At 49.8% G+C, this 230686-nt stretch carries 184 protein-coding genes, 2 tRNA genes and 1 pseudogene (2 of these 187 only partly in view); 96 read left to right on the top strand and 91 right to left on the bottom strand.

Annotation, left to right across the window (positions count from 1 at the left end; translation table 11 throughout):
• Positions 1–252 carry the 3' portion of an MFS transporter gene (locus IPL32_01470; GenBank protein MBK8464476.1) on the top strand. The gene continues 1395 nt to the left of window position 1, outside the view, so only the last 252 of its 1647 coding nucleotides appear in the window; its start codon lies beyond the left edge, outside the window; its stop codon occupies positions 250–252.
• Here the strand turns inward: IPL32_01470 and IPL32_01465 are convergent, their stop codons facing one another.
• A complete protein-coding gene (locus IPL32_01465; GenBank protein MBK8464475.1) occupies positions 253–1905 on the bottom strand; it encodes a trypsin-like peptidase domain-containing protein in 1653 nt (550 codons plus the stop codon). It abuts the gene before it with no gap.
• 150 nt (positions 1906–2055) lie between these two features.
• Between IPL32_01465 and IPL32_01460 the strand changes: the two genes are divergently transcribed.
• Both IPL32_01460 and IPL32_01455 read left to right on the top strand, forming a co-directional pair.
• On the top strand, positions 2056–2454 hold the full coding sequence (locus IPL32_01460) for a (2Fe-2S) ferredoxin domain-containing protein (protein ID MBK8464474.1): 399 nt from the start codon (positions 2056–2058) through the stop codon (positions 2452–2454).
• 11 nt (positions 2455–2465) lie between these two features.
• The gene (locus IPL32_01455; protein ID MBK8464473.1) at positions 2466–2978 is read left to right on the top strand and encodes a hypothetical protein; all 513 of its coding nucleotides are present in this window, start codon (positions 2466–2468) and stop codon (positions 2976–2978) included.
• Positions 2979–3085: 107 nt separating this feature from the next.
• Here the strand turns inward: IPL32_01455 and IPL32_01450 are convergent, their stop codons facing one another.
• From IPL32_01450 to hpt, 13 genes are all read right to left on the bottom strand, one after another.
• On the bottom strand, positions 3086–3301 hold the full coding sequence (locus IPL32_01450; protein ID MBK8464472.1) for a hypothetical protein: 216 nt from the start codon (positions 3299–3301) through the stop codon (positions 3086–3088).
• Positions 3302–3381: 80 nt separating this feature from the next.
• The gene (locus IPL32_01445; protein MBK8464471.1) at positions 3382–3582 is read right to left on the bottom strand and encodes an NAD(P)(+) transhydrogenase (Re/Si-specific) subunit beta; all 201 of its coding nucleotides are present in this window, start codon (positions 3580–3582) and stop codon (positions 3382–3384) included.
• Positions 3579–3818: a hypothetical protein gene (locus IPL32_01440; GenBank protein ID MBK8464470.1), complete on the bottom strand. Its 240-nt coding sequence runs from the start codon at positions 3816–3818 to the stop codon at positions 3579–3581. Before IPL32_01440 ends, IPL32_01445 begins: the two co-directional genes overlap by 4 nt.
• Positions 3819–4157: 339 nt before the next feature.
• A complete protein-coding gene (locus tag IPL32_01435) occupies positions 4158–4628 on the bottom strand; it encodes a hypothetical protein (protein ID MBK8464469.1) in 471 nt (156 codons plus the stop codon).
• Positions 4629–4830: 202 nt separating this feature from the next.
• Positions 4831–5070: a type II toxin-antitoxin system HicA family toxin gene (locus IPL32_01430; GenBank protein MBK8464468.1), complete on the bottom strand. Its 240-nt coding sequence runs from the start codon at positions 5068–5070 to the stop codon at positions 4831–4833.
• Positions 5067–5291 (bottom strand): type II toxin-antitoxin system HicB family antitoxin, encoded by a 225-nt coding sequence (locus tag IPL32_01425; protein MBK8464467.1) that lies wholly within the window; start codon positions 5289–5291, stop codon positions 5067–5069. The genes IPL32_01430 and IPL32_01425 overlap by 4 nt, the downstream gene beginning before the upstream one ends.
• A gap of 151 nt (positions 5292–5442) precedes the next feature.
• A complete protein-coding gene (locus IPL32_01420; protein MBK8464466.1) occupies positions 5443–5718 on the bottom strand; it encodes a hypothetical protein in 276 nt (91 codons plus the stop codon).
• Between the two features lie 180 nt (positions 5719–5898).
• Positions 5899–6114, bottom strand: a complete 216-nt coding sequence (locus IPL32_01415) for a DUF4926 domain-containing protein (protein ID MBK8464465.1) — start codon at positions 6112–6114, stop codon at positions 5899–5901.
• A 16-nt stretch (positions 6115–6130) separates the two neighbouring features.
• Positions 6131–6475 carry a hypothetical protein gene (locus tag IPL32_01410; GenBank protein ID MBK8464464.1) on the bottom strand — a complete coding sequence of 115 codons (345 nt, stop codon included), beginning with the start codon at positions 6473–6475 and terminating at the stop codon, positions 6131–6133.
• A gap of 3 nt (positions 6476–6478) precedes the next feature.
• Positions 6479–7882, bottom strand: coding sequence for an NAD(P)(+) transhydrogenase (Re/Si-specific) subunit beta (locus IPL32_01405; GenBank protein MBK8464463.1), 1404 nt, complete (start codon positions 7880–7882; stop codon positions 6479–6481).
• Between the two features lie 6 nt (positions 7883–7888).
• Positions 7889–8362, bottom strand: coding sequence for a hypothetical protein (locus IPL32_01400; protein ID MBK8464462.1), 474 nt, complete (start codon positions 8360–8362; stop codon positions 7889–7891).
• A 2-nt stretch (positions 8363–8364) separates the two neighbouring features.
• Positions 8365–9984, bottom strand: coding sequence for a Re/Si-specific NAD(P)(+) transhydrogenase subunit alpha (locus IPL32_01395; protein ID MBK8464461.1), 1620 nt, complete (start codon positions 9982–9984; stop codon positions 8365–8367).
• Positions 9985–10090: 106 nt separating this feature from the next.
• Entirely contained in the window at positions 10091–10645 is a 555-nt protein-coding gene (gene hpt, locus IPL32_01390; GenBank protein MBK8464460.1) for a hypoxanthine phosphoribosyltransferase, read from the bottom strand.
• Between the two features lie 171 nt (positions 10646–10816).
• On the opposite strand from hpt, the gene IPL32_01385 reads away from it, so the two are divergent.
• Positions 10817–11605, top strand: a complete 789-nt coding sequence (locus IPL32_01385) for an RpiB/LacA/LacB family sugar-phosphate isomerase (GenBank protein MBK8464459.1) — start codon at positions 10817–10819, stop codon at positions 11603–11605.
• A 74-nt stretch (positions 11606–11679) separates the two neighbouring features.
• Positions 11680–12489: a deoxyribose-phosphate aldolase gene (deoC, locus tag IPL32_01380; protein ID MBK8464458.1), complete on the top strand. Its 810-nt coding sequence runs from the start codon at positions 11680–11682 to the stop codon at positions 12487–12489.
• Positions 12490–12570: 81 nt separating this feature from the next.
• Here deoC and IPL32_01375 read toward each other — a convergent pair whose 3' ends face one another.
• Positions 12571–13359, bottom strand: a complete 789-nt coding sequence (locus IPL32_01375; protein ID MBK8464457.1) for an ATP-binding protein — start codon at positions 13357–13359, stop codon at positions 12571–12573.
• Positions 13360–13462: 103 nt separating this feature from the next.
• Here IPL32_01375 and IPL32_01370 point away from each other — a divergent pair, with 103 nt between their 5' ends.
• Positions 13463–13921, top strand: coding sequence for a hypothetical protein (locus IPL32_01370; GenBank protein MBK8464456.1), 459 nt, complete (start codon positions 13463–13465; stop codon positions 13919–13921).
• A 111-nt stretch (positions 13922–14032) separates the two neighbouring features.
• Here the strand turns inward: IPL32_01370 and IPL32_01365 are convergent, their stop codons facing one another.
• Together IPL32_01365 and IPL32_01360 are read right to left on the bottom strand one after the other, a co-directional pair.
• A complete protein-coding gene (locus IPL32_01365) occupies positions 14033–14632 on the bottom strand; it encodes a TetR/AcrR family transcriptional regulator (protein ID MBK8464455.1) in 600 nt (199 codons plus the stop codon).
• A 105-nt stretch (positions 14633–14737) separates the two neighbouring features.
• Positions 14738–15865, bottom strand: a complete 1128-nt coding sequence (locus tag IPL32_01360; protein ID MBK8464454.1) for a replication-associated recombination protein A — start codon at positions 15863–15865, stop codon at positions 14738–14740.
• 44 nt (positions 15866–15909) lie between these two features.
• Here IPL32_01360 and IPL32_01355 point away from each other — a divergent pair, with 44 nt between their 5' ends.
• The gene (locus IPL32_01355) at positions 15910–18573 is read left to right on the top strand and encodes a glucosidase (protein MBK8464453.1); all 2664 of its coding nucleotides are present in this window, start codon (positions 15910–15912) and stop codon (positions 18571–18573) included.
• Positions 18574–18653: 80 nt separating this feature from the next.
• Here the strand turns inward: IPL32_01355 and IPL32_01350 are convergent, their stop codons facing one another.
• Entirely contained in the window at positions 18654–23969 is a 5316-nt protein-coding gene (locus IPL32_01350; protein MBK8464452.1) for an SBBP repeat-containing protein, read from the bottom strand.
• 402 nt (positions 23970–24371) lie between these two features.
• Between IPL32_01350 and IPL32_01345 the strand changes: the two genes are divergently transcribed.
• On the top strand, positions 24372–30740 hold the full coding sequence (locus IPL32_01345; GenBank protein ID MBK8464451.1) for a carboxypeptidase regulatory-like domain-containing protein: 6369 nt from the start codon (positions 24372–24374) through the stop codon (positions 30738–30740).
• 70 nt (positions 30741–30810) lie between these two features.
• Here the strand turns inward: IPL32_01345 and IPL32_01340 are convergent.
• Positions 30811–30886: transfer RNA gene (locus IPL32_01340), tRNA-Phe, on the bottom strand.
• A gap of 325 nt (positions 30887–31211) precedes the next feature.
• Between IPL32_01340 and IPL32_01335 the strand changes: the two genes are divergently transcribed.
• Positions 31212–31643, top strand: coding sequence for a hypothetical protein (locus tag IPL32_01335; protein MBK8464450.1), 432 nt, complete (start codon positions 31212–31214; stop codon positions 31641–31643).
• An 84-nt stretch (positions 31644–31727) separates the two neighbouring features.
• On the opposite strand, the gene recA is transcribed toward IPL32_01335, so the two are convergent.
• Positions 31728–32741, bottom strand: a complete 1014-nt coding sequence (gene recA / locus IPL32_01330) for a recombinase RecA (GenBank protein ID MBK8464449.1) — start codon at positions 32739–32741, stop codon at positions 31728–31730.
• 562 nt (positions 32742–33303) lie between these two features.
• On the opposite strand from recA, the gene IPL32_01325 reads away from it, so the two are divergent.
• The 7 genes from IPL32_01325 to xseB all read left to right on the top strand — a co-directional run bounded on the left by IPL32_01325 (position 33304) and on the right by xseB (position 43434).
• The gene (locus IPL32_01325; protein ID MBK8464448.1) at positions 33304–34668 is read left to right on the top strand and encodes an AAA family ATPase; all 1365 of its coding nucleotides are present in this window, start codon (positions 33304–33306) and stop codon (positions 34666–34668) included.
• 388 nt (positions 34669–35056) lie between these two features.
• Positions 35057–36958, top strand: a complete 1902-nt coding sequence (locus IPL32_01320) for a hypothetical protein (protein MBK8464447.1) — start codon at positions 35057–35059, stop codon at positions 36956–36958.
• 211 nt (positions 36959–37169) lie between these two features.
• Positions 37170–39431: a serine/threonine protein kinase gene (locus IPL32_01315; protein ID MBK8464446.1), complete on the top strand. Its 2262-nt coding sequence runs from the start codon at positions 37170–37172 to the stop codon at positions 39429–39431.
• A 3-nt stretch (positions 39432–39434) separates the two neighbouring features.
• Positions 39435–41195, top strand: coding sequence for a VWA domain-containing protein (locus IPL32_01310; protein ID MBK8464445.1), 1761 nt, complete (start codon positions 39435–39437; stop codon positions 41193–41195).
• Between the two features lie 8 nt (positions 41196–41203).
• Complete coding sequence (gene xseA, locus IPL32_01305; protein ID MBK8464444.1) at positions 41204–42520, top strand: exodeoxyribonuclease VII large subunit; 1317 nt, start codon at positions 41204–41206, stop codon at positions 42518–42520.
• A 3-nt stretch (positions 42521–42523) separates the two neighbouring features.
• A complete protein-coding gene (locus IPL32_01300) occupies positions 42524–43198 on the top strand; it encodes a hypothetical protein (protein MBK8464443.1) in 675 nt (224 codons plus the stop codon).
• Positions 43195–43434 carry an exodeoxyribonuclease VII small subunit gene (gene xseB / locus IPL32_01295; GenBank protein ID MBK8464442.1) on the top strand — a complete coding sequence of 80 codons (240 nt, stop codon included), beginning with the start codon at positions 43195–43197 and terminating at the stop codon, positions 43432–43434. Before IPL32_01300 ends, xseB begins: the two co-directional genes overlap by 4 nt.
• On the opposite strand, the gene IPL32_01290 is transcribed toward xseB, so the two are convergent.
• From IPL32_01290 to gcvT, 8 genes are all read right to left on the bottom strand, one after another.
• Complete coding sequence (locus IPL32_01290; protein MBK8464441.1) at positions 43431–43679, bottom strand: hypothetical protein; 249 nt, start codon at positions 43677–43679, stop codon at positions 43431–43433. The genes xseB and IPL32_01290 overlap by 4 nt on opposite strands.
• Before the next feature lie 18 nt (positions 43680–43697).
• The gene (locus IPL32_01285) at positions 43698–44408 is read right to left on the bottom strand and encodes a US12 family protein (GenBank protein ID MBK8464440.1); all 711 of its coding nucleotides are present in this window, start codon (positions 44406–44408) and stop codon (positions 43698–43700) included.
• 48 nt (positions 44409–44456) lie between these two features.
• Positions 44457–44873, bottom strand: coding sequence for a DoxX family protein (locus tag IPL32_01280; GenBank protein ID MBK8464439.1), 417 nt, complete (start codon positions 44871–44873; stop codon positions 44457–44459).
• A 125-nt stretch (positions 44874–44998) separates the two neighbouring features.
• Positions 44999–46516, bottom strand: a complete 1518-nt coding sequence (gene gcvPB, locus IPL32_01275) for an aminomethyl-transferring glycine dehydrogenase subunit GcvPB (GenBank protein ID MBK8464438.1) — start codon at positions 46514–46516, stop codon at positions 44999–45001.
• A gap of 268 nt (positions 46517–46784) precedes the next feature.
• Positions 46785–48125 carry an aminomethyl-transferring glycine dehydrogenase subunit GcvPA gene (gcvPA, locus tag IPL32_01270; GenBank protein MBK8464437.1) on the bottom strand — a complete coding sequence of 447 codons (1341 nt, stop codon included), beginning with the start codon at positions 48123–48125 and terminating at the stop codon, positions 46785–46787.
• Positions 48126–48274: 149 nt separating this feature from the next.
• A complete protein-coding gene (locus tag IPL32_01265) occupies positions 48275–49606 on the bottom strand; it encodes a hypothetical protein (GenBank protein ID MBK8464436.1) in 1332 nt (443 codons plus the stop codon).
• 116 nt (positions 49607–49722) lie between these two features.
• Positions 49723–50112: a glycine cleavage system protein GcvH gene (gene gcvH / locus IPL32_01260; GenBank protein MBK8464435.1), complete on the bottom strand. Its 390-nt coding sequence runs from the start codon at positions 50110–50112 to the stop codon at positions 49723–49725.
• 41 nt (positions 50113–50153) lie between these two features.
• On the bottom strand, positions 50154–51272 hold the full coding sequence (gcvT, locus tag IPL32_01255) for a glycine cleavage system aminomethyltransferase GcvT (protein MBK8464434.1): 1119 nt from the start codon (positions 51270–51272) through the stop codon (positions 50154–50156).
• Positions 51273–51350: 78 nt separating this feature from the next.
• Here gcvT and IPL32_01250 point away from each other — a divergent pair, with 78 nt between their 5' ends.
• On the top strand, positions 51351–51881 hold the full coding sequence (locus tag IPL32_01250; GenBank protein ID MBK8464433.1) for a hypothetical protein: 531 nt from the start codon (positions 51351–51353) through the stop codon (positions 51879–51881).
• Between the two features lie 268 nt (positions 51882–52149).
• Here the strand turns inward: IPL32_01250 and IPL32_01245 are convergent, their stop codons facing one another.
• The 4 genes from IPL32_01245 to IPL32_01230 are packed head-to-tail and all read right to left on the bottom strand — an operon-like array spanning position 52150 to position 54871.
• On the bottom strand, positions 52150–52344 hold the full coding sequence (locus IPL32_01245; GenBank protein ID MBK8464432.1) for a hypothetical protein: 195 nt from the start codon (positions 52342–52344) through the stop codon (positions 52150–52152).
• 36 nt (positions 52345–52380) lie between these two features.
• Positions 52381–52980 (bottom strand): hypothetical protein, encoded by a 600-nt coding sequence (locus IPL32_01240; protein ID MBK8464431.1) that lies wholly within the window; start codon positions 52978–52980, stop codon positions 52381–52383.
• Positions 52977–53549, bottom strand: coding sequence for a hypothetical protein (locus IPL32_01235; protein MBK8464430.1), 573 nt, complete (start codon positions 53547–53549; stop codon positions 52977–52979). The genes IPL32_01240 and IPL32_01235 overlap by 4 nt, the downstream gene beginning before the upstream one ends.
• A complete protein-coding gene (locus tag IPL32_01230) occupies positions 53546–54871 on the bottom strand; it encodes a tetratricopeptide repeat protein (protein ID MBK8464429.1) in 1326 nt (441 codons plus the stop codon). Before IPL32_01230 ends, IPL32_01235 begins: the two co-directional genes overlap by 4 nt.
• A gap of 347 nt (positions 54872–55218) precedes the next feature.
• Between IPL32_01230 and IPL32_01225 the strand changes: the two genes are divergently transcribed.
• The 7 genes from IPL32_01225 (at position 55219) to IPL32_01195 (ending at position 69745) form a co-directional block, all read left to right on the top strand.
• Positions 55219–56508, top strand: a complete 1290-nt coding sequence (locus IPL32_01225; protein ID MBK8464428.1) for a Glu/Leu/Phe/Val dehydrogenase — start codon at positions 55219–55221, stop codon at positions 56506–56508.
• 256 nt (positions 56509–56764) lie between these two features.
• Positions 56765–58999: a hypothetical protein gene (locus IPL32_01220; GenBank protein MBK8464427.1), complete on the top strand. Its 2235-nt coding sequence runs from the start codon at positions 56765–56767 to the stop codon at positions 58997–58999.
• A gap of 383 nt (positions 59000–59382) precedes the next feature.
• Positions 59383–61536: a hypothetical protein gene (locus IPL32_01215; protein ID MBK8464426.1), complete on the top strand. Its 2154-nt coding sequence runs from the start codon at positions 59383–59385 to the stop codon at positions 61534–61536.
• A 167-nt stretch (positions 61537–61703) separates the two neighbouring features.
• Positions 61704–63341, top strand: coding sequence for a bacillithiol biosynthesis cysteine-adding enzyme BshC (gene bshC / locus IPL32_01210; GenBank protein MBK8464425.1), 1638 nt, complete (start codon positions 61704–61706; stop codon positions 63339–63341).
• 1 nt (position 63342) lies between these two features.
• Positions 63343–65316 (top strand): DNA mismatch repair endonuclease MutL, encoded by a 1974-nt coding sequence (gene mutL, locus IPL32_01205; GenBank protein ID MBK8464424.1) that lies wholly within the window; start codon positions 63343–63345, stop codon positions 65314–65316.
• Positions 65317–65450: 134 nt separating this feature from the next.
• Complete coding sequence (locus tag IPL32_01200; protein ID MBK8464423.1) at positions 65451–67133, top strand: sodium:solute symporter; 1683 nt, start codon at positions 65451–65453, stop codon at positions 67131–67133.
• Positions 67134–67150: 17 nt separating this feature from the next.
• A complete protein-coding gene (locus tag IPL32_01195) occupies positions 67151–69745 on the top strand; it encodes a PIG-L family deacetylase (GenBank protein ID MBK8464422.1) in 2595 nt (864 codons plus the stop codon).
• A gap of 64 nt (positions 69746–69809) precedes the next feature.
• On the opposite strand, the gene IPL32_01190 is transcribed toward IPL32_01195, so the two are convergent.
• From IPL32_01190 to IPL32_01160, 7 genes are all read right to left on the bottom strand, one after another.
• On the bottom strand, positions 69810–70316 hold the full coding sequence (locus tag IPL32_01190) for a biotin/lipoyl-binding protein (protein MBK8464421.1): 507 nt from the start codon (positions 70314–70316) through the stop codon (positions 69810–69812).
• A 12-nt stretch (positions 70317–70328) separates the two neighbouring features.
• The gene (locus IPL32_01185) at positions 70329–70601 is read right to left on the bottom strand and encodes a hypothetical protein (GenBank protein ID MBK8464420.1); all 273 of its coding nucleotides are present in this window, start codon (positions 70599–70601) and stop codon (positions 70329–70331) included.
• Between the two features lie 24 nt (positions 70602–70625).
• Entirely contained in the window at positions 70626–71267 is a 642-nt protein-coding gene (locus tag IPL32_01180) for a peroxiredoxin (GenBank protein MBK8464419.1), read from the bottom strand.
• A gap of 61 nt (positions 71268–71328) precedes the next feature.
• Positions 71329–72639: an HlyC/CorC family transporter gene (locus IPL32_01175; GenBank protein ID MBK8464418.1), complete on the bottom strand. Its 1311-nt coding sequence runs from the start codon at positions 72637–72639 to the stop codon at positions 71329–71331.
• A gap of 75 nt (positions 72640–72714) precedes the next feature.
• Positions 72715–74226: a glucose-6-phosphate dehydrogenase gene (zwf, locus tag IPL32_01170; GenBank protein ID MBK8464417.1), complete on the bottom strand. Its 1512-nt coding sequence runs from the start codon at positions 74224–74226 to the stop codon at positions 72715–72717.
• A gap of 92 nt (positions 74227–74318) precedes the next feature.
• Positions 74319–74744: an rRNA maturation RNase YbeY gene (gene ybeY, locus IPL32_01165; protein MBK8464416.1), complete on the bottom strand. Its 426-nt coding sequence runs from the start codon at positions 74742–74744 to the stop codon at positions 74319–74321.
• A 3-nt stretch (positions 74745–74747) separates the two neighbouring features.
• Entirely contained in the window at positions 74748–75719 is a 972-nt protein-coding gene (locus tag IPL32_01160; GenBank protein MBK8464415.1) for a PhoH family protein, read from the bottom strand.
• Positions 75720–75937: 218 nt separating this feature from the next.
• Here IPL32_01160 and IPL32_01155 point away from each other — a divergent pair, with 218 nt between their 5' ends.
• From IPL32_01155 to IPL32_01105, 11 genes are all read left to right on the top strand, one after another.
• Positions 75938–76153, top strand: a complete 216-nt coding sequence (locus IPL32_01155; protein ID MBK8464414.1) for a hypothetical protein — start codon at positions 75938–75940, stop codon at positions 76151–76153.
• A gap of 482 nt (positions 76154–76635) precedes the next feature.
• Positions 76636–76929: a hypothetical protein gene (locus IPL32_01150; GenBank protein MBK8464413.1), complete on the top strand. Its 294-nt coding sequence runs from the start codon at positions 76636–76638 to the stop codon at positions 76927–76929.
• Between the two features lie 388 nt (positions 76930–77317).
• The gene (locus IPL32_01145) at positions 77318–78016 is read left to right on the top strand and encodes a hypothetical protein (protein ID MBK8464412.1); all 699 of its coding nucleotides are present in this window, start codon (positions 77318–77320) and stop codon (positions 78014–78016) included.
• Positions 78017–78199: 183 nt separating this feature from the next.
• On the top strand, positions 78200–79708 hold the full coding sequence (gene atpD, locus IPL32_01140) for a F0F1 ATP synthase subunit beta (protein MBK8464411.1): 1509 nt from the start codon (positions 78200–78202) through the stop codon (positions 79706–79708).
• A gap of 80 nt (positions 79709–79788) precedes the next feature.
• Positions 79789–80190, top strand: a complete 402-nt coding sequence (gene atpC, locus IPL32_01135; GenBank protein MBK8464410.1) for an ATP synthase F1 subunit epsilon — start codon at positions 79789–79791, stop codon at positions 80188–80190.
• A 251-nt stretch (positions 80191–80441) separates the two neighbouring features.
• Positions 80442–83918 (top strand): CSLREA domain-containing protein, encoded by a 3477-nt coding sequence (locus tag IPL32_01130; protein MBK8464409.1) that lies wholly within the window; start codon positions 80442–80444, stop codon positions 83916–83918.
• A 266-nt stretch (positions 83919–84184) separates the two neighbouring features.
• On the top strand, positions 84185–88159 hold the full coding sequence (locus tag IPL32_01125; GenBank protein MBK8464408.1) for a carboxypeptidase regulatory-like domain-containing protein: 3975 nt from the start codon (positions 84185–84187) through the stop codon (positions 88157–88159).
• Positions 88160–88451: 292 nt separating this feature from the next.
• Positions 88452–94139, top strand: coding sequence for a proprotein convertase P-domain-containing protein (locus tag IPL32_01120; protein MBK8464407.1), 5688 nt, complete (start codon positions 88452–88454; stop codon positions 94137–94139).
• A gap of 151 nt (positions 94140–94290) precedes the next feature.
• Positions 94291–96012 (top strand): bifunctional sulfate adenylyltransferase/adenylylsulfate kinase, encoded by a 1722-nt coding sequence (locus IPL32_01115; protein MBK8464406.1) that lies wholly within the window; start codon positions 94291–94293, stop codon positions 96010–96012.
• 18 nt (positions 96013–96030) lie between these two features.
• Positions 96031–97269, top strand: coding sequence for a sulfotransferase domain-containing protein (locus IPL32_01110; protein ID MBK8464405.1), 1239 nt, complete (start codon positions 96031–96033; stop codon positions 97267–97269).
• Positions 97270–97534: 265 nt separating this feature from the next.
• Positions 97535–104875, top strand: a complete 7341-nt coding sequence (locus tag IPL32_01105; GenBank protein MBK8464404.1) for a M36 family metallopeptidase — start codon at positions 97535–97537, stop codon at positions 104873–104875.
• A 351-nt stretch (positions 104876–105226) separates the two neighbouring features.
• On the opposite strand, the gene IPL32_01100 is transcribed toward IPL32_01105, so the two are convergent.
• On the bottom strand, positions 105227–105625 hold the full coding sequence (locus tag IPL32_01100; protein ID MBK8464403.1) for a hypothetical protein: 399 nt from the start codon (positions 105623–105625) through the stop codon (positions 105227–105229).
• A gap of 426 nt (positions 105626–106051) precedes the next feature.
• On the opposite strand from IPL32_01100, the gene IPL32_01095 reads away from it, so the two are divergent.
• The 4 genes from IPL32_01095 to IPL32_01080 all read left to right on the top strand — a co-directional run bounded on the left by IPL32_01095 (position 106052) and on the right by IPL32_01080 (position 111202).
• Positions 106052–106735, top strand: a complete 684-nt coding sequence (locus IPL32_01095; protein MBK8464402.1) for a hypothetical protein — start codon at positions 106052–106054, stop codon at positions 106733–106735.
• A gap of 132 nt (positions 106736–106867) precedes the next feature.
• On the top strand, positions 106868–107824 hold the full coding sequence (locus IPL32_01090) for a hypothetical protein (protein MBK8464401.1): 957 nt from the start codon (positions 106868–106870) through the stop codon (positions 107822–107824).
• A 97-nt stretch (positions 107825–107921) separates the two neighbouring features.
• Positions 107922–108488, top strand: a complete 567-nt coding sequence (locus IPL32_01085; protein ID MBK8464400.1) for a biliverdin-producing heme oxygenase — start codon at positions 107922–107924, stop codon at positions 108486–108488.
• A 221-nt stretch (positions 108489–108709) separates the two neighbouring features.
• Positions 108710–111202 carry a TonB-dependent receptor gene (locus IPL32_01080; protein ID MBK8464399.1) on the top strand — a complete coding sequence of 831 codons (2493 nt, stop codon included), beginning with the start codon at positions 108710–108712 and terminating at the stop codon, positions 111200–111202.
• Positions 111203–111258: 56 nt separating this feature from the next.
• Here IPL32_01080 and IPL32_01075 read toward each other — a convergent pair whose 3' ends face one another.
• The 3 genes from IPL32_01075 to IPL32_01065 all read right to left on the bottom strand — a co-directional run bounded on the left by IPL32_01075 (position 111259) and on the right by IPL32_01065 (position 115848).
• Positions 111259–113595 (bottom strand): S9 family peptidase, encoded by a 2337-nt coding sequence (locus IPL32_01075; GenBank protein ID MBK8464398.1) that lies wholly within the window; start codon positions 113593–113595, stop codon positions 111259–111261.
• Positions 113596–113677: 82 nt separating this feature from the next.
• A complete protein-coding gene (locus IPL32_01070; GenBank protein MBK8464397.1) occupies positions 113678–114154 on the bottom strand; it encodes a YraN family protein in 477 nt (158 codons plus the stop codon).
• Positions 114155–114168: 14 nt separating this feature from the next.
• Entirely contained in the window at positions 114169–115848 is a 1680-nt protein-coding gene (locus IPL32_01065) for a methylmalonyl-CoA mutase family protein (protein ID MBK8464396.1), read from the bottom strand.
• Positions 115849–115917: 69 nt separating this feature from the next.
• On the opposite strand from IPL32_01065, the gene IPL32_01060 reads away from it, so the two are divergent.
• Positions 115918–116418: a hypothetical protein gene (locus IPL32_01060; GenBank protein MBK8464395.1), complete on the top strand. Its 501-nt coding sequence runs from the start codon at positions 115918–115920 to the stop codon at positions 116416–116418.
• Positions 116419–116476: 58 nt separating this feature from the next.
• The gene (locus IPL32_01055; protein MBK8464394.1) at positions 116477–119014 is read left to right on the top strand and encodes an LPS-assembly protein LptD; all 2538 of its coding nucleotides are present in this window, start codon (positions 116477–116479) and stop codon (positions 119012–119014) included.
• A 190-nt stretch (positions 119015–119204) separates the two neighbouring features.
• On the opposite strand, the gene IPL32_01050 is transcribed toward IPL32_01055, so the two are convergent.
• The 5 genes from IPL32_01050 to IPL32_01030 form a co-directional block, all read right to left on the bottom strand.
• On the bottom strand, positions 119205–120803 hold the full coding sequence (locus IPL32_01050) for a hypothetical protein (protein ID MBK8464393.1): 1599 nt from the start codon (positions 120801–120803) through the stop codon (positions 119205–119207).
• 56 nt (positions 120804–120859) lie between these two features.
• Positions 120860–121771, bottom strand: coding sequence for a hypothetical protein (locus IPL32_01045; GenBank protein MBK8464392.1), 912 nt, complete (start codon positions 121769–121771; stop codon positions 120860–120862).
• 513 nt (positions 121772–122284) lie between these two features.
• Positions 122285–122677 (bottom strand): hypothetical protein, encoded by a 393-nt coding sequence (locus IPL32_01040; GenBank protein ID MBK8464391.1) that lies wholly within the window; start codon positions 122675–122677, stop codon positions 122285–122287.
• 643 nt (positions 122678–123320) lie between these two features.
• Positions 123321–124295: a branched-chain amino acid transaminase gene (locus IPL32_01035; GenBank protein ID MBK8464390.1), complete on the bottom strand. Its 975-nt coding sequence runs from the start codon at positions 124293–124295 to the stop codon at positions 123321–123323.
• Positions 124296–124493: 198 nt separating this feature from the next.
• A complete protein-coding gene (locus tag IPL32_01030; protein ID MBK8464389.1) occupies positions 124494–127193 on the bottom strand; it encodes a PD40 domain-containing protein in 2700 nt (899 codons plus the stop codon).
• 294 nt (positions 127194–127487) lie between these two features.
• On the opposite strand from IPL32_01030, the gene lpxB reads away from it, so the two are divergent.
• On the top strand, positions 127488–128663 hold the full coding sequence (gene lpxB, locus IPL32_01025; protein ID MBK8464388.1) for a lipid-A-disaccharide synthase: 1176 nt from the start codon (positions 127488–127490) through the stop codon (positions 128661–128663).
• Here the strand turns inward: lpxB and lpxD are convergent.
• The 8 genes and pseudogenes from lpxD to pdhA all read right to left on the bottom strand — a co-directional run bounded on the left by lpxD (position 128635) and on the right by pdhA (position 134690).
• On the bottom strand, positions 128635–129642 hold the full coding sequence (gene lpxD / locus IPL32_01020; GenBank protein MBK8464387.1) for a UDP-3-O-(3-hydroxymyristoyl)glucosamine N-acyltransferase: 1008 nt from the start codon (positions 129640–129642) through the stop codon (positions 128635–128637). The two genes, lpxB and lpxD, sit on opposite strands and share 29 nt — an antisense overlap.
• A 46-nt stretch (positions 129643–129688) precedes the next feature.
• Positions 129689–129970, bottom strand: coding sequence for an anti-sigma factor antagonist (locus IPL32_01015; protein MBK8464386.1), 282 nt, complete (start codon positions 129968–129970; stop codon positions 129689–129691).
• A gap of 40 nt (positions 129971–130010) precedes the next feature.
• Positions 130011–130910, bottom strand: a complete 900-nt coding sequence (locus IPL32_01010; protein MBK8464385.1) for a DMT family transporter — start codon at positions 130908–130910, stop codon at positions 130011–130013.
• A gap of 1 nt (position 130911) precedes the next feature.
• Positions 130912–132213 (bottom strand): pyruvate dehydrogenase complex dihydrolipoamide acetyltransferase, encoded by a 1302-nt coding sequence (locus IPL32_01005; protein ID MBK8464384.1) that lies wholly within the window; start codon positions 132211–132213, stop codon positions 130912–130914.
• A 9-nt stretch (positions 132214–132222) separates the two neighbouring features.
• The gene (locus IPL32_01000) at positions 132223–133206 is read right to left on the bottom strand and encodes a pyruvate dehydrogenase complex E1 component subunit beta (GenBank protein MBK8464383.1); all 984 of its coding nucleotides are present in this window, start codon (positions 133204–133206) and stop codon (positions 132223–132225) included.
• A gap of 7 nt (positions 133207–133213) precedes the next feature.
• On the bottom strand, positions 133214–133495 hold the full coding sequence (locus IPL32_00995; GenBank protein ID MBK8464382.1) for a DUF2442 domain-containing protein: 282 nt from the start codon (positions 133493–133495) through the stop codon (positions 133214–133216).
• Position 133496: 1 nt separating this feature from the next.
• Positions 133497–133757: a DUF4160 domain-containing protein gene (locus IPL32_00990; protein ID MBK8464381.1), complete on the bottom strand. Its 261-nt coding sequence runs from the start codon at positions 133755–133757 to the stop codon at positions 133497–133499.
• Between the two features lie 5 nt (positions 133758–133762).
• A pseudogene (gene pdhA, locus IPL32_00985) lies at positions 133763–134690 on the bottom strand (pyruvate dehydrogenase (acetyl-transferring) E1 component subunit alpha).
• 352 nt (positions 134691–135042) lie between these two features.
• Between pdhA and IPL32_00980 the strand changes: the two are divergent.
• From IPL32_00980 to IPL32_00970, 3 genes are read left to right on the top strand one after another with little or no spacing between them, the layout of a single operon-like run.
• A complete protein-coding gene (locus IPL32_00980; GenBank protein ID MBK8464380.1) occupies positions 135043–136965 on the top strand; it encodes a thioredoxin family protein in 1923 nt (640 codons plus the stop codon).
• Positions 136966–136976: 11 nt separating this feature from the next.
• Positions 136977–138059, top strand: coding sequence for a hypothetical protein (locus IPL32_00975; protein ID MBK8464379.1), 1083 nt, complete (start codon positions 136977–136979; stop codon positions 138057–138059).
• 9 nt (positions 138060–138068) lie between these two features.
• Positions 138069–138623, top strand: coding sequence for a cysteine dioxygenase family protein (locus IPL32_00970; GenBank protein MBK8464378.1), 555 nt, complete (start codon positions 138069–138071; stop codon positions 138621–138623).
• Positions 138624–138760: 137 nt separating this feature from the next.
• Here the strand turns inward: IPL32_00970 and IPL32_00965 are convergent, their stop codons facing one another.
• The 6 genes from IPL32_00965 to thiL form a co-directional block, all read right to left on the bottom strand.
• Positions 138761–139339 (bottom strand): Holliday junction resolvase, encoded by a 579-nt coding sequence (locus IPL32_00965; GenBank protein ID MBK8464377.1) that lies wholly within the window; start codon positions 139337–139339, stop codon positions 138761–138763.
• Between the two features lie 49 nt (positions 139340–139388).
• Positions 139389–140813 (bottom strand): cysteine--tRNA ligase, encoded by a 1425-nt coding sequence (locus IPL32_00960; GenBank protein MBK8464376.1) that lies wholly within the window; start codon positions 140811–140813, stop codon positions 139389–139391.
• Positions 140814–140856: 43 nt separating this feature from the next.
• Complete coding sequence (locus IPL32_00955) at positions 140857–141291, bottom strand: hypothetical protein (GenBank protein ID MBK8464375.1); 435 nt, start codon at positions 141289–141291, stop codon at positions 140857–140859.
• Positions 141292–141313: 22 nt separating this feature from the next.
• A complete protein-coding gene (locus IPL32_00950; protein ID MBK8464374.1) occupies positions 141314–141547 on the bottom strand; it encodes a type II toxin-antitoxin system ParD family antitoxin in 234 nt (77 codons plus the stop codon).
• Positions 141548–141966: 419 nt separating this feature from the next.
• The gene (locus IPL32_00945; protein ID MBK8464373.1) at positions 141967–142530 is read right to left on the bottom strand and encodes an HNH endonuclease; all 564 of its coding nucleotides are present in this window, start codon (positions 142528–142530) and stop codon (positions 141967–141969) included.
• Between the two features lie 129 nt (positions 142531–142659).
• Positions 142660–143634, bottom strand: a complete 975-nt coding sequence (thiL, locus tag IPL32_00940; GenBank protein MBK8464372.1) for a thiamine-phosphate kinase — start codon at positions 143632–143634, stop codon at positions 142660–142662.
• A gap of 64 nt (positions 143635–143698) precedes the next feature.
• Here thiL and IPL32_00935 point away from each other — a divergent pair, with 64 nt between their 5' ends.
• From IPL32_00935 to IPL32_00920, 4 genes are all read left to right on the top strand, one after another.
• Complete coding sequence (locus IPL32_00935; protein ID MBK8464371.1) at positions 143699–144184, top strand: MerR family transcriptional regulator; 486 nt, start codon at positions 143699–143701, stop codon at positions 144182–144184.
• Positions 144185–144245: 61 nt separating this feature from the next.
• Positions 144246–144322 (top strand) — tRNA-Pro (locus IPL32_00930).
• 268 nt (positions 144323–144590) lie between these two features.
• Positions 144591–144845, top strand: a complete 255-nt coding sequence (locus IPL32_00925; protein MBK8464370.1) for a helix-turn-helix domain-containing protein — start codon at positions 144591–144593, stop codon at positions 144843–144845.
• A 4-nt stretch (positions 144846–144849) separates the two neighbouring features.
• Positions 144850–145911: a site-specific integrase gene (locus IPL32_00920; protein MBK8464369.1), complete on the top strand. Its 1062-nt coding sequence runs from the start codon at positions 144850–144852 to the stop codon at positions 145909–145911.
• Positions 145912–145980: 69 nt separating this feature from the next.
• Here the strand turns inward: IPL32_00920 and IPL32_00915 are convergent, their stop codons facing one another.
• The 15 genes from IPL32_00915 to IPL32_00845 form a co-directional block, all read right to left on the bottom strand.
• Positions 145981–146937 (bottom strand): ATP-dependent helicase, encoded by a 957-nt coding sequence (locus IPL32_00915; GenBank protein ID MBK8464368.1) that lies wholly within the window; start codon positions 146935–146937, stop codon positions 145981–145983.
• Complete coding sequence (locus tag IPL32_00910) at positions 146915–147757, bottom strand: ATP-dependent helicase (GenBank protein MBK8464367.1); 843 nt, start codon at positions 147755–147757, stop codon at positions 146915–146917. The genes IPL32_00915 and IPL32_00910 overlap by 23 nt, the downstream gene beginning before the upstream one ends.
• Positions 147754–149811 (bottom strand): AAA family ATPase, encoded by a 2058-nt coding sequence (locus tag IPL32_00905; GenBank protein MBK8464366.1) that lies wholly within the window; start codon positions 149809–149811, stop codon positions 147754–147756. Before IPL32_00905 ends, IPL32_00910 begins: the two co-directional genes overlap by 4 nt.
• 62 nt (positions 149812–149873) lie before the next feature.
• Entirely contained in the window at positions 149874–151271 is a 1398-nt protein-coding gene (gene sbcB / locus IPL32_00900; GenBank protein ID MBK8464365.1) for an exodeoxyribonuclease I, read from the bottom strand.
• Between the two features lie 30 nt (positions 151272–151301).
• Positions 151302–154337, bottom strand: coding sequence for a DEAD/DEAH box helicase family protein (locus IPL32_00895; protein ID MBK8464364.1), 3036 nt, complete (start codon positions 154335–154337; stop codon positions 151302–151304).
• Positions 154338–156209: a site-specific DNA-methyltransferase gene (locus tag IPL32_00890; GenBank protein ID MBK8464363.1), complete on the bottom strand. Its 1872-nt coding sequence runs from the start codon at positions 156207–156209 to the stop codon at positions 154338–154340. It lies immediately after the preceding gene.
• 3 nt (positions 156210–156212) lie between these two features.
• Positions 156213–157625: a DUF2779 domain-containing protein gene (locus tag IPL32_00885; protein ID MBK8464362.1), complete on the bottom strand. Its 1413-nt coding sequence runs from the start codon at positions 157623–157625 to the stop codon at positions 156213–156215.
• Positions 157615–158280 (bottom strand): DUF4391 domain-containing protein, encoded by a 666-nt coding sequence (locus tag IPL32_00880; protein MBK8464361.1) that lies wholly within the window; start codon positions 158278–158280, stop codon positions 157615–157617. The genes IPL32_00885 and IPL32_00880 overlap by 11 nt, the downstream gene beginning before the upstream one ends.
• A gap of 4 nt (positions 158281–158284) precedes the next feature.
• On the bottom strand, positions 158285–161560 hold the full coding sequence (locus IPL32_00875; GenBank protein MBK8464360.1) for a DEAD/DEAH box helicase family protein: 3276 nt from the start codon (positions 161558–161560) through the stop codon (positions 158285–158287).
• Positions 161561–161881: 321 nt separating this feature from the next.
• Positions 161882–164296, bottom strand: a complete 2415-nt coding sequence (locus IPL32_00870) for a CHAT domain-containing protein (GenBank protein MBK8464359.1) — start codon at positions 164294–164296, stop codon at positions 161882–161884.
• A 168-nt stretch (positions 164297–164464) separates the two neighbouring features.
• A complete protein-coding gene (locus IPL32_00865) occupies positions 164465–164713 on the bottom strand; it encodes a hypothetical protein (GenBank protein ID MBK8464358.1) in 249 nt (82 codons plus the stop codon).
• Positions 164710–166668 (bottom strand): S9 family peptidase, encoded by a 1959-nt coding sequence (locus tag IPL32_00860; protein ID MBK8464357.1) that lies wholly within the window; start codon positions 166666–166668, stop codon positions 164710–164712. The genes IPL32_00865 and IPL32_00860 overlap by 4 nt, the downstream gene beginning before the upstream one ends.
• Positions 166669–166685: 17 nt before the next feature.
• Entirely contained in the window at positions 166686–167597 is a 912-nt protein-coding gene (locus IPL32_00855; GenBank protein ID MBK8464356.1) for a hypothetical protein, read from the bottom strand.
• The gene (locus IPL32_00850; protein ID MBK8464355.1) at positions 167598–168350 is read right to left on the bottom strand and encodes a sigma-70 family RNA polymerase sigma factor; all 753 of its coding nucleotides are present in this window, start codon (positions 168348–168350) and stop codon (positions 167598–167600) included.
• A gap of 542 nt (positions 168351–168892) precedes the next feature.
• Positions 168893–169288: a hypothetical protein gene (locus IPL32_00845; GenBank protein ID MBK8464354.1), complete on the bottom strand. Its 396-nt coding sequence runs from the start codon at positions 169286–169288 to the stop codon at positions 168893–168895.
• Between the two features lie 188 nt (positions 169289–169476).
• Here IPL32_00845 and IPL32_00840 point away from each other — a divergent pair, with 188 nt between their 5' ends.
• The 7 genes from IPL32_00840 to IPL32_00810 all read left to right on the top strand — a co-directional run bounded on the left by IPL32_00840 (position 169477) and on the right by IPL32_00810 (position 174640).
• Entirely contained in the window at positions 169477–169788 is a 312-nt protein-coding gene (locus IPL32_00840; protein MBK8464353.1) for a hypothetical protein, read from the top strand.
• A gap of 317 nt (positions 169789–170105) precedes the next feature.
• The gene (locus tag IPL32_00835) at positions 170106–170426 is read left to right on the top strand and encodes a hypothetical protein (protein ID MBK8464352.1); all 321 of its coding nucleotides are present in this window, start codon (positions 170106–170108) and stop codon (positions 170424–170426) included.
• 259 nt (positions 170427–170685) lie between these two features.
• Positions 170686–171087: a single-stranded DNA-binding protein gene (locus IPL32_00830; GenBank protein ID MBK8464351.1), complete on the top strand. Its 402-nt coding sequence runs from the start codon at positions 170686–170688 to the stop codon at positions 171085–171087.
• Between the two features lie 104 nt (positions 171088–171191).
• The gene (locus IPL32_00825; protein ID MBK8464350.1) at positions 171192–171563 is read left to right on the top strand and encodes a hypothetical protein; all 372 of its coding nucleotides are present in this window, start codon (positions 171192–171194) and stop codon (positions 171561–171563) included.
• A 151-nt stretch (positions 171564–171714) separates the two neighbouring features.
• Entirely contained in the window at positions 171715–173331 is a 1617-nt protein-coding gene (locus IPL32_00820) for a hypothetical protein (protein MBK8464349.1), read from the top strand.
• 135 nt (positions 173332–173466) lie between these two features.
• The gene (locus IPL32_00815; GenBank protein ID MBK8464348.1) at positions 173467–173910 is read left to right on the top strand and encodes a single-stranded DNA-binding protein; all 444 of its coding nucleotides are present in this window, start codon (positions 173467–173469) and stop codon (positions 173908–173910) included.
• 79 nt (positions 173911–173989) lie between these two features.
• Positions 173990–174640, top strand: a complete 651-nt coding sequence (locus IPL32_00810) for a reverse transcriptase-like protein (protein ID MBK8464347.1) — start codon at positions 173990–173992, stop codon at positions 174638–174640.
• 11 nt (positions 174641–174651) lie between these two features.
• Here the strand turns inward: IPL32_00810 and IPL32_00805 are convergent, their stop codons facing one another.
• Positions 174652–174909, bottom strand: a complete 258-nt coding sequence (locus tag IPL32_00805) for a hypothetical protein (protein ID MBK8464346.1) — start codon at positions 174907–174909, stop codon at positions 174652–174654.
• A gap of 314 nt (positions 174910–175223) precedes the next feature.
• Here IPL32_00805 and IPL32_00800 point away from each other — a divergent pair, with 314 nt between their 5' ends.
• The 3 genes from IPL32_00800 (at position 175224) to IPL32_00790 (ending at position 180746) form a co-directional block, all read left to right on the top strand.
• On the top strand, positions 175224–175970 hold the full coding sequence (locus IPL32_00800; GenBank protein MBK8464345.1) for a ribbon-helix-helix protein, CopG family: 747 nt from the start codon (positions 175224–175226) through the stop codon (positions 175968–175970).
• Positions 175967–178348 (top strand): hypothetical protein, encoded by a 2382-nt coding sequence (locus IPL32_00795; protein MBK8464344.1) that lies wholly within the window; start codon positions 175967–175969, stop codon positions 178346–178348. Before IPL32_00800 ends, IPL32_00795 begins: the two co-directional genes overlap by 4 nt.
• Positions 178349–178460: 112 nt before the next feature.
• Positions 178461–180746, top strand: a complete 2286-nt coding sequence (locus IPL32_00790) for a hypothetical protein (protein ID MBK8464343.1) — start codon at positions 178461–178463, stop codon at positions 180744–180746.
• Between the two features lie 41 nt (positions 180747–180787).
• Here IPL32_00790 and IPL32_00785 read toward each other — a convergent pair whose 3' ends face one another.
• From IPL32_00785 to IPL32_00740, 10 genes are all read right to left on the bottom strand, one after another.
• A complete protein-coding gene (locus tag IPL32_00785) occupies positions 180788–181576 on the bottom strand; it encodes a nucleotidyl transferase AbiEii/AbiGii toxin family protein (protein MBK8464342.1) in 789 nt (262 codons plus the stop codon).
• Entirely contained in the window at positions 181576–182394 is an 819-nt protein-coding gene (locus IPL32_00780) for a type IV toxin-antitoxin system AbiEi family antitoxin (protein ID MBK8464341.1), read from the bottom strand. The genes IPL32_00785 and IPL32_00780 overlap by 1 nt, the downstream gene beginning before the upstream one ends.
• A 56-nt stretch (positions 182395–182450) precedes the next feature.
• On the bottom strand, positions 182451–182975 hold the full coding sequence (locus IPL32_00775) for a hypothetical protein (protein ID MBK8464340.1): 525 nt from the start codon (positions 182973–182975) through the stop codon (positions 182451–182453).
• A gap of 5 nt (positions 182976–182980) precedes the next feature.
• Positions 182981–184504: a type IV secretory system conjugative DNA transfer family protein gene (locus tag IPL32_00770; GenBank protein MBK8464339.1), complete on the bottom strand. Its 1524-nt coding sequence runs from the start codon at positions 184502–184504 to the stop codon at positions 182981–182983.
• A 505-nt stretch (positions 184505–185009) separates the two neighbouring features.
• Positions 185010–185738 (bottom strand): hypothetical protein, encoded by a 729-nt coding sequence (locus IPL32_00765; GenBank protein ID MBK8464338.1) that lies wholly within the window; start codon positions 185736–185738, stop codon positions 185010–185012.
• Positions 185735–186823 carry an AAA family ATPase gene (locus IPL32_00760; GenBank protein MBK8464337.1) on the bottom strand — a complete coding sequence of 363 codons (1089 nt, stop codon included), beginning with the start codon at positions 186821–186823 and terminating at the stop codon, positions 185735–185737. The genes IPL32_00765 and IPL32_00760 overlap by 4 nt, the downstream gene beginning before the upstream one ends.
• On the bottom strand, positions 186820–188154 hold the full coding sequence (locus tag IPL32_00755; protein MBK8464336.1) for a hypothetical protein: 1335 nt from the start codon (positions 188152–188154) through the stop codon (positions 186820–186822). The genes IPL32_00760 and IPL32_00755 overlap by 4 nt, the downstream gene beginning before the upstream one ends.
• A gap of 12 nt (positions 188155–188166) precedes the next feature.
• A complete protein-coding gene (locus IPL32_00750; GenBank protein ID MBK8464335.1) occupies positions 188167–189444 on the bottom strand; it encodes a hypothetical protein in 1278 nt (425 codons plus the stop codon).
• A gap of 20 nt (positions 189445–189464) precedes the next feature.
• Positions 189465–190259 carry a hypothetical protein gene (locus tag IPL32_00745; protein ID MBK8464334.1) on the bottom strand — a complete coding sequence of 265 codons (795 nt, stop codon included), beginning with the start codon at positions 190257–190259 and terminating at the stop codon, positions 189465–189467.
• Positions 190260–190411: 152 nt separating this feature from the next.
• On the bottom strand, positions 190412–191269 hold the full coding sequence (locus IPL32_00740) for a transglycosylase SLT domain-containing protein (GenBank protein ID MBK8464333.1): 858 nt from the start codon (positions 191267–191269) through the stop codon (positions 190412–190414).
• Positions 191270–191430: 161 nt separating this feature from the next.
• Between IPL32_00740 and IPL32_00735 the strand changes: the two genes are divergently transcribed.
• From IPL32_00735 to IPL32_00700, 8 genes are all read left to right on the top strand, one after another.
• On the top strand, positions 191431–191772 hold the full coding sequence (locus tag IPL32_00735; protein ID MBK8464332.1) for a hypothetical protein: 342 nt from the start codon (positions 191431–191433) through the stop codon (positions 191770–191772).
• Between the two features lie 11 nt (positions 191773–191783).
• Positions 191784–192119, top strand: coding sequence for a hypothetical protein (locus IPL32_00730; protein MBK8464331.1), 336 nt, complete (start codon positions 191784–191786; stop codon positions 192117–192119).
• A 2-nt stretch (positions 192120–192121) separates the two neighbouring features.
• On the top strand, positions 192122–194983 hold the full coding sequence (locus IPL32_00725) for a hypothetical protein (protein MBK8464330.1): 2862 nt from the start codon (positions 192122–192124) through the stop codon (positions 194981–194983).
• Entirely contained in the window at positions 194980–195912 is a 933-nt protein-coding gene (locus tag IPL32_00720) for a hypothetical protein (protein MBK8464329.1), read from the top strand. Before IPL32_00725 ends, IPL32_00720 begins: the two co-directional genes overlap by 4 nt.
• Before the next feature lie 40 nt (positions 195913–195952).
• Positions 195953–198187 carry a hypothetical protein gene (locus IPL32_00715; GenBank protein MBK8464328.1) on the top strand — a complete coding sequence of 745 codons (2235 nt, stop codon included), beginning with the start codon at positions 195953–195955 and terminating at the stop codon, positions 198185–198187.
• 93 nt (positions 198188–198280) lie between these two features.
• Positions 198281–198706: a heavy metal-responsive transcriptional regulator gene (locus IPL32_00710; protein MBK8464327.1), complete on the top strand. Its 426-nt coding sequence runs from the start codon at positions 198281–198283 to the stop codon at positions 198704–198706.
• A gap of 15 nt (positions 198707–198721) precedes the next feature.
• Complete coding sequence (locus tag IPL32_00705) at positions 198722–199333, top strand: cation transporter (protein ID MBK8464326.1); 612 nt, start codon at positions 198722–198724, stop codon at positions 199331–199333.
• A gap of 2 nt (positions 199334–199335) precedes the next feature.
• On the top strand, positions 199336–199830 hold the full coding sequence (locus IPL32_00700) for a hypothetical protein (protein MBK8464325.1): 495 nt from the start codon (positions 199336–199338) through the stop codon (positions 199828–199830).
• Here the strand turns inward: IPL32_00700 and IPL32_00695 are convergent.
• Together IPL32_00695 and IPL32_00690 are read right to left on the bottom strand one after the other, a co-directional pair.
• Positions 199800–200177 carry a VOC family protein gene (locus IPL32_00695; GenBank protein ID MBK8464324.1) on the bottom strand — a complete coding sequence of 126 codons (378 nt, stop codon included), beginning with the start codon at positions 200175–200177 and terminating at the stop codon, positions 199800–199802. The genes IPL32_00700 and IPL32_00695 overlap by 31 nt on opposite strands.
• A gap of 7 nt (positions 200178–200184) precedes the next feature.
• Positions 200185–201483, bottom strand: a complete 1299-nt coding sequence (locus IPL32_00690; protein MBK8464323.1) for an ankyrin repeat domain-containing protein — start codon at positions 201481–201483, stop codon at positions 200185–200187.
• Between the two features lie 210 nt (positions 201484–201693).
• Between IPL32_00690 and IPL32_00685 the strand changes: the two genes are divergently transcribed.
• The 22 genes from IPL32_00685 to IPL32_00580 all read left to right on the top strand — a co-directional run bounded on the left by IPL32_00685 (position 201694) and on the right by IPL32_00580 (position 221465).
• On the top strand, positions 201694–202002 hold the full coding sequence (locus IPL32_00685) for a hypothetical protein (protein MBK8464322.1): 309 nt from the start codon (positions 201694–201696) through the stop codon (positions 202000–202002).
• Positions 202003–202181: 179 nt separating this feature from the next.
• Positions 202182–202898 (top strand): hypothetical protein, encoded by a 717-nt coding sequence (locus IPL32_00680; protein MBK8464321.1) that lies wholly within the window; start codon positions 202182–202184, stop codon positions 202896–202898.
• 26 nt (positions 202899–202924) lie between these two features.
• Positions 202925–203896, top strand: a complete 972-nt coding sequence (locus IPL32_00675; protein ID MBK8464320.1) for an SAM-dependent DNA methyltransferase — start codon at positions 202925–202927, stop codon at positions 203894–203896.
• Positions 203897–203912: 16 nt separating this feature from the next.
• Positions 203913–207275 (top strand): strawberry notch family protein, encoded by a 3363-nt coding sequence (locus IPL32_00670; protein ID MBK8464319.1) that lies wholly within the window; start codon positions 203913–203915, stop codon positions 207273–207275.
• 175 nt (positions 207276–207450) lie between these two features.
• The gene (locus IPL32_00665; GenBank protein ID MBK8464318.1) at positions 207451–208497 is read left to right on the top strand and encodes a sigma 54-interacting transcriptional regulator; all 1047 of its coding nucleotides are present in this window, start codon (positions 207451–207453) and stop codon (positions 208495–208497) included.
• A gap of 114 nt (positions 208498–208611) precedes the next feature.
• Positions 208612–209739 (top strand): hypothetical protein, encoded by a 1128-nt coding sequence (locus IPL32_00660; protein ID MBK8464317.1) that lies wholly within the window; start codon positions 208612–208614, stop codon positions 209737–209739.
• 6 nt (positions 209740–209745) lie between these two features.
• Positions 209746–210051: a hypothetical protein gene (locus IPL32_00655; GenBank protein ID MBK8464316.1), complete on the top strand. Its 306-nt coding sequence runs from the start codon at positions 209746–209748 to the stop codon at positions 210049–210051.
• Positions 210041–210286 (top strand): hypothetical protein, encoded by a 246-nt coding sequence (locus tag IPL32_00650; GenBank protein ID MBK8464315.1) that lies wholly within the window; start codon positions 210041–210043, stop codon positions 210284–210286. Before IPL32_00655 ends, IPL32_00650 begins: the two co-directional genes overlap by 11 nt.
• Before the next feature lie 15 nt (positions 210287–210301).
• Entirely contained in the window at positions 210302–211123 is an 822-nt protein-coding gene (locus tag IPL32_00645) for a hypothetical protein (GenBank protein MBK8464314.1), read from the top strand.
• A 3-nt stretch (positions 211124–211126) separates the two neighbouring features.
• Positions 211127–211810: a hypothetical protein gene (locus IPL32_00640; GenBank protein ID MBK8464313.1), complete on the top strand. Its 684-nt coding sequence runs from the start codon at positions 211127–211129 to the stop codon at positions 211808–211810.
• 8 nt (positions 211811–211818) lie between these two features.
• Positions 211819–212463, top strand: coding sequence for a Mov34/MPN/PAD-1 family protein (locus tag IPL32_00635; GenBank protein ID MBK8464312.1), 645 nt, complete (start codon positions 211819–211821; stop codon positions 212461–212463).
• Positions 212463–213308: a ThiF family adenylyltransferase gene (locus tag IPL32_00630; protein ID MBK8464311.1), complete on the top strand. Its 846-nt coding sequence runs from the start codon at positions 212463–212465 to the stop codon at positions 213306–213308. The genes IPL32_00635 and IPL32_00630 overlap by 1 nt, the downstream gene beginning before the upstream one ends.
• A 13-nt stretch (positions 213309–213321) precedes the next feature.
• On the top strand, positions 213322–213642 hold the full coding sequence (locus tag IPL32_00625) for a hypothetical protein (protein ID MBK8464310.1): 321 nt from the start codon (positions 213322–213324) through the stop codon (positions 213640–213642).
• Between the two features lie 18 nt (positions 213643–213660).
• Positions 213661–215037 (top strand): hypothetical protein, encoded by a 1377-nt coding sequence (locus tag IPL32_00620; protein ID MBK8464309.1) that lies wholly within the window; start codon positions 213661–213663, stop codon positions 215035–215037.
• A gap of 25 nt (positions 215038–215062) precedes the next feature.
• Positions 215063–215479 carry a hypothetical protein gene (locus IPL32_00615; GenBank protein MBK8464308.1) on the top strand — a complete coding sequence of 139 codons (417 nt, stop codon included), beginning with the start codon at positions 215063–215065 and terminating at the stop codon, positions 215477–215479.
• Between the two features lie 20 nt (positions 215480–215499).
• Positions 215500–217119 carry an AAA family ATPase gene (locus tag IPL32_00610; GenBank protein ID MBK8464307.1) on the top strand — a complete coding sequence of 540 codons (1620 nt, stop codon included), beginning with the start codon at positions 215500–215502 and terminating at the stop codon, positions 217117–217119.
• 15 nt (positions 217120–217134) lie between these two features.
• Complete coding sequence (locus tag IPL32_00605; GenBank protein MBK8464306.1) at positions 217135–217533, top strand: DUF1257 domain-containing protein; 399 nt, start codon at positions 217135–217137, stop codon at positions 217531–217533.
• Between the two features lie 14 nt (positions 217534–217547).
• Positions 217548–217739 carry a DUF2997 domain-containing protein gene (locus IPL32_00600; protein MBK8464305.1) on the top strand — a complete coding sequence of 64 codons (192 nt, stop codon included), beginning with the start codon at positions 217548–217550 and terminating at the stop codon, positions 217737–217739.
• Positions 217736–218380 (top strand): 4Fe-4S cluster-binding domain-containing protein, encoded by a 645-nt coding sequence (locus IPL32_00595; GenBank protein ID MBK8464304.1) that lies wholly within the window; start codon positions 217736–217738, stop codon positions 218378–218380. Before IPL32_00600 ends, IPL32_00595 begins: the two co-directional genes overlap by 4 nt.
• 295 nt (positions 218381–218675) lie before the next feature.
• Positions 218676–219296 carry a hypothetical protein gene (locus IPL32_00590; protein ID MBK8464303.1) on the top strand — a complete coding sequence of 207 codons (621 nt, stop codon included), beginning with the start codon at positions 218676–218678 and terminating at the stop codon, positions 219294–219296.
• Positions 219297–219327: 31 nt separating this feature from the next.
• Complete coding sequence (locus IPL32_00585) at positions 219328–220854, top strand: TolC family protein (protein MBK8464302.1); 1527 nt, start codon at positions 219328–219330, stop codon at positions 220852–220854.
• Positions 220851–221465: a hypothetical protein gene (locus IPL32_00580; protein MBK8464301.1), complete on the top strand. Its 615-nt coding sequence runs from the start codon at positions 220851–220853 to the stop codon at positions 221463–221465. The genes IPL32_00585 and IPL32_00580 overlap by 4 nt, the downstream gene beginning before the upstream one ends.
• Positions 221466–221529: 64 nt before the next feature.
• Here the strand turns inward: IPL32_00580 and IPL32_00575 are convergent, their stop codons facing one another.
• Positions 221530–221688 carry a hypothetical protein gene (locus tag IPL32_00575; protein MBK8464300.1) on the bottom strand — a complete coding sequence of 53 codons (159 nt, stop codon included), beginning with the start codon at positions 221686–221688 and terminating at the stop codon, positions 221530–221532.
• 1 nt (position 221689) lies between these two features.
• On the opposite strand from IPL32_00575, the gene IPL32_00570 reads away from it, so the two are divergent.
• From IPL32_00570 to IPL32_00540, 7 genes are all read left to right on the top strand, one after another.
• Positions 221690–223459 (top strand): efflux RND transporter periplasmic adaptor subunit, encoded by a 1770-nt coding sequence (locus IPL32_00570; GenBank protein ID MBK8464299.1) that lies wholly within the window; start codon positions 221690–221692, stop codon positions 223457–223459.
• 78 nt (positions 223460–223537) lie between these two features.
• Positions 223538–224311: a class I SAM-dependent methyltransferase gene (locus tag IPL32_00565; GenBank protein MBK8464298.1), complete on the top strand. Its 774-nt coding sequence runs from the start codon at positions 223538–223540 to the stop codon at positions 224309–224311.
• A 15-nt stretch (positions 224312–224326) separates the two neighbouring features.
• Positions 224327–225586, top strand: coding sequence for a cupredoxin domain-containing protein (locus IPL32_00560; protein MBK8464297.1), 1260 nt, complete (start codon positions 224327–224329; stop codon positions 225584–225586).
• 34 nt (positions 225587–225620) lie between these two features.
• Complete coding sequence (locus tag IPL32_00555; protein ID MBK8464296.1) at positions 225621–225983, top strand: cupredoxin domain-containing protein; 363 nt, start codon at positions 225621–225623, stop codon at positions 225981–225983.
• Between the two features lie 28 nt (positions 225984–226011).
• Positions 226012–226689, top strand: coding sequence for a DUF305 domain-containing protein (locus tag IPL32_00550; protein MBK8464295.1), 678 nt, complete (start codon positions 226012–226014; stop codon positions 226687–226689).
• A gap of 21 nt (positions 226690–226710) precedes the next feature.
• Entirely contained in the window at positions 226711–229995 is a 3285-nt protein-coding gene (locus tag IPL32_00545; protein MBK8464294.1) for an efflux RND transporter permease subunit, read from the top strand.
• A gap of 250 nt (positions 229996–230245) precedes the next feature.
• On the top strand, positions 230246–230686 hold the 5' portion of the coding sequence (locus tag IPL32_00540; protein ID MBK8464293.1) for a nuclear transport factor 2 family protein. 84 nt of this gene lie beyond the right edge of the window; 441 of the gene's 525 nt are visible here — the first part of the coding sequence; it begins with the start codon at positions 230246–230248; its stop codon lies off the right edge, out of view.

The raw sequence follows: 230686 nt of genomic DNA, 5'->3' as shown, positions 1-230686 counted from the left end.
GCAAAGGCCGGCCTTAGCACCGAAACTTTAACGGTCCTGCAAAAAGCGATGGCGGCCGCGATACATCCTGTCTTTTGGATGGGAGCTTTTGTATGTGTGATGGCCCTTTTTGTGACGTTTATGTTGCCGGGAAATGGCCAAACGCCCGATGAACGTGAGACCACAGACGACTGCGGCGAGACAATGCTGATGGCCGAACAAACGACTATAAACGCCAGAAATCAGCCTTCGTCACAGGATGGATCAGGTTGATCATTTATCGGTTTTCGGTTCGGTTGCTGAGTTTGAATTAGAATTACCAGCCGCGACCTGATTCTGCTCGGTCTCTTGTTTTAGATCTTCTGCGGATTTCCATCCGGCCTTTTTGAGTAATTCGATAGCAAACCGCACCGGCACGGCCATATTTGCGGCGGTATTTTCGGTAAATACGCCGAAATTAACGCCGATCACCTTGCCCGCTTGCCCAAACAGCGGAGCGCCGCTGCCGCCCTCCGCGGTTTTTGCATCGTGAACGATGCGTTTGGCGTCGAGATCGGTGATCGCACCCTGCGTGGTAAGCGGAACGATCTTTTGCGACTGCGCGAGGAAGTTGATCAGGTTCTGCCGCGAATTGCCGAAACGCTGGTTGATCGATTTGGCTTCATCGTCATCGACCATCGCGAGCAAACGGTCAGGCCCGCTTGGGTAACCCATCGTAACAACCGTTTTGCCTACTGCAGCCGATTCCGAATCGACCTCAAGCGGAAGCGACGGTATTTCTGCAGGGATCATCGCTGGATCGATCGTCGCGATCGCTACGTCTTCACGGCCTCCGACCTGCCGGACTTTTAACGGAAAAGGCTGTGCAAAGTTTGGAAAGTAGATGACAAGGCGTTTGACACGAGCTCGACCATTTGCGGCCTTCATCATTTGCTTGACCTGCTCGTCTTCTTCCCAGGGCTGAACGACGTGGCGGTTCGTGACGATGTAGCCGCCGCCGACATGAAAGCCCGTCCCAATAAAATCGTATTCGACCGTCGAACCGTTGCCTTCGGTCGTCAAACCGATCTGCGGCGGCATATTCGCGCGGTTGGGGTCTTCGGACTGCGAAGGCTCGAAAGGATTTGGCCTGAAGGACTGCGGATCGGCATAGCGCAAAACCTTGCCGCTCTTTTTATCGACCAGATCGTAAACGCCGACGATCAGGCAAACGCCGCCGCCATACTCTACCCGCAGATTTGGTGCGAGCGAGACGGTTCTGATCAGATCTTTGTTCGATTTATCCAGATCGCCGAGTTGGCCGGTTGTTTCCTCAAGCTTTAGTTCGAGGCGTTTGATGACCTGGCTTTGCTCCTCTGATATTTGGCGGCTTTTTTGCAGTTCGTCACTGACAGCATAGCCGATGTACAAAATGCCGCTGATAAATCCGACAGTGAGTACGAGGGCGATAAGTTTGGACGTCCATGAGATCTCACGTGAGAGTTCGCGTACAAATTCGCGTAAGAAAGCTTTGGCGTCGTCGCGTTTCGCTCCGCGTGCTGACTCGATCGCCGCATCCTCGATGAACCGTGAGATCTGCGGCTGTTCGCGATTGGTCGTGATTAGAGATGATTTGGTCTCAAGCGAAAAGAACGCAAACGAGATGTCCGAATCATCCACCGTGATAACGTCGCCGTCAGCGATCGCGATGAACCTTCGCATCGGCTTGTCGTTAATTTTGAGATCGAGCGTGGCATCAAAGTCGGTGATACGGTAGCTGCCGTCGGCGTTCTCAAGGTCGAACCACATCCCGCGACCGCTCGATTTCGGCGTGTGGATCTGCAGGTCGCTGTACTCGTCCGAGCCGACCCGAATTCGCTCGTCTGAGAAGAATTCGGTCCGCTTTTCCGTGCCGACCGTGATGTGGATAATAATGCCGACTGCCATCGTGTTCGTCGGAACGCAGGCTGCTAGCCTGCGTTTGGACTGACGAAAGAAATTCTAACATAAAACCGTAATGCCGCGTCGCACGGACAGCGCTTATAACGAATGACTCGCAGGCTGGCAGCCTGCGTTCCGACGCGCTACGCTATTCACATGGCAAAGCCGAAATTCATCACCGACCGCGAAGAGCTGGAAAAGCTCGCACCGATGCTCAAGGCGCCGATTCAGAGGCAGATCTTCGTCTGCACCGGCAAATCCTGCAAAGCTGTCGGCGGCGAGGAGGTAAAGGCCGAGTTCGCCCGCATTCTCGAAGCGAAGGGCCTGCGTCAGGGCAAAGAGTCAAAGGGCCGCAACCCGCTCGGCTCGGTGCTGCTGACCGAATGCGGCTCGATCGGCTTCTGCTCGATCGGCACCGCCGTAATGGTCTATCCCGACGGCACGCTCTACGCCCAGGTCCAACCCTCAGACGCCGCCGAGATCATCGAAGAACACATCGAAAAAGGAAATGTCGTCAAAAGACTGGCGTTGATGAAGTTAGGGAATGACGATTAGAATAAGAGACCATGCAACTCCTCAAAATAGCCTTTATTGTATTTGTGATTCATGTCCACTGCGAATCATTTCAGGCTCAAACAAAATGTAATGAGCCGATTAGAAAAGCGGTTTGGCAAACCTTGCCTGGAAATCTTCAGTCGGATGCCTCCGATTGCCGAGAGAGTCTTACTGTAAAGCCTATTACTCTCGGAAGATTTAAAGGCAATTTAGTTCGCGGGCGCTCAGATTTCTTTTGTGGCGTTACCGGTAATTGCTCGACTTGGATCGTCTCGAAGGCAGGAAAGCGCTCCAAAATCATTCTAAATGCGGGTTCAGCAATGGACTGGATCGAGAAAATCCCACGTGGGCATCAGCAATATCCCGATCTCGTAATGCGATGGCGAATGGGGGCGGCGGACCGGTATCGAGGCGTATTTAGGTTTAGTGGTTCGGTTTATCGATTGCGCACCTGCGATTACGAGTCCAATGAACGAGATGGAAAGGTGTATCTACAAACCGCAAACAAAAAGTTCTGCGAGTAAGAAAACGTCGTTGATAATACACCAAATTCGGTATTATCAACGACGTTTGTTTAGAGTTACGCGTTTACGCGTGATAAAGAATCACGGCTGAAGCCGTAACTCTGAACCTAAGGCGTTGGCTTCTTTGTGGGTTTGTCGTATTCGGACTTTTTCTTGAGGCCGAGGCCCTGGAGTTCGTTGGAGCTTGAGCCGAACTGGGCTTTGACCTGATCTTTGGCGCCGAGCATATAGTCGTGAAACTGCCATTCCGCAGTGACGGCGTTATCGCGGGCTGCGTCTGCGGCGGCTTTGGCTTGTGCTTCCAGAGCCTGCGTGCCCGACATTTGCGTCGCCGAAGAGCATTAGCAAGAAAGCTCCCCTCCTTCGTAAGGAGGGGAGCTTTTTGTTGCCACCTTTTAACTTCTCACGCACGCATCGCGGTCAGTATCTCATCCACGACCTTCTTTGCGTCGCCGAAGAGCATTAGCGTGTTGTCTTTGTAGAAGAGCGGGTTGTCGACGCCGGCGTAGCCGCTGGCCATGCCGCGTTTCATGACGATGGTGTCGCGGGCTTCCCAGACGTGGAGGACGGGCATGCCGGCGACAAAAACATCACCGCGTCTCATCGAGGAGCCTCATCAATCGCCAACAGGCTTTCGACACCCGCTGCTTCCAACTCTTCATCCAGATCAAATTCAGTGCCGCCAAATTCAGCCGCAAACGAAGCAATCGACGCAGTTCGTTCCGCGCGCCACGCCGTTGCTTCTCGCGAAGCCAAAAAATCAACAAAATCAATTACCTCGTCGATCTTTCCCGGCGGCAAAGCGTTTACTTTTCTTATTAAAATGTCTTCACCGATCATTACTGCAAAATATCAAATTACGGCCTGAATAGCAATATTTTCCCGAATGCAGCTCGATCGGCACCGCCGTCATGATCCGCCCCCACGCTCTACGCCCAAGTCCAACCCTCAGACGCCGCCGAGATCGTCGAAGAACATATCGAAAATGGAAAAGTCGTTGAGCGATTGGCTTTGATGGAACTACGGGCAGAAACGCGACTGTATAGGAGCGTGCGTTCAATCGAGAAGCTTCGTCGCCAAATGCACGCTCGTTCACACTCGCGTTTCCGCCCGTTTCGAAAAAGGAAATGTCGTCAAAAGACTGGCGTTGATGGAGCTGACAGAACTGCCCGCGAATGGTTAGTTACCGCCTTTAGAAAAACCACCGATAGTGATTGTTTTGGTTTCGCCCTGTTTCCACTCGCCTAAAGATGTTTCGTCCTCAGCTGAGATGATCTGCCAACCATCTGACGTTTTACCTGCGAAGGTATACCAGCCGCCGAAACTATAAACTTGTTTCTGTGTCACCACGATTTTCGAACCTACACTCAGGCCGCTCTTAGTTCGGAAAGTTCTGTCGATCGTATGAATATATCGAATCTTCCTACTCTCCTCGTCATACGCGACTGTGTAGGTAACGCCAGCAATCGTCTTCTTGATAAACGGTCTAAACTGGCTGGGATGCGTCGCGATGTATGGTGCAGTTTCATCTTCGGTAGGCAGATATTGGTACGGAATCTTTGCCCCAATCTTAAGTTTGAGATCAGATTGTGCAACGACTGCCGCTGTAAAAGCGACCAAGCAAATTAACGAAAGGAATAAAACTTTCATAACGTAACGTCGTTGATAATACACCAATTTCGGCGATTATCAACGACGTTTTTTTGCAGAAGTCTGCGCGTGAGCAAGGGCTTAACATTCAGCATTGAGTGTTAAGCCCTTACTAACGTGCGGACTTCTGCATTTATCAAAAATGGAAACGTCGTCAAAAGACTCGAGTTGATGGAACTACAGAAACCCGCGAGTTAGCAACCTATTTCTGATATGCGTCGAGAAATTCGTCGCGGCTTATACCGGCTTGGGTGCAAATAGTTCTTAAGGTGGAAGCTTTGATCGTAGGATGATTTGGCATCGTCAGCGGTGTTCGTGTTCCGTCGTCATTTTCTCTTGCCATCGCAATGTGCTCGCGTTCACGTACGATCTGAAATCCGAGCCGTTCTAGCGCCCGAACGACTTTGGATTTCGGAGCATCGACAGGAAATTTGCCGGTCATGCGGCGAGACGGCTTTCCGCGATAAAGGCTTCAAGAACGGGTGAGTCATCATCAAATGCATCCGCGCCGAACGTTTCAATATGAAAACTTATAGCAGATTCAACATCAGCCAATGCTTCCTCATAAGTATCACCCTGCCCCACGACGACGCCTTTCAGCCCCAGAGGATATGAAACAAATCCATCCGAGTGTTTTTCAATAACCAGTTTTAATTTGTCCATAACACTAATGACGCTATTTTCACATACATCGAAATAAACGACAAGAGTTTTTAGTACAGAAGCCTGCGCGTGAGCGAGGGCTTAACATTCCGCGTCGAGTGTTAAACCCTTACTAAAGTGCAGAGCTTTCGCAGTAATTTCTTGCCATCTATTACGCGGAGTCGCGCAGTTCAACGGCGGCTTCGGCGTGCTTGGCCGGAGCGGAGGCATGCTTTGCATGATGATTGCGATGAAGAAGGGTATCAACACCATGATGATGCTTCGAGATGATCGGGCGCCCGTGAAAAGGTGATGGACGGGATGACTCGCCGTCGTTCGATAGTTTTTCCGATGGCTTTTTGGGGGTCTGCGATGGCTTTTCAGGGTACTTCAGATGGCTTTTCAGGATCTCAAAACGGCTTTTTTGCACCGATTTTCTATAAGCCATTGCAAATCATATATTTAGACCCGTAACACCGCGCCATCGATGCAAGAAGCCGTCTCTCGTCTTCTATTCAAATTGTCGTCGATGACATCAGGCACCTTGAGCTTATTTTTGGTAGTTCAACCCGTTCATGCACGCATCGCAGTCAATATCTCATCAACGACCTCTCTGCGTGAAAGAAGATCATGCCGCTAGTTTTAGCCCTTCTCCTTGATTATGGAGTGCGATTATTTGATTGCTTTGCAGAGCAAATTGGGCGTATGCTTGGCCTTCGTCATCGCTAAACTCAACTTCAAAGACCTCAGGAGCGAGAAGTTCGACAACGGTTCCTACTTCGCCGCGATCCAAGCCGCGTTCGGGCAGGTCTTCGAGTAAAGCTACCGTGTCGAGCAATTCAATTTGTTTCTTCTGCATCTTACCTCCTTTTTAGCACATAACAACTCGTCAACCGCGGAGTATCTTCATTAGCAAGTATGATCCATGTGCTTCTTATCGGCGCGGTTCCTGCGACCGTCGTCCATTCAAAATCTACCACAAAACGCTCGCCATAAACATCATTTTCTGCCGAGACCGCCGCTTCCGTGATTCTTGCGATGTCAAGGAGCTTTTCGCGCAACTCGTCGGCGTTTGAAACGGTTATTCCTAAAGCCGATGCGAAAACACGAGCTTTATGTCTGCCGCGCGGATTGTCTGGATTCAAACAGTATTCCGTTAGTTTGCGAATATCGACAATTGCGTTTTCACCCTTCGGCAATCGCATATGTTAGCCTCGCATCGCGGTCAGTATCTCGTCGACGACCTTCTTTGCGTCGCCGAAGAGCATTAGCGTGTTGTCTTTGTAGAATAGCGGGTTATCGACGCCGGCGTAGCCGCTGGCCATGCCGCGTTTCATGACGATGGTGTCGCGGGCTTCCCAGACGTGGAGGACGGGCATGCCGGCGATCGGCGAGCCGGGGTCGTCAAGAGCAGAAGGGTTGACGATGTCGTTGGCACCGATCACCCACGAAACGTCGACGCCCGGGAAATCATCATTCACTTCGTCCATCTCGAAAACGATGTCGTAAGGGATGTTCGCCTCGGCGAGCAGGACGTTCATGTGGCCGGGCAGGCGTCCGGCGACCGGGTGGATCGCGAATTTGACGTCGATGTTCTTTTCTTTGAGGATCTTGCAGACCTCTGCAAGCGAGTGCTGCGCCTGCGCCACCGCCAGACCGTAGCCGGGAACGATGATGATCTTTTTGGCGTTGGTGAGGAGTTCGGCTGCTCCGGCGGCGTCGACCGAATGCACTTCGCCTTGCGGCTCGCCGCTTGCTGATGACGCGACTGTTCCGCCTTCGGTGCCGAATCCCCCGAGCATCACGCTGACGAATGAGCGGTTCATGCCCTTGCACATTATGTAGCTGAGGATCGCACCGCTCGATCCGACGAGAGCTCCGGTGATGATCAGCAGGTCGTTGCCGAGCATAAAGCCCGCCGCCGCTGCCGCCCAGCCGGAATAGCTGTTGAGCATTGAAACGACCACCGGCATATCCGCTCCGCCGATCGCCATTATGAAATGCACGCCGAGAATGCCTGTAATTATGGTCGCGATCAGCAGCGGCCATTGTCCCGCCTGCTCGTTTGGCGACATAAAGAACGCGACGCCAAGCCCGATCGTGATCAGCAGCATCGCGAGATTTATCATATGTCGCCCGGGCAGCATGAACGGCTTGCCGCCGATGCTTCCGCGAAGTTTTAGAAAAGCGATCACCGATCCGGTGAACGTGATCGAACCGATGCAGACGCCGATGAAAATTTCGCCCATATGCAGGCTGTGCTCGCCCGCCGTCATCGTCTCCTGCGGCCCAAGATACGTCGCAAATCCGACCAAAACCGCCGCCAGCCCCACAAAACTGTGCAGCATAGCCACAAGCTCCGGCATCGATGTCATCTGCACGCGCGAAGCCAATATCGCCCCGATAACAAGCCCCGGAACCAACGCAGCAGCCAAAATAGGCAGCCCGCCAACCTGCATCCCGGCCGCCGTCGCCACAAGCGCGATCAGCATCCCAAGAATGCCGTAAAGATTCCCGCGACGAGCAGTTTCCTGCTGGCTAAGCCCGCCAAGGCTCAAAATAAACAACGCACTCGCGGCGATGTAGGCGATTGTGATTAAAGATTGCTGCATCAGGTTTTAGTCGATTCCGTGAATTTCGCCGTACCAAACTCGTAGTTTCTCCCGAAGTTCCGTTCTGGCGCCAAGGCGATCGATGTATTCGTGATAGGCGTAAACACCATTCGTCTTGTATTTCTCTTGGATATCCGTTGGCAAAAACTTTGTGAAATCGAAGCCCTCAATTCGGACAAGTAAGAAATAAGAAACGTCACCGACGGTTGTCGCCTTTGAAACCGTAGGGCAACGCGGATCCTTCATGATCCGAGTATTTGTAATGTTCTCGATCAAACAGGGTGTCAGCGACTCACCTGCGGCGAAAATCTGATCATAGACTGAATCGACTCCTTTCTCGCCTCGATCATGCGGTAGTTGCTTGATGTCTTTGACTCGTTTACAGAGTTTCGTTATCTCTTTAGAAGCGGAACTCGTTTGGGCGGTCCCGCCAACGAATAGCAGAAGTATCAGGAAACTCGAATAAACAAAGGGTTTCATTTTTATTTCCTAAACATCGCCAACATGCGATTTGTGACCAAAAATCCACCGGCAATATTGATCGCTGCGATGAAGACGGCGATGGCTCCGAGAATGACGGTCAGGTTAAGTTCCGACGAGATTAGTTGGAGCATTCCGCCGACGAGGATGATGCCGCTGATGGCGTTGGTGACGCTCATGAGCGGTGTGTGCAGAGCCGGTTTGACGTTCCAGACGACCTGAAAGCCGACGAAGATCGCCAGCATAAACACCGTAAAATGTGAAAGCGTCTTGTCCGGCGCGACAAATCCGAGGCCGAGCAGCACTATACCGATGACAACCAAAATAAGTGGGTTAATACCTTTGCCTTCGTCGTGGCCGTGGCCGGTTGAAGCGGCCTTTGCTACAGCGACACTTGCTGAGCTTTTTGTAGGAACGCCAGGCTCGGGAGGCGGAGCTTGTTCCTTGATCGGAGCAGGCCACATCATTTTGCCTTCGTGCAGGACAATGGCTCCGCGGACGACCTCGTCTTCCAAATTGATGCTAATGTGAGCCTCAGAAGACCCAGTCGCTACCGCTCCCGGTTCTGACACGATCGGTTTCACCAGATCACTAAGTAATGCGACGATACAGGCTCCGTAAAGCTGGCTCGACATGCTGGCCATTCTGCTTGGAAGATCCGTGTAGCCGATGATCGTGACGCCCTTGTGATGAGTTACTTTGCCGGGATGGGTCAGGGCACAATTGCCGCCTTGTTCGGCGGCGAGATCAACAATGACGCTACCGGGCTTCATCGATTCGACCATTCCGGTCGTGATCAGTTTTGGAGCAGGCTTGCCTGGTATTAACGCCGTCGTAACGATGATATCGACCTGCATCGCCTGGGCTGCAAACAAAGCCATCTCGGCTTTGAGAAAGTCGTCCGACATCTGCTTGGCGTAACCGCCTTTGCCTTCGCCTTCTTCTTTTATATCTAATTCGAGAAACTCAGCTCCCATCGACGCGACCTGATCCATACATGCCGAACGCGGGTCAAACGCCCGAACGATCGCACCCAAGCTCCTCGCGGCACCGATTGCTGATAAACCTGCAACGCCGGCACCGATGACAAGCACTTTTGCTGGATCGATGCGTCCCGCAGCGGTGATCTGGCCTGTAAAGAATCGCGGGAAATGATTTGCCGCTTCGATGATCGCTCGGTAACCGGCGATATTCGCCATCACCGAAAGAGTGTCCATTTTTTGCGCTCGGGTGATGCGAGGTACGCAGTCCATACCGAAAACAGTTGCTTTACGAGCAGCCAATCGGTCGAGAAGTTCGCGGTTTTGTGCAGGCCAGATAAAGCCGATGAGCGTCGCTCCTTCTTTCAAAAGGTCAGCCTCATGGACGCCTAGTTCTTTATTTTCCTCCGGCGGGCGAACCTTCATGACAACATCCGAAGCAGCCCAAAGCTCTTTTGTGTCCTCAATTACAACCGCACCAGCCTCGCGATATTCGCTGTCGATGCAGTTGATCCCGTGACCGCCGTGTGACTCGACAACCACGTCAAAGCCAAGCTTTTTCAGCTTGAGAATAGTCTGCGGCGTTGCGGCAACACGCTTTTCGCCGGGGTGAATTTCTTTTGGAATGCCGATCGTGGTCATAGGCCTTTTGGTTAGCAGAAATAAGCGAGACGCTTTTTCGAAATTCTAGTAAATTACAAAGTTTATCAGACTCACAGATCTTAGTGACGTGATGGAGGTCACCGCCTCAAGCAACAGACGGATCTTTGACAACAGCGATGAAAGGCAAGTTGCGATAGCGTCCCGCTGCGTCGAGACCGTAGCCGACCACAAATTTATTCGGCACGACGAAACCTGTGTAATCGATTTTAAGCTCGGTTTTGATACGCGGTTCGGGTTTGTCGAGAAAACTTGAGAGCTTTATTGAATTAGCTCCACGCGAGCCTAGAATGTCTAAAAGTCTTGAAAGCGTTAGTCCTGTGTCGATTATGTCTTCCACCACGAGTACGTCTTTGCCGCGGATCGAATTACTAAGATCTTTGAGAATTTCAACGTCACCTGTCGATTTCGTGCCGTCTTTATAACTCGACACCGACATAAAATCGATGGTTAACGGCAACTCTATAACCCGCATCAGATCGGCGAGGAAAACACACGAACCCTTTAGAACACCGACTAAAACAAGATCTTTGCCGGCATAATCGGCTGTGATCTGCACGCCTAGTTCCTTGATGCGAGTTTGTATCTGCTCGTTGGAATAGAGGACTTCGAGATTCGGGTTGGTGAATTCTGAGTTTGCCATTTTTGTCGATTCGGCTGCCATATTTTCCTCGTGAGTTGATTGAAATTGTATTTACAAATACTATTCAAACATAGGATGAGTTTCAAGGTGAATAGGTAGAATTCGTTTTGAGATGGATTTTACGCCCTTACTAACGTGCGGGCTTCTGCAAAATCCGGGCTTGTGCAAAAAATGAGTGACGCAAATCAAGAAACACGCGATCGTGTGCGGGCTTTGGTAAGGCAAGTCCTTGCGACTGTCCCCACCGAAGGCGAATCGGCAAAGGCTTTGACGGCAAATGTCGTTGAGCATGTTGTCGTAAATTCGCTTCAGGGCAAGCTTGGCAAAGAATGGGATCGCGACGAATCGGCTAAATCTCTGATTACCGAGGACGATCTGAGGGGATTAGAGCTTGGCTCGCGGTTGCGTGTTGCTCAGAATGTAAAATTTACCTCGCTTGCGCAGGATATCGTTAACGAGCGAAAGATTGAGATTATCCACAAACAGGCTCGGCAAAATACGACAAAGGTTCGTTCGGTTGCGATCGGTTCCGATCACGGCGGCTTTAAGATGAAGGAGCAATTGAAGAATTACCTCACAGATTTTGGCTTGCAGGTTCGTGATTTCGGCACCGAGAGCGAAGATGCCGTCGATTACCCGGATTTTGCACATGCCGTAGCCAAATCGGTAAGCGGCCATCAGGTTGATATTGGGATAATCATAGACGGTGCGGGAATCGGGAGCGCAATGACTGCAAATAAGGTTCCAAATGTGCGAGCTGCCGCTTGTTATTCTGTTGCTTTGGCAAAAAACTCTCGCGAGCATAATGGTGCGAATGTCTTGGCACTTGGAGCAGGTCAAAATTCGTTCGATGAAGTAAGACAAATCGTCGAAGCGTTTATCTCGACCGATATTTCCGAGGAACGGCACAAGAAACGTGTTGGCAAGATCGAGGCAATTGAACGACAATATATTAGATAACTCGCAGGCTGGCAGCCTGCGTTCCGACAATGCAAAACGGTAATTACGAACAACTGATCGATCAGATCACCGACATGGTGCTGGCAAAGCTTGGCGTCGAGGAATATTGCCCGACGTTTTGCCGTGCCGATGTCGAGCGGATCGTTGACGCCGGTGCCGAACGCATTGGTATCGTTCTCGGTGAAACGGCGACGGCTCACGATTGGGCGAGTTTGATAGATCACACGCTGCTAAAACCTGAGGCTTCAGAATCGGACATCAAGAAGCTTTGTGATGAAGCGGCCCACTATGGTTTTGCTTCGGTTTGCGTAAATCCCGGCTGGGTTAAAAGAGCGTCAGAGTTTTTGAAAGGTTCTGGTGTGCCTGTATGCACGGTGATCGGATTTCCGCTTGGGGCCACACTGCCGGATGTTAAGGCTTACGAAGCTCGGCGTTCGATATTTAACGGTGCCCGCGAGGTCGATATGGTGATCAATATCGGTGCATTGAAGTCAGGTGACGACTGCGCGGTTGAGGACGACATTAAAGCGGTTGTCGAAGCGGCTCACGAAAATCACATTCTGTGCAAGGTAATTATCGAGACAGCGTTGCTCACTGACGAAGAAAAAGTCAGAGCGTGTATAGCAGCAAAGAATGCAGGTGCCGATTTTGTAAAAACATCAACCGGCTTTGCCAAGGGCGGAGCGACTGCAAATGATGTGGCGCTGATGCGTCATACTGTTGGCAGTGCTTTGGGCGTTAAGGCTTCGGGCGGTGTGAAGGGAATTGAGGACGCACGCGCGATGTTTGAGGCAGGTGCGACGCGTATTGGGGCTTCGGTTGGTGTTAAGATCGCTCAGGAAGCTAGCGGCATTAAATCAACGATCGTCGCTGGAAATTATTAGATATTTGCACAAGCCCGCACGTTAGTAAGGGCGATCACTCAAGTTAGGTGTATCGCCCTTACTAACGTGCGGGCTTGTGCATTATTTTTTTGCTGCTAAAGTTCGGTCGAATGTTCTTCGGTAATCCTTGCCATTCATCTGAATTGTTCGACACATTTCATAAAGCCTCGACCTTACACGAACTCCGATACGATCTTCTAATGTCTCTTCGCGGTCGTTTGGGCGTTCATCGAGATAGTTTGTTGTAAAGACCGTGAATTTTTTCTCGTTGTATCGTGTGTTGATGACGTGAGCCATTGTGTCGCGGACCCAATCTGTCGGCTTAGATGCACCGAGTTCGTCGAGAACAAGGACATCGGCATTTAAGACAGGAGCCAGAACTGCGAGTTCGGAAGACTGGGTGTGTGGGTTGTAAGAGTCTTGAATTTCCTTCAAAAGCGAACCAAATTCATAGAATAAACAGGAAAATCCACGTTCCGTTAGGCCCTTCAATATCGAAACCGCCAAATGCGTTTTGCCGACGCCAACGCTGCCCATTAAAAGCAGGCCGCGATCAACAGCCGGATACTCCATTGCAAATGACATCGCGCTTTTAAGTGCTATGGTTTGCGATTCGTTTTGAGGTTTGTAATTTCCAAAGTGAAATCCGTCGTAACGTTTGGGCAGGCGAACGCTGTCAAACTGGCCGTCCTGTGATCTCATTTTTCGGCAAGAGCATACGCGGGCGCCTTTTCCGGGAACGATCTCCATTCCGGTGCCGTAGCATATCTGACATTCTTCAAGGGTATCGCCGGCAAGATCGGCATTTTCTTGTGAAGCAGCTTTTGGCACAGCTTTTAGGTTGTGATTTTTTGAGTTTTCTTGGGGCATAAGTCGGTTTGGTGTATTGAAGTATACCATCGGTAATTTTGAATTCAAGACGTTAAGGGCAACCATCTATTCCGTATGTTATATTGTCTTATTACATAAAGGTATGAGCATTTTTCGCAGTATATTGATAAAGCTGGGTTTAGCCGATCTGGGTTCGGAACGGGGAGCGATCAGCGTGTTGGTTCTCGACGACGACGAGCGGCGGCATCGCTGGTTTATGAAACGATTCAAGGGTGATGATCTCGATATCGCGGAGACTGTTGCGGAAGCCAAAGAACTTCTAGTAGCAGCCAAATATGATGCGATATTTTTGGATCATGATCTGTTACCCCATCATTACGAATCGAACGATCATGATGACTATGAAAACACAGGCTATGCTATTGCCGAATTTCTCAATGAACGCCCGGAACTTCAGCGGGCCGCAACTATCGTCGTTCACACGCGAAATGCCGATGCCGCGATACCGATGGTGCAAAAACTGCGTGAGTCCGGCCGCAATGTCGATTACTGCGCCTTTCCGATGCTTGATCTGAAAATAAAAAATTATTGGAAGCGTTAGCGATGACCGCTATCAACCTATAAACCTCAGAAACAACACTGCGAGGATTACGAATACGATCAGCTTGGCTATCAGGACGATGGTGTTCATTACTTTTGCACTCCGTTACGATTAACGCGACAAACCTTTGATCAATAACTTAGCGGTCTTTTCGATTCGCGAGGCAAGTTCATCGCGATCGCCTAGCTCTATGGCACTCAGGCTGTAGGGCAGAAGGGAATTTGTCGCCGATACTAAGGTCAGGGCCAGATCAAAAGAATCTCCTTTCGCAAAGATAGATAAATCCTGGCCTTCTTTGATGACGGACGCTAAAATTTGTGCTTCTTCTTCAAAATAGCGTTTTCTTCGTTCCAGAAGCGGTCGGCGAACAAATGCAAGCAACTCATTAAGGCTCTGTTTGTAATGCTGGACACTGTCGAAACGATACAGAACGCGTTCCATGAGCATTCGTCGCAGGCGTTCGTCCGCTTTTATTGGTTTTGCCGCAATCACTCTCAGATTTTCTTTCAGCCTTTCAATTATCCGGTCAATGTGAGTGAGAGCGATCTCTTCTTTACTCGAAAAATGTAAGTAAATACTGCCTTTGCCAATGCCGACCTCGCTCGCCAGATCGTCGATGGTCATCTTTTTATAACCGTAACGAGCCAGCAGTCTGTCAGTCGCATCTAGAATCGCATCTCTTGTGGTTTTCGCTTGAACGGCGTCTTTCATAAATGACCGTTGACCAAAAACGTCTTTTGGTCATTTTTTATCGTAAACACTAAAACCTAAATCGTCAATCGCAAAGTGAAAACTTGCCCTGTTTACGATTTGCTATTAAAAGTACTTTTTACCTCTCAGTTTCGTCGGCATCAGATCGCCTTCGGGGTCGTTGCCTTCGTCCTTGCCATAGCCGAGATCTTTCATCAGTTTTGTCGGAGCATTTCTTATCTTCATCGGAACTGGTAGGTTGCCGAGCTTTTTGGCATCGTCCATCGCCGCGCCGATAGCGTTAGTGGCGGACCTGTCTTTCGCAGCGTTTGAGAGATATGCGACACCGTGTGCGAGATTTAGGACGCATTCGGGCAGGCCAATTGTCTCTACTGCGCGAAATACCGAATTAGCCACCACCAGTGCAGTCGGTTGAGCAAGGCCGATGTCTTCGGACGCAAAGATCACCATGCGGCGGGCGATAAATTTTGGATCTTCGCCGGATTCGATCATGCGTGCGAGGTAATACATTGCGGCGTCCGGTTTGCTGGCTCGCATCGATTTGATGAACGCTGAAATGACGTTGTAGTGCTCCTCGCCTTTTTTGTCGTAACGCAGGAACTTTGATTGAAGCGTTTCTTTGAGCGTGTCGATCGTAATCTTTTCGTAGAGATGCGATGTGTTCTCGATCATCGTTATGGCTTGGCGAGCGTCGCCGTTTGCCATCTCGATCAGCCATTGCTTGGCATCTTTGTCGAGTTTGAAACCGGTTCGATCGATGATCTCTGCCATGTCTTCGTTCGATAATTCTTCGAGGACGAAAACGCGCATCCTTGAAAGCAAAGCTGAGATTATCTCGAAGCTGGGATTTTCAGTTGTCGCGCCAATTAATACCAACTCGCCATTCTCGACATACGGTAGTAAAAAATCCTGCTGTGCTTTATTGAAGCGATGAATTTCATCAAGAAATAGCACACGCGGCCTGCTGTCGATCGACGGTGTTTTTACGATCTTACGAATGTCATCTTTTCCAGCGGACACAGCAGAAAGTTCATAGAATTCAGCGTTGATCGCATTTGCATAGATTCGGGCCAAAGTTGTTTTGCCTGTTCCGGGCGGCCCCCAAAGTGCGAATGAAAAAACGTGGCCTTGTTCGATCGCGAGACGCAGCGGTTTACCATCGCCGACGAGATGTTTTTGGCCTACGTATTCATGCAGGTTTTGCGGCCTTATTTGATGGGCAAGTGGTTCCATAAACTTCGTTTGATAGTATTATAACGCACGTTGGAGATAATTTTATGAACGATGAAGCGAGGCGCCTTGCCGAATCGAATGAGCGGACAAAATACTGGAAACGCTGGGGTCCGTATTTGAGCGAGCGGGCTTGGGGAACCGTGCGCGAAGATTACTCGGCAGACGGAGCGGCGTGGGAGTATTTTCCACACGATCATTCTCGTTCGCGGGCCTTTCGCTGGAACGAGGATGGCCTTGGCGGTATTTGTGACAACCATCAGAGGATCTGTTTTTCCGTCGCGTTGTGGAATGGTGTCGATCCCATACTTAAGGAGCGTCTTTTCGGTCTCACGGGCAACGAAGGCAATCATGGCGAAGACGTAAAGGAGATCTACTATTATCTCGACTCCACGCCGACGCACTCCTACATGAAGTTCCTCTACAAATACCCGCAGGCGAAGTTTCCATACCTCTGGTTGATAATGGCGAACCGCGACCGGACGAAGTTCGAACGCGAGTTTGAACTGATCGACACAGAGATATTTGACGAAGACAAATATTTTGATGTTTTCGTTGAGTATGCAAAGGCCGACGCCGAAGACATTTTGATAAGGATAACCGTTGCCAATCGAGGCGATGCGGACGCGGAAATAAATGTGCTGCCAACGATATGGTTTAGAAATGAGTGGACGTGGAACGGACAGGAGCCGACCTGCAATCTCTCGGCAACAGGCGAAAATATTATTAGCATTGATGAAGAAACGCTCGGTAAGCGATCTTTGTATTTCGAAGGAGAGCCTGAGCTTCTCTTTACTGAGAACGAGACGAATAGCGAACGGCTTTTTGCGATCCAGAACCGTACACCCTATGTTAAGGACGCCATCAACGAATATATCGTTAACGGCAAAACCGAAGCCGTCAATCCTGCAAAAACAGGAACGAAGGCAGCGGCCAATTATAAGCTTATAGTTCCTTCTCACTCCGAGGCCGTTATTCGCGCCCGCTTTTGCGCATCGGAACTTTCGGAAAAGAAGCCAAAGGGAAAGTCGAAAGACCCGGTGACAGCGTTCAAGGATTTTGATGCGATCTTTGCAAAGCGCATTGCAGAGGCGGATGAATTTTACAATGAAATCAGCACCACAGAACTCTCGGATGACGCGCGCAATGTCCAGCGGCAGGCTTTTGCCGGAATGCTGTGGTCTAAGCAGTTCTATCATTACGAGGTTGAGCGTTGGCTCGAAGGCGATCCGGCAATGCCGAAGCCGCCAGATTCGCGGCTGACAGGCCGTAACAGCCACTGGAAACATCTTTTCAATTCCGACGTGATCTCGATGCCCGACAAGTGGGAATATCCGTGGTATGCGGCGTGGGACCTCGCGTTTCATTGTATTCCGCTGGCGATCGTCGATCCGGTATTTGCGAAGGACCAGTTGATACTCATGCTCCGCGAATGGTACATGCATCCCAACGGCCAGATACCGGCTTACGAATGGGCTTTTGGTGATGTCAATCCGCCGGTCCATGCTTGGGCGGCGTTGCGGGTTTACCAGATCGAGAAGAAACAAAGCGGCAAAGGCGACCGCTCTTTTCTCGCCAGGATATTTCAAAAGCTGTTGCTTAATTTCACATGGTGGATCAATCGCAAGGATGCGTTTGGTAAGAATGTTTTCGAAGGAGGCTTTCTGGGCCTCGACAACATTGGTGTCTTTGACCGGTCGCAGCCGCTGCCGACTGGCGGGCGAATGCTGCAGTCCGACGGCACGAGTTGGATGGCGATGTATTGCCTCAACATGCTCGCTATCGCGCTCGAGCTTTCGATCGAGGACGATACTTATGAAGATGTTGCCAGTAAATTCTGGGAGCATTTTGTGTTTATCGCCGACGCGATGAATCATCTCGGTGACGACAATATCGGACTTTGGGATGAGCATGACGGTTTTTACTACGACGTGCTGTATATGGAAAGCGTGAATTACAACGCACCGATCAAGGTGCGTTCGATGGTCGGGTTGATACCGTTGTTTGCAGTCGCAATCATCGAGCCTCAGATATTGGAAGCGATGCCGGCTTTTCGCCGTCGCATGCAGTGGTTTATTGACAACCGCCCTGACCTGACCACGAACATTAACTGTGCCAGGAGGCCTGGACTTGGAGATCGCTATTTGCTGGCTGTTGCATACCGCGAAAGATTGACACGTGTTTTGCAGATCATGCTTGACGAGAATGAATTTCTCTCGCCGTACGGCATACGAGCGCTGTCGCGTTATCACAAGGACGCTCCTTATGTGCTGCATGTCGATGGCATCGATCACCGTGTCGATTACGAACCCGGAGAATCGACGAGCGGTTTGTTCGGCGGAAACTCGAACTGGCGCGGGCCGGTTTGGTTTCCTGTCAACTATCTGCTGATCGAATCGCTGCAGAAATTTCATTACTATTACGGTGACGATCTGAAGGTCGAGTGCCCAACCGGTTCTGGCAACATGATGAACCTTTGGGAAGTCTCAGAGGAACTGTCGCGGCGAATGTCCCACATTTTTCTGCGAGACGGTGAAGGGAATCGTGCAGTATTTGGAGAATCTGTCAAGTACCAAAACGATCCTTATTTTCGTGACCACATTTTGTTCTACGAGTACTTTCACGGCGATAACGGTTCGGGCCTCGGAGCAAGTCATCAGACCGGCTGGACAGGCTTAGTCGCAAAATTGCTGCAGCAAAGCGGCGAATGAGAAAGTGCCGCACGGCCTTTAAGACCGTGCGGCATCATCAGCGAACTTCTATGTTCCGACTACAGAAAGTTCGCAGATGATTAGCGGAGAAAAGCTCCCGGGATCGGTATGTCTTCGCTGATACCAAATTGGAGCATCATCATCCTTCCGCTTGACGCTCGGTTGACATACCACGTACCGTTCGATGGACGGAAAATTGCAAAGTCTGTCTTACCGTCATGATCATAATCGCCAGCAACCGGCTTATCTCCTTCCATCCCCCAATGGGTTGTTGTCGGAATTCCATTTGAACTTTGCAGCACATACCAGTTGCCGTCGGACGGGCGGAAAACTGCAAAGTCAATTTTCTTGTCGCCGTCAAAGTCACCGGTAAGAGGCATATCGTTTGCGAGGCCAAACGGATAGGCGTTTACGACCCCATTCGTGCTTTGATGGACATACCAAGTGCCGTTGCTTGGCCGCCAAACAGCAACATCGCTAATGCCGTCGCCGTCGTAGTCGCCTGCGACCGGAATGTCACCATTCAAACCAAAATTGCGATAATCGAACGCACCATTTGAACTGAACATTATGTACCAGAAGCCGTTACTCGGCCGCCAAACAGCAATATCCGTTTTGCCGTCGCCGTCATAATCGCCGGGAACAGGCCTGTCACCTGCGAGTCCAAAATGGACAGTTCGATATTGATTGTTCGAACTGTTTTGGACATACCAGATACCGTTACGGAAGACTGCGTAGTCGATCTTCTTATCGCCATCATAATTTCCGGGAACAACTACGTCGCCAAAAGCGGCGCCTCCAAATTGAGAGGCACTGTAGGTTTGATCAGCTGAGCGGCTTACGTACCACATGCCGGTCGACGGACGCCAAACTGCTATATCTGTTCTGCCATCGCCGTCAAAGTCAGACGGCTGCACCTGCGAGGTGCCGGTAAAGTCAGCGGTTGTTTGGCTGGATGCAAGATTGAAATAAACACGCTTTTGCGGTGAGAATGTGTAGTCCTGCTTTGCGACACGCAGAACATAATTGGAAAACGTCGGAATATTCGCAATTGAAAAGACCCCGTTCGCATCAGTGATCGCTGTTCCTATTACGGTGTTTTCTGTTGCCCAGTCGCGAAGTTCTGCCGTCACGCCTTCTATTCCAACGCTGCTTCGATCGACAATTCGTCCTGTGAGAGAGACTGCACTCGGCTGGTTGACGGTGATCGCGATCGAAACCAAGGTGCGAAGGCCGCCGTTGTCACGAGCTTCGGCCCAGAGAGTGTAGGCTCCCGGAAGATTTGGCTGCCAGAGGAACGAAAGCGTTCCGTTATTCGCTTGGCCAATCGTTGTTGACATCGTTGAACTCTGTGCCGTCATCGACAGATGAATAACCTGTCCGTCAGAGTCCGAAGCCGTTACATTGACAGGTATCGCAACCGGCATCGTAAATACTGCACCATCAGCCGGGCTATTGATCTGAATAGCTGGTGCCTGATTTGGAGCGGATGCAACGAAGTAGATATCGTAAATATCCTGAGTAACATTTGTGAAAGTTGCCGACGGCGGAGTGAACGACAGATTTGTGCCTTCTGGTGTGATAGTGTAATCACCGCCGAACGGCACATTGAAAAGGTACGAACCGTTTACGTTTGTCGTCCATGTTTGACTGACCGGATTGCCATTTGCCGTTCCGGTGAGCCTGACCAATATACCTACCATAGGGCCGCCGCCGGGATTATGAACTTCACCGTGAAGCTGCACAGAAGTAGGCGCCGGATTTACAGTAATATTCACAACTGTCGAATCGGCAACTCCATTTGTGCTGTCGGTTGCACGCGCGAAATACCAGTAATTTCCTTCCGGCAGATTGTTCATCGGAAGTTCGAACGGCGCCGTAATGTCAGTGCCCAAAAGTTCTGCCGAAGCTCCCTGACGGAAAAATTCAACTTTTGTGATCGTTCCGCCATTACTCGATGCGTCTGCCGCGAGATTGAAGTTTGCCGGTGCGGGGAATACCTGTCCGTTGGTCGGACTCGTCATGGTTACGGTGATGCTCGTCGAACGTATCGCGGTGTAATTTTGATTAGGCCAATCGATGTAACCCAAAAAGCCAGTGCTTCGGCTCGGCGGATCGAATGTATATCCTGCGAGGCTAGGCGTGATAGTTATGCCGTCATTTGGCGTTGTGCCGAGGTCTGTGAACAGGTAGCTTCCGTTAGAATCGGTCGTTGCCTGAGCGGTGATGTTCGGATTGCTCGGACAGACGAGGGCGAGATTTACACCGCTCAATGGAGCGTTTGTGATCGAATCGACTATGGTTCCTGAGATGCGATGGTTGATCGGTCCGACTGTGACATGTGTAACTGCTGTTGCGGTCTGCCCCTGAGCGGTCGAAGCAGTCGCAGTCAATGTGTAGTCGCCAATATTCATCACGCGCCAGGTTGTTGAGAATGAACCGCCCGGAAGCCATGCGACAAGATTGTTATTTTGGTCCCTGACCTGCACGAGCGTTATCGAAGAGGACACGCTCATCCTGATCTGAACATAATCGCCTTCAACATAAGTTTGTCCATCAACCGGACTTATGAAATTCACGGCCGGGCTTCCACCGTCAATGACAAACACATGAACGGTCTGCATCGACTGTCCACGCAATCCGAGACTGTCGGTCGGGATCGCGTAAAGGGCGTAAGTCCCGATGGGTATGTTTGACCATGTGAATTCGTAGGGAGCAGTTGTGTCTGTACCCAAAGGAATACTTCCTGTCGTGCTGTTGTATGCGATGAAATCGACTTTCTGTATTCCGTTTCCATCGGGATCGCTTGCGGTCGCTTGAATATTGATCGTCGCCGGTGCGTTGTAATTTGTACCGTGTGTCGGCGAAGTTATTATGCCTTCGGGGGCCTGATTTGTCAGGATATGAAAATCGGCAAATTGATTTGCTCCGAGATCGTCGAACACGACACTTTCCGGATCGGCCACATACCCGATCCTTCGTGCGGTGACGGTATAGTTGCCTCCGGCGGGCAGATTCCCAAAGTAATATGTGACAGTGCCGCCGCCGCTGTTTCCAGGAGTATAAGATCGATTTACGGTTCCGGTAATAGTCACGACGATAGGTGAATAATTGTTATTGACTCCAAAATTGTCATCCGTCACAGTTCCGCTGATCGCGTAGGATGTAGCATCCTCGTCGCCGGTCGCGACTTTTAGAACAAACGCATCCTTGGCGGAACTCGACGAGCTGGTTGAATTGGCGGCACCGTGATCCGGCTGAAATGAATCCGGGGTTATGATCACGTTTACTGTATGCCCGGTTATGTATGCGTTGCTTGCTCCATCGACCGCAAGTCCGTAAGCTCCGCCTTGTCCAAGCAGTGTCGAATAGACCAACGCGTTCGCATCAGTATTAAAACGGGTCAAAAAGATCGATCCGGCAGTTCCTAAAAGTGAATTGCGAAGCGGGAAACTCGCACCGCTCAGAGTTTCACCGGCAATGATAGCGCTGTTGTCTGCACCCAATGCTATTGCGAAAGGCTGATCCTTTCCTTGGCCGCCGAAGAACGTCGAGTAGATCAGTGTCGAACCTGTCGGATCGAGCTTAGTCAAAAATCCGTCCTCGCCGCCGTTGAAGGTTTGATCGAACGAACCTGCTGTGACCGGAAATCCTGTATTCTCAGTTTGGCCGGTCGCATATAAATTTCCCGCAGCGTCGATCGTGACGCCGTTGACGCGATCTGATTGAAATCCACCGCCAAGATATGTTGCATACACAAGAGCATTTCCGGTCGGATTCAGCTTGGCGATAAAGCCCTCAATGCCGCCGGATGAAGCTGTTTGAAATGCTCCCGGCGTGGTCACGAAAGCTGTTGTGCTGACCGAGCCGCCAATGACTGCATTGTTGTTCGCATCGAGTGTGGCATCGCTGATGCCCGCATCGAACAGAGTTGAATACACTCCGTTTCCTGCTGCGGTCAGCTTCACCACGTAACTACCCGAATAAAAAATGCCGCTGCAGCCTTGTGGTGTACTGCATAGTTTTTCCTTGTACGCTCCTGCCGTTGTTGGGAAGTTTGGCGACGACGCGAAGCCTGCAAATACCGCATCGCCGCTGGTGCGATCGAGAGCGATCCGTCCGCCGGTATCAGTGTTGTTGCCTCCGAGATAGGTCGAATAGACGATCGCTGAACCGGTTGAATTCAACTTAGCCGCGAAAGCATCGTCGGTTCCGCCGAACGTCGATTGGTAAGCGTTAACCGTCGGAAAATCACTTGCCATCGTCGTGCCGCTTATCAGAATTTCGCCCGTCGATGTGACCGCAACCCCGGTTCCGATCTCGCTGCCGTTGCGTCCGCCGTAATAGGTTGACCAAACCATCGCGGTGCCGGTTGGATTGATCTTCGTAACGAAGGCATCGTTCCACTGAACGTTATTGGACGACGGCAGGTTTGTTGTTTTGATAACGCCCGCAGTCGTAGGGAAATTGAGTGAAGTAGCCGTGCCGACTACATACGCGTTGCCATCTGCGTCAACCGCTATTCCGCGTCCTTCGTCAAATCCTGACCCGCCTAAATAGCTTCCGTATGAAAGTATCGGATCTATGACGAGTTCTCGAGAGTTGTCGTATGCACCCAGAAGAATACCGGCCGAGTTGCCGTCCAATTTATAAGAGCTGGCGATCTCATGCCTTTCACCGTCGATGTCTTGATAGACGAACGGTTTGTGCTGCCGGAGTTCGCCTGATGCCGTGGCTAAGAGCAGATCACCTGTAGCGGCGTCGATGCGAGCAGGTTTTTCTGTGCCGCTGAATGTCAGTTTGATCTGTCTTGGATCGGCGGCGGGCTTTACGACGAAGTCATATTCGAGCTGGCGGTCGTCGCCATAATACACCAGATCAATTCCGGGATAGATCTCGTCATACTGCACCTTTCCATAGTTAGCAACATCTGTCTGCCACTTCTCCGGATCATTACCAAGTAAGTAATTCGACCGGCCTTCAAGTGCATCTAGGCCTGCGACTTTGGAAGTTTTGTTCGCTCCGTTCAAAGACATCTTGACGACTGATATATTGCCGGTGTTTTTGCCGTTGCGGTCCAGGAGTGAAAGTGTCGCTTCGCCGGGCGTCAGAAAGAGCGAATAACCATTGCCGCGTGCGACATAATCGACTTCGCGCGCTGTCTGGCCAGCGTTCGGTTCAAAATGGATAGGCAATCGTCCGTATGTTTGTGAGGCTCTTTGTTTATTTGTAAGGGCATCAACATTCGATTTATCTGCGCTTTTTATATTTTGAACAGCCGACTGCTCATTCACCGTGTTGTCATTGACATCAGGTGAGGTTGAAAGCTTTAAATGACTTCCAACATAGAACGTGGATAGGGCAAAAAGTGCAATGATTATAAGGTATTTCGACATTTTTATAACTTCCTTCCAAGAAAAAGTGTTAACTAACAGTGTCAGTTGAGATCTGGAAAAGACAGTTGAATTCCAAAATCGCAAATACTTCAAAATAAAAGCAGACCGGCACATGAATTAGATGCAAATGCCATACCGGTGGGTAAACAGAGGTTTATGGAGATCCGAGGAAAGGGGCTGTGAAAAATCTCATGTATGAGCGGGATATTTAGCGCGATTAATAGGGTCTATCCATAGCCCCAAGTTTCTTTGACATTCGGGGCAGACCTGATATAAGATTCCGTCACCTATAACGAAGTCAATCTACAATCTATCGAAAGTCAAAGGACGTCGGCAAGCGAATTAGATTTTCGCCGTTTTTTTTCATTGGGGATAAATAAAGAGATTAGGAGAGCTAAGATCATGTTGAGATGTAAAACGTCGTCACGAAGGGTTTCTGGCCGCATTGGTTTGTTTTTTGTTATCAGTGCAATGTTTCTAACGATCACCGCCGCAGGCGCTAACGCTGCGGGCTTTTCGTTTTTGGACTCAGTAAAAGAGTTCTTTGGCCTCGCGCCGATCACTCAGACAGCATCATCAACTACAACGCACGCGCTGTCAGTTTTGCGTGCCGGCAGCGGCGGCGGCCAAGTTACGAGCAACCCGGCCGGAATCGACTGTCCGGGAACGTGCGATGCGTCATTTAGCAGCGGCCAGGTGGTGACGCTTTCTGCGGCGCCTGATTCAAGCTCAACATTTGCCGGCTGGAGCGGAGACTGCTCCGGCACCTCGTCCACTTGCGATGTCACGATGGATGCCGCGAAGTCGGTCACAGCGCAATTCAATCCGAGGGAATACACCCTTTCAGTGGCACTTAGCGGAACCGGAGGCGGGACGGTTTCGAGCGGCGACGGGCAGATCAGCTGCGGTTCGGCTTGCTCCGCATCGTATAGCCACGGAACTGTGGTTTCGCTGACGGCTGTGCCGAGTGCGGATTCGACGTTTGTGAGTTGGACCGGCGAACCCTGTGCGGGCCTGCCTGAAAACTGCGATGTCACGATGAGCCAGGCGAGATCGGTGACGGCCACCTTCGCACACAGAGACTTTGTCGTCACGGACCCGGGCACAGCGCTGTCTGGCACGTATCATGACGTCAGCTTTGCCCCCGGCGCTTGCGTGACCGCATTTTTAGCCACTGATGTCACGATCACCGGAGCGATGACCGTTCCGTCGTGTGCATCGCTTGAAACAAACGGCCATCGTGTCCTGGGCTCGGGTTCATTTGCTCTCTCGAATGGCGGAGCGCTCTATATAAGCGACGCGTACGGGATCACGACGCCTTTTTCGACGGTGTCCTGTCCGGTCGGTGCCGATTGCGGCAGCATCCAGACCAGCAGCCGTTCGTTCAGCAGCGAAGCTGACTACATCTACAACGGTGCGACGGACCAGATCGTTGGAAACGCTTTGCCGGAGGTCGTTCGCAACCTTCACGTGGTCAGCCCTCCGGGAGCGTTGACGGACACGAGAGTTGACGGCTACAGCCCTCAGACCGTGACCGGAACGTTGCAAATTACGGGCGCCAGCTCAACGGCCAAGAAAGAGTTCAAGGGCCATGTCACGCTATTAAAGCGGCCGGCAACTCCGTGCACCGAGATCGACAGTTACCACCATGTAGTTGTGGGTGAGTTCGGGAAACTGACGCTCGGCTGTGATGTTACGGTTTCGGGCGATTGGGCCATGTCGAGTAGCGGACAGCTCGCGGGCGATTTTGCCGTGACATTCAACGGCAGCAGCCCGGGCGAACAAAACATCACCGGCGACACGGCGTTCTACAAACTGCAGGCCGGATTCATCTATGCCACTTCGCCGCCGCCCGCGGACCTGCGCGTACACGGGACGATCACTATTTCGAATAAGGTCGTTCTTTTCGGCGGCCAAAGCGACATGCTTTCGATCAGCGGCCAGGACAACGGCACAGGAACCGGTACAAATGATCCGTGGTCGATGTGCGCGATAGGTGAACGCGACATCCAGTTTGTTTCGGTCTCTGACAGCAATGCTACGTGCAGCGGTTCGCCGGTCGTCGCGACAGATTCGATAGAGGGCGGCGGCAATACCAATTGGCTCTTTGGCAATACGGTGACCGTCGTAAAAGACGGCACAGGCGGCGGCACGGTGACGAGCCAGCCGGCCGGTATCGACTGCGGAACGACATGCTCTGCAGTTTTTTCCGAAGGCACGATGGTCACATTGACCGCGGTGCCCAATTCCAACAGTCAGCTCGGCCCATGGGGCGGAGACTGTGCCGGTCAGCCGCCCGCAGTTTGCCAGTTATCGGGGGTCTTGCCGATCGTGCCGCGGAACGTGCTGAAAACATTTTTCCTCGATACGACCGCACCAACGGTGACGATCGAGTCGGTGAGTCCGAATCCGATCACACCGGGAATGACTCCGGCGGTCGCGTTCACATCAACCGAAGTTGGCGAATATGAGGTCATGATCGGTGGCGAAGACTGTGATGACGGCGACGTGTTTGCGAGCGGGACGACCCCTGTTTTGTGGCCCGCAACAATTGAAGTTCATCCGGATCCGGCATTATTCCTTCGCGGCTCGAACACGATCCGCGTCTGCGTCCGCGACGCAGCCGGAAACGAGAGCTCAGCCGCAACAACCGTCCATATGCAAAGCTGCACCGCGCCTGACAACGGACCGGCTACTCTCGCTCTTCCGGCGGAGTGCCGATTGTTGGGCGGCCCGATAGTCGCTCTAAACGGACTGCCTCCGGGCAATCCGATCAGGATGTCAGCTTCGCTCGATTCGTTAACCGATGTCTCAACCACTCCGGGCGGGCCGCTTGGCGGCGAGCAGGTTTCTGCATCCGCGCAACTAAAGATTCGGTATAAGGGATGGGACGGAACGATCAAAGGAAGGGTGCTTCCTGCTCCGGTCGAATTTGCGCACGGGCCAAGACAGACGACATCACTCGAACAGTCGTTCGATTCCCAGATCACACGTCTCGATGCACAGCTGCCTGCTGGTGATCCGGACTTTGACCTGCTGCGCATTACCGCAGGCAGTTCATTTGGTTTGCCTAGCCCCGGACATACGACGCTTATTCGTGAATCGCCGACACTGCCCAGGTGGTCGGTTGACAGCTTCTTTGACGTTTTTTACACGGTCGAATTTGTCGGAAGAGCGGGCGGGCCATTAAGCGGGATGTCAGGCTCGACGACCGGAACGATCAGAATGTCAGCGGTCTCAGGCCCGCGCCAGTCGACTTCATGTTCAGTAGCCGATAACGGCACGGGCAGCGTCGATCTGCCGGCTCAGTGTCCATCTTCCGGCTGGCCTTTGTCGATGTCCACGAGCGTGGCTCCGGACTCAACGATCGTAAGCGACTGGACGATAAGCGACTGGGTGGTTAGCAGTCGTGTTCCCGGCGGATCTTTGGGCGGAGACCGAACTTACTCTGCCTGCAAATTCTTGCTCGATCTCGATGGAATCTCATCACTTTCCTCCTATATGCGGAGCCTGACTATTCCTAACGGCGAGTGTGTTATGGATACTGCTCCGCGCTCGTCCGGCCAGCCTGTTCAGTCGTTCGATACGGATATGTTTCGAGTGTACGGACAAATAACGGGTGATCCGGACTTTGATCTGCTGCGCGTTTCGTGCGGCAGCAGCTTCGGATTGCCAAGCCCCGGCCACACGACACTGAGAGCTAACCCTTCTACTTCCAGTTGGGATGTAAGTAGTGTAAGTACCATGTCCTGCATGGTAGAGTTTGATGGCCGACCGGGCGGGCGGCTTCACGGGATGTCCGGCTCGACGACCGGAACGATCCGGATGCAGCAAGGATTACCGGACAATGCTCTGACCGTCACAAAAGGTGGCGGAGGCGGCGGCACAGTAACCAGCTCACCTGCAGGCATCGACTGCGGATCACAGTGTTCCGCAGAATTCCAGAGCGGCACAGTCGTAACGCTTTCCGCAGCACCGAGTTCAGGGTCGTCGTTCGCAGGTTGGTCCGGTGCCTGCACCGGTACGGGAGCCTGCGATGTCACGATGGATCAGGCAAGATCGGTAACGGCGACGTTCACCTCTCCGGACTTTGTTGTCTCTTCGAGCGGAGCCATACCGCCGGGTACGTATCGCGACGTGACATACACGGGCTGCTTTACGGCGACATTGAGCGGCGATATCGTAGTAACGGGATCGATGACAGTCGCGTCGTGTCAGACGCTCGACACCAATGGATTCATAGTTTTTGGCGGTGGATCGTTTGCTCTTGAATCTGGCGGAGCACTGTATGTCACCGATCCAAATGGCATCACGAAGCGTTCTTCATCAGTAACGTGTCCTAATGGCCAATGCGGCAGCATTCAGACGGAAACACGTTCGTACAGCAGCTCGGCTGATTACACTTACAGCGGAGCTACGAATCAGCTTGTCGGCGACGGCCTGCCGGAAACCGTTCGCAACCTCTTCGTCGTAAGCCCGCCGTCGGCGACGACTTCAACGAGGCTTGACGGATATAGCCCGCAGGTTGTAACCGGAAAGATCTCAGTTTCGGGCAACAGCGGCTCAGGCAAAAAGGAGTTCAAAGGACACGTTACCCTGCTTAAGCGGCCAACCGCAAACTCGCCGTGTGCGTCCGACGATTTTCACGATGTCGAGATTTTGGCGGGCGGCAAGATGACGCTCGGCTGCGACATCACCGTCAGCGGCGATTGGACTATGGCGACGGGCGGAGAACTAACGGGCGACTATTCCGTGACGCTTGACGGCGATGACCAGACGGTCTCAGGTGATACGAGCTTCTACAACTTTAGAAAGCTCTCGCCGGGACAGACACTGATCTTCCCGCCGCTCAGCAGGATCACTGTTACGAACGATCTGACGCTGCACGGTGCTTCCGGAAGTTTGTTAACGATCGGCGGCGGCGGGACGTCCGGTTCGCATTGGGAAATGTGTGCGCTCGGAACCCGCTCGGTCGATTTCGTCAGCGTCTCGAATAGCGACGCATCATGCAGCGGGCTACCGATTACCGCCACTAATTCTATCGACGGCGGGAATAACATTAACTGGAATTTCTTTGTTCCGACGCCGACGGCAACGAATACGAACACTCCAACATCCACACCAACGAGTACGGCGACCAACACTAACACGCCGACTCCAACTCCGACGTGCGGTGCTTATATTCCGGTGTCGATGCCTAACCTTCACTCTTCGACGAATGGTGTTGTCGTGGTACCTGTCACGACAGGCGACGTATCATCGTCCGGCGTACTTTCGGCCGACTTGACCGTAACATTTGATCCAACGGTTCTTTCGCTTCCGGGCGACGCTAGTTTTGGCGTTTCGTTGGGGTCTGTTGCCACATCCAACGGCGGCCGTTTCATGGACGCGTTCAGTCCGTCTTCCGGAACACTCCGTGTGTCGATCTATGGAACCCAACCGATGATTGGCGGAGGCGACCTTGTTTATCTCACATTCAACGTGATCGGATCTCCGGGAACATCTAGTCCTCTAAGTTTCTCGCTATTCCGCTATAACGAGGCATCGCCTTGTACATCGGCGACGAACGGCAGCGTAACTGTTACCGGCTCGATTAGCGGAACCGTAATTTATGGCAATCCGGTGACAGGGCCGAACCCGCGGCCCGTTCCGAATGTGCTCGTTACCGCTTTTGGCTCGTCTTTGATAAGCAGCCTGACCAGTTCACTCGGCACCTATGTTCTCTCCGGATTTGACGGAGGATCGTACAACGTCATCCCGTCGAAATCTGGCGGCGTCAACAACGCAATCAGTTCCTTCGACGCGGCAAGAGTCTCTCAGTATGTCACCGGGCGCATCACCTTTACCCCCGCGCAGCTTTTCGTGGCGGATGTCAGCAGCACTAGCGGCGTTACTTCTTTCGACGCGGCAATGATCGCGCGCTTTGTTTCGGCACTCGGACCGCCACAGGGCAGCACAGGGCTGTGGAGATTCGGCCCGTCAATCCGAAGTCATGCGACGGTATCTTCCCACATTGCCGGTGAAGATTACTTTGCTCATTTGATGGGTGAGGTTTCCGGCAACTGGGGCGATCCTTCGCCTTTCCGTCCGGCCATTGGACCCGAAAGGCTGACTGCCGTTGTTGCTCCGAATATCGTAGCTCCGGCGAGCAAGGAGGTCATCGTGCCCATTAGCGTAGACGGCGCGACGGGTAAAGATGTTATTGCTTACGAGTTCGACCTCAGGTACGATCCCTCCGTGATACAGCCGCAAGCAGAACCGTTCGATGTCGCGGGAACTCTCAGCAGCAGTTTGTTCGTGGTTGTAAACGCGGAAACTCCGGGACTGTTACGCGTCGTCGTTTACGGCACTGAGCCGCTTGATGGCAGCGGCGTTCTACTGAATCTAAAATTCACTGCTGTCGGTGCTCCGGGAACGGTATCGCCGTTGACATGGGAGAGAGTGATGTTCAACGAAGGCGATCCCAGAACGCTTGCAACGGACGGAACGGTTGAATTGTCAGCCTCGGCACCAAACCAGGCCGAGCTGACAGGCCGTGTGGTGAACACAATGGGACAGGGCATTTCAAATGCCCGCGTCACATTGACGGACACCACGACGGGAGCTGTCCGTTCTGCAATGTCGAATGGATCCGGAGCATATCGTTTCGGAGGGCTGACAGTCGGCCAGACGTACACGGTCAGCGTCGATTCCAAGCACTCGGCATTCGCCCCGCTGACGGTCAGCATCACCGGCCAGTCAGTCAACACAGACATGGCCGCCGCTCAATAAACGTAGTACCAATGCTTGTACAAGCACAGAAAGGGCTGCCAAGATGGCAGCCCCAACTTATTGATTCTAATGGTGGCCAGAGAGGGATTTGAACCCCCGACACGCGGATTTTCAATCCGCTGCTCTACCAACTGAGCTATCTGGCCTAACCTTTCCGCCCAAGCGGGCGAATTTGTAAGTGTAAATAAGCGGTGTTAGGTTGTCAAATATCAAATGCCCAAGCACGCAGTTTAGGTAAGGGCAGAATAAACGCGTTGCAGTTGCGCCTATACATTCGTGAGGGGCTTTAGCAACATTTTTGTTGACATCAAAATGCGAGCGACTATAATCGGGATTTGACGACTGTTTTCTCCTTTTCAGCCGTCAAATTGATTGAGCACCTGCCTCGTGCCGGTTTGAACGCCGTAGCTGCCCCCTTGGAGACGCAACCTTCGAACCGGCACAGCTATTTTAAATTCGTGAGTTATCAATATGTTTAAGAACGCACTTATCTTACTTTGCTCGGTTATTATTACAGCCAATTTCGGCTGCGGTTCGAGCAGTACTTCAAGTACAGCTTCAAATTCCAGCGCTAACGTTAACGCAAACGTCGTGATGGGCAAGGAGATCAAACTAGATCCGGCTAACTTGCCCGCCGGACTTTCCGCAAAGCCTGTCCAGATGTCTTCAAATATGCCGCCGGGCATTTCGGTAAACGCTATGCCGCCTTCGGGGAAGACGACACCGGGAATCCCAAGTGACGCAGAGCTGAAAAAAGGCTACAAGCCGGGCAAGTTTCCAACTCCGGGAATTCCCGATCAGGACACCATTCGCAAGCAACTCGGAGCCCCCACAAACGCTCCGCCCGCGAACAACGTGCCGATGATGAAAGGCAACAGAAAACTCGGCGGAAAGCCGCAATAAATTATTCACCACAGAGACACAGAGGACACGGAGTAAAAGTTGTATCCGTTCTGTGATCTCTGTGTCTCTGTGGTGAAATCACTCTTATCCCGCTGCTGCTTCTGTCTTATCCCCAAACCCAAGCTCGTTCTTGACGTCGGCCTCGATGCGTTCGAGGAGTTCGAGGTTTTGTTTGAGCATGTTTTTGACGTTGTCGCGGCCTTGGCCGAGGCGTTCACCTTTATAAGAGAACCACGCGCCGGATTTTTCTACGATGTTCATGTTTGAGGCGAGGTCGAGCAGGTCGCCTTCGCGCGAGATGCCTTCGCCGTACATGATGTCGAACTCGGATTCACGGAAAGGCGGTGCGCATTTATTTTTGACCACCTTGACGCGAGTGCGGTTGCCGACGACCTTGTCGCCATCCTTGATCGCGCCAATGCGGCGGATGTCGAGGCGGAGGCTGGCGTAGAATTTCAAAGCTTTGCCGCCGGTCGTTGTTTCGGGTGAGCCGAAAAAGACGCCGATCTTTTCGCGAAGCTGATTGATAAAGATAAAGCAGGTGTTCGAACTTGAGACGATCGCCGTGATCTTGCGCAGAGCCTGCGACATCAGCCGCGCCTGCAAACCGGGAAGGGAATCGCCCATTTCGCCGTCAAGCTCAGCCCGCGGTACGAGCGCCGCTACCGAATCGATCACGATCACATCGACGCTATTCGAACGAATAAGCGTTTCAGCGATCTCAAGCGCCTGCTCGCCGGAATCCGGCTGTGAGATAAGCATGTCGTCGATGTTGACGCCGAGCTTGGTCGCGTATTCGGGGTCCATCGCGTGTTCGGCGTCGATGTAGGCACAGATGCCGCCGATCTTTTGCGCAGAGGCAACGACCGTCAAAGCAAGAGTTGTCTTGCCGGAACTTTCCGGTCCGTAAACTTCGATAATGCGTCCACGCGGAAAGCCGCCGACTCCGATCGCTGCGTCAAGGCTCAGACATGTAGTCGAGATCGCTCCGATGTCCTCGTGCGGCCGTTCGCCGAGACGCATTATTGAACCCTTGCCAAATTTCTTTTCGATCTGCATTAGTGCAGACTCGATCGCTTTTCCTTTGTCCATGCTCATATTCTTTACTCCGCCGTCCATAGTGTTTGCTCCTTCCAAGTCTTTACATTTATGTTGCGTTTATGCAACGTCAATGTAGTTGTAACACATTACGTTTCACGAATGCAACAAGGAAAGAGCAATAATTTTCTGATCGTCTGAAAGTTTAGCCCAACTATTGTCGAATTTCAAATGTACGGACGGAAACACGTGGTCGTATGGGCGGGCCGATCGGCAGTGGGCACGCTTGTTCACACTCGCGTTTCCGCCCGGAACATCACGTTCCGCGTTCCACTTGCGTTCCACATACAGGTGGAACGGTGTAAATGTTGTCATTGTTAGAGTTGCGAGCATATTTCTGTGATTATTCCACGTTTTTGAAAAAAAGTATTGACATTGAAAGTGTTGCACAGATAAAATATCTTATCATCTATTAAGGGAACGTGTCAATGGTTTTTTAGGATCAGGCGAACCATTTTGACGCGACAACGGCGGCATAGCCGCGAAAATCGAGGCGACTTAACGGAAAAGCACAGCTTTTCCACACATCGACGGGCACAGGCCGATGAAGAGGAGAATGAATATGGCAGACGGAATTTTTACAGCGGATGGAACAACTAAGGCGAGGAAGGCGAATGAATGTATAGCGAGCGTGAAGCATCTCAAGCCGCCGGAGAATTTGTTTGATGAGTTTTGGCGCGAGGGTGAACTTGCGTTGTTGTTTGGGCCTTCGGGAACGGGCAAAAGTGTGCTCGCGGTGCAGGTCGCCGAAGCGATCGCACGCGGGCGTAAGATCGAAGGTTTTACGATGACGTCGAAACGGCACAAGGTCTTGTATGTAGATCTGAAGTTTTCGGAAAAGCAGTTTGGCTGGCGTTATACGAATGAGGGAAGGCAGTACAAGCTCTCAGAGAACCTGTATCGCGAACGGCCGGCGGCGGATGAAAACCTGATCGACTGGCTGCGCTCGAAGGTCAAGGAAAACGGTTTTCGCGTGATCGTGATCGACGATCTTTCGGCTGTGCGGCAGACATGCGACGGCACACGCGAGACTTTGAAACTGATGCGCGAATTGAAGCAGTTGAAGGACGAACTGGACCTGTCGGTGCTGGTGCTTTCGGGTTCGCACGAGCAGCGTCGGGGCGAATTTATAAGCGAAGCCTGCCTGAAACGCTCCGCAATTTTGTGTGACGTTGCGGACAGTGTTTTTGCTATCGGTACGCATCCGCGCGATACGCGATATCACTGCATAGTCCAAACGCGTGTGCGAAGTGCCGCCGTAAAATGGTATTCGGGCAACGCTCCGGTTTGCAGCGTTTATCGGTCGGAGGACGCATTTCTCGGGATGAGCTTTGACGAGAGGTTTGTTGCCGATGTTGATGAAGAAACGCGGCAGTTGATCTGCAATATAAAATGGCGGCGCGATGCAAAGGCGAGCTACAGCAGCATCGCCGAGGAGTTCGACATTTCGAAAACAACAGCGTTTCGGCTGTACAAAAAATGGACGCCGGCGTTGGAAAAGGGAATTGTTGCGGAGTGTATGGAAGAAGAAATTTTGCCGCAGATGAACGCCGATGACGCAGATAAAGAAGGGGAATTTGACCCCGTTGATCCGGCTTCACCCGCGTTTGATGATCCTGATGAGAATCGAGGCTTTTATCCGAAGGACATATCTAATATTCCTTTCATGGCAGCACTTAAACGCATTCATGTAACCGAATTGAAACGCGGCGTTGACGGCTACGGACGCGAGATCTTTATCCTGGAAGAACAAAACGACGGTAGGCCCAACGTTTGGTTTGAATACGATTCAAATGGAAAACTGCTGCGCAAGGAACGTGACACATATGGCCCCAAGATCAAACATATCGACTCGCCATGGCTGACATCCGCCGACCTCAGACACAGGAACATGTATAATCCGGCGGTGGACCTTTCAAAACTTTAGAGTCACGGCGGGCGGAAATACGCCAAGGGCAAGCCGTCTGGTATCAATACGATTCAAAAGGCAAGATCATCCGCAAAGGCCGCGATTCCTGGAGCATCGACATCACCCATCCAGAAAGTCCGTGGATATCGTCAGTGGATTTTTTAACGAACCGATGCAAAAGCTCGCGCGTCAGTAAGGGCGATACACACGACTCGGCTTAAACGTATAGCCCTTTGTTTACACGCGTGCTTTGGCAAACTGCGGACCACTATTAAATTTCTTGCAAAAGGAAGACGTTCGGGAGTAGTATCCTATTAGAGATTTTGCATTTGCAGACCAGTCTCATCCACCAAAGTTCTTCTCAAGAAGGTATTTGCCTGTCCCGACAACATAAGGAATAGATTCTATGTTACGCATACCGTCACGCATCATCGCTATATGCTTTATCTTTTTCGCATCCGCAGCGTTTACCACGAACGCCGGCTGGACTACTGGATACCCAAATTATGTGATGTTACGTGGCTACAAGGTGGCGTCGGGCACCGAACTTCTGATGCCCGTAACGGTGCGAAACCCGATCGGTCATGGGATAACGTCCTATAAATTTCACGTTGCGTATGATCCGGCATTCGTGCAATTTGCATCGCCTCCCTTCGAGGCGGCGAGAACCTTTAGCGAAGGAATGGACGGGATATTCGCCAATACAAACTATCCTGGGCATCTGATCATCACCGCCTATAATGATGTTCCGATCACCGGAAACGGAACTGACGGGTCCGGAACTCTGTTGAATCTCAAATTCCGGACCGTGGGACCGCCAGGGCAATCAACGCTATTGAAGTTTGAGAATTGGACCAGTCCGGCCGGTGAATTTCATGTTGGATTTATGTACAACGATGGTAATCCGCCGATTGAAAATTTGGGTTACGGCAGAATAACCATTTCCAGCAACTCTCTGCCCGTTACCTTGCCTGCCGTTAATGCGGCTCCGGGCAGCGATATTACCATCCCGATCACGGTCGGAGATCTGACTGGATATTCGATCATAGCCTATGATCTTCAGGTGACGTTCGATTCGGCGGTTCTACAGCCTGCTTCACAGCCGATTGATAGCGTTGGAACAATGAGCAGTAATATGGGTTTTACTCCTAATACAGCAAATGCCGGACATCTCATTGTGTCAGCCTTTACGGGAGGGCAGGCATTAGCGGGATCCGGAATTCTCGTAAATCTTAGGTTTACAATTGTGGGAACGCCCGGGCAGTCGTCTCCCTTGATCTTCGAGCATTATCAAACGCCGGACAACGGGGACCCTCATCCGGGATTCTTGTTGAACGACGGTGAACCGGGAAGCATGACGACTAATGGAAGCGTCACAGTCGGAGGCGCATCGATCTCGGGAACTGTGACATATGGCAATGCCATTGGGGCACCATCGACGCGATATGTTCCGAACGTTTTGATAAACGGTGTAGGGGCAACATCTGTTTCGGCAACAACAGGAATGCTCGATGGCCGATACTTGCTTGCGGGTTTTGACGCGGGGAGTTATGCAGTCATGTTGTCAAAAAACGGCGGCTCTGCTATCTCATCCTATGACGCGGGCTTGATATCACAACATGTGGTCGGCCAACCGAGTCCTCAATTGAGCGGTAATAAGTTGATCGTGGCGGACGTCAGCGGAAACGGATTGGTGTCGTCGTTTGATGCAGGCCAGATAGCGGATTATGTGGCTGGCGGTTCAAATTTTGGATCGACGGGGAATTGGATATTCAATCCCGTAAACAGGGTATATCCGTCCGTCACCGCAAACATCGCCAATGAGGATTATGCCGGTCTGCTTATGGGTGAGGTTTCCGGCGATTGGGCGAATGACACTTCACGGTCAGGATCTTCACGCGGGCGATCGCGACGAGCGACTGTCGAATTGCCGCAAACTGCTGCTCCTGTTGGCAAAGAGATCGTCGTGCCCGTGAATGTTCAGAGCATTGCAAATGATGGCGTTATCTCTTACGAGTTCGACCTTACATATGACCCGCACGTGATACAGCCACAGGCTGTTGCAGCCGATCTGACCGGAACTATCAGCCGAGGGCTAACTGTCGTGACTAACGTTATAGAACCCGGACTGTTGAGAGTAGTGGTTTACGGAGCGATGCCCATAAGCGATGACGGTGTTCTGCTGAATCTCAGATTCACGGCGGTCGGAAAGTCGGGTTCGACTTCGCCGCTTTTGTTTGAACGGATAATGTTCAACGAAGGCGAGCCGCAAGTGAATGCGACCGACGGACAGGTTGAATTGTTCTAAACAGATAATGCAGATAAGAAAGGGTGGTACATTCAGTGATGAGTGTTTCGCCCTTACTTACGTGCGGGCTTTTGTATTTAGTTGCCCTTGCTTATGTGCGGGCTTTTGCAATGTGCTGACCAATTGTTCTAAAACACAAAACTTAATGGCAAACGCGGTCGTAAGTACTTGATTGCATTCGCAATTACGGGTAGATTTGCATTTACGAGAGATGAATTGTCCGGACTTTATAGGCCAGGTGCTTGACGGCAAATATCAGATGACGCGCGAGCTGGGAAAGGGCGGCATGGGGACGGTGTATCTTGCGACGCATCTCGGCACCGAGCGGCCGGTGGCGGTGAAGATCATCGCTCCGCAGTTTATGCAGCGGAGCGAGTTTGTCGAGCGTTTCCGGCGCGAGGCTCGTGCGGCGGGGCGTTTGCGGCATCCGAATGTTGTAGATGTGACCGATTTTGGATTTGCGGACACAAAGGACGGACAGGTTGCGTATCTCGTGATGGAATATCTCGACGGCTGCACGCTGGGCGAGATACTTGAGGAAGAGAAAAATCTTCCGATCGCGTGGTCGCTCGATATTCTCGAACAGGTCTGTTCGGCTGTTCACGAAGCTCACGTTCAGGGCATCATTCACCGCGACCTCAAACCCGACAACATATGGCTCGAACCAAATCAACGCGGCGGCTACACGGTAAAGGTGCTTGATTTTGGTATCGCAAAGCTCGAAGAGAACGATGTTATCGAGAGCGACGATCTGGATGCGAAGTTTCGAAGCTCGCTGCCAACGATCGCTTCGGGCGGGAATTTGACTTTTGGCGGAGCCGAGACGGACGGAACTCATGCTGACGGCGTTTCAGATACTAAGGCTCCAGGAACCGCGACCATCGCTCATTCGGTCGATCAAGGCACTCTTGTTTCCGAAACGGGCATTGTCTCTTCTGAAGGCAAGACCGCGATCTTTGATGACGGCGATGTTTCAGATGATTTTCAGGACTCGGTTGGAACCAAGATCATTTCGACGACAGGCGACACGGACCGATCGCTGACACGGCTTGCGACGCCGGTGCGGTCGCTTTATGATTCGAGTAATTCGGCAGATTTGACGCGTGTCGGTTCGGTTTTGGGCACGCCGCTTTATATGTCGCCGGAGCAATGCCGCGGCGAACACCTCGATCCGCGTTCGGACATCTACAGCCTCGGCGTTATCGCGTATCAGATGCTTTCGGGAGCGCCGCCGTTCGAGGGCGATTTCAAGGATGTTATGGAATCGCACAAGAGCGTCGAGCCCGCACCGCTGGATGCAAAAAATGTCCGTCGAAAGATGAAACGGGCGATACATTCGGCTCTGGCCAAAGATCCGAATGAACGTCCGCAGACAGCCGAGGCTTTCGCGAGTGTGATGCGTGCAAGGTACGAAGGTATATTCGGATTGCTGCGCAGGGCTTTGGTCATTTACAGCGAGCATCTGCCTAAGTTCATCATGCTGACCGGCTTTTTCTCGCTGCCGATAATTGTTTTGACTATCTTGATGATCGTGCTTTCGTTCCTAAAGGTCAGCGATGTGATCTCTGAAACGACTTCGAACGTGCTGGTCGGTACCGCCGGATTTGCGCTGTCGATCGCGAGCGCATTTTGTACATACCTTGTCATCGGCACGATCACATGGATCGTTACGCAATACCTCGCTGTTCCGCTGAGGCCCATCAGATTGAGGCCCGCGCTCGTTGAGGCACGCAAGAAATGGAAGACATTTGCCGGAACCGGCATTCTCAATACTGTACTCGTTTTTGTTATTGGGATCGTGACTTGCGGCGTAGGTTTTATTGTCCTTAGCGTGTTTTGGACGCTGTCTTCGCCGGTCGTGATGATGGAAAATCTTAAAGGCTGGGCAGCTCTCAAACGTTCAAAGGAACTTGTTAAACGCTCGGTTATGACCGCAGCAGCAGCTGTCTTTATAATGTTTCTCATTCCGGCACTCACCGCGGGAACGATCTCGGCGGTTGTTAATCTCGCGGCCTACGGCCTTGAGAAAAAGGTCGAGCAGATACCGTCGGTCGATGAAAAGGCAGCAGCAATTGCACCGCAAAAAGATGAATCTGCGGTCTCGGAACCGCAACCTGCGACAGGTGACAAGACCGATGCGATCGTAGAAGAGAAGGACGGCGGATTTGTATTTAACTGGGGCCGCAGCCGCTCGTTTCGCATCACGGGTGAGGCAAACGATATGCAGGCTAGAGTGAAAATGGCATTGCTCGAATCGATCATCCAACTCATCTGGCTGCCGGTGCAGATCTTGGTGCTCTCCTTTTCTGGTATCATAGTAGCGTTGCTCTATTTGAAAACCCGGCTCGCGGGCGGCGAATCGATGAACGATCTCATCGAACGATTTGAGGACGACGAACGCCCTCGAAAAAGATGGCAGGAACGAGTTCGTCAGCGCCTCATCCAGTCGGGTAGAATTCCGAGCAAACCTTAGGAAATGCTGTTTTCTGGCAAGAGATTCCCGTTAATTTTATTTGTTATTTTCGCATTCACGCTGGGCAATTTTGCTCAGGACCTGACGCGCGATCTAAATGTGCGTGAAGGCGGCACGGTTGAGATCGTCAATCGTTTTGGACGCGTTGCTGCAAAAGCTGAAGCTGCCACCGACGAAAAAGCAGCCGTCGGGCGTTTGAATGCGTCGTTGCCAAAAGGTGTTGCGGAGTCTGCAATAAAGATAAAAGGCGGAGCGGGCCACATCATTATTTCGGTAGAACCCGCCGATAAACAAAAACGCATAGACCTAACTCTCGTTCTCCCTGAACGCACAAAGATCAAAGTCGAAACTCTCGACGGAGCTGTCGAGGTTGCGGGAAACTTTGCTTCTGTTGATGTTAAGACGTATGTAGGTACTATTGCTGTGGATGTGCCGGACGACGATCTGAAATATCAATTTTTGTGGACAGAATCTAAGCCGCGATATTTGGCTGATTTTGAGATCGCTGAGGTAAAGGAAAAGGCTGCCGGAAGATTTGAGGTCAAAGGCCGGCGAAGCGGTGAAGTCCAAAGTCCAAAGAACGAATCTGAAATCTCAAATCTCAAATCTGAGAAATCGCTCAAAAAGGATCAGAAACTTAAGGCAAAAGATCAAAGATCTGTCTCACTAAATTTCACTACCGCACGCGGCATTATTTTATTGAACGTGCCGCCGAGCGAGGTTATGAGCGATCTTCGCGAACGGCCTTTGACAAATGCGGCTAAGGCGATTATTCGCAGCGGCGATTCGCTGTTGATGGAGGCCATTCGACGTGCTTCGCCGAAATATTTTGGTGACTATGCTCGTACGCTGCCACCGATTGAGCGGCAGCCTTCGCTTAGCAATAAGTCGGGCCGAGCGGAGGCTGTGATAGCACCGGTAAAGACTGCTTTGGTTCGCGTGACGGATATAAATAATCGAGCGATCGCGGGGCTTAGTGCGAAGGATTTTGAAGTTCTGGAAAACGGTAAAGAGCGAGAGATAATTTCGGTTGAGCGTTCGACTGCGCCGTTTAACCTTGTGCTGCTGCTGGACGTTTCGGGCAGTGTTGAAAATTACGTCAATTTCATACGCAAAGCGGCACGCAGTTTTGTCGATACGGTGGATAAAAATGACCGCATCTCGATAGTTACTTTTAACGATGATGTAAAAGTGATCTCGAAATTTACAACCGACAAAGGCAAACTGTCCGAAAGCCTCGACACCTTCGACGCGGGCGGTGGAACGGCGTACTACGATGCTCTCGCTTACACGATCGCCGATACTTTGCGACAGCTAAAAGGTGAACGAACCGCGATTGTCATCCTCACAGACGGCGACGACAATCGTTCATTTTTGCCGTTCGACGCACTGCTTGGCTCGATACAGGAAAGCGGCTCGTTGATCTATCCTCTATATGTTCCATCTGGCTTGATCGCAGCCGCTGTTGCGAATCCGACCGCCAACATTGACCCAATGCGTTCGAAATATATGTCGCTCACAGCAAAAAGCACCGGCGAAGGCGAACGCCTCGCAAAAGTTTCCGGCGGTGTCTATTATCCGATAACCCAGATCAGCCAGATCCAACTTGCTTATGAAGACATCGTCGTACAGCTACGAACGGCATACAATATAGCCTTTCGGTCGGGCACCGCAGTAGCGAATGGTGTTTCACCGCGGCTGAAGATAAGGGCGAAAAGAGATAATACTTTTTCGACGATCAACTCGGTCATTGCAGTAAAATAAAGATCCTGATGGAAGCTCCGCTTTTACAATTTCTATTAGACGAAACAGAACGACGGCCGATGACTGTGTCGGAGTTGAATGCTGAGGTGCGCGAGAGTATTGAGCGGCAATTTGCTTCGGTTTGGGTTGAGGGTGAGGTCGTTAATTTTGTTGCGGCGGGTTCGGGGCATTGGTATTTTAATTTGAACGACGGCGATGCGCAGATAAAGTGTGTTTGCTGGAAGGGCACGAATTACCGCATTCGATTTAAGCCGCAGAACGGTGTCACGGTGCGTCTTCGCGGGCGGCTGAGTTTTTATGAGGCTCGCGGTGAGACGCAGATCGTTGTTGAATCACTTGAGCCTTCGGGCGAAGGTGCGCTTGCGGCGGCTTATCAGCAGATCAAGGCAAAGCTTGATGCGGAAGGGCTATTTGCGGAAGAAATAAAACGCCCGATACCTTTTCTGCCGCGAAAGGTTGGCGTTATTACGAGCAAAAGCGGTGCGGCTTATCACGATATTCTTACGGTTTTGACGCGTCGTGCGCAGTCGGTGAGTGTGTTGCTTATACCGGCGCTGGTGCAGGGCGAAGGCTCGGCGGACAGTATTCGCGCGGCGGTGAATGGCGTGAATGCGTATAACCGAACGCTCGATGAACATGAGCGCATTGACGTACTCATCGTCGGACGCGGCGGTGGCTCGGCGGAAGATCTTTGGGCGTTTAATGACGAGATGCTTGCCCGTGCGATCAGGGCGAGCGAAATACCTGTGATCTCGGCGGTCGGGCATGAGATCGATGTGACGATAGCGGATTTTGTCGCCGATATGCGAGCCGCGACGCCTTCGGCGGCGGCTGAGATCGTTGCGGGCCGCGAAGAAGATATTATTCACGATCTTCACGCTTGCGAAGAGAGATTGATGGGCATGTTGGATTACAAGATGCTCGATGCGAAGACACAGGTTCGCGAAGCTGTCAGCAATTTGCAGTATTCATTTTCGGCTTCTGTTCAACGGGCGAATTCCCGGTTTGCTGATGTTACAGCTCGGCTGACGCCAGCGACATTATCGGCAAAGGCTATTGCGATCAGAAACTTGCTTGAAAGTCTTGAACAGCGACGGAAATTTGCGATCGAACAGGCTTTAAATTTGAAATCTGAAAATTTGAAATTACAAATGGCGAAACTTGATGCTCTTTCGCCTTTGGCAGTGCTGACGCGTGGTTATTCGATAACTCAAACTGATGATGGGAGCGTCTTACGCGACGCTTCGACCGTTAAACCTGGCGACAAATTGAAAATACGTTTAGAGCGTGGGAAACTAAACGCCGAGGTTTTGTCATCTGAATAACTTATGCCGAAACAGACATATGTGATCGCCGGAACGGTGGCTTTAACTTTGGCGGTGGTCGCGATTATAGGCGGGCTTGTCTATTACCAACAGCTTAGGTCTTCGCCACAGTATTCGCTGGCTTTGCTGGTCGATGCGGCAAAGCGTGATGACACCGATGAGGTCGATTTGATCGTTGACATCGATGCCATCGTCGAAGATTTTATGCCGCAGGTTACGGCGAAAGCTATCGAACTGTACGGACGTGGAATGTCACCGCAAGCCATTCAAAAGGCGACGATACTTGCAAGGCCGCTGATGCCAGCAGTGAAAGATCGAGCTCGTGCGGAATTGCCGCGTGTCATTCGTGACCGGACTGCGAAATACGGCGATGTTCCATTTTTTGCAATGGTTTTGGGAGCGAGTAAGTATCTCGATATTGCTGTGACAGATGATGTTGCCTTTGTGAACAGCAAGCTCGAAAATCATCAGCTGGAGATGAGGATGCGTTGGACAGGCGACCGCTGGCAGATCATCGGCGTCAAAGATGACAAACTTGCCGCCAGCATCGCGCAGAAGATCGGGCAAGAGATCATCGCGATCGCAACTCTTGGAGGCGGCAAGGATACAGCTGATAAATTTGGCGGCATCGGGAATTTGAGCAATACGCTGAGACAGGCTGAAGAGCTGGTGAAATAGTTATGGAAAAGTCATTTGAAACATCGCTCGCCGAGCTGGAGAAAATTGTTGGCAAACTCGAGAGCGGCGATCTGCCGCTTGAGCAGAGCCTTGAGTTGTTTGAGAAGGGAATCAAGCTTTCGCGCGAGTGCCGTGAGCGGCTCGCAAAGGCAGAGCGTCGAATAGAAATATTGATGAAAGACTCTAATGGAAATCTCACCGCCGAAGAATTTTTGCCGGAATCGTCACGTGGTTAGCGGCTGAACAAAAAGAAGAAGACCACAAACATCAACACGAACGATAAAACGCCTGTCACGACCATATAAATGGTGACGCCGACGGTGTTGTCACCGCCGGTTTTTCCGTTGTATTTGTTACCACAGCTTTGACATTTTACATGCGTCAGCATTTTGGGGCCGAGTGCTCCGCCCCACCAAGTGAACTTTAGTAATTTTGGTTCAGCCGCTCCGCATTTTGGACACAGAGCATAATTGTCTGCCATGAGATGGTTTTCCTGCCGCTATCGACGCGAGCTGAAAATGCTCAGGATATACCAGAACAAAAGTGCCACGCTTGCGAATAATGTCAGTGCAGCGGCGACGTGTTGTTTGGTGTTAAATTGATGAAGTACCTGCGAAGTTTGATAGAGTATCGCTGTTCCCGCGAATGCGACCATAGCGAACGCAAATACATTTCCGAGTGAAAAACCGAACAACGCACTCGCAATAATAAATCCCAACGCCGCAAATCCGCCGATCGCAAGGATCGGTGCGAGCCATGAAAAATCTGTTCTAGTCACTAACACCGTAAATGTTAATCCGGCAAAAAGGCCGAGAGAAACGATGCCGGCCTTTAGTATCACGTTAGAGTCGCCGGAAACGTTAGCCGCGACGTAGAGCAGCGGGATGAAAATTATCGCTTCGGCAATGATAAAAATCCCGAGGCCCATATATTGGACGGCTTGCGACGTTTCAGATACGGCCCAGCGGTTCGCGAGATACGAAATGCCCATAAACAGGCCCAGAACCACCAACCAACCGATGCTCCCGCCTGAGAAAAGAAGCGATGCGATCACTTGAGCAATGCCAGTCGTAAAGAAAAAGGCTTCGACGGCGATAAATGCTAAAACCGCAGCGGCCAACAGCATATAAGTCTTGCGGATAAACGCAGCGCGTTCAATAGGCTCGGCTTGTGCCACTGAATTGCCAAATGTACTTGTAAAATCTTCCATAATTTTCCTCCGTGATTTGATGTAAATTATGCTCTAAAAGTTTGTCAATTAACTGCCGTTTGATCCGCTGCCTTTAAAGATAGAGTCAACGCTCCAAACACCTGAGCCTCTCGACGCTATGTAGAGAAACAGGAAGCAATAGACTACCGCCAGTTCGCCTTTGTTGACCACCGGCAAAAACGCCTGAAGGCTGAAATGAGCCATGAAATAGGCGACTGCCATCAGACCGCTTGATAGAAAAGCGGCGACCGCGGTGAACAAGCCGATCATGATCATAATGCCGCCGAAGAGTTCGATCGTTCCGGCGACAGCAATTAGCGGCGAAAGGCCCTCACCCGACGATGGCGTACCTGATGGCGGGTAGCCGAGGAGCTTTTGTGTGCCGTGCCACATAAATAAAAAGCCCGAAACGATCCTTAGGACCGCGTAAATATATGTCGAGTACCTTCCCAGAAATCTTTCCATAGTAAGTTCTCCTTATCTTGAACGTTGACGAATTATAGCATTTTGCACAAGGCGCGCACGTAAGAGCGGTGCATTCAATGTTGAGTGTACCGCCCTTACTTACGTGCGGGCTTTTGCAATAATAGTTAGGCTGATTTTGCTGTTGCTTCCATATCCAACCGCCAACGTAGCACGGGTTTGCGGGCTGCGGTCGCTTCGTCGAGGCGTCCGATCCGCGTTGTGTGCGGTGCGTCGATGACGAGTTGCGGGTTTTCTTGAGCTTCCTGATCGATGTCTTTCATTGCTTCAATAAAAGCATCGAGATCTGCTCGGCCAACTGATTCGGTCGGCTCGATGAGCATCGCGCCTTCGACAACGAGAGGGAAGTAAACGGTCGGCGGATGAAAGCCGTAATCGATCAGCCGTTTGGCGATGTCGAGCGTGACAACGCCCTTTTTCGACTGGTTTTTGTGCGAAAAGATAGCCTCGTGCATACAGTCGGATTCGAAGGGCTTGTCGTATGTGTCTTTAAGCTCGTGCGAGACATATCTTGCGTTCAACACAGCAGCTTCGGTAGCTTCCTTCAAGCCTTCGGCACCGTGTGTATAGATGTAAGAAAGTGCACGAACCATCATTCCAAAATTGCCAAAGAAAGCTTTGACGCGGCCGATCGAGTGGGGATAGTCGTAGTTAAGCTTATAGGAATCGCCGTTTTTTTCGATTCGCGGTGTTGGCAGAAACGGTGCAAGTTCAGCCGAACATAGGCAAGGACCGCAGCCGGGACCGCCGCCGCCGTGAGGCGTAGAGAAGGTTTTGTGCAGATTGAGATGGATCACATCGACGCCCATATCGCCGGGACGCGCAACGCCGACAAGAGCGTTCATGTTCGCTCCGTCCATGTAAACGAGGCCGCCGGCGGCGTGGATCGTGTTGCAGATCTCTTGGATGTTTCGCTCGAAAATGCCACAAGTATTTGGATTTGTAAACATTACGCCTGCGACGCCGCCTTCGTTACAAAGTTCGCGAAGATGCTCCATATCTGTTAATCCGTCCGCCGTCGCCCGGATGGTCTTGACCGTAAATCCTGACATCGCGGCAGACGCCGGATTTGTGCCGTGAGCTGATTCGGGAATGAGCATAACGCGGCGGTCTTTTGAAGCCTCGCCGTCACGCTGATCAAGAAACGCGCGTATGAGCATAACGCCCGTCATCTCGCCTTGAGCACCGGCCGCAGGCTGCAGCGAAATTCCGGGCAAACCGGTGATCTCGCAAAGGTCGTTTTGCAGATGATATATCAGTTCCAACGCTCCTTGCGTTTCTTCTTCAGGTGCAAGCGGATGCAAACCTGCAAAACCGCCGATACGAGCGACCTTTTCGTTGAGCCGCGAATTGTATTTCATCGTGCAAGAGCCGAGCGGATACATTCCAAGATCGATCGAGTAATTCCATGTCGAGATACGAGTAAAATGTCGCACGACATCAACTTCAGACACCTCCGGAACTCCCGTTAGATCATCATCGCGACGTAAATCCGCGGGCAAAATATTGTTAGTTTCCGGAACGTCCAGCTTTGGCAAACGATAACCAACGCGGCCCGTCTGCGAACGCTCGAAGATCAATGCCTCGTTTTGCGTGGGATGTTGTGTGACTTTCTTAATGCTCATAAAAACTATTTCTTTCCGTTCCTGACCGGGAGAACGCCGCCGATAACTGCGATTATTATAAAAACCGGCACTACAGAAATCGTTATTTCATCGGGGTCCAAAGATTATTCATTACCTATATCTAATATGCTCGGTATTTCCTCAGATCTTTCATTTTTCTTAAAGACCTTATAAACAGTCCACACAAGCAAAACTGGAAAAAGGAGAACGAAAAGCACTAAACTAAGTAGCAATAGCGTGTCGATCGTCTCATGATCCATATGAAGTCCTAAGTGGATTCATTAAGCGCCGACACGAAATTATCAATCTGGTCACGGGTGTTAGTTTCCGTAACGCAGACCAGAAAATCGTTATCGTGACTGGCGTAATATTTCGACAATGCCAAACCGCCAATTACACCGTTTTCAGTTCGCATTTTTTCCAATATTTCAGTCGCGGGTCGCGGGCCACGCATGACAAACTCATTAAATTTTGGCGCCGAGAACGGAAGCGAATAACCGTCTATTGCGGCGATCTGTGTTGCGGCATAGGCTGCTTTTTGAGCGTTTTGCATCGCGACTTCCTGCAGGCCTTTTTTGCCCATTGTTTCCATGTAGATGGTTGCGGCGAGGGCGATCAAACCCTGATTTGTGCAGATGTTTGAGGTCGCTTTTTCGCGGCGGATGTGCTGTTCGCGGGTCGAAAGAGTTAGTACGAAACCGCGATTTCCGTTCTTGTCGTAAGCCACTCCGCAAAGGCGTCCAGGCATCTGGCGGACAAATTTCTCCTGGGTTGCAAACAGCCCGACGTGCGGACCGCCGAAGCCCATTGGAATTCCCCAAGATTGACCTTCGCCTACGACGATGTCTGCTCCGCATGAGCCGGGAGATTTTAACAAACCAAATGAGATCGCTTCGGTCACGACGACGACAAGCAACGCGCCGACGGCGTGCGCAGCGTCGGCCAATGCTTTTAGGTCTTCGACACAGCCAAAGAAATTTGGTGACTGAACGACGAGCGCTGCGGTTTGGTCATCGAGAACCGACAGGTCGGCGATGCGGCCAGATGTTTCGTCAAACGCGACCTCGACGATCTCTGCGTCGCCGTGTTGGGTGTATGTCGCAGCCACTTCGCGATATTCGGGATGGACGCTGGTGGCAACGACGATCTTGTTTCTCCGTGTCACTCGCTGCGCCATCAGATAGGCCTCAGCCATTGCGGTCGAGCCGTCGTACATCGATGCGTTCGCGACTTCCATTCCCGTCAGTTGGCAGACGAGCGTTTGGAATTCGAATATGTATTGCAACGTGCCCTGCGCGATCTCGGGTTGATAAGGCGTGTACGACGTAAAAAATTCCGAACGCTGTATCAGATGATCGACGATGGTGGGCGAGAAATGCGAATACACGCCCGCTCCGAGAAACGAAGGTTTTGTCGCGGCAGTGTTTTTCGCGGCCATCGTTTCCATTGCGGCGATGACTTCGCTCTCCGCAAGTGGATCGGTTACGTTGAGCTTGCGTCCGAGCTGGACCTCTTTTGGTATCGAGCGAAATAACTCGTCGGCTGAATCAAGGCCAACAACGGCAAGCATTTCTGCTCTTTCTTCGGGGGAATTTGGTATATATCTCATCTAATAAAAACGAACTAGCTGCGAAACTAAGATGATAGCAAAATAGCAAATCGATTTCGAAAACGGGTGTGAGATTTAGCTATTTGGGAAGAAAAAAGACGGCATCGGACGTAATGCCGATGCCGCCCCGTATGGTTCCAACCGCACAGCTATTTTGCTACTGCCAGAATCGCTGTTGCTTCTTGCGCCAGGACTCCTTGAGCTGCCATATCGGCGTCGCCGACAATTTTTGCGGCGGCTTTGCTCTGCAAAACAGATTGGCTGCTTGTGAGAAGTATTAATTTGAAATCAACCTGTGACTCATAGTTTCGACTTGCAGACGAATCTGTATTCGTTACCTTGCCAAACAGGCCGCCGATCTTGCTGGCTGTCGATTGTTTTAACTTCGAGATATCGCTCGTCAAAATATAATCGCAGTTCAAGGCTTTTGCGTCGGCCTCGGAATTTACCGCGACCGCCTCGACGTTGCCTACAGTTAATTGTCGTATCAAATACGCTTGTAAATTTGTTGTCGAGACGATCTCATTGGTGCGATTTGAAGGTGCCAATACTCCGATGCGTTTTACGCCTGCTTTCTTTGGTCCGGGAGCAGCGCTTTTGTAGGCCGAAGACGGATCGTTGTTCGATGAAGAAGTTTTCGGCAGATCGTCGTCGTCATTTCCTCCGCCTTTCATCACCGCTGAATAGTCTGGTGTGCCGTACAAAGCTTGCGAAGAACTTGCCAGCGTGTAGTTCGTCGGAACGTTGAAAAGAGCATCGTCGAGCGTTGCCTTCGAAAATTCGATCGTTTCCGTGGAGGTCGTAAACGCTTCACCGCGGCCGCCGGTGCTGATAGTTTGCGTCATCTGCAATGCAAAACCGAGTTTGCCGGTTCCGGTTGACTTGGTGATAATGCGATCCTCGCAGCCGCGCGGTTGCGGACTTTCGGGTGCCATCGGGCTTCTCGGTCCAGGCGTGAACGGACACGAAAAAAGCGGCAGATCGACATACCAGCCGTCGGTCTCGATCTTCATGTCCTGCTTTGAACAGGCGTCGGGTGAAGATACCACGGTCATCGAGGTTTTGATGTGCCGAGCGATCAGACCAAACATCTGTTTGCGTTCGCCGGTGTCGGTTATGGACGATGTGTGAGTTACAGTGCCGCCTTTTGTCGCTTTTCCTGCTGTAACCGGTGTTTTTCCGACGGGAGCGGCGCTTGGTTCGCTCACGGCTGTGGAGTCTACATAATAAAGCTTCTTCTTGTCGTTGACTTGAACGGTGCGTTTTAGATCGCATTGCTCGATCGTCGCAACGTCATTTGTCATGCCCATCATTCCGCCGTTCTCTGTCCGCTTTCGCGAGCCTTTTACATAGACGGTCGATTCCATATTATGGCCGCTCATTGAGGTGGTTTGTTTGATCTTATAATTTTGAGCGAACGCCGCTGTCGATCCTAGCCCTACAATAATTGCAAAAAATATCGGTCTTATAAATATTTTCATGATCCCTTTACTCCTTAGTAGAAATACAAAACGAAAAAAGGCCCGGAGATGTTCTCCGAACCTTTTGAATAATAAAAGCGAAACATAGTTGCGAAAGGTTACACCTTTTCCATTTATCAAGCACTAGCGGCGAGGTACTCTTCGTATTCAATTGACGACAACATTGCGTCGGCTTCGAGCGGGTTGTCCATTTTAACCTTGACCATCCAGCCGGAAGTATAAGGTTCGTTGTTCACGTTTTCGGGAGCGTCATTGAGGCCGTCGTTTACTGCGACAACCTCGCCGGCGACCGGCATAAAGATCTCGGACACGGCTTTGACCGATTCGACCGAGCCGAATGCCTCGTGCGTCGTGAACTTATCTCCGACTCGCGGCATATCGATGTAAACAACATCGCCCAGCGCATGCTGTGCATAATCGGTGATGCCGACCGAAACGGTGTCACCGTCAACTTCGACCCATTCGTGGTCTTTGCTGTAACGTAAATTTTCCGGAATATTGGACATAATTTTATAGAATACTACCCTTGCGATCTCCTAAATTATCGCTATTTCTGCCGTTTGTAAAAGGGAGTAGGCACGACCCGTGCTCTTAAATGCTTACCTCTAACATCAATTTTAATTTCTTGTCCAATATTTGCAAATTGAGGAGGCAAAAATGTAAGGCCGATGTTCTTTTTGAGGAACGGAGCAGGCGAACCGCTTGTGACCTGACCGACTTTTTCTTCGCCGATGTAAACATCATAGCCGTCGCGGGCAATGCCCGGCTCGATCATTTCAAAACCCGCTATTTTGCGAGTCAGGCCGGTTTCCTTTTGTCTTGTCAAAGCGGCTGAGCCGATGAACTCGCCCTTTTGCAGTTTCGTGATCCAGCCGAGGTTGGCTTCGAGCGGCGTGATGTCGTCGCCGAGTTCGTGGCCGTAAAGCGACATTGCGGATTCGAGCCGCAAAGTGTTTCGCGCGGCGAGGCCGCAGGGAAGTATTCCTCCATCCGAACCGTAATTGCCTGTTTCTAACAATTTGTTCCAAAGCTGCTCGGCGAATTGCGGTGCGGCGTAAACTTCAAAACCGTCCTCGCCTGTGTAGCCTGTGCGTGAAATGATTGACTCGACGCCGTGAACGCTGCCTTCGGTAAAGTGATAATAGCCGATCGCGGAAAGGTCGGTTTCGGTAAGTTTTTGGAGAATACCGACAGCGTTCGGACCTTGGACAGCGATCTGGCAATATTCCGCCGAAGCGTTTCGCATTCCCAGATCGTCATGCTCGGAATGGTGCGACTTTATCCAATCCCAGTCCTTGTCAGTCGTTCCGGCGTTTACTACCAGTAAAAGTTTTTCCGGACCGAAGCGATACACAAGGAGATCGTCAACCACGCCGCCGCCGACATTTGTCAACGCGGAATAATGCGCCTGCCCGTCAACGAGCTTTGTAACGTCGTTGGTCGTAAGGCGATTTACAAAGGGGATCGCGTCTGGGCCTTCGACCCAGATCTCGCCCATGTGCGATACGTCGAAAAGCCCCGCGCGAGTGCGGCAACGCATATGCTCTTCGATAACGCCCGCCGGATACTGGACAGGCATATCCCACCCGCCAAAATCAACCATCCGCCCGCCAAGTTCCCGATGCTCCGCATTGAGCGGAGTTTTCTTTAATGAAGTTTCTGACATAAAAGAGAAGTGTAGTTTAGAGGTATTGAGCGGGCAAGTTAGAAAGTGTATATTGCAGTTAATGGGGCCTAATTCAAAATGAATATCTTATGTAAACAGGTGTTTCTTGTGGTTGTGCTAACCCTTGCAATGGCAACAGCAGTTTTTGGACAAAAACCCAAAAGAGATATTACACAGTATGACAACGGAGTTCATATAGAGTTCGGTTTTGGATACAGGCCCGCCGAACTCACAGAGTTCCGTGCCAAGCTTCGCGACTTCATATGGACGCATTTCAGCGAAAAACGTCTGGGATACATTAAGACAAGCTCCTATAGCCGCGAAGGCGATTCAACCATCGAAGAAATTTTTATTGAACCGGATAAGAAAGGAGTTTGGCGCGTTGTATCGAACAGTACGTCCTCGTGTTGCACTCTTCACCCTCCGGCAAAAATTAAGCGACAAACCAAGACTTATTCAATTGTTGAGCGTTGGGAAGCTGAGTTCGATATTTTTGGTGGTAAGCCGACCCACCAAGGTAAACAATTGCACGATAACGATCAGACGAAAGCTGGGCAATATTGTCTCAAATTAGGAAATAAATCGAACAAAAACCCTCGGATATTATAAGTTGCGGTTGTTACTAGCTTAACAACCCTGTCAAAAAAGTAATTTACCGTGATCCAAGTAAAATAATCCCTCCTTTCGCATTTTGGAGACGCTGAACTGTCGCACGAACCGCAAATTCGGCGTCCTTATTGGCAAAAACGAGGCGCTTGTAGCCAAAATCACGGTACATGTCGGCAAAAGCAAGCTACTTCTCGACAAAAGCAAGTTGCTTATTGGCAAAAGCAAGCTATTTCTCGACAAAAGCAGGTTGCTTAATTGCAAAAGCAAGCTACTTCTCGAGAAAAGCAAGTTGCTTATTGGCAAAAGCAAATTGCTTATCAGCAAATTCACGGCGCACATCGGCAAATGAGCGGCGCATATTGGCAAATTCACGGCGCACATCGGCAAATTCACGGCGCACATCGGCAAATTCACGGCGCATATCGGCAAATGCGCGGCGCATATTGGCAAATGCGCGGCGCACATTGGTAGATTCAGGGCGTTTGGACGTATTTGATCCTTACTTCAGCTTAGAAACTGAGGCGATGATGTCGGTGCACATTTCTATTGAATCCATTAGGATGCCTTTTTCGCGTTCGTCTTTGGTGGTTTCGAGTGCGGCGTTGAGCGGGGCTTTGTAGCGTTCGGCGGCAGCGGCTAGTTTGCGGACGGCTTTGGGGAAAAGGTCGGAGAAGCCTTTGGGCTTTTTATCTTTTGCGTCCGGGTCGATGACCATTGAATCGGGCCGCGATGAGAGATTGTCGATGTCGTCTATCGCTTTTTGCAGGATATTCTTGATGTCGGCGAGTAATTCGATACGTGTGCCTTCAGGAGCTTTGCCCCATTTGTCCGATTCCTTGGACGATATCTTCGCTCCGCCAACGTCTATCTTTAGCACAGCAAAGCGGCGGTCGATTGCCTTTGTGAGGATATCGATGCGCAGGTCGATCTGCTGGCCGTCGCGGATCAGTTCGATCTCTTCGTCGGTCAAGTAGTCGCGGCTTTGAGCATGGGCCGAAAGTGAACAACTAACAGCGAACAGCGAACAGTAAAGAAGAATGCGGATGCCGCGCTTCGCAATAGTTAAATAACTGTTCACTTTTCGATGTTCACTGTTCACTTTCTTCTTTCCTCCGGCAAAACTGTGTCGTCAAACAGCGGTTCGATCGCCTTGTTTCGGGCTTCGCGGATGTAGGTCATGAGGTCGCGGACATATCCTTCGTATCGTAAGGGAAGTTCGCGGCGGATCGTCTCAATCCGAGGCAGAACCGCTCGAAGGCTCAACTCCAGCCGCTTGTAATTGTCGAGCGACCTGTTTTCGCCCAAGTCCTGTTTCTCCAAAAACGCAAGCGAGTATTCTAAAAGCCCTCGAAAATAACCCAACTCGCGAAAAATGCCGTCAAAATCATTTGCCGTATTCCGCTTTTCGGCAGCATCGATCCGCGAACGCATCATATCGACGGCCATTTTAGTGCGGTCCTTGAGATCGATCATACTGTCGAGGCGCTTTCGATCTTCTTTTGTAATTACCTTCAGCGGCGGCGGCGCGGGTTCGTCATCCTGTGCCGAAACCGAAGGCGTTAAAAGTAAAGAGTAAAAAGTAAAAAGGCAAAGTAAGAGGATCGGCGAGAGACTACCAATCCTAGTCTCAGCTTTGCCTTTTAACTTTTTACTTTTGTCTTCACTCATTTCTTTATTTTCTTCAGAACGGTCGGAAGACGTAAATTCACCTTTTCGATATCTAATTTGTTAGCGACCGGATCGGCAATGCGCACATAATGCTGATAATTAGCGGCCGCGTCTGCATACTCTTCTAAACGGTCATGCGTGATCGCGAGGAAGAAATATGCAGCAGCCAAATTTGGCTGTTTTGTCGTTAGCCAGGTGTATTCCGCCTTAGCTTCGCGAAAACGCTTTGATTCAAACAATGCTGTTGCAAGATTAGCATGCGCAGTCGCATTTTCAGGAGCAATTTCTATGATCTTGCGTAGAACATTGACTGCCGCGTCAAATTGTTTTGCCTGCACTAGTGCCGCTCCGAAACCGACTGCGTAATTTGCATTTGTCGGCTCTGCCTCGGACGCGCGGCGGCAAAACTCGAGGGCCTTTGTCGGATGTGAGATGCGATAGGCTGAACAAAGCCGGCCAAGAATAACCGGATTCGTTGCATCGGTTTCAAGTTGTTTTTCGAGATCGGCTCTGAATGTGCCGTCGGAATTTCCTCCAGCGAGCAATATCTTTGTGTTTAGCATTTTCAGCGACTCGGAATGTGGAGAAACGGTCTCAATCAGTCTGGCGGCCTCTTTTGCCTTGACCACGTCGCCGTCTTCAAGCGCCAAATCCGCCATCTGAAAGAGTGCGTTGCGGTTCTTTGGATCGGATCTTAACGCACTGGCAATGCTCGATCTGGCGTCTTTATTCTTGCCAAGAGCGATCTCCAATGCGGCACGTGCAGACCATATAGAGGCGGTCGGATTTGCCTTCGATGTTAGATATGTCACCTTTCCCAGCAGATCGGTCAAGACAGCGGACGAGGCTTTTGTTTTCAGCCGCAGATCGGTCAGTGCCGAAAGTGCCAGTGAATTTTGCGGCTCAAGTTCGAGAGCCTTTGTGAGAATGCGATCGGCTTCAGCGAATTGACCGCTTTGAACCAAAAGCGAGCCGAGAGCGGTGATCGCCAGTGTCCACTCGGCTCGTAGTTCGACTGCCTTGCGAAATGATCTTTCTGCAAGAGCATTTTGACCAAGAGCAAGATACGCAACGCCGCATTGATATTCGGCCTCAGGAAAATTCGGCTCGATCTCAAGAGCTTTTTTGTAAAGCTCGATCGCTGCGGCGAGATCGCCCTTTTCGTGGAGATCTTGAGCACGATTAAAAACAGCTACCGAATCCGCAGGCTCATCTTCCGTTTGTGCGAATATACTGGAGGGAAAATTGAATAAAAGCCAACCAAGCACAATTGCTGTAATGATCTGGCGGGAGGGGAATCGTGTTGATGAAGGTCTGTGCATTTATGCAAAAAGTGTATCTAAAATATTAACACCAACCTCATCAAATTGACCGATTTTTTTGTTTTTGCGGCTGGACAAGTTTTTATTCTCAAAGATTTGCGTTCTCTCTTTTCAGTGGGTTAAGATTCTCAATTGAACGCGAACCACAATTGGGTTTTCCTGCCGAAAATGATCGCAACTATTTACGAGATTTCCCTGAGACCGGTTGCTAAAGAAAGTAAATCAGGCTGAACCGGTTACTGTATTCAGATGCGGGACTGAGGCGAATTGTTGGATGCACTCGATTTAGATACTATATATAAGAAATACAAACCTAATAAAGGTTTAGAGTTGGAGAATTATTATAAATGGCAAATCCGATGGCTGATGAAATGCGGCGGTTTAAGGGCAGCGACGAAAAGAATCCTTTCGAAGCAATGAGCGAGCGGTTCGACCGTGCGGCAAAGTTGCTCAATTTGGAAGAGGACCTGTACGCCGTGATGCGTGTTCCGAGCCGTGAATTGAAGGTCTATATCCCGGTCAGAATGGACACCGGGCATATACAAGTGTTCGAGGGCTTTCGCGTTCAGCACAATTTTGCACGCGGACCTGCAAAAGGCGGCATTCGCTATGCGCCGGATGTGTCGCTTGATGAGGTCAAGGCACTGTCGGCGTGGATGACCTGGAAATGCGCTGTTGTCAACGTGCCTTTCGGAGGCGGAAAAGGCGGTATTATTTGTGACCCGCACCAAATGTCGCAGGGCGAGATCGAGCGAATGACACGGCGCTACACTTCGGAGCTTATTGATTTTATTGGGCCGGATAAGGACGTTCCCGCTCCTGATATGAATACCGGCGAGCAGACCATGGCTTGGATCATGGACACCTACTCGATGCACATGCGGCACACTGTTAATGCTGTTGTTACGGGTAAGCCGGTCGCATTGGGCGGTTCGCTAGGTCGGCGAGAGGCCACAGGGCGCGGAGTTTTGTTTACCGTAAACGAGGCGATCAAGCGATTCAACCTTACTCCGGAGCAAACGACCGTAGTTGTTCAGGGATCAGGAAATGTCGGCGGCATTGGTGCCGAGTTAATGCATGAGAAAGGTTATAAGGTCATTGCCATCTCGGATGTTGCCGGCGGCATCTATAACCAGAACGGGCTTGATATTCCAAAGGTCATGGAATATCTCGCAACTAACAAATCGCTTGAAGGCTATCCTGACGCGGATAAAGTAGATAATAAGGCACTTCTCGAGATCGAATGTGACGTTTTAGCCCCATGTGCAACGGAAAATCAGATAACGTCTGAAAATGCTGACCGCATCAAGTGCAAGATACTTGCCGAGGGTGCGAACGGCCCGACAACGCCCAAAGCTGATAAAATACTGCATGATAAAGGGGTTTTTGTGATTCCAGACATCCTTGCAAACGCCGGCGGCGTTACTGTTTCCTATTTTGAGTGGGTTCAGGACCGTATTGGATACTTCTGGTCGGAAGCCGAGGTCAACGCACGCCTCGAAGATAAGATGGTGGCTAGTTTTAACGAACTTTGCCATTATGCAACGAAACATGATGTAGATACACGTACGGCGGCATACATGCTCGCGATTGACCGTGTTGCGTATGACACGAGAATGCGTGGAATTTACGCTTAGGCGAAGCAGGTAGTTATTGATAAGGCTTGATTTTCGCGAAGATGTAAGATAAGGTCTTAACTGGGAGAATTAAAGTTATTCATTGACTTTAAGGTGCTACTCCGTTATAAACTTAACGTGAGATAAGGACTTATCTTATTTTTAGCCACGTCTTTTGTGCGTGGATAATTGGGCGGCTTTATAGAATTAACTTGAGAAGACGGTTCTCGAAGCTGCGTATTGATATTAAATTTTTTCTTTTTGGCGGAGGAATGTGATGAAACTGGCTATAAGAGCGTACATCGTTACTTTGATTTTATTAACGCTTGTATTCGCGGTATCGGCCCAGAAACGGTCCGACAAGGACGATCGAAATACGGCCCCGACTGTTGGGGTCGGTGGATCCGTAGGCGGCCCAACGGGCTTGTTTACGGTTTATGATGGGCAAACTCTAAGAAAGGGTGAGTACACGTTTAGTGTTGCATACAACAACTATGACCGTGATCCGGGTGATGTAGATATTACCTCGGTACCTTTAAGCTTTCAGGTTGGCGTTACTGATAATCTGGAATTATTTTTTACAACTGAGGGCTGGCGTGGGGTTAAGGTTAACGCACCGAGAAATATTTCGGGATTTTATCTTCCGAACTCACAAGTTCGAATAGACGGATCACTTACCAGTCCGCCCGCGATACTTTTGGGCAACGGTAATTCAACGATCTTCCGACAGGCAGGTTCTCCGTTCGTTCAATTTCCATATACCAGCTTGGGAACGCCCCGTCCAGGTGGGGCAGCAGACAATTTCCCGAATGTTGGTTCTATTTACGGAAGCATTCTTCCTGGAATCGTACTGAGCACCCAAACGCTCGGCGGCGGTGAAGGCGACGGTGAAGTAGTTGTTCCTGTCACATTCACTACGTCTCCTTCCTATTTCAGCGATGCTCCGTTTATCAACAGAACATACGGCACTTCCTCATTCAACACGATGGACTTCGGTGCTAAGTGGAGAATGAACAGCAATGAAAGTGCTGTCGGCTACGGCTTGATCGCATCCTATCGCTGGTATCTCGATACCGCTGATAGTTTTTCAGGCTTTAACATGATGCAGCGTGGTTCGGGACCCGGTGCAAATTGGGGCGATGTCAATTTGACGTTTTTTGCTGATGCAAGGCTTCACGAGCACATCAATCTTTCGGGTAATGTAGGCTACACCTACACGACGAATCCGAAAGGTTCTTTTGGTGGTTCAGACTACACTCTGCTTGACCGTGCCGATGAACTTCACACATCGATCGGTGCTGACTTCCCTGTAAACAAGCACTTGCAGTACATTCTTGAATTGCGGTCGCTTTACTATGTAGGCGGACATACTCCGAATGCATTTGAAAGGAATCCGCTTGATGCTCTTGCAGGTATTCGCGTTTTCCCGCGTAGATGGTGGGGATTTGGAGCGGCTTATAGAGCAAATCTCAATCAGCAGGGCCCAAGGAGTTTTGGTGACACACCGATCCCGAGCGGTTTTACTGCTTCTACAGATCCGAGTGGTTATGTTGGTCAGTTCTGGATCGGACGACGTGAGCCGAGAGCGACTGCTGAAGTTAACAAACCGGCAAGTGTCGATTCGGTTAGCCTGAGCGATACGGTGATTACACTGCCTTGTCCGGCTGGAACGAAATCAAGATCAGGCTCTTGCAACGACAACAAAACAGTTAGCGTCTCGACAAAGGCAAGCGACCCTGAGAACGACGTCCTTACCTATAACTACACCGTTTCAGGTGGACGTGTTATTGGTTCGGGTTCAAATGTTCAGTGGGACCTCAGCACTGCACAACCGGGAACATACACGATCACGACAGGTGTTGATGACGGCTGTGGAGTTTGCGGCAAGACCAATACTCAGACGATCAAGGTTGAAGAATGTCCGGATTGTATACCGGACTGTTCTTGCCCGACCCTTACGGTTAGCGGTCCTTCGGGCATAACCGCTCCGGGCCAGTCGATGACGTTCGTTGCGAACGTAAGCGGCGGCAGCGGTGGCGATCCTACTTATAACTGGACTGTTTCGAGTGGAACTATCTCGTCAGGCCAAGGTACATCGAGCATCATGGTTGACACAACCGGAGTAGCTGCTGGCGGCAATATTACTGCTACAGTTGATATCGGTTCTGGAGACTGCGGATGCAACGGAACGGCGTCGGATACGGGCAGTATTGCACCGAAACCGGAGCAAATTCCTGTAGATGAATTTGGTCCTCAGAAAGATGATGAGGTCAAGGCTCGTGTTGACAACTTCTATATCCAGTTGAACAACAATCCGAATGCTCAGGGCTACATCATCAATTACGGAACACCTGCACAGATCAAGGCTCGCAGAGCTCAGATCATGAAGGCGATCAACTTCCGTAAATATGACGCAAGTCGTGTAACCTTCGTTGACGGACCGGATAACGGAAGCGGTATAAATACCAAATTCTCCGTTGTCCCTCCGGGAGCTGAGAAACCGACACCATAACAGCTTTGCATCTTAATTGATGCGAACATCTTTAAGCGGTTGAGGCAATTCATCACTGAGCCTCAACCGCTTTTTTCTTTCCTGAGGCCCGCACGTTTAGTAACGACGATATACTCAAGCTTGAATGTATCGTCTTACTAACGTTCGGGCTTCTGCACTTGATAGGCCACTACGATTAGTCTTGAGTTAAAACACATTTTCTGCTAAGTTGTATATGTAACTCACAATGCGGCAAAGTTGCCGCCCAGCAGGAAATACAAACTTCGCATTTTGCGCAACGCGCAGCAGCTTTTTGTCATCTGACCTTCTTAGGGAACCGCTTACGGCTTACCCGATCCTCAATAATTTCATTTCCTGAGAGTCTGAACTAGGAATTTCAAAATATGTTAAAGATTACGAGTGGAAGATCCTTCTTTTTGATCATTTTGACCTTGGCTCTTTTCAAGGTTTCGCTTGTTGCGTTTGCAACCTCACCGGTCGATTCGGTCGAACCGGAGAAGTACGGCAATTGGGAAGTTGTCGGCCCGAGCGGAGGCGACGTTCGTTCGATCGCCATTGACCCGAGAGATAAGGACCGTCTGTATATCAGCACACTGGACGGACAAATACATACATCATCTGATGGAGGCCGTTCGTGGCGTTTGCTTGTCAATCTCAATCAGCCAGAGTTGATCCTCGACAATCTTCTTGTCGATGCGGTCGATTCCAGGATCATTTATACGTCTGGCCACAGGCATAAGGCGCCCGGCGGCTTTTTCCGTTCGACTGACGGCGGTGCCACCTGGAAAGAGGCGAAGGAATTAAAAAAAGAGCCAGTCTATGCGATGACGCAATCTAAGTTCGATCCAAAAGTGCTAATGGTGGGCGGTGCGGATGGCATTTGGGTTTCCAAAAATTCAGGTGCCGACTGGGATAAGATCACGTCATCGACGATGCCGATAAATGTCGATTGTCTTGCTATCGATCCGCGGAATGGAACCACTATTTATGCCGGCACTTGGTGGCGAGCGTATAAATCGACTGACTCAGGTAAAACTTGGCGCTTGATCAAGGACGGAATGATCGACGATTCTGATGTATTTGCAATTGATCTCGATCCGCGAAACCCCGACCATATTATTGCTTCAGCTTGCAGCGGCATTTATGAATCTTTTAACGCCGGTGAAAAATGGGCAAAAATACAGGGCATTCCTTCGCAGTCAAGACGTACCCGTGATATTATGCAGCATCCCTCGACACCGGGAATGGTGTATGCGGCAACTACTGAAGGTTTTTGGATGAGTTCTAACGGCGGCAAAGCGTGGTCGCTAACGACACAGCGCAATCTTGAAATAAATTCGATCGCCGTTCATCCGAGTGAGCCGAACCACGTATTTATTGGTACGAATAATTATGGCGTGATGGTATCAAATGATGGCGGCCGCAGCTTCTCGCAGACAAATACCAGCTTTTCGAGCCGCTTTACCTATTCCATAACACCTGATATTAGTCAGCCGAATCGTCTTTATGCTCTGACCCATAATGTTGCCACGGGAGGTGGTTTCTTTTTCACAAGCAGCAACGGCGGCCAAACCTGGTCACAGGCCAGAAATTTTGACGTAGGCCGCGTGCGGCCCTTTGTTGTAAGACAGGATAAGGCGAATCCGAACAAAATGTATCTGGGTACAAACATCGGACTGTTTACTTCGATTGACCGAGGCGATTCGTGGACACAAATGACTGCGGCAAAAAGTCCGGCCAAACCGAAGTCAAAACCTGTTGTTAAAAAGCTTGTAAAACGAACGGCCATTACAGCTAAGGTAACAACACCTACAATACCGACTGCCTCAGCATTACGGCCCACGATCACTGAAAAGATCAAAATGCTTGAGGTCTTACCTGGCGGGCGAGGCGGCATACTTGCCGGAACAGACAATGGACTTTATCGAAGTTATGATCCTGCTAAAGGATGGGAAAAACTCTCGTTCCCATCTGAGATGAGCAGCAACGTATTTGCTATTCATGTGAATGCTGCCCGGCCCGATACTATTTGGGTCGGTACTGCAACATCGGGCGTGATAGTTTCACAGGATGCGGGCAAGACGTGGAACAGGGTCGGCGGTGCGGTTAACGATGTGCCTGTCAGTTCGATAATGTCCGATCCCGTTCGCCCTGATAATATCTACGTCGGAACGATCCAGACGTTCTATGTCAGCCGTGACAATGGGCAAACGTGGAATCGCCGCGGCGGTAATCTTCCGCTTGGCAATTTCACGAGCATTCTCATAAATCCAAATAACAGTGAAGAGATACTTCTCTCAAGCTCGCTCGAAACTGACGGCGGCATTTTTATTTCGACCGACGCGGGAAATAAATGGAAACGCGTCGATACAAAAGATATAAAGTTGGCCAGTAGACGGTTTTGGGGAATGTCGTTCGACCCACAGGATCCAAACCGTATATATGCGGCTACTCATTCGTCGGGCGTGTATCGTATAGAACGCAAGGCCCCTACTGCTGTTGTTAGTTCGGGGAGCAATCCGCCGGCCGGAAATTAGCTAAATCTAAATCACTGTTCAAATAATGTAAAGAGACGGTTTTTGCGAACCGTCTCTTTTTGTTTGCAATTGGAACTTAATGCTCTGAAAATTTATAATTTGACCTATTAGGAGTCAAAACATTGGATCAGCGGCCGGTGAGTTTAACAGAGCAGGAAAATTTAAGATTGCGAGCATCGAACTTATCGTTTTCTGCTGTTCCTCATCAGTCGAAACTGTTTCTGGATTACATTCGCGACCCTCTTTCGCTCAAGAGCTATTATCCCAATGCCGTTTTGTCGCACTCAAATATTTCTGCATTTATCCCTGAGGTTCTAGCAAAATACAAAACCGAGCGCATCGCCCTTTGCGATGCTCTGGTCGAGATAAACTCTCAGATCGGATCAAGCGAAAAGACATTTGAGAATATCAAGTTGCTTCGCGAAGCGGACACTGTTGCGGTTGTGACGGGACAACAAGCCGGACTATTTACGGGGCCGCTTTACACGATATATAAAGCTCTATCGGTGATAAAGATGGCTGAAGAGTTGAATGCAAGAGGCTCAAAAGCGGTCCCGGTTTTTTGGGTGGCGACAGAAGATCATGATTTTGACGAAGTTTCTCACACCTACTTTACCGGAAATACAGGTGAACTGGTTAAGGCCGATTATCACCCAACAAGATATGTAAAAAGCACGCCAGTAGGAAATATCAAGATCGACAATTTGATAACCGAAACGATAGGCGAGGCTTTGAATGATCTTCCGCGATCAGAATTTTCCGGAGCCTTACGCACTTCAATTGAAAAGGAATGGTCAGAAGGGGAGCTTTTCGGCAAGGCGTTTTCTAAGAACATTGCAGATGTGTTGGGCAGGTTTGGACTGATCACAATTGACCCGATGCATCCCGGCGTTAAGGCGTTATCCTCACCTATTTATATAGATGCGATCGCGAAAGCGGACGAGATCGTTGCTAGTATTCGTAAAAAAAGCGCCGCGCTTGTTAGCGAAGGTTTTCATGCGCAGGTTTTGGTCGATGAAGACTATTTTCCGTTGTTCAGGATCGATGACGAAGGACGTAGGGTCGCTCTGCGAAAAACTTCTGATGGCGTTTACACCTCTAAAGAAGAAAAAAGGGAATTTAGTCTTTCAGAACTGGCCGCCATTGCTAAAGACGATCCGCAGCGTTTCAGTGCAGGCGTAATGCTTCGACCAGTGGTTCAGGATTATTTGCTGCCGACAGTTTGTTACTTTGGCGGTGCGGCCGAGATCGCGTATTTTGCTCAAAACAGCGACGCATACAATATACTCGACAGGCCCGTAACGCCGATCTTGCATCGGCGGAGTTTCACTGTCGTTGAAGCAAAACATAGACGAACTCTGGAGAAGTTTGGTTTAGCACTTTCTGATATGTTCGACGGGTTCGTGAAAACATTGGAAAACGTCGGCAAGAAGCAACTTTCATCAGATACCATTAAGATTTTTGAAGAGATCGAGCAAACATTGGATCTTGAACTGAATCGGTTAGATCAAAATCTATCGCAGATTGATCCGACGCTAAACGATAATCTTGAAAAGCGGCGGCGAAAGATCGCTTATCATATTGCGGCATTAAAAAAGAAAACGTATCTTGCAAGTATGCGTAAAGACGAGATCGTCGAACGGCAGATCAGGGCCGCGTTTGATTCGTTATTACCTAACGGTGAATTGCAGGAACGTGTCCTGAATGTACATTCGTATCTCAATAAATACGGACCATATTTTATAGATATGATCTACAAAGAGATCGACTTGAATTACAAAGAACACCGCGTTATCGACTTATAGAATGAACAAGATCAGGATCTTACCAGATAATTTGGCAAACCAGATCGCGGCGGGCGAGGTGGTCGAACGGCCTGCGTCCGTTGTCAAAGAGCTTGTCGAAAACGCTATTGACGCGGGCGGCACGCGTATCCAGATCGATATCGAACTTGGCGGCCGTAGGCTGATGCGAATAAGTGACGATGGTGAAGGGATGGTTCGCGACGACGCAATCCTTGCTTTCGAAAGACACGCGACATCTAAGATAAGAAACCTCGAAGATCTCGGAAGGATCGCGACCTTAGGTTTTCGCGGCGAGGCTTTGGCATCGATCGCTTCGGTTGCAAAGGTTGAATTGATCTCAAAGACCGACGCTGAACAGGAAGCAACACGTGTCGTTATCGAAGGCGGAAAATTGATCGATGTAAAAGACGCCGCGCGAGACCGTGGAACGACGATCTCTGTCCGCGACCTCTTTTTCAACACGCCTGCGCGACGCAAATTTATGCGTTCTGAGGCGACGGAGAATTATCATCTTACCGGGATCGTGACACATTATGCCCTTGCTCATCCTGAGATCGCGTTCACAATGACAAACAACGGGCGAGAAGTGCTACGTGTCTCGCCTGCAAAAGATCTGCGCGAACGTGCGTTTCAGATTTTCGGATCCGGTTTGATCGAAAGCCTTGTGCCGGTGGATGGCGGACGCGAATTTGTTGCAAAGGTCACCGGCTACGTGTCGGCGCCACGCGAACGCCGGACGACACGCGACGCTCAATATTTCTTTGTAAATAATCGCTTTGTTCGTGATAAAACGATCTCAACAGGCTTGTCCGATGGGTTTCGTTCGATACTGCCCCATGGCGTCTATCCTGTCGCATTCCTTTTTTTAGACATTCCGCTCGAGGAGATCGACGTTAATGTTCATCCGGCGAAGACGGAGGTTCGCTTTCGTCGCGGTGAGGCGGTAAAGGATGTCGTCGCGGAGGCGATCAGAAATGCTCTTGCAAGAGCCGGAGTAGTAGCCGAGACACAGTCCATAGACGAATCACGGGAGAGAATTGAATTTCCGATAGATCGAACAATTGCAAAAGAGCAGATTGAGATCGAACAAGCGGCTATGCAGTTTGACATGCGTGGAACTGAAGACAGTTTTGTGGCCGAGGTGTTTGACCCAATAGCGTCATCAGCATTAAATGAAACTGGAGATGGAGTCATTCCCATTTTAGAAATGGGATCAACCGCTGAGCACTTGGAAACTGTTGAGGTTTCTTCGGCCAATTGTGAGCAAATTGCCAAAGCACGTTCGGAGAATGCTCTAAGCGAAGGATCATTCGCCGCTGCTGCTGGTTACGCCGACTTACCGCCGGTCAATTCAGCGGCGAAATTGGCTAAGTCGATCGAAGTCGAGCAGATCTCGTCGTCTAAGATTCAACCGCTCGGCCAACTGCATGAGAGTTTTATTATCGCGGTCGATGACGAAGGATTGCTTTTGATCGACCAGCACGTTGCACACGAGCGAATTTTGTTCGATAAGTTTCGCAAAAGTGAAGCCGAGCGAACGATCGAATCGCAAAATCTTCTTCTGCCCGAAACGATCGATCTCTCGCCAGCACAGTCTGTGGCTTTTCAACTTATTGAGGCAGATCTTGAGTCATTAGGATTTGGATTGATGCGGCTTTCTGGACGAACTGTAGCGATCAAGAGCATTCCTACGGACCTACCAGCATCGGAAGCGCGAAACCTGTTCGCGGAAATACTAGACACGATCGAGGCCGAAAAACGCGGCGGAGCAAAAACCACTTTGCGTGACGACATCGCCGCGAGTCTCGCCTGCAAGGCTGCTGTAAAGATCAATATGAAACTCACGCCCGAAAAAATGCGCTGGATGATCGACAGGCTTTTGATAACGACTTCGCCAACGACATGCCCACATGGGCGTCCCGTAATTTTGCGACTATCGATGAAGGACATCGAGCGTGGCTTTCACAGAACATAAAATATGGAAAACCAGACTGAAGAAAGGCCGAGCGTATTTTGGAATCGAGTCTATATGGCGGTTGTAATTAACACCTTTGTTGTGGTCACGGCTCTCTGGGCATTTTCGCGGTATTTCAAATAAGGATCTGATAAATGAGATCACTCGACTGGGCAATTGTAGCCGTTTATCTCGCTTACGTTATTTGGGATGGCATCCGGATGACGAAGCACAGCGGCAGCAAAGAAGGTTACTTTCTGGCTGATCGAGGCTTGCCGTGGTGGGCCGTTGGGCTTTCTGTGATGGCTACGCAGCTTTCTGCGATCACGCTTGTCGGCACAACCGGCCAGGCATACAGCGATGGAATGCGGTTTATCCAGTTCTACTACGGACTGCCGTTCGCGATGATCATACTTTGCGTTACGGTGGTTCCATTCTTTCATCGCGCTAATGTTTTTACTGCTTACGAATATCTCGAAAAGCGTTTTGATGTAAAAGTTCGCACTCTAACGAGCTTCTTTTTTCTCATATCACGCGGTCTCGGCGTCGGGACGATCATCTCGGCGCCGTCGATCGTTCTTTCGATCGTGTTCGGCTGGAATCTGATCGCAACGATCTTTGCCATTGGGCTTTCAACGACGATTTACACTGTTTTCGGCGGAGTTCAAGCTGTCACCTGGACCGATGTGAAACAGATGGTCGTTATCTTTGTTGGACTCGGAGTTTGTTTCGTCGTGATTTTGTGGAGTTTTCCGGATGGGGTTACGCTTGGTTCTGGCCTTCATCTCGCAGGCAGTCTCGGCAAACTCAATATGGTCGATACGACTTTTGATCTCAAGGAAAAATACACGATCTGGTCGGGATTGATCGGTGGGCTATTTTTGATGCTCGGTTATTTTGGGTGCGACCAGAGCCAGGTTCAGCGTTTTCTGACAGCTAAATCTGTTGACGAAGGCAGAACTTCGCTGCTGATGAGCGCGTTTCTTAAGATTCCGATGCAATTTGGCATTTTGCTGATCGGCATTATGGTGTTTATCTTTTATCAGTTTTCTGCACCGCCGATCGTGTTTAATCCTGTTGAAGTCAATAAAGCGGAGCAGACAGAAGAATTCAGACAGATCCAAAGTAAATATGCCGCTGCTCATGCAGAACGCCGAGAGGCCGCATTGCATTTTGAGACTGAGAACATTCAGCTTCGACAAGAGTACATTGATGCCGACAAGAAGTTTAACGAAAGTCGCAGAGAAGCCGTTGCATTTGTAAGATCAACCAGCAATCCTTCATTCAACGACATTAATTACGTATTCCCGACATTCATTCTCGAAAATATGCCTATGGGCGTTATCGGGTTGCTGATCGCCGCGATCTTTGCGGCGGCGATGTCTTCTATAGCGGCCGAGTTGAATGCACTTGCGACGGCAACGACGATAGATTTTTACAGGCGGCTTTACCAACCCGAAGCGACGGATGCTCATTATGTTGCAGTTGGCCGTATCACGACTTTTATCTGGGGAATATTTGCGTGTGTTGTGGCTATCTTTGCGACCAATCTCGGTTCGCTGATCGAGGTTGTGAACAAATTCGGATCCTTTTTTTACGGTTCACTGTTAGGAGTTTTTGTGCTTGCGTTTGTCGTAAAAAGAGCGAAGGCTCGCGGCGCATTTTTTGGGCTTTTGTTTGGCATCGCGTCGGTTTGGACGGCAAGTATCTTTACGGACATCGAGTTCCTTTGGTTTAATGTGATCGGATGTCTCGTTACAGTATTTTTTGGATATTTGATCAGTTTGACGGTGAAAAACGATGTGAACCGCGGAAATGCAGAGACGCAGAACTTATGAGTAGAGAGTTTGTTTTTATGATCAAGAAAATCTCAGTTCCTATTTTTATTTTTCTCTGCGTTTCCGTGTCTCTGCGGTTAATGACACCTGCGCAGGTGCGGCCGATCTATGACCGAGGGGCGACAGGGCTTGGTCAGATGCTTAAGCGGCTCAACACGACAGCAAGCGCTCTAATGATCGGCGCGCATCCGGATGACGAAGATACCGCGTTGCTCACATATCTTGCACGCGGCGAAAGTGCGCGAACTGCATATTTATCTCTAACACGCGGCGACGGCGGGCAGAATATCATCGGCCCGGAACTTGGCGAAGCTCTCGGTGTGATACGCACGGAAGAACTGCTGCAAGCAAGGCGGCTCGACGGAGCGGAGCAGTATTTTACGCGAGCATATGATTACGGCTTTTCGAAGACGCTCGAAGAGGCGAAGAGTAAGTGGGACGAAAAGGTCGTTCTTTGCGATGTAGTTCGCGTCATTCGAAGCTTCCGGCCCCTTGTCGTTATCTCACAATTCTCAGGAACATCCGCCGACGGCCACGGGCAACATCAGTACGCGGGTTATATATCACCGCTTGCCGTCAAAGCCGCCGCCGACCCATCGCAATGCACCGATGCTGGTTCACCCTGGACTGTGAAGAAGTTTTACGTCCGTCACGGTTTTCGAGCAACCGGCGAACCTCAGCTTAAGATCAATACCGGTAAATACGATCCTCTTCTCGGCCGCTCATATTTCGAGATCGCGATGGAAGCCCGCAGCCAGCACAAATCTCAGGAACAAGGTGTGTTAGAACTTAAGGGCGATCAGTTTTCGGGATTGAATTTGATCGAGAGTAAGGTGCCGAAGGTTGAAAAGGAAGCGAGCGTTTTCGACGGCCTAAGCACTTCTATTGCGAACATTGACGATATTTTGGGGACTGCGAACAGAGCAACAGAATCCGATTTAATACGGGCTGCCGAGTTAGCGGAAAAGGCTAAAACGGAATTCCGCCCTGAGTCAACTCATGATACGATCACGAATTTGGTGAACGGTCTGCAAGCGGTCAGAATCGCTGCAGAGGATAAAAATCGCAAGCCTGATAGTGTTTTTCTTTTAACGAAGAAGATTGTGGAATATTCAAATGCACTACGGATTGCATTGGGAATAGAAATCGATGCCCTTGTCGACAAGGAAACGGTCGTGCCCGGGAACAGCGTCGTACTGGGAATCAAAGTATATTTTCCTCAATCGCCCAAGCTAAGAATTACATCGATGGAGGTAAATGCGCCAACGGGATGGAAGGGCGCGAAGATAGATGCACCTAAAGAAAATAGTACTGCGTTTATGCGACGCGAGATTGCAAACGACAATATCTATTTCAATGTGACTGTGCCACTAGAGGAAAAGGCGACTCAACCATATTGGTTTTCATCGCCGAGAGAGGGTGATCTTTATAGATTGCCGAATCCAGAACATATCGCACTGCCGTTCGAGCCACAGGCTTTAACCGCAGTAATATACGCAGAGGTTGACCGCATACACTTTGTAATAGAACAGCCGGTTCAATTTCGATACGCCGATGACATCCGCGGTGAGATTCGGCGGAATGTTGAAGTTGTGCCGAAAGTGACGCTTGAGATGGATCAGTCGATGATGATCGTTCCATATTCGGAGAAGGAGCAGACGCGGCAGGTTGTGATGACGGTGACCAATCATTCGCAGAAGCCTGTTACGGGTACGGCGTCGTTGAATTTCGATGGGGCGCGTGAATGGAAATACACTGCGGAGTCAAAGATATTTGAACTCAAACGTACGGGCGAAAAGTCGGCGATCACGGTTGATGTGACGATTCCGGCGCGGACGAAGGCGGGAAGTTATAGGATCTCAGGTCAGGCGATGATTGGCGAGGATGTGGCGAATATAACGATGAAAACTATCGCGTATCCGCACATTCAGACGCATCGTTACTATCGGCCCGCGGCGGTTGATGTAAAGGTTATGGATCTCAAGACCACGCGGTCGAAGGTCGGGTATATTGTCGGCAGTGGTGACCGCGTGCCGGAAGCGATCAGGCAGATGGGAATTGACTTAGAGATGGTTTCGGAGCGCGAGCTTGCGAGCGGGAATCTATCACGGTTTGACGTGATCGTTGTAGGTATTCGTGCGTATCAGGTGCGTCCCGATATTGTAGCAAACAACCAGCGGCTTTTAGATTATGCGCGCGACGGCGGCACTTTGATCGTTCAGTATCAATTGCCTAGTTATGCGCAGCAAAATATGATGCCTTTTCCTGCGCAAATGGGACCGCGCGTGGCAGACGAGAATGCAACGGTCACTATCCTGCAGCCCGAGCATCCGATATTTAATTTTCCTAATAAGATCACGGACGCCGATTTTGCAGGTTGGGTTCAGGAGCGAAATCTTTATAATTTCAGCACGATGGATGCTGCTTACACTCCGCTGCTCGAATCGCATGACGCGGGCGAAGCTGAAAATAAAGGCGGACTTGTGATCGCAAAGTTTGGAAAAGGGAATTATATCTATTGCAACTACTCGATGTTCAGGCAATTGCCGGCGGGTGTTCCGGGGGCGTATCGGTTGTTTGCTAATCTGTTAATGCAGGAGCCTGCACGATAGTAAAGGCGGTACATTCAAGTTGCGTGTTTTCGCCCCTACTTACGTGCGGGCTTTTGCAGCGATCTTATTCCACAACCATTAGAATGTCACCTGCTCCGACGGTGTCGCCTTCGTTGACGCGGATATCGGTTACGGTTCCGTCTTTGGGCGATTTCATTTCGTTTTGCATTTTCATTGCTTCGACTACCATAACGCCGTCGCCTTTTTTTACTTCGGCGCCTTTAGTGACGAGGATTCGAACGACCTTGCCGGGCATTGCGGTCTTGATCTCGGCCTTCCCCGAGGCGTCGGCATCGTCGCCCTTGGCGCCGCGAAGCCGTTTCGGATCTATGATCCTCACCTCGTGGACACTGTCCCTGACTCGCACCAGAACCGGATCGGCCGGATTCGCCTGCGGTGAAACAAACGCCTCAAAGATTGCGCCTTCGTTTTTTAACAGGAAAACGCCGTCTTCCGGTTCCGAAGCCTCGAGATCGTACTGTCGCCCGTCAACACTGGCAATGACACGGCCATCTTCCCGCACGATCTCGACGTCGTGTTTATTGCCATCTGTTTCTGCAATAAATTTCATTCTTTCGTTTCCTCAGCGGCGGACCGCAGCTCCGGTTTCCTTGTCCAAAAGGAATCCCGCAAATCGCTCCTCGTTTATCCACCAAATGATGGTTCCAGTGAGCAGCCCCAATGCCGGATAGGCGAGTACAAATACTTTTGAAAGCGGCAGCCCGCTCCATGCCCAGCTTGCCAGATTTAGTAAGACGAAAAAGAAAATGCCGGAGACCACGGCGGTTGTCAAGACGACATAGCTCTTTCCCTTTAACCGCCGCTTTTCCCAACGCAGAAACTGCTTTCTTGACATCGTTCCCATTGCAAAGGTGACTAACTAGCCAACCTTATTCGGCTGCGGAGTGATTCGCAAATATGGCTTTACCTCCGTCCAGCCGGCAGGGAATTTTGCTTTGGCGTCTTCGTCTGAGACTGAAGGGACGATAATACAGTCATCGCCGTCCTTCCAGTTTACCGGAGTCGCAACACTGTATTTTGCCGTCAATTGCAGCGAATCTATCACACGCAAAACTTCGTCAAAATTTCTGCCCGTCGAAGCCGGATAAGTGATCATCAGCTTGACCTTTTTGTCCGGGCCGACGACATAGACCGAGCGGACTGTGAAAGTGTCGCTGGCGTTCGGGTGGATCATATCGTAGAGGTCCGATACCTTTTTGTCGGCGTCGGCGATCATCGGGAAATTCACGGCAGTGCCCTGCGTTTCCTCGATGTCTTTTTCCCAAGTAATATGCGAATCGAGCGGGTCAACGCTTAGGCCCATGATCTTTACGTTGCGTTTGTCGAATTCGGGTTTGAGCCGAGCGGCCATGCCGAGTTCTGTGGTGCAGACGGGCGTAAAATCTTTTGGATGCGAGAACAAAACGCCCCAGCCGTCGCCGAGCCATTCATGAAAATTGATCGTGCCCTGCGTCGTCTCCGCCGTGAAATCCGGCGCTTCGTCGCCTAACCGTATTGCCATATACTTACCTCCAAAAAGCTATTTCAAAGATTATATCAAACAAAGTAATTTGAAATAAACATTACTCGTCCTCAGCCCTTTCCGTTGTGTTTTCTTCCAGCATTTTCCGCAGCCTGAGCTGATGGATTTTTTTCTCGTCGGCATTTAGTATTTCGATGTCGAGTCCGCGCAAGAATAGTTTTTCGCCAGGTTTCGGTACATAACCTGCGTCGGTTACCACCATGCCTGCGATGGTTGTGTAATCTTCGTCTTCGAGATCGATGTCAAAAAGACGTTCGATATTGTCGATCTCAGTTGAGCCAAGCACGTCGAAATATCCGTCTTCGCCTTCGATGATCTCGATGATCTCTTCCGGGCCTGTGTCTTCGTCCTCGATCTCGCCGACGATCTCTTCGATAATATCCTCGACTGTGACAAGCCCGGCGACGCCGCCGTATTCGTCGATCACGATCGCGATCTGAATATGATTTTGCTGGAAACGTTTGAGCAGTTCTGACGCAGTTATTGTTTCGGGAACAAAAAATGCGTCCCGCAGCATTTCGCTGAGCGGCTGATCTTCTTTTCCATCTGCCCAAGACTGAAGAAGATCGCGAACGTAAATAATGCCTTCGATCTGATCGATACTGTCGCGGTAAACCGGAAGCCGCGAATACTTTTCCTCGATTATCAGAGCGCGTGCATCCTTTACCGTCGAATTGATATCGATCGCGCAGATCTCGGTCCGCGGAGTCATGATCTCAGCCGCGCGCGTGTCGCTGAATTCGACCATCGTTTCGATCAGCTCGCGTTCCTTTTCCTCGATAATGCCTTCCGCCTCACCGACCTCCATCAACGCCTGGAAATCGTCGGAATTATCATCGTCTTCGTCCGAAACATCAGGAGTAATTGTCGAATCGAATTTCTGCAGGCGTTCGCGGCGGCGTTCGGCGAGAGGTTCGGCGAAAAAAGAAGTTATCGCGTAGATCGGACGGATCGCGGGCAGCAGAAACAAGAGTTTTTGTTCGGTGTTTTCTTTGACAATAAGTCGCGGTACGATCTGACGAAGAATAACCGTCGCCCCAAGCCCGATAAGCAGAGCAAAGAACAGTAATCGAAATTTTTCCTGGGTATATCCGCCAACGATAACCGTCAGGAGAACCGTGAAACAGATCAGCAATACCTGGATCGTTGACGAGATAGCAAAACGAAACCGCAGACGATTTTCGACGATCTCGCGCAAAAACTGTGCAGAGTTCATTTTTTCCGCGATCTCTTCATCACTGGAAATGCGGCGTAGCGCGACGTCCGAAAGCTGCGAGAACGCCATATCGACCGTCGCAAGAAAAACCAATGCAATTAAGATAATAACCGCAATGATTATTTCAATTTCCATATGTAGTTAATTTTAGAATGCTCAATCAGAATGCACAAACTTAAGATGAACGCATCAGAGAGAGCTCAGTTTTTTCTAATCGGCTAAATTCTTCCAAGAGCGGCCGTCCTTTTCCAGAAGTTCGTCCGACTCTCGCGGACCCCAAGTTCCAGCGTCGTAATTTGGAAAATCGCGTGCGGGCAAAGCCGCCCAAACATCCTGAACCGGAGCGACGATCTTCCAACTAGCCTCGACCATGTCAGCACGTTGGAACAGCGTCGCGTCCCCGATCATGCAATCATAGAGCAGGCGTTCGTAGCCCGTGCTGACACTTTCCTTAAAATGCTCGCTGTAATTAAAGTCCATATCCACAGGGCCAACGTTTACGATCGGGCCGGGAATTTTAGCCCCGAAATGCAGCGTGATGCCTTCGTCGGGCTGGATGTGGATGACGATGCGGTTTGTGCGAAGACGTTCGACGTCGGTCTCGCGAAACAACATGAACGGCGCTTTTTTAAATTGGATGACGATGCTCGAATGCCGCGTCGCCATTCGCTTTCCTGTGCGTATGTAAAAAGGAACATCTGCCCAGCGCCAGTTGTCGATCTTCAGTTTTAGAGCGGCAAAAGTTTCGGTCTTTGAAGCCGGCGCGACATTTTGTTCGCTGCGATAGGCGGGAACCTTTTTGTTGTCGATCTTGCCCTCGCCATATTGTCCGCGAATCGCACAATGCAAAACGTCCTCCGGCGAGAAAGGTTGGATCGCCTGTAATATCTTCGCCTGCTCATCACGAACCGAATCGGCTTCGAACGAAACCGGCGGTTCCATCGCGGTCAACGTGACGAGCTGCAAAATATGATTTGGGATCATATCACGCAAAGCGCCGGCCGAATCGTAATATCCGCCACGCAGCTCAACGCCAAGTTTTTCCGCAACGGTTATCTGAACGTGATCGATAAAGTTTCGATTCCAGATCGGCTCGAAAATGCTGTTGCCAAAGCGAAAAACCAAAATATTCTGCACCGTCTCTTTGCCGAGATAATGATCGATGCGATATATCTGCCGCTCTTTAATAGTTTTGAGAAGGTCGGCGTTAAGTTTTTTTGCTGATTCAAGGTCGCGGCCGAACGGCTTTTCGTAGATAAATCTTCGCCAATTGCCGTTCTCTTCTTTGCCGAGACCATTCTTCGCGATCTTTTGTGTTACGTTGGCGAAAAGATTTGGAGGCGTGGCGAGGTAATAAAAAAAGTTGTCAGGTATCTGATGTTTTGCCGTAACTTCGCCGGTCAGTTCTTTTAGGTCGCCAAAGAGTTTCTTGTCATCATCAAAATCGCCGCCGGTGTAATATGTGCGATCCTCGAACCACTTCAACACCTTTGCATCAGGGCCGTTTGGAATAAATTCGCGCAGATGTTCGATCATCTGTTTGCGATAGGCCTCCGAAGTCATTTCCTGACGCCCGACGCCTATGATCGCGAACGAATGCGGCAGGAAATCGTCCTTAGCAAGATTATAAAGCGCCGGAAAGAGCTTGCGTTTGGTCAAATCGCCGGTCGCACCGAAAATAACCATCACACAAGGGTCGGCAACTTTTTTGTGTTCCGTCATATCGTTAAGATTTCACCACAAAGGCACCAAGGTCACAAAGGATAGAGAAAGTTTTAGAGATCGTTGTGTCCTTCGTGTCTTTGTGGTGAAACTCAGATTCCGAGAGTTTCCCGCAGTTCGAGTTCACGGGCATTCATTTCGCCCTTGTCAGTCTCATGATCGTAGCCGCAAAGATGCAGCAGGCCGTGGAGCATAAGCTGCTTGATTTCGCCTTCCAGAGTCAGTCCATTTTCGGCGGCTTGTTTTTGTGCTTGTTCGGCTGAGATAACAATATTGCCCAAATTAGTTTTGTCAGGATCAAATTCGTCCGGTTCGTGGGGGAACGAAAGAACATCGGTTGTTAAATTTTTGCCTCGAAACAGATGGTTGAGCTGTTTCATTCTATTGTCGGAAACAAAAGCGATCGAGAATCGCCGGTCAGCCGCTTCTGGGACATTTGCGGCAATCAATTGAGAGAACTTGCGAAATACACCCGTCTCGAATCTAACCTTTCGTTGTAGATTGATGATATCGATCATCGGTTAGTGGTCGCCGGGTTCGTTATTTTCCGAGTGTTGTTCGTAAGCCTTGACGATCATTTGAACGAGTTTGTGTCTCACAACGTCTTTTTCGGTGAAATAGACAAAATCAATGCCTTCCAGATTGGCGAGGATGTGTTCGGCTTCTTTGATGCCGCTTTTTTGGCCTCGCGGGAGGTCGATCTGGGTTCTGTCGCCGGTGACGACAGCTTTTGAGCCAAAGCCTATTCGCGTTAGGAACATCTTCATCTGCTCGGCGGTGGTGTTTTGGGCTTCGTCGAGGATGATGAATGCGTCTGACAAGGTTCGGCCGCGCATGAACGCGAGCGGGGCGATCTCGATGATGCGTTTTTCGAGCATCTTTGTGATCTTTTCCGCATCGACGAGATCGAACAGAGCATCGTATAGCGGCCTCAGATAAGGATCAACTTTATCCTGCAGATCGCCCGGAAGAAACCCAAGCCTCTCACCAGCCTCGACCGCCGGACGCGTCAAGATGATGCGGCTGACTTGTTTCTTGAACAACGCATCGACCGCCATCGCGACGGCGAGAAAACTCTTTCCGGTTCCCGCGACGCCAATACCAAATACAAGATCATTCGCGGCGATCGCGTCGAGGTATTTGCGTTGATTCGCGGTCTTTGGAGCGACCTGCTTTTTGCCTGACGGATTAAATCTTGCCTTTAAAAAATGATCTTTCAGGCTGTAAGCGCGGTCCTCGGCGATCTGTTTGAAGGCGTCGCGGAGTTCTTTGTCGGTAAACGTATTGCCCTCGGCAAACAGCTCGCCAAAATCGCGGAGTATCTGCTCGACGGTCTTTATATCGCGTTCGTCGCCGTCGATGAGCAGCTCATTGCCGCGTGCGCCGATGCTTACATCGAGCAGCGATTCGAGATATTTAATGTTCTGGTCCTGAACGCCGAAAAGCGTGTTGAGGCCCTGAGGCGGAAGTTCTAGTTTTCGAAGATTGCTCAAATTAAAAGTTGGCTTGTGCCGATATGAAAAGGCTACTAAAAGGGAATTTGCGTGTCAATTTGCACAAACCCGCGCGTTAGCGAGGGCGTAACACGCAAGTTTGATGTTATGCCCATACTAACGCGCAGGCTTGTGCAATGAGTGTACGTTTGCGTACATAAATCTTCCCGGCGCCGGCGTAGATTATAGATATAAGAAATACGGGAGGAAATATGCTAATGATCGAGCTTAATATTAACGATGGAAGTTACGACAGGGTTTTAGACGCTCCGATCCAAGATTTTGGAACGGATGCAAATGTTCCGGCTTCAAACGACACAGCGAAAGCCGGTGAATTTAAACAACCTCAAGATGGCGTTTACCCTATGGCGCCAGCCATTGCGGAGCGAGGTGACTATCACCGGCCGATGCGGCGGTCGACGAGCATTTTTTGAATTGAAGATGCCCCGGACGAAAGATGTCTCCGGTAAAAAAAATAAAGGCCGAGGCGTGGAAGCTTCGGCCTTTTTGGCGTTGAGGTCGGATGAAAGACAATCGTAAATGTCCTAGCTCCACGCCAAATCATGTTAAGCAGTATGACAATTATCAAAATAACAACGCAAAAAGTGACTGTATATAGGGGAAAACCCTTAGAACGAGATTTTTTCAAATATTTTTTCTACAATGATTGTTGCCCTCGATAAGGAATGCGACCGCTTTGCCGAGCTGGAAAAACAGATCGAGACGCTGAATAATAATCTGGAGGCTTTGGTGTGATACTGGAGTCGATTGGATTATATCGTTTGCCTTTTTGATATAATCATTTAAATCCTGTATTGATTATGTTCTTTCACTCCGACACACAACAAAGAGATTGGTCACAGGGCGCAGTTTGCGCGGATGTTAATAAATAATAAGGATTATTATGGTTTGGCCTATGGAAGACAGACCAGTTCAAGATTTGATTGGTAATGACTTAAAAGAAAAAACTAACGCTGTAGGTGAAGCGTTTTACATCGCGGTCGCGGAGCACAGGGCAAAGCCTGACAGCGCGGCGTTCAAAAATGTTGCCATTACGTATGGCCGCGAATACAGCCTCTGCCTTCACCGCGAGATGGAGCATTTGCAGCTTGTTAATCAAGAGCGAGACCGCATGACAGGCGAAAGGCGCAAAAGCCGCCTTGAGGAATTGAAAGTTTTGAACGCCGAACGCGAACTGATCGGCTTTTAGCATTCACTGAATTCAGGACGTTGGCTGTGCCACTTTGCTTTCGCCCTGAACAGGGGACGACTGTTTGGGAAAGCGTCGTCCCCGCTTCCTTTTTAAATAGCGTATCGCGGCAAAGCCGCCGAACCATGTGATATGTTCCGGGGGCATTGGGTATTTGTCCGTGGGACATAGGCGTGTGTTCCGAGGGACATGGCTGTGTGTACGCGGGACATGGTCGCATGTTCCGAGGGACATGAAGAGTTGTACGCGGGACATTGGCACATGTTCCGAGGGTTTTGGGCGTTTGTCCCCGGGGCATCGGCGTTGGTTCCGAGGGCATTGAACCTTTGTACTTGCGAAAATCGCACAATTCCGTGCTACAATTGCGAAAATTTAGGAGGAAACCATCATGCCATCACAGATAAGGACCGTCGCCGACCTCATAGCGATGCTTACGCTGCAGAAGACGAATCTGCCGTCGTATTTCGTGCAGTGCAACGCAACTGCGGCGGATGTGACCGAGGTCACGAACGACCTTAACAACCTCAACGCCCTTTTGAGTTTTATCGAATTGGCCGACGGATATAAGAAGGGATTTGTCGATATAAAGAACATCGTCTTCGACGGCATCATCGGCACGCCGATACCGGCCTTTCCGCCGGCGCTCGTCGCGCCCGCGCTGGCTCTGCCGCTGGCAGGCGCTCTGACGCGGGCCCGCAACCGCAACCGCCGCTTCAAGGCCGGCCCCGGCTATACGGTCGCTATCGGCGAATTCCTCGGCATCGAAACCGACCCGACACCGCCGCCTGATCCGGGCGATGTTACGCCGACGATCCTCGTCGCTGCCGCCAAAGCCGATTACGGATTCGCTGTTATCGTCAACGGCCGTGAGCAGGCCGATTCGTGGCGGGTAGATGCCATCCCCGTCGGTTCCAACACAAGAATCGCAGTCGGCACCGCCACCGGAAAATCCGCCGACTTTATCTATCACCCCTCGCCCGCAGAGGCCGGACAGCCCGTCCAAATCCGCGTCGAAGTTCAACTGCGAAAAAACAACGCCGACTACGGCCACCCTTCGGCAGAAGAACGCATTACCGTTAATCCGTAAAACTGCGGGCGGAAACGCGAGTGTAAACGAGCGTGCCGATGCGCCGTGTGCACGCTCGTTCACACTCGCGTTTCCGCCCTTACTTACGTGCGGGCTTTTGCACGAATGTAATTTGCTGTGGTATCCTCACTTCTTTGTTAAACTCAAGATACTTTACCTATTTAGAGGAGTAATTTATTAATAATGGCTAATGAAGGAAGCGGACAGGTCGGCAAGGTTGTGCAGATCATCGGGCCGGTTATTGACGTAGAATTTTCGGATTATTTACCGCCTATCTATCAGGCTCTTCGCGTTACGAGCGAAGGTTTTGACGGCGAAAAGATCGATGTCGTCGCCGAAGTGCAGCAGCATTTAGGCGAAGGCCGCGTTCGTGCGGTTTCGATGCTGCCGACGGACGGAATGGTCCGCGGGATGAAGGTTATCGACCTTGGCGGCCCCATCATGGTGCCGGTTGGCACGGCGACTTTGGGACGCGTGATGAACGTTATCGGCGATCCGGTTGACGAGCTCGGCCCGATCAATACCGATAACACGTCTTCGATCCATCGCCACGCTCCGTCGTTCGACCAGCAATCGACGAAGCTCGAGATGTTCGAGACGGGCATTAAGGTCATCGACCTTGTGCAGCCGTTCCTTCGCGGCGGAAAGATCGGCCTCTTCGGCGGTGCCGGCGTGGGCAAAACAGTTTTGATCATGGAGTTGATCAACAACGTGGCGATCGGTTCGGACGGATTTTCGGTGTTTGCCGGCGTCGGCGAACGCACCCGTGAAGGCAACGACCTTCTCCGCGAAATGGTCGAGTCGAAAGTTATCAAATACGGCGATGCCTTTAACGAAAACATGGAAAAGACAGGCGAATTTGACCTAACAAAGGTTGATAAGGCCCAAATTCCGGGCTCAAAAGTGTCGCTTGTTTACGGACAGATGACCGAACCTCCAGGAGCACGTCTTCGTGTTGCTTTGTCAGGTTTGACGGTTGCTGAGTATTTCCGCGATCAGGGGAACGACGTGCTGTTCTTCGTCGATAACATTTTCAGATTTACTCAGGCAGGTTCCGAGGTGTCCGCACTTCTTGGACGTATGCCTTCCGCGGTGGGCTATCAGCCGACGCTCGCTTCGGAAATGGGCGAGATGCAGGAGCGTATTACTTCGACCAAGACAGGTGCTATTACTTCTATTCAGGCAGTTTATGTGCCTGCCGACGATTATACCGATCCGGCTCCGGCAACGACATTTGCTCACCTCGATGCTGTTACGGCTTTGTCACGACAGATCGTGGAGCTTGGAATTTATCCCGCCGTCGATCCGCTCGCGTCAAACTCGCGAATTCTCGACCCGATGATCGTTGGTGAAGATCATTACAATACAGCACAGTCGGTTAAGAAGATCCTCCAGCGTTACAAAGACTTGCAGGACATTATTGCGATTCTTGGCCTCGACGAACTTTCAGAAGACGACAAACTAACCGTCGCCCGTGCCCGTAAGATCCAGCGTTTCTTCTCGCAGCCGTTCTTTGTAGGCGAGCAGTTTACGGGGCTAAAAGGCGAATACGTTAAGACCGAAGACACGATCAAGGGCTTTAAAGAGATCCTCGAAGGCAAGTGCGACGACATGCCCGAACAGTCGTTCTACATGGTCGGCACGATCGAACAGGCAAGAGAGAAGGCAAAGAAAATGGCTGCCGCTGCGTAGCCGATTAGTCTAATGTCCAAAGTCCAGATCCAAAATCAGGAACTGCGAACATTGGACTTTAGACATTGGACATTGGATTTATGCTTAGACTAGAAATCGTAACTCCCGAGAAAAAAGTGCTTGACGCTGAAGTGGATTCGGTGACGATACCCACGGCTTCGGGTGAGGCGGCGATATTGCAGAACCATGCGCCTTTGGTCTCGGCACTCAAGCCTGGGATCGTTGCTTATGCGGTTAAAGGAACCACTGATAAGCTCGTTATTTCCGGTGGTTTTGTTGAGGTTAATTCTAATTTCGTGTCAGTTCTAGCCGATTCAGCAGAAAAGCCGGAAGATATTGATTCTGCCTCCGCTAAGTCCGATCTTGACGCAGCCGAAAAGGCACTTGCGGCGGCAGGAATGCTTGCTGCCGAGGATGCGTCCGTTTATCGCGACAGGCTCGATCTGGCATCCGCAAGGCTGCGGCTTGTCGCCGGAAAGTAGAATTTGACGCGTTCCCGCTCAACATAAATTTCACTTTTGACCGTTCTTTTTTGGCGTTTTTGTCGGTATGCGATGCTGTATATCCGCTGATAGCCTTGACATTACGCCAGAAAATCATATAATTCAATCGAAATCATTTGTAACGCAAATTGAGAATTTACTACGCCCCGCGTGATACAAGCTTATATTTAAGGTTTGGTGTCTGTAAGCGGAAAGCCTGAAAAACCAAGGGAGAGGAGATCTATTTGATTATGTTGAATAATAAATTGTCGCACAGGAATAATCTGAAAATGCGATTTATGTTTGCCTTCGTGTTCGCCATTATGGCAACTTTGGCTGCATTTTCTGTAAATGTGAACGCCGCAACATTTGTGGTTAATACTACTGCTGACACGCAGGATGCGGCACCGGGCAATGGTACATGCGCGGATGCCAATGGAGCATGCTCAATGAGAGCGGCAATTACGGAGGCCAATGCTCTTGCCGGTGCGGATGTTATAACGCTCGGCGCCGTAACATACACGATATCGCTGACCGCAGCTAACGAGGATCTGAATGCCGGAGGCGACTTCGATATAACATCGCCGCTGACGATCAACGGAGCTGGAGCTGCGACGATCGTTCAGGCTGACGCTGCTCCGAACACAGCGACGGAGCGTGTGTTTCACATTTCAGGTACGGGAGCGACCGCAGTCACGCTGAACGCGATGACGATACAGAACGGCAAGGCTCTGGACGCGACGGACGGCGGACGCGGCGGAGGTGTCAAGGTTGACGGCGGAACAGCTTTCAACTCGAACACGTTCACGATCACCAACTCTACCCTAAAGGATAACTTCGCAGACACGCGCGGCGCCGGAATTACGATCAACAAATACAATTCGATCATCACGAACTGTACATTTACTGGCAACGTAGCAGGAAGTGCGTTCGGCACCGGCGGTGCCGGCGGAGCATTGCTGATCGATTCGCAGGACAACGTAGCAGTTCCGACGATGACCTCGGTCATTACGAATACAGTGATGACCGGCAACAAGGCAGAATCATCAGTAGCCAATACGTTTGGCGGAGCGGTCATCGTTCGTGCGGTGGATGCAACAGTAACGTTTGAAGGCTGCACGATCAACAACAATATTTCGAACGCTATCACTGCTGCGTCATTTACCGGATTCGCCGGTGGACTTTACAATCAGCAGGCAAAGATGATCGTCAGGAACAGTTCGGTCAGCGGCAACACATCGAGTCACTTTCATGCCGGTATCCGAAATCTTGCTTCGACAGCAGCAGCGGCTACACTCGATATCATCGACAGTACGATCAGCAACAACACGTCAGCAGCGGCGACAGGCCAGGGCGGCGGTATCACGAACATTCTTGGTGGAACCTTTGACGCGACTGTGAACGTTGACCACTCGACGATCAGCGGCAATATACTGTCAGGTGCGACGAGCATCGGCGGCGGCCTTATCAACACCGGCAGTGCCGGCGGAGCTGCATTGTTGACAGTTACAAATTCAACTGTTTCGGGAAATAGTGCTGCAGACATCGGCGGAGTTTACTCTGACGGATCGGCAGCGACCTGCATCATCGATTTCTCGACCGTAGCAAACAACAGTGCTACTAACACCGTACCACCTGCACAAGGCGGCGGTATTTTCCAGGACACGACAGCAGGCGGATCGACGTTTGTATCGAACACGATCTCTGCTGACAACACAGCTAACGCAGACGTTGATATTAACGAACTTCCTGTTTCGCTTGATTACAACCACTTCGAAAGTCCCAATCCTGCTTTCGTAGGAGCGGCCCATGATGTCCTCACCGGCGATCCCGGCTTGGGTGCTTTGGCAAATAACGGCGGCGGAACTCAGACACATATACCGGGTGCTCTAGTCCAAAACACGATCCCGAACGGAACAAACGGCTGCGGCTCTCCGATCAATGATGATCAGCGTCGTCAACCCCGTCCATTCCCTGCAGGCGGTGCCTGTGATAAGGGTTCGGTTGAAGTAGGAACTGGCACGACGCCAACAAATACAAATACCGCAACGCCTACGGCCACTTCAACTGTTGGCCCAACTGCTACAAATACAAACACAGCAACGCCTACAGCCACTTCGACTGTTGGCCCAACTGCTACAAATACAAACACAGCAACGCCTACAGCCACTTCGACTGTTGGCCCAACTGCTACAAATACGAACACAGCGACGCCTACGGCGACATCGACTGTCGGCCCGACGGCGACAAATACTTCTACGGCTACCGCTACATCGACAGGAACGGCATTCCCGAGCCCGTCATGTACGCCTACCAACGTTATTGTTGACGGCGGATTTGAGAGCGGTGGTGTTCCGAGCACTATTTGGAACAATCCGCAGACCTCGACCAACTTTGGTACGGCTCTTTGTACCGTAGCGGCATGCGGCACCGGCGGCGGTACTGCAGCTCCGCGTAATGGTACAACATGGGCATGGTTTGGCGGAGCTACAGCGCCTGAAACAGCAACGCTCGGACAAAGCGTTGTGATCCCGGCAGGTACGGCAGAACTTCGATTCTGGATGCGTATCGGATCGGTCGTTACACCGTTCACCGATGTCCTGAATATCAAGGTTGACGGCACAACGGTTCAGAGCTACACGGAACCGGATACCGCTGAAGGTGCTTACGTCGAACGCGTGATCAACCTCAGTGCTTTTGCTAATGGTGCTTCGCATAACATTACCTTCGAGTACATTGGCCCAACAACCGGTGCCTCTAACTTCTCGGTAGATGATGTGGCGCTCAATGTAGTAGGTGGTGGATGTTCGACAAGTACCCCAACTGCAACGAACACGGCCACTGCAACTGCAACTGCAACATTCACTCCGTCGTTCACACCGACACCGCCAACGGCGCAGACATTCTCCAATACGGCTGCTGTCTGTACAACACTTGGCACGACGGCTGATATTTATCCGTCGAACATCACTGTTACGGGCGGACCGACGCAGGTCGGCAACATTCGTGTCATTTTCAACAGCTTCTGGCACCTATCACCGGATAACTTCGACGCACTACTCGTCGGGCCCGGCGGACAGAAGTATGTTCTCATGGCAGATGCCGGCGGTGTTATCGCTGTCAATCAGGGATCACCGGTCAATCTGACCTTTGCTGACTTCCAGCCGCTTGTCCTGCCTGATTCCGGTCCATTAGTTACCGGAACAACAGAACCGACGACATGGGAATCACCCGTTACTTCATTCCAGGCACCTGCTCCTCCGGCTCCTTATATTGAGGCTGGTAGCGTACCGTTTGGATCGATCGGCACGACGATGTTCGGTGCGTTTGGCTTGCAGCCGAGCAACGGTACGTGGAGCTTGTATCTCCGCGACGACGCTGGTGCATTTGTCAGTCCGACGGCCGTCTCAGGCTGTTTGGATGGCGGATGGACACTTCAGTTCCTGCCGCTTACTGCAGCACCTGCCTCGATCTCGGGACGTGTGTTGACGGCAAACGGTCAGGGCATTCGCAATGCGAAGGTCGTTGTTACGGGCACCACGCTTAGTGAGCCGGTCGTTATTTCGACCGGATCGATGGGCTACTACTCGCTCGAAGGATTGCAGGCTGGTCAGACATACATCGTGTCTGTCATCTCGCAGCGTTACACCTTCACAAACGGAACCCGCGTTATCAGCTTAGTCGACAACGTCGCCGATGCTGACTTCATGGCTGATCCGGGCGAATAACGTAAGTTAACTTCAGCCCCGCTAAACTGCGGGCATAGACTAAGCACGAACAGGTTCCAATCCTGTTCGTGCTTTTTTATGTTCAGCATGGAACGAAATATTATTTAAGCAGAAGTTAACTTTGAAATCGGTGCGAATTAGAATATAATTTCCTAAATTCATAAGGGTTTTATTTGAAGCGGACAGCGGCCCACCGCTCTTGATGAAAGCATCTTTGTCCATGCGTCGTTAGAGTTTCTTGTAACTATTTTGAGGAGTGCATATTTATGTCTAAGAGTCATAGGTCGTTTCGTATTGCTAGTAGATTTGCGGTTGTCGCTTTCATTAGCATCGTTTCTTTAACACTTGCAGTAGCCGGCACAAACGCCGCCGGCCTTTCTTTTCTCGATTCAGTAAAAGAGTTCTTTGGCCTGCAGACAGAGCCATCAACTGAGGCCACACTTGTAACGTCACCAAATTCGGCGTTTACACCGGGGAACTTAGTGGTTTATCGTGTGGGTGACGGTGCCGCAGCTCTAACCTCAGCGGCAACGGCTGTTTTTCTTGATGAATATACAACATCAGGTACTCTTGTTCAGTCTATTGCGATGCCTACAACAGTAAGCGGAGCAAATCGCATCCTTACTGCTTCTGGAACCTCGACTTCAGAAGGATTTCTTTCGCGTTCTGCCGACGGCCAATATCTTGTGCTCGGTGGTTACGACAAGGCTGTCGCAGGAGCCGCCCCAAACAGCGATACTCCGGCAACAACAAATAGAGTCATCGGCCGTGTTAGCGCTGCTGGAACTGTTGACACTTCGACAGCACTAAATGATCCGACAGGAAATATTCGTGGAGCAGCAAGTACTAATGGAACCGATCTTTGGATGACGAGTTCGAGCAATGGCATTCGATATGCAGCATTTGGCACCGTTGGGGCTTCAACACAATTGAGCACCACAGTTACCAATCTTAGAGTTCCAGCGATTTTTGGTGGACAATTGTACACATCTACTAGTTCAGGGGCGACAGTCAGAATTGGTACTGTGGGAACGGGAACCCCGACAACGACAGGCCAGACAATCACTAATTTGGCGGGCTTTCCGTTAACTGGTGGGCCTTATAGTTACTTTTTTGCAGATCTCGATGCAGGTGTATCAGGGGTTGACACACTTTATGTTTCGGACGATGGCGCGGGACAAGTTCAAAAATATTCCTTGGTAGGAGCGAGTTGGTCGGCGAATGGAACGGTTACTTTGACAGCTGCAAGAGGATTGACTGGTACGGTTTCTGGCTCAACTGTGACGCTCTATATAACGGCCAATGGAACATCCTTGCAGACACTAACCGACTCTTCTGGTTATAACGCTACAATTACAGGAACTTTGGCAAGCCTCGCAACGCCGGGAACCAACACCGCCTTTCGCGGAGTCGCTCTTGTTCCAGACGGCGGTGGACCGACGCCAACGGCGACCAATAGTGCAACTGCATCGCCTACACCAACCTTCACATTTACGCCGACAAATACGCCGGCGGCTTCACCTACATTTACTAATACAGCAACACCGACAAATACGGCCACAAATACCGCAACGGCGACTCCGACGCAGACGCCGCCGACGGGACCGACATTTGTCATCAGCCAGGTTTATGGCGGCGGCGGTGCGACCAGCGGTACGCCTACTTATGAGTATGACTACGTTGAGCTTAAGAATATAACGAGTTCTGTTCAGTCGTTGAATCTGCTTAAACTGTATTACGGTGCTGCGGCCGGAAATTTTGCCAGCACTTCCGCTAACGAGTTTATCCTCCCAAATGTAAGCGTTAATCCGGGTCAATATTATCTTGTTCAGGTCGGCCCGGTCGGAACGGTTGGAAGTCCTTTGCCGGTAACTCCCGATGCGGTAACTCCGAATCTCACTATGTCGGCAACGAACGGTAAACTTGCTTTGGTGACGGGTCTGCTTCCGATCAACACTTGCGGTGCTACCGCAACTCCGTGCGATGCAACCCAGCTTTCGTACATCGTTGATTGGGTTGCTTGGGGAGCTGCCGGAAACGGCGGCGCAAGCGGCGGTGGTGAAGGCGGAACGACAGTTAACAATGGTGTTGCGATAGACAATACAATTGGCGGTGTGCGTAAAGTATTTGGATGCTTGGACACAAATAACAACAACGACAATTTTGACGTTGTGACAAATCCCGTTCCGCGCAATTTGGCATCTCCCGTATTTGACTGTGCGGGAGCTTCGCCAACACCTACGCATACACCAACGGGCACACCCACGAACACGTCAACGCCGACACCAACGGGCACGGCGACCAATACTGCTACACCGACTCCGACACAAACGCCACCAACCGGGCCGACGTTTGTTTTGAGCCAGGTTTACGGCGGCGGCGGTGGAACGGGCACATATCAGTATGATTATGTTGAGATCAAAAATATTACGGCCAGTGTGCAGTCGCTTCATCTCCTCAAGCTGTATTACGGTTCGGCTCTTGGTAATTTTGCGAGCGGCGCATCAAATGAGTTCTTGCTTCCTAATGTCAGTCTGAATCCTGGACAATTTTACCTTGTCCAGCTTGGTTCGGCTGGAACCGGAGCGGCTTTGCCTGTAACTCCTGACCTGATAACTACTAACTTGAACATGTCTGCTACAAGCGGCAAAATTGCTTTGGTAACTGGCCTGCTTGCTCCCGACACTTGTGGAGCGACCGCTACGCCCTGCGACGCGACTCAGCTTAGTTACATTGTCGATTGGGTCGCATACGGCGCAGCTGGAAACGGTACCGCGGGTAATGGTGAGGGCGGAACATCAGTGAACAATGGCGTTGCCATAACAAATGCGGACGGAGGCGTGCGTAAAGTTAATGGGTGTCAGGACACTAACAACAACAATGTTGATTTTGATGTTGTGACTCCGCCGGTTCCGCGTAACACATCGACCACGATCGCATGCGGCGGGGCAACGCCAACGTCAACGAACACTCCAACCGCAACAGCCACTGGTACACCTAGCGGTAGTTCAGTAGCCGGAACGGTAACATACGGAAACCCAGCATCGCCGACGACGAAGTTCATCTCGAACGCGACGGTGGCAAGCACGGTTGGATCGCCGCTCGTTACGACGACAACAGCGGCACCTGGCGGAACGGCCGGACAATATACGCTGACCGGATTCGGTGCGGGTAATTACACTGTCGGAGTGACGAAGACGACGGGACAGAACGGAGTCTCATCAGCTGATGCTGCTAGGATCGCCCAACATGTGGCCGGTTCGAACATTATCCCGACATCCCGTCAAAGGATCGCTGCCGACGTAACGAACAACGGAGCACTGTCATCGACCGACGCAGCGCAGATCGCAAGGTTTGTGTCAGGACTTGGAGCACCGGTAGGACTGACGAACCAGTGGAGGTTCTTTGTCCCGAGCGTAACAGAACCGACGTTCCCGATCGGAGCATCACCGACAACGAGGTCATACACAGACCCGATCGGTGTTCAGACCGGACAGGACTACATCGGTATCCTTGTGGGCGAGGTGACGGGTAACTGGGCAGCAGGTCCGCTTCGACCGGCAGCAGGTCCTGAAAGGAGCACGGCAATAGCAGCTCCGAGACTTGTGACACCGGCAGACAGCGAAGTGATCATACCTGTGGCTATCAACGGAGCGGTGAATAAGGGAATTATCTCTTATGAATTCGATCTCCGTTATGATCCGACAGTGATCCAGCCTCAGGCAGAGCCTGTTGACCTGGCAGGAACGGTTAGCCGCGGCTTAACAGCAGTGGCAAACCCGAACGAGCCGGGACTGCTTCGAGTGGTCATGTACGGAGCGTATCCGATCGACAGCAACGGATTGCTGCTCAACCTCAAGTTCACGGCAGTCGGAGCCCCTGGTTCCACCTCGCCGCTTACTTGGGAGAACGTGATGTTCAACGAAGGCGATCCGGGAACGCTTACAACGGACGGAACGGTTGAATTGTCAGCCTCGGCACCAAACCAGGCCGAGTTGACAGGCCGTGTGGTGAACACGATGGGACAGGGCATTGCAAATGCCCGCGTCACATTGACGGACACCACAACGGGAGCGATCCGTTCTGCAATGTCGAATGGATTCGGAGCATATCGTTTCGGAGGGCTGACAGTCGGCCAGACGTACACGGTCAGCGTCGATTCCAAGCACTCGGCATTCGCCCCGCTGACAGTCAGCATCACAGGGCAGTCGGTCAACACAGACATGATCGCCGCTCAGTAACGAACGACGATCAATAAGACTAAAGGGCGGGTTTCGACCCGCCCTTTTTATTTTGCGTTCTTGACCATGATTTTAATTGGTATATAATAAGTCACAATTACCTCGGATTTTTCACATTTTGCGAATGTTTCTGTTTCGTCCCTAAAAGGGACGTTCGGTTTTGGTCTCGCTCTGGAACGAGACACCATAGAATTTATAGGAGAATACTCAAATCATGCTAAGCAACCAAACATCTTCCCGTTTTCACAGTGTCGTTGGACTGAAGTTTGCGATTATCGCACTAACTTTGCTAATGAACATTTCAGCATTTGGAGCAGCCGGCTCGCGGCTTGATTTCCTTCACTCGACAACAGTGTTTCTTGGCTTAGATAGCGGTATTACCCCTGTTTTTTCGAATTCGCAGGAGACAGTGAATGAAAAGCGTGTTCTTGGAACTTCACTGTCCTCGTCGGCCGTAGCTGTAACGGTAACGTTGCCGGTCGTGAATGCGACGCCGGGAGTTGTAGTGATTCCGATAACAGTAGGAGATGTTACAGGTTTGGGAGTAATTTCTTTTGATTTCCAAATCGATTTCAATTCGGCCATCATTCAGCCAGCGTCACCCCCGACCGATGGCGTTGGTACGTTGAGCAGTTCGATGTCGATTACACCGAACTCTAATAATCCCGGCCATCTGATAATCTCAGCATTTCAGGGGGCATCACTAATTGGTTCCGGGACGTTGATTAATTTGAGATTCAATGTTGTAGGTACTGCAGGGCAGTCGACGGGTTTGGCGTTTGCAGATTATACGAATCCGCAGGGTGGCTTCCACCCGGCGTTTATGTTTAATGAGGGTGATCCGAAAGCGACGATAACCAACGGAAGCGTAACCATACCGGGCGGCTCAACACCTACAAATACTGCAACCAATACGCCGACAGCTGCCGCTACCTCGACATTTACGTCTACTCCTACGAATACTGCGACAAATACGCCGTCCAACACGGCCACTAATACGCCTACGAGAACGTCGACGAACACGCCGACAAGTACCGCAACAAACACGGCGACCCCAACAAATACGTCGACTGCGGGGGCAACTGCGACAAATACATCGACGAATACACCAACTGCAGCTGCGACAGCGACCTCGACGGGAACACCGAGTTGCGGAACGACGGCGAGCTACACGGGGCCTGCGGTTGCGATAACGGATAACGTACCTGCCGGAATAAACTTCACAATACCAGTGAGCGGAGTAGGAACGGTGTCAGACCTGAACTTCCGGTTTGATGGAACACAGAGTGCAGACCCTGCATCGACGACACCGGGACTGAACCATTCATGGGTTGGAGACATCGTGGTGAGGATAACTTCACCCGGCGGAACGACAGTAGCGGCGTATGACCGGCCTGGAGTACCAGCAACGACATTCGGATGTGCGAGCAACAACCTTGCACAGCTGACGCTGGATGACGATGGAGGCTTCCCATCGATCGAGACACAGTGCGGAGCGGACACGAATGCAGCATTCCCGACGGGAACGTTTGCACCGGACAATCCGCTGAGTGCGTTTGACGGCCAGAATGCTGACGGCAACTGGGTGATCAACATCAGCGACAACGCAGGCGGCGACACAGGTTCGGCGAGAGCATTCTCACTGGTCTTCGGCGGAGCATGCGGAACACCGACGGCAACGTCAACGGGAACGCCTGCGGCGACGGCAACATCAACATCGACAGTAGCTGCGACAGCAACAGCGACAGCAACGGCAACGCCGACGGGATCACCTAGCGGTGAGTTGTTGGTGATCGATGCGACGACAACTAATCGGATCACGATCACAGCGACGAGCGGCGTGTCTGCGGCGACGATCAGCGGCAGCACAACGACGGGCTTCTACTTCCAGAATATGTTCGCTAACGCAGGCACCTTCGTGTTCGGCACTACGACCCTGGTGAGCGGCAATCTGACGGCAGCCTCGGTGCCGACGGACAACACGCCGGCGCTGTTCCGTCTCAACAATACAGACCCGGGACTAAACGTATTTAGCTACTCGGCAACAGCAACAACAACCTTCACTGCCGGCCAGTTGGCATTCACGGGTGCGGGGACCTGGACGATCACCCCGGCAGCGTATGCGGCCCTGTTGACCGCCCCGGCTAGTGGCAACATATACTTCCCGGCGGATGATGCGGCTGACTTGCCCACCGCGGTGGTGCTCGGAACTTATCGAGTGATCCTACCCGGCGGAGCGACACCGACGGCAACGTCGACGGGAACGCCTGCAGCGACGGCAACTTCAACTGTTGCAGCAACAGCAACTTCTACATCAACGGCAGGGGCAACAGCGACGTCAACGGCAACGTGCGTACCAGCTGGAACGCCAGTGGTGCTTTACGACCAAAGCGGCAATGCGACAACACAGGGAACAGGTTCGCAGGACTTCGAGACAGCAAGTGACAGCTTCGATAACCGTACAGCGGATGACTTTGTTGTGCCTGTCGGACAGACATGGACGGTGCAGCGAGTGGTGGCTACTGGAATTTACTTCAATGGATTCGGTCCTGTGGACTCATTCAACGTAACATTCTACAACGATGCTGCAACGTTTCCAGGATCAGCAGTGGCAGGAGGAACCTTTACCGGGGCAACATATACAAACGCAGCAGACGTCTTTACTATCACACTGCCGTCGAACGTAGTGCTGACACCAGGAACGTATTGGGTTTCTGTACAGGCAAGAATGGACTTCACACCAGGCGGACAGTGGGGTTGGATAGACCGTGCGACGACAACTAACGCGGCAGCTGTATGGCAGAATCCGGGAGGCGGATTTAACATACCCGCATGTACGAGCTATGCGAGAAGAGGAGCGACGTGCGGCATTGATGCAGCAGCACCTGACCAGGTGTTCCAAATCGTAGGAACGACTGGCGGAGGCGGCGGATGTGCAACACCGACGGCAACCTCTACAGGCACGCCGGCCGCAACTGCAACCGCGACATCAACATCGACGGTAGCAGCAACGGCAACAGCAACCGGAACAGGAACACCGAGTTGCGGAACAACGGCCAGCTACACTGGCCCTGCGGTTGCGATAACAGACAACGTACCTGCTGGAACAAACTTCACGATACCAGTGAGCGGAGTAGGAACGGTGTCAGACCTGAACTTCCGGTTTGACGGAACACAGAGTGCAGACCCTGCATCGACGACACCGGGACTGAACCATTCATGGGTTGGAGATATCGTGGTGAGGATAACGTCACCGGGCGGAACGACAGTAGCGGCGTATGACCGGCCTGGAGTACCAGCAACAACATTCGGATGTGCGAGCAACAATCTTGCACAGTTGTCACTGGATGACGATGGCGGGCTGCCGTCGATCGAGACACAGTGCGGAACGGACACGAATGCAGCATTCCCGACGGGAACGTTTGCACCGAACAATCCGCTGAGTGCGTTTGACGGGCAGAATGCAAACGGCAACTGGGTGATCAACATCAGCGACAACGCAGGCGGCGACACAGGTTCGGCGAGAGCATTCTCACTGGTCTTCGGCGGAGCCTGCGGAACACCGACAGCAACGTCAACGGGAACGCCGCCGCCGACTTCGACAAATACGGCAACGGCGACAAATACGGCGACACCGACGGCGAGCCCATCGTGTACTCCTTCGGAGAGGGTCGCAGACGGCACATTCGAAGCTGGAACACCGTGGCCATTATGGACGGTGCAGACGTCGACGAATTTCGACACACCGATGTGCAACACAGCATTATGCGGAACAGGCGGCGGAGCAGCTCCACCGTTTGCGGGCGACAACTGGGCATGGTTCGGAGGAGTTCCGGCAGCAGAGACAGCGACGATGGGTCAGACTGTAACGATCCCTGCGGGTACAGCAACGCTGAGCTTCCAGATGAGGATCGGAACAGTGGTAGCACCGTTCACAGATACACTTGTCGTGACGATAGACGGAACCCAGATCGCAAGCTTTACGGAGCCTGCTACAGCGGAGGCGGCGTACACACTTAGGACATTCGACGTAAGTGCATTCGCCAATGGAGGCTCACACGCCCTGTTGTTCACATATACAGGCCCGACGACGGGAACGGCGAGCTTTACAGTGGATAACGTATCGATCACATCAGGCTGCGGACCGGTGGGAACACCGACGGCAACCGCGACGGGAAGTCCACAAGCTACAGCCACAGCAACGGCGACAGCGACCTCGACAGGAACACCGAGTTGCGGAACAACGGCCAGCTACACTGGCCCTGCGGTTGCGATAACAGACAACGTACCTGCTGGAACAAACTTCACGATACCAGTGAGCGGAGTAGGAACGGTGTCAGACCTGAACTTCCGGTTTGACGGAACACAGAGTGCAGACCCTGCATCGACGACACCGGGACTGAACCATTCATGGGTTGGAGATATCGTGGTGAGGATAACGTCACCAGGAGGAACGACAGTAGCAGCGTACGACCGTCCGGGAGTGCCTGCAACGACATTCGGATGTGCGAGCAACAACCTTGCACAACTGACGCTGGATGACGATGGAGGCTTCCCGTCGATCGAGACACAGTGCGGAACGGACACGAATGCAGCATTCCCGACGGGAACGTTTGCACCGAACAATCCGCTGAGTGCGTTTGACGGCCAGAATGCAAACGGCAACTGGGTGATCAACATCAGCGACAACGCAGGCGGCGACACAGGTTCGGCAAGAGCATTCTCACTGGTCTTCGGCGGAGCCTGCGGATCGCCTACTGCAACCTCGACGTCGACGTCGACACCTGCATCAACAGCGACGGCCACGGCTACCGGTACTCCTTCGGGAGGAGTGATTCAGTTTAGTTCTGCGACGTACACAGAAGATGAATCGCAGACCGCAACGATCACTATTACTAGAAGCGGCAGTACCACGGGAACTGATTCCACCTCGTTCTCAACCTCGAATGGAACAGCAACAGGCGGAGCGGCCTGTGTGGCAAACAGCGGCGTTGATTATGTCAGTGTGACCAATCAGACTGTTACGTTCAACCCGGGCGAAACGTCCAAGACGGTGAATGTTACAATCTGCCCAGATGGCATTACTGAACCTAATCAAACCGCTAATCTTTCATTGACGGGTGGAAATCTCGGGTCACCTTCGGCGGCTGTTTTGACGATCAATGATACGGCGACAACTTACAGAAATTCGCAGAGTATTGCGATCAATACAGGTGGTGCGGGTGCTCCATATCCTTCGAGTATTACGGTTGCGGGAGGTCCGCCCCTGGTAGGATCGATGCGAGTAACGATTTACGATTACTCAAACTCGATACCAGATAACACGGATGTCCTTTTGGTCAGCCCTAACGGCACTAAGTTCATTCTTATGGCTAACGCAGGCGGTTTGACACCGCAAGGTCCGGTCACGATCAACTTTACGGATACCGCTGGTCAGGTTCTTGCGGACAATGGTCCACTCAACACCGGAACGTTTGAACCGACTACCTATGGAGGTGCTTTAGCTAACTTCCCGGCACCGGCACCGGCTAATCCTTACAATCTACCGGGCGGCAGTATTAGCGGCACAGGAACGCAGACGCTGTTTGGCAACTTTGGAGGGACGGACTCTAACGGTACTTGGAGTCTCTATCTGAGAGACCGTTCGGTAGCCGGTGGTGGCGGTGCTATCGCTGGTGGCTGGGGACTTGAGTTCCTCGCGTCGACTGCGGCAAACGCCTCGATTTCAGGTCGTGTCATGACCGCAGATGGAGCGGGCATTCGGAATGCGAAGGTGGTTGTCACCGGAAACTCACTTGCTGAACCGCTCATCACATCGACCGGGTCGTTCGGCTGGTTCAACTTCGATGGTCTACGGACTGGAGAAACGTATGTTGTTACTATCAATTCGACGCGTTATACGTTTAGCACGCCGAGCCAAGTGGTAACCCTGGCGGACAATGTTAACAATGCGGACTTCATAGCAGATCCGCAAGAGTAACTGTGCCCCGCTCTACATAGGCGGGCTTATCAAAGGCACGAATAGGCATCACCTATTCGTGCCTTTTACTGTTGAGAAGGAAAGTGAGAGTCCCCTGTGACCGCATCTTCGGCATAAAGATAGTTGTAAAAAACAAAGTAAATAATCGGAAATGAGCCATTCGTCAAAATTAGTTCTTCCATACTGCGGTAGGCTGGTAGATCTGAGTGTTTGTAACGAAGAAGTTATCGAGTTGCAGACCCGGGCGAACAGGCTGCCGTCGATACATTTATCCAAACGAGAAATCTGTGATCTAGAACTACTAACGACAGGAGCATTTTCACCTCTTGACCGATTTATGGGAAAAGAGGATTTCGAGAAGTCAGTTCGTGATATGCGGTTAGACAATGGAATTATTTTCCCGCTTCCTGTTTCATTATCCGTTCCTGAAATCAGGAGTGTAAAACTTGATGCCGACATTGCCCTTCGCGATTCACGAAATGATCTTTTGGCAGTAATGACGGTTGAGGAGATATACGAATGGGATCATGCTGAATTTGCACGACTGGTTTTAGGAACTAATGATCTTAGACACCCTTTGATTTCTGAATTTCAACGTCGCGGAAATGTGAATATTTCCGGTAAACTGCGTGTTCCTGCACTCACTAAGCACTTTGATTTTCGAGATCTGCGTCTTACTCCACGGGAGGTGCGGTCAAGGCTTGACTGTCTCGGTAATGAGAATGTCGTTGCCTTTCAAACACGAAATCCGATGCACCGAGGACACGAAGAGATTTGCCGTCGAGCTATGTCCATTGCTGAGGCCACTTTATTGCTTCATCCTACTGTCGGACCGACTCGATCAGGTGATGTAGACCATTTCACGCGGGTTCGTACATATAAAGAAATGATCAGAAAATATTTTAGTGATGAGAAAGTTCTGCTTTCCTTGATCCCTCTTGCGATGAGAATGGCCGGACCTCGGGAGGCTGTTTTGCATATGATCGTTAGGCGCAATTATGGTGCTAATCACTTTATCGTCGGACGCGACCATGCTAGTCCGGGGCTTGATTCCAAAGGCAATCCGTTCTACGTTTCTACCGCAGCTCAGGAGCTCGCCACACAATTCAGTGAAGAAATTGGAATAAAAGTGCTAGCTTTTGACGAAATGGTCTACCTTCCTGAGGAAGATCGATACGAAGAAGTACCAAAGTTAAGAGGGAATCAAAGTTATCATTCTATGTCAGGCACACAGATCCGTGAAAAATATATTGGAGAAGGCCAAGAACCTCCTGACTGGTATATGCGGTCGGAAGTGGCCGAAATTTTATCGGAACCTTACCAGCAGGAAAATGGAATCTGTGTCTGGTTTACCGGACTGAGCGGAGCAGGGAAATCTACGATTGCCGAAATATTGACGAAATTACTAAATGACAATGGAAGAAAGGTAACACTTCTTGATGGAGATATGGTCAGAACTAATCTTTCAAAGGGACTAGGATTCAGCAAGGAAGATCGCGACCTGAATATTCTACGAATAGGTTTTGTCGCGGCTGAGGTCGTTAAGCATGGCGGCGTCGCGATCTGCGCGGCAATAAGTCCATATAAAGTAACTCGAAATGAAGTTCGGCAAATGTTTGCACCTGACAAATTTGTTGAAGTTTTTGTTGATACGCCTATTTCGGTATGTGAGCTGAGAGATGCCAAAGGGAACTATGCCAAGGCACGTCTAGGTGAGATAAGTAATTTTACCGGAATTAACGATCCATATGAAGTTCCGGAAGGTGCAGAGATCGTTCTTGATACCGTAAAATTCGAAGCAGTCGAAAATGCTCAAAGAGTATTGGATTACTTGAGTACAAAAGGCCTTACTTCTGGAAAGGTGCGACAATAGTTTTCGTCGAAATGCCCTATGACCACGGAGCGAAAGATCAATGTAAAGGTGCCTCCAGACGAGCAATCAACTCTTGAGCATATAAAGACAGAGATAGATCGCGGCATCGAGTTTATGAATAGCGGGCAGTTTGACCGCTCGATCCTTATTTTTAAGCAGCTTGTGCCAAAAGCAAACGTCAATCCCGCAACTTTTGACATTCTCCAGCACAACTTATTGACAGCCTATAAAAGACGAGTCGAACAATTGTTGGCGATCGAGGACGTGACCCCGGTCAACCGCTATTTGCCCGAGATCTTTGAATTGACACTCAAAGGAGATCTTTCCCGGGATCCTGAGTTCAGAGGAGGGTTTGCAGATGTCTTCAGGCAGCTAGGAGTGGTTTTCTATGAGAAGCGACAACATATTGCGGCATTGGCGTGTTTTCGAAAGGCAATTGCCATCCAACCTTGCCCTTCATATTATGTTGACGTTACTAACGCCCTTGCTTTCACCAAAGAACGGGCGCAGCTAAAAGATTACACACAAAATTATTCACAATCCGATCTCGGCCGGCATATTTTCATTACATGTGCTCCCAAAAGCGGCTCGACATTTTTGAAGAATGTGTTGATCGGTATTACAGGCTTTCGCGATCTTTTTACGGTTTATGCTGCGCTTCAAAACGAACACGAAATAGATATGCCGCAATTGGCGAAATTTGGCAATATTAACACCGTTACCCAGCAGCACGCGCGAGCTTCGGAAGCAAATATTCAACTCATGCAGGCCTTTCGGATAACGCCTGTGGTGCTCGTTAGGAACATCTTTGATACGGTAGTAAGTCTTTTGGATTTTTATCGCAGAGGTTTTACATTCAGCACTTTTTTCGACCGTGACGAATTTTTAGCGTTTGGAGAGGAGCAGCAGATAGACCTTCTTATTGAATACGTGATCCCTTGGTATTTTCAGTTTGTAGCGTCATGGCTACGCGCCGAACGAGACAACCGCCTTGAGGTTCATTGGTTAACCTACGAAGGTATGATCATGGACAAGATTGGCACAGTTGCTAATATTCTAACGAATCACGGTATTTCTGCACCGAAAAGTGAGATCGAAAAACAAATTGCTGTTGTAGAGGGAAATAGAGACAGAAATCGAATTAACAAGGGTGTTTCGGGGCGAGGCGACTCGGTCTTATCACTATCTCAGAAAAAAAGGATAGTGCGGCTGGGCAGACATTTTCCGAAGGCGGATTTTGGTTGTTTAGGATTATGATCTGGTATCGATACTCTTAATAATTGCCTCGGACTCGCAGTTCGATTGACGGGAGTCAGTAAAACTGTTATAAATCATTCAGAACAATTTAGTTTACAATTTGTGGCGCTTGAATTTACGTTGAATCTTTGGAACCAACGTGTAACGGAAATGGTATTTGCACGAACAGTTCTGGTTTGGCGATAGTTTTCGATGTTTGCTGTTTTGTCGGCAACTCGAAGAGTTGGGATTTCACTTAGGAAAACATCTGGGAGGGTTAGAAAGAATGTTAGGACGATCTAAAGCGGACGCTCGTAGGAGCCTTGTGTTGAGTTTGTTTGTTTTGGGGTTAGTAACCGCGATCATTGCGGTGCCCTATTACTATAGTACGATGGCGGCCGGCGAAAAAAGCGGTGGATTGATGACTCGCACTGTAAGCCAGGACGAGGGAATCGCCAAAATGTGGGACATCCGCGAAGAAACGGGAAACGAATACCGTGATGCATTAGCTGGGTTTCGCCAATCGGTGGGACGAACCGCTTCTGCCGTCGCTGACATTCGTGACGGTTTTGTTCGTGGCGAAGCGACATTCAAGCAAAACCATCCGACGGCACGGGTTGAGTACAACCTTGATATTCGAATACCCGAGGTCGTTACCCCAGACGTTCATCGATCTAACATTGAATGGCTGACAAGTCCCTCTTCTGCGAGGCGTCCCGAGATCCTTCGAAATTTTCTCAAGAGTAATCAAGACCTTTTTGGTGTCAATCAGGAGCAGATCAGTTCGCTAAAGACCGGTGCGGACTATACAAATCCTGACGGCAACATTTCATATGTTCGTCTCGAGCAGGAGATCAATGGAATTCCCGTTTTCCGAGGCGAAGTAAACGCCGGATTTACCAAGTCCGGTCAACTCATTCGTGTTATCAACAATCTGGCTCCGGCCGTTGATTATTCTCGCGTTTCCGCAAATTTCGGCGATCCTCTCGTAGCGGTAAAAAGCGGAGCGGAACATATCAATCATGAACTCCGCCCTTGGGACGTAACACGCAACAATGCTGAATCAACCGATCTCAAAGTCGTGTTTGGCAACGGCGACTGGGCAACCACCGCAGAGAAAATGTATTTCCCGACGGAGCCTGGCGTTGCGGTGCCTTCATGGAGAGTTCTGTTCTGGCGTCCGGTGAATGCTTATTATGTTATTGTTGAAGCTCAGAGCGGCGTTGTCTTATGGCACAAAAACATAGGGGACGATCAGACCCAAGCCGCAACCTATAATGTTTATACAAACCCGAACGCTTACATTAATGCTACAGATAGTGTTGCTCCTTTGTCGCCGTACATTTCGGTTCCGCCCAACGATCCGACAGTAGGCGCTCAGGGAGCGATACTCGCGCGTAACAACGTAACGCGGGTTGGCAATGAAGCCCCGTTTACTTTCAATAACAACGGCTGGGTTACGGATGGAACAAATATTACCGATGGTAATTCTAACCAAGCGGGCATAGACCGTGATGGAACGAATGGCGTTGATGCTCCACAAACCGGTACGCCAGATCGGGTGTTTTCGTCAACCTGGAATCCGCCGCCGGGATCCCCCGCACCTGGTGACGATCCCCTTACCGCTCAAGCTCAGCGAGGAGCTGTCATTCAGATGTTCTACTTAATGAACCTCTACCACGATGAATTGTATCTGCGGGGTTTTACTGAACAGGCACGCAATTTCCAACAGGACAACTTTGGTCGTGGAGGCGTAGCAAATGACCGCGTAAGTTCTGAAGGCCAGGACTCGAGTGGCACCAATAACGCAAATTTCAATACCCCCGCCGACGGCGGCCGTGGTCGTATGCAGATGTATTTGTGGACAGGGCCGACACCTGACCGAGATGGAACTGCTGATGGCGATATCGTTATTCATGAGGTCACACACGGAACTTCAAATCGTCTACATGGTAACGGAAGCGGTCTGGGCGTTCAGGGCGGAATGATGGGCGAAGGATGGGGCGATTTCTATGGAGCAACCATGCTCGCAGAACCCACGGACGACCCAAACGGCGTTTACGGTCTCGGCGGCCACCCGCTTCTTAGTTTAGCTTCCGGATTCACGTCCAACTATTTTTATGGCATCAGACGCTTTCCTACGGCAGTGATCGCATCTACCGGCGGTCCAAATCGTCCTGCCTGTAACAATGGCCCGTGTCCGTATAATCCGCTGACCTTCAAACATATCAACACAGGTTGTGATACAACACTCGGCACGACGACGACTGCGGTCACAAGTGCGTTCCCGAGAAATCCGGCTATCGCGACCTCGGGCAGTTGCAATCAGGTTCATAACGCGGGCGAGATATGGAAGAGTGCTCTATGGGAAGTCCGTGCACTCTTGATTTCACGAGTCGGATTCCAGGCGGGCACTACTAAAGTTCTCCAAATGGTAACCGACGGTATGAAATTATCGCCGATCAGCCCAAATATGCTTCAGGGCCGTGATGCGATCATCGCTGCCGCTGCTGCTCTTCCAAGAGCACCTGAGGCCGATGCCGATGCCGATGACGTTCGCGAAGGATTCAGACGCCGCGGTATGGGAAGAACAGCGAGCGTTCAGTCAGCCTCAGCTGTTACCGAATCATTTGAGGGTTACGCTCCCGACTTCAACGTTGCCGTCACACCCGCAAGCCAAGGCATCTGTGCGGGAACGAATGCAGTTTACACCGTTACCACGGAATCTTTAATGAATTTCACTGACCCCATCACGCTCAGTGCGACTGGTCAGCCGGCTGGAACAACAGTTACATTTTCTCCGAATCCTGTTACTCCCGGATCAAGCTCAACGATGACTTTGAGCAACACGGCTTCTGTGCCGACTGGCAGCAGTACCATTAATGTAGTGGGAACCTCTGGTGCTTTGGTTCATAATCAAAATGTTACCTTAGACGTTTCGAACGGTGCGGCCGCTGCTCCCGTATTGGTTTCACCGGCTAATGGCGGAGTTACAACCGGGTTGTCTCCGACTTTCACATGGAACGCGTCTCCGGGGGCAACTACATATGACATCCAGGTCGCTACTGATGCAGCATTTACTAATGTAATTGCATCTGCGACAGGTCTCACCGCAACGACGTGGACAACAAATGTTGCGTTAACTTCGGTCACTCAATACTTCTGGCGCGTGAGAGCCGTCAACCCATGCGGTGATGGTTCGTACTCGTCGGCTTCTGGCTTTACGACGCCGTGTGCACCCGCACCTTTTACGAATTCTGCGGCTATCCTAATTCCTGCGACCGGAACTGGGGCAACTACCGGAGCACCCTCAAATCCGTTTCCCTCAAACATTACGGTTTCAGGTCTATCCGGCACAGTTACAAAGTTAACGGTCACGCTTAATCAGATGACCCATACTTTCCCGGGAGACGTTGACGTATTGCTTGTCGGCCCGACCGGTGTGAAGTTCATCGTCTATTCAGACGCCCTCGGCACTCCTGATTGGACCGGTCAGACTTACACGTTTGATGATGATGCGGCGGCGATTGTTCCATCAACTGCTACCACTGCACCACCAACGGGATCATTCAGACCGACCAATTACACTACCGGAGATGCCTTCCCGGCTCCTGCACCTGCGTCACCGTTCCTTAATCCGGCGACTGCTGGAACGGATACTTTCGGTACAGCCTTTGGGGGTACCGATCCAAATGGAACTTGGAGCTTATATGTAGTAGATGATGCCGGCACTGACGTGGGCACGTTTGCCGGCGGCTGGACGTTAGGTATTGCTACGACTGCGGGATGCGTTGTCGGTTCGCCTACCGCGACTGCGACCGCTTCGCCAAGCTCGACGCCAACCTCGGCAGCAACGGCGACGTCAACGTCGACGGTAGCAGCAACGGCGACAGCGACCTCGACGGGAACACCGAGCTGCGGAACGACGGCGAGCTATACGGGACCTGCGGTTGCGATAACGGACAACGTACCTGCCGGAATAAACTTCACGATACCAGTGAGCGGAGTAGGAACGGTGTCAGACCTGAACTTCCGGTTTGACGGAACACAGAGTGCAGACCCTGCATCTACGACACCGGGACTGAACCATTCATGGGTTGGAGACATCGTGGTGAGGATAACGTCACCCGGAGGAACGACAGTAGCGGCGTATGACCGGCCTGGAGTACCAGCAACGACATTCGGATGTGCGAGCAACAACCTTGCACAGCTGACGCTGGATGACGATGGAGGCTTCCCGTCGATCGAGACACAGTGCGGAGCGGACACGAATGCAGCATTCCCGACGGGAACGTTTGCACCGAACAATCCGCTGAGTGCATTTGACGGCCAGAATGCTGACGGCAACTGGGTGATCAACATCAGCGACAACGCAGGCGGCGACACAGGATCGGCGAGAGCATTCTCACTGGTCTTCGGCGGAGCATGCGGAACACCGACGGCAACGTCAACGGGAACGCCTGCGGCGACGGCAACATCAACGTCGACAGTAGCCGCGACAGCAACAGCGACAGCAACGGCAACGCCGACGGGATCACCTAGCGGTGAGTTGTTAGTGATCGATGCGACGACAACTAATCGGATCACGATCACAGCGACGAGCGGCGTGTCTGCGGCGACGATCAGCGGCAGCACAACGACGGGCTTCTACTTCCAGAATATGTTCGCTAACGCAGGCACCTTCGTGTTCGGCACTACGACCCTGGTGAGCGGCAATCTGACGGCAGCCTCGGTGCCGACGGACAACACGCCGGCGCTGTTCCGTCTCAACAATACAGACCCGGGACTAAACGTATTTAGCTACTCGGCAACAGCAACAACAACCTTCACTGCCGGCCAGTTGGCATTCACGGGTGCGGGGACCTGGACGATCACCCCGGCAGCGTATGCGGCCCTGTTGACCGCCCCGGCTAGCGGCAACATATACTTCCCGGCGGATGATGCGGCTGACTTGCCCACCGCGGTGGTGCTCGGAACTTATCGAGTGATCCTACCCGGCGGAGCGACACCGACGGCAACGTCGACGGGAACGCCTGCAGCGACGGCAACATCAACGTCAACAAACACACCTGCAAATACTCCGACGGGAAACCCGACGTGTACACCCGGAGGCGTACTGTATGACAACGGCCCGCTAGTGACAAATCCGACGGGCGGAGTAGGAGGAGCACCGCTAAGTGCACTACAGACAGGGCTCGGGTTGAACATTCTTGGATTCGGGTCAACGACAACGGCTCCTGGAAATACGCTGGCAGATGATTTTGTGGTACCTGCGGGCGGATGGACGATCAATACGGTAACGCTGTACGGCTATCAGACGGGATCGGCTACGTCGCCTAGCACATTCAACACTGCACGAGTACAGATCTGGAACGGAGTTCCTGGTGCGGTTGGCAGCACGGTGGTGTTTGGCGATCTGACGACGAATCGCTTTGCATCATCGGCATGGAGCGGAGCATATCGAGCTACGGATGCAGCCCCGACAGGAGCAACAAGGCCGATAATGGCAACGATAGCAAATGTCGGCACAACACTTCCGGCCGGAACCTATTGGCTGGAATTCCAACTTGGCGGAACAGGAGCATCAGGCCCGTTCGTACCGCCGGTGAGCATTCTCGGACAGGTGAACAAGCCCGGATCGAACGCAGTTCAAGGCACGATAGGTGCTCCGACGACCTATGCCGCTGTGATCGACACGGGAACAGCCCTAGCGGCACAGGATATTCCGTTCATTCTCAACGGCGGCGGAGCCTGTGGAACACCGACGGCAACGTCGACGGGAACGCCTGCAGCAACAGCGACGTCAACGTCGACGGTAGCGGCAACGGCGACAGCGACCTCGACAGGAACACCGAGCTGCGGAACAACGGCCAGCTATACGGGACCTGCGGTTGCGATAACGGATAACGTACCTGCCGGAATAAACTTCACAATACCAGTGAGCGGAGTAGGAACGGTGTCAGACCTGAACTTCCGGTTTGACGGAACACAGAGTGCAGACCCTGCATCTACGACACCGGGACTGAACCATTCATGGGTTGGAGATATCGTGGTGAGGATAACTTCACCCGGCGGAACGACAGTGGCGGCGTATGACCGACCTGGAGTACCTGCAACGACATTCGGATGTGCGAGCAACAACCTTGCACAGCTGACGCTGGATGACGACGGCGGATTCCCGTCGATCGAGACACAGTGCGGAGCAGACACGAATGCAGCATTCCCGACGGGAACGTTTGCACCGAACAATCCGCTGAGTGCGTTTGACGGCCAGAATGCTGACGGCAACTGGGTGATCAACATCAGCGACAACGCAGGCGGCGACACAGGTTCGGCGAGAGCATTCTCACTGGTCTTCGGCGGAGCCTGCGGAACACCGACGGCAACCTCGACGTCGACGTCAACTCCGACGTCAACATCGACGACTGCTCCGACGGCAACCGCAACGAGTACGCCTTCCGGCGTTGCATCTGTTCAGTTCAGCTCGGCGACATACACCGAGGATGAATCACAGATCGCAACCATTACGCTGAACCGCACGGGTGATATTACCGGAACGACGACGGTGAACTTTGCGACGTCGAACGGAACAGCAACTGGCGGAGCATCGTGCACATCGGGAGTCGATTACATCAGCGTTGCTCAGGCAGTGACATTTAACCCGACCGATAGTTCGAAGACGGTAAATGTAACGATTTGCAGCGACACGCTTGTTGAACCTGTTCAGACGGTCAATATGACAATTACCGGTGCTGCAGTTGGTTCGCCAAGCTCGGCTGTCCTTAACATCAACGACGTAGCAAGTGCATTCCGCTCTGCGGGTGCAATGTGTACGACACTTGGACAACCGGCTTCGCTTTATCCGTCAACGATCACAGTTGCGGGTGGACCGTCCCAGATCGGATCGATCCGCGTAACGCTCTTTGACGTGGCACATCAGGTTCCTGACAGCATGGACTTCCTGCTGGTCGGACCGGGCGGACAGAAATTTGTCCTCGCGGCTGACTCAGGCGGCGTTCTTGATCTGGTGACACCTGTGACCTTGACGTTCGCAGATGCTGCCGGCCAGGTGCTTCCGAATTCGGCTGCACTGACAACCGGAGTATTTGAACCAACGACATGGGAGCCCGGACAGACGAACTTCCCGGCACCGGCACCTGCTGGACCTTACAGTGAACCGGGCAGCACGGTTGGTGGTACCGGAACTCAGACGTTGCTTGGCAACTATGGTTTGACCAACTCGAACGGCACATGGAGCCTCTATATGCGTGACGATGCAGGAAGCCTGTTCTCACCTGAGGCGATCACGGGCTGCGTGAACGGCGGATGGGGACTCGAGTTCCTCTCATCGACGGCGGCAAATGCGTCGATCTCAGGACGCGTATTGACGGCTGACGGCCTCGGCATTCGCAATGCTAAGGTTATTATCACCGGCGATTCGCTCATCGAGCCGATCGTTACTACGACGGGTTCGTTCGGCTACTTCACGTTCGACGGCCTTGGAACGGGTGCGACATATGTTGTGACGGTCAATTCACAGCGTTACACATTCAATACACCGAGCCAGGTGGTCAGCTTGATCGATAACGTTGTCAATATGGACTTCGTTGCCGATCCGGCAGAGTAGGCCATTGTTTACATTTGCCCCGCTCTTGAGGCGGGCATAGATAAAAGGCTGCGTGTAAAAACGCAGCCTTTTTGCGTCCCTGAGATTTTTCACCACAAAAACACGAAGATCACAAAGATAAACTATGATCGTGGGCAATTGCGCGTCCCAGAAATTGCAGTAGGGAATCCAGCCGCTATCGCTCCCGGTCTGACATGTGCGTCCCAAATATACTTTCAAAGATCATGCCGCGTCATGGCGGTTAATTCGTCGCGGTTGGCGACAGGATGAATTCTTGCGTCCCTGAGAAAATTTCAACGCTGAGTGCGCCGAGATCGCAGAGGCAGACAAAATAAAGAGCCTCCCTGAAGATCACGGAGAGCCGCGTCCCTGATTCGAAGATGATGCGGCTGTGAGATCGGTACTGTTTGCTGATGTTGCCGCAAAAGCGATCGACTTTGCTTTTTGGTGTGCGGCTTCTACCGTTTGATAACCTTTGCGTCCCTGAGGTGACAGATCGTAACCCAGCGACACCTCACCATCATCCGACAGATCATAGACCAGCGCCGGTTCGAGTTCGAGGCGGTCGGTCGGGTTCTCCATCTTCTTATAGACGAAGTCCGGGCCGAAGCGGCCTTCGATGAGTACGACACAAAATCCTTCGATGTGATCCACCCTAGCAAACTCGATCACGGAGCTTTGGATGAAGAGATGCGGGTGGCTGTTTGGTGTGATGTTTGGCGTTGTGCGGTTAAGACGATTCTTGTACATAGCCACAACTTAGCGCGAAAATCGGGTTTTTGGAATACCAATTTACACGATATGGCTTAACTTTCTCGATATGGCTGAACTTTCTCGATATGGCTTGATTTACACGAAAAGGCTTGATTTACACGATATACACGTAAAGACTTATCTTACAAGGATTTACAAGGTGTTGCATGAACCCGGATTCTATCGCTACCGGTTCTGAAACTGCGGAAAATTAAGGTTTTGGCAATGTAGATTTTGCGTTGGCAATTAGCTAATACTGCTTTGTTTTTACTATAATATTGGCTTCTAAAGGAAGAAAAACCGACCGTGTGACGTGCGTCACATTGAGGTTTTGGTGCGGGTTCGTACACTGTTACTCCGTCTAAATCAGGCGGCGTTAATGGTTCGATCACGGCATTTGATGCGGCCAAGATAGCTCAGTTTGTGACAGGTGCCACTACATTAACGGCTGCACAGCTTGCCGTTGCGGATGTCACCGCGTTTGGCGGCGTTACATCGTTTGACGCAGCTTTGATCGCTCGTTATGCGGCTGCACTCCCGCCGCCTAACGGCAACAGCGGAACCTGGTTCTTTACGCCGGCAAGCAACATGTACGCGTCCATAACGTCTGATATCACGGGCGAGGATTTTGCGGCTCTGCTGATGGGTGACGTTTCGGGTAACTGGGGCGATCCTTCGCCGTTCCGCGTTGGGTTTGGGCCGGAAAGGAGCACGGCTGTTTCGGCCGCCCGCATGGCAGCGAAGCCGGAAGGCGACATCCTTATTCCGGTTAGCATTCAAGGTGCGGCGGATAAGGGAATTATCGCTTATCAATTCGAACTCAGATACGATCCGGCTGTCATCCAGCCGCTGGAAAATACCGTCGATCTGGCAGGAACTGTCAGCCGCGGATTTGCAGCTGTGGTAAATGCCGATCAGCCCGGACTGTTGAGGGTCGTGGTCTATGGCCCGATCGAGATCGGCAGTAACGGAGTTCTGCTGAATCTGCGATTCACGGCGGTCGGTTATCCGGGATCGGTCTCGCCGCTCACGTGGGAAAGCATCTTGTTCAACGAGGGCGATCCGCGTGCGACGATGACGGACGGCCAGATCGAGATATCGAACTAGCCTCGATTGATAGCTGAGCTTTCGCTCATGCACATTATTAAGGGCGGTGCACTCATTATTGGTTGTACCGCCCTTTTTGATGATGTTGAATGTTTCGCACTTACTTACGTGCGAGCTTTTGCATAGGAATATATGTCAATTTACGAGAATTTACAGCCGATCGACCTGAATGAGATCGAGACTTACGAGCTGGCTTCGCGGCCGAGCAAGGTTACGTTCAAGGATTTTGCTTCGCCGGTGGCTGAGGGTGATTCGCTTGCGGATTTTCTCGGCAAACTGCCGAACATTCTTGCTGTACAGAGTTTGCGCGAGGTCTCGGCGCGAATTCGTCGGGCACGTGAACTTGGGAAACCGGTCATCTGGGGCATCGGGGGACACGTTGTTAAGACAGGCGTTTCGCCGTTGATCATCGATCTGATGCGGCGCGGATTTGTGACTGCCATCGCGTCGAACGGTTCTGTTTTGGTGCACGACTCCGAAATCGCGTTGGTTGGTTTTACGAGCGAGGATGTCGATGCGACTTTGGGTAAAGGCGATTTCGGCGCAGCGAAGGAAACCGGCGAACTGCTCAATTCTGCCGCGAAGGCCGGCCATCGCGACTCATTGGGGTTAGGGGAAGCGATGGGCAGGGAAGTGACGGCTTTACAACCTCCGCACGCCGATCTGTCGCTAATTTGTCAGGCCTATGAAGCGAAGGTGCCGTTCACCGCGCATCTCACAATAGGAGCCGATATTGGACACTTTCATGCGTCGTGCGACGGTGCGGCTCTGGGAGCGACGAGCCATACGGATTTCAAATTGTTTTGCTCGATAGTTAAAGAGATGAACGGCGGCGGCGTTTATTTGAATTACGGCTCGGCGGTAGTGATGCCTGAGATCTTTTTGAAGGCAGTCACCGTCGTCAGAAATCTTGGCCACGAGGTGCAGGACATCACGACAGCTAATTTTGACTTTGTGCAGCGATACCGTCCGATGACAAACGTCGTCCATCGTCCGACCGCAAACGGTGCCGGACGCGGTTTTTCGATCACAGGCCACCACGAACTTACTTTGCCTCTCCTTGCCGCTCAGATCATCTGCGGCAGTTAGATCGATACTTAGATGATTAGCGGCATTTGACTCATTGGACACGGAAGACTATTCTTATTGAAAGTGAATTTCAATTGCAAATAATAAAAATATGATAATGAAAAAACTGAAAGAAGCGACTCGTGAGCTGCATGAGCAGACGGAGACGACGGTCGATATTATGAACCGCATGTTCTCGCTTGATGACTATACACGGCTGCTCGAGAAATTTTACAGATTTTACTCTGCGATCGAACCAAAGATCGCGGCTGCGGACCTTGGAGGGTTCGGATTGGATTTCGACAAGCGTCGGAAGACCTCCTTGCTGGAAAATGATCTGAAAAACGTCAACGGTAAAACCGATATGGCGGAATGGACAGATCTTCCGGCTGTTGATTCGGCTGCGCAGGCATTTGGATGTTTGTATGTGCTTGAGGGCGCGACATTGGGCGGGCAGGTTATCACGCGGCACTTGAAAGAGCATCTTAAATTGACGTCTGAAAACGGCGGCAGTTTTTTTAATAGTTATGGCGCCGAGGTCGGCCCGATGTGGAAGGCTTTTGGTGAAGCGACAACTAAATTTGCGGAAGAGAACAATGATGACGAAACGATCATTGATGCCGCGAAGGGAACTTTTGACAGCTTTCGACGATGTATGGCCGAAACGCAGCAAGCGGTCGTTTAATCCATACCAATACAATGGCCGAGTATTGTAAAAATTCGCAACCAACGACCATATGTGTGACATTTCTCGCAACAACCACACATAAAGGTCAATTAATTAGCCACTTTTGCTTCGGTATGGTCATTGCTTTAGAAAATGTCGTTGAGGTGTGCCGTCATACGTAATTTTGGTTAAAAACCTGCAAGGTCAACTTATCGTCTTTTGTTTAGGAGTTTTTGATTATGTTTAGTTCACGTTTCTTTGCACTTATACTTACTGTGGTTTTGTTTTCGGCTGGGCTCAGTGCCCAACAGTCCGCGAGTGGGACAAGTCTGAGTATCGAAGTTAAGGACACGAATGGTGCAGTTGTTTCCGGTGCCAGCCTGACGCTAACGGGTCCGAAAGGCGCCGCACGTAATTCTGTAACCGACTTGACCGGAAAATTCAGCTTTGAGGATCTTACCGAAGGAGAATATCGCATCAAGGTCGAGGTTCCCGGTTTTCCTACGGTTTTACGCAACGTCACGGTCACAGCAGGTAACGCTAATCAGTCGGAGATCCCGCTTCAACTAGGTGCGATCTTAGAAAGCGTCACTGTCACCGCGACGCGAACTCAAGTCACCTCAGAAGAAACTGCAGTGCCTGTGAGCGTAATTGGCCGCGAAGAGATCGAACGCAAGGCCATCAACACGACCGGCGATATCTTTCGAACTCTGCCTGGCTCATCGACGGTTAACGAAGGCGCATTTCAGGTTAGGCCGCGTATTCGCGGGCTCGACAGTAATCGGGTTTTGATACTCGTGGACGGCGAAAGGCTGAATAACAGCCGCACTTCCACGGGGCAGTCGGGTGTCGAAGGAGGTTTGGTCGAGGTTTCGCAGATCGAAAGTATCGAGGTTGCTCGCGGCAGTGGTTCGGTGCTTTACGGGACAGATGCTCTTGGCGGGACGATAAATATTATTACTCGCGACACTCCTTCGAGACGCGATAGCGGTTTTCGATTCGGCGGAGTTTTGAATACCTTTTACACTTCGAATGAGAACGGACGACGAGGCAATATTGCTCTGACCGGTGCGGGAAAGCACGTTGCATTTCGCGTGGCGCAGTCGCTTGAGCGATTTGAAAACTATTGGACAGGCACGCCGGACAGTGAATTTCTTCAAGACCTTCGAGATCAGGGAGTCGGCATTACAGACGATGGCGAAGTGCTAAATTCGCAATCGCACGCGGGCAATACGCAGGCGACGTTGAGATTTTTCCTGGACGATAAAAAGGCGCTTCGTTTCAACTACGAACGCCGTCGCGGTGCGGACATCGGGTCTGCCGGGCTCGTAGGAACATTCAACGCATTTTTCCCGTTCTCAAATCGCGACAAGATCAATGCCCGCTACGACGCCGTGGCACTAACGCGAAATCTACAGCGTTTGTCGATCAGCGGTTATTATCAAACCCAGTTTCGCAATTTTACAAACGTTCTGACCGTGCCGCCTGCACCGCCGTTCTTTCCGGGACTTTATCAGTTCAGCGAAACGGTGACGAATACGCAAACGTCAGGGCTTGATCTGCAGACTGACTGGACGTTTGGAGGGCGTAACAGTTTAACTGCTGGAGCGAGTTTCTTCCGCGATGAGAACGATGACAGTCGGCTCGTGATCTCGGCATCGACGCCGACATCAACGACTAGAAGGGTCAGCACAACGAAGAGTGTGCCGGATGCCAGCCTGGAAAATGTTGCGGCGTTCGCTCAAGATGAATTTCGAGTTACGGATCGATTCAAACTTGTCGGTGGAGTGCGAGTTGATAATTTTAAGACTGCCGCACAGCCGACGATCGGTTTTGCTCTGCCGCCATTGACGGCGGGACAGATCGAAGACCTGAATATCGGGTCACTTGCGTCGGGTATCAACACGACGCGGACTTCGGTGACGGGTGATTTTGGCGGGATTTTCAGATTGACGAACGACATCAGCATTTCGAGCCGCATCGGGCGGTCGTTCCGCACACCGAATATCTTTGAACTTTTCTTTACGGATAGAGGTTCGATCAGCAACATCTACGTTGTCGGAAATGCCGATCTGAAACCGGAAACCGGTACCAACTTTGATGCGAGCGTCAAGATCCGCAGAACACACTTTTCCGGATCGGCAACATACTTTAGAAACTCCTACAAGGATTTTTTGAATACAGTTGCGGCGACAGACAGAAACGGCGACTTCATATTCCTTAGCCAGCCCGGACCGGCTGTTCAGGTATATCAGACGCGGAACGTTGATCGTGCGCGGATCCAAGGCTTTGAAGTTGAATTTGAAGCTCCGTTCAAGATCAGCCTCGGCTATCTCACGCCGAACGGAAACTTCAGCTATCTGCGTGGAGACGATCTTGATAATAATGTTCCGCTCGATGTAATCAGCCCGTTCCGAACCAATATCGGCGTTCGTTGGAACAATTACGGCAAGTCATATTTCTTTGACTACTATGCGCGTATCGTTGCGGAACAAACACGGCTTTCACCGACATTTTTGCTGCCGGTCAATCAAGGCGGAAACGGCGGGCCGGAAAAGGGTTTCACGACGCACAATGTCAGCGGCGGCTATTATTTCCGTCGTGAGAGACACAACTTTAATATCAACTTTGGCGTTTCAAATATTGCTAATCGAGCTTACAGCGAGCAATTCGTGTTTGCTCCGGCCCGCGGAAGGGCGTTCACAATAGGAACAACTTGGGAGATTCGATGATAAAAAAAGGCTCCGAAAAAATTCGGAGCCTTTCAATTTGGTTATATTATTAGCGGTTAGTTTTTAGTTGCGACAAATGGCATTGACCCCATGCCCGGCATGTCAAGCATTCCCGAAAGTTTTCCACCTTCCACTTTACCGGTGATCTTTATCTCCATCGTTTGGCCTTGGAACTCAGTTTTCATAACGCCGGTAAAGTTACTTCCACTAACTTTGCCAGCTTCAATTGTGCCCGGGCCAAGGTGCGAACTCGTCGAGCCGCTAAAATTAGCCCCTTTTTGAGCAATATCCAGACCTACTGGTATCGCCTGTTCACCAGCGGTTACAACCATCGCCCATTTTCCCGTGAGATCAGTGGCGGGAGCAGCGGACATATCTTTTGGCTGTTCTACAATAACATTCTTAGGATCGATTGTGATCTCGCCGAGGCGTTTGGTGACTTCAGGGGTCATGCTTTCCTGAAATCGTCCGCCGAGGAATTTGGCAAGGAACTTTTCACTGGCGGCAAACATCGCCATATTGTTGACAGGGCGTGCAAAGCCGTGGCCTTCGTCATCAGCGAGCAGATATTGAACCGGATAGTTTCGGTCGCGAAGAGCAACTACCATCTGATCGGCCTCACGTTTTTTGACACGGGGGTCGTTTGCTCCCTGGACGATCATTAACGGCGTTTTGATCTTATCAACTGAGAAGAGCGGTGATTGACGCTTGATCTGAGCGGCACCCTCGGGAGTATTGGGATCGCCCATGCGTTTGTAAAACGTCACACGCCCTGCCTCCCAATATGGAGGGATCGATTCGAGTAATGTTTTCAGGCTAGACGGGGCAACAATAGCTACTGCCGCCGCATAAAGGTCCGGCGTAAATGTCACGCCTGCCAGAGTTGCATAGCCGCCGTAACTGCCGCCCATGATGCCGACTTTTTTCGGATCGGCAATGCCTTGATCTACGAGATGTTTGACGCCCCAAGTAATGTCGTCCTGCATTTTGTCGCCCCACTGCAGATTACCTGCGTCGAGAAACTTCTTGCCGTAACCTGTCGAGCCGCGGAAATTTGGTGACAGCACAGCATAGCCACGATTAGCAAGGAACTGTGCAAAGCTGCTGTAGCCCCACGCATCGCGTGCCCAGGGACCGCCGTGGGGAACAACGACAAGCGGCAAATTCTTTTCCGGTAAGCCTTTTGGAAGCGTTAGATACGCGGGAATTTCTAATCCGTCCGAACTTTTGTAACGGATAGGCTTCATCGGTGAAAGGGAAGAACGCGGCAATTTCTCACGAGCGGTGTAAAGCGTTGTAAGATTTTTTGTTTTGCGGTCAAATATCCAAACTGTTCCGGGATCGACGTCGCTATTGGTCGATACTATGAACTTGGTCTCATCTTTGGTACTCGAAACAAAATTGATCTCGCGATCGCCGACCTGTTTCTTGATATAGTTGTAATCTTTCTCGTAATTCTTGTCTTTCCAATAGATACGAGTCTTATCGTCCTGATATGCGGTGGCGACAATTTGTTTGGAAACCCTTGAGAACGACGCATTTCCAAAATCTACTCGGCCAAGAGGATCCTGTTCAACCAATTCTTCCTTTCCGGTTTCCGGATCGAAAAGAACGAGCTGGATCAGATCGCGGTCACCTTTGTTTGTGATCGCATAGACGCGTTTATCGTCTTTGGTAAACCGCACCGCACCACACGTTTCAAAAACTCCACATGTGTAAACTACCGTAAATTTATCACCATCAACTTTTAGTATCTCTGTGGTGCCGTCCGGCAGAGCACGGCTGGCCATTCGCGCCTTGCCGGCATTGTCGAATACCCAACCTGTTAATCGGTCTTTATTTTCCCGCAGTAGAGTTTTTGTGCCCGTCGAGATCTGCACCTTGTAAAGATCGTGCCATGACTTATCACGGTCGTTTATGCCGATGTAGATCGTATCAGGATCGGACTCGGGCACATCATAAATAAATGTGCGAACGCCTTTTGCGTTGGTCAGATTTTTCGGAGCCGGAACCTCGGAACCTGCTGCCGGAGCAGCAGCGGGATCGACAGCGAAAACGTTGTAATTTTCATCACCGTCATTGTCCTTTGTAAAAAGGATGTATTTGCCGTCCTGACTCCAAAAATAGCCTGAGATAGGGCGTTTGGTTTCCGCCGTTAGCGGACGCGCCTTTTCAAAAGGCTCGTCAAAGCCTTTGACCCAAACATTTCGCACATCCTTTAACGGGCGGATGAACGATATATATTTGCCGTCAGGTGATATCTGGGCACCCGAATATTCCGGATTGCCAAAGAATAGCTCACGGTCAATCAGAGGAGGCTGTTGAGCGAAGCCTGATGCCGTGAAAATCGATATAGATAGAAGCAGTGTCGAGAAGATCAGTGATATTTTCATAATATTAGTCACAAATTCCTGATTAAGTTTACGGTTTTTCTAACAGATTCTTTGAATATTACGCGAAACAGCCTATTTTTGTTCATAAAAACTCGTTCCAGGACCGGTCGTTCCACGTTCGTTTTCGAAACTTGCTTTCATTCCAAAAGTCTCTTGTTAACTCTATTTGAGGTTTGGCGTTCTTTGGCATTAGCACGGTGACAACATCGTAGCGAAACTCCATATCCCAAACACCAAAAATGCGGCGATATATTTTTGCTGTACGGGTGATCTGCCGCTGCTTCCGGACATCGACGTTTGTGATAATGGGTGTAAATTCGTCAGACCGCCTCGTTTTTACCTCAACAAAACAAAGCGTCTCACCATCAAGAGCAATAATGTCGATCTCGCCCGTTACAGAAACACCTTTGCTGTTGCGGCCAACCGGAACTTTGAAATTTGCTACTACAATGCGGTAACCGTTTTTGATCAAATATCCTGCGGCAATCGCCTCGCCGTGTTCTCCAAGGTTTGGAATCGCTTTGGAGGGAACATTGTTGATAGAAAGTACGTCATCCATCTTTCTTGTCTGTCTTAAAACGCTGGTTCCTCATAGATGCCGTACACATCGCGCAACGCAACACAGATCTCTTCGACGGTCGCGTAAGCAGCTACTGATTCGATGATCGCGGGCATTGTGTTTTCATTTGAATGTGCGGCTTGTTTTAATTTTTCGAGTGCGTTGGAGACGGCGCCATTGTCACGAGATGATTTGACTTGGGCCATTCGTTCGAGTTGATGATCGCGGACGGTCTCGTCGATCTGGAGAATATTGTATTTTGAGGCTCCTTCATCCATCGCATATTTATTTACACCGACGATCACTTGTTCTTTACGTTCGACTGCTTTTTGATATTGGTATGCCGATTCCTGTATCTCGCGCTGAGGGAAGCCGGCCTCGACCGCTTCGACCATGCCGCCGAAACCATCGATTTTTTCAAAATAATCCATGCATCCGTCGATCATTTTTTGTGTGAGCGATTCGACATAATAGCTGCCGCCAAGCGGATCTACCGTGTTTGCAACGCCGGTTTCTTCTGCGATGATCTGCTGCGTTCGCAGGGCGATCAATGCAGCTTCATCTGTCGGCAGAGCGAGTGCTTCATCATAGGAATCAGTATGCAGCGACTGTGTGCCGCCAAGAACGCCAGCAAGCGCTTGTATGGCTACGCGAGCGATGTTATTTAGCGGCTGCTGAACCGTCAGCGATACGCCTGCGGTTTGAGTATGAAAACGCATCTGCATTGTTCGCGGATTCTTCGCTCCAAAGCGTTCTTTCATCGTTCGTGCCCAGATAACACGGGCGGCGCGGTATTTAGCGATCTCTTCGAAGAAGTCGTTGTGGGCGTTGAAAAAGAATGATATTCGCGGGACAAATTCATCCAAGTCCATGCCGCGATCGACGCCATATTGGACGTACTCGACACCATCGCGCAGCGTGAACGCAAGCTCCTGTAATGCCGTCGCTCCGGCCTCACGAATGTGATAGCCACTGACCGAGATCGGGTTGTATTTTGGAACGTGCTTGGTCGTATATTCGAAGGTGTCGATTACGAGTTTCATCGCGGGTTTGATCGGGTAGATCCATTCTTTCTGCGCGATGTATTCTTTGAGAATGTCGTTTTGAAGCGTGCCTGAAATTTTCTTGAAGTCGACCTTTTGCTTTTCCGCAACAACTAGATACATCGCAAGAAAGATCGGCGCAGGAGCATTGATCGTCTGCGAAACCGTCACCTGATCTAGGGGAATGCCGTCAAATAAAACTTCGAAATCCGCTAACGAAGAAACTGCAACACCGCATTTACCAACCTCGCCTTCCGAAAGAGGCGAATCGCAATCGAGGCCCATCAAGGCAGGTAGATCGTAAGCGACCGACAAGCCGGTCTGCCCGTGTTCCATCAAATACTTAAATCGGGCGTTTGTGTTTTCCGGCGACGAAAATCCCGCAAACTGCCGCATCGTCCACAGCTTGCCGCGATAGCCTGTCGGATGAATTCCGCGTTTGTAAGGAAATTCACCGGGAAAGCCGATCTCACTGATGTCTTCGATGTCAGCATCGGTGTAAAGCCGTTCAACCGGCTCTAGTGAAACGCCCTCGAACGACGTTTTGATTTCCGGCGTCTTTTCCAGCACTTTGGAAAGGGTTTCTGCTTCCCATCTGTCAACTTCGGCCCTAGCCGCGGTTGCGGCCTTCTTAATTTCGGTTGTGTCCATAAAACTATAGTTTATCCGGCATTAGCTCGAAAATTGCAAATCACCGGGTTATCTGCATACAATGAGCTAATGAAAATCCTCAGAACAGGTGTTATTTTAGCACTGTTTTTGTCTTTAGGAGCGTTTTTGGGCTGCCAAGGCGGCAACAATAATCCGAATGCGAATTCGGCCATTGTTAATCCGACGCTTGAGAATGCAAATTCGGCAAAAACCAATGTCGAAGAGCTTAAATTGCTGGTGAACGTGCCTTACGAGCTGGAAGACGAGGATATTGTATGGAAAGAAAATGCGGATCGAAAGAAGCTACTCGCTGTCATTAGATTTTCGACCGAGAATGCAAATAAAATCGTTGCTGAGGCTGCCATCCATCAAGCCCCCGAGTACGTTACGTTGTCGTCAGAACCGTGGTTTCCGTCGGAATTGATCGCACAGAGTGAAATGAGCGGTGACGACAGCCTCAAAGGCCTTGCTTATGCCGCCAACAGCTTTTTTCAAGAACCGTACACTTCTGGACGTTTAGTGCGGATCGAGGATACTGATTATTTCGTTTTGGAGATGTCGGCTAAGTAAACACGGAATTTTATTGTTGGTCTGCTTCGTGTTAGCATCGAAATGTTCAACTTATTCGATGCGGTTCCCTGATCCCAAAACGGTCTTTTTGCTGATATTTGTGCTGGCGACATTCACGTTAGCGCAGCAGACAAATCCTGTCGATCGTCAGGTGTCCAATCCGATAACCGACACGCCGAACATCAACCCGATCTCAAACGAACAAAACATCTCAGCACCAAAACTCAAGAAAAAGACGACCGTTGAAGAGGAAGGCGGCGACGGGGAAGTCGTTGTTTATTCCGACTCGCAATCTGTCGAGGGCGAAAAAGGACGTCGCATTGTGAGTCATACCGGAAACGTTGACGTCCGCTACGGAATATATCGCATGCAGGCGAACAAGATCGTCATTTACGAAGCCGACAACAAGATCGTGGCGAGCGGAAGCGTGATATTTGATCAGGGCGACGATCAGCGAATAACAGGCGCAAGTGGCGTCTGGAATTACAAAACAAAGCTCGGCGTTTTTGAAGATTCGACTGGGTTTACAAATCAAACCAACGACGGAACGGTCCTTTATTTTACTGCCGAGCGAGTGGAACGAGTGTCGCTCACGGAGATCGTCGTCACAAAAGGCGTGTTCACCGCGTGCGAAGAAGCTGTGCCCAAATGGAGTTTTACGGCGGATAACGCCCGTATTAAAACTAACGACAAACTTCGGCTCAAGAACGCAAAATTCCGTATCAAAAATATACCTTTGATCGTCGTTCCATTTGCGTCGATTCCAATCAAGGAAAAAGACCGAAGCTCCGGCTTTCTGACACCGACTTTCGGCTACTCGGGCCGAAAGGGTGCTCGAGTTTCGGCTGCATATTACAAAACCCTTGGTGATTCGGCTGACGTTACACTTCGCGGCGATGTTTTTTCGGCACGCGGAATTGGCTACGGATTGGACGCCCGCACTCGGGCAAATTCGCGTTCATTCCTCAATTTTGGCTTTTATGCCGTAAAGGACCGCATCTTTGGCCAAGAAGCCGATGAGAATAATCCGGATCAGGGCGGTTCGTCGATCTATGCTGACGGCGTACATTATTTTCCAAATGGTTTCACTGCCGCAGTCGATTTCAGGCTCACTTCAAGTCTCGCGTTTCGCCAGGAATTTTCCGACGGCATACAGTCGATCATTTCGCCGATCGAGATATCGCAGGTTTTCGTCAACAAAAGCTGGAACAATTACACACTGAATTTTTTAACTCGTTCGCAAGTAATTTCAATTCCGAATGTTCGCGAAAAATCACGAAATTTGCCGAGCATCGATTTTGAAAAACGCCCGTCGCAACTGCCATTTTTTAACAGCGCATATTTTTCTTTCAGGGCGAGCCTTCAGGGAGTTTCTCGAAAAGAAGAGGTCGACGATTTAAGTCTTTATTTTGCAATGACTGGAACCGAGCCTGTGATCACGCCGTCCTTGGTGCAGCGGTTTGATGTTTATCCGCAGGTGTCGATCCCGTTCAATACGAAGTATTTTAATTTTACTGCTAATGCAGCGACACGAGTCACGTATTATTCTAATTCGTTCGACGACATGCGGCGTGTGTCGAGCAGAGATGTGACACGTCGATACGGCGAGTTCAGTTTTGATGTGCGGCCGGCCGCTCTCGCGAAGAACTTTTACGGAAAGAAAAACGAATTTCGATTCCGCCACGTGATCGAACCGTTCGCAACTTATCGTCTTGTGAAAGGCGTCGATAATTTTAACAAGATCATTCGCTTTGACTACATCGACACCGCCACCAATACCAACGAGATCGAATTCGGCATCACAAACAGATTCTACACAAGAAAATACGGCCAAGCCGTCACGCCCGAAGCACAAAGAGTCTTGAGTCTTAGGTCGGGAGTAGGAAATTCTGCTCCAGACTCCAGACTCCAAACTCCAGACTCGCTGTCTGTCCAGCCCTATGAGATCTTCAGCATTACGGTTCGCGGCAAGTATTTTTTTGATAAGACCTTTGGCGGGGCGTTGATACAGGGAAGGCGAAACCAGATCGAACCGATCACGGCACTTAGCTTTTACACGTTCGGCGGAGCACCTCGACGCTTTTCGCCATTGAACATAGACGCAACATATCGCCCGCAAAAAAATATATTTGTTAATGCTCGGCTCGATTATGGAATTTCAGGAGATGGCCTTCGCGACATTTCCGCCGGAATGGGCTACAACACGTCGTTCGTAAAGATCTTCCAAACTTTTTATTACACACGTGCCGTCACACTCATTCCATCGCTCGCCCAATACGCAAACGACGCCGGCAAAGAACCGGGAACGCTGCGAGGCTCACAATGGAGCCCCGCGATCTTCCTAGGCAACCGCAACCGCGGCCTCTACGGCGGCACATCCTTCTTCTTCGACCTCGAAAACCGCCGCAAATCCCAAACCTCACCAATGATCAGCTCCCTCGTAACCGTCGGCTACGCCTACGACTGCTGCTCCCTAGCCCTCCAATACTACACCTTCAACGTCGGCGTCAGAAAAGAAAACCGCTTCGTCTTCAGCTTCCGCCTAAACGGCATCGGCTCCTTCGGCACCGAACAATACGGTCAAGGGTTGCGTTGATTTTGTGGATTTAAGTAGTATTTGTGCAAATGTGCAAAAATGGTATTACTATCTGATCGTTAATATGTAATATCTAAAAACTGATATTTGCTGGCGGATTCGGGAACGGGCTTTCCTGCTTTCTCACCAACAATCAAAAAAAATTTTATATTCTATCAGAAAATTCAGGTCGTATTAAAAAAACTTGTCTCTATTCTACTGGGACAAAAGTCCACTTTTGTCTGTCAAGGTTATTGAATGGGTTAAGAACGAACGGCTCTGGGGCTGTATCATCTGAGTATTTGTCAAGTCGAAGTTGGTCTCCTTCAAGCACAAAAAGGCCACCTTGGCCAGCCCAAAAAATAGCGAGTCCCTTCTTGTTTTCGGAGTCATCTGGATCGGTTCGCATATTCCACAATTGGTTTTCATCGAAGTCTACCGACTTTGTGGAAAGGGTCAAACGACCTTCATTCACAGCGAGTACTTTGCCTAGCGAATCTTTGCCCAAGGACTCAATAAAGTAGTACTTTGTGTCATCCCGTTGTTCTCTTAAGGATAGGCGCCAAAGTTGATTTGACTGACGGCCGCATCTGTACATTATTACTTCGAATCCTTTTTTTTCTATCCAATCGGGCGTGTTTGCATCGAGACAAACATTCGTCCCTCCCTTAGCTTTGGCAATCAGTTGTAGCTTGACCTTGGAAACTTCCTTTGCTGCTGCTGTCGATCCTAAGGTCTGAAGAATTCCCGGCAAGGCATTTCCGTCTTTGGTATTTGGGGTTCGAATACCAGGGAAATCTTGTTTGTCAATTTGCAAGGTAATCATCAGTCTAGAAATCCTTTGAAAAGCAGAATAAGTTATCCATAGATATCCATCTTGTCCCCAGCGACTATTGTCTGAACTAACCCATGAGTTAGCGAGTTTGAATGCCCCACCGTCTTTAGTATCGTCATAACCGACGATAGTCATTGCATGCCAGCCATCGGACAGATAGTCAAACGAACTGTCATCCAGCAAATGGCTATAAGAGGCTCCTCCACGCTCGTATGCTAAAGCAAAGCCTTTTGGGTCGTTGGGTGCTGAAAAAATTGACACCAAAATAGGTACGCCAGACGAAAGATTTTCTTTAACGGATCTTAATGTGGCGGCCCAAGATAAACGTGACAAAGAGTCAAATTTCGACCTTAAAACGCGTGGGTACTTGTCTGGATTTGACCATATATAGTTAAAAGTGAAGCTAGTGTGTCCCGCGAGCGATGTTACGATAGCATTTTTACCACAGCTTCGATCAAAACTTTCATCACTAAATAATATTCCCGGTCCAGCGGCCTCTGCTGCGTCATAAATGCTAAAGCCACCACATTTTGTACAGTCGAGAGGGCAGCCTTCATCATTTTCGGCGTACACTTTATGTCGTAGAATTTCCCAAATATAATCTTTATGGTAAACCCTCTTTTTTGCTGAGGCGCCATAATACCGCTTCCTTTCTAGAATGTCCGCAGCATATGAAACAGCGACTGACTGACAACTTTGTAAAGCCCCTTGATTCTTAATTTCTAGTTCCCAATCTATTTTTGATTCGCGGTTTTTGTGAATTGATAAATCTACCGCAGAGCTTAATAATGCGGCCCCATCCGCTCCGGAAAGCGTACTTTGTGGGTGAGCAAAATCTTTTGTGTTTAGTGTATCGACTTGATCTGCGGTTAGAGGAGCGTCTCCTGTTACGATTTGTCCATAATAGATTTGAGTTAGTCCTAGGAAAAAGAATATTGAAAAATAGACACAAAAACTATTTGTTACCCGGTTCATATTTTTGTTTTGCGCGGGAACACGTATTGGTTCCCACAACAGCGTCAGTTTTTTGATTAGTTATTAACAATACACAAAAATTCTTTTTTTGGCACTGTGCAGTTCTTTCCGAGTGTCCACATAGCCCATTGCTCACTTAAGCCCTTGAGTGACGGTTTTATAGAATCAATAATGGATACTTGCTCTTTTGTGTTGGGTACATTCTTGACTCCTCCATCAGCAATGCTGAAAATCGGATATTGTCCTACAAGTCGAGCAACTATTACGGGTTGACTAATCTCAAACTGGTATTTTCCAACTACACCCCTTGCCGCCTTAACAGTTAAAGAAGGTTTTTTGTCTGCTGTTGCCCCGAAAACTTTAGGCAAAACGCCTGACCCCGGCGCCGGATTGTTCAGTGCTGCGTTCAAATTAGCATCCGTTCCGGTCTTAAGTTCCAAAGTTACAGACATGGATTCAACCATTACATCCGCTACCACGAGACCCAAAGTCCGTGCATTTAGGGAATTGAGAAGCTGGTGATTGTCACTGTCCATAGGAATTTTTTTTAGGTAACTTAGAGCTTTACCTTTATTAAGAACTCGTACATGAACAGTGCCAAGTTTTAAACGAGTATCTAGGACGGAATTTTTGTTAAAACCTCCACCCACACTCAAAATATTGTAGATAGCAGGCAGAAGAACATTGAGAGCGATGTCTTTTTCTTCTTTCTCGGTAAGAGTGACGGCGGCGCTAGCTCCGACATCGGCGAAGCCGTTCATCCCAATAATATTTGGAAGGTCGGATGGTGGGTCAACCCCCAGACATGAAAAACTCGCACACCATTCATTCTGAAAACTTGGTTTTTTGTTTGTGGTATACACGAATGCGGTCATTAGACCGAAATTTGTTGTTGGTAAAGGTATCCACTCAAATCCTTTCAGTAGGCCGCTATCCCCGCCGAGTGCTTTCTTTACTTGTTTATTCATAATTTTCGCATAATTTTGAGGGTAAGCACTGACAATGAATAGTGCCAATATTGTGATCAATACCTTAAAATACTTTGTGATTAACCTGTTTCTCATAGTCCTCCAAGATGGTGTTGACTCAGTTACATTAATTAAAGTTTATTTAGCAGCGGAAGTTTTGACGGAAATTCACATTTTCTCCCGGTTTCAAGCTAAAAAGTTAAGTGCCAAGGTTTAGGAGTAATGCTGGGATCTCCTGGAACCACTTTGTTGAGAATCGCTGACGTTCTATCGAGAACGACTCTCTTCCCCCTTGTGAAAGTACTGCTTGATTGGTAGGAACTTTATATCAGTTTAAAATGGATGTCAAGCGCTAATTTTGTGAATTAGCGCTGTTAATGTAGATTTAACATTCTGGAGCCTTTGGGACCTCCGTGGTTTGGGCTCAGTGGCCTCTGTGTTTAGTGAAAATTTTTTAACACAGAGACCACAGAGTTAGGACACGGAGGTCACGGAAATCAGTAGAGGTGCGTATTACTTGCCGTTATTTGATACTCGGCCGATGACGTTGGTGGTTTTGAGATCGAGTACGAGAATTCCGTTGTCGTTTATATGAGCGTAGGGAAATTCTATGGTGCGATCGACCTTGATGCCGTAGTGGCGGCATAATCTGCTTGCACGCAAGATGCGATGGCGGTGTTTGCCTTTTGACTGCAGCGGATGTGCATTTTCGACGCGGTCGTGAGAGGGCATCAGCCCGATCTTGCTGTTCATCTTGTCAAAAAACAGCACGACAGCGTCCGGCTTGCCCATCCGATCAAATGTGCGGGCGCCGAGCAATATCACTCCGTGTTTGTTCAAAGTCACGTGCAGGTCCGATTCCACATCCTTCGGCCCAGCATGAAATTCTTCCCATTGTTCTACCATAATTGTTTTGTCCTCCATTTGATTTTTAATCAATGTAGCATCGGTGCAACGACGTGTCAAGTGACCATGACTGCTAATTTGTGAGTTTTGGGAAAACTACCTTTGTGAACTCTGTGGCTTTGTCTCCGTGTACTCTGTGTTATAGCTTTCTTAAACACAGAGGACACCAAGGGAAGACACGGAGGCATCAGTAGATTTCTCGTGCGTTTGGGGGAAAAAAGTTGGCGTGGGCGGTTATTTTAACTGGTTGGAGCTGTTACTGGCGGTCGGGAATTGTTGTTGGTCGGTGACTGGTCGGTACTGGTCAAAGGCGTGGATGCGGTTGATCGTAAGGTTAATGTTGAAGATGTGGTTGCAGCTGTTGTTCTGGTCGGAAATCTCGTGTTTTTAGGCCGATCTTGAGCACCGGATGCACACTTTAAAGGTGGCTTTTTGGGGGTCAGCGATGGCTTTTTGGGGGTCTAAAGATGGCTTTTAGGCACTCCAAAGTGGCGCTTTGGGAGTGTTTTCTGACTAAACCGTTGATAATCAGCAGTTTAAAGCTGCCGTCAGCAAACTTTACCGAAAAAATCGCCCGAGCCGCCTAAATCGCCTGAGTCCACACTCTCTGGGGCTCAATCCTCAAAAACCAATACGAAAATCGTCAATCAGCGGTTACAGCTGCTGTTTTTTTTTCGCCCTCAGCGTTAACGAATGTGAGCCATTCTGCTCCGAAAGGTGCGGGGCGTGTGGCGTCGATTATTTTGAAGAATTCTTCTTGGAGTTTCTTTGTTACCTCGCCGCGTTTTCCCGCTCCGATTGTGATGCGGTCAACCGTTCGGATCGGTGTTATTTCGGCTGCTGTGCCGGTGAAGAACATTTCGTCTGCGAGATAGAGAGCACCGCGTTGGATCTGGGTTTCGATGACCTCGATGCCGAGTTCGCGGGCGATCTGGACGACGGAATCGCGAGTGATTCCGGGCAGGATCGATGCTCCGAGCGGCGGCGTAATCAGCTTACCGTCGTTTACCAAAAAGATGTTCTCGCCTGAGCCTTCGGAAACGTAGCCGCGGTCATCGAGAGCGATGCCTTCGGAAAATCCGCCGAGCAGAGCTTCCATCTTGATAAGCTGCGAATTCATATAATTCGCACCGGCTTTTGCCATCGTCGGCATCGAATTTGACGTGATGCGTGTCCACGAAGACACACAAACATCAATACCGGTTTCGAGGGCCTCTTCGCCAAGATATTTGCCCCACTGCCAGATGGCGATGTAGGAATCGATAGGATTAGGGAAAGGATTTACGCCAAATGCAGGCTTGTCTTCGTCCAAACCACGCAGTATCAATGGTCTGATATAGCAGGAGTCGAGGCCGCTTTGTTTAATGAGTTCAACCGCAGCATCGCAAAATTGATCGCGTTCGAATTGCGAGTCCATTCGGTAGATCTTCGCCGAATTGACGAGCCGCTGCATGTGTTCGGTAAGGCGGAAGACCGCTGAACCCTTGCTGGTGTTGTAACAGCGTATGCCTTCGAACACGCTCGAACCATAATTGACGACGTGCGACATCACATGGATACGAGCATCGTCCCAATTAATAAACTCGCCGTTTTTCCAAACCTTTGGCGAGATCTTCATTGTGGCTACATCTTTTCCTGACATATTTTTTTCACGGCCTGACAAGCGCCGTCTATCTCCAGGGTACAATTATCAAAAACCAATCAAAATATACTGTGAAAACAGGTTAAATTCTTAAGAAATTAAATAAAATACCGTATTTCTATGAGCGATTGTATCTTAAGGCTTGAACCCGCGCAATACACTCAGATCCCTGCATTAGAGAATAAATATGCGAGATGTTGTGTCATCAAGCCTTGAAGTAAATATCGTTGCCCCTCCACTCACAGAGACCACAACAGGCTGATCGCCCGCATGCGCCAATGATGCAGGCAACGCAAAATCAAAAGTGTAAACACCCGGAGCGACTATGACCGGTCCCGTCGTTGAAGGTATCTGGCCGCTGTTTCCGATCCTAACCGTGGCCGAACCCGCACCGAGATTTGCGACGCCGGTAACATATACGCGCAATACTGTCGGCACGAGCTTATTGCCCTTGCGTTTGATCGTCTTAACGACAAAAGGTTCGTTAAGGTACACGCTGTTTGTAACATTGAACATCTTGGCTCGCCCGCCCGGGCCAATAAAACCTTCTATGTTAAAGATGTCCGGTCGTGCCGGAACGATCGTTATATAACTTTTCATTAACACGCCGTTGTTATTGATCACGAGCGGATAATTTGTGCCCTCTAGTGCAGCAGGCAGTCCGGGCGGCACGACAAATTCAATGTTACGTCGGCTGACTGACTTTAGGCCACAGGCTGCTCCGTTTATAGTCATTGTCACGCCGCTAAGCTCGATCGGAAGCATGAAACTGCGATCTATCGAGCCAACTGCGGTTCGCGCTACGACCGGCTGATCAATCCCTGCTTGAAAGTTCAAAATTGCTGACATTCCAGGCGAAACGCCAAGTACCGATGACGGTGTTTGCGGAGTTGATGTCGCAGTTGCAGACGGCGTAGCGCTTGGCGTGCTCGAAGGGCTTGCCGTCGATGTTGCGGTGGCAGTCGCCGTTCGTGTAGGCGTAGATGTTGGAGTAAATGTTGCTGTGCTTGTTGGAGATGCAGTAGGCGTCTGAGTTGCTGTTGTAGAGGCGAACGATACCGGAAGTCTTGTAGCCCCTGTTGCAAGGGCGATCGTAACGGGCGCTTCGGTACTCACCTCCGGCAGTAAAAAACAAAAAGCCTCATTACGCAGATCAAAATTACCCGTACCCAACTCACTCAATGAAAAGTTGAACGCCATTCGATTCACCGAATCGCTCGGCAGCAATTGTGTCGAGGCCAGGATACTCAGTGATGTGTCCGGAAACTTTGCGAGTCGTGTAAATGTCGCCGTGGCCGCCGGAACATCCAGCGGGTAAGAATATATCTGGCCTTGACGCTGCTCGCTTGGATTTAATCCTTCCGATGCGTTGGTTGGTATTGTTCCGTCAGGTTTTATGTTCAAACGTGTTTCCAAAACCAGAGCGGTTGCCGCTCCGCCTGCGTCATAGTCAGTAAATCCAGGATAATGCTGCAGGTCTCCGCCCGAAGCGGCCGTATCGGCATCGCTTCTAGGACCGATCTGGCGAAATGGAGAGTTTCCCGGTGTCGGTGCCGGAGCCAGCGTGTCATACACATAAAGCGCAAATGATTTCTTGTTCGGTCCGTTAGGTATTGTTGCGAGATCGGCGTAAGAATCGAATGCAATGTAACGCCCGTCACGGCTCATTCGGCGTCCTATATCGAAAATATTCACCGGATCACCGGCGTTTGTCGGCGTTGTTATTGTGATCTGTTTTTTTGTAGTTCCTGCCGTTGGGCTGCCATCGATCAAGTCGGCGTAAAAGATCTCTTCGTTTCTACTCGTAGAGGGATTTGTTCCGTCGGTCATTCCGACGATCGGATTGTCGCCTGTACTGGCAAAAACCACACGCTGCCCATTGCCTGAAATGGTCGGAAACTTGCTGTAGATCGGGTCGGAGATCGGGCCGCGCGGAGTTTTGGTCACTTGGCGTATACCAACACCGCTTCCGTCGTCACACGCTGCACCTGCACCCTGAAAGTATGTGAATATCTCATCGTTGTCATCAGTAGGAAATGAATTTCCAACACACGTTACCAGATCGCGTGTCGATCCAAATGCAATAACGCTTCCGTCGTCACTAATGCTCGCATCGTGGTTATCGTCTGCAATATACGGCCCCGTTGTCGAGGTTCCTGGACGCGGCAGCTGGCTTGGATCAGTATTTGTTACACGAGTGAATGGTCCACCTGCAAGGTTCGTGGGCGGAATTTCTTCACCTGCCGACAGATCGGCAACCTCGGAGTAATCAGGAATTCGATAGAGCCACATTTCCAGATTGCCGTCGCTCGTAAGTACGTTTGCTCCGGGTACCGGAGTAGCTGTAGGCGAACCAGTCGGTGAGGCAGTAGGAGTAGCTGTCGCCGTCGATGTTGGCGAAGCAGTAGGTGTCGGTGTTGGCGACGTGAAAGCATTGCCGTCAAAGGAACCAGGGTTTGTTCCGTCAGGAGTATCTGGTGTTGAGGTAGTTGCGTTGGAACTAAAGGCGATCCAACGTCCGTCGTTGCTGATCACCGGGCGTGTATTGGTGATCTCCACCCGGATGTTATTGAAGATAGCCGCTTGCGTTGTATCGAATAGAACGCTTTTGGTATCGGTTATTTGGTATATCCGTCGCTGAGCGTAATCGAAAAGAAAAATCTCAGAGTTACCGTCTGCATTACGCGGATTTTCCGTTGCAAGATTGCCTCTTGATTCGAAAACGACAAACCTACCGTTTCCGCTGATGCCGCCTGCGTAGGTATCGGATGCTGAATTTGTTATCTGTCCAATTACGGATTCAACTTGTGCTGAAGCCGAAATCGCAGAGATCAAACATACTAGTAAAACAAGAAAACCGAGGCGAAATGTCACAAACTCCTCCAAAGAAAACAAAAAATAACCAATCCAAACAAAAAACTTCTATATAAAGCTCGAAACACTAAATTTTATGCGTTCACGGGGCGCACTGCAAGCATAAGCAATGGAAATCCACTATATATCGACCGACAATTGGATGCGGCTTCAGGTTGTTGTGGTTGTAAGCCGACAAACGCCCAAGGTTTATAGCGTATATCCTAGGCTCTTTGAGATCATATAAATCTTCACTTTTAAGCGAGGTCTGCAAATTATCTGTGTTTCATTTAAGATTAGATACTTACGCTACATATGACGCAATCACGCAAAATAATGATCATTGCCGGCGAGTCGTCAGGCGATACTCATGCCGCGAAACTCGTGCGCGCGATGCGCGAAATGGACACTGATGCAGCTATTCAGTTTTTCGGCGCTGCCGGTCCAAAAATGCGTCAGGAAGGCGTTGAAGCAATTGTCGAGTCCGACGGCCTTTCCATTGTCGGACTGGCCGAGATCGCCGCTGCCTTGCCGATCTTCCTGAGTGCATTTAGAGATCTAAAGGCGGCGGCAATAAGCCAACGGCCGGAAGTGGTGATCCTCGTCGATTTTCCGGATTTTAATCTTAAATTAGCTCGCGCGTTAAAACGTAAAGGGTTTCATGTTGTTTATTATATTTCACCACAGCTTTGGGCATGGCGAAAATATCGTATTTCCTCGGTAAAGAAAAACATAGACCTCATGCTGACGATCTTGCCCTTTGAAAAAGATTGGTACGCGAAGCATGGGATCGAAAATGTGGAATATGTCGGCAGTCCGTTGGCACGAGAAGTCCATTCAGATGTTGGTAAAGAAGAGTTTTGCCGCAAGCACGGCCTTGCACCTGACAGGCCAATCATTTCATTATTGCCCGGAAGCCGGCAGAAAGAGATCGTACGTATCTTGCCGGTAATGCTTGAAGCCGCGGCTAAGATCTCAAAGCAAAATAGTAATGTGCAATTTCTAGTTGCACTTGCTTCAGAGAGAAATCGTTCGGATGTAGAAAAGGCCGTTGACGGGGCAGTGTCAGACGGTTTAGAACTTTCGGGAGTAAAGAAGATCGAGGGGGAGACATATGATGCTCTGAATGCTTCGGACGCAGCCGCCGTTACAAGCGGAACTGCCACCCTCGAAGCCGGAATTATCGGCACTCCGATGGCGATCGTTTATAAAACCTCCGCACTAAATTACAAACTATTTGAGCCGTTGATCGACGTGCCGCATTATGGACTGATAAATCTGATCGCCGAGAAGCGTGTTGCTAAAGAGCTTATTCAGGATGAATTTACACCAAAGTCATTATCTGATGAACTACTTAGGCTGTTGGAGCCAAATGCCAATTCTGAGATGCGTAGCGAGTTAAAGATCGCTGCTGATAAACTTGGACACGGTGGAGCTTCAAAACGGGCGGCTGAGGCAATTTTCAATCTGCTTGATCGAGGGTCTTCTTAATTTCTTTAATGTCAGCTTTTAATCGTTCGAGGCTCTTAACGTGAGCATTTTGCCGCTTGTATTCGTCAAGAGGCTGAACCGGCGTACCCCACCAAACGCCGGGACGAACGATCTTTCCCGGCAGGACTCCAGCCTGAGAGCCGATCACAGCACCGCTCATAACTCGAGCATGATCGCCCATACCAACCTGGCCGCCGATGATGCAATCGTCCTCGATGACTGTGCTTCCTGAAATACCTGTCTGGGCAGCGATCACAACTCGCTTGCCGATCTGGACGTTGTGGGCGATCTGGACGAGATTGTCAATCTTTGTGCCTTTGCCGATGCGTGTCTCGCCAAGAGCTCCGCGATCGATGCAGGAATTCGCACCGATCTCAACATCGTCTTCGATCACGACCGTTCCGATCTGCGGAAATTTAACATAATAGTCAGCGTCTCGAACATAACCAAATCCGTCTGCTCCTATAACGACGCCAGAATGTAGAATAACATTGTCGCCAATGGTGCATCCGTCTTCGACGAACACGTTCGGATGCAGCACACAATTCTTACCGACCTTAACATCGTCACCGACCTTTGATCCTGCTCGAAGGTGTGTGCCGTCGCCGATCTCAGAGCGCTCGCCCACACAAGTGAATGCTCCGATAAAAACATCTGTTCCTATTCGTGCATTCATAGATATCAATGCAGTATCGTGGATCTCTCCGCTCCGGGTTTTTGCGGGATGCAGAAGAGCCGCCATCTTTGCGAAGGCGAGTTTCGGATTTTCCGTCTTTATGAACGGAATGCTGAGATTACTATTAATATCTGTTGGAACGATCAAACAAGATGCGGTGGACACAATTGAACGTTCGGTTTTCTCAACAAATGCAATAGAGCCGTTCGAAGCCGATTCGAGCGCAGCGACACGATCAATATCGACATCACCATCGCCTACTAATTCACCGCGCAGGAATTCCGCAATTTCACGAGTCTTCATCTTTTACAATGTAAATCGTTTTTGGAAAAAAGTCAGGTGTCGCCGATCAAGCGCGTTCAGCCATGTCGATCGCGGATTGGAGAAATATCTCAACTCCCTCGATCTCACAGCCGTCGTCATCTTCTAAACGTTTTAAGACCGAGGCCGCATCGCTGTCGAGAAAATCAAGATCGGCAAGGTCGATAACGATCTTGTTTTCGTTCTCATTGTGCAAACATTTCGCGACCTTTTCGAGCAGAATGGCGTCATCGAACAACATATCGCCCTCGACGCGGAGAATTGTCCGGTGCCGGTCAGGAAGGTCGATCTGTGTGATCTGCGTAGCCACAATTTTCAGTTAAGATGCACTTATTACGGGAAAGGACGCCTTAAGTTTCAGTCCTGGTAAATTTCTTTGAAACAAGAAAAACTCCAAGAAATATCAATAAAGCGGCCATTATAAACAGTGTCCCTATTTGCTCACCTAAAAATACAACTGCGAGCAGAAATCCTATCACAGGCTGTAGATAGACAAAAACGGCCACCGTTGAAGCCTGCACTCGAGCCAGAGCATAAGCATTCAAAAGGTAGGGAGCCGCTGTCGCTCCGATAGCAATATAGAGTATTACCAGCCATACGAAAGGACTGATCTGGGTAACATCAATTGTGCGTAACGACCACACACCCATTGGTATGCAGAGAATTGAGGCAAAAATGAAGACCCACATTATCGACCGAAAAACTCCGTTACGCGTGATCACAGGCTTTGAGATCGCGACATAAATTCCGTATGAAAGTGAATTTAAAACTACAAGCAGATCTCCAAGCGTGGTTGAGGACGTGAATGATGCATTGCGCGGATCGATGATCAGCAGCACTCCAAAGGCTGCCAATACGATGCCGGCAATCTTGATAATTGTTAGGCGTTCGGCACCGATCATCGCACCGACCGTCAATGCAAACACGGGGATCGTAACGGCAAGCAGGGAAGTGTTCGATGCTTTTGTGAGCGAAAGGCCTGTGATAAACAGAATCTGATTAAACGTAACGCCAAACAGGCTAAGTACTGCAAATCGCCAGTAATCGCTCTTGTTGACGAGCCAAAAACGTCCTCGATATGCTTGGAAGGCCGCGAGAACTCCGGCGGTTATAACCACTCGAAAACCCACAAGCGCCACCGGCGGAACCGATTTCAGCGCGACCTTTGCAATAACAGGCAGCGAGCCGAAAAACACTTGAGCGGCTAAAAGTGCAATGTAAGATGATGATCGATGATTGTTGTCGCTCACTTTAGATGAGCATCATTCCTGGCTGTTCGAGCATTTGTTTGAATGTTTGCAGAAATTTGGCTCCCGTTGCTCCGTCGATAACACGGTGATCGCAGGACATTGTAACGTGCATAATGCTGCGGATTACGATCTCACCATCGCGAACGACAGGCGTCGGGTCAGCTCCGCCAATAGCGAGAATTCCAGCCTCAGGCGGATTGATTATCGCGGTGAATTCCTTAATGCCAAACATTCCAAGATTTGAGATCGAGAATGTTGCACCGGTGTATTCTTCGGGCTGCAGTTTTTTGGCACGAGCTTTTGCGACAAGGGCTTTGATCTCGGCTGCGATCTCGAGAAAGCCTTTTAGATTTGCTCCGCGAATAACAGGTGTTATCAAGCCATCTTCGATAGCGACTGCTACGCCGATGTCGGCTTGTTGATAAAAGCGGATGGTTTTGTCTTGATAAGAAGCGTTCGCAAATGGATGTTTCACGAGCGCCATCGCTGCGGCTTTGACGATGATGTCGTTGACGCTAATCTTTTGATCTTCGCTGATCGTGGAATTGACCTGTTTGCGAAGCTCGAGCGTGTTGTCCATCTCAATCTCGACCGTCAAGTAAAAGGTAGGGATCGGCCCGATCGATTCCGCCAAACGGCTTGCAATGACACGCCGCATTTGCGATGTTGTCTCGTCGTGATAAGCCGACTGTCCGACAACCGTCGATGATGTGAACACCGGTTGACCGCTGACCGCTGTCGACTTTCCACCGCCTGCCAATGCAGTTTCAATATCTCGCTTAATAATGCGTCCGTTCGGGCCGCTACCGGCAATTGATTTGAGATCGATGGCATTTTCGGCTGCCATTCGAGCTGCTATGGGCGAAACTATGAGACGACCGTTTCCAGCTGTTTGCGGCGCTGGCTGCACCATCTCAACAGCTTTCGGTGTAGCAGTAGTCACACTCGCTACCGCTCGTGTTTCCGCGTTTGCAGCACGTGTCTCAACTTTCTCTGTGCTCTCTGCAGCTGATTTCGCCGCGACAGATGTGCCCGCTTCGCTTAATAAAGCAGAAATATCTTCGCCCTTGTTGCCGATTATTGCGATAGTCTCACCGAGCGCTGCGGTTTCGCCGCCGATTTTGAGTATCTTGAGCAGAGTGCCTGCCGTAAGAGCGGTCATTTCCATCGTCGCCTTGTCGGTATCGACCTCAGCAAGCGTGTCGCCGGCAGCATAACTGTCGCCTTCGTTGAGAACCCAACGCGAGATATGCCCTTCTTCCATAGTGGGCGACAGCTTTGGCATTAAGAATTTTTCAGCCATATAGTTTAATTATAAATAACAAACTTCTTTCACCGCTGCGACGATCTTACCAACATCCGGCAACGCCAACGCTTCGAGATTTTTGGCATACGGCATTGGGGCTTCAGCTGTCGAAATGCGTTTGATCGGTGCGTCGAGATAATCGAATGCATGATCCATCACTTGATAAGTGATCTCGGCGCCGACTGATGCAAACTCGTGTGATTCCTCGGCAATGACGAGCCGATTTGTCTTTTTGATCGAGTTGACGATGGTGTCGATGTCAAGTGGCTTGACCGTTCTCGGATCAATGACCTCGACAGAGACATCAAAGTCCTTTTGTATCTGCTCGGCAGCTTGCAAAGCCAGCGGCACGGTCATCGAACGGGCGATGATCGTGCAGTCCGTTCCTTCACGTTTTACATCGGCGACGCCGAGCGGGATCGTGAAATCTTCGTCCTCAGGAACTTCGCCTTTTAGCCCGTACATTCTTTCCTGCTCAAGAAAAATGATCGGATTGTCGTCGCGGATCGCTGATTTTAGCAATCCTTTAGCATCCGCTGCAGTCGAAGGCATCACAACTTTCAAGCCGGGAAAATTAGCGTAAAAAGCTTCAAGTGCTTGTGAATGCTGTGACGAAACCTGATATGCCGAGCCGTTCGGACCGCGAAACACGATCGGCACTTTGAATTGGCCGCCGGACATGTAGAGCATCTTAGCCGCGTGATTGATGATCTGATCGGACGCAAGGATCGAAAAATTCCACGTCATAAACTCGATCACTGGCCGCAGGCCAGCCATTGCGGCACCAACGCCGACCGCCGCAAAGCCAAGCTCAGTGATCGGCGTATCGACAACACGTTTGTCGCCAAACTCCTTCCAAAGCCCTCGCGTAACCTTATAAGCGCCATCGTACTCGGCTACCTCTTCGCCCATGACGAAGACGTTTTCGTCTCTCAATATTTCTTCACGCAGCGCCTGGTTCAAGGCGTCTCGTATGGTCAAAATTGCCATCTTATATTTATTTGGCTAACTCCATTTCTGTGTCTTCCGCCCAAGCCGGAGTAAGATTGTGATAAAGCGTGTCGGGATCAATATCGGCTCCATTGTCCCAACTAATGGTTTTCATTCTTTCGTCCACTTTTACTGAGCGAAACATGTCAGGATTTGATCTTATTTCCTCGAATACAGGTCCTCTAAGGTGATTTTCTAAATCAATGTCCCGTTCGGTGTCGTTGGAAAACCAAACGTGGACAACAAAATCATGAAGTGGTTTGACGGCTCTTATTCTTACTAATTCCATATTATCCTAATGGTTCAATCTGATTCGGCGTTACACCGATTCTCGCGGCATCCCAACATTTCATTAACTCTTCTCTATGTTGATCCGCCCATTCCAGAACTAAATTATGAGCCCGTCGCGGCAATCTTCCGGCGTAAAGACGAAGTGTCTGAATCTCGTAAATTGCCTCATCGCCTCCGTACAAAGCATGAAAATGCGGAGGAGAGTGTTCACTAAAATAGAAGTAGATCGCGATTCCGAAGAACTGACTTACGCAAGGCATAATTTTCACGCATAAACATGAGTAAAAAGCTCACTCTCGTCCGGATACGGACTTTCATCTGCAAACTTCACAGCGGTCAACCGTTTCAATCGCTTGCTGTTCGATCTCTTCAAAATCCGTATCGCCAAAAACTTTTGCTACTTTTAAACTGTCCTTGAAGAGAACAATTGGATCGCGTTCCTGATATTTTGCGATCTCGTCTCGTGTTCTGTAGTTGCCGGGATCGGACATCGAGTGTCCCATAAACCTATATGCTCGAATTTCGAGCAGCGTTGGTTTGCTGTCATTTCTGGCTCGGTCAATTGCTCTAAGAGTCGCTTCTCGTACGGCCATCACATCCATGCCGTCGACAAATTCGTTCGCCATCTCGAACGCATCGGCTTTTTTCGCGATACTTCTCGAACTCATAGCCCTTTCTTGCGAAGTGCCCATGCCGTATTGGTTATTCTCACAAATATAGATGCAGGGGAGTTTCCAGAGCTGCGCCATGTTGAGCGATTCGTGAAACATACCCTGGTTAACAGCCGCTTCGCCAAAGAAACAAAGCACAACCTGTTTTGTATCCTTGTACTTCGCGGCGTAAGCCATTCCGGTGCCGACGCCGATCTGGCCGCCGACGATACCGTGGCCGCCGTAAAATTCGAGGTCTTTTGAGAACATATGCATCGAGCCGCCTTTGCCGCCGACACAGCCGCCTGCTTTGCCGTAAAGCTCTGCCATCACGCTTTCGGGCGTCATGCCTTTGACCATCGCCTGAACGTGGTCGCGATAAGCCGTGATCACCATGTCGCTTCGCTCCGTCGCCATGATCGTGCCGACGCCGATGGCTTCTTGACCTATATAAAGGTGGCAAAAACCGCCGATCTTGCCCATACGGTAAACTTCGGCACACTTTTCCTCAAAACGCCGGCCGAGTACCATCTGGTAAAGCATTTCCCGTAGCACTTTAGTGTCGGTCTTATTTATCGATTCAAGCTGCGAAGCTCGGCGCTTTTCAAACTCCGCCTTGGCCTCTTCGACTTCAACAAAATCGGTAAATTCGTGATCTTTTCTGATTGTTTCAATCGCTTTGCCGGTACCATTCGACGATGTCTTCGAATTTTTGGCTGCCGGGTTTTGACGCGTTGCTGCTTTTGGCAAAATCTATTCCTCCGTAACTAAACAGATAGTATAAGTATAAGCGAGACGTTTTGAATGTGCAAAAGATTGGCTTCTCTACCAGTTATTACGAACAAAGCTTTCGTTGACGAAAATGATATAGTTTTTAGATATAGATAGTCTCTTTATGCGAAAGTTTGTTTTTTTATTTCTGCCCTTTTTACTAGCAATATCTGCCGCAGCTCAAAGCCCGGCAAAGTGGAGCCTCGCCTCTGATTCGAAACCTGCTCAATTAAAGAGCGGTGACAAGATAAAGGTCATCTTAAAAGCTGAGATCGAAAGCGGATGGCATCTCTACGCACTGGAACAGCCAGAAGGCGGCCCGATAGCGACGACAATCAAAGCCACCGAAGGAATACCATTTGAGATCGACGGCAAGATCGATTCACAAAAACCGACGGTTAAAGAAGATCCTTTATTTACCGGCATGGACGGTAAAGCGCTCGTAACGAAATTCTTTGCCGACAATGCGAGTTTTTCCGTCCCGCTTAAGATAACCTCGGACATGGCAAGCGATGCGGTATCGCTCGATGTTCGATTTCAGGTTTGCAACGATCGGTTTTGTCAGCCGCCGAAAACGGTTCGCGTGTCCTTCGCCGGTTCCGAGGACGTGAAGAAGACTCTGTCTTTAAGTCTCGACGACAAACCCACGGCGGCAATCTCAACGCCAATCATCCCCGGCCAGCAACCGACAGATATATGGGCGTTCATATGGCTTGCAATCACGTTCGGGGCGATATCGCTTCTGACGCCATGTGTTTTCCCAATGATCCCGATCACTGTTTCATATTTTATGAAACACTCCGTGGGCGGCCGCGCGAAAACTATCAAACTCGCGACGGTTTATTCAATGGGTATAATCGCGACATTTTCGCTGCTCGGAATGTTGCTCGCGGTCCTTTTCGGTGCTGCAGGAATAAACCTGTTTGCCGCAAATCCTTGGGTAAACCTCGCTATCGGAGCGATCTTTCTATTCTTTGCGTTCAACCTATTTGGCTTTTACGAGATTTCAATTCCCACGTCGCTTCTGACAAAGCTCGATAAGATAACCCGGACCGAAGAAGGAAAGGGAAGCGCGTATTTAGGTGCACTTCTTATGGGATTGACGTTTACTCTTACGTCATTTACCTGTACGTCTCCGTTTATCGGTACTTTGCTCGTTTCGACCGCGCAGGGCGATTGGAAAATGCCGCTGCTAGGAATGTTGGTGTTTTCGACAGTTTTTGCGCTGCCTTTCTTCGTCCTTGCAACTGTTCCGCGACTGCTTTCTTCGCTGCCGCGTTCGGGCGGCTGGTTGAATTCGGTGAAGGTCGTGATGGGCTTTCTTGAAGTCGCAGCTGCGATGAAATTCCTTTCAAACGTCGATCTTGTCTGGGGTGCGGGTATGAACGAGAGCGGAGTTCTCAATTACGGCAAGATATTTACGCGTGAACTCGTTCTTATAATCTGGGTCATCATCGGCTTGGGAATTTGCTCTTATATTTTGGGCTTTTTCAAATTCAAACATGATTCGCCGATCAAGAAGATCACTCCGCTTCGGATTGGTTTTGCGGCTTTGTTCTTCGGCTTGTGTATTTATCTGACGACAGGCGTTCTCGGTAGAAAACTTGGCGAACTTGAATCTTTCCTGCCGCCAAAGAATAAGGATTCTGTTTTTAACGTCCTCGGCAATCGCCACGAAGAATTGCAATGGATCAATAATAATTACGAGGCCGCATTGCAGAAGGCCAAGGCCGAGAACAAGCGTGTGTTCGTCGATTTCACAGGCTACACTTGCACGAATTGCCGCTGGATGGAAGCCAATATGTTTCCACTTCCAGAAGTGAAAGCCGAGCTGGAAAAATTCGTGCTTGTCAGTCTCTACACCGATGGTGAAGGCGAGATTTACGAACGGCAACAGCAGATGGAACAGGACAGATTGGGCACAGTTGCCCTTCCTTATTATGCTGTATTCGACGCTAACGATCAGCTTGTCGCAGGCTTTCCCGGTTTGACTCGTAACTCCGCAGAGTTTGTTGACTTTTTAAAGAAAGCGCAAGAGAATAAGTGAACTTAAATGAGATGAAATATAGTTCGATTGCTTGGATCATATTACTACTGCTCACAAGTGTCTCAATTTCGGCGCAGCTTGGGATCCAGGCGGTTGATGTAACGGGCGACAGCATCTCGAAAGGTTTCAATGCCGGCAGCGCTTCTCCTTGTTCAAACGGCGATCAGGAAAACTTCAACTGGATAACGAGTGACACTCACGGCTTTTCTTTTTGCAAAGCAGGCAGCGAGAATGTCTTTAGCATCTTTGAGCAGATGGAATGTGATGCCGGAATGAGCCTTTTCGCTCCGCAGCCAAATAGTGCCGCTTCCGGTGCGACCATGGTTAGCGATTTTGTTTCGCAGGCGAACAGTGTCCGCTCATATCTTTCCGGACAACCTGCGACCAGAATGGCTGTCGTATTTCTCGGCCACAACGACAACTGCTCCGGCACTATAGCCAAGACGAACGCCTCCTGTTCAAGCACTGATCGCGATCCCGCCAACTACTGCAAGATGAGGCCGGATGCCTTCGAGCGGGAGTTGCGAAAAGGCCTCGATGTTCTGATGTCGATCGGCGATACGCGTGTTGGAGTATTGTCACCGATCCGCGTTTCTCAGCTCTGCAATTTTGGCAGCAAATCGAACTGCGCGCTGTTTGGTAATTGTCAGTTTTTGTGGGGCGTGGTGAATATCTGCGGCTCGCTGACACGCGACTGTTCGGCCACGCGGATCACCGATGCGTACAATGCGATGAAAACCTATCGCGACATCATCAAGAGAGTTGCGGAAGAGTACGGAGCAGTTCGAGTCGGTGGCAGATCACCAGTTGTTATGATCGGAGGTCAGATCGTCGGCGGCGGTTTGAAGGCGCCGGGAACCGTTTTTGTTCACAGCGATGTGCCGTGGTTCTACAAATTCAAATCGGAACAGATCTCGTGCTGCGATTGTTTTCATCCTTCGGGATTGGGCCAGGACGCGCTTGCAAAACTGCTCAAGAACGGCCTTTCCTGCACGCGGGCAAATCCTTGCTGCAAAGATACCGGCGATCCGCTCGCGGACGGGAAATGTTCCACGTTGAATTACATACAAACCCATTACAACGGCTTATTCTGAGGTGAATCTATGTTGAAAGTAGAAAGATTGATCGACGGGCTAAATTCCATAACGGACGAAGAATTTACCTGCGACAACGTGTACCAATTTCTCGGTGACAATCCAGTTGACGTCGATTCAATAACGAGATACTTTCACTGGAATCCCGAATTTTACACTCGCAATCTGATCTACAAAGATGACCGTTTTGAAATGATGGCGATCTGTTGGGAAAGCGGACACATGTCGAAAATTCACAATCATGCCGAGCAAAAATGCTGGATGACAGTTCCGGTCGGACGGCTTCGCGGGCAGAATTTCGCAGTCGTCGATATCGACGAATCTCGCGGGCACTGCAAGCTCATCGAAACCGATTCCTTTGAACTTGCCGACTGCCTGGCTGCCAAAGTCGAGCTTGAAGAACCGATCCACCAAATTCTCAATCTCACAGAATACGGCGAACGTGCCGTGAGCCTGCATGTCTATTCCAAACCCTACGCGAGCTGCCTTTCATATTGCCGCGACACGGACACTTTCAAGGAAGTCCAGCTTTGCTACACGAGCATTGACGGCAAACTTTTGTGAAGTTCACTAAACCTCGTTAAGTTTTCAAATATCTATTTGCGTTCCAGCCATAGTTAAAGCAAAATCGTGAATTCTTAATTATTATTAAGCAGGAAAACATTGAGTATGAACATCTCAGCATCCTATAATCAGAGTAACTAATCCACCCGCATTTCAGCCCATCTTACTCGACCATCATTTATAGCGGAACGAATATCTTTTTGACGTGCCGTTAATCGAGCTTGACCAGTTTTTACTTCTAGGAAGATGATCTCTTGTAAGTTTCCATCATTAATTCCGTCGAAAATAAGTAAATCGATTGGATCTCCAATAAACCTAACTTCCTTAGGGTTATAAGAGAAGATTGGCATATACGGTAATAAGTGTTCTGCGGCTTTCCCAATAATTACAGACTGACTTCGTGAAATTGCGTCTTGACGAATCAAAAATTCTTGCTCATTTTTCCACTGTTTCAATGATACCTTGGCATCTTTGAGAGCAAGTTGAGAGATTTGACCTTTCTGTTGCTCGAGCTCTGTTTGTCTCCAGTTTTCAAAACGTTCGTGCACTTTATCGTCTAAAACTTTTAGAAAATCTATCTCATTAATGTGAACTGTATACGTTAATTTATCAATAGCTTCTTTGAGTCTAAGTCGATGAATTAATAGCGAAAAAATAATAATTATTGCTACAATAAGGCAAATTGTGACAAATATTGCAAAAGATTGAATTTGCATATGGTTTTAGTCTTCCGTCCACCTATTTAGTCTATTTTTTCAACAGATTTTACTTTCTCTTCCAACGCACTCCATCTTTTGTGTCTTCGAGAGTTATGCCTTTTTCGACGAGAAGGTCGCGGATCTCATCTGATCGTGCGAAGTCGCGATTGTTTCTGGCTTCCTTACGCTCTGCTATGAGTGATTCGATATCTTCGTCAAGAATGTCATTTTCTTCTTTGCCGAAAATGCCGAGAACGGAATCGAATTTCGCTATCGCATCTAGAACCGCTGCTTGATCGTCGGTAGTTAGAGCGTCGGTTGCTATGATCGTGTTGATCTCACGAACCATGTCGTGGATCGCGGCGAGTGCGGAAGCCGTATTGAAATCGTCGTCCATTGCGGTCTCGAAACGTTCGAGAGCAGTTTGCACAAGCCCGCTTGTTACATCCGACGTCTCGCTATCGCCCTTACTTACGTGCGGGCTTTTGCATTTTGCATCGCGGACTAGTGAGCGGAAATTTCTTAATCTTTCAACTGTCGATTCTGCTCCGGCAAGTCCGTCGAATGTGAAATTCAGCTGCCTGCGATAGGGAACTGACAATAGTAAATAACGCATCGCTAGCGGTGAGTAGCCTTGCTCACTTAGATCGCGGAACGTGAAGAAATTGCCCTTCGATTTCGACATTGTTACGTCATCGATCTTTAGGAATTCGCTGTGTATCCAGTATTTTGCAAACTGCTTTCCGGTCGAGCCTTCGGACTGTGCGATCTCGTTCTCGTGATGCGGGAATTGCAGGTCCATACCGCCCGCGTGCAGGTCGAAGGTCTCTCCGAGATACTTCATCGCCATCGCCGAGCACTCTATGTGCCAGCCGGGCCTGCCGCGTCCGAACGGAGCGTCCCAGCCGGGTTGATCTTCGGGGCCGACGAGCTTCCACAAGGCAAAGTCGCGGGCGTCTTCCTTATCGTATTTGTCGGTGTCGATGCGGTCACTGCCGCCTTCTCGATTGCCGGAAAAACTGATCTTCGAAAGTTTGCCGTATTCGGGAAACGCCGTGATTCGGTAATAGATCGAGCCGTCGGATTCGTAGGCGTGACCGTTTTCGAGAAGTTTCGCGATGATGCCGATCATCTCGGCGACATGATGAGTCGCACGCGGCGTTACATCGGGCCGTTCCATTCCGAGAGCGTCGAAGTCTTCCCAAAAATATTGAATCCACGGAGCGGTGAATTCGTCGATCGAAATATTTCGCGCGTTCGCCTCATTAATGATGCGGTCGTCAACATCGGTCAGGTTAAAGACGTGCGTGAGTTCGTAGCCTTTGAATTTGAGATAGCGCCGTAGAACGTCACCAAAAATAAACGTTCGAAAATTGCCGATATGAGCAAAATTCCAAACCGTCGGCCCGCACATATACATGCGAACCTTCTTGTCTTCTAGAGGCTGAAATTCTTCGACCTGTCGTGATAATGTGTTAAAAAATCTAAGCATAAATTGGCAAATTAGCTGTCAGCTATAAGCTAACAGCTATCAGCTATTCGGAAAAGTGTGCAGTAAACTTTTGCAGATCGCCGTCAACGTACTCTGCTCGGGCCTCAACTGAAAACAAAAAATCACGACTGTAGAATTTTAGCGGATAGTCTTTGTCGTATTTTGCGACAAGTTCGTTAGCTTTATCGAGCAGGGAATCTCCGTTTTTCGAAGCGTTAAAGTCCGCCACGGTTCGCATCCAGAATATTGTCAGCGTTTCGTGATACGGCATTTCCTTGTTTAGATCGACCTCGAACGCTTTTAGCAATTTGAATATTCCGGTTCGCATCTTTTCTGTTGCGGTGTCGATGTCGTGAAGACACAGATAGTGCAGAGCGACGGTAAGATGCTCGGCGTGTTTCCATTTGTCTCGCGAGATGGTTGCGTCCTCGAATGTGCGGACGACCTCGGCGATCTCGTTTTCAGTTTTGTATCTCATGAATTTGTGGCTATTTTTATAGCTAAGTAGGCCAATTCTTATTTTCAAAGTTTTGATTTCTAAATGAAATGAGCGGCCCGTCCGGAGCGCTTCTGAACGGCTCCGGCTGAACTCGTTTTGCGGTATCGTATCGTTGGTCGATGCGTACCAGTTCTCTAAAATATTCGCTGATCGAGCCATAGCCGTCGTGGCGAACACGTGAGCGGGCAAAATCTTCGAGTGATTTGGGCATTGAAATTGATAGTTTTACGATCATAAATTTACTCTCCTATGCTGGAACAAATACTACTTCTTCCTACCGGGGTAGGAAATATTCCGACTTCTTACTACTGTGAAACAGCTGTGGAACGGGCAATCTATTGAATTCACAAGGTTTATTGCATTCGTTCCGTTCAGTCGCAAAATAAAAAGTTTTCTGTTTTTCGTCTCCATGTTTTTGCTCAAAATTCAGTTTGAAAATCGTAGCATAAAACGTCTGTAAAATGCAATAGCGTTTTACATATGCAACGTATTCAAAATTAGTGACTTGGATTCTTTGGGTTCTAAAAACGTTTCCCGCAAAGCCGCAGAGGACGCAAAGTTGGTCAGTCAACTTTAGAGATCAAACCCCAAAATAAAAATTGCGATCCGAACTTTCGTCCAAATCGCAATTCGCAAATCTTAAATCGAAAATTCCTAGGCAGCTATTTCAACTGCCTCCTCTTCTGTTTCGTCCATAAATAAATATTTGCGCCATTCCGGACGATTTTCGGCGTAGTGACACAGCAGCACGTGATCGAGGCCGAGGCGAAGCATCTTTTGCGATGTCAGCAGCGGCATGCGGGCCTGATCGGGCGTGCGATTGCCTTTGCGTTGATTACATTTGACGCAGGCCGTGACGAGGTTCTGCGGTGTGCTTTCGCCGCCTTGGGCACGCGGGAAAATGTGATCGAGCGTCAGGTCCTTTGCGTGCTTGTGCTCGCCGCAATACTGGCAGCGATAGCGGTCGCGGATATAGATGCGAGCACGCTTCATCGTCGTTTCACGGTTATTGCGACGCAAGTGAATATAGTGACGCAGCCGGATCACCGAAGGCACCGGAAACGTGATCGAAGGAGAATGCAGAACATTGTCGCCGTCGTTCTCTTCGACAAAGACAGCTCCGCGAAACCACAGACAAACCGAACGCGCCACGCCAACCGTGCCAAGCGGCTCGTATGAAAAGTTAAGTAGCAAAACCCGACCTGTAAGCAATTTCATCTCCTCCTATCATTCTTTTTGTAATGTAATATCAAAATAGGTTAAACGCAAGCACAATATGTAGTTGCGTAACGCTTTTGTTACACAACTTGATGATAACAGTCACGTTAAACATCATCGACTAGGTGTCTAAAAATGACTGTAACCCTTTGGCTCAAGGATCGATAGTTTACCGTCGCGATTAAGTTCAATAACCCCTCCAGTTGCCGTGATCTCGCCGATGCAAGTCACATTAATTGATTCGAGTGCAGAAATATTGTTTTGACCGACTGTGAAGAGCAATTCAAAATCTTCGCCGCCGTGCAACGCCATTTCATGCGATTCAGCGGTACCGAAATGATCCGGTAGGCCCGCATTAATCGGTAGGCGTTCTGTGTAGATCGTGGCCCCAACACCGCTTTGTTGACAGATGTGGAAAAGGTCAGATGAAAGACCATCACTGAGGTCGATCATTGATGTAGTAATATCTAGTTGTTGCAATAAGTTAGCGATAGTTAGTTGAGGCGTAGGTTTGGTCTGTTTAATGGTCAAATGACCTGTGGAAATCTGACCACTTAACTGTTTTTCATCTCCTAGTTCAAGCAGCCTCAAACCACCTGCGGCTCCACCAACTGAGCCGGTAACATAGATCACATCGCCGGGCTTTGCACCGGAACGCAATACTGCCTTTCCTTTAGCGACTTCGCCGCCGACTATGGAATCGATGACCAGTTTGTCGGGAACACGCGATACATCTCCGCCTACAAGCTCAACGTCAAACTCATTTGCCAAAGCGAACCAGCCGGCGTAAAAATCATCGACAAAGTTCGTATTCCATAGTTTTTCAGGAATACCGAGCGACAACATTGCCCATTTTGGCTGACCGCCCATCGCTGCTATATCGGAAAGGGAAACGGCGAGAGCCTTGTGGCCTAGGAATTCCGGCTTTGTCCATTTTAGGTGGAAATCTATATCCTCGACCAGCATATCGGCGGTCAATAAGAGGTCGGTATTTGCGTCTTTTGGCAGAACGGCACAGTCGTCGCCGATCCTATCAAGCGAATATTTGGACTTTAAGTTGTCGAGGAATTGAAATTCGTTCACGCGATGCTTGAGTGTTGACACAAGTGTCCTAAATACATACAATAACGGCTACTGATTTATAAAAGACTTTAACACAAAGTTACTGATGATGGCACAAGAACCTGTAGTAATACCTGAGAAAATCTACTTCAAGATCGGCGAGGTTTGCGATCTTGTCGGTGTACAGGCGCATGTGCTTCGCTATTGGGAAACTGAGTTTTCGATGCTCTCGCCGCAAAAGAACAAATCGGGCCAACGCAGCTATCGCCGCCGCGACGTCGAGATCGCACTCAGGATCAAACAGCTTCTCTACAACGAGATGTTCACGATCGCCGGTGCAAAGAAAAAGCTGCAATCGGAACAGCGTGAAGGCTCAAAGCCAAAAGCTGCGGCGGCATCGCCAAAACTACCTGAAGTGTCTGGTGGAGACGTTGAGGCTCCGACATTGTTTGATACCGGTGTTGAGCCAGTAAGATCGGCAGCAGCAGTTTCTTCTGAAATTTCTCATACCGATGAACAGAAAGACGCATTAAAAATGCTGGCCGCAAATCTGCTGGAAATTCGCGACATTCTCAAAACATCGCGGATATAGCGTTGCGAACAGGCCAAAGTTGACAATTCCCTAAGGTAAAACTACTCTAAAAATTCGATTTCGGGACGTAGCGCAGACTGGTAGCGCGTTCGCTTGGGGTGCGAGAGGTCGTGAGTTCAAATCTCGCCGTCCCGACCAATAAACATGGGGCTTTCAGCGATTGCTGGAAGCTCCATTTTTTTGACTTGGTTGCAGGTTGGTTGCAGTATTCTTTTTGTCCTCTTTTTTCAGCTCAAAACTCTCAAAGATCATCACTCTTGATCAGGTTGGTTTGTAAACATCCTTTGTGTGGTTCAAAACTGCGTCGAATGGCGCGTTTTCGCGACTTTTGTGGCGGTTGCCGGCTATTTTCATGGTTTTTTGGCGAGGCACATTTTTTGCCAACTGGTGATCGGAGGTTCAGGAAATGGTTGAAATTATCACGATAGAAAAAGAAGAGCTGATTCGCTTGATCGACACCTCCGTCGCGGGAGCCATCGAAAAAGCTATACATTCATCTCAGCCGCCGCAGATCATGACGAAGTCCGAAGTTGCGAAGTATTTGAAGAAATCGGGAGCAACGATCAATCGATGGATGAGGAAAAATGGCCTTCCATTCCACGGAGTGGGCCGGCCAACTTTCAACAGAACTGAAGTGGATGCCTGGTTAGCGAATTACTAAGCGTATGTCGGTTTTTAAGAAATATAACGGTAAGCGGATAAACGCTAAGCATCCGGCGTATGCGGCAGCTCGTTGGTGGGTATACAGACGGGTTAAAGGGCATAAGACCATTCATCAGGTTATTCCGACAGCCCGTACTAAGGAAGAAGCGGAACTCGCCGAGCGACAACTGGTCAAGCAACTCTTCGACAGATCATTCGGTGTTGCAGATACAACCGTTACTTTTGGAGACTTTGTAGAAACGACCTATCGAAAATATGTAGATCAAAACAACGTCAATAAGGGAGCGAAGAAGCTTTACATAGAACTTCTTTTGAAACACCTAAAAGATCAACCTCTGCATACCATTACACCGCAGGATTGTCGCGATTGCCGGAATAAACTTCAGTACGGAAAAAACCAGCGAAAAAAGAAAAGTTCTATATCTCCTTCCTCGATCAATAGGATTATGTCGACTTTGTCGAAAATCTTCAGTCTCGCTTGCGAAGAAGACGTTCTTGATCGTAACCCAATGCAGTATGTGAAGGCCCTACCAGAGCCACCACCAAGAAAGCGCCTACTTACGACCGAGCAGAAGAAAGCGTTGTGGAAGGAACTTGAATCCGACCAGCTACTTTACAGGCTTGTCCAATTGGCCGTTAACATGCCGTTGCGCCGGGGCCAACTATTGGCTTTGAACGAGGAGGTGATTGATTTTGAGAATCAGAGGGTGTGGGTTATTGGTTCGAAGGGACGACCTCCGCGATCCGTACCGATCAATGCAACGGCAGCATCGGTACTACGCGATCTCATTGCCGATAAACAACTACCATTTCCAATTGTCGATTTCCGAAAGCGGTGGCATCCGGTTCTTGTACGAGCCAAGATCAATAAGCCAGATGGAACTCGAGAAGAAAACTATCATTTCCATGATCTCAGAACCTACTTTGCGAGCGAGTTGATTCGTAGGAATACAAATCCGCTAATAGTACAGAATCTCTTTGCCCATTCGGACATGAGCATTACAAACATCTACGCGGAAACCGACGCGGAACTCATGCTTGAGGCAGTGAAACGACTCGATTAGCAGATTAGATCCCACTCTAACTGAAAGAGCCCTTAAAACAAATGTCATGTGGGTTTGTTTCCCAAGAAGCTAGAGAGATCCGGGTAGTTCCTCAATGCGGAAGCCGAGATCATTGATGCGTTTGTAATTCTCGCCGACTACAGGAGCGGGGACATTTAAAAAGAGGCGGTTCTTTGCCCGACTTATTGCGACGTATCTCAGTCGATGCTCTTCCTTATTCATTTCGGGCGTAAGCAGGAAGTCGAGTTCATTATTCTTAGAGAAGACCACTAAAAGATTGTCAAACTCATCTCCTTTCGACTTGTGAATGGTTCGACTCAGGCTCTGTTCGTCAACGACGGCGACGCAAACCGCCATGGCTCTATATGTAGTATTCCGATAGAATTCGTATATCTGTCCTCCTTCCCGTAATCCCGCAATTTCGTTCCAAATGTTTTCGCCAACAAATGCGTGAAAATCAAGTAACGACCCGCCTTTCGAGACAATCAAATTATTCACCAGTTTTTTGAGCGATTCGAGGGCGGCCCATCGTCGAAGTTGTTTGTCTGTGATCTGCTTATGTACCCATTCCATTTCTCGGAGGGCTTCCTTATAGCGGCCTGCGGTTGCAAATTCGCACGCTTCCATACATCGAGTAATGGCACGACGCCGAGGCCCATTAGAATCCACGAGGTTAAAATCGTCAATTAGCTTCAAATTGAACACTTCGCCATCCAGATCGTTTCTTAAGGAGGTTGCGGTTGCATTTTTTCGCGCCAAGATTTGTAACGGTTCACCGTCGCAAAATACCCTCGCACGTTCCAAAGCTTCATCCTTACTTCCCACCATTAGCATGGGCTGTTCGCCGTCGTTACCCCTTGCAGCATCTTGTTCAAAATCATCTCGCACAGCATTTAGCACCGCTACAATCTTGCCTGTACTTCGACGATTTGCCGAAATCGAATAGTCTCGCAGATTTGGTAGTTCAAAGGTCTTGAAGTTCTCGGGCCTTGCTCCCTGAAACTCATATATTGACTGCAGTGTCACCCACAATTCCCACTATCGTTTCTGCCCGTCCAATTCGATTAACTATTTCTGATTGGATTTCATTGGTGTCCTGAAATTCATCAATAAAAAAATATGGGAATTTCGCGCGGAGTGTATCGAGAATGAACGGAAATCTTTGCAATAATTTGAAACTGAAAAAAAGCACGTCATTATGATGGAGAATTCCATCTGCCCAATACAGCTTTTTATATTCGACCAAAAAGCGTTCCAGCGTGTTCAAACACGCGGCGCTCAGATTTTGTCGCCCTCCATTATTGTCAAAATAATATGCATCTTGTCTCTTAGTCGTTGTAGTCAGTTCTTGTGCCGCATCCAAACTGTAATCAATGGTCAGAAGCCACCTTTTCAACGCAACAACGATATCTTGTCTACGTGTCAATTGGGCGTAGGTATACGGAACTCGCAATTGGTCAGCGAGAGCTGGTGTTTTTAGCCAATCTTTCACTTTCAAAAAGTTCACAAACGGTGCATCATGTCCGTCGAGCCTTGCGACGTTAAGGTCAAACTCCACGGCAATCTTCGAGACGTATGGTTTTACAATGTGCTTATAGAGAAAGCTATGGATCGTACTCGCCTCGACGCGCTCGGACACTGAACCAAGGCGGGAGAGTAGTGTTTCGACGGCGATGTTTGTATAAGTTATGCAGGCGACCCGACGAGTTCGGCCCATCCGAGACGAGGTTTTGAGGACATTCTTGATGTGATGGGTAAGGAAATGGGTTTTACCAGCGCCCGGCCCAGCGGCGACCCTAAAATGCTCCTCAATGGGTATTAGATCTGATGATGTAATCTGGGTCATTGGCAGATCCAAGTCACGCAGTCCTGAATATATTGAGGAACCACAAAAACCTTAGGCTCCGCACTTTCTGCATTTTGGCGAAGTCGGAATGCAAGCTCAAGAGCATTTTCTCCCTTACTGATCGAGTTTAGGTATCGTGCGGCAATTAACGAGTTCTTTTTGTCGGTTTCCGACCAGCCAACAGTGGCCCGAAGTCCGTCTATGATTTTTTGATTCTTGTCGGTCCCCGACAAGCCCGCAGCCAGGTCGTCAAAAGATACTTCTGGGGCGGAATTTTCCATTAGTCCTTCTAGCTCAGCACGATTTGCTATGGAATCTGTTAGTAATAATTCAAGTGACGGGTTTGATAAAACGAGATCAAACTCGAACGTCTTACCTTTTGTTCCGTCCTGCGAAAAGAATCTTATATTTGGATGGTGTTCATATAAATCGAGATATTCCTGAGCATGATCCTTATATTCGTAGTCAGCGTCGACTCCTTTTTCAAAGGGATAACAGGCCTCGTATTTATCTTTTCTAACATGTTTCCGACAAGGATCTCTGTCCGTAATGCAAGCAATTTTCTTAGGCACGGTGGATTCGCCGTTTTGGTCGAAAAGATAAAGAAAATTCTCAAAATATCTTCCACCCACAGCAATAACCGCAACGTGACTGTCCTCTAAAGGCTGGCCTTCGTCGAGGAGTTCGGCGAGGACCGAAATCAGTATCTGTTCGGCTAAACCCTCAACAAGTATGACTTTCTGGGCAAACAGCATGTCGGATCGCGTTGCATCGAGAAATCTTTGAACGTAAGCCTTTGCCTTCCGACCTGCTTCATTGTCCGGAAAGCATCTCCCAGGATACCCAATTCGCAGTGTGCCGCCGATTTCGTGAAGACAAATTATTTCGTCAAGGGAAACAGCGGCCGTAATATGAGTGGAGTGTGTGGTTACAAAAATCTGGCGAACACGCTCTGATTCGTTCATGTTCTGTTTTAAGAATTTCAGAAACTTATGCTGCATCGATGGGTGAAGATGTGCCTCCGGTTCTTCAATGGCCAAGACTGGAAAGACCTTTGCGTTGGTTCCAAGATAACTCCCATTCGAATTCACCTGCATCTTTGCCAAAAGGAGCGACATGAAGATTAGATTGTTATACCCAAGACCGTTATGCGTCGCCGGAATCTTGATATCAATCCCCGCTTCATATTTGACGATCAATTTGAGAGCGGAATAAATGTCCACATCTGAAATAGTTCCTTCGAAATCTGGACTAGCTTGGTTAAATGAGGCTCCTGTTTGATGTGCGTAGGAAAGGATTTGTCCTTTGCCTTCCGCCATTCTTTCTTGAAGATGATCGATAAGTTCAGTGGCTTTTTGAGAAAATTCAACCCGTTTTGCTTCGATTTGACCTTTCTTTTCATCAGGCGTAGCGTCAGAATTCTTTATGTTGTAATCGAGGAAAAAGTTTAGAACATCCCGGAGCATGGTATTTTTGCCCGTTAGCATGTCTCGTTCCACATCTCGAATAGCATCTAAGAATTGGAAGTCGAATTTTTGAAGTGACTCAGAATCGACTGACGTCTGATTTGCGACGTCGCCACAAAGAACCTTGCTTGTATAGAGTCGAAGATAGTCTCGCTCTAAAACATTCCAAATAGTTGGATGATCGACGGCTAAGGCTACGGCCTCAATGTAGTTATCCCTCTCACGCTCCTGCAAAGAAAAAATATAAGTAAGACGGGCTTCGTAAGGAGATTCTAGGCGAGTTAGCCAGTTGGCGACGGTAGCAAGATCATCGGGATCGTTATCATCGGCTCCAGCTTGAGAGATAGTTAATTCAATTTGAATTTGAGGGGGAGCGGCCTTCAATACTTCAAGGGGTATGCTCTTATGAAAGTCGTCAACTCCCAAGGTCTTCCTTCCGCTCGTGTCTAGCAACAAACCAATAGCTCGAATAAGATTGGATTTTCCAGAATTATTTGGTCCTATGACAACGTTTACTCCGTTGTTGAAATGAATCTCCGAATTGTGGAAGTTTCGGTAATTTTGAATTGCGATCTTCGAAATATACATAGCTCTTTTCCAACCGTTAGCAGCGAGCATTGTGCTCTTCCTGGTCACTCCGCTTCTCAGTTCTAAATGCCACAAATATTGTCGGCGTATTGTCGAAGCGTGGTTAGACATGACATCTGTCGCTCTGATAGATGATTGTCTGACAATACGTCCGCCATTTCTTGGTCGAATTGCTTTTTAGTGATCCAATTTGCCTCGCCGGTACAGGCAAACTTATCTGAACAAAACTGTTGATATTGGGATCTTTCAGTCTCTTCCAATTCGTCAAAAAAATTGCGAGCTTTAAGACGTCCCAACAAACGTCTCAATCGAGGCGATGTAAATTGGGAATTCGCGATGGCGATGGGATTACTTCTTACGTCATTGCAAACCTTTGCGTGCAAACGAACCTCTCCGAAGAAATCACCTGCATAAAGATCCGCATCCGGGTCGATTTCTGGAATAGTTGACTCAAATACTTCGCCAGCGAGTTTTGTCAGCGACGTGATGTTCGCCTTTACAGCATTAAAGTTATTTAGGCGCTCTTCATAATCCACGACACGACCTTTCCATTTCTCGTCGTAAGGTATCACCATCGGAGATTGATTTAACTTAAAATCATCGAATCCCACTTCAATAGTTTTGAGTTCTTTCTTTGAATACATTTGCTGACGAATCTCATCAACTGATAGCTGTAAGATTTCAGACGGATCACACTTTAGGTTCCAGCCAATTGCCGATTTGGGGATTGTCGGATGGCGGCAGATGGATGTGTGAAGACTGAGGAACTTGTTGTCGTAGCCATTGAAGCTGGAGCTGTGGAAGAATTTCTCATTCGTCGTAATAATTCTCTTGGTAATTTCAAGATTTCTTAAACGAAGTACATGCTCAATTAACTTTGGGGATCGTTCCTTTACTAATTTCGCCAGATGAATCGTTGCCTTAACATCTGATACAGCGTCATGGGCATCGTCGTGTGGCAAGTTATTCCATTTTGCTAGATTTTCCAGTCTAAGTGAGGGGCCACTTTCATCACTTATCTTTATACCCGGTAATTGGTCAAAGCTGTAGCCAAGCGACATAACATCGAAGACATCAAAACAAGAGTTGCGATTTAGATAACTCCAGGAATACGGATCAAAAAAGTTGCGATACAAGAGGAATCTTGTGAATTTATTATCAAAACTCTTGGAGTTATATCCCACAACACATTGATCGCCATCGCCGATTAAAGTTTCGGAGACTCGTTTTGCGAATTCAAACTCAGTCAGACCTTTTGAATTGAGTTCGTTAATATCAATTTGATTTACCTTAATGGCTCCAGGGCTAGGCAAAACATCGCGGCGAAGTTTGCAAAAGAATTCAATGGGTTCGCCCAGTTGTCTAAATTCAGAATCAGTTTTAATCGCTCCAAATTGGAGAATTTGGTCATAAACCTCATTTCGTCCAGATGTCTCGTAATCGAAAAATAAATAGTTCATTACGGCTTCACCATTAGTCGCGTCATCCCGCTATTTCACAAGTTGGATAAGTTTACTGTAGCTATCCACAACATCGTATTTAACCTGCTCCGAAGTGATCTTTGCAAAGAATTTTCGGGCGCAGTCGATTTTGGATTGTTCGATTTTTCGTAGATTCATAGACGAGAGTGATCCTTTCGTTTCCGCCACGAAGTAAACGTGCTTTACCATTCCCTCTTTGAATGAAATGGCCCAATCGGGGTTGTAGTCTCCAACCGGTGTTGGTATTGAGAATCCTTTCGGCAACTTGGCATAGACGACGACTTCTTCACTCGTGTCGAGATCCGTCACGAATGCCCGCTCAAGTTTTGAGTCAGTGAAAACGTAATCATAGACATGCCGCTTTAGCTTGTCTCCAGCCTGACTAAAATTCTGCTTCGCGTTATCCTGAGTGAAAATATCGGTATCGTACTTTTCGGCAACGGGATCGTAAGCAAGATGTTCGACGATCATTGTCGCCTTTTGCTCGTTTATGAAGGTTGAGGCCTTAGAAATAAAATCTTCGGGATTCGTTTTGTATTGCTGGAAAACTGCGTTATTTACGCCCCCAAGAATGTCTGCAACGGTTTTGCGCGTGAGTTGTGTTCCTTCAGCGACCTTGCCGATCAGATCATATTTTACGGACGACTGGATCGATGCCGCTACGCTTTCGGTGGCGGTTTCGTCGAGGGTAAAAGCTTCGCCCTGTTGGAGTTCATCGTAGGACGCCGTCTCAGTTTGTTGACCGCGTTGAACTGTATATTGAAGCGGCGTAACCCGCAGCTCTGAGTTGAGGGTGGCGATACATTTACCCACCAACTCCGAAGATTCAAAATGCACAGTGTAAGCGGCCTTCTGGTTAATCCGGCTCCAAAGCTCTTTGAATTCCTTCTTGTCAAAGTTGGCGTTTAGCGGATTCACCTGTGTTTTGCGACCGTCGTCGATTCCGGGCATTTGGGCATCGCTAAACACGGTGTCGATAAGTGCGAAAACTTGGTCTCCATGGGCGGTCAACACCGCTGGCAAAGGAGCCAGCGTTTCGTCCTTTTTATCATTGTGGTACTTCTCGGTAATGTGTTGATCGACATCCACGTAGCCGTTTTGAATTAGATAAAACTCCATGTGCCCGGCCATTTCAGGGGTAACGGTAATGTCTCCGGCAGGCGTGGTTAGAACCTTGTTTTTAAAATATTCTCGGTTGGCGATTCGGGGCCGACTCGACAGAGATTCACTAATGTCGCGTTGCAGTGCAGTAACAAAATCGGTGTAGCTCTCGCTCGTCACAACAGTCAGGAGATTGATGTCATGCACGGTTGCGGGATTATCCATGCGGTCACCGGCTTGATTGACCGATATTCGCATACCGCGACCCACTTCCTGGCGTCGAGAGATCGTATTGTCGCTGTGCTTCAGAGTACAGATGACAAAGACATTCGGGTTGTCCCAGCCTTCGCGAAGAGCTGAGTGCGAAAAGATAAATCGCACTGGTTCGTCAAAGGAAAGGAGCCTTTCCTTGTCTTTAAGTATCAGATCGTAAGCGTCAACATCGTCGGTTTGCCCCGCGGTTTCGCCACGGGCCGCAACCGTGGGATCGACAAGTCGTTTACTTTTCTTGTCGATTGAAAAATAGCCGTTATGCGTTCTTTCGGGTTGAATACCATCTAGATAATTTGTATATGGATCATCGATTAGTAGCCGATTCTCGCTCAACAGATTCTTGTATTCTTCCTCGAAGATTTGTGCGTACTCGCCGGTGCTTTCTCCAGTTTCGTCATATCGCCGATATTTCGCCACCGTATCGATAAAGAAAAGCGAAAGCACCTTAATACCCTGATGGAAAAGCATTCGCTCTTTTTCGAAATGAGATTTAATCGCTTCGCGAATCTGGATTCGGCGCAATACTTCCTCATTCTGGTCGTTTACGACCTCGCCAGCACTTATTTCCTCACCATTGGTAAAGCTAATCGTATTTGTCCGTGCGTCGATCTCGGAAACGACAAAGCCCTTGTATTGATCTAGCCCTTGCGATAGATCAAAGAGGTTATCGCGCTTATTCAGTTTACGAGTGATTCTCTTAATGCCGTTTCCTTGCTTTATCTCAAATTCAACCGATGCAACGGGCGGCTTATCAGCAGATATTTGTATGCCTTCGAGGTAAAGATAGGCGTTCGTTCCTGTCAGGCCTCTAACTGAGATTCCGCGAACCGCGATCTTTTTGACAAGTTTTTGATTGTAGGCATCAAGCGCGTCTAGGCGATGAATCTTGTTGTATTCCTTTTTGTGGGTTGCCGAATAGCGAAAGATCATTAGCGGATTAAATTCGCTTAGTGATCCCATAGTTGCATCGCCGCCCATCTTTTGCGGTTCATCGAGTATCAAAATCGGCCGGTTGCTCTTGATCACATCAATCGGCTTACGCGACTGAAAATCATCAAGCTCCTCATAAATTCGACGGGCATCTTGTCCACGGGCATTAAATGCCTGAACGTTGATAATCATCACGTTGATTCCGGCGTCCGAAGAAAAGCTCTCCAAATTATGAAGCTGTTTTGAGTTGTAGATGAAAAACCGCACACGCTTGCCATAGTCTTCCAGGAAATGGTCGGCGGTGATTTCAAATGACTTATGAACGCCCTCTCGGATTGCGATGCTCGGCACTACAACGATGAACTTGCTCCAACCGTATTGCCGGTTTAGCTCAAACATCGACTTGATGTAGCAGTAGGTTTTGCCGGTTCCGGTCTCCATCTCGACATCAAGGTTGATCGGACAACCTGTTCGAGTATCACCAACAACCGCCGACGAAATAGGCAGGTTTTGGTGACGCTGAACCGCCTGAATGTTCTCCAAAAGCTGAGACGACGTGAGACGAACATCTTCGTTTTTGAAGCCTGCTACCTCGAGAGAACTCAAAAGCGTTGCTACCCCTTCGCGGCCCGGATCGACACGATACTTTACGCCAGCACTAGCAGGCTGCCCTTTGAAGCAATCCACGACCGCGTTGACGGCCTCAGTCTGATATTCCTGTTTTTTGAATTTCAGCTTCATTTATATGGACTTGACCTCCGTTGTGGGTGATATCAGTTTGAAAATCTGTTCGACGTTTATCTTGGCCGCGTCGGACGCGAAACCGGAATCGCGGAAGACGACGCGGAGAGGTTTGCGGTTTGCCAGCTGCTTTACAAAATCCTCGTCAATGCCTGTGTCGAAGCATGCTACAAGGGCGTTGTTGTCCACAAAGAAGACGGTTCTGTCAGATACAGTTTCCTTGCTGATCGGCAACGCGAGGTCAACTCCCCAGTCGAGAAGAACTTGGAACAATAGGTCTTCTGATGTGCGGTCTTCCTTTATGTTACCAACTTGGTCGAGAAGGTTCCGCTGTTCCGCGCTGTCGGGCGAGTAATAGACATCCTTCATATTGGATGTATCGACCTTTAGCACGCGAAAGCCGATGTCGAGATTCGCACCCATCAGCCCGGCCTCTTCTTTGATCTTTTTGCCCGCACGACGGATGCGTTCTTTGCCGATCTCAGCGATTGTTTTGTATCCGGCCTTGTACGCTTCGCTTTTCTCATCAATCTCCTCCGGCCACTGAATCATGATGAATTGCCGATTCCCGCCGTCTTCTGCGTTGAGTTGCATTGCCGCGTGAGCGGTGGTCGCGGAACCCGAGAAAAAGTCGAAAATTACCTGATCTTTTTCGTGGTAGATGCCATATTGAATAAGTCGAGTCAATAGTGTTGTGGGCTTTGGATAACTGAATATCTTTTTCTTACCGAATAGTTCCGAAATCTCTGAAGAACCATCTTTCGTCGTCCCGGCGTCCAAAAGTATTGAGCTGGGGGTTTTGGTATCTCCTTTAGCTAACCGTTCGTTTAGGAATAGTTTCTTTTTTGGGGCTGAATCCCCGCCGAGTCCGAAGGCAATGCGATCATCATCAAAAAGTTTTTTATATTCCTGAGGGTTTATCGCCCAGCTACGGCCATCCGGTGGCCAGTAATCTTCGCCAGTTTTGGGATTATGAATTGCATACATTGTATCTCCGCCCGGTTTGTTCGCATCCAAGGGAACTAGCTTCCAAGGACCTCGAACATCATTATTTGGATTCTTGTACTCGGCCTTATTAAGTTCTTCACCATAAAACTTAAGTTGCGAATATTCTTTTGCGTAAATCAACGTGTGATTGTGATTCATCGAAATTTCGTGGTCATCCGAAATAGATGTTCGCGACTGCCAAATGATGTTCGCCACGTAGTTTCTTTCACCGAAAATCTCATCGCATTGTTTCCTTAGCCCTGAAATCTCGTTGTCATCGATCGAAATAAAGATTACGCCATCGTCTCGCAGAAAATTTCTGGCCAGTCTTAAACGCGAATAGATCATACTCAGCCAATCTGAATGAAAACGCCCATTAGTATCAGTATTTGCAACTAAACGATTTCCTTCTTCGTCTTTTTGCATGGACCGCTCAAAGTAAGCTCCGCGATCCTCCGCAAAATCGTCCTCGTATATTAAATCGCTACCGGTGTTGTATGGCGGGTCGATGTAGATCATCTTGACCTTGCCGAGATATGTTTCCTGGAGCAGTTTGAGGGCGTCGAGATTGTCGCCCTCGATGTAGAGGTTTTTTGTGGTGTCGAAATCGACCGACTCCTCCCGACAGGGTCGAAGTGTTCGGGGGATCGGTGCATTTGCCGTCAACAACGCTTCGCGTTTGCCCGGCCAGTCCAGATGATACCGCTCCTGCGGCCCTTCGACGATATTGCCCGACAGCTCCTGCCGAAGCTGGTCAAAATCTATCGCCCGTTTTAGATTCCCGTTTTCGTCTTTTGATTCCGTAACGCAATTTGGGAAAAGCTCCGCGAGACGGGCGATATTCTCGTCGGTAAAATCAGGAGTGCGCATTTTTAACTTTTCCATAAATCAGGTCGTCAACAAGTGATTGTATATCTCGACCATCGCGAGCGTATCGCGATGGCAATAGGCCTCAAGGTCACGAAAGGTTTTGTCTCGCTCTTCCTGCGTTCCGCGACCGGTCGCCGCGTGATACCACTTAATAGAGGCCGTCAGGCCATCAGCAATATCCATTCCTTCGTACGAAAGGTCTGTAATCACGGGAAGCACCTTTTTTATCGAGTCCCGACCGCGAAAGCGAGGGTGCATGTATAAACGTCGCGAGAAAATCTTTCGAAGATCGTAAACATTCTCATTGAGCTTTTCTAGAAACGGAGCATAGTCCGGAAACATCTCACCCATTTCTGTATTGCGTGTTTTTTCAAAGCCTTCGCTCCAAATAATAATGGTGCCAGTTCGTCCATTAAGATCTTCGTGAAGACGCTCGACAATCTCCTCTGTAGGATGGCGCCCATCATTTCTCGATAGATGATATGAATGCCTTGTTTCGGCTCCCGGCTCATCGATTGTGTGGAGGGAATACTGAAACACCATTTGCTGGTAAGGTCGAGTGCTCTTAAACTTCGGCACCGCGGGATTGAAGCTCTCGTAGTCAAGAAAATTTAACGGAAACGTGAGACCGTCGATCTCGCCTTTGATAGTTTCCTTATCGATATATGGCTGTCCGGAACGCTCGACTGCAACTATCGCCGCCTCACGATCGGTCAAGGCAAAGTCAGTTGGTATGTCAGTTAAATTCAGTATGCCGTCTGTTAGGAGGGTGTTAAGTTTCTTCGAACCAGCATTGAAGAGATTGGAAACATTGTATTCGGGAATGTCTGGATAATGCCTCAAAATGAACCGGCAACCTAGCTTATTGGCTTTGCAGTATCCGATGAGACTCGCGGCTGGCTCTGTTTCGTCCAAGGCTGCGGTAGCGATCTCGATCTGCTGCTCTATGGAGCCTTTATTCTGGCTTACGAACTCAGTCTCGTCGGAGCTAGTTAATAGGCTTTGAACATCCAACTCACCATTGAATACATATGAGTTGTCGAGAAAAATAAGGTGACCTTTTCTGACGTTAAAACCAGCCTTTTCAGCCACAACGCACTGGAAAGTCAGATCTATCTGATACTCTTCTTTGGCCTTTGTCCCAGACTTGACCTCATATATCTCAATCTCCTCGGTAACTTTATCGGTAAGTACGATGTCGGCCTTGGCGTATAAGGTGTCGGTCTGAAATTCCGTACCAAAGTCGACGGTAACATCATTGCGGTCTTTGAAGCCGGCCAGAGTCGTAGCTAAACCCTCAACCTCATAACCAGCTTCCCGGCGGAGTTGATAATCGAGCGACGGCTCACTTTTCTCCTCAGGAAAATGGTGGTCAAGCCAGTACTCATTCTTGCAAGTCAGGAATCTCTGAAAATCAGATTTAGTCAGCATATCGTTCCAGTTTGTCTATAGCCGTTCGAAGTTCTCGCAGGATGCTATTTAACTCGACCTTGCGATTGAACTGCTTTTCCTTCTGCATTCGAGCTTCTATCTTCGCAGCCTCATTTTCTTTACTCCGAATTTCAGAAAGCCGTTGCACCTGTGCCCTAATATCTTCGCCTGCTTTCCTAGGCAAAGGCATCAACCTGCGAAGCATTTGTTCGTACAATAAACCAAGATCTAAAGCTACGGGCAAAGTCTCGCGTCGAGCACTTTCCTTTTGCCAACCGCTTTCAAAATAAATGTCCGTTACCCATTTATTCGAGTCACCCTCACTTGGACGTTTGAACGCAGCCTTTGTTTTAATCTGCCCCTCAAAAATTAGCTCATAGACGATCGGGAATGGTATTGCCGTATCGATGCAACGTAAGACCTCTTCCCGAACCTCCGGGGTTCTTAGCGTAATCGAGAAAATCTCGATCTCGGGAACATCCTTTTTTGCTCGGAGATTGACCGTTTCGGGCGACAGCTTGTATTGCCAGACTATCTTGTCTATCTGCTTTACAAATTTATCACGCAACGCCGCTGAAGGCCGCGCGTGTTCGTAGATTTTACTCTTCGGGACAACGCGTCCGAACTCTGATTGTTGGGGATAGGAGAATAACATTCAGCTACCCCTCCTTTTGAACAACGACAAACGCGATAAGCTCAAAATCGTCAAGGCCCGACACGGTTTCTACGAGAGCCGTCGTTTTGCCTACAGTAAACAAGCTATCGAGGTCGCTATCTTCTTTTATATCGATGATGGAGTTGATGGCCTTGCCCAGCAACTCGGAATATGGCTCCATATTGCGCCCGTCATCGGTTGCCTGATTGAATATCTTACAAACGTCGGCAATCGGTTCCTTTTTGCCTGAACAAGCATTGCGAACCATATCGAGAAGGCGTTTAACTTCCGTGTGGTCGGTTATCACTTCGCCGTCGTTTCCGACGTAGACCAGATAATACGGATGCAGGCGATTATGAAGGGCGATCCGAACACCCTGATTACGATTGCGAAGGGCAAAAATAGCACCTGGATTTAAGCCGTTGTCATTTGGCGGAACGACTGCATGCAATCCATTCGGCAGGCCCCCAAGGTCGGAATTTACCTTCACGTAGTTGAGCAGATCCATACGGAAATCATTAAGGCCGAGATCTGTAATGGAAACCCCAGTTTTGAGATCCTCCATCTCGATGACCTCTTCCTGAAGTCGCCGAAGCTGTTCTTTTCGATACGAAAGATCGTTTGCTTTGGCGCTCAATGGGTTGTCGTCACCGGTTGCGGTCACGTCCGCGATGACCATCCGGTTTTCGACACGCTCTTTGAGGTTGATATATTCGTCAAGCGTAATATCAGGCCAGTAATTCACTAACTGGATACTCTCGTTCTGCGAACCGATTCGATCAATGCGTCCAAAGCGCTGAATGATCCGCACCGGATTCCAATGTATGTCGTAATTGATTAGATAATCGCAGTCCTGAAGATTTTGCCCTTCCGAAATACAATCCGTGCCGATAAGAAAATCAATCTCACGCGGTTCGCCAGGTAAGATAGCCGCCCTCTCTTTTGACCGCGGTGAGAACAGCGTGAGAATCGACTGGAAATCGTAATGCTTTTCGAGCGTGGATTTTGGGCTATCCCCGCCGGTGACCTTAGCCGTGTGCAGGCCGTGCTTAATAAGAAAATGGCTCGCAACATGCTCGTAGAGATAATTTGCCGTATCTGCAAAGGCGGTAAAAAGCAGAACCTTTTTGTTTCCTGGATTGATCGGCGAGGTCAGTTTACTCTCAAGTTCAACTTTCAGGTGCTGGAGCTTTGAATCGTCGCTGGGTGAGACCTTTTCCATTTCCTCGATCAGATATTCGATTATGTCGAGGTCTGCCTTTAGGTCATGCTCCCAACGCGGAAGATCCATATCGGAAAGACTGATTTGAACCTTGCCGCCGATTTGCATTTCTTCGTCTTCGGCGTCTGGGAAATCGTCGTCCTCAGGTTCGGCATCTTCATAAGCCATCGAGACATCAGTGATGCTCAAGTCCTTGCCGCCTTGTTGAAAGGCCTCGATTTGACCAAGTGTGCGAAGATGGTTTGCCTTGAGCTTTTTCAAGGTCAAACGAAACGCCTCGACTGAGCTTTCGAGCCGCTTGAGCAGATTGATCGTCATCAGTGCCTGAAGACTCTTTTCTCGATCCGCCTGTCTAAATTTGCTCTTCCCCTCGTGGACTTCGGTGTCGTACATTGCCTCGTATTTCGCGAGCCGACTATCGAGAATGTAAAGAATCGGAGCATACACCGCGAGCTTCATCAGTGTAAGCTGGCCGAATATCTCGTTGAAACCGATAACGTCATCCCGACTCGTCAACGGACAGTGATGTGATATGGGGTGTCGGCGTTCGGGAAAGCTGCCAATGTCGCTGGTGTCGTAATATTTCTCAATATGCTTACGCGACCTCGCGATGGTCACGCTGTCGAGCAGTTCAAAAAAATCGAAATCCAGCGATTTCATTATGGCCTCAGGCGTTCGTTCCTCAGGCGGGAGTTTTGACCATACGTTGAACGCCGACTGGGCACGGCGAAATATTTCCTCGACACTCCGTTCCGTTTTCAGATTTCGGCTAAGGTTCTCGGATTCGCCTTCGTAAGCCAAAGCGAGCTGATTGCGCAGATCAGCAAACCTATTATTTACCGGGGTCGCCGACAGCATGAGAACCTTGGTCTTGACACCCTGCTTGATGACCGAATTCATCAATTTTTGGTACCGAGTTTCTCGCTCCTTGAATGCTTCGTTTGTCCGAAAATTGTGCGACTCATCAATGACGACTAGATCGTAGTTTCCCCAATTGATCTTGTTTAACGGCAAGCCCAGCGAATAGCCGCTTGTGCGCTGTAAATCCGTGTGACAAAGAACATCGTAGTTGAACCGATCTTTGGCAAAAATGTTGGTCGTTAAATTGCCTTTATAATTCGTCCAGTTTTCCGCGAGTTTTTTTGGGCATAGAACCAATACGGATCGATTGCGAAGCTCGTAGTATTTGACAACAGCGAGGGCCGAGAACGTTTTACCAAGACCAACGCTGTCTGCTAAGATACAGCCGCTAAAGGTTTCGAGCTTGTTTATGATCCCGGTCGCCGCATCTTTTTGGAAATTAAATAACTTGTTCCAAACCAAGCTGTCCTGATAACCCGTCAGATCGTTTGGCAAAACATCTTCGTTCAAATCTTCAAGAAACTCATTGAAGATATTAAAAAGCATCAGGAAATAGATTCGTTCCGGCGAGTTTTCCTTATAGACCGAGGCGATATGTTCGCGAAGCCTAGAGGTGACGTCTTCGAGTTTGTCCGTGTCGTTCCAAATCTGGTCAAAGAGACTCAGATAGGTATTCGTGTACAAAGACTCATCAAATTTATTCACGATGTTCGATACCGCGTTGCCTTGCTCGTAACCGAGATCGACCGCCGTGAATCCGTGAAGTGGCATATAAACAGCTTCAGATTCGCCGTCTACCACACACGCGAACTGCTGCATTGCTGCCTTGCTCCGATTCGACCGAAATTTAGCTTTTCGACGTATCCAATCAGCACATTCTTTGGCAATTGCCCGCTGAGTTAGTTTATTTTTGAGTTGAATTTCAAACTCGCTGCCATAGAAGTCGCGTTCTCGTTCAAGTTTTGGAATGTGAAATTCTCGTCGCTCTTTTCTAATCTTGTCTGTAACTTCATCGGGAACAAAGGTTGGTGACGTGAAGACAAATTCCACCGAATCAACCGTTTCAAGTTCCTTTCTTAATGCTTCAAAGGCGTATATCGAGAAGCATGACGCAGCAATTTTCAATTTTGATCCCGGTTTGATCGTTTGCTTAAGGTTTTCACCGAGAAGTTGATTAATATTATCAATAATTTCCATGTGCGAGTTTTTTGAATAACGATTTAGCCGATCGGAGTTTATCTGCTATGGTAATGCAAACAAAGAAGTTAAACAACGGAAGATGTCGCAAGGTGGTGTGCCTAGATGTTCCAATTCCGAGCAGGTCGTTGTCCGAAGGTCAGAAATCTTTCAAAAAGATGGGAGGCGTCTGGAGTGAACTATCGGAAACAATTAGAAACAACCAGAAACTAGACGATGCCCAGTGGAAGGGTTGATGAACGCCTGATGATTTATTCTGTGTCACCGAAACGGCCGCTTTCTGATGCGTTTGAGCGCTTGAGTGTCCCCTGCGTCACACCGTTAGCGATAGTCGCCTAGAAGAAAGAAAGCCGCCCAGAAATAAGGCTCGTGCGATCCAGCTGATTTGTTTTGGATCATTGATAAAGATGCAGCCTGTAAAGCCTTCGCTGTCGAACTCCCCTCACGATAATGCTCGTAGAATTTTTGGGTAAACAGCTCAGTTGACCGGTCGTTCGCCTCCCACTGTGCAGATATCACCGACGAACTTCCCGATCCCAGAAGCGCCCATGCGATACTTACGAGTCCTTCACCGTTAAGCACATTGCTCGTTTCGCACGAGGCGAGAAACGTGAGGTTCTGCTTTTTGAGACGAATGCTTAGAAGGTCTTGCACGGTGATACGCCCCGGATCCTTGCCGTTCGCCTTAAACGCTAAAAAAGACTCCAGCGGTTCATCCGGGTTGAGTTGTGCGTGCATCGAGAAGTGTAAAATGTCGGAGTCACCGGCAGAGCCAAGGAACTGCTTTCGTGTCGCACCGAAAAAAGGCTTCGAGCCGAAAATGCCTGCGACTTTCGTGGCTTCGCGATTAACGTATACCAAATGACGGTCTTCAAATGAATCATTAGCAAAAACCTGAACGGTTTTTCGGATTGGAGCCGGCTGCCGAAGTTCGTTCAGAAGCATTGACACAGACGGAGAGTAGGTTACGGTTCGATCTTCGATCAGATAAGATTCACCATCATGGCTTAATGCATGGAACGGAATCTTCCACAAGACTTTGTCCGGTACGATCACGATATGGTTCGCATTCAGCGACAATGGAGCAAGAAGTTTGTCATAGATTTCTTTTCCGTCATTCTTGAAGAAGATCCTATCGCGAATCTTTGTGCGGATGGATTGTGCAATCAGACCAGCCTCCCTCTCTGAAAGCGACAATTCGACCGAGCGGACTGGTTTTCGGTCCTCGATTACATACGCTCGCAACTGGCCACCGGGATTGAAAAAGTATGAGACAATCGCGGTGTCATGAAGTAGATTCTTATTGTTGAGCAAATCCCGATCGAGTTTTCGTTTAGTTGCGGTTTGAGGTAAAGAAAGAGCTACGGATTTCTCAATACCCGCCAATTCCTCTCGCACGTTCCCGCCATCAACTAATTGAGTTGAGAGAACCTCCACAAGTTTGCGGATCTCGATATCCAGATCGGCTTTACGTCGAAGAGCCGAATTCTCGATGCGATCACGAAGCACACGAGCCTTCGAGTAATCGGCAAGTTCTAAAGCGGCAGTTGCGTGGTCTCTGCTATCTTCTATTTCTGCCATCAACCTGTAAACGGAATGGTAAGTCTCCAGCATCGACAACGACAACATGGTGTCTTCTGTCGGTCGATCACTTTCGATGATCGCTGCTGAGCGCTTTGCGTACTCAATAGCCACTTCCTGTTCTTTTAATTGCCAGTATCCCTTGGCTAGACTAAAGTAAACGCCCGGCAGATCCTCACGAAAGTTACCTTCCTCGGTGATCTCCTCTAGGACCTTCATTTGTTTGATCAATCCGGCCCAGTCTTTCCTTCTTTCGGCGAGGATTGCCTTCCAGTGCGGAACAATGTACTCGGAATGAGCCTTCAGCGTTTCGAGTTCCTTGAAACCTTGCTCGGACACCTCAGTTCGTCCTTGTAGGCCGGCGATAACCGCCTTTCCCAGGATCGATTCAAATTGAAATCTTTTTTTCCGATCAACGCGGTCAAGTGTAGTGAGATGCTTTTCGGCGCTCTTTACGTCACCGTCGTATAGGGAAGTGAGTATAAGCGAAGTGAGAAAGAGACAACTCTGATATTCGTCGTTGGCTGCTAACGCGAGTCTCAGGCCAGTTTCACGCATTTGCTTTGCTCTTCGCTCCTGAGCCACTGCACTTAGAAGCCCTCCGAACTCGTAGAGTGCGAGGCGGTGACGGAATTTGAATTCGGTTTTCTCGCTGATCTTGACCAGTCTTTCTCCGTACTCTATCGCTCTTGCATAATTGAATTTCGATGCCCACGCGAGGCTTAAATGTCCAAGGACATCGAGGTGCGCGGATATAGGGAGGCCGCTAGCCAGTTTCTCGGCTTTTTCAAGCCAGATGATCGCAGCCACGTCGTACCCGGACGAGTACATTATCCGGCCGATGGCGAGATGATATTCGACCTTGATTTGCGGATCTGAAGGAGCAGCTACGATCGCGCTGCGGGCGGACTTTATCGCAGATGGAAAGTCCCGCTGGGTACGGAAATGCGTGGCCTTAGCCAGATACGCTGCCGCAATTCTGCGAGGCTGTCTTGAGATTTCAGCGTCTGCCAAGGCTTCTTCGAGAACCGTCGCCGCCACTTCATACCTCTCCAGCCGCATCAGGGCCAGAGCATAAACTACGTTAATTTCGGAAGAGGTCGCCACTGTTCCGTTCTTGCGTGCTTTCAGAAGAGCTTCAGGGGCTTGGCTCACTACCTCGTCGAATTGTCCGTTGTTGAAGAAAATTCGTAAAGGCGAAAGGGCATTTGATTGACCTTGGATTCCAAGGGCCGCGAGAAGTAAAAGTAGCAAGCCGGTGAATATTGACCGGCTTGCTAGTGCTAATCCAAGTAAACACCCTTTCGAAAAGCTCTGGTCCATTTAGTTATCTCGAGGGCGGCAGTCACCGTTGCCGTTATCACCGCCCTCAGTATTCGGACGACAGTTCTGGCATATTCGGAAGGGGCAGCTTTCACCGCCGAATGCCGATAGGACCTGTTCCAAGACGAACGTGAGGACTCCCGGAGCGGCCCCAGCAGTACCCGCTATAAGCGGTCCCGTCGCAAAGATGTTGCCGACCAGACATATCGAAAGCACCAGCATTAAGCCAAGTGATTTAATTCTCTTCATTTGTTTTCTCCTTTTTTGTTTAGTTGTTGCCTCAAAAACTCATACATCGCTGTAGTTACGTAACGACCGGCCACGCCGTGTCCTGCTTCTTTTGCGTATATGAACCAAACTTCGTTCCCCTTTTTCTGTAGTTGGGACTTGAGGTCGAGAACGTTTTTCTCGGGATTTCTTGAATCCAGCTTTCCCCTAGTCATAAATAACGGAGCACTACTCCAGCGATCAACGTTGTTTAATGGAGAAAGATCGTCAAGTTCTTTCATTAGTTTGTCGTTCTTCGGATCGCCGTATTCGTTGATCGAGAAGTCGTCAATAGAACTTTGGGAAAGTAAGCCCCTAATTGAAACCAACGGGTATTCGGCTATGACGGCTTTTACCCGCCGTGGTTCCAGCAACCCTGAGGCAAGAGCAACAAAGCCGCCGTAACTCTCACCGCGGACAACTATCCTGTCGCTGTCAAGCTCAGGTTGTTTTTCGACCCAGTCCAGCAAAGCCGAGATGTCCTTCACCGCGTCACGCCTTTTGGGGCCATTATCGGCATCCATGAACTCGATTCCAAAGCCTCTCGATCCGCGAATATTGGTGTGTATGATCGTAAGTCCAAGATGTGTCGCGAATCTCAGCGCCTGCGAATTGAATACCGGCCGATCGATGACTTGCGGCCCGCCGTGGACAAAGATAAGTACTGGCGATCTTCCCTCAATTCGTTGGGGCTTGATCATATAGCCTGATATTTCGAGGCCATCGAAGGACTTCCACTTTATTACTTCTGGTCCACGCACCTTGTTGTCAAACCGGGCTGGTATCCTCTCTTTTGTCCAGGACGTAGTTCGTTTGGACGAGATGTCGAATACCTCTATTGAGGCTGGCTTAGCAATATTCTCAGTTGTGTAGACAATCTCCGTATTTGAAAGCCATCGGGTGTTCCAGATAACATATGAGCCGCGAATGAAAGGTGGCACTGTCTCAGTGATCGTGTTCTTCACTAACCTGCCGATGCGCATGTTGTCAATCCCATCCCGCATCTCCTGAATTAAGAAAGATTTTTTATCCGGTGAAATCTTTACGTCCTGCAGATTCACGATTCCATTGGGCAAGCTTATCCGGCTCCTGGCTCCGTTCTTAAGATCCATCGAGGCAAGACAGGGCTCTGAACCGCATTCCGCTGACCCTTGGGAAAGCCAGAACACTCGTCCTTGACCGAAAAATCCTCTTGTCGAGTTACCTTTATCCTCGACGGTGTTCAGCTTTTTCGAATTCAGGTCGTAAATATACAGGCTCTGGTTACTGGACGATTTCCAATATTTAAGAAGCACCTGGTTTTTCCCCGAGTCAAGGACATTCCAGATGCCCTTCAGGTCAACGTCGTAGCAGGTAATCTTTAACAGGTCGTGGCTGCATAGTCGGGTTGTTTTTTTCTCGTAATCCGTCTGCGCATAAAAGATCGTCTTTCCAGATTCATCCCAAACAAATGATTCCACAGACTCATCCTTGCCTGAAAATGAGGAAAGCTTGCGCATATTTCCATTTTCATCCCGAAGATGCAATTCAAAGTTGTCTGCATCTTCCTTATCGTCGATGAAGGCGAATACTCCACCTTTCGGGCTTACGCGAACCATATTCGGGGAACGGCCGTCGATCAGGTTTTGCGGTTTTCCCATCGCCGAATCGAGCCGATAAATATACGACTTTTCATCGGTTACCAGTATCGAGCGATTCTTCCGGTCAACGTCCCAGATTAGGTTGCTCCTTACTTCCGAAGGATCGAAAAAGAGGTGTTCAACATCTGCGTTCTTTATCGTTGGAATTCCCTCGATAGCAAACGTAGGTGGTACCGGAAATTCGTCGGTCACCTGACCAGATGCTGAAATGACAGACAAAAAAACAATCGAAAGCAGTACAAATGTTGCAATAAAAGTGACGGGGATCGACGACGAGGCGACTTCGTATCTAATCATATTGTGAATGTACTGGTTCATGGCTTTGCCTCCACGCAGCGAACTGTTGCCGCTGTCTTCTTTTGGACAGTAACGGCACCGCCTGATTTCGCGTTGTTTGTTAAATCGCCGACCTTGAAATTCTGCGATTCGCTTACAATCCTTTCCCCGCTTTCAAGGGTGACGATCAGGCGCAGGCTATAGACAGTTTCATTATCAAGTTTCGCTGAAACCAAATGGGAAGTTCGGTCAACAGTCTCAAAATGGTCTATCAGCTTTTCTTCGAGGTCAGACAGGTAGACATTGAGTTTGACTGTTCCACGGACTTTGTTCCATCTTAGCAGCAGACCTGTTTCGGTAAGTCTGGCTTCAAGACCGACAGATCTTTGGTCTCCACACGGTAGATTCCCGCGAGTTTCTGAGTTTCGAATTTCCGGCACTTTGGTCACGACCTTTCTGGTCGTTACTTGACTCGTCTTTAGATTCGACGGCGTAGTCGTTACGTCTGTTGGAATCGTTGGTCTTGTGGCCGCATGGCCTCGCTCGCCGGAAGTTGTGCCATCGACTGAGCCTTCCGGCTTCACTTCAAAGACTGTTTCTATTGGAGGTTCATTGCTTCTTACAACGATATCCCCGGACGAATTTAACCCCTGAACGCCCACAAAATAGATCCCCGCCAGGAGTAAAACTGCGAATCCCGCAAAGGCCCCTACTCTTGCAAAGGACAGTACCGGTAAATTGAGAAATCGGTATTCTTGTTCAGATTCATCCAATCGAGGGATGTCGGCACCGAGAACACAGTCCCGGAACTCCTGCGGAGTTACTGATGGCAGTTTCGCTCGACATTCTTTGCAGGCGAGGAGATGTCGGCCGATCTCGATCGATCGGGAAGAAAAACTATCTTCCCGAAACATGGCGACCTCAGCAGCTGATAAGTGATCTTGATTCATTTATTTCATCAACTCCTTAAGTCTCTTGCGAGCGTCAAATCTCGCCTTCTTAACCGCGCCTGCGGTTGTCGATCTTTGGCCATTGGCCGAATTCGGGTTTGCTATCTCAGCGATTTCAATATCGGTTAGAGGCATTCGTGTTGAAATACTTTCCCAAGACTCCTTTGTGAGTTCGAGCTTTGCTAACAGTTCATCCTCTTCGATTCCAAATTGGAAAAGATAAAGCACGAGATCTACCGAATTGAAAATAAGCGCTTGGCGTTGATAAAGACTCAGCTTGCAAATACCTTGCCAGACCGTTTTGACCAAAACAAAAGTCTCTGCGGACGAAGCATCTAGCTCAGCACCGAGTGCTTCGGTATCGTCGAGAGAAGTCTCTATCCGTTTGTTTCGATTTGAGAGGTTTCGATTTACTTCGTTGTGAGCAGTACGCGCGGTGAAGGACTTCCAATCGGCTTCTGCCATTCGTGAGCCCCTGTCCTCAAACTTCGTGAGCCACTTCCAAAGCCTTAACGCAGACTCCTGCGAAATATCAGGAGCGTCATCGGCCAGAACGGATCTTCGACCAGCTACTACTTTGCGAATCAGTTTTAACGATTCTGCAAAAAAGCCCTCCCGATCAAGCGCGCTATCCGACACACGCGGTGGGTCGCCTGGTGAGGTTTGTAACTCGGAAAGGATCGGGTTATCCACAACTATTTTCCCTTTACCAAACTCGTTTACGACAAGATTTATAGTTAGCCAATGCGTCATTCAGCGATCTTCTCGGAAACGGGTAGTATTCGTTGAGACGCTTTTTCAAAGGTTTGAAAAGTCACGTGCTTTCCAACCAGCCATCTAGCTCCTGTTCTGCTTAAGTATTGACTGTTATACAACTTACGACGCGTAAATGTAAACAAAAATTATCTAGCACGTCTCGAATTTCTCGATCTGTGTTTGCTCGGTGTTTAGCCTGATGCAAGATGTGTGCCGCGCAACCTGATCACACTCTGTCTCTGGGTTTATGCCGGCGATGGGATCGAATTGTATCTTCAGGGAATGGAACAAGATCTGCTCAGACCTCGCAATCAATAACAACAATCAAAGTCGATCTAGCTCAGCAGTTAGGGATTAGGCAGTAACGGATTGATAAAGAGATTAAATCGCATTGCTTACTGACTGGTGCAAAAATAATCCAGCCTTGGTTTGTTTTCGCACCAAAACGAACACTTCTGAACCATTCACAATTCTTCTCAGATTCATTGTCCAAAATCATTGGCCGACGCATTCGAACGTCTGGTCCGTCTCCTTATCACCTATTTAAGGAAAGCGTCGCCTCGCGTTCTTTCAACACCAATAAACGAGACAACTGCCCCGTTTACAGCTCCCACAATAATGAGAACCAGGACGAGAAAGTTATTTTCAAGGATAGAGAAAGCAATAACAGCAAGAATAAGATTGAGAATAAGTCCAAAGAGGGTTGCTTTCAAGATTCCTAACTGAAAACCGACTACAACTGCTCCCGAAATTCCTCCAATTACGATTCCTAAGACTCCACCAACGATCAAGCCAAGCCAAGCCCAATCGCTTGCGGGGCCAAGACCTGTAGACGAGTGATCGTTTTTTCCGGGAAAATATAGCAGGGTCGCCAAAGCACATCCCGTAAACAGTGCGCCAAAGATTACTCCACCGGTTTTTTTTAACGTATTCATATTTTTACTGAATATGCGTGCGAGAATTACAATTCCTTTCCTTGGTCTAGGGCGAATTTCTTAGAACACCGGTACTGTTGATGGTCAATCGTTCTGCTGCCATGGTTCCGATCATAAGGTTGTTTATTGTGACTGTACCCGATGGTGCAAGAATGTTTCCGTACAAGACGCTGTTGGAGTTAAGTGTAATGCCACCGGACGCAATCTTAACAGCGTCGGAGGGTGGGGGGACTGTAAAATCAACAACTCTCACAAAGGAAATCATCACGCAGCGTTTGGGCAATACCTCATATTTAGAAGGGCAGTCTCCCATGTCACCGTCGAGTCCCGTTCGTGATTTCATGCCGGGCGATAGAATGGAATTGTATCTTGAACGCATCGAACAAGATCTTCTCAGAAGTGCACTCGCGATCAATAACAACAATCAAACACGTGCGGCACAACAGTTGGGGATTAGCCGTTCCGGATTGATAAAGAAACTAAAGCGTATCGCTCATTGATTGGTGCATAAACACGCCAGCCTCGGTTTGTTTTTGCACCAAAATGGATATTCTTGAACCACTTCCAGGTGGGCTGGTAGCCCGTAAACTCTATTCGCCGACACCACTCGAACCACTAACCCCCGAAAGATGATCAACTCGACATCGAGCCACAGGCAGTAGGATGAGCGCTCGTCCTGTTCGATTACACAAATGCGAAATCTCCCGAAAAGCAAAATCATCGTAAACTACAAATGAGACGGAAATGAAGGAACCGGCACTTCGTAACTGCAGTGAATGATTATTAAACGGGGTTCGATGAGGTAGAAAATATGAAAATGTCTACGATCAAGAATATAAAAGCTACTTGGGTCTACGACAACCGTGCATATGTCTATGAATTAGTTTCGGAGACGCTTACCATAAACGATCAACTGGGAACAAGCAGATTCGAGTTGCGCGAAGTAGACGGTGAAGACTCGAATCTCGAAATAGTGATTATTCTAAGGGAACAAAATCAGTATCATTTCAAAACGGACTATTATGACGACCCAACAGAAGAGTGGTCGTTGAAATCATTTCAGTCCGAAAATGAATTGATTCTATACTACGATGGAAGACACGGTATCGCCTATTTCCACCTGGTTCTTGGCGATTAGTGTATTACGTTGTGCGCAAGCGTTCTATTCTCTCCAGACTCTGGTATAACCCTCAGAGCGGCTCCTGCAACTAATGTTCGATATCGCCTTTCGGCCATTAGAACGCTGCCGCGAATCTCAAAGTCTTACCGGCCCCCATCAAATACTCGATAAACAAAAACAAATAACCAGCGGCAGATAAGATATGCCTTCAGAGAAGGTTCGAAGGCTTCACTAATCGTGATCCTCGGAAATTTAATCACACAGGAGAATTAAGAAAATGTCAGCAAATATTTCGATCATCGGCAACTTGGGGAAGACCCCGGAAACAAAGATCACGGACAACGGCACCCTCGTGGCGAGCTTTTCAATGGCCTCGAATTCATTCAGGAACGGCGCGGAGGGACGTGTCGAGAAGACAGACTGGTTCCGCGTGACGGCATTCGGAAAGCAAGCGGAGACACTTGCTCGCTACGTGCGAAAAGGCAGTCGTCTTTACGTTCAGGGCCGTCTGACCTTTAACCCGTGGGTGGATCAGAACGAATCTCCGCAGGCGGGAGCAGAGATCGTGCTTCAGGAGTTCCAATTCCTGTCGGGCCGACGAGATGAGGAAGGAGACGGAACTGCAATGCAACTGCCACAGAACGCACCGTCGGAACTTCAGCAGGCTGCCGCATACTGATCAATCACCAATTCAAACTCTAACTGCCGCCTAGAGAGAACCCTCTTTAGGCGGCATTCCTTTTTGAATCAGGATCGGCAGCTATGCGATATCGAGTCGTAAGAATGAAACGGATCTCCAGAGAGTTTGTAAGAGCCAATCGCAATCGCATATTCCTGTTCGGTGACAACCTCGCCGGAATGGGCTTCGGCGGCCAGGCTGCGGCCATGCGGGGCGAACCGAATTGCGTCGGGATACCGACCAAAAAATTCCCGAGCAGTCGAGACGGCGCGTTCTTTACGGATTTAGAATTCGAGCAAAACAAAGCGGCGATCGACTATGCATTCGACGTCCTATTTCACAAAATTTCGAAGGCTGAACAGATCATTGTTATTCCTGCGGACGGACTCGGGACAGGACGGGCTCAACTTGAGAGCCGGGCACCGCTAACGTTCGCCTATCTACAAAAGTGTTTAAGAGCTCTTTCTCACAAATGACCTGATCTTGTTTCCCCAAACATATTTCTCCCGCGAATTGAGAGGGATTTTCAAGCCTGAATGAAAGTGATTTTATTCAGGGTTTTGAAGATGTGGCCCTTAATTACACGCGTCTTCGATTCGGCAACACGCCGATTCAATAGAGGAAGTTATGGCAGAAAGAATAAGTATTGAACAACTCAGAAAGCACGCACCTAATAATCAGATGCTGGCGTTCATGCCGGTCAATACCGGCTCGCCGATGCAGGACTGGTGTGCGCATCTTTCATCGAATCCGTTGCGACGAAGAGAACTCGAAGAATTCTCGATCTTGGGCGATGTTGTCGTTCGAATCGCCGACGAACTTGAACCGGAAGCGTTGGACCGCGTGCGGATAATGTCGCTCGAATATGCGATGAAGGTTTTGTCCGACGAGACCGATGCCAAAGAGTTCGTTAGATGCGTAAAAGCGATCGCGAGCCCGGACGCCGGGCAGTATGAATTCGAACAGATCGCAGCCTACTACTACGGTGAGATCAGGCGACGAGGTGTTGGCGAGGTTCTCCACGAAATGGGACTGCTCGGCATGCAGTTAGAAGCTGTTACGGCAACTTCTGCAGATCGTGAGTTCAGCTTCGAGGAATCTCGAACAAGAGAACAAAAACTTTGTGTTGCTGACCAACGCAGGGTTCAGGAAGTTGCTAAGAATCGCAGGCCGCTGCCGCCAAAATGCCCGAACTTCGATGACGAAATGCAGGCGGTTCTGAGGCGTGTCGGACGACATAAGGTCAGCCGCATGATGTTCGACGACTTTGCCGAATTCTATCTGGAAGACGGCGATAAATCAGTCGAAGAACTAGACAAAGACTTCACGACGTTCGATCAACTTGAGCAGTTTGATGAGAACGGACTGATTGGCATAACGATGAGTTCAAGCCAGCGTTCGGTGGTGGTCTTTGATCTCGATTGTGAGATCGATGCAAACTGTCTTCCATACGAATCAAGAGAGCTTTCGTCACAGCTTCCAAAGCTCTTTGTAGGCCATTCTTTAGGCGGCAACACCGTTCAGGAAGGACGCCGAATGATCAGCTGCGCTGGGTGGGCAATGCCTTCTAGACATCCGTTCTCGGATCGGGAATTCGAGGAATGGCTGGCACTTTCCCTTGATCAGATCTACGACAGCAAAGTCATCCGTTCGGTACGCCGTATCTACTCATTTAAACAAGGTAGTTTCGAGATCCTTGTAGATCAGGAAATCAATCCTGACTTTGAAGAGATGCATTACGCCGCCTCTGTCCTGCGCCTATTGTGGCAGCGTCAATACTCAGACTTTCATCTGCGAAGCCTTCGTCACGATTCGTATCAGGAAACCTACCTTGCGATTCGCGCAACTTCGGATACGGCTGATTTAGCCGAACTTAAGAAAAAAGCGTATGCAGATTTTAAGGAACACAAAAGCCTTTCCCTTAAGGAGTTCACGGCTCTTAACACCGTCGCAAAATCTCAGGAAGTTAGGTTGAAGAATCAACTTTCAATCGAAGCGAAAGGCTGGCTCCGAAAGATCGAAATGGCGACTCTTGGACAGCTACGTTTCCTGAAATTCGGTCTCTATAACGACCCGGCAGCGAAGGCATTTAAGCGGCAGGAGAAACAGAAACTGTGGGACGCGGTAAGGGCACGAGACGCAGAGCTAAACGAGATCGTTCGCTCGAATCGCACGATCCAGGCGAGCCTCTTCACGCAGCCCACTGTACAGCGAACACAGGTTAAGGTTGTGCATGCGGCCTGAAAATTGAAGAGCAATATTCAACGAAAGGAGCGGCGGCCAGTATTTTGGGCAGAACGCCTAGAAAAACTCTCGCATATGGCGAAACGCCGTTCCGTTCGGAGAACAAATAAACCACAAAAGGAGCAAGAAAAAACCATGTCAGCAAATATCTCGATACTCGGAAATGCGGGCCGCGATGCGAGCCTGAAATATTCGGAAAAAGGCACACCGGTCGCTAGCTTTCCGATCGCTTCAAACTCATTTAAGACCGGTCCCGAAGGGCGTGTACAGGTCACACATTGGTTCAATGTGGTTGCCTTTGGCAAGACTGCGGAGACGCTCGCCGAGCATGTAAAAAAGGGAACGCATCTGCTTGTTCACGGCAGGCTCTCGTTCAGCCCGTGGAGCACAGATAAGGGCGAGCCCAGATCAGGTGCCGAGATCTCGCTCTTCTCATTCGAGTTTGTCGGATCGAACCGGTCGGACGGCCAAACGCACCAAGTACCTACTGCCGACAGCCCCGAGCCGGACGTTCGCGAGTTCACGGGCACGGCTGTTCCCGAGGCACCGGTCAATGAGCCTTTCATCGATCAGTTCTGAGGTAGGTTGTTTCTGCCAGTTGGGGCATAGCGTCGGTGCCGTGCCCCAGTTTCCTATAGAGAAAAACGAGAGGTAGACAATGAGCGTTACCAAGTTAGTTGAGAATAAAAGCGGGATAGAGAGTGCGGCGGAATATGCGCCTCTTGTGACGATCTATGCGGATGCATCACGCATTAGGAATGGTGCAATCGACTCGTCGGCGGGCTGCGGTGTGGTCATGCTTGATCACAACCGACTGGAGGTAAAACTGGTTTCAAAATATTTGGGACAGATTACTAATCAGCAGGCCGAGATCCTTGCATGCACGTATGCGTTGGAGCAGCTTCGCAGATATTGTCGTATAGAGATCGTGTCAGACTCAAGATATGTAATAGATACGATGATGGGCCGAAACCACATGCGTGCAAACCGCTCGTTTTGGTCGCGTCTGGTCAAAGCATGCTACGGGCATCACGTCTCTTGGCGGTGGATAAAAGGACATTCGGGAGTGCAGTTTCAGGAAGTTGCCGACCGTCTAGCCCGTGCTACGGCAAGAATATGCTGTGACATTTCAGAAGCTGATATGGCGCAATTGGGCGGGCTTCTGTATCACGGCTCAGACCAGCTGGATATCCGCGAATTTGAGATGAAGCTTGAAATGATTCTATCCCAATACGAGTCATCTCATCGGTTCGTTCCCGCTGCAAAATTCGATGGGATTGGAACAATGCCTTCTGCATTTTCCGCCTAGCTCATATTCTTTTAACCTCTAGTTTTAAGCCAGCTTTTGAATGCCGGATCGCGCTCAAAAAGGTGGTTTAGCGCGTACTCGACAACATCGTCATTGGTGATATCGGTATTCATGCTGACGGACGCGAACTGAAGATATTGTTTCAGTTTGCTGTCGGTCGCTTCGAGTACACGTGTGTTCAATTTTACGAAGTTCAAGCGGTTGATCTGCAGCAGCGGACGCTCGAAATTCTGCTTTGTAGAGGGGGTGATATTGCTCTGATCGTTCATTAGTATTTGGTCTCCTTACGTTGGCGAATTTACTGGCTTGGTTGGTAAATCAATCGGCGTGCCGTAGCAGAGAACTGCGGTATTTGTGGCAACGGGCGGCGAATAAACGAACCGCATTTGGCGTAGAAAACGAGGCGGATCGAGGGGGCCCGTAAAAAATCAAAAATTACAGCGGCGGGTGTATGACAGGATAGACCAAAAACCGGCCCGTGTAATTCACATAAGCCTCACACTGTCATTAAGTTACGCGGTGTCATCAAAATTACAAACCGCAGTTCTCGCCATATTTCTCGCAATAGGCACGTATTTTGCTCATGTCCAAATGGTCGGAGAAATTACAAACCGACGAATTGGTGACAAAACGCCGCCACAAAAATCGAGAGATGAGAAAGCGAGACAGAGAAAAAATAGTAAAAAATATCGAGTTGGCTATCGAGGCAAAACAGGGACGGCCGATCAGCGTCAGGCCCTACGATGAGGACCACAAAAAGCTTGAAGAGATCGCAGCCGAAACCGGTGAGAATAAGTCGGCGATTGTCCGTCGAATGATCCATTTCGCCTTGAAGGATAGACACCAGCATTTTGCTTCGGGTCGCTGTCAGGAAAAGCTCGATTGGCTTGTGCGAACCGGCCGCCAGAACGAGACTATTGATCTTGCTGTAAGCGACAACATCGGCGAGATTCGAGAAAGCATTGATCGAATGGAATCGGAGCTCGAAAATGCACTAGAACTGCTACGTCAAGCAAGCTCGCTGACTACCGAAATCTACTCGATGTCGAGTATGTCGATTTCCTCGTTAAATCTCGTTTTCACAAAGCTCATCGAATACACTTCATCATCACCGAACGACCGGAAACAAAGTGTTGTTATCGCCTCTACCGCAATGGCTGAGCTGATCGAACACGCCGTGTCCGATCTTAAGAAATGTCTCCTGTTCCACGAGCACGTCTCAGGAAACGAATCCCTTCACAACAGCTACCTTGCAACCAAGGTCCGAATACTAAAACAGCGAATCGATTCCTTGCCTAAACCGGCGAGTCAAGTAGCGACCGAATCATGAGAGTTATTGCCAGCGTTCAATCAAAAAGAGGCAGTTCTCGCGGTCTCATTCATTATCTAGCGCACAGTAAGATCGACCGGAATGCAGAGCCCGAAAAAGGTCGTGAACTTTTTAACGAGTTTACCGAACACCTTTCCGTAAGAAGCGCAAACAACTTTCTTAAATCCGATTGCGGGAAAGGCCGTCCCTCAAACGACGAACTTCATCATCTTGTTCTCTCATTTCGGCGGGAGGATTTTCAACAACTTGGTTCGACTGATGAGGAACGGCAACGGCAACTAAAAATCGTCACAAGATTTGCCATCGGACAGCTAGAAAAGAGTATCCAAAGCGAGCGGCTTGCGTGGGCAGGCGCCGTTCATCTCAACACAGCAAACCCGCACGTTCATATCGCAATTCAAAAGCAATATCTGACCAAAGATCTTCAGGGTAGATCGCTGAACAGAATTCCACGGGAGGCGCTTCCGCATTTTGAAATCATCGATGGAGAAAAGCGGATTATCGACGGCATTCTGATCGAATCCGCGAAGAAAAAACTTCAGGAGCTTGTTGCGGAACGGACACCTTCACTGGAACATGCCAATGACAAGCAGCACAATCGAAATGCTCCACAAAAACATGACGCCATTGAGTTTCAAAAGGGCGACGGAAATACTCACGAACGAGAGATTCTACGCCGGGGTATTCTTGCAGAATATCAACTCATGTTTAAGGAAGAAAAAATTGCCTTTCTAATAGAAAATCGTGAGAGCCTCAAGTTTCCGATCAGGGATCCGGAGAAAGCAATAACGCAAAGAGTCTCGCTCTTGGAGCTGAGGCAATCAGCAACCAACTCCGAAGACTGGAGCAAAACACCGCAATCACGCCAGATCATAGCGATAACCAACAGCATACTCGCCCGTGAAGAATCGGAATTCTTCAAACTCAAAGAGGAAACTGCATCTATTCGTGGTGAAGCAAATCAGATCCGAACCGACTATAGAAAAAGAGGAGTAAAAGTACCGCCGCCGGCATTCAATAAACAAGAACTCGATGAACTTCAGAGCGAATGTCTAGCGAACACGAAAATGCGTGAATTTCGCTATCTTGAGCAGGTGAGAACCGACCTTGAAAACAAGAAAGAAATTGCACCTAGAACTGTTTCTGATCTTGGACTTCTCGCTGGACAAAAAGCGGTTTCTGAAATGAGGATGCGGCTACATCAGCGGCAGATCTCGGACTTCAAAGACAACGCGTATTACCGAAAGGTGAAGGTTGGAAACGATCGAGTCTCCTTGGCGATGATAGCTCGTCAAAATGATATCAAAAACGATGATCGCTCTGTTCTAAAAAGCATTCGTTCAGCATTCGAATATCTTACGAACAAGCCCTCAAGCCGAAATTCCAAGTCAAAGGAAGTTTTTCTATTCGATTCGGTCAATACTTCTCTGAGTGAACAATCCTTGCAAATGAGCAAATCGATGCGGCAGGAGCACAAGATTGTTGGGGTTCTGAGTGAAGTCCTTGATCGAAGCAGCACCTTCGATACAGTGAAGCCAGTGTTTTCTGCCCATCAGATCATCGAACTTGACACACTCTCAAGAAAACTCAAATTTCCCAATGAATACGCATCCAATTGGAATCTCCAAAGGACGTCGATTCAAGGGGCGGTGCCCAGCCAACACGGAGCTAAAGGAAAGATCGGCCCCGCAGAAGCCGGGAATCTTTATCAAGCGATCGGGGGCCGCGCATTGGCCAGAGAAATTCTTTGCAATATCGAACTGAGTAAGACAAAAGAAGACCTCGCTTTCTACCGAAAATCAAAGCGTTTTCACAGATTTGCGATCGAGGACAAATCGAACGGTTCGATGAGTTATCTGAGTCTCAACGATGTCGATCTACCACGAAAAAGCTCGATTCTTGACCAAGCACTGAATCTACTGTTAGAGAGCAAAGATCATCGAACCTTGAGACGCGAGATCGAAGGCCGCGCAAGGGATCGCGAGAGATGTCTCAAAGCGGACGTGGCGGCCGCCAAAGAACTGTCGCTGAATGCGGCCAAAGAGGCTTCGGAGTTTAGGCAACTGTCCCTGTTGGCTACTGCTGCGGATCTCACCTACCAGCCTATCTTCACAACAAGCGAGATCACTGAGATCGAGAAACGCATCACAGCGACATCGAGCAGCCGGGAAGCAAAGCGACTGAACTCGATACTCAAACACTCAACCGGAATTGATGGGACGAACTTCAACGAGCTTCTAGTATCGGTCGTTAAGCTTAAAACGAAAGCAAGGTCTGGCGAAGAACGAGATTCGACTGCACATGAAAAAGGAGGATGGGCCGAGAGGGAAGATGTGACGACTGGTCGAGGTATTCGGACCGGAATCGAACGGAGTTGATATTTAGTTGTATAGAAAGCCAAACCATAGTTGGTTGGCTGACTTCGAGGCACATGATTTGCCATTTGTTCGGGGCGGTTAGTCAACGAGCCGAAACGGGGAGGGGCGAGTTATGAAACATGATCTGAGCAATAAGGTAATTGCTCGCTTGAATGAAGCGGAGTCTACGCTTCCAAACAGGAGTCTCGATCTCGGGAATATTAGCACTCCAGAACTGGGGCTTCTTTCACCCAATCGGAACGAAATTGCACCACGCGGTAGCGGTCGCGAAGCCGCACTTTTCGCTTACTCCGAACGGCTGCGAAACAGCTACAAACAAAATGATGGCGGACTGAGGGATGGTATGGTTTTGCTTGGCGATGCCTTCCGGAACGGACAGCCGATTTCGATCACGTGTTTCTGTCGGGCAGGGCAGGCGTGTCACGCAGATGTTGTTAAGCTCGCGATTGAGAAAGTTGCGAAGGCAATTGAGGTCAAAGAGCTGAATCGAGCCTCACGTCATACGCTTACCCAAGATTCAAACTTTCATCCGTCGAATCCACGTACCGAAAGGGCAATCAACGAGATCCTTTCGGTTAGCCGAGCAGACCTTGAGCTTTCAAAACTTGACGACACAGATGGCCGCAACAGGAGCGAGCACGCTTCGTACTTGAACAGCAGATCACAGTTTCTCCGTGACACATACGAGCGTGGAGGAACCGTTCAGAATTGCGTTCTGATAATTCCGAAGGAGTCGCACGATCTAAAATCACCGCTCCAACTCGCAACTCTTAACTACGGAGTAATCCGACTTGAACCATTGGTCGGGTCAGACAAAGCTCGCGAAGTCGCACCACAGATCCTTGACTATGGAAAAGCCATCGCCGGCAGCAATGCAGATCGAGAGACCGAGGCAAAGGTCTTTCGTTGGATCTATGACGCGCTGGACGGAAAACGAGAGTTTTTGGACCGGGATCGCGATCAGTCGAAAGCAGAATCGACGACAGAGCGATTCGATCGGACTCTGGCAGAAATCGCAATTGTTGCGGGTGAGATGGAGAAGCTCGAACCGACTGACCGTTCGATCCAGTATGAGCCGCTTCTCGAGCCCGATCTCCACGATACGGAACATCAATTTCGAGGATCGGTCGAAGAACCTAGTGAAACCTTCGAGCATCTTGCAACGGAACGAGATTCTGAACACGTTAATAGTACTCTCGGGTTTGAGCGCATCGAACTTGAGAGTACACATCTAAACTTGCTCGCTTCCGAAATTTCCGTGGAAGAGATGAAGCACTGGGCTGAGGTCAAATTTCCGGCACTGGACGATGCCCTGGAAAATGGCATTTCGCCCTCCATAATTCTAAAACTTTTTAGGGCAAAAGCTGATAAGCCGATCGTGAATGATGTGAAAGGAAAGGAGCTAAATTACGAGGACCTTCGATTAGCATCCGCATATCTTGAGTACCAGCTAAATCAACCTGAAACGAGACTTCGACATTTCAACGGACGGTATCGAGACTACGCACAGATGTTAGATCGCTGTCAGTCGCGTGAGGAAGTTATCGAAGCGTCATCAAGGATACGAATTGAAAATGCCTCTGTGGGGCTTCAAAAGCTACAGAATGCGCAGAATCGAGATACTAAGAACCTTCCGGCTCTGACGCAGAAAGAAATGCAAATGTTGTTTACCGAGCAGTCGCCCCGGCACTACGCCTCCGAAATGATCGTCGCGAAACTTAACTACGCCGGTGACCGCGAGACAACAAAAGCAAAAACTGAGGCTTTGAAAAGAGGCGAGATCGCACGCAGCCCAGAGGCCCAACAATTAATCGAAAGTCTGGAATCTCGAATGGAAAGAAAGTACCTGAACGATTCCTTATCAGCAACAAAGCATTTTCTACAGAGTCTCAAGACCCCGAATGAGGAACTCCGCTTCAAAAACAACTTCGACCACAGTGAACTTTACAGCAAACTGCCGCCTGCGGAGAGGGATTTCGTTTATCAAGTAGCTACCGAGCAGAAGGAAAGGCTAGAAGCAACGGCCAAACTGACCACCCAGGAATCGAAAGGTCCCTTCATCGACGGAACCAACCAATCCACGCCCGATCTCCAACCAGGCAAGCTTCAAGCAGCGCTGAAAACCGAGCTACTCGAATTGTCACTTGCAAATGCCGATCCGAAGTTTGTTGAGGAACGAACCCGGGTAATTTTAACGGATCATTTGAGTTCGGTTGGAGCAAGAAGTGCGAATAACGACGCGAGACAATTGCTGACTTTCGAACTCAGCGGCATCGTTAATCAATTTAATGACAAGGAGCTATCCAAAGATCGTCTTCCATTCTCCACGCAGTCGATGTCCGCAGACGTTCTAAGTCGGGATGACCATTTTCGAACTACGTCCGAGCGTATTCGGTAGCTTAAGTACGCCTCGATTTACCTGATCGGCAAACCAGAAGCCTAGAGCTTTTCAATAAGTTCATCCTTTATGAAATTAAATGCCTCATTAGCATCATACTGTTCCGTTGGTCTCAACAACGCCCGTGTGTCGCCTAGGAACTCGTTGTCCTCCATCTTGGTTTCGAGGTTCCGGAGAAACTGTTTTCTGGTTGGCGGATTGTCTACGGAAAAAGCGATATACTTCCGATAAACTTCAATGATCTGTTGAGAATCTGGCCGTTGCTCTTGATACGCCTTATAAAGATCGTAGAGGTCGCGCCCTTTGCGACGCTGATACAGAGCCCTAAGCTTCGTTCCGAGAAGCTCTTCGATCCTATACGTGACAATATCGGTACTTCCGCTAAACCAGTCCGATTCCGTTGCAAAGGGAAACTCCTGCAATCCCATCACGTTAAAATGCTCGCGGCAGTTTATTTCGACTTTTAGTTTCAACGGTTGGACCGGTGGTATTTCCGATTCGTATCGAAAACGGAGAGTATTATTGTCTTTCTTCTGAGCAACAGATGCCGTACCGACGAATTCAAGCCTACTTTGAAGGCGAGCAAGCGTTTCTTTAATTGGTTCAGGTTTGATCTGAACGAGATCGATATCTTCGGAATACCGAGGTTGCGGGGTCAAGTAGAGTTTATGAAGAGCGGTGCCGCCGCGAAACGCTAGTCGTTCGCGTAGGAAATCATCCGAAAAGATTTCCACAATGGCGCGTGTGATCACAAGGTCCTGCTCGACCTGTTCATTTGTCTGCCATGGGACGAAATTGGCCCATTGGGTGATATATGCGGTAGGAATCACTATTCGGTATCTATCGTTTCATTTACAACTACATTCCATCTCGTTTCAACCGGAAATCCACGTTTCCTTTTTGTTGTACTTAATGGCACAGGAAAGAACTTTTCGGCATTTAATGCCGCGGCTTTATACAGCCCGTCGGCGAGGGATTCTGAATCTGTTGCTGTTTCGAGCAGGTAACCGAGCCGCTGAATTACGGCAGTTGGAACGAACTGAATAAACTCGTTGTTTAGTTTCTCGATACGGATCGCTTCGGTCAGCTCTGAGAGCACTTCAACTACTCGGTTCAAACCGCCGACTCTTTTATGGTGCTGTACCAAGTCGGCTGCTGTAAGTTCTGGCGAGGAAATCTTAACAACTCCAGTATCGGTCTTTCGGTCTTCGAGAAGGTCATCTGGGATCTCTTTTCTTGTTATGTAGTTTACCTTTATCCCCTTCTTCACGGTCGGCCTCATGGGCGGAAAACTCGTAAAAACAAAGAACTCTTGAGGCACCTGGTGTGCCGCGCCGTAAAATGCAGCAGCGTTTAAAAGGCCAACGTAATATGAACGCTCCAAGAAACGCATTAGTCCGTCAATAAATAGTGCCGGAGGAAGAATCCCGCGTGAAGAGTATTGAGGCGTGACAATAACGTAATAGCCCTTGTGGGCGGAAATTATGGTGCCCTTTCGTGATAATCGGTTCAGAGAACGTTTGATCGCGGTTTCAGAATACTGCGGCAGCTCACTCTCAACTCGATCCAGAGAGAAAGCGCTCCGGCCGAAAGCAATTTCCTTATCTACCCATTCTTCGACTCTAAGTTGCGAACTTTGTGATCTCATGAAAGTAATCCTTTGCACAAAGTACCACTTTTCGGTACTTTTCGCAAAGAAATACTTTACTTCGAATTCGAGTACACCGCTTTGTGATCTACCTGCTCAACCATTCCTCTAAGAGCCAGATCCTGTTCGATCGGTAACAACCGGGGTAGTTTGCCGACATCTTCTACAGTGAGAGCGGCTCCTTTCCATGTTCTTTTTTTCATAGGCGTTCCTACTAAAAATAATGTTGATGCCTCCTCACGCTCTTTGCCGATTGGGATGGCCCAGAGAGTGAACCGATTTTGGTCAATTCTTGAGTAAAGATAGAAGTAGTTTCTGTGGATCATTGAATGTCCGTCCGAAACGTAATTTCGATCCTTCTTTTCCCAGACGACGCCTTCGAGATCTTTCAGCGTTGCGGGGAACGAACCGCGTTTTTGGTGGAACTTCACCAGATCTCTGTTCATCGATGCGGTTGCGTCAACGGGGATTTCTGAGCTTCGCTTTCGTTCCTGCGACCAAAGGGAGTAGACATAGACGCCGATCAAAATTGTGAGGGCCAGCGGGGCTAGGATGAGCGAGATCTTGAGTCTATTTAACATGCGTTTTAGATCGATGCGTGTTCAATCACCAAAGAACCTCCATTGCCTTCGGCAGAAAAGTATCCCACCTCGACAGGAAGGTTGTTGAGAGCGTTGTAAACTGGATCCTTTTTCACCGATTCGCCGTCTAATTGATGTTCCAGCGAGTCAAGTGCTGGCTCTTCTACAGATAGAAAAGCCAGTTCTGAAAGACGTTCATTCGAACAGATTCGATCGACCTCAGATGAGATAACTTCTTTGAGAGCTGCCTTGTCATGTTCGGCAGCCTGGTTAGCATGTCCCGAGTCTGTAAACGAGAATTGAGGATCAATATCTCCAAGGTGGATTTCGCGGGGTGTGCCTTTGGTCGCGGTGGAATAAGTGTTTTTATGAACCGCAAAAGGCGGGTATGCAGCGCGGATCGGCGGGGCGGTGTCGCTGATAATCAACACTTCGGAATGAGCTGCTGTTTGTCGAATCTCATTCGGCAGCATGAGTGCACGTTTTTGCTCCGCGTATCTGGTGTTGTCCTGTTTCTTTCCCGGAAAGTCCTGAAATGTTTTTGAGAAGATCGTCGTTTCGCCCAGCTGCTTTGAGGCGTACTCGGCAGTCACATCGTCAAGGCCAGGCAGAAAGATCTTGGTCATTATGGTGCCGAGTATCGCATTCGCCTGCTCACGACCGTATTGGTCGTACATTTGAGGTAAGTCCTGATATCCGAGACCAAGTCCAACACCGCGTCCTCGACCGATACCCGATATTCTTTTGACTTCCGATACATTCAACTGGTAAGCCTCGTCTATGAGAACGAAGCACGGATGCTCTGGTTCATTTACACCATCGAGCCTCATTTCCATAACGGCCTGTCCGATGAAGGTAGCGATAAACTCTTTATAGACGTCGGCGGCCCCTTCCGAGACGACAAGGTAAATTGCGGTACCGGGTTTGCGAAGGTCGGCGAAGTTTATCGAGTGGCAACCAAGTGCCGCTTCGTCTTTGGTTGGCGGCATCATCACCATCCGAGCAGGTGCAAGCGTGAACGGTCGAAGCTTGTTGTACAAACCTATCAAAATGGATCCGCGAGTCTGAACCGGTGCCTGGCGAAAAGCCAAATACGCTTGTTTCGCGTAGAGGCTTGGCGAATTCATCATCGCATCGTTGAAAGCCTGATCGCCGTCACCGCTCAGGAAGAGTAGAAAGTCGGCCGCGAACGCTGGGATAGCTTTCTCACGGTAAACTTCCGCGATGTGAAGCAAAATTGCCGTCAAAGCTATCTGTTCGGCATCACCCCAGAAAGGGTCGGCATTCGTCCGGCGTCGGCCTTCTATACCGAGCATCATCCCGGCAATCTGACACGCAAACGCAGGATCGTTTCTGCATTTTGGAATGAAGTTCCACCGATCGCTTTTTGTCGGATCGTTGAGGTCCAAACGATAGATTGTTTCGGCCGAACGGGCAGTCTGGGCGAAAAGCTCGCCCTTTGGATCGTAAACCAGACATGATGACTTGTTAGGATCGCCCGGATCATGGACATGAAAAAAGTCTTTGATTTACCGGAACCGGTCGGGCCGAACATAACAAAGTGGCGAAGCCACTGACTTGCGGGAAGAAATACATCGCGACCCCAAAACGCTTTTGCGAGAGGAAGCGCATTTGCAGGTAGTGGCAATCCTCTGATCCGATTCATCAGACCGCAGCGAATCAGATCGGATGCCTTCGCCCACCGCGCTGAGCCATGGGCAGTACTCATACGCCGAACGCGGTACGCCCACATTAGTGAATAGGAATCTACAAGCGAACCCGCAAGACAGATCAGAGCCATCGCCCAAAAGACCAAAGTTATCAGACCATAAACGTCTAAAAGATATCCCGCAAACAAGCAGACTATTGAACCGAGTAATCCCAAAGCAATGAAGAAAACACACATGCCAATGTCAGCCGACCACTGCCAAAACGCTTGATACGATGGCAGATACTGCTCATTTGCCTTCCTTGGAATTCCGTAGGAAGCGTCGAATTTCTCAATCCATTCACGCGAAAACATAGCTTGATCGGTTACCGTGTGTTACGAAGATAGTCACTCTGTTCTTTCAGCGAACCATATGTTGCCGAAGTGATGGACGATACATCACCTCGCCAATGCCGTATCCTCCAGCCTGACGCACTCAATTGTTCAACAGTGGAAAGAGCTGCCGGAAAGGGTTTATCGCGGCTCGCTTCAAAATATAGAACGGTGTTGGGTTCGCTTAGAGGGAGCGGAAATCTAAAAAGTAATTGTGATCCTAGATCGGATTTTGGTACGGCCAGTACTTCAAATGAAAAGGGTTCGCGTCGATATACGATATGAAACGTGCTTCGCTCGGAAGTAATAGTTGCTGAATTTGATTGAATCCCGGGCGGCAGTAGTCGGGCGGCATTAAGATGGCGAATTATCAGATCGACATTCTCTGGGAGTCTTCCGTTTTGAGTATTCAGCGACAACACCGACAACGAGATCGCCATTCCCAAAGCCGACGTTTCTCTGAGTCTTACCGCATTATCATACTCGAGGCCGGAGAACGGGTCTTCGGTCTGCGGTCCGGTCGGCGAAGACTCTTTTTCAAATTCAAGCCCACGAGTTTCAACAAATCGAACCTGGGCCGTTTCGCTCTGCGGCATCAATATTCTGACAAATCCGTAGATGCCGACCACGCAAACGACTACCAGTAGGCCAGAGTATTGAGTGCGAACCACCGACTGTTTGATCGTCGAAAAAAGCCCCAATTTGGATTCTGTTCTGTTCATAGCGAATTGTCGGCGAGCTGCGGCCACCTAATCTTCCAACTGGCATCGCGCGAGCCAAGCCACGAATCGATGTCCGGGTGGAAGGCGTGCGTCATCGCCAAGAGATAGTCGAGTTGAAGAGTCAGCAGTTCTCTGGACGCGCCGGTCTTTACGAAATAGCAAAAATATCGGACCAAGTTTTTCGAATTCAGAGACTCAACCGAGTCGCGTTCGAGAGCTGCAACGATGTCGATCGACTCACGGACACTCGGATGATCTTCCATTCCGGCGATTCCGCGAACGGCGTCTATTAGCTTGGTTGTAAGTGCTAAGTGGTTTGAAGTCGCGCGTTTATTTCTTGTCGATAAGATCTCAAGTTCCTTTTCCAGCGAAGGACTCGCAAACCGGCTGTAAACGTGTCTCGAAATGAACGGCGAACTGAGTTTGTGGCGCAGATCATTTGAGGTCGTGATCACGATCGGTCTCGAATTCCAGTCGGGAACGCCGATTGTTCCGCCTTCGTATCGTGGAATGTAGATCAGTCCACGTTCGAGCGGCATAAGAAGTGAATCTTCAATGCTGGCCCCAAACTTATCGCTTTCATCAAGGATCAACACCGGCGGTGGTTTCATTGGAGTGCTCGACGCCGCGCTTGCCGCCAAGTCGTATGCCATTCCTACTTCACCAAGAATCAGAAATCGGCGCTGCCACTTAGAGCGTCGGGCATTGTCGAGAAACTCGGCCTGCTCTTCAAGTGGCAGTTGTTTTGCGAGTGCCAGGTGTTCTCTCATCCACACGGCTTGCTCTTCATTATCCCAGTCATAGAGGATCTCTTCCTGTTTTAGCCCATCGCGTCCGGCAACAACGCACATCGAAAGATTGCAGGCGGCGGCTAACGCTTCGGGAAATGCAGTCTTCCCGCTGCCGCGCGTACCGGAAATAAGCCATGCCCGTCCAGACTTAAGACTTTCACAGAAGTCTTCGAAGACTTGCTCGTCGGGCACGTATCCGTGTCCAGCCATCAGTTGGAAAAGCTCACCGGGCTTTCCGTCTGAGACAAGTTCGCGAGGGTTGATCTGTGGACGGGATGCGTCAAACGGAATCATTCCTTTTTTGCTCCCGTTTCTGCGTTGGCAATTGAAGTGTTCGGTTCGGGTAGTTGCGTTACAAGTACGTATCCGGTGGTTCCGGCTAAGACCTCTAGGAACGTGTCCTCGGGTTCGTTTCCAAACAGTGACTGACTCGTGTCCTCAGACAGTTTTTCGGATCCTCTCCGCAGGGGCTCAGATATTACTACTGTTCCCCCTGACCGGAAAGAACCGACCGATCCCAATATCGAGCCGGCAGTATCTTTTATGCCTCGAAAGAATCGAGTCCACTTTCCGGTGAGTCTTTTCCTGTTTCCGGGAATCCCTGAGGCACCGTCAGTTCCCAATAGTTCGCCGGTGAACTTCACCAGTTCACCAGAAACCGGATCGATCAGGCCGATAATATTGACGAACGCTCTTACGGATTCACCGCCCCGTAGATTGCCGATTAGAGTCGTGCCTGCCGGATAGGAGTAACCTTTTCCTACAACCGGTTGCGTCAATTCCATACGTACGACCCCACCGGAATTTCTAAGCGTGTAGATCGCTCCAATAAGGCGGACCGTAAGCAGTGAGCCAAACGGCAGTGAGCCACTTACTTTTGGCTTTGGTGTGTCCGAGGTTGTCGCTGAAGTCGCTGCACTATTATTGCGAAATTGCTCATCTCTGACCTTTGTGACTCCAAAGAACAGCGAGCGTCCTAAGGGTTCGGTTGACGATACAGATTTTGACAGGGAAGTGTTGCTACCCTGTGGAGAATTCTTCTTTGTCTCCAGGTTGGTGGGCTGATCCTCTCGTTTGAGAGCGTCCCTTGGGGAGACATCAGTGCCAACATTCAAGGAAGGCTCGGTTCTCGTTCGCGATGCTGACATCGAAGAGATATCGTTTGACCCGGTGTCAATAGTAGCGGGTTTGTCGACTGATATCGGTTCATCGGATTGCCCAACCACAGAGTCCTTGCTTGGTATTGGCTCTTTTGACGCTACCATTGTGAGGGCAGCCTTAAGTTTCTCATCCTCGGTCATTGGAGCCGGAGACGAGTCCTTTTGGCTCGTTCGATTGACGGCCTGGGGATTCGGCGTAGCGAACCAACCCATACCGAAGAACCAGGTGATCGCTGTACCCATCAGTAACAAGAATACCGTGAACGCGGCAACGGTTTTTAGTACCTTCGCGGTTCGGGAAGTTTTTCGTTCCGATCCGGTTTCAAGATCCAATTCATCATCATCAACTTCATTCTTCGAAAGTTCATTCTGATCATCCAGCAACATTTTCTCGCGTTCTTCATCTGCCTCGATGTCCGGTAAGGCGGTCGGAATATCGGAATTTGTAGTTAACGTAGTTTGCATTGCGTGTCTCCTTTATTTCGATCCGTTAAGAGTTGCTGAGATCGGAGCGTCGATAGCTTCAGTTTGAGCAACGGCGACTCGAATCTTTTGATTAACCCCAAGGAGCGGAGATTTGTAGACAAGAGCATAGAACGTAGTAGAGCCTGGTTGGACAAGGCCCTCAAACGCGGTTGTTTCCAAATAGCGGAGATCGAGTTTGGTGGTAAGAAGGCTGTTGCCGTCCTTGTCGAGGGTCTGGATCTGAAGTTCAGGGGAACCTCGAACGAGCCTTAGATTTGTTGATGCAGAATTGCGAATCGCAATAACAACAAGACGGTTTTCGGAATCAAGATCGGTGACGCGGGTCAGTGATAGTTCCAAACCGTGAAGAGGTGAAGACCACGCGGAGAGGTGCTTCTTTTGATCTCGAAGAACGTCAGCCAACCGCTTGTTTGCAGCCTTCGATATCTCAGCATCGGTCATTGCTCGCTTCGAACCCGCCCGCTTTGATTCGGGTATTTCGGCGAAAACAGCGTTTGAGATTGAGTTCAACTCCGACATTGGAGCATCAGAAATCTTCTCTTCGGCGGGCCGTGCTGAACCAACCAGTTTGGATAGTGCCCGTGAGTTGATCGGAGGAGAATTCCTGGTGTCACCGCCAAGGTCAAACGCGAGTCCTGCAACCTTCCGCGCCGACACAACTGCTTCGCGGTCATATGAGATAACGCATCTGTGAGCATTCTTCTTAAGGTCGCTGACCGGTACCAGTTCGAGAATCAAAACCAGGCCGGATCGCATCTGCAGGCTGATCGCGGCAGAGGTCGCCCCATCTTTTGAAGGGACGAATCCTTCTCCCGGATAAATGGTTATCGATCGGTCGGTTTCTTTTGTCGGAGACTGAAACACTGACGCAAGCTTGGGGTTTCCCTCATGGATATAATAGATTCCGTCCGAAGCGGGAAATTCGACAATAGCAACTGCGTTTTGGGCCAGTCCCAGACGCACAACAGTAGGCTGCTTCGGGTTGACCGTTACATTTGCTTCTCCCGACAGGAAATCAGGGAGCGGAGCATTAACTACCGCAACGGGCTGTATTTCTTTGGAGACCGCTGAAATGTTTACGACCTTTTCATTTGAGGTCTGATTGGTCTCGTTCGAGACCGGACGAACGACATTCTTTACCTTAGGTTTGTGAACAGGCTTCCGGCTCTGCGGATACGCATTGACAACAAATGCCGACAGAACGACGAGAGAGATTCCTAATATCCTCGTACTGTATTTTCCCAGATTTGAAATGCTTAAAGTTTTCATGATTCAGATGATGTTCCTTGCTACTTACCGCCAGTTGTTTCACTGCCGGGTTGAATTGCTGATGATGTTTCCTCCGCATCGCCGATGAGCGATAAAGGCGAGATGGTCTTGCCGTTTACGGGTTCGACGCGAAACCGAAGAATGGTGAAGCCGGTTCTCAGGTTATTGTCGTTTCGGATCGGAGTTGTAGGGCTGTCCTTCAGCAGAAATTTACATTTGAGCTGAACGGACTCTTCGACATCCTGGCCTGCGGCTTTGCGCCTTATCTTGCGCGTGCCGATCGCTCGCAGAATGTATGGGTCGCTTTCATCTACGGACAAGTCCTGTAGTTCCCATGACGAATTCACGCTTTCAGTCTTCTCGGCAGCGAGAACGCCGTTCTGCTTTAGTCGATTGGCCATCGCCATCGAAAGATCAGGGTCGAGCATTCGGAGCAGTTTGTTTACTTGCGCCTCGCGCGTCGTTTGTTCGACTTCGTAAAGAGCGGTTAGAAATTCCTTGACCAGATACTTCTTGTCAGTTGATGTAGGAACGTCCGGCATGATGCTGACGGTTTCGGTTGAACCATAATCACGGTTGTTTAGTTCGACAACTCGTCCGCTCGATTTATCGACCACAATCCGGTCTGCCTTTCTAAAGATCAGGAACATGTTTACGCAGCCGCTCAGAACGAGGGCAAACAGCAACACGCCGAGGATCTTCAATAGCGATGCGATCGTAACGATGTCATCCGGGTCGCGAGTAAGGTAAGTTGGTGACCCGTTCACCATGTTCCCTGTATCAGGCGGTTCGATTTTTGTTTCATTTGCTTTCATAAGATTTCGGTCTCGAAAGGGCTAATGGCAAACGCAGTGCCAGACGCGAAATAGCCACTCTCGGGTCAATAGTCGGCTTCTAACTCCACATCGGCAGAAAAATTTGCCGAACGGTGCGAAAGTCGTCCGTAGTTGACTCGAAAATTCGCCGACTATCGTTCGTGAGTCGATAAAACAATTTCTCCGGCGAAAGTTGAGCGGGCTCGCCGCGCTGAATTTGTTGGAATGTTTTGTCCGACAATAACGGGGCCGAAACTGAGTTGAGCCTCGTCTGAAGTTTTCCGAGAGATCAGGCTCCGTCTACCGGTTCGCGGATCGTAAAAAACCAAAATTGCTTTGCTTTCCTGAACCTCCGTTGCCTTGATCTCCCTTTCACTCCTGGGATATTTCTCGGCGGCAAATGGAATCGGAGCCGTGCCGAATCTGCCTTGCTGCTTAAGCCAGCGATACACCTGCACGCCTTGCGAAACATAGCCCAGAGTTTCCTTGTACGGCGGGACACCGTTGACCGTCCTCCGTTGCGAGGCATTGATTATTCGTCCGTTCGACTTTAGATTTCGTCCATAAAGATACGCAGAGACGGTGCCTTCGCCGGCGTTATAGGCGGCTAAAACAGACTCAAGTTTCCAATCAAATAGGCGTCCCAAATACTTCACATACTTCGCCGCCGCATATAGCGATGAGGTCGGCTCGTACGGGTTCGTGAGCCCAAACCGGGCAGCAGTCGCGGGCATGAACTGCATCAGTCCCTGAGCGTTTTTTGGACTGGTCAGCCATGGCCGGAACCGCGTTTCGTTATAGGCAATAGTCCATAGGATGAGCGGGTCGACGCCTTCGCTTTTTGCGACCTTTTCTATCGTCGCCTCGAACAATCTGGCACGTGAAAGTACATCCATTCTTCCGAGTGAAGTTCGAGAAACCAGTTGTTTTTCCTGCGCTGTAGCAGCTAAAGGGAAACCAGCAAAAAGTAGCAAGAACAATGTGATCGGGTGTGTGATTCGTTTTTTCATATCACCCGCCCTTCGCAACCGATGTGCCACCGATGTGCAGCCGATGGGCCGCCGATGCCGATCATCGAACGGCACGAACCTTGCAGAGCGAGTGAAAGTATTGACGCATCTGGACCCTTTTTCCGGGTTCGTCAACGAAAACTTATAAAGCGAGGACGACTATGAAAAAACTACTGACACTTATCAAAAGCCATGTACCTGCACTGGCGCCGCTCGGATTAATGTTGCTTTTCACGCAACTGACTTCTGCACAAGGCCCGATCTTCACCGGAGATGCAAGTAACCTCTCCAACATCATTCGTGAAGCCCTTAAGCTCATGGCGATCATTCTCTTCTGTCTAGGAGCGGTCGGCGTGGCTTGGTCGATCTATAACAAGATGACCGGAAAGGAATGGGGCAACCAGGCGTTCGGTTCGCTCCTGTCGTTTGCGTTCGGAACGATCGTCGCGGTGTTCTGGCAGCTTGCACAAGGACGTGCGGTCGGAGTTGATACGAACTTCTAGGAGGAAGCCATATGAGAAGACGTGCAACACGACCTAATGTTTTCCGTGGTCTGAAGCGGTTCGGGGTCTACTCTACCGACTGGAAGTTTATCCTGATCCCCACTGCGATCGCCTACATCGTTCCTTTTGTTTTCGGGCTTTGGGTGGGCTACGTTCCGCTGGGATTCCCCATGGGACTGCTAGTTTTTCTGATTCTTTTGGGAATCTTTAACTATCTGCGTTTGAGTAAGCCTTCCTACTGGCTTTCTCAGAAGTTTGACGCCGAGATAGACCGATGGACTGAGTATCGACCGCCGCTCCGAGGCGAACTCGAACCGACAAGTTGGAAGACATCGAACAGGAAATAAGCATGGACACAGCAAACCTAACATTCGCGCAAATCGCAATCTCTCTTTTCGGAGGACTTCTTTCCGTCGGTCTTGGATTGGTAGCCGGATTTCGTTTCATCCCGGCAGTGAGATCGCTATCGAGCCGTACGCCCTTGGACCGCGGGTCACGAACTCAACTCATCGAGAATGCAGAAGCAGGTCGGATACTTCCGACCGAGATCGCGGGCCTAGACGGGAACACTATCCGTTACCGAGATGGCAGCTATGGAAAGGCCTATATTTTCGAACCGTCGAACAGTCTTTACATCGACGGTTACGTGACTGAACAACGGATCGACGAGCTAAAAACGATACTGAAATTCGAGAAGCCGAAGAACACGATCATTCAGTTTCGGTTCCTAAATTCGCTCGACACGGGTGATGTGCTTCGGTCACACCTCTCATCCAGAGACACCGCATCATCCGATCCAGTCGCCGGTGTGCTTCAGGCCACCAATCTTGCCCTTCACGAGGAAGCGATCAGATCCGGCGAAGTTATGCGACAAACCGCAACGGTCTGGATACGAGTTCCGGTACGCGATCCAGGGGATAAGGGAATGATGTCTTTGCTCTTGCCTTCTCTTTCAAAGGACATAAGGGATCACGGATTTGCACGACTATTCCGCTTTCCCCTCAAAAGCATAAGAAATCGCGAAAGTGAATTGATGGTGCAGAGAGAGGTGCAAAATGAAGCCGCCTGCAAACTAAAAGCTTCACGAGTATTTCAATCATTCGAAGCTAATTTTCCGCGCAGCTTGCAGCTTCGGGAGATGAACCGAACAGAGATATTTGAATCACTCTTTATCAGCCATCGCCGGGAGCACGGTCCTTTCCCCAACCTGGCAAGCTCAGATTGCGTCGATCTGCGGCGCTATCTTTGCAGTACAGAAATTGAGACAAAACGCGAGCAGTACATCCGTCACAATGGTACTCCTGCGAGTCTTGTCAGTCTCAAGACCCTTCCAAATGGCTTTGTGACCGCAGATATCATGCGCTATCTGACTGCTACGAGAGCTCTAGGATTTCCGCACGAGATCGTCGTTGATTTGATGACAACTGAAAAACAGGCTGCAAAAAAAGACCTGCAGAAGCGAATCGATCGTATCGACGGCAGCCGCAACACCTGGCTTGGGTTCCGTAATCTCAAAAAGGACGCGGTTGTTATCAAGTCAGACCTTGAGGGCCTGCTCGAACAGGTCGAAGGGGACAATGAAGAGATCTGCGATCTCAGACTGAACGTTATTGTCTTTGCGGGCCGCTCAAAAGGGCTCAAGGAAACGCGTCGGCAACTTGAGATTCTTGACGACCGATGTGATGCCGTAGTCTCAGCGATCCGCAAGAAGATCGGGGCGGACGCAATTAGAGAAGACGCAGTGCGGCAACGCGCGATCTATCCGCGAATGCTTGCCGGCGAACTTTCCTGGAAGCCAACAGGTCAGGAACTTACGGAAACGGCCGACTCGGTAATCTCATTTGTCCCAACCGAAACTAGCTGGCGTGGAAGCGGGCGGCCGCACAGCATCTTTATAACTCCGAACGGCCAGATGTTCGGTCTGGATCTCTACGATCGGGCACTCATCAAATCTCCGACGGTCATCGTCACCGCAGCGTCCGGCGAAGGCAAATCATTTCTAGCTTCGATGCTGATAACAGATATCCGGGCGCATCGTGGAAATGTAAAGGTCCGCGTGATGGACTACAGGCATTCGTTCAAGCCTATCTGTAAACTTTTTGGCGGCCGTCACATCGAGTTCAACGAGGCCGAGCCTAAACCGATCAATATCTGGAACTATCCGGGAATCGAGGAAGGAAACCGACCCACGAAGCGCCAGCTTTCAATGGTGCTCGCGGACATTCTCATTCTTAGCAAAACGGCAAGGACAGATGCGATCACGAGTGCTATTGCCGCCACCGTTATCGATGAGGTTTATAAGATGTCGCTGGCCCGCAACGGAGACGGCAGACCAAAATTCCAGCCAACGCTTGGACATTTTCTGGATGTTCTTAAGACCTATCACTGGGAGCCTGCACAGCAGGGCCAGGCGAGCGAGCTTTACTTGAAACTCAATGTTCATCGCAAAGACCCTTGGCTAAACTCGCCAACTCATCCTGACTACGACGTTCCGTCTTTGTTCGACGTATTCGAGCTCTCAGGTATCAGCGGACTCGACGAAAAGATCCGCGAGAGCGTCGGCTTCAGGATAAGCGCCCAGATAATGCAGGAGATCGGCGAAGAAGACGAGCGGAGGCAGAAGACGCCCATCTTATTTCTCTGTGACGAAATGCGCGAGATCAACAAGCATTTCCCCGCGATTCAGGAACTCATTGCTGAGGCATCAGTAACCGGACGTAAAGAAGGTCTTGTTACCGTCCTATTTTCGCAGGCCTATGAGCATTTTACTGGAACAACAGAGCGGCCCAACGAGATCGGAATAGACCTTGTAAAAAACTCCGGCGTGAAGATGATCGGCAAACAGATCGGAGGTTTTGACCGTCTGGCATCCGATTGCGAACTTGCGCCTGAGACAGTTGCAGCCATCCGTGCGATCAGAAACCAATACGGAAGATACACCCAGTGGATTTTCGTCGTCGGCAGCGGCGCGGACAAGATCGTCCAAATGGCTGAAATACGGCTATCCCCCGCAATGCTTTGGGCTAATACGAATGACACGAACGAAGCGAATGCGAGGCGTCTTGTCGAGAATATTCGGCCGGATCTGCCGCCCGAGATCGTCGTGTCGTGGCTGGCCTCCAAGTATCCAAGCGGATTGTCCGCCGTTGGACTCACAGAAATATCTTCTTTTGACCTGAATGAATTGAACGTTTTGGAGGTAGCAGCATGATCGGAAGTAACGAAACATTAAGACAGATCATTCTGGGAGCAGTTCTTTCTTCGATCTTCATCGGGATCGATGTTCGCCCCGCCCGGGCACAGTGGACTGTATTCGATCCGTCACAGTACATTCTCCAGGTTGAGAAGAGAGTCGAAGAGGCGGCCCGGTGGCTTGAGACCATCAACCACTACATCGAGACCTATGAGCAAGCGGTCAAACAGTACGAAAAGATGGTTGAAAGCGTGACGAATTTGCGCGGTATTCTCGGCAAGGTAGAAGAGCAAGTTATGCGGCACAAGCAGCTGATAACCACCTACGCAACTATCGGACGTCTCATACGCGGGACCTTCGAACTTAAAAAACGAATCGAGGCGACCATCACCAGCCAAATTCACTCCGTCGTCAACATTGCTCGACGTTTGAAGAACGGCATCTTTGACATGGATGCGAACAAGCGTGACCTCGACGACTTTCTCCGTCATTCGATCGGCCGGAGTGCCGATGCTCACCTGAAGAATCTCGAACGACTTGCGAAACTCGACTCCGAACTAGAGCGGATGCTCTTTGATCGGGAAAACATTCTTCTGGATCTTGCAAAGCTCTACGAGGAACGGGAAAAGATCGCTGATGAAACGCGAGCGATCGAAGCGAATCCTGCCGCCAATCGAGACGGTGTTCAATCGCTGATCGATCAAATGCTCGCGATCAATCTGCGCATTTCAACCGTCGAGGGTCAGCTCCGCGAACTTGAAGCGAAGATCCAGGCAAAATTTATTGCCTACGGTCTCAAGATAGAACAGATGACAGAGTTCGGAAAAGAAATACGACGAAGCACTGAAATGATGACCGGGATCACACGAGCGTCAGATGAGTTTCTTCGCGAACTCGAACGATACGAAGTATGGAATGACGACGTTTACGACAGCCCACTTCCTTAAGGAAATCCTGACCGGATAAGACAAAGAACCAAGTAAAACCATGAGAAAAGCGAATCCATTTCGGCACGCTCTTGCGACAGCTCTATTTATTCTTGCCTACATCGTCTCGCCATTACTCCTCGCCTCGAAAGCGGCCGGGCAAACCCGGCCGCGCCCTCCTCGTGTCGAAGGGCAGACTCCAGTAGGAACGATGAACGGTCAACCTGTAACGGCAAATGACCTGATAATGACGATCAACTCGGATTCTCCGTTTATGCCGCCGCTGGATGGAAGTCCGGCGCCGATACTTGGGCAGTTTGAAACTAGATATCCGGCAAACCCGGTCGCAAGTCCTTCTCCCGGTCCGGTCCTTCCGCCTAAACCGCCTGCTCCGAGTTTCAGCGAACAGATCAAGAATCTCATGCGGACAGGGCAGGAATGGCTGTTTCAATCGGTACTCAATGCAATCGTTAAGCCGCTCATGCCGATCCTTATGTTTCTAGCGTGGATCATAGCGAGTTTTGTTTTGATCTTCGCTTTTATTCGCAGGTTCCATGACAACCGAGGCCTTGGACCCGAGCAACTCGTTGCCTGGGCAATCCGTTCGATCATCTTCATGGTGTTGATCGGAGCGAGCCCGTTCATCATCGACGGTATTACGATTACCGGCAAGTTCTTTGCGCGACCGATCCGGGCTTACAACCGTTCACTAGTTACAGAATTCGACGACAAGATGAAGAAGTATGTGAAAGCAAACTTTGCCGTTGAAGATCCCAACGAACTGCTTGCCGAACGCCTTCCGAACGGTGAGCCGGGACTTGTCGGCATCATCATGGATAAGGAATCATCCGTGAAAGACATTACAGGTGAACTCAACATCCTCGGATGGGATATGCCCCGAATGTTTACCTTTATGGTGATCGGGCAGAACATCATCAAGTTCGGCGGGTTGTTCTTAGCAATTGCCGGCCTATTTATCCTGATAGGTCTTAAACTGGCTGCACCGGTCATGGCTGCGTTCGGCTTTGACGAGAAATTTGCGGCGCAGATCTTCTATCCATTTTGTTGGGGCGTTGCGACATTTGCTTTGGCATTTCCGATCGTGAAAGAAGTAACGCTCTATGTTTGCTACGGCCTCGGTGTTCTTGCACTTTCTATCTACAACGGCGAAGCAACATTCTCTCTTGATCCGGTAACCGCGAAGATCATAACTAATGGGGCCTATGATCCCGCTTCAAGTGCTCTTATCGTTACAGCTCTTTTCTTTGTTTCAAGTCTCTGCTTCATTTTGGTTCCGTGGCTCAGCTACCGGGTTCTTCGTGGCCAGGTTTACGAAGGCGTATCACAGATCTCAATGGGCTGGATGCTTTCGAGTATCGGAACCGCGCTAGAAACCTATGGACTAGTAGCAGGTGCCGCCATCAATCGACAGGCCGAGAACACTCAGATTCAAGGCATTTACAATGCGGAGCAGACGGCCGCAAGAAAATCCCTGGAAGCCGCAAACCAATCAACGGACGCTCGTTTGGTCTCGTCCGTTGCCGGAGTCGAAGGCGGCCTTACCACCAGTCTTGGTCAGATCCGGGCAAATCAGGTAACGCAGACATTACTTGCCGAGGCGAGCAAGAACTACGGGTTGAGCAGTAGTGCAGCGGCAACTAAGCGAGAGATCGCAGGAACCTTAGCCGAGGCTCAAGGAACCAAAGAAGCTCGAACCATCGATGGAATGAAGGAAGTCGAACTGCGCGGTCAGGGCAACCTTGAGCGGTTTGGAATGAAGACTTACGAATTCACGCCGGGCGGATCCTCGATCGCCGGAACTTCCGTTCCGATTCGCACCGGGCAGGAACTCTTCGACTGGTCGAGAAATAAGCATCCTATTCAAGAAGTAAACAAGCAGATGGACTCTACCACTCGCACTAACATCGCACTTCAAAACAACAACACCGGCATTGTCGCGGATACGAAAGTAGAGGCAAGTAATGTCTATCAGGGTGAGATCAATCAGGCTCTCGAAACTCAGGCTTCACAAAGTAAGCAGGCTTTCAATACCGGCAGTTCGATCGCCTCTTCGAGCACAAGGCAAGGTGCCGGAATCCAACTCTCAGGAATCCGTAGTTCGGCCGACATGGAGAAAGTATCAAACCAATTAAACTTTGAAGGCCGCACTGAGGCTGCGTCGATAAATCAGACCGCAGCGATGGAAGCTGCCAGACTCAGGATGGTGTCATCCGTCGTGACTGGGTTCTTCAGAGACATGGATAGGCGTCTAGAAGAAATGAAGCCGAAGTATTAGTGCTTCGATAATAGAGCAAGTTCGAAAACCTCCGGTAGGCTTTGAAGTTTCTCGCTTGACACTGGTGTTGGGTCGAGGGTGTAAGATTGATTTGTGGTTGAGAATGGAGCGTTACAGATCGGAGAGATTGCGGCGTTGGCAGATGTCAGCGTTGATACTGTTCGTTATTACGAGAAGTTGAAATTGCTTCCGACGGCGGCGCGGACGAATAGCGGTTATCGGGTATTTTCTGTCGAGACTGCGGAACGGATCAGGTTTATCAAACAAGCGCAGGACATGGGATTTACGCTTGAAGAAATAAAACAGCTTTTTGTTTCTGGCGGCGGTGAGAATCAATGTAAAAATGTGCGTGACCTTATCCAAGTTAAATTGACCGAACTCGAAGATAGAATGCGGCAGATGAAGAGCTTCAAGGGCTTTCTAAATCGACATCTTGTTGCATGTGAAAACGAATTGACCGCACACGGTAAAGCGGCATCGTGTCCGGTTCTCACGACAATTGAAATATCGAGGAAGTAAGCGAGGTGTTTTTGTATGGAAAAATCTAATGTTTTCGTCGGTGGTGCAATGTTTGCGGCCTTTGTATCAAGCCTGTGTTGCGTGTTGCCGTTGATCGCAGTGGTATTCGGATTCGGTGCATTTGGCACAGCGGCGATCTTTGAATCAGTGCGCTATCCAATGATCGGTGTGGCAGTCGCGGCCTTGGCTTACGGCTTTTATCGAGTCTATTTTCAACGAGAGGAATGTGCCGAGGGCGAGGCGTGCGCGACTAAACCTGTCAGCCGTATCAGCAAGATATTTCTTTGGATCGGAGCTATCGTTATCGTCGCGTTTGCTTTCTCGCCGTCATACTTGGGTTACATCGCAGCGGCCATTACAAGCCCAACCACGCCAGAGGTGGAATCTGCTCCGATTGTCGTTCCAGAAGAATCGGCAACTAAGAAAACTGTTGTACTGCAAATTCGGGGTATGACGTGCGATGCATGTGAGACGCACATCGAAGTTCCGCTTCGAAAGCTAAAAGGAGTGATCTCGGCAGATGCAAACTACAAAAATCACAACGTAACGGTTGTTTACGATTCGGCGCAAGTGACGGTCGAGAAGATCAAACAAGCAATTTTGGCCACTGGCTACGAATTAATATAGATATGGATTGTTGTAGTACTGGTGCGGTAAAGGCGAACGAATTGCCGCTGACGGCGTGTCAAATTTGCGGCGAGGCTGGGCGAATTGTTGCCAAGCAAACAGTCGTTCACCAAGTGATAAGCGAAAAGCTGTTGTTTGTCGGCGATGCGGAGTATAGATTTTGCGGATCGGCTGACTGCGATGTTGTTTATTATTCTGTGGACGGAAATGTGTTCAACACAGACGATCTTCGCGAGTTGGTTACGACGAAAACAAAGGGCGATAACCGTCCACTTTGCTACTGTTTCGGATTTACCGAGGGAAATGTCCGACGGGAAATAGTATTAAAAGGCGAAACAACTATTCCGGCTCAAGTCACTCAATTCATCAAAGAAAAGCTCTGTGCATGTGAGATTCGCAATCCTTCCGGCTCATGCTGTCTTGGCGAAATTAAACGAACAGCACAGCGCGTAGAGGAACTTTATCGTCACGCGGGTTCTGAAAAAGCGATCAAATAGCCGTTTGGGTCTTGAACCGCAAATTCTTTCATGCCATAGTCCATCGTTTCGGGTCCCCAAGCGAATTCAACCTTGTCACGAAATTCTAATGCGAGAGCGTCTACTCCGTTTGTGAAAATATAGAAGGTACCGCTGCAAATTGGACTAACGGGTGTTCCGTGCGGCGGTTCGGAATAAAACTGAAAGGTGATCTGTCCACGCGAAACCTCGGCCCACGTCGAAGTCGTTTCCGCTCCGTCACAGCCTGTTACCGAAAAGCCGAGCCTTCGATAGAATGCCAGAGTTTCGGCCATGTCTCGGATGAGGAGAGACGGTACGAATCGCTCAAGTGTTGTTGTCGCTTCCATAAATAACTCACTGAATAAAGATCAACAAAACTCCACATGGATCCCAGACGTGGCAGATCTTTGTATCGCCGATCGTTTCGGGTTCGTCGTAACGAGCGTTTGAGTAATTGCCTTCGTCGATTACTTTCTTTGCGTGTTCGTGCCACGCATCAACGTCGTCAACATCGAATTTCATCATGAAATTTTCCGCCCAGTCTTTGACGTAGTAATTCTGCAAACGAAAAACTGCCCCGCCAAGACGACAATCCATCGTTCCGCCCCATCCTTCTGATAGTTCGAAGCCAAGAGCGGCGTAGAAACGCGTTGAGACGTCAAAATCTTCGGTCGGGACATAAACAACAAGCTCATTTATAGTCAGGAGTTTACTCTTGGCTTCGAATTCAACATCTTGGGGTTCCAGTTCTTCCGTACCGAGATCATCCAGAAATGTTTTCGTTTTCTCATCGAGCGTAGAGATGTCGGTTCCGGCTTCCAATAGAAGCTTTACGCACGTTCTTTGGTGATGAATATTATTCTTTTCATTTTTCATCAAAGGTTGTAGTGCCCAAACAAGCGGCGTGCATTTGTAGGTCTTATCAAGTTGGTTAACGTCCACTCCAGCACGGATCAATTCGTCAACTAACATGTCTCGTCCGCAATATGCAGCCCAATGCAAAGCAGTCGCCCCGTCTCTTTTATCAGACAGATCGACCCTAGCACCGTTTTGAATGTAAAAAATGCCAAGATTCTCAGCATGAAGACTGGCAGCCGCCATTAACGGGGTATCCGCATTTGCCGTTGACGAGTCGCCGTCGATCCTTGCTCCGTGTTCGAGAAGTATTTTCGCGACCTCGACGGCTTCATCGTCCGTAATCAATTTTGCAAAGACAGCATCACAGATTCGATGCAAAGGATGAGCCTTCGTCGAACATGGCGGATCAAGCGAGACACCGGCATTCGCTAAACTCGGCTCTTGCGAAAGCAGACGCCTGATGCCTTCGTAATCTCGTTCTTGAACGAGCATTCTTATATCTTTTTCCATCAGTTTGTGTAGATTATAAGACAATTCGCGAAGGTTCGAAACGTCGTACGCGACCTTGTTCATCTCGAAAATGTCGAGTTCGACCGCTACGCATTCGGCGATTCGAAAAGTGGAGTATTCCCCGTCTTCGGCTCCAATTAATTTTACGAACCATTGGTTAAGACTGTCGCGTTCCTTTCCGCTGATCAGTCTTACTATGTTTTCAAAGGAAACTTGAAACTTTGACTTGTCTGGTACAGATCCGATTGCGCTTTCCCAGCCTCTTTCAAGGCTTTTTGTATCCATTGACTTCAAGACCGTAGTGAAACTGTTTGGCAATTCGGTTTCTCGCAATTGAAAGCGACGTTTTATAGCCTGTCAAAGAATCTCGGTCGGCTTTTGGCAGAAGGAATGCTGGGTCGTGAACATCCTTGGAACGCGAGTTAATGTCTCCGTGCGTGACGCTTATCCATCGTCTTTAGGTTGCGGTGAAAGGGTGACATGTGTCAATGAAAAATGTCGCTATGCACCACATTCGGCATTCAAGAAGATGCCATCACAACAACAAAGAAGCGGTGGGAAAGAAGCGGAAAAGTATGGCAACCGGTTACCAACGAGTATCAAGAAGAACTCCGTGCCGAGTTTGCGGAAAACCGGACTGGTGTAGCACAACCAGGGACTACAATATTGCATTCTGTGCCCGTACCGCGACAAACGCCGACAGAGTTAGCAGCAAAGGTTGGGGGATCTTTTATTGTGATAGTCGAAGAACATACCGAACCGGTTCCAATCTCCCGACAAAAAAACTTTCCCGCTCAAATTTAACTTCAGTAGCCTCCGTCGAATCCAGACATAAGATCTATCAGAGACTAATAGACCTTTCACCACTGCCTGAAAACATCAACAGACTTTACAGTAACGAATGCCTAACCAATCAACGTCAGGAATTTGGACGCTTCGGATTGCTTTCAAGATCAGTTATCGAGAGACACTGTCTGGTTCGATTGCTTATCGAGTCACTTGTAAAAGAAAAAGGAACCATTACAACTTTCAAAGGTGTTCCAGGATTCTGGCAGGGATCGAACGGACGGCTACGACTGGGGAGTGATTTCGACTACGACGCCGATCTTCTTCTAATTCCATTCTTAGATTCGAATCGATTGATTCAGGCTTGCCAACTCAAAGTTATCGCGAATGCAAAGAGTGCGTCCGGAAAGTATCAATGGCTGTCGTCGATCGGAAAGCGTGGCGGATGTAGTTCTGGCACCCCACTTCATTACGAGGGCTCTATAGGTTTTGGAGGAAAAACGGCTAGGACAGTACTTGTTACCGAGGGTGTGCTTAAAGCCGCCGCGACCCAACACTTCCTTCCAAATCGATACGTCGTCGCTAATGGTGGAGTGGCAACGTCGCATCAGGAGATTGTTAGAGTCGCACGGCAAAAGATTCTGGAAATCGCGTTCGATGCAGACAGCTTCACAAATCCACATGTAGCGAGAGCATTGGCTTCATTACTCGCTCTTCGGATTCGGGAACAGCAGTTCTTGTCCTGCGACAAACCTACAAAAATTCTCGCGTGGGATAGACGATTCAAAGGTATCGACGATGCCCTGATCGCGGGAGTCTCTCTTAAGTATCTGGAAGTCTCCGATTGGCTTGGATCGCTGACGCCTGAATGTTTCGACGAGGCTCGCCATCAACTCGCTGGAATCGTGCCATAGGAAATTAGCGGCTGACAGTGTGCGTCATGAGCGAGCCAAGCGTCTCCTATACCTCATTCAGAGATCTCATCGAAGAAGTTGCCGGGATTATTGATAACGGACGAAAGATCTGCAACAGGGAACTTATTGAGATCTGCAAGGGATGTGGTGTCTTTGATTTCAACGTCGATGCTCATGTTTATCACGAGATATCTGAAACTGCGCTGAACTTACTCATTCTGAAAAAATACGCACGCGATCTACTCGTATCAGCGGATCCAAACGAAGCAGTTTCAACTGTCTTAAGACCTCTACAAAAACGGCTTCCCACGCAGACCTGGCGAAGTGAAACACAGATCGCCTATCAGCAGTTCTCGACGCCGGCGACTATTGCCTATCTAGCCGTCTATCTTTTGAACATTAAGCAGGGCGAGACGATTCTCGAACCTTCCTGTGGTACGGGTAGTCTCGCTGTATGGGCGTCTGCTATTGGCGCCAAAGTGATAGCTAATGAGATCGACCCTAGGAGGAGGGGCTTGGCTTTGGCGTTGGGTTTCCACCCATATTCTTTCGATGCAGAGTTCATCGACGATCTTCTGCCTGAGCATTTACTCCCTGATATCGTTCTCGCTAATCCGCCGTTCTCTTCGACTGGCGGCCGTGTGAAAAATAGCAGTCGCGACTTCGGTTTTCGTCATATCGAATCGGCATTACGAAGGCTAGAGAAAGGCGGGCGATTCGCGGTGTTACTTGGAGAGAGCGGCTCTCCGAGATCCCGCAATGGAAATCGGTTTTGGGAATATCTTTCCCCGGAAATACAGGTAAAAGCCTCCATCGAACTGCCCGGGCATGAGTTCTACTCCAACGGGACGAGCGTCAAGACGACGCTAATTATCGGCACCAAGTCGCCTGCGATAGATACGCCATTGAGTTCGGAACTCGAAGCGACTCCGCATATTGTTGCTCAGTCGGTCGAGGATGCCTTCGAACAGGCCATTTCGTTAAATCTCCGTTTTTGACCAATAGAAAAAAGCAATGTATTCCATTCAAGAACGAAGTTCGGAAGGACTTCCTGCTCCCGTACTTACCTCGAGTGAAAGGACTCCAATCGTAGAGCATAATCACCAACCTGATCTAGACATAAACATTTATTCCCCTCGATTTATTACCGGCGGATCGCCACATCCGGGAGTGATTGTTGAGCCTCCGGGCCTCGCCAATGTTGAACCGCCCCACATTCGTTACCGGCCAAGACTTCCAAAGCATCTGTCAGAGACCGGAAAACTCTCGGCAATGCAATTGGAGCGGATTATCTACGCTGGACAAGCACACGAGCAGCGTCTTGCGGACGGTTCGCGAGCGGGCATAAGCATCGGCGACGGAACCGGAACCGGCAAGACGGCGACGCTGGCGGGAGTCATTCTGGACAACTGGTTCCAGGGACGGCGGCGAGCCGTTTGGTTTTCAGTAAAGGCCGATCTGATCGAAGCTGTCTCCGATGAGTTCAAGAGACTTGGGTTGACGCCGCCGATCAAGCTGATCAATGACTTTCCAACCGATCAGGAGATAGACATCGAGGACGGAATTGTTTTCTGCACATATCGATCGCTAATAGCCAGATCGAAAAAGGGCAATAAACGGCTCGATCAGATAACCCGCTGGCTTGGCCTAAGCGGCGTCGTGATCTTTGATGAAGGGCATAAGGCTAAGTACGCTTTTGCCGACGATCGGGGCAAATCTACACAGACCGGAGCCGCCGTACTTGAGATCCAGAATCCCGAAAGGTTTCCGGATGTGAGAGTGGTCTACTCTTCCGCAACATCGGCAGGGGAGGTTCGACATCTCGCTTATATGTCGCGCCTTGGGCTTTGGGGGGCAGGGACTAATTTTCCGATAGGCTTCGAGCAGTTCGCCGAAGAGATCGAATCCGGAGGCGTCGGGGCTTTAGAGATGGTCTGCCGCGACCTTAAGGCGATGGGACGATACCTGTGCGGCAACCTGAGTATGGGAACCGATCCGGAGTCGGGCCTGTCGGTTGAGTTTCGTGAGGTCATTCATAAACTCACCCCTACCCAGCGAAGGATGTATGACAACATGGCCCAAGGCTGGCAGGAAGTCTTTCGAAATATCCATCGAGCCCTAGATCTAACTAACTCCGGCAAGGCCACGCGAAGCAGCGCCCTCAATCAGTTTTGGGCAGAGCATCAACGGTGCTTTCGCAATCTGATCACAGCATTTAAGGTTCCGACGCTGATCCGCGAGATCGAAGATGCACTCAGCAGAAAAGAGTCAATTGTGGTGTCGATAACGGGCACGGGCGAGAGCCAGACCAAAAAGCAGATCGAAAGGGCAGCAGACCAGGAAGAAGCGATTGACAGTCTGGATTTTAGTCCGAGAGAAACTCTTACGCGTCTGGTCGCAAATTGCTTTCCAACTGCCTGTTTTCAGGAGAGAACCAATCCTTACAGCGGAACCGTAGAGTACATTCCGCTTGTCGATGCCAATGGCGATCAGGTTGAGAGCAGAGCCGCTTTGCAGTTGCGAACAGAACTTCTGGATAAGCTATCAATTCTTGAGGTTCCGGAGCACCCGCTTGATCAACTCGTAAACTATTTCGGTGTAGAGAATATTGCAGAGATGACCGGCAGGAAGAAACGCTTGATCCGGACGGCAAAAGGCACGCTGGAGTATCGGCCGCGCCAACTTGCTGGTGTTCCTTCAAAGCTTATCAACCTCCACGAAAAGAACGCCTTTCAGAACGGTGATAAGAGGATCGCCGTCATGTCAGAGGTGGCATCGACCGGAGACAGCCTTCATGCTGGCAAATCCGTTGGGAATCAGCAGAGACGCCTCCATATCGCTGCGGAGCTAAAATGGTCAGCCGATAAACAGATCCAGGACTTCGGGCGCACACATCGCACAGGTCAAGTTGCACCGCCGGTCTATCTGCTGGTGTTCACCGAACTCGGAGGCGAGAAAAGGTTTTCCTCAACTATCGCCAGAAGACTCGGTAATATGGGAGCTCTCACAAAGGGCGACCGGCGTGCCGAAAAGGCCGGCAACCTTGATAAATATAATCTTGAATCAAGAGAAGGGCGTTCGGCATTGAGTGTAGTGCTGACCGGCATCATGAGAGGCCGGGAGATCGAGGGGCTCGAAGATCCGAAACAGGCGCTGAGAGATATGGGCCTTGTTAAGACGGTCGATGGTGACGAGCAGATCCCCGACAGCGAGAAGACCAATATCCCTCGATTCCTAAACAGGCTGCTTTCGCTTGAGGTGGACCGACAGAATGCTCTCTTTGACTATTTCTATTCAACATTCCTCGAAACGATCGAATACCTAAAACAGAAAGGAAAACTCGATGACGGGATGGAAGACCTGAAAGCTATGTCAGTCGCCGTCTCGGGATCGCCGGAGGTTCTTAACTCAGATCCTCTGACTGGAGCAAAGACTGTCTATTACAAATTGGAACTTAAAGTTGCAACGACGCCGGCCAGATATCAGGACATAGCGGCCAGCGAGATACACCAGTTCTATCAGGACCGACGGGACGGATCGTTCATATCGGTCAGAAAAACTCTATCCCATACTGATCCCGAAACAGGGGAACGGTATCAGATGTTCTCGATAACAAAGCCTTGCGGTCGCAACGTAGCCTATTTACGCGAGAGTGAGTTGAATCAACGGTATCGGATCGTTCCGAAAACCAAGGCGGAAGACTGGTGGATCAAAGAGGAGACCAAGATACCTGAATTTGAGAAAAGAACCGTCCATATTCTCAGCGGTGCATTGCTTCCCATATGGAAATATCTTAAGACACTCAGCCACGATGCGCTGAATATCGTTCGAACTACCACTGATGACGGTACGAGGCTCGTTGGCGTGAAGATATCGGAAGAATGGCTCAGAGATATCCGTCAGCACTTTGGCCTTCGATCAAGTATTCCAACAACGGCGAATGAAGTAATGCGGGTAGTCGATTTTGAAAAGAACAGCGTCAATTTGATCGACGATGTCACCGTGCGGTCATCGCGGTTCCAGGGTCAACTGCTCACAGAAATTTGTCCTTCCACTTTCGAGCAGATCAGAGAACTCCGGGGAATGGGACTCGTCAATATCGTACAGCACGGGCGCCAGAGATTCTTTCTTCCACAGGAATCACCAGGGCTCGCTCTTGAAAAAGTCTTGTTTCTTTATCCGCCGGAATCGACAAGCATATCGTTTCTTCCGGAATTACAGGCAGCAACCGAGGAACTCACAAAACAGGAACCTGTAATCCTACCAGAATGGCTTATCGAACCAGCTCTCGAATTCGTGAACAGTCTTGGCGGCTCCGCGAAAGTGCTTGTAGATCAGAACGGTATTCTGCTATTGAACGAAACATTCGCGATGTAAAAAAAAATCAGAAAAAAAGGGTATATAAAAGGTAACCACCGCGTTTATCGCGGGTTTTTAGTTATGCAGGCTTAAGTATCGAATGGGTGAATCGGGTTTTTCTTGCACGGAAAGACCGGATTTGTAGCCGAAACAGCTCTGCAAGCCGAAAGTTGTACGTGGGAGAAGTTACCTTATGGCCGATAATTATGTTGATGACAGTGCTTTCAAGGGAAGGTCGATCTTGGATGAAAAAGTCCTCCTATTCGCCAGAGTTCCGCATTACGTCCTCATTACGGGGGAAAGAGGCACTGGAAAGACAACCATTGCCCACCAAATGCACGATCTTAGTCCCAGGTCGAAACGAGATTTTGTAAGCGTCAACTGCGCCAGTTTTACGTCTGAACTTTTGGAGTCAGAGCTTTTTGGATACGAGCGAGGTGCATTCACCGGTGCAATCGCTGCGAAAGCGGGTCTGTTCGAAGCCGCACAAGGCGGAACACTCTTCCTCGACGAGATCGGAGAACTCTCGCTTGGCCTTCAGGCGAAGTTTCTGAAAGCGGTCGAAGAAAGACGCATTCGTCGGGTTGGCGGAACGATGGAACGCGAAATTGATGTGCGAGTTGTTGCGGCGACTTCAAGAGATCTCCGATCAATGGTCAAGAACGGGACATTTAGGGCCGATCTCTTCGACCGTCTGAATATTCTTCAGCTTGAAACCTTGCCGCTTCGTTATCAAAAGGAAAGAATTGTTGAGACATTCCTCGACCAGTTAGAGACCGATAGAGGCACAATAGGGCTGGAGGAGCCTCTACAAATCGAAAAAGAAGTTCTTGTAGCGATCCAGGAACTCGAATGGAAGGGGAACTATCGAGAGATTAGAAATTTCGCAACCCGCCTTGCAGTAGAAACCATTGACGAACCGGCGATCACTCTTCAGGTCGTCAACAGTATGCTTAGTGGAGAGACCAGATTCCGTTCCGAACTAGAATTAGCTGACGAAAAGGAAAACAACTACCTGACCGTCACACTCGACCCGGCGACAGACGATCTTGATAGCGTGTACATCAAGGCCGCCGCAATGTTTGTCGAACACGCCCTAAAGCGTTCAAACGGAAATCTGCGCCGGGCCGCGCGTTCGATCAATACCACCCATTCAACTATCTCCCGCATTCTGAAAAAGAATCAGGAACGGTTTGTGACTCCGTCAAACGCATCTGGCTCACTGGCGGCTGCAGCATAGGCGTTTCAAAAGGAGCTGGGTCAAAAGGTTCGCGGTTTTCGCGAGCCTTTCTTGTTTGTTCGACAAGCATTTGGAGAATAAAAGGGCGGCGGATAAGGCGGTGGAGATAGAGATATGGAAATTCTGAATAGCGGTTCGTTCATTCCTCTTGATAATCGCGAGAAAATCGAACAACTGATCTTTACTGCCCAAACGCTCGCGTCTGAAGTGCATCAGAACGCGGGATTTCAAGGCAGCGGGCAGACGAATCAGCAGATCGGGTTGGAGCTCTGGAAAGGTGCTGAGTACATGACTCGGTCGCATGAAGAAGTAACCATTCGGAACATTTTCCTGAGCAAGTTTCTGGAAAGGCTCCGAGATATCGACCGCGAAACCTTTCCTAGGAGATCCGCTCCAATTCAGCAAGCGATTCCGCGTGCAATTGAAAACACGGCCGCAATCGTAGCAGCGATATCTGCTGAACCGAACACCGATGTGAAGAATGAATTCGTCGAGGCAAAAGACGAGTTTCTCGGTATCGTCCATACAGAAGAATCAGGCTCCGAGCGACCATCCTACGCAAACGAATGCAAGCCGGAATGCGAGGAAGAGATCGTCTCGATGTTGAGCCCTTCGGAGCCATTTGGAATCGTTGAGCCAACGGGTGACCAAAGTGCAGAACAGAATTCCGTTCCGCCATCGGACGCGCGTATCCCCACCGGGGAAGCCAAAGAACACGATTCGATTCTATCGGCTACTGGTGTCGAGGCAGTCATTGAAACTGCTCCGTTGATGAACTCAACCGATGAAGCCGTCCCAGCCGACATAATCGGTACTGAACAGTTCGTAAGGTCGGTCGTTCTGTCTGAAAAAGAACCCTACAACTTTGAAGCATGTACCGTCACGGCTGTGATCCAGTTGCTGCCCGAATCCAACGGAACGAGAGATTGCATCGTAAGTGTGCGTTCGCACGACTTTGCTCCCGAAGTTACATTTATTAACCGGTGTAGCGAACCTGGTGAGCTAAATCTATCCAATCCGTTATCGGCGGCTCTCGAACGGTACAGAAACTCACTTCCTCTATGGGCCGCCGAGAAGATGAAGAAGGAACAGGCCGCAACCAAAAAGCGAACACCCAAGGCGGCATCAAAAAATCCCAACAATACTTCCGAGAAATCAGATTCGAAATCCGACGGATCTTCAACCTCAATTGCGATACCGCAGGAACCAGCGAGAGATCAACAGTCTCTCTTCGCGTCATAGAACATCATGGAAAACGAAACTAACACGTCACAGGAAGAAGATGCACCCGGCAAGTCGAACAACGGCGAAACTGAATCGACGGAAAGTACGGATGCGACAGCTCCTGTGACCGATCCGAAGGCGACGATAAAGATCGAGGGCCAGACGTTTGAACTGGATGCGTCGCTGGCACAGGAAGACAGGACCCTGAAAGTCGTTCTTCAACCGCATTTTGCTTCGATCGAGAATGCCAACATTACTCGCGACGTTAAGGACGGCAAACTTAGCGTCACTATCGTCAAGCGAGCGCAGCATAAAGGGTATGCAGCCTGATGAATCGCCTCTCGAATTACTGCGAGCTGAGATCGAGCAGATCAATCCGGCGATTATTCTTGCCGATCAACTAATGCGGCGGGAGGCAGCGGAACTTTTGAGCGTCGAGGAAGTGAACGAGGCTAAGAACATCCTGGCCATCGGCACTCAGGAGATCGAAGCAATCGAATCCCACCAAAAGGCGTTTCAGAAGAGCCCGCCATCAGCGATCGACTATGTTCCGGTCGGGTTCTGAGGTGTATAAGCTCGTATGACCGGATTAAGATTGGCGACGGCCGAGAACGGAAAACCAATTTTTGGATTTGGCGAACGTCTGGTCCGCTCCCTCGAATATCTTCGATTTAAAGCAAAAAGCCACAACGCCTTATATGCATGCGAAACAGTCTCCAGAGTCGTATCGGAACAACACAAATACCGGCTTTATATTGAAACGTTTCCAAAAGACTGGGAACGATCAACAAAGAGTCTCTATAGAGCAGGTTATTTTAAGGCGTACAGCGAACGGACGAATGAGTTCTTTCAGCTTATAAATGACCACCGCTTTCCACTGCTTGAATACTGGCATGACGATCCTGAGTTAGAACTAGAACGATTTGCCATCCCGCCGATGAACTTCGACCTGTGCTGCGAAGAAGTTGATTTCGCACACTTGAGGGACAGCTACCTGGCCGGACTGATGTTCTATTTTAACGAAGATGATGAGATCTGGAATTACTTTTCTGAAAAGTACGGAGTTGATAAAGAGTCACTGCCTCCGATCAAGACGGCACATGCAAATATCTGGAAGGAAAAGCGCGAGGCAAAAGCAAAACCTTTCAGCGATCTGATCCGCCTGGTCGATCACTCCACCGGTAATCCGTGGCTAGACGTTACGAACTGCCAATATCCGGAGTTCTTCGAATGGGACAAAGAAACTGTTGACTGGTTGACCGAGGCGTATCAGGCCGCAAACCTGTACTTCAAAAATCTCGAGCATTTAGATAAAAGGATCGAAGAAAATGCTCAGACATTCTTTTACCAGCTTATTTCATTCTGGAATACCGGAAAGATCGGGCCGGAGAGGCAAATGTAAGCGATGAATAACACCCTGCAAATACCTGCCGATGCGTCAGCTGCTCTCTATTTTCTGCCGGGCCAATATCTCTTTGCCGATCTTAAAGAATCATCTGTGTCGTTGAAGGCTCTTTCGAGTGAGCAGGTGGCGAGAGCATTTAGAAAGGTCCACACAGATACGGGATGGCTGGGTAAGCGGGCTATGCGTTACCGTGAGGCTCCCGAAGGCAATGCAATCTTATCGTATGAACCAGCCGCAATACGAAAGATAACCATCGCTTTTTCTGACAAGGGAATTGTTGAGATCTCAGTCCCGATGCCCCCTCTCATCCTTCTTGGTAAAGGACGGGAATATTATCTTTGGGCCGCTGCTTCATCTCATATATCGGCTAATACCAACCTTGCCGTCGCCCCGCTGCCGAATGTCGGTTCCGGTAAGATCTGCTTTGGAAAAAACGAAGTTCCTGAGACCCATCCTTCTACAGTCAGCGAAGTTTGGAAACTAATTTTTGACACTCCATTCAATGCAGACCACGCAAGCGAGCGATGCCACTCTGAACCACAAGATGTACGTGAACTTCTTTGGAAACTGGCGGCTGACAAGGCGAAGAAGTTTCCGAAGTCCGAACTGATCTTATCAAGCACTACGATCGACGACGCGTGGGAAACGATCGTTGAACAGCGACGGTACGACTCCCGGATCTGAATAAAATTATGGAAAGAGAAAGGGAGTTCATCGGTCATCGGATTGCAAAAGAACGATTCGAGCCTGTAGAAAGCATTCTCTACGAGTACCTCCTTGCCGGAAACGGAGTAATTCTCAGGGCTCAGCGTGAGGAATTTACGGTTTCAGTTCCTCTGGTATTTAGAGAGATAAAGGGCCTTCCAACCGTATTCGTAGGTATCAAATGGCACAAGCCGAAAGTCCCAAGCCGTATTTGGGACGAAATTTGTAAGCACGCCCAGGCCTCCAATTCGAAGGAGAATTTTAGAGAAGAACTTTATCTTATCTATTGGGATAGCGAGCGATACGCGTGGCAGTGGAGCACATCGAGTAAGGACAGAACGTATGCCTCAACCATCGCCGACGATAGACGGCCCGAATACTCAGATGCCTGTATAGAGGTTCATACGCACCCTGACGGGGCATACCAGTTCAGTTCTGCCGATGATCGTGATGAATCAGGCAAGTTCCGAATATTCGGTATCATTGCTGACGTCCACGACAAGCCGAAGTTCAGATTCCGTTGCGGCATTTACGACCACCTTGCCCCAGTTCCATTTTCCTGGATCGGCAACCTGCCAAGCGGAGTTGTCGATCTGAATGAGGTCGCAGCTCTGCTTCAGATGATGTTGTAATGGAAATCGATCTTAGCCTCTCGCAGGCCGCCGTTGTGATGCCTGTGGAATTTAACACTCTTCGATTCATCGTTGTCGGCGCCGGAGGAACAGGCTCTTTTGTCGTTCCTGCTTTAGCCCGACTGATCTTCGAACTAAAGGAACAGCAGAACAAATCCGCAGAATTGCTGATCGTCGATCCAGATATAGTCGAAGCCAATAACATTCCGCGAAGCAATTTCTGTTTTGCAGAGGTCGGGCGATTCAAAGCCCAGACCCTTGCAGAGCGGGTTACAACGGCATGGGGAATTGAAACAAACTTCTCGTGCGAGAGTTTCGATCCGGAGAAACATTTCAAAAACTCGAACAGCGACTACAGGAGTCTGAGCATCATCGTCGGCTGCGTCGATAATTACCGAGCTCGCCGAGAGATGCATCGAGCACTTGATGAGTTTCGAAGTTACGGTGAATCGTCGAGGGTATGGTGGATAGACGGCGGAAACGGCAAGACATCGGGCCAGGTGCTGCTGGGCTCGACGACAAAGGCACTCAAACCCGAGCAGTACTTTACGGGAACGAGTATCTGTCGGGCACTCCCGGCACCATCGCTTCAACATTCCGATCTTCTTAAGCCAGAAAAAGTTGAAGCCAAGAGCGATGCGTCGTGTCCCGAGCGCGTTCGACTAGGTGAGCAGGGGCTTAACGTGAATCAGCGAGTGGCGGTCGAAATGGCGGAGATGCTTTCGTCAATGCTTTTGACACGTACCCTCAAGCGATTTGCGGTCTATTTTGATCTGGAGAGCGGTAGTACTAGATCCGCCTACTGTACTCCATCAGCCGTGCCTGACGTTCACTGCAACTTGTAGATCAAAAACGGTTATGTCGGAACTCTTACCAAAAGAAATTGAAAGTGTCCTGCCACGGATCAGTGACCAAGAGGGAAACAAGAATCCGACCGTATATGCCGTGTTCCAATTTCCACTGAGCGGATGGATATGGTTCGTCACAGAAGGCGATGCATATGAAGGCGACATTTGCTTCTTTGGTTATGTGGTCGGGCTTGCGCGCGAATGGGGATATTTCTGTCTGAGTGAACTGGAGTCCATCGACATCAACGGGATCAAAGTTGGTCGCGCCGAGGATCATTTGCCAAGGCCGTTATCCACGTGTTTGCGGCATTACGGAATCGCGGAAAATTAAGCGGTGGACAGGATGCGAATGGAAACTCAAACATCTGCCGGAGTTGCCGGCACGCAGGTATTGCCATCTTTAGCATCTTCGGTGCTCCGAAATGTGTTCGGTGGCACTCAGAAAGAGGGCAAATCCACAGAAGAAATCGCACCAAATTCTTCGGTAGAAGTTCCATCTGAAATTGCTCAGAAAGTGCTAACCCGCCTGGGAACCAGGAAGGAGCGAGCTGCGGCGGAACTGGGCATCAGTGCCGGAGAGGTTGAATCTCTTCCTTTCGATCTGTCGACGCTGGAAAGTGAAGGCATCTTCATGAACATCGATTGCCGAGGGTTCGGCAGTCTTGTTCGGCAACTGGAATGGAAAACTCTCGGGGTCCAGCTACCTGAGAATGCGGCCGTCAGGGTAAGTCCTCCGAGAGCTGGATTGCTGCCTGATGTATATCGGAATCGCCTGATGCGTGGCGCGGCCCAGGCTCATAACGCCCTCAACAAATTCGGCTTCAGATTCACCCTCTGCGAGACCGTCTGGGGAACGAGTGAGTACAAGTGGATTCCTTGGACCGCGTTCGAATCTTTCGAAAAAACATACCTTCAAGCCTGCGAAACTCTCGCCGCGGCAAAGAGTGAAGTTCTTTCCAAATACGACGAGATCCTGAGCATCCTACAGGACAGTTTCTATCAGCTTGCGAGAGATTCTGCCGACAGGTTCGAGGCGACAAGCGATGAGCTTTTCGATAGAGAGGAGTTCGTAAACGCGGTCGCGGCACAAGCCATCGGAATGGTCCCTACACGCGAGATGATCCGCGATGGCCTCGTGATAACAATGAAGCCGAAGGTGATCATTCTCGGGTCGGAGATGATCGCCGAGCGAAACCTCACGAAATCGCTTGCCCTCGAAGCCACTCGTATCAATTCTGAGCAGACGAAGATCGATCTTGAGATTGATGCAAAACGCCGTATCGAAGAAATAAAGGTGGATGAGGTTACTGCTGAAACCCGGCGAGAACGCGAGGTTAAGGAGCGTATCCGGGAGATGAAAATCGAGGCCGCTAAGCGTGAAGCCGAGGAGGCAGTATCTCCGATCAAGGAAGGCTTCGCACAGATAACTGCGAAGATCTTCGAATCAGCCTCAGAAATGGCAGAACGCATGAAGGATGCGGAGTTCGTATCGGGTTCATTGGCCAAACGAGCACGTCAGATGTGCGAATGGTATCAGCTGATGAACTTCACAGGCGATACATCTCTGGAAAATGTACTCGAACAATTGCAGACAGCTGCGGGCCGGGAAGCCAAGCAGCGCTCGCCGGAAGAGATGCGAACCGCTCTAAGCGACCTTCTGAGGATGACATCCGTTCATTCAAAGAAACTCCTTGATGAAGATCGGCTAAGCGCTCTCGAACTTTAGATCGACGAAGACGAGGTCTCCACAAATGGCAAATTTCGACCTGAGCAAATACATTCCGGTTCACGCACGCATAGCGGAGTTCTATGAGAAGTACCCGGACGGCCGGATCGTTACCGAGATCATAAGGCTCAACGAAGACAGCGGTTTCGTGTGTATAAAAGCCGGAGCGTATCGGAACCGAGATGATGCGGAACCTAGTTCTACCGGACACGCCTTCGAGGTCCGCGGTCAGGGATATGTGAACACGACATCCTTCATCGAAAACGGTGAAACAAGCGCTGTGGGCAGGGCTTTAGCAAATCTGGGGTTCAAGATCGACAACGGCATCGCTTCACGAGAAGAAATGCAGAAGGTCGAAAGGATGACCGAGGCAGCAAAACCGACCGGCAACAATGGACGAAATGGCCATAACGGGCGTCTTGTCACTCAATCCGTTTCATAACACTTTCCAACAAACAAATAATGTCTGAAATAGAAGCGGGTGCCGACAGCATCCGGAAGTTCCTGCACGAGCTCGATATTAGGATTAGAGCCCGATACCCGCTCATCGCAATCAATACCTTCGAAGAGGATCGCGTAAGAGAGGCGTTGGTCGATCTCGTCTTTCAGGAGCGGCATAAGGAAAAGTCTCTCTACTTTTGGAGTCGTCCAAGCGGCCTTCAGAAGGTAGTCGATCCGAAAGAGGGACTACTAAGTTTGCCTCAAACGATCGGCGATACTGAAGACCCCGAAAGCCTTCTTGGCTTTATCAGCGAGCAGAAGACAGGTATTTTCCTGCTATGTGACTACGCTCCTTATATCTCACCATATGGGCAGGAAGATCCTTTGCTGGTTCGAAGGCTTCGTGAGATCGCCTGGAAGTTGAAATCGACAAAAGCAACGGTCTTGTTTGTGGGGCCGAATTTCCCGGAACTCAAAACACTCGAAAAGGAAGTCACGCAGATAGAACTCGACCTTCCGAGGGAGTCGGAGATCGAAGACTCGATCGAACTTCAGTTTGAAAACCTGCGTTCCAATGGTCTGGATATTAGTCTGACCAAGGAGACGCAAGACGCGCTTCAGCAGTCTCTGCTTGGTCTAACAGCTGTCGAGATCAGCAATGTCGTTGCGAAAGCAGTCATCAGTTGTAACGGGCTCAATCAGGATTCGATCAATGTCATTCTTGAAGAAAAGAAGAATGTCATACGCGGTAGCGGCTCATTGACCTATGTGCATCCAGAACCGGCAAGCAACTTAGGCGGCTACCAATCGCTTCGAGCCATCCTTGAACGCGCGGCATACACATTCAGTCCGAGAGCAAAAGCACGCCACGTCGAACCTTGCAAGGGAATTCTCCTCGTTGGATTGCCGGGGTGCGGAAAGGATCTCTGTAAACGGGTTGCGTCAAGCATCACGAATCGGGCTCTGCTTGATCTGGACTTTGGTTCGATTATGGGTGAGGGCGGAGGTGTCATTGGCTCATCCGCGATGTCGATAAAGCGGGCGTTATCTATCGCTGGCACGATTAAAGGGATTCTTGGTATCAGCGAGTTCGAAAAAGCGGTCTCAGGAATGAAGTCGTCCAACAAGACGGACGGCGGTGAGACAGCACGAACTATCTCCTATCTTCTCAACTGGATGCAGGACAACAAGGACGTTCTTGTATTCGCTACCGCCAATGACGTACGCGAACTCGAATCCGAACAGTTCAGGATCGGTAGGTTCTCATATATTCACTTCGTCGATCTTCCCGAGACCGAGGATCGTAAGGAAATATTCCGGGTTCACCTTAAGAAAAGAGCACTTGATGCCGAATACTTTGATCTCGATAAACTGGTAGATAAGAGCAAAGACTTCTCTGGCGCGGAAATAGAAGGGGCAGTTCAAGACGGAGTTCTCGAAGCGTTCATTGACGGCGACCGACAGGCCGAGACTCGCGACATTATTAAAGCCGCCGAGAACATCACGCCTACGGCCCAGATGATGAGCGAGAAGATCGAGGAGATCCGAAAATGGGCTCGAAATAATATCAAGGGCGTAGGCTCTCGAATCGAGAATAATAGCATTGCCGGAAACCGCACCGATCGAATCTATGAACTCTAACTACGGAGAATCTCAATGAGCAAATATATGACCTTTGAATCCCAGTCATTCCCGAATCGCGAGTTGCTCCTCGAAGCATTAGCCGAATGTGGTTTCGCATCTCCGACTATAGGAACTGACATTCCTCTCGAAGGATGGGATAAGCGGGATCCACAAACAGCCGACGTCGTAATCAGGCGTCGGCAAGTACGTGGACGATCGCTTTTAGGAGATATCGGCTTCCGGAAAACGTCAAAAGGCTATGTTGCCGTTATCGATGATATGGACCTGAATTACCACTTAGGGAAAGACTTCGTGATCAGGCTTCAGAACAGCTATCACGAAGCAGCGGCAAGAAAGATGGCCAAGAAGCTCGGCGGCACGCTTATCAAGGAACGAATCGGAAAAACTCTCAAAATAAGAATCAAATACTGAGGAGGATACCGACAATGCCCGAAGTTGAATTCAAGATCGATACCGAACGCGGAACATGCGAAACCGAGATAAAAGGGTATCAAGGGACTGCGTGCGAGAAGGCTGCTAGACAGCTGAAGGAGATTTTAGGTGACCCCTCTATTGAGACTAAAAAGCAAGAGTATTTTGTCACGCCGAGTGTCAAACAGACCAATAAACTACGATGAGTAATAAGATCACCTTCATACTCGAACCAGACAGTGGGAAACTTACCGCTGAAGTCTCAGGCATTCCCGCTGATCAACTGATCGATCTCAGAGACGACCTTGGAACTTCCCAAAATTTGAATTGCGGAAAGCCGATGCAAGGTCAGTCTTGGGAACCGGGTAACCTTAAGGATGATCGCTATTACATCTGGCTTCATCGCATATATCACAAGTCGGTGGTTGATGGTCCGGGTCGTCGGAGCGTGATTCAAGTTGCGGGTTGTTCAATTCGTTGTCCAGGTTGCTACGTTCCCGAAACTCACGATCGCCACAACGGGAAAAAGGTTTCTATTTCCTCAATTCTCGAAGAGATCGTTTCAAAACGCCATGAAAACGACGGTGTAACAATTCTCGGAGGCGAGCCTTTTGATCAATCTGATTCCGTGGCGGAACTTGTGTTGAGACTGAATAAACTTGGCTCCCACATTATCGTCTACACGGGCAATACTATCGAGTATTTATCTACAAAAGACGACCCTAGCGTCACCTATATTCTATCCCACATTGACTTGCTCATTGACGGTCCTTTTGAATCATCTCTAGTCGCTGAAACAGGGGAGTATCGAGGGTCAGCGAATCAGCGCTTGATACAGCAGAAATAGGTTGGGCCCGTCTAGTCTCTCATTGATTTCAATCTACACGAAAAATCATCCAAAGTTTTTCATGGCATCCCGTCATATTCGCAGTCGCAAATCTCGTGCTAATCCTCATTCGATTTTCAAAATCAGAAAGCTGGTTTACGTAAGATCTCGCTTACCCGCCCTTGGTGTTTGATAACAGACAACTGCTGTCTCTTTTTGCACATTTTGCAAACATCGTCTTCTCGAATACTCCCGTTAAACTCAATAAACATTCAAAAACGCGAGTGGTATAGCTGTTGCAATCAGTTCCGAGTATATGAGAGGTCAGATCGCGCGATATATTGGGTTTTTTATTCTGGGTAGCGTCCTGTTCACTGTTGTCTCGCCTACCGCGATGCTCGCTCATGGTGGCGAGGATCATGGTGACGCGAAGCCAAAGTCCACGGCGAACGCAAAGGGCGTTGTATCCCATTCAACTCGTTTGGGCGAACTCGAGCTAATGGTAAAGCACCCTTCGATGGAGCCGGACAAGCCTACGGCCGGGCTTCTTTTTATTACGAAATTTGAGACCAACGAACCTTTCAAGGCTGTCGATGCCAAGGTTGAGGTCGAATCGGCGAGCGGTGCGGTCTTTAATGCGACGGTTGCGGCTGGCGAACAAGCGGGCACATACAGCGTGACCTTTCCCGCGATTCCGTCCGGCGTTTACAAGATGCGGGCTAACGTGTCGCACGACGGCGAAACTGACACTGCCACTTTTTCCGGAATCGAAGTAAAGCCGCCCGCGGTTACGGCCGAGGGCGGAACGTCTTGGTTCACGCAATTGGTGATCGGCGTTGTCTTTTTGCTTGTAATAATTTTGCTTTTCGGGCTTGTGTTTTTCGTGTGGCGTTTCGCCGCTGGCCCCGGAGTTAACGAGGAAGCACTTTCTGCATAAGAATCTAGCGAACATCGTTTACCGACACTCCATGGGCATAAGGAATATTTTAGCGATCGTAGTTGAGTATTCAGCAAAGCTCGGTTTAGCCGTCCTCTTTTTTGGCGGCTTTCATTCGGCATTGGCCCAGCAAACTGTTCCCTCGCCCGTTCCGACTCCGGCCCCGTCGCTTCAATACATTGGCCAGGATGGCATGAGTGTCGAGCGGCTTGTAGAAAGTGCTGGCAGCCGGCGAGCGGATCTGCTCGCAGCGCGCCAACGGCTCGCGATAGCCGAAGGGCGTCTGGTTCAAGCCGGACTTCGGCCAAATCCGGTCTTTAGCACCGAATACGGAAGCCCCCGTTTTCTGGGCGGCGAAAGCGAGTATGACTTTTCCGCAGGGTTAGCTCAACCTTTTGAGCTCGGAGGAAAACGTGGAAAGCGACGGGCCGTTGCGGAACTCGAACTCCAGCAGGTTCGGGCCGAGGTCGCGGCTATCGAACGGAATATCGCTGTCGAAATTCGCCGTGATTACGCGCGGGCTATATCGGCCGCGAGGCAGCTCGATGTATTGGAAAGACTTCTGGCCGCAGACTCGGAATTGGTGCGGGTAACGGAAGCACGCTTAAACGAGGGCGATGTGGCACCGCTCGACCTGAATTTAGTCAAGGTCGAAAGCGATCGCCTCAAGATCCAAAGGATCGAAGCGAGAAACGAATTGGAAACTGCCTTGTTAAGAATTCGGACGTTGATCGGATCCGATGTCTCGGACCCGCTTCGCTTGGAGCCTCAGTCCGACCGGCCTCCACGCCTCGATCTGGGACTTAGCGAACTCACACAAAAGGCGTTGAGCGATCGCTCCGACTTACAGGCCGCGCGGATCGGCGAGCGGCTGGGAACCGCGAGGCTAAACCTGGCTCGGGCACAGGCCGCTCCGGATATTACGCCATCGGTGCGTTTTTCGCGTACCAAGGCATTTACCGATCTGCCCGCATCAGCCGGCGGCGGAATTATCAACAGTCGCGACAACGAACTGACATTCGGCGTGTCGATAGATCTACCGGTGTCAAACCGTAATCAAGGCGGCATTGCCTCCGCTGTCGGCGAACAGGTTCAGGCGGTGCGGACACGTGAATTTTTAGAGGCGACGATACGGCGTGATGTCGCTGTTGCTTACGGCCAGTATCGGGCTGCGGCAGAAAAGCTGGTGCTGTACACAACTCAAATCCTGCCGAGAGCTGAGGCAAATCTACAGACTGTCCGAGCAGCCTACAACGCGGGCGAGTTTTCGGTGTTTGAGGTCGTTAACGAACAGCGTCGTTTGAACGAGAACGTTACGAATTACAACCGGGTTTTGGAAGAATACTACACGACCTTAACAGCACTCGAGGCAGCAGTCGGTGCGGCCCTGCCGCCATCCGCCTTCATGCCGGGATCGACATCGGTCCTCCCCGATACCAGGATAGTGCCGAGACAGTTTAACAGGGAAGAATTTTTGAAGTCGATCAACGAGGATAAAACCGAACGTATTGGATTACTAAAATCGACCAAACCAAGAATAGAAGAGGAGAAAAAATGAAAATACTCATATTTGTAACTGTGATTACCGCGAGCCTGTTTTCACTAGCGTGTTCCGGCGGAACACCAACCCCCGCCGCTAACACAGCAACCGCGAATAAAGCGCCCGCGAACTCGACCGCTGCAAATAACGCTGCCGCACCCCCGAAAGCCGATGAGATTCCGGCCTCGGTCAAGGCGGCACTTCCCGGCGCACAAACATTTACGGCCATGCACAAAGAGCTGACCGATGCTCAGATAGCTTCTATTGAAAAAGACACGGGCGGGAAAGTTTCCGAGAAAGATCATCACTCCTATCCGGGATTTTCCACTGCGAATGGTACAAAAACGCAGATCGGATCCGTCACGATCGTCAAGGCGGCGGGCAAGGAGATCATAGTCATATATGAGAACAAGGAAGGGTCGCCGTCAATTAAAGAGATTAAGGCGGAAGGCGTGCCGGCCGGTTTTCTCAGCCAGTTTGCAGGGAAGGGCCATGATGACGACCTGCTGCTAGGGGCAGACATCAAGGCAAACGGTGCCAAGGATGATGTGGCAAAAGCAATAACCGACGCCGTGAGGATCGATGTTTTGTCGATGCAGGCTCTGTACGGCAAGGCACACACACATTAATGTTCAAGTCCATCAAAAACTTAATGCTCAGGGCTCGTTCAGTTTGCCCAACAGGGAGGCGATTTCAGATATCGTTCTTTGCCTCAGCCTGGGTATTTGCTCTAAGTCTCGTGACGGCCTTCGCTGCTAACGGACAAGCTCCGGCAGGAACGCCGTCAGGCGCAATCTCGACGATTACCTCAGAACGGAATGTGAAAAATGACAGCGGAGAGCTGACTGTCATTATGAAACGCCTCCCAGGCGATCCGCGCTCCGGTGAAACGGGACATGTTCTTGTCTCATTGAGCGAAACGGTTCAGGGTGGGTTCGGTTCGGGGCCGTTGCCGGTCGAAAAGGCCGCCGTTATGTTTAGCATTACAAGGCCTGACGGTGCGGTAGTTGCCGGGAATATCGCGGCGACGGAAGAACTGGGCGGTTTGTATCGTGGTTCCTACCAGTTCGATAGCTCGGGCGATTACAAGTTGGTTGTTTCGGTAAACACCGAAGACAAAAGGACGTTTTCGGCTGATTTCCCGGTCACAGTTTCACGAGCACCGATCCGCACGTCTTTTTGGGTCGGTCTTCTGATACTGCTTGTGCTTTCGGGGATCTCTTTTGCCGTTGTCTTTTATGCCTTGAAAAGACGAGGGGATACGTCTTTTCGGCGACTTGCTCCGGCAGGTGCGGTTGTTCTTACGGTGTTTCTTCTGGGGGCAGTCGCTCTGGCATATCTTCTTCCGCCTTCTCAGACCCGCGAAACGGCTTCGATTCCGCCAGACGCCTTTTCAACGGCAGCAGTTAACGGGTTGCCGAAAGGAACGACGATCACCGTGCCGAAAGAATCGCAGCTTTTGTTTGGGATAAAGACTCAGTTGATCGACACGAGGCAAATTACGAGCGGTTTGAAAACCACTGGAGTGGTCAGGGCCCGACCGGACGCCAAAGGAGTCGTAACAGCACAGGTGCCGGGAAGGATCGTACTTACTCAGGCGGTATCTTTAGGTTCTGCTGTCGGTAGCGGTGAACAGATCGGATACGTTGAGCAGGTTCTGGACGTATCGGGACAGACAGAGCTTGAGACGCAAAGACTGGATGTCGAGGCACAGCAGCGGGAAGTTGAAGCTCGAAAGCTCGAATTGCGAAATACTGCACTCGCTCTTCAGTCGCAGCAGGCCCAAAGCAGAGCTGCCGCCCAGCAGGCGAGGACGCGACTCGCACAGGCGCAACGCGAGCTTCGAAGGTCGCAGAATCTTCTTGAGGTTGGTGCAGTGCCTCGAAAACGTGTCGAAGAAGCTCAAACAGCCGTAAAGGTTATCGAAGATGAGGTAGCATCAGCCGATAAACAGGTTGTTTTATTGGGCGACCAGATCAAATCGGCACAGGCCGGGCAGGCCATTTTCCGCTCTCCTACAGTCAGACAGCCGTCGCGCAATTTCCCGTTAATATCGCCAATAACGGGAATAATCGATCAGATCAAGGCCACGAGCGGCCAGCAGGTTGCAAGCGGGGCCGAATTACTTAACATCGTCAATTTGTCCACCGTCCTTTTAGAAGCTCAGGTTTTTGAGAAAGATCTGGCCACGGTCCGCGAATCCACACGGGCAAGTTTTACCTCTTCGGCTCTGCCCGGCGAGGTCTACACAATTGGTACCGCTGATGGTGACGGACGCCTTGTCTCGATCGGTCAGACCGTAAATGATCAGACGCGGACCGTGCCTGTGATATATGAGGTCAAGAATCCCTTCAATCGGCTCAAGGATGGCAATTTTATCGAGATCACCATCGACACCAGCGGCAATAGGCAAGTTCTGGCCGTGCCGAAGTCAGCGGTCGTTCGTGAACAGGCAGAGACCTTTGTGTTTATCTTCGACGGCGGTGAGACCTTCGAGAAGCGTCAGGTTGCACTCGGAGCGGAAGGTGCGGATTTCTACGAGATTGTATCAGGACTAAAAGAAGGTGATCGCGTTGTCATTGAAGGGGTGTATCAGCTTCGCACTACGCAGGCGGGTGAGTAGTTAAAAGACCGTTAGGGGCGGACAGTTGGTACGGTTTTACTGAACGCCGACTAACTACTTCGCAGGATGTCAAATGAAATGAGAGGACAATCGCAACTAGATTTAATAAATCGAAAGACTTACGCGAATGCCAAAGTGCTCGATTATTATGACGGATTAAGCGAACTCTTCCCTGCGGAAAAGGTTCTTTTTGAACAACTGTCATCGAAACTTGAAGGTGCGGAAATTTTGGATATAGGAGTAGGAGGCGGCAGAACAACCCAATATTTGTTACCGCGGGCTGCGGAGTATACGGGCCTTGATTACGTGCCGGAATTCATTGAACGGGTTAAGAAAAAATATCAGATCTGTAATTTCATAGCGGGTGATGCGAGGGATTTGAAAGAGTTCGAGGATGAGAGCTTCGATTTTGCACTATTTTCTTACAACGGTATTGATGCCGTTTTGCACGAAGACAGACTCAAAATCTTGAATGAAATTAATCGCGTACTCAAGAAAGGCGGGATAATAATGTTTTCGAGCCATAACCGTGATTACCGACACTTTAGAAAACCGTATTGGCTTACTGAACCTAAATTTAGTTTATCGTTCGCAAAGAATCTACTGTCATACATTTTCTTTTTGCCGCGTCATCTGCAGATGAGAAAACACGAGGTCTTCAATGACGAATACGCGATCGTTAATGATCAAGACCATCGTTTTTCGCTGCTCGTTTATTACATTGGCATCGGCCGGCAGATCAAGCAGCTTGAGGATATCGGCATGTCAGATGTTAAGGCATACAACATGAAGGGCGATCAGGTGATTGCGGACAAAGATTCTTTCTGGATTTACTACTTGGCCACCAAGTGATTAAGGAAAAGGAATATGAGAAAAATATTTATTTTGGGAACCGTTTTAATAATTTCAACTATTGCCGTCTTTTTTACGGCATGTACTAGCGGGACAAATTCGCAGGGCGTTGACAACGTAAATGCTACGAATACGGTTGCTAGCGAAACAAACTCCGCGAACGCAGCAGCTTCGGATTCAGCCTTCAAGGTCGATTTCAAAACGGAGCCGGGCCAGATTCAGGCAGGTGCTCCGGCGACGCTGGTTTTTACTGTTAAGGACAGTAAGAATGCGGTGGTGAAGGATCTGCAGGTCGTTCACGAAAAGCCGATGCACTTGCTGATCGTCTCGAAGGACCTCTCCGAGTTCTACCACGTTCATCCCGAGCCGTCGGCCGACGGATCTTATCGAGTGCAGCATACGTTTCCGAACGGCGGCGATTATAAGTTCTACGCTGACTTCACGCCGCCTAATGCGAAGCAAGTGGTCGAACGCGTTGATGTGAAGGTCTCGGGAACTGAAAGGGCGAAAGTCGCTCTCGTTGCGGACACGAAGCTTGAAAAATCTGTCGATGGCGTGAAAGTGACGATGAAGCCGAGTGCGAAGATCGAGGCGGGCCAGGAACTGACGCTTGATTTCGCCGTCTTTGATGCAAAAACCGGAAAGCCCACGACCGATCTGCAAAATTACTTGGGCGAATTGGCGCACTTCGTCATTATTAGCGAAGACCTCGTTGACTTTGTCCATGCTCACCCGATGGCAAAGGGTGAAACGATGGACGGGATGAAGATGGACGGCGATACGAAGGAAAAAGATCATAACGCCGACGGCCATTCGCACGGGGCAGATTCGAAAAAGGCTAACCAGCCAAGTGCTTACGAAGTTTCGGCCCACACGGCTTTCCCACGGCCCGGGCTTTACAAGCTTTGGGCGCAGTTTCAACGCGGCGGGAAGGTCATCAGCGTTCCGTTTGTCGTAAATGTTCCGGCAGGTTCTGCAAAACAGGTGGAGGCCGCGAATGTTCCTGCTGGAGCAACGAAAATCACCGTTTCATCGAAAGGCTACGAGCCGTCTTCGATTCCGGTTGTTAAAGGCCAGCCGGTGAAACTGGCGTTTTATCGAGCTGACTCGGAAAACTGCGGAGGCGAAGTCGTCTTTACAAAGCAAAAGATCCGAAAGAAACTGCCGGTTGGCCAAACGGTCCTGGTCGAATTCACGCCAACCGAGGTCGGCGAGATCGCCTTTGTCTGCGGAATGGACATGCTCAGCGGCAAAGTCATCGTGACCGAAAACTAGAATTTTGAGAAGTGATTTAAAAGGAGAACGAGAAATGACCAAATTCAAAATATTTCTGACATTAGTAGCAGTGATAGTTATAGCTGGAGGAGCCTTCGGCGTAATGACCGCCGCTGTTGAGGCCCACACGCGAACCGTGAAGGTAAAGGTGGATAAGAACGGTTTTTCGCCTTCGTCGATCGACATCGAAGCGGGTCATAAGCTCAACCTCGTGTTTAACCGAGCGAACGACAAGAACTGCGGCAGCAAAGTCGTATTTACAAAGCTTGGGATTAGCAAAACTCTGCCAGTGGGCAAGGACGTTGTCGTCAGCATAACGCCTACCGAATCGGGACAGATATCATTTGCCTGCGGAATGGGGATGTATAAGGGAAGCATCGTCGTTAGCGAGGGGTGAGACATCTCACGACAAAAGGGGGAATAAAATGAAAATACTATTGTTAACGGCCACATTGGGGCTGGCAGCCGTAGGCTTGGTCGCGTGCGGTCAGGCGGGCACTAACTCGAGTTCCATGAATCACAATTCGATGATGAAGAATTCAAATTCATCAATGAACATGAACGGCATGGATCACAATTCGATGCCGATGAACTCGAACATGTCGATGGACCATTCGGCAATGAAAAGTTCGCCGAACGCCGCGAGTCAGCCGTACGATCTGCAGTTTATCGATACGATGACGGCCCATCACAAGGGAGCTGTGGACATGGCGAAGATGGTCGAAGGGAAAACACAAAATCCCGACATCAAGAAGTTCGCTGCGCAGATCATCGCAGATCAGGAAAAAGAGATCAGCCAAATGAAAGACTGGCGCGAGAAGTGGTTCGCTGGCAAGCCGGCGGCCATGAACGTGGATATGCCGGGAATGATGGATTCCATGAAGATGGATATGGCAAAGCTTACAAATTCGAAAGACAAAGAATTTGACCTTGCGTTTATCGACATGATGACTCCTCATCACGTTGGGGCCGTTACGATGGCTAAAGAAGCGTTGCAGAAGAGCGAAAAAGCCGAAATCAAAACGCTCGCTGGTCAAATTATTAAGGCTCAGGATGCCGAGATAAAAATGATGAGCGCGTGGAAGGCAAAGTGGAGTAAATAGTTCCGGTCGTATCTGATTCAAATGCTCAATGGAACTATTAAATGGTCTCTTCAGAACCGGTTGATCGTTGTCGCGATCGCTGCCCTTTTGCTTGTCTGGGGCAGTTACGTGGCGTTCAATCTACCGGTCGATGTCTTTCCCGACCTTAATAAACCTACTATTACGGTTCTAACCGAAGCTAACGGGTTGGCACCCGAAGAGGTCGAGACACAAGTATCCTATCCGATTGAGACCGTGATGAACGGTGTTCCGGGCGTGTCACGAGTTCGTTCGGTAAGTGGCGTCGGATTGTCAATCGTCTACATAGAATTCGAATGGGGAACGGATATTTACCGAAACCGGCAGTTGGTTTCGGAAAAGATAACTGAGGCCCGCGAACAATTGCCCCAAGGCGTCTCCCCGTTTCTCGCTCCCATCTCTTCAATAATGGGGGAGATCATGCTGATCGCGGTGTCGAGCAAGGATGGAACGACCGACCCTTTGGAACTGCGAACCTTGGCAGACTGGACCATCCGTCCTCGGCTATTGACTATCACTGGGGTTTCTCAGGTTATTCCCATCGGCGGAGGCGTGAAACAGTATCAGGCGCTTGTTTCACCTGAAAAGCTGAGGCAGTTTGCCATCACCATTGAGGATGTGTCGGTCGCGCTCGAGAAATCGAATATCAACTCTACCGGTGGCTTTGTAGATGCCCAATCGCAGGAGTATCTTGTTCGGAACCTCGGCAGGTTCTATTCGATCGACGAGCTAAAACAAACTGTCGTCGCGTACCGCAATAACAACCCGATTCGGCTCGGTGATGTCGCCGAAGTGCAGTTTGGTGCGAAGATAAAGCGGGGCGAGGCCGGAACGAACGGAAAGCCCGCCGTCATTGTTTCCGTTCAAAAGCAGCCCGGGGCGAGCACCCAAGATCTGACAGAACAGGTCGACGAAGCGGTTAAGGAATTGCAGAAAACGCTGCCCCCCGACGTTGAGATAAACCCTAATCTCTTTCGCCAGGCCAATTTTATCAACGCCTCTATCGGCAACGTTACCGAAGGATTGCGTGACGGTGCGATCCTTGTCGCAATTGTACTGTTTCTGTTTTTGCTCAATTTTCGCACCACCTTCATTACACTCACGGCGATTCCGCTTTCTTTCATCGTAACCTTTCTTATTCTCTACGCTTTCGGGATCAGTGTTAATACCATGACCCTTGGCGGCTTGGCAGTCGCGATCGGCGAGTTGGTTGACGATGCGATCGTGGACATTGAGAATATCTTCCGTCGACTCGGCGAAAACCGGAACCTTGAAAATCCGCGTCCTTCCATTGAAGTGATTTATCACGCCTCGCTCGAGGTGCGATCGTCCATCATTTATGCCACGGTGATCGTCGCCCTCGTGTTTATTCCGCTGTTCGCCTTATCGGGAGTCGAAGGCAGATTGCTTGCTCCCTTGGGCCTCGCGTACATTACTGCACTCGTGGCATCTCTGTTCGTAAGTTTGACCTTAACGCCCGTCTTAGCGTCGTATCTGTTGCCGCAAACATTTAGGCGAAAGGAGACAAAGATGGTCGATGGTCCGGTTGAGATCGATCACGAAGATGGGAATGGTGCCTCTATTTTCTCGAGGATACAGCGGTGGTTTCGATCTTCGTCCGCTGCGGAACATCAGGACAGCATCCTAGTTCGCTGGTTAAAGAAATACGACACCCGGCTTCTACATTGGACGCTCCGTCATCCTTACAAAGTCATCGTTGGGGTGGCGCTGGTGTTCATCTTGACCATGGCGACGCTCCCGTTTGTTGGCACATCATTCTTGCCGGAGTTCAACGAAGGAACGCTTACCGTCAATGTTCAGGCCCAGCCCGGTACTTCTCTGGCTGAATCCAATCGCATCGGCCAAATTTCCGAGAAACTACTTTTAGAGGTGCCCGAAGTTATCTCGACCGGACGTAGGACGGGAAGAGCCGAGCTCGACGAACATGCCGAGGGTGTTCACTACACCGAGATCGATGTTGATCTAAAGAAATCGGACCGTTCGCGTGAGGAGATCCTTTCGGCGATCCGAGATAAACTCGCGGTCGTTCCCGGAGTTACCTCTAACGTAGGACAACCCATCTCTCATCGGTTAGATCATTTGCAGTCCGGTGTTAGGGCACAGATCGCGGTCAAGTTGTTCGGCGACGATTTGGCTACACTGCGTTCAAAGGCTGAGGAGATTCGCAATACGATCCAAACCGTCGAAGGGGCAACGGACGTTTCAGTTGAACGACAGGTGCTGATCCCGCAGGTGCGATTTAATGTTGACCGCGTCAAGGCGGCGCAATATGGGCTTCAGCCAGGCGAGGTTACGCAGACATTGGAAACGGCATTGAACGGGCGAACCGTCTCGCAAGCCATTGATGGATCCCGGCGTTATGACGTAGTGGTACGTTTTGATGAAGCGTCTCGCAACAGTCTGGATGCGCTCCAAAATGTCACCATTGATACACCGCAGGGAACCCAAATTCCTATTTCAGCCGTTGCCGCCGTTGAGAATTTTCCGGGACCGAACCAGATATTACGAGAGGACACAAAACGCCGAATTGTAATTGGAGCAAACGTAGCCGGACGCGATCTTGGCTCCGTGGTCAGTGACATTCAAAGCCGTGTCGCAACACAAGTTCAACTGCCGATCGGCTACTTCCTCGAATATGGAGGGCAGTTTCAGGCATCGCAGGAGGCTAACAGAACTTTATCGCTGCTTTCGATCTTCTCGCTGGTAGCGATCTTTTTTCTCCTGATAAAAGCCTTTGGCGACTGGCGGGTAGCCCTTCAGGTGATGATAAACATCCCCCTAGCGTTGATCGGAGCCGTCTGGGCCTTGCACCTCTCGGGAGGCGTGTTTTCGATCGCGACAATGGTCGGATTCGTATCGCTGGTTGGGATCACCTCGCGGAACGGAATCATGATGATCTCGCATTATCTGCACTTGATGAAAGAGGAGGGCGAGGATTTTACCGAACACATGATTGTTCGCGGTTCATTGGAAAGGCTCGTTCCCGTCTTGATGACTGCCCTGACCGCGGGGCTCTCGTTAATACCCTTCATCCTTGCCGCCGACGCCCCGGGCAAAGAGATCCTTCATCCACTCGCGGTTGTCGTTTTAGGCGGCATCCTGACCTCGACTCTGCTCGACCAAATTGTTACGCCGGCAATCTTTTATAAATTCGGGCGGCCTAGCGCTGAGCGAGTCATCGCGGAACGCGAAGGCTTAAGCGACAAAGACTTCGGCGAGAGCACCGATCTTCCGCCGTTCGGGTCGCGTACGCCGGATCTTAATTAAAAGGAAAAATGGATGTATCAGACTAACACCTTTTACCTATTACTTGGCCAGAGGCCTTTCTTGCTGGCGTTTCTCGCTCTGTTGGGAGCATGGTGAATTGACCGGAGGTCCGCTGCTCGGCTTGAGTCAGCAGCATTTATTCTACGACGCCATTGTTTTATAGCTGTTCGGTATCGGAATGTATCTTGACGGTTAATGGTCATAGCGAAACATTGGATTTCTGTTAGACCTAGAACGAGGAGAAGAAATTATGACGAGAAAAGATTTTAATAGATTGTTGATGGCCGCTTTGGCCGTCGTGATTGGTGCGGGAGCTATCGCCTTTAGCCTCAACGAGACTGTTTCGGCACAAACCGACGAAGTAAAGGCCGTGACGGACGTCATGACACGCGAGGCGCTTGCCATCGAACAAGGCGATCTCGCCGCACTCGATAAGATCTGGGCGAACAGCGACGATGTCACCGTCTTCGAAAGCGGACACGCCAATTACGGCTGGACCGATTACCGAAACACGCATCTTGCACCGGAACTAAAGGAATTCAAAAATACGAAATACTCCTTTTCCGATATGAAAGTAAAGGTCGATGGCAAGACCGCGTGGGCGACATTCAAATACAGTCTCGCCGCTGAGATGGGAACGAGAAAAGTAGAAAGCGGCGGCCTTGGTACGGCAGTCTTAGAAAAACGCGAA

The organism is Chloracidobacterium sp., from assembly GCA_016711345.1.
GTDB lineage: Bacteria > Acidobacteriota > Blastocatellia > Pyrinomonadales > Pyrinomonadaceae > OLB17.
Note: the sequence above shows the minus strand (reverse complement) of the source record. Positions and strands in the feature narration are given on the sequence as shown.

Excerpts from the sequence above, each read along its gene's own strand:
- IPL32_01465 (MBK8464475.1), bottom strand. The coding sequence starts at position 1,905 with ATGGCAGTCGGCATTATTATCCACATCACGGTCGGCACGGAAAAGCGG.
- IPL32_01460 (MBK8464474.1), top strand. The coding sequence starts at position 2,056 with ATGGCAAAGCCGAAATTCATCACCGACCGCGAAGAGCTGGAAAAGCTC.
- IPL32_01455 (MBK8464473.1), top strand. The coding sequence starts at position 2,466 with ATGCAACTCCTCAAAATAGCCTTTATTGTATTTGTGATTCATGTCCAC.
- IPL32_01450 (MBK8464472.1), bottom strand. The coding sequence starts at position 3,301 with ATGTCGGGCACGCAGGCTCTGGAAGCACAAGCCAAAGCCGCCGCAGAC.
- IPL32_01445 (MBK8464471.1), bottom strand. The coding sequence starts at position 3,582 with ATGAGACGCGGTGATGTTTTTGTCGCCGGCATGCCCGTCCTCCACGTC.
- IPL32_01440 (MBK8464470.1), bottom strand. The coding sequence starts at position 3,818 with ATGATCGGTGAAGACATTTTAATAAGAAAAGTAAACGCTTTGCCGCCG.
- IPL32_01435 (MBK8464469.1), bottom strand. The coding sequence starts at position 4,628 with ATGAAAGTTTTATTCCTTTCGTTAATTTGCTTGGTCGCTTTTACAGCG.
- IPL32_01430 (MBK8464468.1), bottom strand. The coding sequence starts at position 5,070 with ATGACCGGCAAATTTCCTGTCGATGCTCCGAAATCCAAAGTCGTTCGG.
- IPL32_01425 (MBK8464467.1), bottom strand. The coding sequence starts at position 5,291 with ATGGACAAATTAAAACTGGTTATTGAAAAACACTCGGATGGATTTGTT.
- IPL32_01420 (MBK8464466.1), bottom strand. The coding sequence starts at position 5,718 with ATGGCTTATAGAAAATCGGTGCAAAAAAGCCGTTTTGAGATCCTGAAA.
- IPL32_01410 (MBK8464464.1), bottom strand. The coding sequence starts at position 6,475 with ATGCGATTGCCGAAGGGTGAAAACGCAATTGTCGATATTCGCAAACTA.
- IPL32_01405 (MBK8464463.1), bottom strand. The coding sequence starts at position 7,882 with ATGCAGCAATCTTTAATCACAATCGCCTACATCGCCGCGAGTGCGTTG.
- IPL32_01400 (MBK8464462.1), bottom strand. The coding sequence starts at position 8,362 with ATGAAACCCTTTGTTTATTCGAGTTTCCTGATACTTCTGCTATTCGTT.
- IPL32_01395 (MBK8464461.1), bottom strand. The coding sequence starts at position 9,984 with ATGACCACGATCGGCATTCCAAAAGAAATTCACCCCGGCGAAAAGCGT.
- hpt (MBK8464460.1), bottom strand. The coding sequence starts at position 10,645 with ATGGCAAACTCAGAATTCACCAACCCGAATCTCGAAGTCCTCTATTCC.
- IPL32_01385 (MBK8464459.1), top strand. The coding sequence starts at position 10,817 with ATGAGTGACGCAAATCAAGAAACACGCGATCGTGTGCGGGCTTTGGTA.
- deoC (MBK8464458.1), top strand. The coding sequence starts at position 11,680 with ATGGTGCTGGCAAAGCTTGGCGTCGAGGAATATTGCCCGACGTTTTGC.
- IPL32_01375 (MBK8464457.1), bottom strand. The coding sequence starts at position 13,359 with ATGCCCCAAGAAAACTCAAAAAATCACAACCTAAAAGCTGTGCCAAAA.
- IPL32_01370 (MBK8464456.1), top strand. The coding sequence starts at position 13,463 with ATGAGCATTTTTCGCAGTATATTGATAAAGCTGGGTTTAGCCGATCTG.
- IPL32_01365 (MBK8464455.1), bottom strand. The coding sequence starts at position 14,632 with ATGAAAGACGCCGTTCAAGCGAAAACCACAAGAGATGCGATTCTAGAT.
- IPL32_01360 (MBK8464454.1), bottom strand. The coding sequence starts at position 15,865 with ATGGAACCACTTGCCCATCAAATAAGGCCGCAAAACCTGCATGAATAC.
- IPL32_01355 (MBK8464453.1), top strand. The coding sequence starts at position 15,910 with ATGAACGATGAAGCGAGGCGCCTTGCCGAATCGAATGAGCGGACAAAA.
- IPL32_01350 (MBK8464452.1), bottom strand. The coding sequence starts at position 23,969 with ATGTCGAAATACCTTATAATCATTGCACTTTTTGCCCTATCCACGTTC.
- IPL32_01345 (MBK8464451.1), top strand. The coding sequence starts at position 24,372 with ATGTTGAGATGTAAAACGTCGTCACGAAGGGTTTCTGGCCGCATTGGT.
- IPL32_01335 (MBK8464450.1), top strand. The coding sequence starts at position 31,212 with ATGTTTAAGAACGCACTTATCTTACTTTGCTCGGTTATTATTACAGCC.
- recA (MBK8464449.1), bottom strand. The coding sequence starts at position 32,741 with ATGAGCATGGACAAAGGAAAAGCGATCGAGTCTGCACTAATGCAGATC.
- IPL32_01325 (MBK8464448.1), top strand. The coding sequence starts at position 33,304 with ATGGCAGACGGAATTTTTACAGCGGATGGAACAACTAAGGCGAGGAAG.
- IPL32_01320 (MBK8464447.1), top strand. The coding sequence starts at position 35,057 with ATGTTACGCATACCGTCACGCATCATCGCTATATGCTTTATCTTTTTC.
- IPL32_01315 (MBK8464446.1), top strand. The coding sequence starts at position 37,170 with ATGAATTGTCCGGACTTTATAGGCCAGGTGCTTGACGGCAAATATCAG.
- IPL32_01310 (MBK8464445.1), top strand. The coding sequence starts at position 39,435 with ATGCTGTTTTCTGGCAAGAGATTCCCGTTAATTTTATTTGTTATTTTC.
- xseA (MBK8464444.1), top strand. The coding sequence starts at position 41,204 with ATGGAAGCTCCGCTTTTACAATTTCTATTAGACGAAACAGAACGACGG.
- IPL32_01300 (MBK8464443.1), top strand. The coding sequence starts at position 42,524 with ATGCCGAAACAGACATATGTGATCGCCGGAACGGTGGCTTTAACTTTG.
- IPL32_01290 (MBK8464441.1), bottom strand. The coding sequence starts at position 43,679 with ATGGCAGACAATTATGCTCTGTGTCCAAAATGCGGAGCGGCTGAACCA.
- IPL32_01285 (MBK8464440.1), bottom strand. The coding sequence starts at position 44,408 with ATGGAAGATTTTACAAGTACATTTGGCAATTCAGTGGCACAAGCCGAG.
- IPL32_01280 (MBK8464439.1), bottom strand. The coding sequence starts at position 44,873 with ATGGAAAGATTTCTGGGAAGGTACTCGACATATATTTACGCGGTCCTA.
- gcvPB (MBK8464438.1), bottom strand. The coding sequence starts at position 46,516 with ATGAGCATTAAGAAAGTCACACAACATCCCACGCAAAACGAGGCATTG.
- gcvPA (MBK8464437.1), bottom strand. The coding sequence starts at position 48,125 with ATGAGATATATACCAAATTCCCCCGAAGAAAGAGCAGAAATGCTTGCC.
- IPL32_01265 (MBK8464436.1), bottom strand. The coding sequence starts at position 49,606 with ATGAAAATATTTATAAGACCGATATTTTTTGCAATTATTGTAGGGCTA.
- gcvH (MBK8464435.1), bottom strand. The coding sequence starts at position 50,112 with ATGTCCAATATTCCGGAAAATTTACGTTACAGCAAAGACCACGAATGG.
- gcvT (MBK8464434.1), bottom strand. The coding sequence starts at position 51,272 with ATGTCAGAAACTTCATTAAAGAAAACTCCGCTCAATGCGGAGCATCGG.
- IPL32_01250 (MBK8464433.1), top strand. The coding sequence starts at position 51,351 with ATGAATATCTTATGTAAACAGGTGTTTCTTGTGGTTGTGCTAACCCTT.
- IPL32_01235 (MBK8464430.1), bottom strand. The coding sequence starts at position 53,549 with ATGAGTGAAGACAAAAGTAAAAAGTTAAAAGGCAAAGCTGAGACTAGG.
- IPL32_01230 (MBK8464429.1), bottom strand. The coding sequence starts at position 54,871 with ATGCACAGACCTTCATCAACACGATTCCCCTCCCGCCAGATCATTACA.
- IPL32_01225 (MBK8464428.1), top strand. The coding sequence starts at position 55,219 with ATGGCAAATCCGATGGCTGATGAAATGCGGCGGTTTAAGGGCAGCGAC.
- IPL32_01220 (MBK8464427.1), top strand. The coding sequence starts at position 56,765 with ATGAAACTGGCTATAAGAGCGTACATCGTTACTTTGATTTTATTAACG.
- IPL32_01215 (MBK8464426.1), top strand. The coding sequence starts at position 59,383 with ATGTTAAAGATTACGAGTGGAAGATCCTTCTTTTTGATCATTTTGACC.
- mutL (MBK8464424.1), top strand. The coding sequence starts at position 63,343 with ATGAACAAGATCAGGATCTTACCAGATAATTTGGCAAACCAGATCGCG.
- IPL32_01200 (MBK8464423.1), top strand. The coding sequence starts at position 65,451 with ATGAGATCACTCGACTGGGCAATTGTAGCCGTTTATCTCGCTTACGTT.
- IPL32_01195 (MBK8464422.1), top strand. The coding sequence starts at position 67,151 with ATGATCAAGAAAATCTCAGTTCCTATTTTTATTTTTCTCTGCGTTTCC.
- IPL32_01190 (MBK8464421.1), bottom strand. The coding sequence starts at position 70,316 with ATGAAATTTATTGCAGAAACAGATGGCAATAAACACGACGTCGAGATC.
- IPL32_01185 (MBK8464420.1), bottom strand. The coding sequence starts at position 70,601 with ATGTCAAGAAAGCAGTTTCTGCGTTGGGAAAAGCGGCGGTTAAAGGGA.
- IPL32_01180 (MBK8464419.1), bottom strand. The coding sequence starts at position 71,267 with ATGGCAATACGGTTAGGCGACGAAGCGCCGGATTTCACGGCGGAGACG.
- IPL32_01175 (MBK8464418.1), bottom strand. The coding sequence starts at position 72,639 with ATGGAAATTGAAATAATCATTGCGGTTATTATCTTAATTGCATTGGTT.
- zwf (MBK8464417.1), bottom strand. The coding sequence starts at position 74,226 with ATGACGGAACACAAAAAAGTTGCCGACCCTTGTGTGATGGTTATTTTC.
- ybeY (MBK8464416.1), bottom strand. The coding sequence starts at position 74,744 with ATGATCGATATCATCAATCTACAACGAAAGGTTAGATTCGAGACGGGT.
- IPL32_01155 (MBK8464414.1), top strand. The coding sequence starts at position 75,938 with ATGATCGAGCTTAATATTAACGATGGAAGTTACGACAGGGTTTTAGAC.
- IPL32_01150 (MBK8464413.1), top strand. The coding sequence starts at position 76,636 with ATGGAAGACAGACCAGTTCAAGATTTGATTGGTAATGACTTAAAAGAA.
- IPL32_01145 (MBK8464412.1), top strand. The coding sequence starts at position 77,318 with ATGCCATCACAGATAAGGACCGTCGCCGACCTCATAGCGATGCTTACG.
- atpD (MBK8464411.1), top strand. The coding sequence starts at position 78,200 with ATGGCTAATGAAGGAAGCGGACAGGTCGGCAAGGTTGTGCAGATCATC.
- atpC (MBK8464410.1), top strand. The coding sequence starts at position 79,789 with ATGCTTAGACTAGAAATCGTAACTCCCGAGAAAAAAGTGCTTGACGCT.
- IPL32_01130 (MBK8464409.1), top strand. The coding sequence starts at position 80,442 with ATGTTGAATAATAAATTGTCGCACAGGAATAATCTGAAAATGCGATTT.
- IPL32_01125 (MBK8464408.1), top strand. The coding sequence starts at position 84,185 with ATGTCTAAGAGTCATAGGTCGTTTCGTATTGCTAGTAGATTTGCGGTT.
- IPL32_01120 (MBK8464407.1), top strand. The coding sequence starts at position 88,452 with ATGAACATTTCAGCATTTGGAGCAGCCGGCTCGCGGCTTGATTTCCTT.
- IPL32_01115 (MBK8464406.1), top strand. The coding sequence starts at position 94,291 with ATGAGCCATTCGTCAAAATTAGTTCTTCCATACTGCGGTAGGCTGGTA.
- IPL32_01110 (MBK8464405.1), top strand. The coding sequence starts at position 96,031 with ATGACCACGGAGCGAAAGATCAATGTAAAGGTGCCTCCAGACGAGCAA.
- IPL32_01105 (MBK8464404.1), top strand. The coding sequence starts at position 97,535 with ATGTTAGGACGATCTAAAGCGGACGCTCGTAGGAGCCTTGTGTTGAGT.
- IPL32_01100 (MBK8464403.1), bottom strand. The coding sequence starts at position 105,625 with ATGTACAAGAATCGTCTTAACCGCACAACGCCAAACATCACACCAAAC.
- IPL32_01090 (MBK8464401.1), top strand. The coding sequence starts at position 106,868 with ATGTCAATTTACGAGAATTTACAGCCGATCGACCTGAATGAGATCGAG.
- IPL32_01085 (MBK8464400.1), top strand. The coding sequence starts at position 107,922 with ATGAAAAAACTGAAAGAAGCGACTCGTGAGCTGCATGAGCAGACGGAG.
- IPL32_01080 (MBK8464399.1), top strand. The coding sequence starts at position 108,710 with ATGTTTAGTTCACGTTTCTTTGCACTTATACTTACTGTGGTTTTGTTT.
- IPL32_01075 (MBK8464398.1), bottom strand. The coding sequence starts at position 113,595 with ATGAAAATATCACTGATCTTCTCGACACTGCTTCTATCTATATCGATT.
- IPL32_01070 (MBK8464397.1), bottom strand. The coding sequence starts at position 114,154 with ATGGATGACGTACTTTCTATCAACAATGTTCCCTCCAAAGCGATTCCA.
- IPL32_01065 (MBK8464396.1), bottom strand. The coding sequence starts at position 115,848 with ATGGACACAACCGAAATTAAGAAGGCCGCAACCGCGGCTAGGGCCGAA.
- IPL32_01060 (MBK8464395.1), top strand. The coding sequence starts at position 115,918 with ATGAAAATCCTCAGAACAGGTGTTATTTTAGCACTGTTTTTGTCTTTA.
- IPL32_01055 (MBK8464394.1), top strand. The coding sequence starts at position 116,477 with ATGCGGTTCCCTGATCCCAAAACGGTCTTTTTGCTGATATTTGTGCTG.
- IPL32_01050 (MBK8464393.1), bottom strand. The coding sequence starts at position 120,803 with ATGAACCGGGTAACAAATAGTTTTTGTGTCTATTTTTCAATATTCTTT.
- IPL32_01045 (MBK8464392.1), bottom strand. The coding sequence starts at position 121,771 with ATGAATAAACAAGTAAAGAAAGCACTCGGCGGGGATAGCGGCCTACTG.
- IPL32_01040 (MBK8464391.1), bottom strand. The coding sequence starts at position 122,677 with ATGGTAGAACAATGGGAAGAATTTCATGCTGGGCCGAAGGATGTGGAA.
- IPL32_01035 (MBK8464390.1), bottom strand. The coding sequence starts at position 124,295 with ATGAAGATCTCGCCAAAGGTTTGGAAAAACGGCGAGTTTATTAATTGG.
- lpxB (MBK8464388.1), top strand. The coding sequence starts at position 127,488 with ATGACGCAATCACGCAAAATAATGATCATTGCCGGCGAGTCGTCAGGC.
- lpxD (MBK8464387.1), bottom strand. The coding sequence starts at position 129,642 with ATGAAGACTCGTGAAATTGCGGAATTCCTGCGCGGTGAATTAGTAGGC.
- IPL32_01005 (MBK8464384.1), bottom strand. The coding sequence starts at position 132,213 with ATGGCTGAAAAATTCTTAATGCCAAAGCTGTCGCCCACTATGGAAGAA.
- IPL32_01000 (MBK8464383.1), bottom strand. The coding sequence starts at position 133,206 with ATGGCAATTTTGACCATACGAGACGCCTTGAACCAGGCGCTGCGTGAA.
- IPL32_00995 (MBK8464382.1), bottom strand. The coding sequence starts at position 133,495 with ATGGAATTAGTAAGAATAAGAGCCGTCAAACCACTTCATGATTTTGTT.
- IPL32_00990 (MBK8464381.1), bottom strand. The coding sequence starts at position 133,757 with ATGCCTTGCGTAAGTCAGTTCTTCGGAATCGCGATCTACTTCTATTTT.
- IPL32_00980 (MBK8464380.1), top strand. The coding sequence starts at position 135,043 with ATGCGAAAGTTTGTTTTTTTATTTCTGCCCTTTTTACTAGCAATATCT.
- IPL32_00975 (MBK8464379.1), top strand. The coding sequence starts at position 136,977 with ATGAAATATAGTTCGATTGCTTGGATCATATTACTACTGCTCACAAGT.
- IPL32_00970 (MBK8464378.1), top strand. The coding sequence starts at position 138,069 with ATGTTGAAAGTAGAAAGATTGATCGACGGGCTAAATTCCATAACGGAC.
- IPL32_00965 (MBK8464377.1), bottom strand. The coding sequence starts at position 139,339 with ATGCAAATTCAATCTTTTGCAATATTTGTCACAATTTGCCTTATTGTA.
- IPL32_00960 (MBK8464376.1), bottom strand. The coding sequence starts at position 140,813 with ATGCTTAGATTTTTTAACACATTATCACGACAGGTCGAAGAATTTCAG.
- IPL32_00955 (MBK8464375.1), bottom strand. The coding sequence starts at position 141,291 with ATGAGATACAAAACTGAAAACGAGATCGCCGAGGTCGTCCGCACATTC.
- IPL32_00950 (MBK8464374.1), bottom strand. The coding sequence starts at position 141,547 with ATGATCGTAAAACTATCAATTTCAATGCCCAAATCACTCGAAGATTTT.
- IPL32_00945 (MBK8464373.1), bottom strand. The coding sequence starts at position 142,530 with ATGAAATTGCTTACAGGTCGGGTTTTGCTACTTAACTTTTCATACGAG.
- IPL32_00935 (MBK8464371.1), top strand. The coding sequence starts at position 143,699 with ATGATGGCACAAGAACCTGTAGTAATACCTGAGAAAATCTACTTCAAG.
- IPL32_00925 (MBK8464370.1), top strand. The coding sequence starts at position 144,591 with ATGGTTGAAATTATCACGATAGAAAAAGAAGAGCTGATTCGCTTGATC.
- IPL32_00920 (MBK8464369.1), top strand. The coding sequence starts at position 144,850 with ATGTCGGTTTTTAAGAAATATAACGGTAAGCGGATAAACGCTAAGCAT.
- IPL32_00910 (MBK8464367.1), bottom strand. The coding sequence starts at position 147,757 with ATGACCCAGATTACATCATCAGATCTAATACCCATTGAGGAGCATTTT.
- IPL32_00905 (MBK8464366.1), bottom strand. The coding sequence starts at position 149,811 with ATGTATATTTCGAAGATCGCAATTCAAAATTACCGAAACTTCCACAAT.
- sbcB (MBK8464365.1), bottom strand. The coding sequence starts at position 151,271 with ATGAACTATTTATTTTTCGATTACGAGACATCTGGACGAAATGAGGTT.
- IPL32_00895 (MBK8464364.1), bottom strand. The coding sequence starts at position 154,337 with ATGAAGCTGAAATTCAAAAAACAGGAATATCAGACTGAGGCCGTCAAC.
- IPL32_00890 (MBK8464363.1), bottom strand. The coding sequence starts at position 156,209 with ATGGAAAAGTTAAAAATGCGCACTCCTGATTTTACCGACGAGAATATC.
- IPL32_00885 (MBK8464362.1), bottom strand. The coding sequence starts at position 157,625 with ATGCTGACTAAATCTGATTTTCAGAGATTCCTGACTTGCAAGAATGAG.
- IPL32_00880 (MBK8464361.1), bottom strand. The coding sequence starts at position 158,280 with ATGTTATTCTCCTATCCCCAACAATCAGAGTTCGGACGCGTTGTCCCG.
- IPL32_00875 (MBK8464360.1), bottom strand. The coding sequence starts at position 161,560 with ATGGAAATTATTGATAATATTAATCAACTTCTCGGTGAAAACCTTAAG.
- IPL32_00865 (MBK8464358.1), bottom strand. The coding sequence starts at position 164,713 with ATGAAGAGAATTAAATCACTTGGCTTAATGCTGGTGCTTTCGATATGT.
- IPL32_00860 (MBK8464357.1), bottom strand. The coding sequence starts at position 166,668 with ATGATTAGATACGAAGTCGCCTCGTCGTCGATCCCCGTCACTTTTATT.
- IPL32_00855 (MBK8464356.1), bottom strand. The coding sequence starts at position 167,597 with ATGAATCAAGATCACTTATCAGCTGCTGAGGTCGCCATGTTTCGGGAA.
- IPL32_00850 (MBK8464355.1), bottom strand. The coding sequence starts at position 168,350 with ATGACGCATTGGCTAACTATAAATCTTGTCGTAAACGAGTTTGGTAAA.
- IPL32_00845 (MBK8464354.1), bottom strand. The coding sequence starts at position 169,288 with ATGAATACGTTAAAAAAAACCGGTGGAGTAATCTTTGGCGCACTGTTT.
- IPL32_00840 (MBK8464353.1), top strand. The coding sequence starts at position 169,477 with ATGCCACCGGACGCAATCTTAACAGCGTCGGAGGGTGGGGGGACTGTA.
- IPL32_00835 (MBK8464352.1), top strand. The coding sequence starts at position 170,106 with ATGTCTACGATCAAGAATATAAAAGCTACTTGGGTCTACGACAACCGT.
- IPL32_00830 (MBK8464351.1), top strand. The coding sequence starts at position 170,686 with ATGTCAGCAAATATTTCGATCATCGGCAACTTGGGGAAGACCCCGGAA.
- IPL32_00825 (MBK8464350.1), top strand. The coding sequence starts at position 171,192 with ATGAAACGGATCTCCAGAGAGTTTGTAAGAGCCAATCGCAATCGCATA.
- IPL32_00820 (MBK8464349.1), top strand. The coding sequence starts at position 171,715 with ATGGCAGAAAGAATAAGTATTGAACAACTCAGAAAGCACGCACCTAAT.
- IPL32_00815 (MBK8464348.1), top strand. The coding sequence starts at position 173,467 with ATGTCAGCAAATATCTCGATACTCGGAAATGCGGGCCGCGATGCGAGC.
- IPL32_00810 (MBK8464347.1), top strand. The coding sequence starts at position 173,990 with ATGAGCGTTACCAAGTTAGTTGAGAATAAAAGCGGGATAGAGAGTGCG.
- IPL32_00805 (MBK8464346.1), bottom strand. The coding sequence starts at position 174,909 with ATGAACGATCAGAGCAATATCACCCCCTCTACAAAGCAGAATTTCGAG.
- IPL32_00800 (MBK8464345.1), top strand. The coding sequence starts at position 175,224 with ATGTCCAAATGGTCGGAGAAATTACAAACCGACGAATTGGTGACAAAA.
- IPL32_00795 (MBK8464344.1), top strand. The coding sequence starts at position 175,967 with ATGAGAGTTATTGCCAGCGTTCAATCAAAAAGAGGCAGTTCTCGCGGT.
- IPL32_00790 (MBK8464343.1), top strand. The coding sequence starts at position 178,461 with ATGAAACATGATCTGAGCAATAAGGTAATTGCTCGCTTGAATGAAGCG.
- IPL32_00780 (MBK8464341.1), bottom strand. The coding sequence starts at position 182,394 with ATGAGATCACAAAGTTCGCAACTTAGAGTCGAAGAATGGGTAGATAAG.
- IPL32_00775 (MBK8464340.1), bottom strand. The coding sequence starts at position 182,975 with ATGTTAAATAGACTCAAGATCTCGCTCATCCTAGCCCCGCTGGCCCTC.
- IPL32_00765 (MBK8464338.1), bottom strand. The coding sequence starts at position 185,738 with ATGAACAGAACAGAATCCAAATTGGGGCTTTTTTCGACGATCAAACAG.
- IPL32_00760 (MBK8464337.1), bottom strand. The coding sequence starts at position 186,823 with ATGATTCCGTTTGACGCATCCCGTCCACAGATCAACCCTCGCGAACTT.
- IPL32_00755 (MBK8464336.1), bottom strand. The coding sequence starts at position 188,154 with ATGCAAACTACGTTAACTACAAATTCCGATATTCCGACCGCCTTACCG.
- IPL32_00750 (MBK8464335.1), bottom strand. The coding sequence starts at position 189,444 with ATGAAAACTTTAAGCATTTCAAATCTGGGAAAATACAGTACGAGGATA.
- IPL32_00745 (MBK8464334.1), bottom strand. The coding sequence starts at position 190,259 with ATGAAAGCAAATGAAACAAAAATCGAACCGCCTGATACAGGGAACATG.
- IPL32_00740 (MBK8464333.1), bottom strand. The coding sequence starts at position 191,269 with ATGAAAAAACGAATCACACACCCGATCACATTGTTCTTGCTACTTTTT.
- IPL32_00735 (MBK8464332.1), top strand. The coding sequence starts at position 191,431 with ATGAAAAAACTACTGACACTTATCAAAAGCCATGTACCTGCACTGGCG.
- IPL32_00730 (MBK8464331.1), top strand. The coding sequence starts at position 191,784 with ATGAGAAGACGTGCAACACGACCTAATGTTTTCCGTGGTCTGAAGCGG.
- IPL32_00725 (MBK8464330.1), top strand. The coding sequence starts at position 192,122 with ATGGACACAGCAAACCTAACATTCGCGCAAATCGCAATCTCTCTTTTC.
- IPL32_00720 (MBK8464329.1), top strand. The coding sequence starts at position 194,980 with ATGATCGGAAGTAACGAAACATTAAGACAGATCATTCTGGGAGCAGTT.
- IPL32_00715 (MBK8464328.1), top strand. The coding sequence starts at position 195,953 with ATGAGAAAAGCGAATCCATTTCGGCACGCTCTTGCGACAGCTCTATTT.
- IPL32_00705 (MBK8464326.1), top strand. The coding sequence starts at position 198,722 with ATGGAAAAATCTAATGTTTTCGTCGGTGGTGCAATGTTTGCGGCCTTT.
- IPL32_00700 (MBK8464325.1), top strand. The coding sequence starts at position 199,336 with ATGGATTGTTGTAGTACTGGTGCGGTAAAGGCGAACGAATTGCCGCTG.
- IPL32_00695 (MBK8464324.1), bottom strand. The coding sequence starts at position 200,177 with ATGGAAGCGACAACAACACTTGAGCGATTCGTACCGTCTCTCCTCATC.
- IPL32_00690 (MBK8464323.1), bottom strand. The coding sequence starts at position 201,483 with ATGGATACAAAAAGCCTTGAAAGAGGCTGGGAAAGCGCAATCGGATCT.
- IPL32_00685 (MBK8464322.1), top strand. The coding sequence starts at position 201,694 with ATGTCGCTATGCACCACATTCGGCATTCAAGAAGATGCCATCACAACA.
- IPL32_00675 (MBK8464320.1), top strand. The coding sequence starts at position 202,925 with ATGAGCGAGCCAAGCGTCTCCTATACCTCATTCAGAGATCTCATCGAA.
- IPL32_00670 (MBK8464319.1), top strand. The coding sequence starts at position 203,913 with ATGTATTCCATTCAAGAACGAAGTTCGGAAGGACTTCCTGCTCCCGTA.
- IPL32_00665 (MBK8464318.1), top strand. The coding sequence starts at position 207,451 with ATGGCCGATAATTATGTTGATGACAGTGCTTTCAAGGGAAGGTCGATC.
- IPL32_00660 (MBK8464317.1), top strand. The coding sequence starts at position 208,612 with ATGGAAATTCTGAATAGCGGTTCGTTCATTCCTCTTGATAATCGCGAG.
- IPL32_00655 (MBK8464316.1), top strand. The coding sequence starts at position 209,746 with ATGGAAAACGAAACTAACACGTCACAGGAAGAAGATGCACCCGGCAAG.
- IPL32_00650 (MBK8464315.1), top strand. The coding sequence starts at position 210,041 with ATGCAGCCTGATGAATCGCCTCTCGAATTACTGCGAGCTGAGATCGAG.
- IPL32_00645 (MBK8464314.1), top strand. The coding sequence starts at position 210,302 with ATGACCGGATTAAGATTGGCGACGGCCGAGAACGGAAAACCAATTTTT.
- IPL32_00640 (MBK8464313.1), top strand. The coding sequence starts at position 211,127 with ATGAATAACACCCTGCAAATACCTGCCGATGCGTCAGCTGCTCTCTAT.
- IPL32_00635 (MBK8464312.1), top strand. The coding sequence starts at position 211,819 with ATGGAAAGAGAAAGGGAGTTCATCGGTCATCGGATTGCAAAAGAACGA.
- IPL32_00630 (MBK8464311.1), top strand. The coding sequence starts at position 212,463 with ATGGAAATCGATCTTAGCCTCTCGCAGGCCGCCGTTGTGATGCCTGTG.
- IPL32_00625 (MBK8464310.1), top strand. The coding sequence starts at position 213,322 with ATGTCGGAACTCTTACCAAAAGAAATTGAAAGTGTCCTGCCACGGATC.
- IPL32_00620 (MBK8464309.1), top strand. The coding sequence starts at position 213,661 with ATGGAAACTCAAACATCTGCCGGAGTTGCCGGCACGCAGGTATTGCCA.
- IPL32_00615 (MBK8464308.1), top strand. The coding sequence starts at position 215,063 with ATGGCAAATTTCGACCTGAGCAAATACATTCCGGTTCACGCACGCATA.
- IPL32_00610 (MBK8464307.1), top strand. The coding sequence starts at position 215,500 with ATGTCTGAAATAGAAGCGGGTGCCGACAGCATCCGGAAGTTCCTGCAC.
- IPL32_00605 (MBK8464306.1), top strand. The coding sequence starts at position 217,135 with ATGAGCAAATATATGACCTTTGAATCCCAGTCATTCCCGAATCGCGAG.
- IPL32_00600 (MBK8464305.1), top strand. The coding sequence starts at position 217,548 with ATGCCCGAAGTTGAATTCAAGATCGATACCGAACGCGGAACATGCGAA.
- IPL32_00595 (MBK8464304.1), top strand. The coding sequence starts at position 217,736 with ATGAGTAATAAGATCACCTTCATACTCGAACCAGACAGTGGGAAACTT.
- IPL32_00590 (MBK8464303.1), top strand. The coding sequence starts at position 218,676 with ATGAGAGGTCAGATCGCGCGATATATTGGGTTTTTTATTCTGGGTAGC.
- IPL32_00585 (MBK8464302.1), top strand. The coding sequence starts at position 219,328 with ATGGGCATAAGGAATATTTTAGCGATCGTAGTTGAGTATTCAGCAAAG.
- IPL32_00580 (MBK8464301.1), top strand. The coding sequence starts at position 220,851 with ATGAAAATACTCATATTTGTAACTGTGATTACCGCGAGCCTGTTTTCA.
- IPL32_00575 (MBK8464300.1), bottom strand. The coding sequence starts at position 221,688 with ATGACAGTCAGCTCTCCGCTGTCATTTTTCACATTCCGTTCTGAGGTA.
- IPL32_00570 (MBK8464299.1), top strand. The coding sequence starts at position 221,690 with ATGAAACGCCTCCCAGGCGATCCGCGCTCCGGTGAAACGGGACATGTT.
- IPL32_00565 (MBK8464298.1), top strand. The coding sequence starts at position 223,538 with ATGAGAGGACAATCGCAACTAGATTTAATAAATCGAAAGACTTACGCG.
- IPL32_00560 (MBK8464297.1), top strand. The coding sequence starts at position 224,327 with ATGAGAAAAATATTTATTTTGGGAACCGTTTTAATAATTTCAACTATT.
- IPL32_00555 (MBK8464296.1), top strand. The coding sequence starts at position 225,621 with ATGACCAAATTCAAAATATTTCTGACATTAGTAGCAGTGATAGTTATA.
- IPL32_00550 (MBK8464295.1), top strand. The coding sequence starts at position 226,012 with ATGAAAATACTATTGTTAACGGCCACATTGGGGCTGGCAGCCGTAGGC.
- IPL32_00545 (MBK8464294.1), top strand. The coding sequence starts at position 226,711 with ATGCTCAATGGAACTATTAAATGGTCTCTTCAGAACCGGTTGATCGTT.